The sequence below is a fragment of the Pseudomonas parakoreensis genome (assembly GCF_021602155.1).
GTDB lineage: Bacteria > Pseudomonadota > Gammaproteobacteria > Pseudomonadales > Pseudomonadaceae > Aquipseudomonas > Aquipseudomonas parakoreensis.
In genome coordinates, this window is record NZ_BQHY01000012.1 from 1 (window position 1) to 201207 (window position 201207).

Consider the following 201207-nt stretch of genomic DNA (forward strand, 5'->3'; position numbering starts at 1 on the left):
GCCCCGGGCGATCTGCTGGGCATGGCGCGAATCTGGCGTCAGACCTTCCAGCCGCAAGGCCGTCTGCGCGACTTCACCTACGCCTGGCAAACCTGTGTTTCACCGGTGAATCAGGTCGCTTGTTGACTGGCGAGTTTTGAAAGATCGCTCAACAGGTCGCGAATCTGGTCGGATTGTCCTACAAAACCGCTCTAACTCAAGGCATAGGGACTATAGCGCTGGAACGAAAATGTTGGTAATTTTCGCCCCGGTGATCACCAGGAGTTCTAATAATGAAAAAAGTCATGCTCAAAACCACCCTTAGCCTCGCCGTTACCATGGCATCCACCCAGATCTTCGCAGCTGGCTTTGCCATCAACGAACACAGCATCAGCGGGATGGGTACTGGTTACGCTGGGCGATCCTCTTCTGCCGACGACGCAAGCACTGTTTATGGCAACCCTGCCGGCATGTCGCGCCTCACGCGTGAACAAGTCACCGGCGGTGTTGCATTCCTCGATGCCAAGACCGATATCAGCGACGCCAGCTCCAGCCCTAACGGCGGCAGCAACAAAGGCGACATGGTGCCCTTCACCTCCGTACCTATGGGCTTCTACGTCAAACCGATCGACGAGCATTGGGCATTCGGCCTCGGCGTTTATGTGCCGTTCGGCCTGATTACCGACTATGAAAAAGGCTTTGGCGGCCGTTACTTCGGCAGCAAGTCCGAAGTACAAGTCATCACTTTCCAGCCAACTGTCAGCTACAAGTTCAACGATGTGGTGTCGATCGGTTTCGGTCCGACCATCAACCGTATCGACGGTACGCTGGAATCCAACCTGTCGATCACCCAGGCCGCGCCGGACGGCAAGGTCAAGATCAAGGGTGACGACACCGCGCTGGGCTACAACATCGGCGTGCTGGTACAAGCCACCGACACCACGCGTCTGGGTCTGACCTACCACTCGAAAGTCGATTACAAGCTCGAAGGCAACACCAAGGTCAATTACAGCGTGTTGGGCGCAGTCGGTCTGGGCGCCGAGCAGAAGTACGACGCTTCGCTGAAGATCACCACGCCTGAATCGGTGGACTTCTCCATCACTCAAGCGATCAACGATCGCTGGAACGTCTACGCCGGTAGCACCTGGACCCGCTGGAGCCAGCTGGAAAAGATCACCGTCAAGAACTCCGGCGTGCAGCCGCTGTTGGCGGGTCAGTTCGGCGAGATCACCGAAGACCAGAACTGGCACGACTCCTGGGCTTACGCCGTGGGTACTTCGTACCAGCTGAACAAGGAATGGGTACTGCGTACCGGTCTGACCTTCGACCAGTCGCCGACCAACAACGTCGACCGCTCGCCACGCATCCCTACTGGCGACCGCACAATCTTCAGCATCGGTGCCGGCTGGAGCCCGACCGAAGACCTGACCATCGACGTGGCTTACTCGTACCTGAAAGAAGAGTCGGTCAAGGTCCACAACCAGAACGATCGTGGCCAGACCTACGACGCCAAGTATGAAAACTCGGCAAACGGTTTCGGCGTCGGCGCTACTTACCGCTTCTGATGCTGCGCGGCGAGGCTAACCCCTCGCCCACAGAAAAGCCCCGCTCTCTTTGCAGAAAGCGGGGCTTTTTTGTGCCTGAGATTTACAACCTGTAGGAGCTGTCGAGTGAAACGAGGCTGCGATCTTTTGATCTTGTTTTTTAAGATCAAAAGATCGCAGCGTTCCGCAGCTCCTACAGGGTCATGGTTGCAGTGGTTTTGAGGCAATGGCCTTTTCAACTGCCGCGATAAACTCCGGATCATCCGGCTTGGTCAGGCTGGAGAAATTGGCAATCACCTTGCCTTGCCGATCGATCACGTACTTATAGAAATTCCACTTCGGCGCACTGCTCTGTTCGGCCAGCACCTTGAACAGATGAGTCGCATCGTCGCCTCGGACCTTCTGCGGCTCGGTCATGGTGAACGTCACGCCGTAGTTGGCGTAGCAGACCTTGGCGGTTTCGGCGCTGTCCTTGGACTCCTGCTTGAAGTCATTGGACGGCACACCGAGCATTTCCAGGCCTTGCGCCTTGTAATGCTGATTGAGCGCTTCGAGGCCCTCGAACTGGGGGGCGAAGCCACAGAAACTGGCGGTATTGATCACCACCAGCGGTTTGCCGGCGTAGCGCTGGCACAAATCGACGGATTCCTTGGCGCGCAACTTGGGCAACGAACCTTGCAGCGCCTCCGGGCAATCGGCCGCTTGGGCCAATCCGGTCAACGCCATCAGCAACGCAGGTACAGCACACCAGCGCATGAGCATGTCGGGCATCCTTTGAGCAGTCATCAGACTCCCGACGTTACTCGCCATCCAAGCCTACAAGCAAGCGCCCAGGCCCAACTGCATCAGCGCCAGGCCGCCCTGATGCCAGCCCCACCACACCAGCGCCAGCAACAGCGCGCCGAGTGCGGTAAAGGCGATGCGCGGCCAGGAACGCTTCATACGGCGCCGACCACCGGCTGCAGACGCGCCACCGGACGCTCGCGTACCGGCCAGTTCAGCGCGGCCGCCAGCAGACTCAAGAGAATCGCCACTTGCCAGATCAAGTCATAACTCCCGGTACGGTCATACACCACGCCACCCAGCCAGCCGCCGAGGAACGAGCCAAGTTGATGAAAGAGGAACACGATACCGCCGAGCATGGACAGATTGCGCACACCAAACAAGGTCGCCACCGTGCCGTTGGTCAACGGCACCGTCGACAGCCACAGGAAGCCCATGGCCATGCCGAACAGGTACGCCGAAGTCGTCGTCACCGGCAGCCACAGGAACAGCACGATCACCACTGCACGCAACAGGTACAACGCCGTCAACAGACGCGGCTTGGACATGCGCCCGCCGAGCCAGCCGGCAGTGTAAGTGCCGAAGATATTGAACAGACCGATCAGCGCCAGCACCGTGGTGCCGACGGTTGCCGGCAGATGTTGATCGACCAGATAGGCCGGCAGATGCACACCAATGAACACCACCTGGAAGCCGCAGACGAAAAAGCCGAATGCCAACAGCCAGAAGCCCGAGTGCGAACAGGCTTCGCGCAGTGCTTCAGACAAGGACTGCTCATGGCCCAGCACCGGCAGCGGCTTGTCCTTGAGCATGCTCACCAGCGGCACGATCAGCGCCACCAGCAGGCCCAGCACCAGCAACGCCGCCGACCAGCCGAGCCAGCCGATCAAACCCAGTGTGCCCGGCAACATCGCAAACTGGCCGAACGAACCAGCAGCACTGGCGATGCCCATGCCCATGCTGCGCTTTTCCGGCGGCACCGCACGCCCGACCACGCCGAGGATCACCGAAAACGAGGTGCCGGACAGGCCGATACCGATCAATAGACCCGCACTCAGCGACAGGGTCAGCGCCGAATCGGACAGCCCCATGCACACCAGACCCGCGGCATACAGCACGCCGCCGACCAGCACCACTTTGGCCGCACCGAATCGGTCAGCCAGCGCGCCAGTGAACGGCTGCGCCAGACCCCAGATCAGGTTTTGCAAAGCGATGGCGAAGGCAAACACTTCGCGCCCCCAGCCGAACTGTGCACTCATCGGCGACAGGAACAGGCCGAAGCCGTGCCGCACGCCCAATGACAACGCCAGAATCAGCGCACTTCCCAGCAACACCCAACCGCACGTACGCCACATCGATGTCATTGTTATTCTCCGTTCGCGGGTATATACCCGCTTAAATCCGGAAAAACCGGCCTTCAGGCCAGTTCGTCCAACAGTCGCAGCAAGGTTTCACGCTTCTCGGCGCCCAGGCGATCGATCAATCGCTGTTGCGCCGCTTCCCAGGCCGGCAGCGCTGCCGCAAGGCGCTGTGCACCGGTTTCGGTGAGCCGGACGATGCGGTTGCGCATGTCCTCGCCCTCGGCCAGCGCCACCAGGCCCTCGCCTTCGAGTACCCGCAGGTTGCGCCCCAAAGTGCTGCGATCCAGGCCCATGGCTTCGGCCAGTTCCGAGATGCTCGGCTGATCCAGACGCTGCAGGTTGCACAGCAAAGAATACTGGGCAACGTTGATCCCGAAGCCGTCGAGAGCGCCGTCGTAATGCCTGCTGACGCCACGAGCGGCGCGACGCAGGTTGGTGCACAAACACTGAGAAGAAAGCATGATGCGTGTATATACCCGCGACTGTGTTAAATCAAGTTACACATGAGTTTATCAATAAGGATTGTGGCGTCTGACACATCCCCATCGCTGGCAAGCCAGCTCCCACAGTTTTTTGCAAGTGTTCAAATAATCTGCAAACGCCTCAATACCTGTGGGAGCTGGCTTGCCAGCGATGAGGTCCGAACAGGCAACAGACACCTGTCAGACCAACACATCCCCAACCAGCACCGCCACCTCCAGCAATTCCAGCAACGCTCCCGCCGTATCGCCCGTGGTCCCGCCCAACCGCCGCATCATCACTTGCCGCAGCCAGACAAACCCGACGAACGCGACAACCAGCGCAACAATCGCTTTCACCCCGGCAATCAGCAAACAGGCCAGCGCACTTGCCCCCAGCACCCACCAACCGGCCCGGCGCGGCAGATGATCAGCCAACGCCTGCCCCAACCCACCCGCGCGAACATACGGTGTGGTCAGAAACAGCCCCAGCAACGCCGCACGCCCCAACAACGGCACGATGATCAACATCACCGCGTGCCCTTGCTCGACCAGCGCCAGCAACGCGCAAAACTTCAGCAGCAACACCAACACCAGCGTCACCACGGCAATCGGCCCGCTGCGGGGATCCTTCATGATCGTCAGCGTGCGCTCGCGATCACCGAAACCACCGAGCCAGGCATCGGCGCTGTCGGCCAGTCCGTCGAGGTGCAGCGCGCCGCTGAGCAGCACCCATACCGCCAGCAACAGCGCCGCATGCAACAACAACGGCGCGCCGGTCAATGCCAGGTTGAATACCCAGAGGATCACCCCGAACAGCAACCCCACCAGCGGATAAAACAACAGCGAACGCCCGAGTTGTTGCGGCTCCGGCATCCCCGGCAGACGAATCGGCAAGCTGCTGAGAAATTGCAAGGCGATCCACAGTGGCAGCATCTCAGTGACCTTCCTTGAGCACGCCATCGGCCTCGACGCTGAGCGCGAACAGCGAAGCATGCGCGACTTCGACATTGAGCAACTGCTCACGCGGCAAACCTCGCGCCTGCGCCAGCAACAGACGCATCACCCCGCCATGACTGATCAGCAGAACGCGTTCACCAGCATAGGCCTGATGCAACCGCGCAACCGCGCCCAGCACGCGCGCCGCAAAATCACTGACCGGCTCACCCTGTGGCGGCGTGAACGCATACGGATCGGCCCAGAACAACCCCAGCGCCTCGGCATCGGTCTCCATCAGTGCCACTGCGCTCTGCCCTTCCCAGGCACCGAAATGCAGTTCTTGCAGATCTTTATCCAAATGAACCGGCAGCCCCAACTGCTTGCCCAGGTCGGCGGCAAACCGCGCACAACGCTGCAGCGGCGAGCTGATCAAGCGATCCCACGGCCCTCCGGCGATCACGGCGGCACGCATCTGCGCCCAACCTTTTTCGGTGAGCGCATCATCGAGACTGCCGCGCAATCCGCCGCCCAGCTCCGTCTCACCGTGGCGCAGCAGGTCCAGACGCAACGTCATGCCGGACGATCCGCCACCGCCGCTTCGGCGAACGTCGCCATCTGCCCGTGCAGGTCGCAGGCCAGACGCAACAGCGGCACAGCCAACGCCGCCCCGCTGCCCTCGCCCAGACGCAAACCGAGTTCCAGCAGCGGTTCGGCATTGAGGGTTTCCAGCACGTGACGATGGCCCGGCTCGGCGCCACGATGGCCGAACAGCAGCCACTCGCGGCAGGCCGGATTCAGCCGCACCGCGACCAACGCGGCGACCGTGCAGATAAAGCCGTCGACCAGCACCGCGACGCCTTCCTGCGCACACGCCAGGTACGCGCCGACCAGTGCGGCAATTTCAAAACCGCCGAGGTTGAACAGGGTTTGCAGCGCATCGCCACGTTGCGCCGCGTGCAGCGCCAGTGCGCGCTCAATCACTTGAGCTTTGTGGCTGACGCCTTCGGCGTTCAACCCGGTGCCGGGACCGGTCAGGTGCGCCACCGGGCAATCGAGCAAGGCACACGCCAGCGCACTGGCGGCAGTGGTGTTGCCGATGCCCATTTCGCCGCCGATGAACAACTGTGCGCCGGCCGCTTTGGCTCGCAGCACGCTGTCACGACCGGCCTGCAAGGCGAGTTCGCCCTGCGCCCGGGTCATCGCCGCGCCTTTGGCGAAGTTCGCCGTGCCCGGGCCGATGTTCAGATGACGCACGCCCGGCAGATTCAACGTCGGTGTCACGGTGCCCAGATCGACTACTTCCAGCTGCGCATCGAGCTGGCGCGCCAGCACGCTGATCGCCGCACCGCCGCTGACGAAGTTGAGCAGCATCTGCCCGGTGACTTCCTGCGGAAAGGCGGAAACACCTTCCGCGACCACACCGTGATCACCGGCAAAAATCGCGATCCAGACCTGCTCCAGCGTCGGTTTGATCTGCCCCTGCAACCCGGCCAATTGCACCGCCACGCTTTCGAGGCGACCAAGGGAGCCGGCCGGTTTGGTCAGTTGCTGCTGGCGCGCCGCCGCTTGTTCAACGATCTCGGTATTTACGGATTGGCACGGGTTCAACCACCACGCTTGAGTCATAACGCAGGTCCTTTCAGGGTCAGGGGCAGGCCGGCGACTGTCAGGACGACTCGCTGACAACGCTCGGCCAGAGCTTGATGCAGCCAACCGGCTTCATCGACGTAGCGGCGAGTCAATTCGCCCAGCGGCACGACACCCATTCCGGTCTCGTTGCTGACAAAAATGATTTCTCCCGGCAATGACGCCAGGCCGTCCAGCAGGGCTTCGCGCTCGGCGGCGAGACGCGCGGCGTCATCGAGCATCAGCAGATTGGTCAGCCACAGGGTCAGGCAGTCCACCAGCAGGCAACGCTCGGCGCCGGCGTTTTCACGCAGGACGCGGGCCAGCGCTATGGGCTCTTCGATCAGTGCCCATTCGGCCGGACGCCGGGCGCGGTGATGGGCGACGCGGGCGTTCATTTCACCGTCCAGCGGCTGGCTGGTGGCGATGTAAGTGACCGCCAGCTGGCTGTCGCTGGCGAGTTTTTCCGCCAGGCGACTTTTGCCGGAACGAGCGCCTCCGAGGATCAGTTGGAGCATGGGGACATCCTGAAAATTATGTGTTGAGGCCACCGGCCCCTTCGCGAGCAAGCCCGCTCCCACAGTGATCGCAGTGGCTGAAACACCTCACTCCCCTGTGGGAGCTGGCTTGCCAGCGATGGGGCCTGGGCAGGCCACTAAAATCCCGCAGAGCTCACGCAACAAATCGGTATCCAGATGCTGCTCCACCAGATCCGCCAACCGCTCGATATCGCGCTCGCGCAAGCCGTGGTAATCCACCGTCTGCACATCACTCAACCCGGCCCAGCGCAGCAACGCGGCACTGGCTTGCGGTGATTCGAACAAGCCATGCAGGTAGGTGCCGAACACCTGCCCGTCCAGACTCTGCGCGCCATCGCAACGACCGTCATCCAGATGCACCGCCGCATTCTCCAGCGCCGGCCCCACCGTCACGCCCGCATGGATTTCATAGCCACTGACCTCGGCGTTTTCCAGCGCCAGATGCCCGCGCACATTGCGCAATTGCTTCTCGGCTTCCAGCGTGGTTTCGAACGCCAGCAAACCCAGGCCGGCACTCGAACCCGGCGCACCTTCGAGGCCCAGCGGATCGTGCACTTGCTCGCCGAGCATTTGCAGACCGCCACAGATCCCCAGCACCTTGCCGCCATAGCGCAGGTGCCGATTGATCGCCGTGTTCCAGCCATTGGCACGCAGATACGCGAGGTCGCTGCGCACGCTTTTCGAGCCGGGCAGGATGATCAGGTCGGCGGCAGGGATCGCCTGCCCCGGGCCGATGAATTGCAGATCAACCTGCGGATGCAAACGCAGCGGATCGAAGTCCGTGTGATTGCTGATACGCGGCAGCACCGGCACCACCACTTTCAGCACTTGCTCGGCCTTGTCGGTCTGGCGCTGGTCGATGCCGTCCTCTGCCTCCAGATGCAGGTCCATCACGTACGGCAGCACACCGACCACCGGTTTGCCGGTGCGTTGTTCCAGCCAGTCGAGGCCCGGTTGCAGCAAGGCGATGTCACCGCGAAAGCGGTTGATGATGAAGCCCTTGACCCGCGCCTGCTCGCTCGGCGACAGCAACTCCAGCGTGCCGACCAGATGCGCAAACACCCCGCCGCGATTGATGTCGGCGATCAGCAGCACCGGGCAATCCACCGCTTCGGCGAAGCCCATGTTGGCGATGTCACCGGCACGCAGATTGATTTCGGCCGGCGAGCCAGCGCCTTCAACCATCACCAGCGGATAGGCCGTGCTCAGCCGCTCGTGCGACGCGAGCACCGCTTGCATGGCGATGGCTTTGTAGTCGTGATACGCCACTGCGTTCATGCTGGTGACCGCGCGGCCATGGATGATCACCTGCGCGCCCGTGTCGCTGTTGGGCTTGAGCAGCACCGGGTTCATGTCGGTGTGCGGTTCGAGATGCGCGGCTTGCGCCTGCACCGCTTGCGCCCGGCCAATCTCGCCGCCGTCGGCGGTCACCGCACTGTTGAGCGCCATGTTCTGCGGTTTGAACGGCACCACCGCCACGCCCTGACGGGTGGCCCAGCGGCACAGCGCCGTCACCAGTGTGCTTTTACCGGCGTCGGAGGTGGTGCCTTGCACCATCAGGGTGGTCATTTCGATTCCTTGGCAAAGGCTTGCAGCGCTTGTTCGAGGCGCGCTTCTTCAGCGGCGTTGGCGGGCAGGCCAAAACGCAAACTGCTGTTGTGGGTGAAGAGGCGCAGAAGGATCCCGCGTCGCGCCATGAATTCGTGTAGCGCTTGCGCGTGCTCGGTGATCAGCCACTGAAACAACGCACAACCCCCATGGGGTTTGAAGCCATAACGCTCCAGCAGCAGCGCCAGACGTTCACTGGCCTCATCGCTGCGAATACGTTGCCGAGTGTGCGCTTCAGTGTCCTGCAGACAGGCCTGACCGAGCACCCGTGTCGGCCCGCTCACCGCCCACGGTCCGACCTGTTCCGCGAGCAACCTGAGCAACTTGCGCTCGGCCAGCACAAACCCCAGACGCACCCCCGCCAGACCAAAAAACTTGCCGAACGAGCGCAACACGATCAGGCCAACTTGATGAGTGTGCGAGGCCAGGCTCAGCTGCGGCGTGTTATCCATGAACGCTTCATCGACCACCAGCCAGCCGCCGCGCTGGGCCAGCCGCGCATGCCAGTCGAGCAGCCGCGCCGGGGTCAGGCTCAGGCCAGTGGGATTGTTCGGATTGACCACCACCAGCACGTCGAGGCTGTCGAGAAAGAATTCCACTTCCTGCTCCAGCACTTCGCGCACGATATAACCACTGCGCCGCCAGGCTTCGGCGTGCTCGGCATAACACGGCGACAACACACCGACCTTGCCGGCACGGCGCAAACGCGGCAGCAGCTGGATCGCCATTTGCGAACCGGCCACCGGCAGCACCTGCGAAGCACCGTAGTAATCACACGCGGCCTGCTCCAGCCCGTCGTCGGTTTCCGGCAAGCGCGCCCAGGCGCGCAACGGAATCTGCGGCACCGCAAACGGCCACGGCGCAAGGCCGCTGGACAGGTCGAGCCAGTTGGCCTCGGCAATCCCGTAATCGAGTGCAGCCTTGCGCAGCCGGCCACCGTGCTCAAGCATAGAATTCAGCCCCCACGCAGAGAATCAGCAGCCATAACCATACCCCGCGCTGGACCAATTGCCAGCCGCGATCAATCGAATCGGCATCCGCCGGTGCGCCTTCGCCCAGTTGCGGACGCTCATGCAGCTCACCGTGATAAATCGCCGGGCCACCCAGTTCAACGCCTAACGCACCGGCGCCAGCCGCCATCACCGGACCGGCGTTGGGGCTGTCCCATTGCGGGCCCTGGCTGCGCCAGCATTTCCAGGCGAGCCGGGTGTTGCCCAGCAGCGCGTAGGTCAGCGCCACCAGTCGGGCCGGAATGTAGTTGAGTACGTCGTCGATTTTTGCCGCGCACCAGCCGAAGCGCTCGAAGCGTTCGTTGCGATAGCCCCACATTGCGTCGAGCGTATTGCTCAGGCGATAGAGCACCACGCCCGGCGCACCGGCCACGACAAACCAGAACAGCGCGGCGAACACCGCGTCACTGCCGTTTTCCAGCACCGATTCGGTGGCGGCGCGGGCGACGGCGGTGCTGTCCAGTTCGCTGGTCTGGCGACTGACCAGATAGCCGACGCGTTTGCGTGCTTCTTCCAGATCATCGCTGCGCAGGGCTTTGGCCACGGGCTCGACGTGTTCGCCAAGACTGCGCATGCCAAGGGCGCAATACAGCGCCAGAATCTCGACGATCCAGCCCACGTACGGCGCCCAGGAAAACGCGGTGGCGAGCAAGGTCAGCGGCAGCACCGCGATCACCCACGCGGTGACCCCGTGACTGCGCCAGCCACGTCCGCCCGCATTGAAACGGCGCTCGATGCGCCCGGCAAAATTGCCGAACGCCACCAGCGGATGCCAGCGTTTCGGTTCACCCAGCAGCGCATCCAGCGCGACCGCGGCGACACTCAACAACGCCACACTCATTGACTCACTCCCCAATAATTTTCGTACAGCAACTCATTGAGCGGCCGCGCCTGCGCCCACCCTTCGAGTACCAGCATCGGCGCCGGATAGAATGCCTTGACCGGCCCCAGGCACAACACCGCCAATGGCTTGGCCCCGGCCGGCAACTGCAGCAGATCGGCCAGCGCCTGCGGTTCGAACAGCGACACCCAGCCCATGCCCAGCCCCTCGGCACGGGACGCCAGCCACAGATTCTGAATCGCGCAGGACAGCGAGGCCAGGTCCATTTCCGGCAGCGTACGACGGCCGAAAATGTGTTTTTCACGATCGTCCATCAGCGCCGCGACCAGCACTTCGGCGCAGTCGTTGATGCCTTCGACCTTGAGCTTCATGAACTCGTCACTGCGCTCGCCGAGGGCTTCGGCGGTACGCACGCGTTCTTCTTCGACGAGGTTCTGGATCTGCCCACGCAAGGCGCGATCGCTGATGCGGATAAAGCGCCACGGCTGCATCAGACCGACGCTGGGCGCCTGATGCGCGGCTTCCAGCAGACGGCGCAGCAGCTCCGGCTCGACCGTGCCGCCGGTGAAGTGGCGCATGTCGCGGCGCTCGGCGATGGCTCGGTAGACGGCTGCGCGTTCGGCCTCGGAATAGGCGTTGTCGATCATGGCCCCATCGCTGGCAAGCCAGCTCCCACAGGGAATCGCGTTTCTTCAGGCATGACACCGGTCACTGTGGGAGCTGGCTTGCCAGCGATGGCGGCCTTGAGATCTGGCGCAAACAATGCGGCAATCGCCGTCGGATTCGACGGAAAGTAAAAATGCACGTACGACGCCGTCATCCGCCCCTCCCGATAAACCGCCTCCGCCCCGCGCCCGCCATTCGGGCTGACTCCCCGGGCAATCGGCGTCAGTTCGGTGCTGGTCAGGGAATGGTGATAGGTGTGGCCGCGCAACGAACCTTCTGGCAAATCCACCGCTTGCAGTGCCAGTGCCGCCAGACGTTTTTGCATCACCGCCTCACCGCGCAGCAACCCGACCAGTTTGGCGCGGGTGCCTTCGACATCGGTCAACGCGTCGAGCAGATAGAGCATGCCGCCGCACTCGGCAAGCAGCGGTTTGCCGGCAGCGTGGTGCGCGCGAATCGCATCCAGCATCGCGGTGTTTTGCCCCAGCGCCACATGGTGCAATTCCGGGTAGCCACCGGGCAGATACAGACTGTCGGCGTCGGGCAACTGCGTATCGCGGATCGGCGAGAAGAAACTCAACTCGGCGCCCATCGCCCGCAGCAGATCGAGGCTGGCGCCGTAGGTGAAGGCAAAGGCTTCGTCACGAGCGACGGCAATGCGCACGCCGTCGAGCAGCGGTTCGGCAGGGATCACTTCAGGCGCGGCGAACTCCACGGCCGGTGGCAGCGCTACCTCGCAACTGCTGGCCAACGCTTGGGCGGCCGCGTCGAGACGCAGGTCCAGATCATTCAATTCGCTGGCCTGCACCAGACCGAGATGGCGACTCGGCAACTCGATCCCGGTTTCCCGCGACAGCGCGCCGTACCAACGCAGACCTTCGGTGAGACTGCCTTCGAGCAATTGCGCATGACGCAAGGTGCCGACGCGGTTGGCCAGCACCCCGGCAAACGGCAGGTCCGGCTGATAGCGCGCCAACCCCAGCGCCAGGGCACCAAAGGTCTGGGCCATGGCGGTGCCATCGATCACACCAAGCACCGGCACACCAAAATGGCGCGCCAGATCAGCGCTGGACGGCGTGCCGTCGAACAGGCCCATCACGCCTTCAATCAGGATCAGATCGGCTTCGGCGGCGGCTTCCCACAACAGGCGGCGGCTTTCCTGCTCGCCAACCATCCACATGTCCAGTTGATACACCGGCGCACCGCTGGCGCGCTCGAGAATCATCGGGTCGAGGAAGTCCGGGCCGCACTTGAACACGCGCACCTTGCGCCCCTGGTTGCGATGCAAGCGAGCGAGCGCGGCGGTGACGGTGGTCTTGCCCTGACCGGAGGCCGGCGCGGCGATCAGTACCGCCGGGCAGTGACGTGGTTGATTCAAAGTTCGACGCCTTTCTGCGCTTTGATGCCGGCCTGGAAGGCGTGCTTGAGCATGCCCATTTCGGTGACGGTATCGCCCATTTCGATCATTTCCGGCTTGGCCGCGCGACCGGTGACGATCACGTGCTGCATCGGCGGACGCGCCTGCAGGTCGCTGAGCACTCGATCCAGATCGAGGTAGCCGTGTTTCAGGGCGATGTTCAGTTCATCCAGCACCACCAGGCCGATCGACGGATCACGCAGCAGCTCGCGAGACACTGCCCACGCAGCTTCAGCGGCGGCGATGTCACGCTGGCGATCCTGGGTTTCCCAGGTGAAACCCTCGCCCATCACGTGAAAACGCACTTGCTCGGGGAAGCGGCGGAAGAACAACTCTTCACCGGTGCTGTTGCGGCCCTTGATGAATTGCACCACGCCACACTGCATGCCGTGGCCCATGGCACGGGCAAGCATGCCGAACGCCGAGCTGCTTTTGCCTTTGCCATTGCCGGTCAACACCAGCACCAGGCCGCACTCGTCAGGGGAATTGGCGATGCGTTCGTCGATCACGGCTTTTTTGCGCTGCATACGCGCCAGATGGCGTTCGTCGCGCTCGGGGGAATCGGTCATGGGGGAGCTCTCCGTTGAGGCTGGATAACGGCGGGCAGGCACAAGAACAGACGGCAAAAAGCCTGGCATCGCCCACCGTGATGCCGCTGGATGGATCAGGCCGGTCTCCGGGCTCATGAGCGGCGAATCGCCTGACTGCGCGCCTTCCCGCGTCGGTCGACACAGTGGCTCAATGCGCAGTTTTCACTCATTTACCGTTGCGGGGGCAGCGCCGGGATCGTGATCGTGCTTCACCTGAAGACAACCCTCACCGGCTTCCCTGTTTCACTCTGTCGACACGCGTCACAGAGCACCTGAAACAAGCCGCGAAGGTTAGAGGGTTGGGGGTGGAGCGTCAATTAAAGAGGGGGCCGTCGGGCGAATAACTGCCGCCGATCAATTATCTGACGCCAATCTTGTGCCACACTGAGACAAGTGATATCAAAGAGCCATGCTTTTGATTGAAAAAGCACACCACAACAATAAGGATGATGACGATGCAAGGCATGATCATCAGCAACCCGCGCCTGGAATTCCTGCGCCCGGTGCTTGAACGCTGGTTTGACTGTATTGACCGTTACAACGCGGTACGCGGTGACAACGACACGCCCTACTGGCATGACGAGAAAGCCAATCTCGGCTTGCTCTCCGCTGCGGCCTGGATGGCCGAGCTGGTGACCCTCTGCGATACCACCACCCGCAAGCAGAACGAAGACGGCGAGCGCAATGCCCGCGCCGACCTGTTCATCGCCGGGGCCGAAGACCGCGCCTACCTTCAGGCCACCCAGCGCTGGCCGCGGGTCAACAACCTCAATCTGACCCAGGCCCTGCTGGACATCACCAGCGATGCCAAACGCATCAGTTTTGCCAGCGACCTCAAGCTCGGCTGCCTGTTCGTCGCCCCGCAGAAGGCCCAGCACAGCGCCAGCCCCGAAGAGTTGCAGGACATGGTCGACGACCTGCAAAAGGAGCATTGCTGCGCCGTGGCCTGGTATTTCCCCTACGCCTACCGCAAGTTGCGCAGCGAAGCGGGCAATTATCACCCGGGCATCGCCGTGCTGTTCAAAGAGGCCCGCGGATAGCGGTTGAACCATCGGGTGCGCAGGGTTCTCTATGATTAAGCATGCATTCATAGGGAAGATCAGCAATGCGCAAAACCCGACTCGCTCTCGTCATCGCTCTCGCCGGAGGGCTCGCCGCCTGCGGTGAATCCTCCAGCCTGCAAGTTTCCGACGGCACTGGACCGTCACCGAAACTGCCTGAACCGAACAAAACCCTGATCCCGACGGTGAACATCGCCCCAGCGGTCGGCTGGCCTGCAGGTGGCAAACCGACCGCCGCAGCCGGTACGCAAGTGGCTGCATTTGCCGAAGGCCTCGATCACCCACGCTGGCTCTACGTGCTGCCCAACGGTGACGTATTGGTGGCGGAAACCAACGCGCCACCGAAACCGGATGACAGCAGCGGTATTCGCGGCTGGGTGATGAAGAAAGTCATGGGCAAAGCCGGTGCCGGCGTGCCAAGCCCGAACCGCATCACCCTGCTGCGCGACGCCGATCACGACGGCGTGGCCGAGACCCGCACGGTGTTTCTGCAGAACCTCAACTCGCCGTTCGGCATGACCCTGGTCGGCAACGATTTGTACGTCGCTGACACTGATCGCCTGCTGCGCTTCCACTACGAACCCGGTGCGACGGAGATCAACACACAGCCGATCAAGGTTACCGACCTGCCGGGCGGTACGCTGAACCATCACTGGACCAAGAACGTCATCGCCAGCAAGGACGGTAGCAAGCTCTATGTCACCGTCGGCTCGAACAGCAATGTCGGCGAGAATGGTCTGGATAAAGAGGAAGGTCGCGCCGCGATCTGGGAAGTGGATCGCGCCACGGGCAATCACCGGATCTTCGCCTCGGGCATTCGTAACCCCAACGGCCTGGCGTGGGAGCCCACCACAGGCGCGCTGTGGACAGCGGTCAACGAACGTGACGAAATCGGCAGCGACCTGGTGCCGGACTACATCACCTCGGTCAAGGACGGTGGCTTCTATGGCTGGCCTTTCAGCTATTACGGTCAGCACGTGGATGTGCGGGTGAAGCCGCAGAATCTGGATCTTGTGGCCAAGGCCATCGCTCCGGATTATGCCGTCGGCCCGCACACCGCCTCGCTGGGCCTGACCTTCGCCGAGGGCAACAACTTGCCCGCGCAGTTCAAGGAAGGCGCGTTTATCGGCCAGCACGGGTCGTGGAACCGCAAACCGCACAGTGGCTATAAGGTGATTTTTGTACCATTCACCGCCGGCAAGCCGAACGGAGCACCGGTGGATGTGCTGACCGGCTTCCTCGACAAGGACGAGAACGCATTGGGCCGCCCGGTTGGCGTGGTGATTGACCAGCAAGGTGGTTTGCTGGTGGCCGATGATGTGGGGAACAAGGTGTGGCGAGTGTCGTCCGCCAAGTAACGTGGGCCCGCCACAAAACAACTGTGGGAGCGAGCCTGCTCGCGAATGCGGAGTGTCAGCCTACATTGAGTTGACTGATACACCGCTTTCGCGAGCAGGCTCGCTCCCACATTAGGATTACTGCGATTTTTTACTAGGGGTTATGCGCCAGATGCTCCGGCTGCAACACCCGCTTGGCACTCAAATACGCCTTCTGCCAATACGCCTTCGACAGGCTGTCCAGCTTCACTGTGCCGCCGGTGGCTGGCGCATGCACGAAGCGACCTTCCCCCACGTAGATCCCCGCATGGCTGACCTGAGAGCCGCCGTTGGTGGCGAAGAAGATCAGGTCGCCGGTCTGCAACCCTTCCTTGCCCACATTCGGCGCCTGCATCACGATCATCTCGCGGGTGGAGCGCGGCAGGGAGATGCCGGCGGCATCGCGGTAGACGAAACCGATCAGACCGCTGCAATCAAACCCGGAGTCTGGCGTGTTGCCGCCCCAGCGATAGGGCGTGCCAACCAGGCCCAGCGCGCGAAACAGCACATCCTCAGCAGCGGGCGAAAAAGCTTGGGAGGGCCCGAACACCACCGGAGCGCGTACCACGGGCGCAGGCGGCGGGGTGCGGCTGGCGCAGGCGCTGAGCAGCGCTGCGAAGAAAATCAATGTGAGGCGGGCCGACATCGTCATAAGCAGAACATCCTGATCTGGCTGCGGCTTTCTCTGCCGAATGGACAGAAACAAAACCGCCTGCGGAGCACGCAGGCGGTTTGCCATCAATATAGATACAGGATTCTAGCGGCTACACGGCAAACTTCAAGTAAGACTTTAACTTCACCTTGTAAAGTCTAGGTCTACTCCCTTGCCGGGATCCGTTTTTGTCGCCACGGACGTGGCGACAACGGGGAATTACTTGCGAGCGGTGACCACGGTCGGTGCCATCGCGAGGGCGCGCTTGGCTTCGATGAAGGTCTTGCTCCAGTAGCTGTCACCCAGGCTGTCGATGCGGACACCGCCGCTGCGACGGCTGCTGGAGTGAATGAACTGATTGTCACCCAGGTAGATCCCGGCGTGGCTTACACGACCGCGACGACCATTGGTGGCGAAGAACAGCAGATCGCCCGGCTCAAGATTACCGCGCGAGACCAGAGGCGCATCCACGTTGATCATTTCGCGGGTGGAGCGCGGCAGATTCATGCCGGCTTCTTCGCGGAACAGATAACCGATGAAACCGCTGCAGTCAAAACCGGCTTCAGAGGTACCGCCGAAACGGTAACGGGTACCGATCAGGGACATGCCGCGTTCGAGGATGCTGTCGGCCAGAACCGGAAGCTCGTAGGGCTTCTTGCCGTTGAAATCGGCGAGTTCTTTTTCGGTGGCCAGCTCTTCCTGGTAAATAACGGAAGACTGGGCAGTGGCAGAATTTTTAACCTGTTGAGGCTGCTCTTGAACTGGAGAATGAGCAGCGCAACCGAACAACAGGGTGACGAGTGCGAGAGGCACGAGGGGTGCGAAGCGATTTAGCATGGGCACGACCGTGGCTGAAGTTGTAAAGAAGCCGAGACTATGCCCGCTATCGGCCTCATTTGCAAATTCAATCGATCTTTTTGTGACTTCCCGGTTTCTCGTTTACATCTAAGCGCTTAAGCCCATTTGACTCGATACGCAGTCTGCACCCCGTGCGGAAAAGCGGATTTTCTGGCGCCTGAAATATGTCGAAACCGCCTGAAACCTGCGGATTTCAAGGGCTGCACTACCAGCCGAGGGTTTCCTTCAGGAACGGAATGGTCAGCTTGCGTTGCGCCTGCAACGAAGCCTGATCCAGCTGTTCGAGCAGGTCGAACAATGCACTCATGCTGCGGGTGCCACGGGTCAGAATAAAGTGTCCGACTTCATCGGTCAGGTGCAGGCCGCGTCGCGAAGCACGCAATTGCAGGGCACGCAATTTGTCTTCATCGGAAAGCGGGCGCATCTGGAAAATCAGCGCCAGCGTCAGACGCGATTTGAGGTCTGCCAGTTTCACCGGCAGCTCGCGGGGCGAGGTTGAAGCGGCAATCAGCAAGCGTCGACCGCTGTCGCGCAGACGATTGAACAGATGAAACATCGCCTCTTCCCAGTCCGGCTTGCCGGCAATCACCTGCAAGTCATCGAGACAGACCAGTTCATACTGTTCAAGGTTGTCGAGAATTTCGATGCCGCGATCCATCAATTCGGCCAGCGGCAGGTACACCGCCGGCTCACCCATCTGCTCAAAACGCAGGCAAGCCGCCTGCAACAGATGCGTACGCCCTACCCCATGCTTGCCCCACAGGTAGATCAGGCTTTCGGTCCAGCCGGCGTCGGCTTCGCATAGGCGCTCGACATAGCCGAGTGCAGCGGCATTGGCGCCTGGGTAGTAGTTGATGAAGGTGGCGTCGTCACGCAGACGCACACCTAGGGGCAGCTGAATCGGTTTCATGCTGACTGAACAGTTCTCAAGGAACCGTTAGTGGCCTCTGTGTAAAGTTTGCGAAGTTTATACCCGTGAAGCTGAGCGCACAATGCGACAGACCTCAAGCAAAATCAAAGGTTTGCGTTAACACGCTGGTTTTATGACAGTTTCTCTGACGCGGCGCCGAACGAACTCACCGCAAAACACGGGCCAACCCGGCGCAATGCCGGGCCACCCGTGATCGGATCACAGCTCGGGCTCATCGGTCCCGCTGTAAATATCCGAGTCCTTGTACAAATCGTGCACGTGACGCACCAGCACCATGATCACCGCCGCCACCGGTAGTGCCAGCAGCACACCGGTAAAGCCGAACAGCTCGCCGCCGGCCAGAATCGCGAAAATCACCGCCACCGGATGCAGACCGATCCGGTCACCCACCAGCAAAGGCGTCAGCACCATGCCTTCGAGCGCCTGCCCGACCATGAACACCGCCACGATTCCGATCATCGGATACAGATCACCACCGAACTGGAACAAACCGGCAATCAGCGCCGCGCCAATCCCGATCACGAAGCCCATGTACGGCACGATGGCCGCCAGACCGGCGATCAGGCCGATCAACAGCCCCAGTTCCAGCCCAACGATCATCAGACCTGCTGCGTAGATTACGCCCAGCGCCAGCATCACCAGCAACTGCCCGCGCACGAACGCGCCGAGCACCTCGTGGCACTCCCCCGCAAGCGAGACGATGGTTTCTTCACGATCACGCGGCAGCAGGCTGCGGATCTTGGCCATCATCACGTCCCAGTCACGCAGCAGGTAGAAACTCACCACCGGGATCAACACCAGATTCGCCAGCCAGCCGATCAGGGCCAGACTCGAGGCCGTGGCCTGACTCAGCACCACACCGACGATATCAGTGGTCTGCCCCATGTGCTCGCTGATCGCGGCCTTGACCTTGTCGAACTTCCAGAAGCCGTCCGACAGCCCCAGTTTCGACTGCGCCCAGGGCAGCGCCGTGTGCTGCAGCCAATCGAGCATCTGCGGCGCCAGTTCGTACAAGCGCAGCAACTGCTTGGCGAGCATCGGTACCAACACCAGCAACAACGTGGTGACAATCAGGGTGAACAAGGCAAACACCGCGATCACGCCCCAGGTTCGCGACAGGCCCAGCCGTTCCAGACGATCCACCAGCGGATCGAACAGGTACGCCAGCAGCAACGCCACCAGAAACGGCGTGAGGATCGGGTGCAGCAACCAGACAAACGCGCAAAGCAGGACTACCCCACCGAGCCAGAACCAACGCCGCGTATCGGCCATGTATCACTCCTGCTTCTATATAAGGAAAGACTTACCAGCGAAACCGCAACGAAGGCGCTATCGGTGCAGGCGCCGGAGCCGCAACAGGCGCCGCACCTGCGACGGCTGGCTGCGGCACTGGCACTGGCACTGGCACTGGCACTGGCACTGGCGTCGGAGCTTCGGCCGGCAACTCCTGCAACTTCGCCAGCGACAATTGCGCGCGCAACTGATCGGCACTGCCGTTGACCCGATACACGATGCGATCACCATCGACACTTTGCAGACGCACACCGAACGGTTCGAGTAACCGCAGCAGCGAGGCGTAATGCTCAAGATTCATACCCTGCACTTCCAGAGTCTGTTGACCCGAAGCGCCAGGCCTGGCGACAAAGCGCGGCGCCAGACGCTCCGCTACCGCCAGCATCACCGCATCGGCCACGGCAGCCTGATCGGCGCCCTGCACACTGCCGGCCTCTTTCTGATCGCCCAGCCACAGATGCCACTTGGCCTGCCACTGCCCGCCCTCTTCGTGCGCATGCACCGCCAGCAAGGCATCTGCGCCGTAACGCTCCGAAGCCCCGCGCAATGGCGCGGGATCGGTGCCATCCAGCACCGGCGCGGTGGCCACCAGTTGCTCACTCAGATCCGCCAGCGGCAAACGCAAGGGCAAACCACGATGCTGAGCCGCCGCACGCAGTGGTGCCGCCGCTGCCTGACCGTCGCCGACCAGGCTCGAACCTTCAGTCGAATCGTTCAGCCACCAACTCAGGATCGACGGCCGGCTCGCGCCCCACAGCGACAATCCCGCACGACGCAGCGCCTGCTCAGTGGTGGCCGGGTCGAAATCGACTTTCAGCACTTCCGGTGGCCCGGCATCAAAACCGAACTGACTGATGATCTGCTGCGGGTCTTTGCGAATCGTCGCCAACCCTGGATTTTGCACCGCCTTCGGGTCGCCGGTCAGGCGCAATACCAGCGTATCCAGCGCCGCCTGCGTGGCGCGATCACGCTCTTCCGGCGCCTGGCTGCTGACCGGCTGACGCACTTGATAGAGACCCTTGAGGTTTTCGGCATGACTCGCCAGGCTGACCACGGACAAACAACCCACAACCAACAATTTACAAAAACGCATGGAAAATTCCCGTCGACAGGAGCGGCTGGAACAGGCCGCGTGAACCGGTTAAGCAAGGCTGTGACAATCTGCCATCGCAAAACATTCACACGGCGGCGGTAAGTTTTTGCACAGGGATAACGATAGACGGTTAATCGGTACACCTTATACAGGCAGCCACCCGGCACAATTGCAAAAAATTTCCGCTGATTATGCCCCTGCCCGTCGGCGCGAGGATGGCCGCTGCCCCTCAAGCCTGATAAAATCGCGCGCCTTCGCAGACCGGCAACAGCCGGGCACCCCGAAATTCGCGTGAGGCCATCGCCCTCTCGATTTCGATGTTCCCGCTGAACTCGGTCGTTACCCCTGAATCCCCTCCCCTAAAGGCCTGGATCATGAGCAAGCAACCCTCCCTGAGCTACAAGGACGCCGGTGTAGACATCGACGCCGGTGAAGCATTGGTCGAACGCATCAAGAGCGTCGCCAAGCGCACTGCGCGCCCGGAAGTCATGGGCGGCCTGGGCGGTTTCGGCGCCCTCTGCGAAATCCCGGCCGGCTACAAGCAGCCTGTGCTGGTTTCCGGCACCGATGGCGTTGGCACCAAGCTGCGCCTGGCGCTGAACCTGAACAAGCACGACAGCATCGGCCAGGACCTGGTCGCCATGTGCGTCAACGATCTGGTGGTGTGCGGCGCTGAACCGCTGTTCTTTCTCGACTACTACGCCACCGGCAAGCTGAACGTAGACGTGGCCGCCACCGTCGTCACCGGTATCGGTGCAGGCTGCGAACTGGCTGGTTGCTCTCTGGTTGGCGGCGAAACCGCTGAAATGCCTGGCATGTATGAAGGCGAAGACTACGACCTGGCCGGCTTCTGCGTCGGCGTCGTGGAAAAAGCCGACATCATCGACGGCTCGAAAGTTGCCACCGGCGACGCGCTGATCGCCCTGCCATCGTCCGGCCCGCACTCCAACGGCTACTCGCTGATCCGCAAGATCATCGAAGTGTCCGGCGCCGACATCGAAACCGTTCAGCTCGACGGCAAGCCGCTGACCGACCTGCTGATGGCCCCGACCCGCATCTACGTGAAGCCGCTGCTCAAGCTGATCAAGGACACCGGCGCAGTCAAGGCCATGGCCCACATCACCGGTGGCGGCCTGCTGGACAACATCCCGCGTGTTCTGCCAAAAGGCGCTCAGGCCGTGGTTGACGTGGCCAGCTGGACTCGCCCGGCGGTCTTCGACTGGCTGCAAGAGAAAGGCAACGTTGACGAGACCGAGATGCACCGCGTACTGAACTGCGGCGTTGGCATGGTCATCTGCGTGGCTCAGGAGCACGTTGAAGTGACCCTGAACACCCTGCGTGATGCCGGCGAGCAACCTTGGGTCATCGGCCAGATCGCTGCCGCTGCCGAAGGCGCTGCTCAAGTCGAGCTGAAAAACCTCAAGGCTCACTGATGTCCCAGACCTGTGATGTCGTGGTGCTGCTGTCCGGCACCGGCAGTAACTTGCAGGCTCTGATCGACAGCACGCGGACCGGCGACAGCCCGGTCCGCATCGCCGCGGTGATTTCCAACCGCGCCGACGCCTACGGCCTGCAACGCGCCAGTGACGCGGGTATCGCCACCCGCTCGCTGGATCACAAGGCCTTCGAAGGTCGCGAGGCCTTCGATGCGGCCCTGATCGAACTGATCGACGAATTCAACCCGAAACTCGTGGTGCTGGCCGGCTTCATGCGCATTCTCAGCGCTGATTTCGTGCGTCACTACCAGGGTCGCCTGCTCAATATCCACCCGTCGCTGCTGCCCAAATACAAAGGGTTACACACTCATCAGCGGGCGCTCGAGGCCGGCGACGCGGAACACGGCTGCTCCGTGCACTTCGTCACCGAGGAACTCGATGGTGGACCACTGGTCGTACAGGCAGTAATACCGGTAGAGTTGCACGACACGCCGCAGACACTTGCGCAGCGAGTGCATGTCCAGGAACACCTGATCTACCCGATGGCTGTACGCTGGTTTGCCGAAGGCCGACTGGCACTCGGTGAGCAAGGTGCTTTACTGGATGGCCAGTTACTCGCGGCCAGCGGCCACTTGATTCGACACTAGGAGATTTTATGCGTCGCGCCCTGCTCTTCGCTTGCGCTCTGCTAGCCCTGCCCTTCGCGCAGGCGGCAGACCTTCAACCGTTCTCCGCGAGCTACACCGCCGACTGGAAACAGTTGCCCATGAGTGGCACCGCCGAACGCAGCCTGACCAAGGAAGCCAACGGCGTCTGGAAACTCAGCTTCAAGGCGTCGATGATGATCGCCAGCCTGACTGAAGAAAGCACCCTGACCCTGGACAAGGACACCCTGCTGCCGCAGTCCTACCACTTCGAACGTGGCGGTCTGGGCAAGGCGAAAAAGGCTGACCTGGACTTCGACTGGAACAGCAAGATGGTCACCGGCACCGACCGTGGCGACGCGGTGAAAATCCCGCTGAACCGTGGCATGGTCGACAAGTCGACCTATCAACTGGCGCTGCAGCACGACGTCGCCTCCGGCAAGAAGACCATGAGCTACCAGGTGGTCGATGACGGTGAAGTCGATACCTATGACTTCCGTGTACTGGGTGCCGAGAAAGTCGACACCAAGGCCGGCAAGATCGATGCAATCAAGGTCGAGCGCGTGCGCGATCCGACACAAAGCAAGCGCACCACCGTGCTGTGGTTCGCCAAGGATTGGGATTACCTGCTGGTCCGCCTGCAACAGGTTGAAACCGACGGCAAGGAGTACAACATCATGCTCCAGGACGGCACGGTCAACGGCAAAACCGTTAAGGGCAGCTGATCCGCCGCTACAACAAAAAGCCCCGCAGATGCGGGGCTTTTTTGTGCCCGCAGTTTTCGCGACGACACATATCCCCTGTGGGAGCGAGCCTGCTCGCGAAGGCGTCAGTTCAGCCGACATGTTTGTGGTTGATACACCGCTTTCGCGAGCAGGCTCGCTCCCACAGGGTTCAGCTCGATCTTCAGCGGTCAGATCAGACCGAAAATCTGGCCACCATATTGTTCAAATCCACTGCCAGCCGCGACAACTCCTGGCTCGCCGCACTGGTCTGATTAGCCCCGGCAGAAGTCTGCGTCGACAGATCGCGAATATTCATCAGATTGCGGTCCACCTCCCGCGCCACCGCTGCCTGCTCTTCCGAGGCACTGGCAATCACCAGGTTGCGCTCGTTGATCAAGGTGAACGCCGAGGCGATTTCCTCCAGTGCCTCACCCGCCGCCTTCGCGAGTTCCAGCGTTGAATTGGCGCGAAGGCTGCTCTGCTGCATCGAATTGACCGCCGAATCGGTGCCCTGCTGAATGCCGCCGATCATCTGCTCGATTTCCTGGGTCGATTGTTGGGTGCGGTGCGCCAACGCCCGCACTTCATCGGCCACCACCGCGAAGCCGCGACCGGCATCGCCGGCCCGCGCTGCCTCGATCGCAGCGTTTAGCGCGAGCAGGTTGGTCTGCTCGGCAATCGAGCGGATCACATCCAGCACCTTGCTGATGCCGTGAACCTTTTGCGCCAGATCCTCCACCTGCGTGGCATTCGACGTGACATCATCCGCCAGGGATTCGATTGACGTCACGGTCTGCCGCACCTGCTCGCGACCACGCTGGGCGATGCGATCAGACTCGCGTGACGCCTCGGACGTCGCCACCGCATTGCTCGCCACTTCCTCAACGGCAGCCGTCATCTGATTGACCGCCGTGGCGGCCTGCTCAATCTCCAGGCTCTGCTGGTGCAGACCACGTGTGGCGTCTTCGGTGACGCAACTCAGCTCCTCCGATGCCGAAGCCAACTGACTGGACGACTCGGAAATCTGCCGGATGGTGTCGCGCAGGTTATGCTGCATGCTTTTCAGCGCCTGCAGCAGCCGCGCCGGTTCGTCCTTGCCGGAGATATTGATATCGCCCGTCAGATCGCCACCGGCCACCACTTCCGCCACGCCCAGCGACTGCGTCAGAGGCAAGACGATGCTGCGGGTCAGCAACAACGCCAGACCGATGGTGATCAGTGCAGTGATGCCGATCATCACCCCGACCCACACCCGAGAATTGATGAAGACCAGGCGCGCCGCTTCGGTGGCAAGGTTGGCGTTGTGCTTGTTCAGCTCGACCAACTCTTTGAGGGTGACCGCCATGTCGTCCGCCAAGGGGCTCATCTCACCGTTGAGAATGGCCGCCGCCTCCTCCACCCGATTCTGCGCGGACAACTGCATGACTTGCGCCTGAAACTCCAGATACTGGTGCTCGGCGACCTTGAAGCGGTCGAACAACTTGCGCTCTTCGGGCAGCACGATCAACACGTCATAGCGTTGCTGGGCTTCGCTCAACACGCCGCGCAGGTCATTGAGCTTGGCGACATTCTGCGCCAGCGCCTGCGGATCCCGATTGAGCAACAGGCGCATGGTCAGCGCACGCAGGCGCAGCATGTCCTGACTCATCTCGCCAACCGCCATCACACTCGGCAGCCAGTTGTTGTCGACCTCATCCGACTGGGCGCGCATGTTCGCCATTTGCAGCAAGGCGAACGCCCCCAAGGCAAACACCATCAAGGCCAACACACCAAAACCCAGGCCGGCACGCGGCGCGATATTGAGACTACGGATGCTCATTACTCTGGTTCCTTCCAAAAGCGCTGCATCAACCCTGCAGCTGGTTGCTCTAGAAGGTATCGGCCCCGCGCAAATTTGCGTAAGACCAAAAGGTGATATCAAAAGGCCTTGATACTTCGAACCCTCGGCATTAACGATTCAGCGCGGTTTACCGGACTTTGCTGCTGTTCGCGGCAATATCGCCAGGAAGTTATCCCGGGCGACTTTACGCGCCACGTCTTCGGGCAAGGCATCAAGGAACGGCGTGAAACTGCGCATTTCCTCACCGAGCTTGTTGAATCGGCCTACAACATCCGAACCCAGCATGAAGCGCTCAGGGTATTTCTCCACCAATGCCAGCCATTGCGCACGCGGCTTGCCCTGCTCATCCAGCAGATACGGCGTGAGCATGCTCCACGACAGATCGATGAACAGATTCGGGTAAGCCTCCAACATCCGGCTGACGGTGGGCAGAAGGAATTCCAGCTGCGTCTGGTGCCGATGGATCTCCGCACTGGTGCCGGCGTGCGCCCAGATGAACCGGGTGTGCGGGTGATTTCGCAGCGGTTCTTCGACTTCTTTCAGGTACAGCGGATTTTTCTCACGCTTGGAGGTGATGTTGGAATGCAGCATCACCGGCAGATCGTTTTCGGCGGCCAGGTGATATATCCGCTTCATCGCTTCATTATTGGCCCGAGGGGTATCGCCAGCGGTCAGTGCCGTCAGGTCATCATGGCGGGTGAACACTTCGCCGATACCCTGCCACAGCCCCGGATACAGATCGAGCAGGCGCTGGATGTGTGCGGCGGAGTTCTTGTCGTTAGGGTTGAAGCCCGAGAGGAATGGGTGAAAGTGCAGACGCTGCTCCGGCGTCAGTTTCTGCACGGCATCGGCAACGATCATGTCGGTGGCGCTGTACCAGTAGGCGTCGGCGTCATCACCGGCGTAATAGCGCGGACGTTTGGGTTCGTCTTCATGCCATTTCTTCGCCACGGGAATGCCGGAAATCATCACATGGTCGATGGAATTGTCCTGCATGGCCGTGAGCAATTTCGCCATGCCGGCGGTTTCCTGGAAAAAATCCACGTAGTGCAGGTGCGCATCGCTGTAAGTGTAATCACGGGCGCTGGCGCTACCGGCACATGCCAGCAGGCAGGCAAGACTCAAACGAAACAAGGACACAAGTAATCTCCCACAGGTAGGCATAGCCTAGACCCTGAGCCGAACACAAGGGTTCATCCTGCAGGAAAGTGGAACGCGCCTCCGTAGGAATGCTCTATAACTGCAAGGTCTTTTTTGATCGAACGACTTTTTCCTACTGCCAGTGAGGTTGCCATGACTGTTACCGTCAATACCGTCTCCGCCGAAGGTTTTCGTCACACCGTACAGATCGATGACCACGAATTGTTTGCCGACGTGCCGAAGTCTGCCGGCGGCGAAGGCTCGGCACCCGAGCCACACGACTACTTCGACGCCGCGCTCGGTGCCTGCAAAGCCCTGACCCTGAAAATGTACGCGAAGAAGAAAGACATCCCGCTGACCGGCGTCGGCGTTGAGGTCAAACGCGACAACAGCGAAGAGCAGAAAGGCAAATACGCCCTGCATGTGACGCTTACCCTCAAGGGCGTCCTCACCGATGCCCAGCGTGAAGAACTGCTGCGCGTCGCCGATCGCTGCCCGATTCACAAACTGATGACCACCAGCGACGTCAGCATCGAAACCCACGCTCCACAAGGCTTCGACAGCCAGTAATCACCCTCTTGCCAGCGGCGGGTTATGCTTCTGGCATCACCCGCTCAGCCTGGAATGCACCATGGACACGCAACCACTGATCATCCGCCCGCGCGCCGAAGACGTCGAAGGCCAGCCGATCCTGCGCCCGCTGCCGTCAGCCAAATGCCGCAGCGTCGGGCCATTTGTATTTTTCGACCACATGCTCGAGACGGTTTATCCGACGGGCAAAGGCATGAACATCCGACAGCATCCGCACATTGGCCTGTCGACCCTGACCTACCTCTTCGAAGGGCAGATCCAGCACAAGGACAGCCTTGGCTCCGATCAAGTGGTCAGCGCCGGCGATGTCAGCTGGATGACCGCCGGCAGTGCGATTGCCCATGTCGAGCGCACGCCCGAGCCGTTGTGGGCGCAAAGCTTCACGATGCACGGCTTGCAGATCTGGCTGGCTTCGCCCAAGGATCATGAGCAAGGCCCTGGGCATTACAGCCATCACCCGGCCGCAACCCTGCCGGTCAGCGACAACCTTGGCGTGCAGATTCGGATGATTGCCGGGTCAGGCTTTGGCCTGGAATCACCGGTACCGGTGCTTTCTCCTACGCTGTATGCCGAAATAAAAATGCAGACCGCGACCACACTGCTGATCCCGACCGAGCACGAAGAACGCGCGGTGTATGTGCTGAGTGGCGATGCGCAATTAAATGGCGAGCCCCTCGAACCCCACGCACTGGCGGTGTTGCCGGGCGGGGAAGCGATGAGTCTGTTTGCCGAGAGTGATGTGCACGCAGTGGTGTTTGGCGGCGCCGCACTGGACGGGCCACGGCGGATCAACTGGAATTTTGTCGCGAGCGATCCGGCGGCGATCGATGAGGCGCGACGAAAGTGGGCGGCCGGGGATTGGCCGACGGTACCGGGGGAAGTTGAGCGGATTGAATTGCCTTAGCTCTGTGCCGCCTGTTAGTCAGCCATCGCTGGCAAGCCAGCTCCCACAGGTTTAGCGCCGGACACATATCCAGCAAACGAATCGAACAATGTGGGAGCTGGCTTGCCAGCGATGAGGCCAGATCAGGCACCGACCGAGTCAATGCCTGACTGCACAATCAGCCTTTGAACACTTCTTCCAGCAAATCATGCATCGACTTGAACGCACGCTTGGCGGTCTTCGCGTCGTACATCATCTTGCCTGGCACATTGGCGTGCGGATCGGTGAATGAGTGCACCGCACCGCCGTAACTCAGCAACTGCCAATCGACCTTCGCCGCGTTCATTTCATCTTCGAACGCCGGCAATTGCTCTTTCGGCACCAACGGGTCGGAAGCACCGTGCAGCACCAGCACCGAGCCCTTGATGTTCTTGGCATCCGCCGGATTCGGCGAATCCAGCGTGCCATGGAACGACACCGCCGCCTTCACCGGTGCACCGGTCCGCGCCAGATCCAGCGCGCAGCAACCACCGAAGCAGAACCCGAACACCGCCAGTTTTGAGGTATCAACCGCCGCCTCACCCTGCTTCTGCAACTGCTCGAACGCCGCCTGCATGCGCTTGCGCAGCAGTGCGCGGTCGTTCTTCAGCGGCATCATCGCCGCGCCGGCCTCGTCAGCATTCTGCGGACGTACTGTTTGCCCGTACACGTCAGCAATCAATACCACGTAACCCTTGGCCGCGACCGACTTGGCGATCTCCTCGGCACCGGCGCTGACGCCCATCCAGTTCGGCGCCATCAACAGACCCGGGCGCGCGCCCTTGTGCTCGGCGTCGAACGCCAGACGACCTTCATAGGGCTGACCATCCAACTGATAGACCACGGAACGAACAGTAACTTGGCTCATTTCTGACTCCTGCTTAGTTAAACACCAGAATGAAAAAACCCGCCGAAGCGGGTTTTTCTACATCGTGATTAGGCTGACAGCTCAACCAGCAGCTTGTTCAGACGGGTCACATAAGCGGCCGGGTCTTTCAAGCTTTCGCCAGCCGCCAGAGCGGCCTGATCGAAGAGGATGTGCGACAGGTCGCCAAAACGCGCTTCGTTCTGCTCGCCATCGAGTTTCTCGATCAGCGGGTGGCTCGGGTTGAATTCGAAGATCGGCTTCGACTCCGGCACTTTTTGCCCGCTGGCTTCGAGGATCTGGCGCATTTGCAGGCCCAGGTCCTGTTCGCCGATGGCCAGAATGGCTGGCGAGTCGGTCAGGCGGTGAGAGACGCGAACCTCGGCAACGGAATCGCCCAGCGCGGTTTTCAGGCGCTCGACCAGACCTTCTTTGGACTTGGCGACTTCTTCTGCAGCTTTCTTGTCCTCTTCCGAGTCCAGGTTGCCCAGATCGAGGTCACCGCGTGCTACGTCGACAAAGGTCTTGCCGTCGAACTCGCTGAGGTAGCTCATCAGCCACTCGTCGATACGATCGGTCAGCAGCAGCACTTCGATGCCTTTCTTGCGGAAGACTTCCAGGTGCGGGCTGTTCTTGACCTGCGCATAGGTTTCACCGGTGAGGTAGTAGATCTTGTCCTGACCTTCCTTGGCGCGCGCCAGGTAGTCCGCCAGACCGACGATCTGCTCGCCGTCACCTTCGGTGGTCGATGCGAAGCGCAGCAGACCAGCAATTTTTTCCTTGTTGGCGAAATCTTCTGCCGGGCCTTCTTTCATGACCTGACCGAAGTTTTTCCAGAAGCCCTTGTATTGCTCAGGCTCGTTCTTCGCCAGTTTTTCCAGCATGTCCAGCACGCGCTTGGTCAGCGCCGACTTCATCGAATCGATGATCGGGTCTTTCTGCAGGATTTCCCGCGACACGTTCAGCGACAGGTCGTTGGAATCGACCACGCCTTTGATGAAGCGCAGGTACAGGGGCAGGAACGACTCGGCCTGATCCATCACGAACACGCGCTGCACGTAGAGCTTCAGGCCTTTCGGCGCTTCCCGCTGGTACAGGTCGAACGGCGCGCGGGCCGGCACGTACAGCAACGAGCTGTACTCGAGCTTGCCTTCGACTTTGTTGTGGCTCCAGGCCAGCGGGTTTTCAAAGTCGTGGGCGATGTGTTTGTAGAACTCCTGGTATTCCTCGTCCTTCACTTCAGTGCGCGGACGGGTCCACAGGGCGCTGGCGCGGTTGACGGTTTCCCATTCAACGGCTGGTTTCTCTTCGCCCTCGGCAGCAGCCACTTCTTTCGGCAGCTCGATCGGCAGCGCGATGTGGTCGGAGTATTTCTTGATGATGTTGCGCAGACGCCAGCCATCGGCGAACTCGTCTTCACCGGACTTCAGGTGCAGGACGATGCGGGTACCGCGCTCTGGTTTGTCGATGGTGGCGACTTCGAACTCGCCCTCGCCTTTCGACGACCAGTGCACGCCTTCGCTGGCAGGAGTGCCGGCGCGACGGCTGTACACATCGACTTTGTCGGCAACGATGAAGGCGGAGTAGAAGCCGACACCAAACTGGCCGATCAGGTGCGAATCTTTCTTCTGATCGCCCGAGAGATTCTTCATGAAATCGGCGGTACCGGATTTGGCGATGGTCCCCAGGTGGGTGATCACATCGTCACGGTTCATGCCGATACCGTTGTCTTCGAGGGTGACGGTCTTGGCGTCCTTGTCGAAGCTCACACGGATTTTCAGTTCAGCGCCACCTTCGAGCAATTCCGGCTTGGCCAGAGCTTCGAAGCGCAGCTTGTCGACAGCGTCAGAGGCGTTCGAGATCAATTCGCGAAGGAAGATTTCCTTGTTGGAATACAGCGAATGGATCATGAGGTGCAGCAGTTGCTTTACCTCGGTCTGGAAGCCCAGGGTTTCCTTTTGAGTTTCCACACTCATGGTCATCAAACTCCAATCAGATGGCAGTGGCCGCGACCCGGAGGGTCGGCGGCGGGTTGTTCACTGAGTTGGGGGCAGCGTTCAGGATTTCAAGGGCTCATCGATTTTGAAGTGTGCACGGGCGGTGGCGATCGGTTCGCTATCGGTACTTTGCCAGGCCGTGATGGCGACGTTGGCCACACGCCGGCCCTGGCGGCAGACCTGGCATTTGGCCCAGGTGTCGCGAAACTGCCCGGCGCGCAGGTAATCCAGGGAAAAATCGATGATCTTCGGCACCCCGGGCGCTCCGGTGAAGATCAGCAAATGCAACGCGGCTGCCAGCTCCATGAATCCGGCGATCACCCCGCCATGGATCGCAGGCAATAAAGGGTTACCAATGTTGTCCTTGTTCGCCGGCAGCTTGAACAGCAGGTCATCACCGACTCGCGAGCATTCGACGCCGATCAGCCCGGCGTAGGGAATCATCTGCAGCAAAGGCGCGTAATCGCCCTGGGCGTGAGCCAGCAGCAGTTGTTGCTTCCAGTCATCGCTCATCGAAGTTCTCCTTTGATCCTGCCGCCAAATCCCTGGGTGCCTTTCAGCCCCTTGCCCATGCGCATGAAGGTGCCAACAACATGGGCTATGGGTTGCTGCGGGTCGTCCTGATAGGCAAAACCGCGGGCGAAGATCACATCGGTGGTGACCCGATAACACTCGGCGAAACCGTAGACGTCCTTGTTCGGCTCTGCGGCGTGCATGTAGTCGATGCGCAGGTCCAGGGTCGGGCAGACTTCGAATTCCGGCAAAACGCACAACGTGGACATGCCGCATGCGGTGTCCATCAGCGAAGTAATCGCACCGCCGTGGATGACCCCGGTTTGCGGATTGCCAACGATTTGCGCGCTGTACGGCAGCTTCACTGTCAGCCCTTCGCTGCTGGCGTTGTGCACCGTCAAACCGAGCACCTGACAATGGCGCAGGGCCGAGAGAAAGCGTGTCGCGCGCTCAAAAACGGGGTTTTCAGCCATTTGATAATTACTCTCGTTAGAGCCTTTTGCCAGTAGTAAGCAATACGGCAAAAGTTCCACTGAAAAACAAACTTATATATCTGAACAAAATGAGGAACTTAACCTTTGGCGCTGCGCTCTTAAGGCCAGTAGTTATTTTCCATAAGGAGAAACACCCCATGCGTAAGACTTTAGCTATTGCCTTGATGTTGACCGCTTCCCTCGGTCTCGCTGCCTGCGATAAAAAATCCGAGGACAAAGCTCAAGATGCCAACCAACATGCTGAGCAAGCTCAGCAAGACATGAACAAAGCTCAGGATAAAGTGAACGACGCAGCAAAAGAAAACGCCGAAGCTGCCAAAGCTCAGGCTGAATCGAATCAAGCTGCTCAGGAAGAAGCTGCCAAGAAGCAATAATTGCGACTTGATGCAGAAAAAAGAAAACCCGCCAAGTGCGGGTTTTCTTTTGCCTGTGATTTTTGGTCAGTCTTGGCTTAGAGGCTGTTTTAGAGCAATACGGTTCTAAAAGTCGGACTAATCATCAGCAACAAACTGCAGAGCAGGCCGACCAGCCACACCAGGCTGCGCAGGGCTGGTTTATCCGCCAGATACAACCACACGTAAAGAACCCGCGCGATCACAAAGATGATTGCCAGAGCATCAATCAACCAGCCTTGGGTTTGCGTGGTGTGCGCCATCAGCACACCCACGGCGAACAGGATGAACGCTTCGATGCAGTTCTGATGCGCCGCCAGCGCCCGCGCGCCGTAACCAGTGAGTTGCGCCTGTTGTTGGCGCGGCAGGTGGTTGTTGTAACCGCCCTGCTCTTTCATGGCTTTAGCCACCGGCATACGCGCGATGTAGATCAACAATGCACTGATAAACACACACCAGAACGGAATACTCATCAAGCGGCCTCTTTATTGGTTTCGGGCAATGGCGCCTCTGTAGGGGTATAGACCATCACATCGAGCACGTCGGAATGAAACTCGCGGCGGTACAACACTAGAACCACACCGGCACTCATCAACATGAACAACCACGGGCTGACAAACCACGCCAGCATGCTCATGCCGAAGTAGTAGGAACGCAGACCGAAGTTGAACTGGTTGGCCGCCATCGAAATCACCCGTGCCGCCCGCAGTGCGAACGCCTTGCGCTCCTGCTCGGACACCTGGCGCTCGCCGATCATTGGCGCTGATCCGACCAGTACCGCGGCAAAGTTGTACTGACGCATGCACCAGCTGAACGTGAAGAACGCATAGACGAACACCAGCGCCAGGCACAGCAACTTGATCTCCGACATGCCCTGCGATGCCTGTTGCACCATCGGGATATCCGCCAGCAACGACACGGCGCGTTCGGATGCACCGAGCACGGTCAGAATACCGGCAAGAATAATCAGGGTGCTGGAGGCGAAGAACGAGGCGTTGCGTTCCAGATTGCCAATCACGCTGGCGTCGGCGATGCGGTTGTCACGCAGGAGCATGCGGCGCATCCAGTCTTCGCGATACAGGTGCAACACACTGGCCAGACACGCAGTGTCGCGGGCCTTCCACGACGCATAACGGGTGTAACCGCCCCAGCAGATGACAAACCAGAGCGCGGCCAGCAGATGGATCAGGTTGGCTTGGATGAACGACATGCAATTCCCTGTGGAGTATGGATGCTACCTGTGGGAGCGAGCCTGCTCGCGAAAGCGGCGTATCACACAACATTGATGGCGGCTGACACAACGCTTTCGCGAGCAGGCTCGCTCCCACATTAAGACTTCGGCAACCTTTCGACGTTAGCTCGCGAAAAAAGACACTGCCAGACGCCCATAAAAAATGCCCCGTATCGATTGATACGGGGCATTTCCGTTTAAGCGCTGAAGACCCGCTTATGGCGGGTCAGACAACGTCAGGCAACCGCTTCGCTGCGCTTGCCCAGCAGGCGATCGCAGACCACGGCGACCACCAGGGTCATCACGCATGGCACCAGCCAGGCCAAACCCTGCTCGCTCAGCGGCAGGTGCGCCAGCTGCGACGGCATCCAGTCAGCCAGACCAGCGCCCTTGAGCGCGTCAATGGTGCCGAACAGGAACGACACCAGCATGACCGGGCCGAGGATCCGCCCGTGTTCATGCCAGAAGTCCTTGCAGAAACTCAGAGCCACCAGAACGATGCACGGCGGGTAGATTGCGGTCAGTACCGGGATCGAGAACGCGATCAGCTTCGTCAGGCCCAGGTTGGACACCAGCAGCGAGAACGCGGCGAGGATGATCACCAGGGTCTTGTAGGACAGCGGCAGCACGCGGCTGAAGTATTCAGCGCAGGCGCAGGTCAGACCGACCGCGGTCACCAGGCACGCCAGCGAGATCAGCACCGCAAGGAAACCGCTGCCCAGCGAACCGAAGGTGTGCTGCACGTAAGCATGCAGCACCGCCGCGCCGTTGGTGGCACCGACCGCGACTTCATGGCTGCCGGAACCGAGACGGAACAGGCTGATGTACACCAGCGCCAGACCGACACCGGCGATGAGGCCGGCAATGATCGCGTAACGGGTGATCAGCGCAGGCGACTCGACGCCACGGGAGCGGATTGCGTTGACGATGACGATGCCGAACACCAGCGCGCCGAGGGTATCCATGGTCAGGTAACCATTGATGAAGCCCTGGGAGAACGGTGCCGCGACGTATTCAGGCGTGGCCTGGCCAATATCACCGGCCGGCAAAGCGAACGCGGCGATGCCGAGTACCGCCAGGGCGATGATTTTCAGCGGCGCGAGGAATCGCCCCACGGTATCGAGCAGACGGCCCGGATACAGCGAGATGAAGAACACCAGCAAGAAGTACACCGAGCTGTAGAGGAACAGCGCCAGCGGGCTTTCGCCGGTCAGTGGCGCCAGACCCACTTCGAACGACACGGTCGCGGTCCGCGGGGTGGCGAACAACGGGCCAACCGCCAGGTAGCACGCCGCGGCGAGCACACCACCGGCGATCTTGCCGATCGGGCTGCTCAGCGCATCCATCGCACCACCGACCTTGGCCAGAGCGACAACGGTGACCACCGGCAGACCGACTGCCGTGATCAAAAAGCCCAGCGCCGCCATCCAGACGTTAGGTCCGGACTGCAGGCCGACGATAGGCGGGAAAATGATGTTGCCGGCCCCGACGAACAGGGCAAATGTCATAAAGCCCAGTGCCAGGATGTCCTGACCTTTCAAAACTTTCATTAAGGAAATACCACACTACTGAATCGGAATTTAGAGGGGGATTTCCCTGTGGGGTTAGGGAAATGCTGTCAGTCCGTATGGGGCTGACCCGTTTAGCGCGTTGCATGCCTTGTGGGCGGCAGACGCAAAAATGGCTGCTAGCCTAACGAATTTGTCTGACAAACGCACTGTTTGAGGGCGAACTATCCGATACACGACGTGTCGGTGTCGCGTTTACGCATCTAAATTTCATAAAGAACGCAAAGATCAAAAGATCGCAGCCTGCGGCAGCTCCTACAGATAATCCTGTGTAGGAGCTGCCGCAGGCTGCGATCTTTTGATTTTCAGAAACAACAAAGGCCACCCGAAGGTGGCCTTTGTCTGGTGAAGCGTCAGTCAAGCACGAGGCTTACTTGACAGCCCAACCGGTCAGCTCGGCCAGGGCCTTGCCGATGTCTGCCAGCGAACGCACGGTTTTTACGCCTGCGTCTTGCAGCGCAGCGAATTTCTCGTCTGCAGTGCCTTTGCCGCCAGAGATGATTGCGCCCGCATGGCCCATGCGCTTGCCCGGAGGAGCAGTCACACCCGCGATGTAGGAAACAACCGGCTTGGTCACGTGTGCCTTGATGTAGGCAGCCGCTTCTTCTTCAGCCGAACCGCCGATCTCGCCGATCATCACGATCGCTTCGGTCTTCGGGTCTTCCTGGAACAGCTTCAGGATGTCGATGAAGTTCGAACCCGGGATCGGGTCACCACCGATGCCGACGCAAGTCGACTGACCGAAACCGGCGTCAGTGGTCTGCTTCACAGCTTCGTAGGTCAGAGTGCCGGAACGCGAAACGATACCGACCTTGCCTGGCAAGTGAATGTGACCTGGCATGATGCCGATCTTGCATTCGCCTGGAGTGATCACGCCTGGGCAGTTAGGGCCGATCAGGGTAACACCCAGCTCGTCGCACTTAACTTTAGCGTCCAGCATGTCCAGGGTAGGAATGCCTTCGGTGATGCAGACGATCAGCTTGATGCCGCCGAACGCTGCTTCCAGGATCGAGTCCTTGCAGAAAGGAGCCGGAACGTAGATCACGCTGGCGGTAGCGCCAGTGGCTGCGACTGCGTCTTTAACGGTGTTGAACACTGGCAGACCCAGGTGCTCGGTGCCGCCTTTGCCCGGGGTTACGCCGCCAACCATCTTGGTGCCGTATTCGATGGCTTGCTGGGTGTGGAAACTACCTTGCGAACCGGTAATACCCTGGCAGATAACTTTGGTGTCTTTATTGATCAGGACGCTCATTATTTGCCCTCCGCAGCTTTGACAACTTGTTGAGCAGCGTCGGTCAGGCTGGTAGCAGCGATGATGTTCAAACCGCTTTCTGCCAGTACTTTAGCGCCCAGCTCAGCGTTGTTGCCTTCAAGGCGAACAACAACCGGGATTTTCACGCCGACTTCTTTCACGGCGCCGATGATGCCTTCGGCAATCATGTCGCAGCGAACGATGCCGCCGAAGATGTTGACCAGTACTGCAGCGACGTTGGTGTCGGACAGGATGATCTTGAAGGCTTCGGTCACGCGCTCTTTGGTAGCACCACCACCTACGTCGAGGAAGTTGGCTGGCTTGCCGCCGTGCAGGTTGACGATGTCCATGGTACCCATGGCCAGGCCGGCACCGTTGACCATGCAGCCGATGTTGCCTTCCAGGGCTACGTAGTTCAGTTCGAACTTGGCAGCATGCGCTTCGCGCGGATCGTCTTGCGACGGATCGTGGAAAGTCTTCAGCTTAGGCTGACGGTACATGGCGTTGGCGTCGATGTTGATCTTGGCGTCCAGGCAGTGCAGATCGCCGTCAGCCTTGATCACCAGCGGGTTCACTTCCAGCAGGGCCAGATCGTGATCCTGGAACAGTTTGGCCAGACCGACGAAGATCTTGGCGAACTGGGCAACTTGCTTGCCTTCCAGACCCAGTTGGAACGCCAGCTCGCGACCCTGGAATGGCTGAGCGCCAACCAGTGGATCGATAGTGGCTTTCAGAATTTTTTCTGGCGTGTCGTGAGCGATTTTCTCGATGTCCACGCCACCTTCGGTGGAGGCCATGAACACGATGCGACGGCTCGAACGGTCAACGACAGCGCCCAGGTACAGCTCTTTAGCGATATCAGTGCACGATTCAACCAGGATCTTGGTGACTGGCTGACCATTGGCGTCAGTCTGGTAAGTCACCAGACGCTTGCCCAGCCACTGCTGTGCGAAGGCCTTGGCGTCTTCTTTGTTGCGAACCAGCTTGACGCCGCCCGCTTTACCGCGACCACCGGCGTGGACCTGGGCTTTGACAACCCACTCGCTGCCGCCGATTTTGTCGCAAGCTTCTGCTGCTGCTTCCGGGGTGTCTACTGCGTAACCAGTGGAAACTGGCAGGCCGTATTCAGCGAACAGCTGCTTACCCTGATACTCGTGAAGATTCATGCTTTTTACCGTCTTCGTTAGGTACTGCGCATTCGGCGCTGCGCTCTTGATGAGTGCCGCGCCACCTGTGACTGCTGCTTGCGCAGCCTTCCGGTTACCCGGTTCAGCTACGCAAGACTGCGTCCAGCGGACATTCCGCGGTGAGACTTGCTCGCAAGGCTCACGACGGGCCGTTACCGCCGTGGTTTCTTATTGTGTGTCTTAACGCTTCTTGCGGTTGGCAATGTGGATGGCGCCGCCATTCACCGCCAGAGCAGCTTCGTGCAAGGCTTCAGACAGGGTCGGATGGGAGAAAACCATCATGCCCAGGTCTTCAGCGCTGGTGCCGAATTCCATACCGATCGCGCCCTGCTGAACCAGTTCTGCAGCGCTCGGGCCAATCACGTGCACGCCCAATACGCGGTCGGTCTTGGCATCAGCGATGACCTTGACGAAACCACCGGTATCGTTGGCGGCCATGGCACGGCCGGAAGCGGCGAACGGGAAGGTGCCGACGTTAACTTCAACGCCTTCGGCTTTCAAGGCCTGCTCGGTTTTGCCAACCCACGCGATTTCCGGGTGAGTATAAATAACCGAAGGGATCAGGTCATAGTTCATCTGGGCCTTGTGGCCCTTGATGCGCTCGACAACCATGATGCCCTCTTCCGAGGCCTTGTGCGCCAGCATCATGCCGCGAACCACGTCACCGATGGCGTAAACGCCCGGTACGGTGGTGGCGCAGTGATCGTCAACGTGCACGAAACCGCGCTCATCCAGGGTCACGCCGCTGTCGGCAGCCAGCAGATCAGTGGTCACCGGACGGCGACCAACGGCTACGATCAGTTTGTCGAAAGTGATGGTCTGTTCGCCGTTGGCATCGGTGTAGTTAACAACGACTTCGTCGCCGTTCACTTTCGAACCGGTCACGCGAGCGCCCAGCTTGATGTCCAGGCCCTGTTTGGTCAGGGTTTTCAGCGCTTCCTTGGAAACAGCGGTGTCGGCTGCCATCAGGAAAGTGTCCAGGGCTTCCAGGACTGTCACTTCTGCACCCAGACGCGACCACACCGAACCCAGTTCCAGACCGATCACGCCAGCGCCGATCACGCCCAGACGTTTAGGGACGGCCTGGAATTCCAGAGCACCCGTCGAATCGACGATGACTTTCTGATCGACCGGAGCCGGTGGAATGTCGATCGGACGCGAACCTGGGGCCAGGATGACGTTTTCGGCTTCGATGACTTCAACCGAACCGTCCGGCTTGGTGACTTCGACTTTCTTGCCAGCCAGCAGCTTGCCGTGGCCCTGGATCGAAGTAACGCCGTTGGCCTTGAACAGGGTGGCAACGCCGCCAGTCAGGTTCTTGACGATGCCAGCCTTGCGGCCAACCATCGCAGCGACGTCCATTTTGACTTCGCCGGTCGAGATACCGTGAACGTTGAAGCTCTCTTTGGCTTCCTTGTACTTCCAGGAGCTGTCCAGCAGCGCCTTGGACGGAATGCAGCCGACGTTCAGGCAAGTACCGCCGAGGGCCTGTTTGCCTTCAGCGTCGGTGTACTTCTCGATGCAGGCAGTGGTGAGACCCAGCTGCGCGGCCTTGATGGCAGCAACATAGCCGCCAGGGCCGGCACCGATCACTACTACGTCAAATTTCTGCGACATTCAAAAAATCCTCTTTAGCGAAAAGCTTCAAGCCGCGCGCTGCGGGCCGTACCGCCGTTGCCGACGGTACGCCACCCGCAGCGCATGGCTGCTTCTATCAGATATCCAGCAACAGACGAGCCGGATCTTCCAGCAGGTTCTTGATGGTCACCAGGAAGGTTACAGCTTCTTTGCCATCGATCAGACGGTGATCGTAGGACAGCGCCAGGTACATCATCGGACGGATCACGACCTGACCGTTGATGGCCATAGGACGCTGGATGATGTTGTGCATGCCCAGAATCGCTGCCTGCGGCGGGTTGACAATCGGGGTCGACATCATCGAACCGAAGGTACCACCGTTGGTGATGGTGAAGGTACCACCGGTCATCTCTTCCATCGACAGTTTGCCGTCACGGGCTTTTTTGCCGAATGTGGCGATGCCGCCTTCGATTTCAGCCAGGCTCATCAGCTCGGCGTTACGCAGAACCGGAACAACCAGACCACGGTCGCTGGAAACGGCAACACCAATGTCGGCGTAGCCGTGGTAAACGATGTCTGCGCCGTCGATCGAAGCGTTGACCGCCGGGAAGCGTTTCAGCGCTTCGGTGGCCGCCTTGACAAAGAACGACATGAAGCCCAGGCGTACGCCGTTATGGGACTTCTCGAACAGGTCCTTGTACTTCGAACGCAGGGCCATGACTTCGGTCATGTCAACTTCGTTGAACGTGGTCAGCATGGCCATGTTCGACTGGGCTTCAACCAGACGCTCGGCAACCTTGGCACGCAGACGGGTCATCGGCACACGTTTTTCAACGCGGTCACCGGCAGCGAATACCGGGGCAGCAGCGGCCGGAGCAGCAGCTTTTGCAGGCGCGGCAGCCGGAGCGGCTTTCTTCGCGGCAACAGCAGCCACCACGTCTTCCTTGGTCACACGACCGCCTTTGCCGGTGCCGGCAACGGAAGCGATGTTGATGCCGTTTTCTTCAGCCAGCTTGCGCGCAGCCGGAGCAGCAACAGGATCGTCTTCGCCTTCGGCAGCAGCCGGGGCAGCGGCAGCGGCAGCAGCGGCCGGAGCAGCAGCGGCGGCTGGAGCAGCGGCAGCAGCGCCGCCTTCAACGATGGAGCCCAGGACTTCGTCGGACAGAACGGTGTCGCCTTCGTTCTTGACGATTGCGCCCAGCACGCCGTCGGCGGTAGCCAGCACTTCCAGTACGACTTTGTCGGTTTCGATGTCGACGATCAGTTCGTCACGCTTGACGGCGTCGCCCGGTTGTTTGTGCCAGGTGGCAACGGTGCCATCGGCAACCGATTCCGGGAAAGTGGGGGCTTTGATCTCGATAGCCATTATCTGTGGTTCCTTAAATTCGGTTTCAGGTGCGCGAAGGCGTTAAACGGTAAACGCGTCTTGCAGCAGTTTTTCCTGCTGCTCGGCGTGCATCGATGCGTAACCACATGCAGGTGCAGCAGAAGCCTCACGGCCCGCGTACTCGAGTACGAGAGATTTGTTGAGGTTACCGATGCTGCGACGCAGGTGGTGCTGGCTGCAGTACCAGGCGCCCTGGTTCATTGGCTCTTCCTGACACCAGACGGCCGCTTTGGCGTTGGTGTAAGGCGCCAGGACTTCTTTCAAGTCGTCCTCAGGGAATGGATACAGCTGCTCGATACGCACGATGGCGATATCGTCACGGCCTTCGGCACGGCGTTTTTCCAGCAGGTCGTAGTAGACCTTGCCGCTACACAGAACAACGCGCTCGACCTTTTTCGGGTCCAGTGCATCGATTTCCGGGATCACGGTCTGGAACGAACCTTCGGCCAGATCTTCCAGAGTCGAGACGGCCAGCTTGTGGCGCAGCAGCGACTTCGGCGTCAGCACTACCAGAGGTTTGCGCAGCGGGCGAATCACCTGACGGCGCAGCAAGTGGTAGATCTGCGCCGGAGTGGTCGGCATGCACACCTGAATGTTGTGCTCGGCGCACAGCTGCAGGTAACGCTCAAGACGCGCCGAGCTGTGCTCAGGGCCCTGACCTTCGTAGCCGTGCGGCAACAGCATGGTCAGACCGCAGAGACGGCCCCACTTGTGCTCGCCGCTGGTGATGAACTGGTCGATAACAACCTGTGCACCGTTGGCGAAGTCGCCGAACTGGGCTTCCCAGATCACCAGCGCGTTTGGCGTGGTGGTCGAGTAGCCGTATTCGAAGGCCAGTACCGCTTCTTCCGACAGGAACGAGTCATACAGGTCAAAACGTGGCTGACCTTCGTACAGGTGTTTCAGCGGAATGTAGGTGCCGGCATCTTTCTGGTTGTGCAGCACAGCGTGACGGTGCGAGAACGTACCGCGGCCGATATCCTGACCGGTCATGCGGATCGGGTGACCTTCGAACGCCAGGGTCGCGTACGCCATGGTTTCGGCGTAACCCCAGTTGATCGGCAGGCCGCCGGCTTGCATCTTCTGACGGTCTTCGTAGATCTTCGCAACCTGACGCTGAACCACGAAGCCTTCCGGAATTTCCAGCAGCTTGGCGGACAGTTCCTGCAGGGTCTTCAGGTCGAAACGCGTGTCGTGACGCGCAGTCCAGGCGTGGCCCAGATACGGACGCCAATCCACGAACAGCTCTTTGTTCGGCTCTTTGACCAGCGATTTCACCACGTGCAGACCGTTGTCCAGCGCGTTGCGGTACTCGTCGACTTTCGCCTGTACACGCTCTGCGTCGAGCACACCGGCCTGAGTCAGACGATCAGCGTACAGCTCACGGGTGGTGCGCTGCTTGGTGATCTGCTGATACATCAGCGGCTGGGTGCCGCTTGGCTCGTCGGCCTCGTTGTGGCCGCGACGACGGTAGCAGACCAGGTCGATCACCACGTCACGCTTGAACTGCATGCGATAGTCGATGGCCAGCTGGGTCACGAACAGCACAGCTTCCGGATCATCACCATTCACATGGAGGATCGGTGCCTGGATCATCTTCGCAACGTCGGTGGCGTACTCGGTGGAACGCGAGTCCAGCGGGTTGCTGATGGTGAAACCGACCTGGTTGTTGATCACGATGTGCACGGTACCGCCGGTCTTGAAACCGCGGGTCTGCGACATCTGGAAGGTTTCCATGACCACGCCCTGACCTGCGAATGCAGCGTCACCGTGGATGGAGATCGGCAGAACCTTCTCACCGGTCGGGTCGTTACGACGATCCTGACGGGCGCGAACCGAACCTTCTACCACCGGGGAAACGATTTCCAGGTGGGACGGGTTGAACGCCATGGCCAGGTGAACTTCACCGCCGGCGGTCATCACGTTGGACGAGAAGCCCTGGTGGTATTTAACGTCACCGGAACCCAGCTCGACCTTCTTCTTGCCTTCGAACTCGTCGAACAGCTCGCGCGGGTTCTTGCCGAAGGTATTGACCAGCACGTTCAGACGGCCACGGTGGGCCATGCCGATGACGACTTCCTTGGTGCCGTAGGAACCGGAACGCTGGATCAGTTCGTCGAGCATCGGAATCAGGCTTTCGCCGCCTTCCAGACCGAAACGCTTGGTGCCCGGGTATTTGGTGCCCAGGTATTTTTCCAGGCCTTCACCGGCAGTCACGCGCTCAAGCAGGTGGCTCTTGATATCGGCGGAGTACGTCGGACGACCGCGCACGCTTTCCAGACGCTGCTGGAACCACTGGCGCTGCTCGGAATCGGTGATGTGCGTAAATTCAGCGCCGATGGTGCGGCAATATGTCTGCTGCAACGCTTCGTGAATTTCGCGTAGGCTCGCTTCCTCTTTGCCGATGAACAGGTCGCCGGCACGGAAGGTCGTATCAAGATCGGCATTGGTCAAGCCGTAATGATTGATCGACAGGTCTGCAGGTGCAGGACGCTGCCACAGCCCCAGCGGGTCAAGCTGGGCTGCCTGGTGGCCACGCATACGGTAGGCCTGGATCAATCGCAGCACTTCAACTTGCTTCTTCTCGTGCTCACTGCTCACGCTCCCGGCGGAAACCGGTTGAGCGCGGCGCTGGTTCTTTGCCAGCAGCACGAAATGATCGCGAATTGTGGAGTGCGAAACATCAGTGGCAGAGCTGCCGTCGGCAGGCAGCTTCTGAAAGTAGGTGCGCCACTCTTCTGGCACAGCGTTAGGGTCGTGCAGGTAGAGCTCATAAAGCTCTTCCACATAGGCAGCGTTTCCACCTGAAAGGTAGGCGCTGTTCCACATGCGCTGCATCACGCTTTCTTGCATGCTTGGTCACCCTCGGTTAGGGGAACACCATCGGCGTCAATACCGAGCAAACTTGCAGAAGTCCGAATGCAGCGACCAAAACAAGCCACTTAGGATCACGCTGATAGTCCGGGTACCAGCCCGGATGCCCCTGCTTGTCTCATTTCTTCAAAATAAGAGCTGCAGCTTGTGGCTACTGCTCTGGTTATAGCCATGACGCGGGTTGAAGCCCGCGCCACAGCCTCTTCGTTACAGCGGTTCTACGGTTACAGCAGCTGAATCACACGCCGCTCGAAAGCAGCATGTTACGGATGTGACCGATGGCCTTAGTCGGGTTCAGGCCTTTCGGACATACGTTGACGCAGTTCATGATGCCCCGGCAGCGGAAGACGCTGAACGGGTCATCGAGCGAAGCCAGACGCTCGGACGTCTTGGTGTCACGGCTGTCTGCCAGGAAGCGGTACGCTTGCAGCAGGGCAGCTGGACCCAGGAATTTGTCCGGGTTCCACCAGAAGGACGGGCACGAGGTCGAGCAGCAGGCGCACAGGATGCACTCGTACAGACCGTCGAGCTTTTCACGCTCTTCAGGGGACTGCAGACGCTCGATGGCCGGAGCCGGCGTGTCGTTCTGCAGGTAAGGCTTAACCTTCTCGTATTGCTTGTAGAAGATGCTCATATCGACAACCAGGTCACGGATAACCGGCAAACCTGGCAGCGGACGAACGATCAACTTGTTGCCTTTTACGACAGCGGACAGCGGCGTGATGCACGCCAGACCGTTCTTGCCGTTGATGTTCATGCCGTCGGAGCCGCAGACGCCTTCACGGCAAGAGCGACGATAGGAGAAACCCTCGTCCTGCTCTTTGATCAGGGCCAGCACGTCCAGCACCATCAGGTCTTTACCACCGGTATCGACCTGGAATTCCTGCATGAACGGCGCAGCGTCCTGATCAGGGTTGTAGCGATAAACACTGACTTGCAACATGGCGATCACCCTTAATAAGTCCGGACTTTAGGTTCGAAAGTCGGAACAGTCTTCGGCGAGAAGTTTACGGCACGCTTGGCGACGCGTTTCTCACCCGGGAAGTACAGGGTGTGGCACAGCCAGTTTTCGTCGTCACGGTCTTCGAAGTCTTCACGGGCGTGAGCGCCGCGGGACTCTTTACGTACTTCGGCCGCGATGGCGGTAGCTTCAGCCACTTCCAGCAGGTTTTGCAGTTCCAGAGCTTCGATACGCGCAGTGTTGAACGCTTGCGACTTATCGTTGATCTTCACGTTGGCGATACGCTTGCGCAGATCGGCCAGCTGAGCGATGCCCTTCTGCATGTATTCGCCAGTACGGAATACACCGAAGTAGTTCTGCATGCAGCTTTGCAGCTCGCGACGCAGGGTTGCCACGTCTTCGCCATCGGTACGGCCGTTCAGCGCGTTCAGACGCGACAGGGCTGCTTCGATGTCGGCTTCGGTAGCGTCGTCGTATTCGATGCCGTCGGTCAGCGCCTTCTCCAGGTGCAGGCCGGCAGCGCGGCCGAATACCACCAGGTCGAGCAGCGAGTTGCCGCCCAGACGGTTGGCACCGTGTACCGATACGCAAGCCACTTCACCTACGGCGAACAGACCAGGAATGATCTGATCCACGCCTTCGGCGTTCTGGGTGATTGCCTGACCATGAATGTTGGTGGCAACGCCGCCCATCATATAGTGGCAGGTCGGAACCACCGGAACCGGAGCAACCACCGGGTCAACGTGGGCGAAAGTCTTCGACAGTTCGCAGATACCTGGCAGACGGCTGTGCAGCACTTCCTCGCCCAAGTGGTCGAGTTTGAGCATTACGTGGTCGCCATTCGGACCGCAACCGTTGCCGGCGATGATTTCTTTAACCATCGAGCGAGCAACCACGTCACGACCAGCCAGGTCTTTCGCGTTCGGAGCATAACGCTCCATGAAACGCTCGCCGTGCTTGTTGATCAGGTAACCACCTTCACCACGGCAGCCTTCGGTAACCAGTACACCGGCGCCGGCGATGCCGGTCGGGTGGAACTGCCACATTTCGATGTCTTGTACCGGTACGCCAGCACGCAGCGCCATGCCAACGCCGTCACCGGTGTTGATCAGGGCGTTGGTGGTGGAGGCGTAGATACGACCGGCACCACCAGTGGCCAGTACGGTGGCCTTGGCGCGGATGTACGAAGTTTCGCCGGTTTCGATGCAGATCGCGATCACACCGACGAACTCGCCTTCCTGGTTTTTCACCAGGTCGACAGCGTAGTACTCGTTCAGGAACGTGGTACCGGCTTTCAGGTTGCCCTGATAAAGGGTGTGCAGCAGCGCGTGACCGGTACGGTCGGACGCTGCGCAGGTACGTGCAGCCTGGCCGCCTTTACCGTAGTCCTTGGACTGACCACCGAACGGACGCTGGTAGATACGGCCTTGCTCGGTACGCGAGAACGGCAGACCCATGTGGTCCAGTTCGAAAACGGCAGCCGGGCCTTCCTGACACATGTATTCGATAGCGTCCTGGTCACCGATGTAGTCGGAACCCTTGACGGTATCGTACATGTGCCAGCGCCAGTCATCGTTCGGGTCAGCGGACGCGATCGCGCAGGTGATGCCGCCCTGGGCGGATACAGTGTGCGAACGGGTCGGGAAAACCTTGGTGATCACCGCAGTCTTGTGACCGCCTTGTGCCAGTTGCAGCGCAGCGCGCATGCCGGCACCGCCACCACCAATAATGATGGCGTCGAAAGAAATCGTTGGAATGTTAGCCATGACTCAGATACCCCAGAGAATCTGCACACCCCAGACGAAGTAAGCGAACATCGCAACGCCGCATACTGCCTGGAAAAGGAAACGTACTGCGGTCGCGGACTTGCCCAGCGCCATTGGCGTCAGGTAGTCGGTCGCGATGGTCCACATGCCGACCCAGGCGTGAGCGCCAAGGGCAACGAGGGCCAGCAGACTGAAGATACGCATCCCGTTGTGAGCGAACAGGCCGTGCCACTGGTCGTAGCCAATGCCCGGATTCACTGCAAGGTATCCGATCAGAAAGATGAAATAAGCCGCGAGAACAACCGCAGACACACGTTGCGCCATCCAGTCATAGAGGCCCGAACGCGAAAGGTTCGTAACGCTGGTTACCATATCCAAACTCCTGCCAGAACGATCAGCACCACGGAAACCGCGATGATAATTTTCGAGCCCAGGCGGCCGCCTTCCAGCGTCTCACCGATGCCCATATCCATGATCAAGTGGCGCACACCGGCTACCAGGTGATACAGCAGAGCGGACAGGAGGCCCCATGCTACGAACTTGGCCAGCGGGCTGGTCAAGCATGCCTTCACGTCGGCAAAACCTTCCTCGGAACCCAGAGACTTGCCCAATGCATAAAGCATGAAGCCGATACCCAGGAAGAGGATGATGCCGGAAACACGGTGAAGAAACGACGTAACGCCGGTGATGGGGAGTTTGATGGTCCTTAGGTCTAGGTTTACAGGTCGTTGGCTTTTCACGGCTTTTTTTTCACACTGAAGAGCCCCTAACAATCAGGGCAAAGTTGTTGGGGAGTGCACTGGTCAGGTAACCACCACCCAGGGATGCGACCCCCAATAAAGCAGGCCCAAAAGCCCTTGGCGGTCGGTGGCCGAGTATAGACAGTTAGGCTACTAATGACAACGCAATCACCTACCCCAAATAGCTGATTGCACAAGTCGTATAAAAGGCGTAAATGGCAGTCAATTTCGAGGAAAAAGTGCGCTTAAAGCCTTCTGGAGCAAGACTTTAGGCAAATTGACATTCGAATTTATCTCACTATAGTGGTGCGGGCCCTGCGTGGGGGGTCTGTCTGATGGTTCAAGCATAAATAGGAGGCCACATGGCTGACAAAAAAGCGCAGTTGATCATCGAGGGCGCAGCCCCCGTCGAGCTGCCCATTTTAACCGGCACCGTTGGTCCCGATGTAATCGATGTTCGGGGCCTGACGGCCACGGGCCGCTTCACTTTCGACCCGGGTTTCATGTCGACCGCCTCGTGCGAATCGAAGATCACCTATATCGACGGCGACAACGGCATTCTGTTGCACCGCGGCTACCCGATCGAACAGCTGGCTGAAAAGTCGGACTACCTGGAAACCTGCTACCTGCTGCTCAACGGCGAATTGCCGACTGCAGAACAGAAGGCCCAGTTCGTCAGCACCGTGAAAAACCACACCATGGTTCACGAGCAGCTGAAAACCTTCTTCAACGGCTTCCGTCGCGACGCCCACCCGATGGCCGTCATGTGCGGCGTAGTCGGCGCCCTCTCGGCCTTCTACCACGACTCCCTGGACATCAATAACCCGCAGCATCGCGAAATCTCCGCGATCCGTCTGGTTGCCAAGATGCCAACCCTGGCAGCGATGGTTTACAAGTACTCCATGGGCCAACCCATGATGTACCCGCGCAACGACCTGACGTACGCGGAAAACTTCCTGCACATGATGTTCAACACCCCGTGCGAGATCAAACCGATCAGCCCGGTACTTGCCAAGGCCATGGACCGGATCTTCATCCTCCACGCCGACCACGAGCAGAACGCATCGACCTCCACCGTGCGCCTGGCAGGATCTTCGGGTGCCAACCCGTTCGCCTGTATCGCCGCCGGCATCGCCGCACTGTGGGGCCCTGCCCACGGCGGTGCGAACGAAGCCGTTCTGACCATGCTTGACGAGATTGGCGATGTGTCCAACATCGACAAGTTCATCGCCAAGGCCAAGGACAAGAACGACCCGTTCAAGCTGATGGGCTTCGGTCACCGCGTTTACAAGAACCGCGATCCTCGCGCGACGGTCATGAAGCAGACCTGCGACGAAGTACTGAAGGAGCTGGGTATCAACAACGATCCGCAACTCGAACTGGCCATGCGCCTGGAAGAGATCGCGCTGACCGACCCGTACTTCATCGAACGCTCGCTGTACCCGAACGTCGACTTCTACTCGGGGATCATCCTCAAGGCGATCGGCATTCCAACCAGCATGTTCACCGTGATCTTCGCCCTGGCACGTACTGTCGGCTGGATTTCGCACTGGAAAGAAATGCTCTCCAGCCCGTACAAGATTGGCCGTCCGCGCCAGTTGTACACTGGCTACGAGTCGCGTGACATCACCAAGCTGGAAGACCGCAAATAAGGCTTGTCTTGCGATAATGTCTTGAAGTTGTATCGGGAACGGCCTCTTATATAGAGGCCGTTTTTGTTTGTCTGGTCGCAGCGGCCTGGGGGCCGACTGGGTTTTGGGGTTTTGGGTGTATATCCGTTGCTTCGGGTGTTGCTGATTACGGTTCCGCCCTTACGGCGGGTCACTTTTTCCAAACGCCGAAAAAGTAACCAAAAAGGCTTCCCCCCGGCGTACGGCACTTCGCTGAGGCTCAGTGTTCCCTCGCTACGGTGTCCATCAGGGGGCATCGCCTACGGTTTGCTTCGCTGCACCTCCTCTCGATGTATGCGGCTTCGCCGCATGGCGCTGCGCGCCTTCCCCCTGATGGACACCTTCGCTCGGCCTGCCGAAGGGGCAAAAAATCAAAAGCCAAGTCAAGATCAAAAGCCAGAGCCAGAGCCAGAGCCAGATCAAAAGATCACAGCCTTCGGCAGTTCCTACAGGGGATTGGGTGTATTCAGTTAAAAATTTGGTCGGCTGTCAGGCCGCCATCGCTGGCAAGCCAGCTCCCACAAAAGTCACAGCAGACCGCACCCGCTTTTCACCACTCAACACGATGAGCGTTAGCTCGAGTACCGCTCTTGATCTGAGGGCCCGTCGGCAGGCTGAGTGGAGGGATTTATCCGGGGGTGGGAGCGCAGCGACCGTTTGGCGCAGCCAAACACAGCGAGAGGAGGTGCAGCGAAGCAAACCGTAGGCGCTGCCCCCCCGGATGAATCCCGCAGCGAAGGAACCCGAGCCCAAGCGAGGGCCGAACGTCAGGGTAAAGCCTTTTTGGTTACTTTTGAGGCGTTTGTCAAAAGTGACCCGCCGTAAGGGCGGAACCCTAAGCCGCCGTTACCGCAGCAACGGATATGTACTCATAACCACCAACCACGAAGGCCCAAGTCCGATAACCGCCCACAAAAAATGCCCCGATCTCTCAACCAGGGCATTCCACTCAAACCATGTGACCAGATCTTAGTGCGAAACCGCCCCACTCGCCCCCAATCCCGTCTGCGAACGCACAAACTGCGGGAAGAACAGCGCCCGCTCGTTCTCGGCCGCCGCCGACTTGTCGGTGATCGAGAAGAACCAGATACCGATGAACGCAATGATCATCGAAAACAACGCCGGGTACTCGTAAGGGAAGATCGCCTTCTCGTGATGCAGAATCTGCACCCAGATGGTCGGGCCGAGGATCATCAGACCCACCGCACTCACCAGCCCCAACCAGCCACCGACCATCGCGCCGCGGGTCGTCAGCTTCTTCCAGTACATCGAAAGCAACAGCACCGGGAAGTTGCAGCTCGCCGCAATCGAGAACGCCAGGCCGACCATGAACGCGATGTTCTGGCTTTCGAACAGGATGCCCAGACCAATCGCCAGCACACCCAGGGCGATGGTGGTGATCTTCGACACGCGAATCTCATCCTTGTCGTTGGCCTTGCCCTTCTTGATCACACTGGCATACAGGTCGTGAGACACCGCCGAAGCACCGGCCAGGGTCAGACCGGCCACCACCGCCAGAATGGTCGCGAACGCCACCGCCGAGATGAAGCCGAGGAAAATACTGCCACCCACTGCGTCAGCCAGGTGCACCGCCGCCATGTTGTTGCCGCCGAGCAGAGCGCCCGCTGCATCTTTGAAGGCCGGATTGGTGCTGACCAGCAGGATGGCGCCGAAGCCGATGATGAAGGTCAGGATGTAGAAGTAGCCAATGAAGCCGGTGGCATACAGCACGCTCTTGCGCGCTTCTTTCGCGTCACTCACGGTGAAGAAGCGCATCAGGATGTGTGGCAGGCCAGCAGTACCGAACATCAGTGCCAGGCCCAGGGAGAACGCCGAAATCGGGTCTTTCACCAGACCGCCCGGGCTCATGATCGCCTCACCTTTGGGGTGAACCTTGATCGCCTCGGAGAACAGCATGTTGAAGTCGAAGTTGACGTGCTTCATCACCATCAGCGCCATGAACGAAGCACCGGACAGCAACAACACCGCCTTGATGATCTGCACCCAGGTGGTCGCCAGCATGCCACCGAACAGCACGTAGAGGCACATCAGGATACCGACCAGAATCACCGCCACGTAGTAGTCGAGGCCGAACAGCAGCTGGATCAGCTTGCCGGCACCGACCATTTGCGCGATCAGGTAGAACGCCACCACCACCAGCGAACCGCAGGCAGACAGCGTGCGGATCTGGGTTTGCCCGAGGCGGTAGGACGCCACGTCGGCAAAGGTGTATTTACCCAGGTTACGCAGACGCTCGGCGATCAGGAACAGAATGATCGGCCAGCCCACCAGGAAGCCGATCGAGTAGATCAGGCCATCGTAACCAGAGGTGAACACCAGCGCGGAAATCCCCAGGAAGGACGCCGCCGACATGTAGTCGCCGGCAATCGCCAGACCATTCTGAAAGCCGGTGATCTTGCCGCCCGCAGCGTAGTAGTCGGCAGCCGACTTGTTGCGCTTGGACGCCCAGTAGGTGATGCACAGGGTCGCACCGACGAACACCACGAACATGGCGATCGCGGAAACGTTGAGCGGTTGTTTGTGGACTTCGCCGGTCAAGGCGTCAGCAGCCCAGACAGCCGGAGCGAATGCTGCGATGCTCAAAAGAGCCAGTAGACGCCGGATCATTGCTGAGCCTCCTTGAGAATCGCATTGTTCAGGTCGTCAAACTCGCCATTGGCGCGTCGCACGTAGATACCGGTCAGGACGAAGGCCGAGACAATCAGCCCGACACCGATCGGAATGCCCCAGGTAATCGAAGACCCGGGGCTGAGTTTCGCGCCGAGCACTTGCGGCCCGTAAGCAATCAACAGGATGAATCCGGAATACAGCCCGAGCATGATCGCCGAGAGTATCCAGGCGAATTTTTCTCTTTTTCTCACCAGCTCCTTGAAGCGCGGGCTGTTTTGAATCGAGAGGTAAATGCTGTCGTTCATTGTTTTTATCCTCGCAGCACAGATTATTGTTGGAACGTATCCACTGTATGCGGCTGCGGAACGGCTTCCAGACGACCTTAGTATTAGAACGACATGACGTTTTCGCCAATTTTCGGACGCTAATTAGCCGAAAGAATTGGAAAGCGGCTTTGAAACAGCCGTAAACCCTGCAAGACGGGACTTGTCGCTGGAAATAAATGTGGGAGCGAGCTTGCTCGCGAAGGCGTCGTATCAGTCAACATTTCTGTCAACTGTTACACCGCTTTCGCGAGCAAGCTCGCTCCCACAGGGGTCAGGCGTTGTTGGTACTTTTATTTGGTCCAGTCAGCCACGCGGTCCGGGTGCTTGGCGACCCAATCCTTGGCCGCCGCGTCAGGCTTGGCGCCATCCTGGATGGCCAGCATGACTTCGCCGATCTCGTCTTTCGACGCCCACTGGAAGTTTTTCAGGAACTTGGCCACTTCCGGTGCCTTGGTAGCCAATTCTTTGCTACCGATGCTGTTTACGGTTTCAGCCGCGCCATACACGCCTTTCGGATCGTCGAGGAAGCGCAGTTTCCACTTGGCGAACATCCAGTGCGGCACCCAACCGGTGACGGCAATCGATTCGTTCTTCTTCTCGGCACGGGTCAGCTCGGCAATCATGCCGGCGCCGGAACTGGCCTTGAGGGTGTATTTGTCCAGACCGTAATCCTTGATCGCCTGATCGGTCTTGAGCATCACGCCCGAGCCGGCATCGATGCCGACGATGCGGTTCTTGAAGCTGTCATCGGTCTTGAGGTCTTCGATCGATTTCGCCTTGACGTACTCCGGCACGATCAGGCCGATTTTCGCATCCTTGAAGTTCGGGCCGTAATCGACGACCAGATCCTTGTTCTTCGCCCAGTATTCGCCATGGGTCACCGGCAACCAGGCCGAGAGCATCGCATCGAGTTTGCCGGTGGCCACGCCCTGCCACATGATCCCGGTGGCGACGGCTTGCAGCTTCACGTCATAGCCGAGTTTCTGCTTGATCACCTCGGCCGCCACGTGGGTGGTCGCGACGCTGTCGGACCAGCCGTCAACGTAACCGATGTTCAGGGTCTGTTTTTCAGCGCTGGCGAATGTGGAACTCATCGCAAGCACCAGAGCGGCACCTGCGCCTAAAAGTCGTCGCATCTTCATCGTTTACTTCCCCGAAATGCTGCGCCCGACGGATGCCGGGCATCGTCAACGTATTGTTATGGTGCACAGCGCCCCCATCACGCCTGACCGTAAACTCGTCCGAACATCAGTCGTCTTTTCTATAAGGGTACTGACGCTTTCGATCATCGGCCTGACGCCAAACGCGACCTGCTCTGTCAGCGACCTCAATACACCGAGAAACGACATCAGAAGGCCATTAATCACCTCTGATTAATTGGCGCCAGACAATCCGCCCGAACTTTGCATGTGCAAATCATGCAGGCCACCAACCCGCGGATAAATGCAGGTAACATGCGTCGCTTTGCAGCCACTCGGCCTGACCATGTCCGCGACCTCCCGCTTCCCGCTTGTTCCTTATCTCTTTGCCTGCCTGCTCGGCCTGCTGGCCCTCGGTGGCTTCTGGTACGGCCTCGGCAAACCGGTGATCCTGCCGGATGCCGCGACCCCGACGCACAAATTGCAATGCGCCTCCTACACGCCGTTCGACAAGGATCAGTCGCCGTTCGACGTGCCGTTCAAACTGCGTCCGGAACGCATGGACGCCGACCTCGCCCTGCTGGCGACGCGTTTCGAATGCATCCGCACCTACTCGATGACCGGCCTCGAAGCCCTGCCGGACCTGGCGCGCAAGCACGGTTTGAAGCTGATGATCGGCGCCTGGGTCAACAGCAACCCGGTGGACACCGCAAAAGAAGTCGACCTGCTGATTGCTTCGGCCAACGCCAACCCGGATGTGGTCAGCGCAGTCATCGTCGGCAACGAAGCCTTGCTGCGCAAGGAAGTCACCGGCGCGCAACTGGCGAAGCTGATCAACAAGGTCAAAAGCCAGGTCAAGCAACCGGTCACCTATGCCGATGTCTGGGAATTCTGGCTCAAGCACCCGGAAGTCGCGCCGGCGGTGGACTTCCTGACCATTCACTTGCTGCCGTACTGGGAAGACGATCCGTCGAACATCGACGTCGCCCTGCAACATGTGGCGGATGTACGTCAGGTGTTCGGCAACAAATTCGCGCCCAAAGACGTGATGATCGGCGAGACCGGCTGGCCCAGCGAAGGTCGCCAGCGCGAAACCGCCCTGCCGAGCCGGGTCAACGAGGCCAAGTTCATTCGTGGTTTTGTCGCGATGGCCGAGAAGGAAGGCTGGCATTACAACTTGATCGAAGCGTTCGACCAGCCATGGAAGCGTGGCAGCGAAGGTGCAGTCGGCGGTTACTGGGGCCTGTTCGATGCCGATCGCCAGGACAAGGGCGTGCTCGCCGGGCCGGTGAGCAATGTGCCGTACTGGAAAGCATGGCTGGGCGTCGGCGGACTGATTTTACTCGGCACCCTGCTGCTCGGCGGCCGAGTGCGCACCACCCGATCGGCATTGATCCTGCCGCTGCTCGGTGCGCTGGCCGCTTGTTCGATCGGCGCCTGGGGCGATCTGGCGCGAGTGACCACGCGGTTTGCCAGCGAATGGCTGTGGGTCGGCTTGCTGACCGTATTGAATCTGTTGGTGCTGGCACATGCCGCGCTGAGCCTGAGCGCCCGCCAGGGTTGGCGTGAACGCGCGTTCAGTCTGCTGGAACGCCGCGCCGGATGGCTGGTTGCCGTGGCCGGTTTTGCGGCAGCGGTGATGATGCTGGAGATGGTTTTTGACGCACGCTATCGCAGCTTTGCCAGCATGGCGTTCATTCTGCCGGCGCTGGTGTATGTGTGCCGCCCGGTCAGCGTGCCGCGCCGGGAAATCGCCCTGCTGACCTTTATCATCGGCGCCGGCATTGCGCCGCAGCTGTATGAAGAAGGCTTGTTGAATCAGCAGGCGTGGGGCTGGGCGCTGGTCAGCGGGTTGATGGTCGCTGCGTTGTGGCGCTGTCTGCGGGTTCGCGGTCGCTGATTAGACAGCAAGATCAAAAGATCGCAGCCTTCGGCAGCTCCTACAGGGTTCACTGCCCCTTGCAGGAGCTGCCGAAGGCTGCGATCTTTTTCTGTCAGGCGCTGCGGGATGCCCGGACCAGCCGCAATCCGGCAATCACCACCGCAAACACCGCCAGCGTCGTGTTGTACAACGCCAGCGCCGGCAACCCGAACACCAGCGCCAGCACCGCCAGCCACCACCCTGCCCGCCCCGGCAGCACAAAACCCAGCAGCGCTGCACCCAGCGCGGTCCAGCCCAACACCTTGAAGTGAATCATCAGTCCCAGGTTCGAGCGCACCGCGCATTCCCAGCGGCTCGCCTCATCGACGCAGATGCCGACCCACTGCCCATCCTCCATGAAGCCATAACGCGCGCCATAACTGGCGGCCAGCCACAGCGGCAACAGCACGAGCAATAGAATCACGGGCAAGCGGCGGGACATGAATCTCTCCAATCAACGAAATCGGCGGCCAGCTTAATCTGCCCGCACGCATTGGCAAGCACTAACAACTGTTAACTGGTCATCCGCGCCTTGCAGAGTGTATCGTCCAGCTACTATTACTCCGAATTCTGCCTGTTTGGTGCCGAGGCATGGCACTTTGGCGCAAGCCCGGTGGTCATAGCCTGCGAACTTCATTCGGCACCTTCCTTTAAGGGATCCAGTCATGCTCCGTTCCTTGCGCTTCGCCGCGCTGTTCAGCGGCCTTATTCTGAGTGCGTCCGCACTGGCGGTGGATATCGATGCCGCCAGTTATGGCTATCCCCTGACCAACCCGTTCGAGGCGACCATCGCCACGACGCCGCCGGACCTGCGTCCGGAATTGCCGTCGAACGACGAGATCAATCAGTCCGACCACAGCATCACCCTGCGCCCGGAACGGGCCTTCATCCTCCCGGACAACTTCTGGCCGGTGAAAAAACTCACCTACCGTATCGCCGAGCAGGACAAACCGGCGCCGCTGATCTTCCTGATCGCCGGCACCGGTGCGCGTTATGACAGTTCGCTCAATGAGTACCTGAAGAAGCTTTATTACAAGGCCGGCTACAACGTCGTGCAGTTGTCGTCGCCAACCAGCTTCGACTTCATCAGCGCCGCTTCACGCTTCGCCACCCCGGGCATCACCAAGGAAGACGCCGAAGACATGTACCGGGTGATGCAGGCCGTGCGCGCGCAACATCCGAAACTGCCGGTCACCGAGTACTACCTCAGCGGCTACAGCCTTGGCGCGCTGGATGCCGCGTTCGTCGCGCACCTGGACGAGACCCGACGCAGTTTCAACTTCAAGAAAGTCTTGCTGCTCAACCCGCCGGTCAACCTCTACACGTCCATCAGCAACCTCGACAAGCTGGTACAGACCGAGGTGAAGGGCATCAACAACAGCACCACTTTCTATGAACTGGTGCTGAACAAGCTGACCCGCTACTTCCAGCAGAAAGGCTACATCGACCTCAACGACGCCCTGCTCTACGACTTCCAGCAGTCCAAACAGCACCTGACCAACGAGCAGATGGCGATGCTGATCGGCACCTCGTTCCGCTTCTCGGCCGCCGACATTGCCTTCACCTCCGACCTGATCAACCGTCGGGGCCTGATCACTCCGCCGAAATTCCCGATCACCGAGGGCACCAGCCTCACGCCGTTTCTCAAGCGTGCGCTGCAATGCGACTTCGACTGCTACCTGACCGAACAGGTGATCCCGATGTGGCGCGCCCGTACCGACGGCGGCAGCCTGCTGCAACTGATCGACCAGGTCAGCCTGTACGCACTCAAGGATTACCTGCATGACAGCCCGAAAATCGCCGTCATGCACAACGCTGACGACGTGATCCTCGGCCCTGGCGACCTGGGTTTCCTGCGCAAGACCTTCGGCGATCGCCTGACTGTTTACCCACTGGGCGGCCATTGCGGCAACCTTAACTACCGCGTCAACAGCGACGCCATGCTGGAGTTCTTCCGTGGCTAAATATCTCCTGCTGATTGCAGCGCTCCTCAGTGCAGGCGTGGCCCAGGCCGACAACAGCAAAGCCAACGCGCCAGTGGTGGTCGACAGCGACGGCTTCAAGGAGCCGCTTTCCAAGCTCAAGTTCAACCCGGGGCTGGACCAACGCGAGTTCGAACGTTCGACACTCAACGCGCTCAACGTCTATGACCCGCTGGAGTCGTGGAACCGCCGCGTCTACCACTTCAATTACCGCTTCGACCAATGGGTGTTCCTGCCGGTGGTCGACGGTTATCGCTACGTGACGCCGGGCTTCCTGCGCACCGGGGTGAGCAACTTCTTCAACAACCTCGGCGATGTGCCAAACCTGGTCAACAGCCTGCTGCAGTTCAAGGGCAAGCGTTCGATGGAAACCACCGCGCGCCTTTTGCTCAACACCACCATCGGCATTGCCGGCCTGTGGGACCCGGCGACCGCCATGGGCCTGCCGCGCCAGAGCGAAGACTTCGGTCAGACCTTGGGTTTCTACGGCGTACCGGGCGGCGCCTACTTCGTCTTGCCGATTCTCGGCCCGTCGAACATCCGCGACACCGCCGGCCTGGCCGTGGACTACACCGCCGAATCGGCGATCAACTACCTGAACGTTTCTGAAGTCAGCTCCAACCACCCGGAAATCTGGGCCTTGCGCGCCGTCGACAAGCGCTACCAGACCAACTTCCGCTACGGCCAGATGAACTCGCCGTTCGAGTACGAGAAAGTGCGCTACGTCTACACCGAGTCGCGCAAGCTGCAGATTGCCGAATAACTTCAGCGGCAACAAAAAAGGGCCATTCGATGCGAGTCGAATGGCCCTTTTTCATGGATCACTGAAATCCAGTGTGGGAGCGAGCCTGCTCGCGAATGCGGTGCATCAGACCCGAAAGGGGTGACTGACTCGACGCCTTCGCGAGCAGGGGTGATGGGTTTATCCCTTGATCGCACGCCAGATTTTGCCCACGACCGACACCACCGCCAGCACTGCCGCGCCCGCGATAATCCCCGCTACGCCATTGAGCAACACAGGCACGGCAAACCCGGCACTGCCAGCCGCTGCGCCGACACTTTCAATCCAGTGATGAACCACCGGGATGCCGTGGGTCAGGATGCCGCCACCGACGAGGAACATCGCCGCTGTACCGATCACCGACAGGCCTTTCATCATGTAAGGCGCGGCGCGCAGGATCGCGTTGCCAATGCTTTTTGCTGCTGCACCCGATTTCCGGGTCAGCCACAGGCCCAGGTCGTCGAGTTTGACGATGCCGGCCACCAGACCATAAACGCCCACGGTCATGACGATGGCGATGCCCGACATCACGATCACTTGCTGGGTCAGCGAAGCGTCGGCCACGGTGCCGAGGGTAATGGCGATGATTTCCGCGGAGAGGATAAAGTCGGTGCGGATTGCGCCTTTGATCTTGTCCTTCTCGTAGGCCACCAGATCGGTGCTCGGCTCGGCCACCGCCGCGCTCAGTTGCGCGTGGTCGGCATCATCTTCGGCCTTGCTGTGCAGGAACTTGTGCGCGAGTTTCTCGAAGCCTTCGAAACACAGGTACGCGCCGCCGACCATCAGCAGCGGCGTCACCAGCCACGGGACAAATGCGCTGATCGCCAGCGCCGACGGCACCAGAATCAGTTTGTTGACGAACGAGCCCTTGGCCACCGCCCAGACCACGGGAATTTCCCGCTCGGCGCGAACCCCGGAGACTTGCTGGGCATTGAGCGCCAGATCATCGCCGAGTACCCCGGCGGTCTTCTTCGCGGCCATTTTGCTCATCAACGCCACGTCATCCAGAACGGTGGCAATATCGTCGATCAGCACCAGCAAACTGCTTCCTGCCATGAATCGTGTTTCCTTATGTGAATAATGCCGCGCAGCATACCGCGACTGCGGGCCACACGGGGCATTCTTGAGCCATGCGCGAGGCCGGTGCTACCATGCGCAACCGCCAGAACAGGCAAGGAACCACCGGGTTTATGAGCACAATCCGCGAGCGCAACAAAGAACTGATCCTGCGTGCCGCCAGTGAGGAATTCGCCGACAAGGGCTTCGCTGCGACCAAAACCAGCGACATCGCCGCCAAGGCAGGATTGCCCAAGCCCAACGTCTACTACTACTTCAAGTCCAAGGAAAACCTCTACCGCGAGGTGCTGGAAAGCATCATCGTGCCGATCCTGCAGGCCTCGACCCCGTTCAACCCGGACGGCGTGCCGAGCGAAGTGCTCAGCGGCTACATCCGCTCGAAGATCCGCATCTCCCGCGACCTGCCCTTCGCCTCAAAAGTGTTTGCCAGCGAAATCATGCACGGCGCCCCGCACCTGAGCGCCGACCTGGTCGAGCAGCTCAACAGCCAGGCCAAGCACAACATCGACTGCATCCAGAGCTGGATCGACCGCGGCCAGATCGCCCCGCTCGACCCCAACCACCTGATGTTCAGCATCTGGGCCGCGACCCAGACCTACGCCGACTTCGACTGGCAGATTTCTGCAGTTACCGGCAAGGACAAGCTGGACGAGGCGGATTACGAGGCGGCGGCGCAGACGATTATCCGGTTGGTGCTCAAGGGCTGCGAGCCGGATAAGTAAGACCGCGGTGCCCTTATCGCTGGCAAGCCAGCTCCCACAGGTGTTTGTGTTGAACACAATTTTTGCGAACGACGCAAATCCCTGTGGGAGCTGGCTTGCCAGCGATAAGGGCAACTCGATTCAGAAGTGCTAAAGCCAAACGGCATCCCACAGCGGATAGTCGCCAAGCTTATGCACCAGTCCAGCCCGTAACGGGTTGGCCACCACATACCGGGCCATTTTTACCAAATCATCTTCCATTCGAAGCGCCCGGTCGTGATAGCCCTGTTGCCATAGCGGGCCGCTCCTGCCGGTGCAATGGTTCACCTCTCGAGTAGCCAGGGACTTGGTCTCGCGCATCAGTCTGCGCAAAGAACAGCTTTCCAGCTCAATCAACCAGTGAAAATGATCCGGCATCACCACCCACGCCAGTGAATTCGCCAATCCAAGCTCTTGTGCCCGTCGAAATTGACGAACAACCAATCTGCCCAAAGCGAAGTCGGCAAAGATCGGCTCGCGATCAAGTGTGTTGGTTGTCAGTAGATAAATTCGATTGGGCTCGGCATAACGGCCGGTTCGCAGACGATGTGAAGCGGGAAGATCAGGCAATCCATTGCCCCTTCATGATGAGTTCATCAGAAGGCTAGACCTCAATGATCTGTTTGATTGGTTTGGTCTTTTTTCTTGATGTGTCAGACAGAGCGCCATCGCTGGCAAGCCAGCTCCCACAGAGCTTTGTGTCGTTCACAAATCGTTGCCCAATGCAAAACCTTGTGGGAGCTGGCTTGCCAGCGATGACTTTCGATCAGCCGCTAAAGATCAAGCCGCCACCCCCGCATCCGCCCGCAAGTCCAGCGCCTCCACCGCTTTGATCGCGACCTGCTCATCAATATCCGACAGATCACCGCTGATCCCGATCGCGCCCAGCACATTTCCCGCCTGATCACGAATCAACACTCCGCCCGGCGCAGGCACGACGCTGCCCTGGCCCATGCTGTTGAGTGCGGCGATGAACGCCGGGCGTTGTTGCGCATCCAGTGCCAGCAGGCGTGAGCCCTTGCCCAGGGCGATGGCGCCCCAGGCTTTGCCGATGGCGATGTTCGGGCGCAGCAGGCTGGCACCGTCTTCGCGTTGCAGGGTGATCAGGTGGCCGCCGGTGTCGAGTACCGCGATGGTCAGCGGCGCGGCGTTGATCCCGCGCCCGGTAGTGATGGCCTGTTCGACCAGGTTGACTGCGACTTTCAAGGTTAAAGCGCTCATGGTGCCGTCCTCATTTTGTTATTGGGAAAGTCGTGGAACTGCGCGTTTGTGCCGCAGCCCGATGCCACAAATAGAACACAATGAATTATTTTTTTGTATACAATAATTCTCGAAAAGCGCCACATGCGACGAAAAGCCACAGTAAAAATGGCTTCCGACGAATGAAACAGACGCTTGAGAAAATGGATTGACCTGCGCCGTCCGCCGTGAATACACTCTGCGCAAAGCCACTTGTATACAATTACAAAACGTAAAGAGGCACAAAACCATGAGCAAAATGAGAGCAATCGAAGCCGCCGTTCTGGTGATGCGCCGTGAAGGGGTTGATACCGCTTTTGGCATTCCGGGTGCAGCGATCAACCCGCTGTACTCCGCACTGAAAAAAGTCGGTGGCATCGATCACGTCCTCGCTCGCCACGTCGAAGGCGCGTCGCACATGGCCGAGGGGTACACCCGCACCAAGGCCGGCAACATCGGCGTGTGCATCGGTACATCCGGCCCGGCCGGTACCGACATGGTCACCGGGCTCTACAGCGCCTCGGCCGACTCGATTCCGATCCTCTGCATTACCGGCCAGGCACCCCGCGCCCGTATGCACAAGGAAGACTTCCAGGCGGTCGACATCACCAGCATCGTCAAGCCCGTCACCAAGTGGGCGACCACCGTTCTGGAGCCAGGCCAGGTGCCTTACGCGTTCCAGAAAGCCTTCTACGAAATGCGCTCCGGCCGTCCAGGCCCGGTGCTGATCGACCTGCCGTTCGACGTGCAGATGGCTGAAATCGAATTCGACATTGACGCTTACCAGCCGCTGCCGCTGGCCAAACCGACCGCGAGCCGCGTTCAGGTCGAAAAGGCGCTGGCGCTGCTGGATCAGGCCGAGCGTCCATTGCTGGTAGCCGGTGGCGGCATCATCAACGCCGATGCCAGCGATTTGCTGGTGGAGTTCGCCGAGCTGACCGGTATTCCGGTGATCCCGACCCTGATGGGCTGGGGCACCATTCCTGACGATCACCCGCTGATGGTCGGCATGGTCGGTCTGCAGACGTCGCACCGTTACGGCAATGCGACGATGCTCAAATCCGATGTGGTGCTGGGCATCGGTAACCGTTGGGCCAACCGTCACACCGGTTCGGTCGACGTCTACACCGAAGGTCGCAAGTTCATTCACGTCGACATCGAAGGCACGCAGATCGGCCGTGTGTTCACCCCGGACCTGGGTATCGTCTCCGACGCTGCTGCCGCGCTGACCGTGTTCATCGAAGTCGCCCGCGAATGGCAAGCCGCCGGCAAGCTGAAAAACCGCAGTGCCTGGCTGCAGGATTGCCAGCAGCGCAAGGCCAGCCTGCAGCGCAAGACCCACTTCGACAACGTGCCGGTCAAGCCGCAACGCGTTTACGAAGAAATGAACCAGGTGTTCGGCAAAGACACCTGCTACGTCAGCACCATTGGTCTGTCGCAGATTGCCGGCGCGCAGTTCCTGCACGTCTACAAGCCGCGTCACTGGATCAACTGCGGTCAGGCCGGCCCCTTGGGCTGGACCATTCCGGCAGCGCTGGGCGTGGTCAAGGCCGATCCGAACCGTAAAGTCGTGGCCCTGTCGGGGGACTATGACTTCCAGTTCATGATCGAGGAGCTGGCGGTCGGCGCTCAGTTCAAACTGCCTTACATCCACGTCGTGGTGAACAACTCGTACCTGGGTCTGATCCGTCAGGCGCAGCGCGGGTTCGAAATGGACTACTGCGTGCAGCTGTCCTTCGATAACCTGAACGCGCCGGAACTCAACGGTTACGGTGTCGACCACGTCGCCGTCGCCGAAGGCCTGGGCTGTAAAGCGCTGCGTGTGTTCGAACCGGCGGACATCGCCCCTGCCCTGCGCAAGGCCGAAGAGCTGATCGAAGAGTTCAAGGTGCCGGTGATCGTCGAAATCATCCTGGAGCGTGTGACCAACATCTCCATGGGGACCGAGATCAACGCCGTCAACGAATTCGAAGACCTGGCGCTGGTCGGCAACGACGCGCCAACGGCGATTTCGCTGCTCGACTGATCTGCCGGGATTTGATGGCCGCGGTTACTCCCCTGTAGGAGCTGCCGCAGGCTGCGATCTTTTGATCTTGTTTTTCAGGATCAAGATCAAAAGATCGCAGCCTGCGGCAGCTCCTACACAAAGCCATCATCATTAATTCGCAACAGGAGACCACCATGCCGCGTTTCGCAGCCAACCTGTCCATGCTGTTCACCGAACAGGATTTCCTTGCCCGTTTCGACGCCGCCGCCAAGGCCGGTTTCAGTGGTGTGGAATACCTGTTCCCGTACGACTTCAGCTCTGCCGAAATCAAGGCAAAGCTCGATGCCAACGGGCTGACCCAAGTGCTGTTCAATCTGCCGGCCGGTGACTGGGCCAAGGGTGAGCGCGGTATCGCCTGCCTGCCGGATCGCGTTGAAGAGTTCCGCGCCGGGGTCGATCTGGCGATTGCCTACGCGCAGGTGCTGGGCAACACCCAGGTCAACTGCCTGGCCGGTATCCGCCCGCAAGGCGTCGACGATGCCACCGTGGAAAAGACCTTCGTCGCCAACCTCAAGTACGCGGCCGACAAGCTGCAGGCGGCGGGCATCAAACTGGTGATGGAAGCGATCAACACCCGCGACATCCCGGGTTTCTACCTGAACAACACGGCGCAAGCCCTGTCGATTCGCGAGCAAGTCGGCAGCGCCAACCTGTTCCTGCAATACGACATCTACCACATGCAAATCATGGAAGGCGATCTGGCCCGCACCCTGCAATCGCACCTGGCCGAGATCAACCATGTGCAGCTCGCGGACAACCCGGGACGCAACGAGCCGGGCACTGGCGAGATCAACTATCGCTTCCTGTTCGAACACCTGGATCGGATTGGTTATCAGGGTTGGGTCGGCTGTGAATACAAGCCGCTGACTACCACAGAGGCCGGTCTGGGCTGGCTCAAAACGCATAACGCAATCTGATCGAACACGGTCATTCCTGTAGGAGCTGCCGAAGGCTGCGATCTTTTGACTTTGCTTTTCAAGATCAAGATCAAAAGATCGCAGGCTTCGCCAGCTCCTACAGAGAGCCACACAAAAACAAGAGGATTTTCTCATGGCTAAAATCGGATTTATCGGCACCGGCATCATGGGCCACCCAATGGCTTCGAACCTGCAGAAAGCCGGTCACAGCCTGTTCCTGTCGGCGCACCACGACGCCGCTCCGGCCGACCTGGTAGCTGCTGGCGCCGTCGCCCTGGCCAACCCGCGCGAAGTGGCGCAGGAAGCTGAATTCATCATCGTCATGGTCCCGGACACCCCGCAGGTCGATGACGTGCTGTTCCGCGCCGATGGCGTCGCGGCTGGCATCGGCAAAGGCAAAGTGGTGATCGACATGAGCTCGATCTCGCCGACCGCCACCAAGGCTTTCGCCAAGAAGATCAACGAAAAAGGCGCGCAGTACCTCGACGCCCCGGTATCCGGCGGTGAAGTCGGCGCCAAGGCCGCGACTCTGAGCATCATGGTCGGTGGCGACGCCGATGCCTTCGAACGCGCCCTGCCGCTGTTTCAGGCCATGGGCAAGAACATCACCCTGGTCGGTGGCAATGGCGACGGTCAGACCGCCAAGGTGGCGAACCAGATCATCGTCGCGCTGAACATTCAGGCCGTGGCCGAAGCCCTGCTGTTCGCTTCGAAAAACGGTGCCGATCCAGCCAAGGTGCGTGAAGCGCTGATGGGCGGTTTCGCTTCGTCGAAGATACTCGAAGTGCACGGCGAGCGCATGATCAAAGGCACCTTCGACCCGGGCTTCCGCATCAGCCTGCACCAGAAGGACCTGAACCTGGCCCTGCAAGGCGCCAAGGAACTGAACATCAACCTGCCGAACACCGCCAACGCCCAGCAAGTGTTCAGCACCTGCGCGGCGATCGGTGGCAGCAACTGGGACCACTCGGCGCTGATCAAGGGCCTGGAACAAATGGCCAACTTCTCGATTCGCGACAAGAAGTAATCTGCGCTTCTGGCTCGCTCCCTGTGGGAGCGGGCTTGCCCGCGATGGCATCGACTCGGTCCGCCTGAATGACCGCGGCGCCTGAATCGCTGGCAAGCCAGCTCCCACAAGGATCGCGTCGCTGCACCGTTGTCGTTCCATCCCAATAACAAGAATTCCGGGAGCCCGCCATGTCGGTCGATCCGCAACAACTGCTGCGTGAGCTGTTTGCCACAGCCATCGACGCGGCCCATCCGAACCAGGTCCTCGAAGCCCATCTGCCTGCCGATCGCACGGGTCGGGTGATCGTCATCGGCGCCGGCAAAGCCGCCGCTGCCATGGCACAAGTGGTCGAGCGCAGCTGGCAGGGCGAAGTCTCGGGCCTGGTAGTGACCCGTTACGGTCACGGCGCCCCGTGCGAAAAAATCGAAGTGGTCGAAGCCGCGCACCCGGTACCGGACGCTGCCGGCCTGGCCGTGGCCAAACGCGTGCTGGAACTGGTCAGCAATCTGACTGAAGACGACCGCGTGATCTTCCTGCTGTCCGGTGGCGGCTCTGCCCTGCTCGCCCTGCCGGCCGAAGGCATCACCCTGGCGGACAAGCAGTCGATCAACAAAGCCCTGCTCAAATCCGGCGCGACCATCGGCGAAATGAACTGCGTACGCAAGCACCTCTCGGCGATCAAGGGCGGGCGCCTCGGCAAGGCTTGCTGGCCTGCCACCGTCTACACCTACGCAATTTCCGATGTGCCGGGCGACCTCGCCACGGTCATCGCCTCCGGTCCGACCGTGGCCGACCCGAGCACTTCCGCCGAAGCGCTGGCGATCCTTAAGCGCTACGGCATCGAAGTCCCGGCGTCCGTGCGTACTTGGCTGCAAAGCCCGGAATCGGAAACCGTCAAACCCGGCGACCCGAGCCTGGCCCGCAGTCACTTCCAGTTGATCGCCCGCCCGCAGCAATCGTTGGATGCCGCGGCGGTGAAATGCCGCCAGGCCGGTTTCAGTACGCTGATCCTTGGCGACCTGGAAGGCGAATCCCGCGAGGTGGCGAAGGTCCACGCCGGCATCGCCCGGCAGATCATCAATCACGGGCAGCCACTGGCAGCGCCGTGCGTGATTCTCTCCGGCGGCGAAACCACGGTCACCGTGCGCGGCAATGGCCGTGGCGGGCGCAACGCCGAATTCCTCTTGAGCCTCACCGACAGCCTCAAGGGCCAGCCCGGCGTCTACGCGCTGGCCGGTGACACCGACGGCATCGACGGTTCGGAAGACAACGCCGGCGCGATCATGACCCCGGACAGCTACGCCCGCGCCGCCGCCCTCGGTTTGAGCGCCAGCGACGAGCTGGATAACAACAACGGTTACGGCTACTTCGAGGCGCTCGACGCGCTGATCGTCACCGAACCGACCCGCACCAACGTCAACGACTTCCGCGCCATCCTGATCCTTGAGAATTGCAAATCATGACGCCTGATAAAAAGGTCAAAATCCTCGCCACCCTCGGGCCTGCCGTCGACGGCATCGAAGACATCCGTGAACTGGTCGAGGCCGGGGTCAACATCTTCCGCCTGAACTTCAGCCACGGCGATCACGCCGACCACGCCAAGCGCTATCAGTGGATCCGCGAAGTCGAGCGCCAGCTCAACTATCCGCTGGGCATTCTGATGGATTTGCAGGGGCCGAAACTGCGCGTCGGCAAGTTCGCCGACGGCAAGGTGCAGCTGCATCGCGGTCAGGCGTTCCGCCTCGATCTGGACCCGACCCCGGGCGATGAACGCCGGGTGAACCTGCCGCACCCGGAGATCATCGCCGCGCTCGAAGCCGGCATGGATCTGCTGCTGGATGACGGCAAACTGCGCCTGCGCGTGGTCAGCAAATACTCCGACGCGATCGACACCACCGTGCTCGCCGGCGGCGAACTGTCGGACCGCAAAGGCGTGAACGTGCCGCAAGCGGTGCTCGACCTCAGCCCACTGACCGCCAAGGATCGCCGCGACCTGAGTTTCGGTCTGGAACTGGGGGTGGACTGGGTGGCGCTGTCGTTCGTGCAACGCCCGCAGGACATTCTCGAAGCCCGCGAGCTGATCGGCGACAAGGCCTTCCTGATGGCGAAAATCGAGAAGCCGTCGGCGGTTGAGCAATTGCGCGAAATCGCCCAACTGAGCGACGCGATCATGGTCGCTCGCGGCGACCTCGGCGTGGAAGTGCCGGCGGAAAGCGTGCCGCAAATCCAGAAGAACATCATCAGCACCTGCCGCGAACTGGGCAAACCGGTGGTGGTGGCGACGCAGATGCTCGAATCGATGCGTTTCTCCCCGGCCCCGACCCGCGCGGAAGTCACCGACGTGGCCAACGCCGTGGCTGAAGGCGCAGATGCGGTGATGCTGTCGGCCGAAACCGCCTCCGGTGAATACCCACTGGAAGCGGTGCAGATGATGAGCAAGATCATTCGCCAAGTGGAAAACGGTCCGGACTATCAGACTCAACTCGACGTCAGCCGACCGAAAGCCGAGGCAACGGTGTCCGATGCGATCAGTTGCGCGATCCGCCGCATCAGCAACGTGCTGCCGGTGGCGGTGCTGGTCAACTACAGCGAATCGGGCGCTTCGACGTTGCGCGCTGCTCGGGAACGACCGAAAGCGCCGATCCTCAACCTGACGCCGAACCTGCAGACCGCGCGGCGCTTGAGCGTGGCGTGGGGTATTCATTCGGTGGTCAACGATCGCCTGCGTCAGGTCGATGAAGTGTGTTCGACCGCGCTGGAAATCGCCCAGGCGCAAGGCATGGCCGAGCGTGGCGATACCTTGCTGATCACCGCCGGCGTGCCGTTCGGGCAGCCGGGATCGACCAACTCACTGCGGATCGAAACGCTGATCTGACCCATATTTTGATGTGAATACAAAACCTGTGGTGAGGGGATTCATCCCCGATTGACTGCGCAGCAGTCACCGCTTCAAGAGAGTGACGGTTTTCACAGAAAAACCGCATTCACCGATTTGGGGCTGCTTCGCAGCCATCGGGGATAAATCCCTTCACCACAGGTAAGCAAGACCTTTTGATTGTCCCACTGCCCAGATTTTTTCAACATGCCTGCCAATCATTTCAACACCCACTGCCCCGACTGGGCCGAGGCTTTGCTCAACGGTTTCAGTCAGATTTTCCTCCAGCGCCACCCGCTGTGCGGCCTGTTGTGCCTGCTGGCGATCCTGCTCACTGCGCCGGTGCTGTTTGCCGGCGCGCTGCTCGGTGCAGTCGCCGGCCTGCTCACCGCGCAACGACGCAACTATGCCAAGGCGGATCGTCAGGCCGGGTTGTTCAGTTACAACGGCGTGCTGCTTGGCTTGGTGCTGAGCCTGTATTTCCCGTGGTCGCCGATGCTGCCGCCGCTGATTCTGGCGGCCGGTGGCCTCAGTGCGATGGTCACTCAGCAATGGCTCAAACACGTCTACCGCAGCCGATCGATACCGGCCTACACCTCACCGTTTGTAGCAATGAGCTGGGTGTTACTGTTGTTCGCCGAACCGTCTGCGCCGATGACTCACATCGAGATGACCACGCTGAACCTGCTCGCCGCTGAACTGCGTGGACTGGGTCAGGTGATGTTCCTCGGTCATCCGCTGGCCGGCGCGTTGATCGGCATCGGTCTGTTGATCGCCGATCGCCGCGCGTTCTGCTGGGCGCTGCTGGCTTCCGGCATCGGCCTGGCATCCAGCCTGCTGCACCACGAAACCGCTGCAGCGTTGCTGGGACTGGGCAGTTACAACGCGGTGCTCGCCGCCCTCGCCTTCAGTTCACAGCGTCAACAACCGTGGCTACCGCTGCTGGGCATCGTCCTGGCGCTGCTGGTCACCCCGCTGTTCGCCGCCCTTGGTCTGGCGACGCTGACCGCGCCGTTCATCCTCGCCGGCTGGCTGATCCGCGCCGGGATCCAGATGCTCGGCAAAGCGGCCGTCGACGCCACGCCTTGCGCACAGGGGGACAATCAACCTAGGCTGCGCTGATCTTCAATTCAGGCGTTATCCATGGACAGCAGCAACAGTTGGCGTGAACGGCTTTACGTGATGATTTTCCAGAGCGACACCCTCGCCGGGCGGCGCTTTGACGGCACCTTGCTGTTGATCATCCTTGCCAGCCTGGTGGTGGTGATGCTCGACAGCATCGACAGCATTCACCAGAACTACGCCGATGTGCTGGCCTACATTGAATGGGGCTTCACCGTCATTTTTCTCGGCGAGTACATCCTGCGCCTGTATTGCTCACCGAAGCCGTTGCGCTACGCCTTCAGTTTCTACGGACTGGTGGATCTGCTGGCGATCGTGCCGGGGATCCTCGCGCTGTATTACAGCGATGCGCAGTACCTGCTGATCATCCGGATCATCCGGATGCTGCGGATCTTCCGCGTACTCAAGCTCAGCCCATACCTCAAGCAAGCCAACTATTTGATGTCGGCGCTGCGCGGCAGCAAGCAGAAGATCGTGGTGTTCCTGGTCAGCGTCTGCACCCTGGTGACGGTGTTCGGCACCCTGATGTACGTGATCGAAGGCCCGGAACACGGCTTCACCAGCATCCCCAAAGGCATCTATTGGGCTATCGTGACCCTGACCACCGTCGGCTTCGGCGACATCGTGCCGAAAACCCCGCTGGGCCAGGTAATTTCCTCGCTGGTGATGATCACCGGTTACTCGATCATCGCCGTGCCCACCGGGATCTTCACCGCAGAACTGGCCAACGCCATGCGCGGCGAACAGCTGCAACACGACTGCCCGGTGTGCAAGAAAAACAGCCATGAACATGGCGCGGCGTTCTGCTCCCGTTGCGGTAATGCGCTGTTCAAGAAACTGGAATAAGCACAGATCTTTTTAATCTTTAAACGACTATGCATGCCCCGTTATAGTCACTAGCAAATTGGCATCACCCACAATCCCTGTAGGAGCTGCCGAAGGCTGCGATCTTTTGATCTTGTTTTTAAAATCAAAGTCGAAAGATCGCAGCCTTCGGCAGCTCCTACACATAAACAACAAGGAATGCGCAGTGAAAAAACTCTTTGGCGCCTCACTTCTCGCCGCCGGTCTTGCCTTTGGCAGCGTGGCTCAAGCCGCACCGACCCTGCTCAACGTCTCCTATGACGTGATGCGCGATTTCTACAAGGACTACAACACGGCGTTCCAGAAACACTGGCAGGCCGAGCACAACGAAAACATCACCGTGCAGATGTCCTTCGGCGGTTCGAGCAAGCAGGCGCGCGCGGTGATCGATGGCCTGCCGGCTGACGTCATCACCATGAACATGGCGACCGACATCAACGCCCTCGCCGACAACGGCAAACTGGTGCCGGACAACTGGGTCACCCGCCTGCCGGACAACAGCGCGCCGTTCACCTCGGCCACCGTGTTCATCGTGCGTAAAGGCAACCCGAAAGCCCTGAAAGACTGGCCGGACCTGCTCAAGGACGGCGTGCAGGTGATCGTGCCGAACCCGAAAACTTCGGGCAACGGTCGCTACACCTACCTCTCGGCCTGGGGCTACGTGCTGAAAAATGGCGGTGACGAGAACAAGGCCAAAGACTTCGTCGGCAAACTGTTCAAGCAAGCGCCGGTGCTCGACACCGGTGGCCGCGCCGCGACCACCACGTTCATGACCAACCAGATCGGCGACGTGCTGGTGACTTTCGAGAACGAAGCCGAGATGATCGCTCGCGAATTCGGTCGCGATCAGTTTGAAGTGATCTACCCAAGCGTCTCCGCCGAAGCCGAGCCACCGGTGTCGGTGGTCGACAAAGTGGTCGACAAGAAAGGCACCCGTGCTGCCGCCGATGAATACCTGAAGTACCTGTGGTCGCCGCAAGGCCAGGAAATCGCCGCCGCCAACTACCTGCGTCCACGGGACCCGGCAGTGCTGGCGAAGTACACCGATCGTTTCCCGAAAGTCGACTTCCTGTCGGTTGAGAAGACCTTCGGCGACTGGCGTTCGGTGCAGAAGACCCACTTCAATGATGGCGGGATCTTTGATCAGATTTATACCGGTCAGTAAGGCGTGAACTGAAATGAAAAAGGCGACCTCAACAGGTCGCCTTTTTTGTGGCGAACCCCTGTAGGAGCTGCCGCAGGCTGCGATCTTTTGACTTGGAATTTAAAAACCAAGATCAAAAGATCGCAGCCCGGCAGCTCCTACAGTTACATCGGCGGCGTGACGCCATCCTTGCCGGCGGAAATCGATTGGGCGGTCAGCGTGCCGTCCGCGCCTTGCGTGACGAACGTCACGATCTTCACCCCAACCTTGAGCAAACTCCGATCCCCTGGCATCAGGTTGACGATCGGCACATCCTCCGGCACCAGAATCTTCTGCTGCCCGCCCTTGTAGTTGACGGTCAGCACCCGGCCATTGCTCACCACCAGATCACCGACGCTGCCATTGGTCATGCTGCTGCCCTTGGCCAGGTCGAACCGCCGATGGCCGTCGCCGCTGCCGGCCAGTTCTGGTGGGAATACATGCACTTCCAGCGCCTTGAGCGTACCGTCCTCTTGCGGCATGGCCGCCGAGCCGATGTAACTGCCGGGTTTGATGTCCTCGATATTGGCCAGGGTGACGGCGCGCACTTTGGTGTCAGCGGTCAATTGAATCACCACGTTCTCGCCGCTATTGACGTGGACTTTCAACGAGTCAGCGCTGACTCCGGTGATCTCGCCGCGTACGCCGATCCGCATCCCCGGGGCATCCGCAGCCTGTACTGCGCTGGCGCCAAGCAGACCGATCAGGACAATCGTAGTGGTGTGACGCAGCAGCCGACGCAACATGGCAATCCTCCGTTGGTAAACAGTTGAACAGCAGCGGTAAACATAAGCACGCTATCGAAGAAGATGTAAGTGAATGTATCATCGACGCTCTCCGGCCGGACGCAAGGTTCGCCGATGGACGACACCGCGCTTGAAGCCAATCATTCCGCAACGGAATAACTGCTATCGATACAAGGCTTCTACCGCCACGTCGGTGCGTCCCTTAGCCTCACCGCATTCCCTTTCGCTGGATCGAGAAACCTTATGAACGCTACAACTCACGCAATGACCCGAGGCATGGTGCTGCTGTTCGCCTTCTGCTGCGGTGCCATCGTCGCCAACATCTATTACGCGCAACCGATCATTGGTCTGATCGCACCGGACATCGGCCTCTCCGACACCATGGCCAGCTTCATCGTCTCGCTGACACAGATCGGTTATGCGCTGGGTCTGTTTTTCCTGGTGCCGCTGGGCGACCTGCTGGAAAACCGCCGACTGATGATCATCACCACCGTGGTGGCCATTGCCAGCCTGCTCGGCGCGGCGTTCACCAGTCAGCCGAACGTGTTCCTGCTGATCTCTTTGCTGGTGGGCTTCAGTTCGGTGTCGGTGCAGATCCTGATTCCGCTGGCTGCACATCTGGCGCCGGAAGAATCCCGTGGCCGGGTGGTCGGCGGGATCATGGGTGGCTTGCTGTTGGGCATCCTGCTGGCAAGACCGGTATCGAGCGTCGTCGCTGACCATTTCGGCTGGCGCGCGATGTTCATGATTGCTGCGGCGTTGATGGCAGCGATCAGCGTGGTGCTGGCGCTGACCGTGCCCAAGCGTCAACCGGATCACAGCGCCACATACGGCCAACTGATCGGCTCATTGTGGACATTGCTGCGCCAGCAACCGGTGCTGCGTCAGCGCGCGTTTTATCAGGGTTGCATGTTCGCCACCTTCAGCCTGTTCTGGACCGCCGTGCCGTTGGAGCTGGCGCGTAACCATGGCCTGTCGCAGAGCGAGATCGCGATCTTCGCCCTGGTCGGCGCCATCGGTGCCATCGCCGCGCCGATCAGCGGACGCCTGGCGGACGCCGGCCACACCCGAATCGCCTCGCTGCTGGCCATGCTGTTCGCCAGCCTGAGCTTCCTGCCCGCCTTCATCCACCCGGCCTACAGCGTCATCGGCCTGGCCGTGACCGGCGTAGTACTGGATTTCTGCGTGCAGATGAACATGGTTCTCGGCCAGCGCGCGGTCTACTCGCTGGACGCCAAAAGCCGTGGTCGCCTGAATGCGCTGTACATGACCAGCATCTTCATCGGCGGCGCCTTCGGCTCGTCGGTCGCCAGTGCGGTATATGAGCACGGCGGCTGGTTGTGGATCGTGATTGTCGGCAGCGCGTTCCCGCTGCTGGCGCTGGTGCGGTTTTTGAGTGCTTCGCAACGTGGTTCATTGGCAACCGCTTAAGACGTCAAAAGCATCGCAAGCAGGTTCGCTCCCACAGGTTGTTCACCGGGCCCATGGGAGCGACGACGCTCAATACCGAACCAGTTTCTCCATCGCCGCATCCGCCAGAAACGAAGAACGGCTTTTGACATTGTGTTCACGCACATAGCGATCGATGCGCTGGATCACATAGCCTGGCAACGTCACGTTGACCTTCTCGGTCTTGCCCATGTACGGCGAGATATCCAGCTCAAGCATGCCCCAGCCCATGTCGGCAAACTCCGGATTATTGCGATGCGCCGCTGCCGACGTCGGCATCGGAATCGATTCCCCGTCCGCCGCCATCTCCTGCAGCATGAGATGGGCGACTTCAACGGCTGCGTTATAGGCGTCCTCGAAAGTGTCCCCGGCCGTGACGGCGCCGGGAATGTCAGGTATCTGAATACCGATGGCGGTGTCGTCGTCACCCCATTCGATGCAGATCGGATATTGCATTATGGATCTCCCTTGCAGCTGGCTGGCGGGTGGTACAACCCGGCACGCCTCCTGATGCTTTTGACCGTCCCCAGCGGCAAATCCTTCTTCGGGTGGGGAACGGGAATGGTGTACGGGTTGTAACGATGCCTGAAGATGTGATGACTGCCGGAGACTCGATCCAGCGTCCAGCCTGCCTCCTCCAGCTCCTTGATCAATAGCCTGCTTTGCACCTACCGCCTCCTTGCTCCGGCCGAATAAAAGTAACTCTAGAGTTATCTTTACTCAAGCACATGAATCTGCAGAACGACGTTCGGTTGTTTTACCGCATGTGATCGATGGCACAGTCTTGTCCACGGATTAAACTCAGCGACTCGCAAAGCTACATCCTGGCCAACACCCTGTTCCCCTGTGGGAGCGAGCCTGCTCGCGAAAGCGGTCTGATATTCAACAAATATGCTGGCTGATCCGACGCCTTCGCGAGCAAGCTCGCTCCCACAGGGCTCCTCTGAATGCTTGAAGATTGCACAAGGACCTGAGATGGATCGCCTCGCCGCCATGGAAACCTTCGTCTGCGTCGTCGAAACCGGCTCGTTTTCCGCCGCCGCGCGACGCCTGAATATCGGCCAGCCCGCCGTGTCGAAAACCATCGCTCAGCTGGAAAGGCGCCTGGCGGTCAGTCTGTTGCTGCGCTCGACCCGTGGCCTGACGCCAACCGAAGCCGGCCTGGCGTTTTTCGAGCGAGCCAGACGCGCCATCGATGAAGCCAACGAAGCCGATAACGCCGCCCGTGGCAGCGCCGGCGGTTTGCGCGGTAACCTGCGCATCAGCGCGGCGGTGACGTTCGGTCGCCTGCACGTCGTGCCGCAACTGGGGGCGTTTCTCGCTCAGCATCCGCACCTGAACATCGACCTGATGCTCGATGACCGCAACATCAATCTGGTCGAAGAAGGCATCGACGTCGCCCTGCGCATGGGCCCGCTCAGTGACTCCAGCCTCACCGCGCGCAAAATCGCCGACTGCCGCCGCGTGGTGCTCGGCAGCCCGGCCTACTTCGCCCGCCACGGTGAGCCGTGCTGCCCGACCGATCTGGATCAGCATCAAGGCATTGTCTACAACCTCAGCGGCGGCGCCACCTGGACCTTCACCAACGGCAGCGAACAGCAGACACACACCTTGACCGGCCGCCTGCGCGTCAGCGCCGCCGAAGGTTTGCGCGCAGCCGTGCTGGCCGATCAGGGCCTGGCGATTGCCTCGCAATGGATGTTCGCCCCGGAGCTGGCAAGCGGCGCGGTCAGGGCGGTGATGGATGATTGGCGGTTGCCGGATCAGGATTTGTGGGCGGTGTTCCCCACGGGGCGGATGGTCAGTGCGAAGGCGCGGGCGTTTGTGGAGTACATGGAAAACTTGCTGACACACCTGAACTGAACCAGCGCCTGTTTCGTTTATTGCGGTTTTCGTTTAATTCGAATAACGTTCCGGCATCTTATTCAGAATGCTGGAATCCATTATGTCGATTGTCCTCCACCCCTCTCTCAACCTCCCGGTGGAGCGCGAAGTCCAAGCCGCCATCGAAGGCAAACGCGCGCTCGCCGCCTATCTGGCGACCCAATTCGAAACACAGCACATCCAGATTTTCGACGAACAGAACCAGGCGCATCAGGTCGAGCTTCCGACGTCGGCACTGCGGCTACTGATGGATATTCTGGCGGAGCTGGCTGAAGGAAACGCCGTCAAAGTCGTACCGGTGCATGCCGAACTGACCACTCAGGAGGCCGCCGACCTGCTCAATGTCTCACGCCCGCACCTGATAAAACTGCTGGAAAGCGGCGAGTTGTCCTACCACAAAACCGGCAAGCACCGACGTGTGCGTTTCGCCGATTTGATGGACTATAAAACCCGGCGCGATACCGCCAGCGAGCAGGCAATGGCGCTTCTCGCGGAGCAGGCACAGGCTTTAAGGACAGGATACGAGTGAGGCATTCCCCTTTCACCGCTGTATACGATGCATGTGTTTTGTACCCCGCCCCGCTTAGAGACTTGCTGATGTGGCTCGCGCTTTCGGGGCGATTTCGAGCCCGATGGACCCAGGAGATTCACGGCGAATGGAAACGCAATTTATTGAAGAACCGAACCGATCTGACGATGGAGCAACTGGATCGCACGTCCGAGCTTATGGATCGTGCGATACCCGATGCCTGTGTCTGTGACTATGAAGCGCTGATCACCGGACTTTCCCTGCCCGATCCCAACGACCGCCATGTATTGGCTGCAGCCATACGCTGCGGCGCTGGGGTGATCGTGACATTCAACCTGAAAGATTTTCCCGATACCTGCCTCGCCCCCTATGGCGTCGAGGCCCAACACCCAGATGAGTTTGTCGAGAACCTGTTTCACCTTGATCCGGCAGCTGTTATCGCGGCGGCGCAACGACAGCGCCAACAACTGAAATTTCCGCCAATGGAGATCGAGCCGTTCCTTGACCTTTTGCGGCGCCAGGGATTGGTCGAGTCAGTTCGGGCGCTAAGCGCCTACCGTGCGATGCTCTGAATACTCGTTTTGGAACACCAGACAAACAAACGGCGATCCAAAGATCGCCGCGTGCTCATCACTGCCCGAACTGTTTGCCCAACCCCGGCGGCACGCCGTGGATGTCGGTGTCTTCCCACGGGCCGTTGGGGCTGATCGAGCGGGTCCAGCCGTTGTTCCAGCGGAAGTACGTGCGCTGGCGGTAGAAGGTGTTGGGCTGATCGTCGAGGACGTAGACGCCGAGCTTCTGGTCCCAGTGGCTGTTGCCGCCCGGTGGCGGGGCGAAACTAGCTGAGGTGCGCGGGACTGGCTTGGACGGTTTGGCCGGGATGCTTTTTCCGGGTGCCGGCGAGGTCGACGGGGTCGGGCTCGGTTGTGACGGCGGGATGGGTGGCAGGTTGGTGGTCGGTTCCGGTCGGTGCACCGCACATGCGCTCATGCTCAAGGCCAATGTAATGACGGTGATGCGGGCGAGGCTGTGCATGGCGGTGCTTTCCTGTGGGTTCCGGGGTTATTGGTCCGGGCTGTCAATGGTCAGTGTTTGCGGCGCGGTGGTGCTGCTGGCCAGCGGGCCGCTGCGACCCACCCACTCCCCGGCGGTCGGTTGACCGGCGCGGGAGATGCGCGCAACCAGTTGGACTTCAGGAAAGTTCGACAGTTTCAACTGCGGCATCATCGCGTCGGCATCGCCCAGTTCGACGGTCACCGGCAGGTCCGCCACGGTCAGACGCTTGGCCGCCAACGGTGCCGGTGGGCCTGAAACGGCGCGGGCGAAGATGAACACGCTGTCGCCCGGTTGCACCTTGCCTTTGAGTTCGCTGGCCAGATCGACGCGCACCTTGAGCAGCGCGGCAACCTTGGCAGCCGGTGCGGCGGCGACCTTGCCGCCGCTGGCTTCAAGCCGTTCGGTGGCGCGGTTGATGCCGCCCTGCAGGGCTTCGCGGGACTTGTCGTCCTCTGGCAATTGCGCCAGCAGGCGATTCCAATAGTCGATGGCTTGCTGATAACGCTCGCCTTCGAACGCGGCGATGCCGAGCAGGCCGAGGCTGGTGACTTCTTTCGGGTCGGCTTTCAGCGCTTCGTCGGTCAGGGCCTGGAGCTTGTCCGACCATTTTTTACCGTCGGCAAAATACTGCGCCTGTGCCCACTGACCGAGCAGCTCCGGCTGGCGACCGGCAAGGTTGGCGGCGCGTTCGAACATCTTCGCCGCGTCCGCCGGACGATCCTGGGCCATGTAGGTGCGACCGAGGAAGTACAGACCTTCCGCCGAATCCGGTTGCGCGGCGACGGCTCGTTCCAGACGCCGGGTCATCTCTTCCATCGACTGCGGCGCCTGGGCGAACTCGCGGGTCAGCTCGACCTTGTCCGCAGCACCGAAATGCAGGTACAGCCCCAGGCCCAACACCGGCACCAGCACCGCTGCCAACAACGGCAAAGGCTTGCCCAGTTTCGACACACGCGGTGCGGCAACGCCCTCGGTATCGGCGAGCAGTTCACGCGCCGCTTCCGCACGACCGCTGTCCATTTGCGCCGCATCGAGCACGCCTTCGGCCTGCTGCGCTTGCAGCTCGGCGACGCGTTCCTGATACAGCGCGACGTTCAGAGCAGTCCGATCCTCTTCACGCTGGGCGCGACGGCCACGCAAAACCGGGATCAGCAGAAAACTCAGGGCGACCAGAAGCAACAGCCCTGCGGCAAGCCAGAAATCAATCATTCTTGGTTTTTATCCAACAGTTGGTCGAGGCGCTGACGTTCTTCGGTGGACAGCGATGACGGGGTTTCGGCGCGCTGACCGCGACGACGGCGCACGATCAGGACAATCACCACCAGACCGCCAAGCAACAGCCCGGCCGGGCCGAACCACAGCAGTGCAGTCTTGGCGTTGAGCGCCGGTTTGTAGCGGACGAAATCACCGTAGCGATCAACCATGAAATCGATGATCTGCTGATTGTCCTTGCCCTCGCCGAGCATGCGGAAAATCTCTTTGCGCAGGTCGGCGGCAATCGGTGCGTTGGAGTCGGCGATGTCCTGGTTCTGGCACTTGGGACAGCGCAGTTCCTTGGTCAACTCGCGGAAACGCTCGCGATCGCCTTCCTTGGCGAACTCGTAGGTGTCAATCGCGGCGTGGGCCACACCAGCCAGACTCAAACCCAAGACCACGGCAGCCATAAAACGCTTCATGGCTTGGCCTCATCGACCAGTGCCTGGTATTTGGCTGCGAGTTTTTCGCGCCAGACCTGTTCGTCGATCACCCCGACGTACTTGTCGCGGATGATGCCCTTGGCGTCGATGAAGAAAGTTTCCGGCGCGCCGTACACGCCGAGGTTCAGACCCAGCGAACCTTCGTCGTCACGGATGTCCAGCAGGTACGGGTTGTGGAATTCGGCCAGCCACTTCAACGCATCGGCGTTGGTGTCCTTGTAGTTGATGCCGTAGATCACCACGCCGCGCTCGGCCAGTTTGTTCAGTACCGGGTGCTCGACCCGGCAGGAAATGCACCAGGTGCCCCAGACGTTGACCAGTGCCGGTTTGCCGAGGATGTCGGCCTTGGTCAGGGTCTTGTCGCCCTGCACATTCGGCAGGCTGAATTCCGGGAAGGGCTTGTTGATCATCGCCGACGGCAGTTCCGCCGGATCGAGGTACAGACCGCGATAAAGAAACACCGCCACCAGCAGGAAAATCGCCAGGGGTACCAGCATCAACCAACGTCTCATGCAGCCGCTCCTTGCAGGCCGAGGGCTTCACGCACCTTGGCTTTGACCTTGACTCGATAACGCCGATCCAGCGCCGCCAGCAATCCGCCCAGACCGGTCAGCAGACCGCCGAACCAGATCCAGCGCACGAACGGTTTGACGTGAACCCGCACCGCCCACGCGCCGTTTTCCAGCGGCTCGCCGAGTGCGACGTAGAGATCGCGAGTGAAACCGGCGTCGATCCCGGCCTCGGTCATCATCGAACTCTGCACGGTGTACAGGCGTTTTTCCGGGTGCAGCACGCTGACTTCCTTGCCGTCGCGGATCACCCGGATGGTGCCCTTGTCGGAGGTGAAGTTCGGCCCCTCGAAGTGCTTGGCGCCTTCGAAGATGAAGTGATAGCCGGCCAGGTCCATCGACTCGCCCGGCGCCAGACGCAGGTCGCGTTCGGCACTGTTCTGGCTCGACAGCACTACACCGAGGGCGCACACGGCGATGCCCAGGTGCGCGATCTGCATGCCCCAATAGCTGCGGGTCAAGGTTGGCAGGCCTTTGATCAGGCCCTTGTGGCGAGTCTTGTCGAAGATGTCGCGCACACCGGCGAGCAGCACCCACGCAGCAAGCAGGAACGTCGCGATCACCGCCCAGTTGAAATCGCCGTAGGCGACACCGGCCACCACGGCCAGTGCAACGCTGCCCAGCAGCACCGGGGTCAGCATGTTCGCCAGCCACTTCACCGGCGTGTCTTTCCAGCGCACGATCACGCCGACCGCCATCACCAGCATCAGCAACGCCATCAGCGGGATGAATAACGCGTTGAAGTACGGCGGGCCGACCGACAGCTTGGCGCCGCTCAAGGCATCGAGAATCAGCGGATACAGGGTGCCGAGCAGGATCATCGACGCCGCCACCACCAGCACCAGGTTGTTGCCCAGCAGCAGGGTTTCCCGCGACCACAGGTTGAAGCCGACCTGGCTCTTGACCACTGGCGCGCGCAACGCAAACAACGTCAGCGAACCACCGACCACGAACAGCAGGAAGATCAGGATGAACACGCCGCGCTCAGGGTCGGAAGCAAACGCGTGCACCGAGGTCAGCACGCCGGAACGCACGAGGAAGGTACCGAGCAGGCTCAACGAAAATGCGGCAATCGCCAGCAACACCGTCCAGCTCTTGAACACCCCACGTTTTTCCGTGACGGCCAGCGAGTGGATCAACGCGGTGCCGACCAGCCAGGGCATGAACGAGGCGTTTTCCACCGGGTCCCAGAACCACCAGCCGCCCCAGCCGAGTTCGTAGTAGGCCCACCACGAACCGAGGGTGATGCCGATGCCGAGGAAAGCCCAGGCGACAATCGTCCACGGCCGCGACCAGCGTGCCCACGCGGCGTCGAGACGACCACCGAGCAGTGCGGCGATGGCGAAGGCAAACGCTACCGAGAAACCCACATACCCCATATAAAGCATCGGCGGATGCACGATCAGGCCGATGTCTTGCAGCAGCGGATTGAGGTCACGACCGTCGGCCGGAATCTGCGGCAGGATCCGCGAAAACGGGTTGGAGGTGAGGATCAGAAACATGAGGAAACCGGTGCTGATCATGCCCATTACCGCCAGCACGCGAGCGAGCATGACTTGCGGCAACTGCCGGGAAAACACCGATACGGCGAAGGTCCAGCCACCGAGGATCAACGCCCACAGCAGCAGCGACCCTTCGTGGGCGCCCCACACCGCGCTGAACTTGTAGTACCACGGCAAGGCGCTGTTGGAGTTCATGGCCACGTAGCCGACGGAAAAGTCGTCGGTCATGAATGCGTAGGTCAGGCAACCGAAGGCAAACAGCAGGAACGCGAACTGCCCCCACGCCGCCGGCTGGGCCAGGCCCATCCACAGACGGTCGCCGCGCCACGCACCGAGCAGCGGCACCACGGCCTGCACCAGCGCGAAACACAGCGCCAGAATCATCGCCAGATGGCCGAGCTCGGGAATAAACAGTGCAGACGTCATCAATCAACCCTCCTTCGCTGGGGTCGGTGCCGATTGACCACTGTCTTTCAGCGCTTTGGTCACTTCCGGCGGCATGTACTTCTCGTCGTGCTTGGCCAGCACTTCATCGGCCACCACCACGCCGTCGGCGTTGAGTTTGCCCAGGGCGACGATGCCCTGCCCTTCGCGGAACAGATCCGGGAGGATCCCGCGGTAGGTGATGGTCACGGCTTTGTTGAAGTCGGTGACGACGAATTTGACGTCCAGCGAGTCCGGCGAACGTTGCAGCGAGCCCTTCTCGACCATGCCGCCGGCGCGGATGCGCGTGTCGTGCGGCGCTTCGCCGTTGGCAATCTGGGTCGGCGTGTAAAACAGGTTGATGTTTTCCTGCAGGGCGCTGAGGGCCAGGCCGACGGCAGCGCCGACCCCGACCAGGATCGCCAGAATGAGGGTCAGACGTTTTTTGCGCAGCGGATTCACTTGCCGTTCTCCCGGCGCAGACGACGCGCCTCTTGTTGCAGATAGCGCTTGCGGGCCGCGATCGGTGCGACCACGTTGAGGATCAGCACCGCCAGACAGATGCCGTAGGCCGACCAGACATACAGGCCGTGGTGGCCCATGGCGAGAAAGTCGCCAAATGAAGCGAAACTCATCGCGCGGCCTCCAGGCTGTTCTGCACTTCTTCTTTGACCCAACTGGCGCGCGCTTCGCGCTTGAGCACTTCAAGGCGCATGCGCAGCAACAGCACGGCACCGAAGAAGCAGTAGAACCCCAGCACCGTCAGCAACAGCGGCAGCCACATTTCAGCGGGCATCGCCGGTTTTTCCGTAAGGGTGAAGGTCGCGCCCTGGTGCAGGGTGTTCCACCACTCCACCGAGTACTTGATGATCGGAATGTTGATCACTCCGACAATCGCCAGCACCGCGCAGGCCTTGGCGGCGCTGTCGCGATTGCTGATGGCGTTGCCCAGCGCAATCACCCCGAAATACAGGAACAGCAGAATCAGCATCGACGTCAGCCGCGCATCCCAGACCCACCACGAGCCCCAGGTCGGCTTGCCCCAGATCGCCCCGGTGACCAGCGCCACGGCGGTCATCCACGCGCCGATCGGCGCGGCACATTGCAGGGCGACGTCGGCCAGTTTCATCTTCCACACCAGGCCGACCACGCCGCACACCGCCAGCATCACGTAAATCGACTGCGCGAGCATCGCCGCCGGTACGTGAATATAGATGATGCGGAAGCTGTTGCCCTGCTGATAATCCGGCGGCGCGAAGGCCAGGCCCCAGACCACGCCAATGCTGATCAGCAGCAACGCTGCGATGCTCAACCACGGCAGGAACTTGCTGCTGATGCCGTAGAACCACTTGGGCGAGCCGAGCTTGTGAAACCAGGTCCAGTTCATACTGTTTCCATCACGGGTGCCGCTCATCGGTGTGAGCGGTCTCAGGGTCTTTGCTGGTTAAATTTTAACCAGACCTCATTATTCGCCGACGCTGATCTTCAGGCCAGCCGCTATTGCAAAAGGTGTCAGGGTGATCGCCAAGGCAGTCAGGCTTCCCAGCCACAGCAGATACCCGGTCGCCGGCATGCCTTGCAAGGCGGCCTGCAAGGCGCCACTGCCAAGGATCAACACCGGGATGTACAACGGCAGAATCAGCAACGCCAGCAACAGGCCGCCGCGTTTCAGACCGACCGTCAGCGCCGCACCCACCGCGCCAAGCAAGCTCAGCACCGGGGTACCCAGCAGTAACGACAACAGCAACACCGGCAGGCAGGCGACCGGCAAACCGAGCATCAACGCCAGCAACGGCGAGAGCAGAACCAGTGCCAGTCCCGAGAACAGCCAGTGTGCCAGCACCTTGGCCAGCACCAGCAGGGGCAGCGGGTGCGGCGAAAGGACCCACTGTTCCAGGGAGCCATCTTCGAAATCACTGCGAAACAATCCGTCCAGCGACAGCAGGACCGACAACAGCGCGGCCACCCAGACTAACCCCGGGGACAGGTTTTGCAAGACTTGAGTTTCCGGGCCGACGGCCAGCGGGAACAATGCGATGACGATGGCGAAGAAAATCAGCGGATTGGCCAGTTCTGCCGGGCGGCGAAACAGCAGGCGGGACTCACGGGCAACCAGCAGGCCGAACACACTCATACTGCCCAGTTCCCCAGATCGATATCGCGATAACCGGCCGGCATCCGGCTCAGCGTGTGGTGCGTGGTCAGCACCACCAGACCGCCGCGTTCACAGTGCCCGGCCAGGTGCTCTTCAAGTTGCGCCACGCCCTGTTTGTCGAGCGCAGTGAACGGCTCGTCGAGAATCCACAGCGGCGGGCTGTCCAGATACAGTCGCGCCAGTGCCACGCGGCGTTGCTGACCGGCGGACAGGGTGTGGCAGGGAACATCTTCGAAACCGCGCAATCCTACGGCAGCCAATGCTTGCCAGATCGCCTCGCGCGCGGCGGGCCGATGCAGGGCGCAGAGCCAGGACAGGTTCTCTTCCGGGGTCAGCAGGTCCTTGATCCCGGCGGCGTGGCCGATCCACAACAGGTTGCGCGCCAGTTCGCTCGGTTGTGCGGTCAAAGGCTGACCGTTGAGCAGCACCTGACCGCTGGTCGGCTGCATCAGCCCGGACAACAGGCGCAGCAGGCTGGTCTTGCCGCTGCCGTTGGGGCCGCTGATCTGCACCATATCGCCACTGGCCAGTCTTAATTCGAGATTTTCGAAGAGCAGCCGCAGGTCTCGCTCGCAGGCAAGGGCAACGGTTTGCAGGACAGGACTGGTCAAGGGATCACGGGCCTTATACGGTTCAAGTCGGCTCTGGCGCGGCCGTTAAAGAGATGCAGGATAAATGCAATGACGGTGCGAACCAGAGAGCTGGATCAAACAATTGCTATGTTTTCTGAACGAAGCGCAAGACGCGCGGCATTATACATGGCGTGCCTTACTCCCAAGAGCGCAATTTCCTCAGGTTGTGTCCGCGTATGACAGGCGAAATGAACATCCTCCCGCTTCCGCCCACCACCCCGGCGAACACGCGCCCGCTGGTGATGAGCGGTGAGTTGCTCAAGCTGCTGACCCCGGTCGAAGGCTTGATCGGTGCCGGGCAAAGCGCTCAGGCCGAGGTGTTGTCACTCAAGCAGGCGGATCAGACTTTTCAACTGCTGCTCAAGGTGACCGTCGACGGCGGCCGCCAGACCACCGTGCAAGCCAGCAGCAACCTGCCGTTGCCGACCGGCACCAACCTGGCGGTTACTCAGCCATCGGCGGGCAATCTGGCGATCACCGTGCAACAGGCGATTGCCAGCAGCGTCGCCGCCCTCACCCGCATCGATACCGCGCAGTTGCCGGTCGGCACACTGCTGCAAGGCAAGGTGCTGACCTCGCAGACACTGCCGCAAGTGCCGGGGCAGCCGACGGTGTACCGCTCGCTGGTCAGTCTGCTCAACACCGCGCAACGTGGCGCCACGCTGGACATCGACAGCCCGACGCCGCTGCGCATCGGCACCCTGCTCTCGGCACTGGTCGAGGATTCGCAAACCCTCAAGTTCGTGCCGCTGAGCAGCCGTCAGGAGCAATTGGCGGTGAGCCAGCAACTGCTCGGCCAGCAGAGTCGCCAAGGCTCGCTGGACGGTTTGCTCAACGCCTTGCAGAACTTGCCGGCCGACGACGATCAGACCTCGCAGGATCTGCGCGCTGCCGTCGTGCGTCTGCTTGCCAATCTGCCCGATGTACAGCAGATGAGCAGCGCCAAAGGCGTGGCCCTGGCCCTGGCCAACAGTGGCGCCTTCCTCGAAGCCAAATTGCTGACCGGACAGAATCCGGCGCTGGCCCCGGACATGAAGGCCGACCTGCTCAAGCTGATCGCGCAGCTGTCGCCGGGTGTGCCGGGCAATGCCAGTTTCAACGCGATCATCGCCGCCAACACCCTGGCGCAAGCGCTGCCGAGTTTCGTGCGCAACGCCCTCGGCACCCTCGGTCAGGTCAGCGCCAAACCCGTGCCGAGCAGTTTCCCGCTGCCCGACCGCCTGCTGCAAAGCCTGGACGGCGAAGGCGATCTGGAACATCTGCTGCGCCTCGCCGCCGCCGCCGTGTCGCGCCTGCAAAGCCATCAGTTGTCGAGTCTGGAACAGACCGGGGTCACCGATGACGGCCGCCTGCTCAGCACCTGGCAGCTGGAAATCCCCATGCGTAACCTGCAGGACATCGTGCCGTTGCAGGTCAAGTTCCAGCGCGAAGAAGCGCCGGAAAGAGAACCGCAACCCAACGAACGCCGCGACGAGCGCGAACCCAGACAACAACTGTGGCGCGTCGATCTGGCGTTCGACATGGAGCCGTTGGGGCCGATGCAGATTCAGGCGCAGCTGATTGCCGGCAGCCTGTCGAGTCAGCTCTGGGCCGAACGCCCATACACCGCCGACCTGATCGAAACCAACCTGTTCGCGCTGCGCCAGCGCCTGCTTGATCGCGGGCTGAACGTCGGTGATCTCGACTGCCACCTCGGCACCCCGCCGCAAGGCAATCAAACCCGTCTCGAACACCGCTGGGTCGACGAAACCGCATGAACGATTCCACTGCTCCACGCCAGGCCATCGCCCTCAAATACGACGGCAACCACGCCCCGACCCTCACCGCCAAGGGCGACGAGGAACTGGCCGAAGAAATCCTGCGCATTGCCCGCGACTGTGAAGTGCCGATCTATGAAAACGCCGAGCTGGTGCGCCTGTTGGCGCGAATGGAGCTGGGCGACAGCATCCCCGAAGAGCTGTACCGCACGATCGCCGAGATCATCGCGTTTGCGTGGAATCTGAAGGGAAAATTCCCCGAGGGACAGGATCCGGATGCGCCGATGGTCGAGAAGGACATCACCGCACGCGGGGATGATTATTGAGCCTTGAAAGCAAAAGATCGCAGCCTTCGGCAGCTCCTACAGGGAAACGCGTTCCAATGCAGGAGCTGCCGCAGGCTGCGATCTTTTGATCTTCAGCTTCAGCTTCTGTGCAGCTTGCGCATCAACTCCGCCTCAGCCTGGGTCAAGCCACAGGACTGAGTCAGCTCATCGACACTCGCGCCCATGCCCACCAGTTTCGCCGCCTGGGCGAACGACAGGCTCGACGGGTCGCGCTGTTCCAGCGCCACAATCTTGTCCGGCAACGGACCGACTACCGAGCGCAGCTCGTGCAGGGCTTCGCCCATGCGCACGTTGCCGTTCTGATAGTCGTCGACGCGCTTGGCCAGGTCCTTGATGCGCTGATCACGCAGCGCATCGCCCTGAGCCTGTTGCGCAGCGATTACGCGCTGCGCCTTGATATACGCCAGAAACATTGCCAGCGTGCCTGCCCAGAACAGAAACAGGACAATGACCGCAACTTCGAGAATCAATCAGATGCTCTCCAGTTCCGACCATTCTTCTTCGCTCATCATCTTGTCCAGCTCGACCAGGATCAGCAACTCGTTGTTCTTGTTGCACACGCCCTGGATGAACTTGGCCGACTCTTCGTTGCCGACGTTCGGCGCGGTCTCGATTTCCGACTGACGCAGGTAAACCACTTCGGCCACGCTGTCGACCATGATCCCGACCACTTGCTTGTCGGCTTCGATGATGACGATACGGGTGTTGTCGCTGATCTCGCCACTGTTCAGGCCGAAGCGCTGACGGGTGTCGATCACGGTGACCACGTTACCGCGCAGGTTGATGATGCCCAGCACGTAGCTTGGCGCACCCGGTACCGGAGCGATTTCGGTGTAACGCAGGACTTCCTGCACGCGCATCACGTTGATGCCGTAGGTTTCGTTGTCCAGCTTGAAGGTCACCCATTGCAGGATCGGATCTTCAGAACCTTTTGCATTCGTCGCCTGACTACTCATACCCTGACCCCTCGAAAAAACCGCACTGGGCGGTGTGTGTTCTGTGTGGAGGCATTGAAAAATGCCATCGCCTGATTGTTATGTCGGCTGCTATGTCGATTTATGTAGCGGCTTGTGGCCGCCCATGTGCTTTGCCCCGCCGCTGGCGATCAACTCGGCCAGCGCGGCTACATCAAGTAATGCACACATGTGCTCTATCACCGTGCCGGCGAGCCATGGCCGCTGACCCCGGTGACTTCTCCATTTGATTTCATTCGGATCCAGACGCAACGAACGGCTGACCTGATGCACCGCCAGGCCCCATTCGTAACCTTGTACCGAAATCACGTACTGCAGGCCCTGACGGAAGTCATCGCGATAGCGATCCGGCATGACCCAACGCGCGGTGTCCAAGACTTTCAGATTGCCGGCCTGGCTCGGCAGAATCCCGAGGAACCATTCCGGCTGCCCGAACAGCGGCGTCAACTCGTGGCCGGCCAGCGAATAGATCGAGCCCAGGCACACCAGCGGCACCGCCAGCGTCAGCCCGGCGACATCGAACAACAGGCACTCGAACGCTTCGGCAGCCCAGGCCGGACGGCCATCGGTGTCCACCGGGGGCGGCGTGTTGCTCGGTGGCAGGTGAACTTCCACCACCGGCGGCACCCGCGTCTGTTCGACGGGTGCCGGCGCAACCGGCGCAGGTTCGGTCACAACCGGCTCCGGCGCGGTTTTCAGCAATTGGGTTTGCAGCAGCGGGGCGAGCGTCGAAACCGGCGCGCGCGGCGGCTCGGCTTGTTCGATCAGCGCCACCGGCGCCTTGGCGATCGGTGCGGCGGCAGGCGCGACAACCGGGGCGGCAGGTTTGGCGGCTTTCTGCGCATCACGCGCCTGCTCTTCCAGTACCGCGGCCTGGAACTCGTCCAGCGCCTCAGAGCTTTCGATCACCTCGACCGGCGCCTCGAGTGGCGGCAACTCGTCAGGAATCTCCTGCAGCAAGCTGTCCAGATAGGACTGCAGCGCCAGTTGCGGCTTCGACGTCAACTTCAGCGGCCGATTCATACGCCCCCCCCTGTAGGAGCTGCGGAACGCTGCGATCTTTTGATCTTTTCAGAAGCACCACAAAGCAAGATCAAAAGATCGCAGCCTGCGGCAGCTCCTACACGAAGAGAGATCATGCTCAGGCCACCTGCGGAACAAGTTGTTGCGCCAGCAGGTGCTTGAGCAGCGCGCGGTACGCCAGCACGCCACGACTCTTGCCGTCGAACTGCGAAGGCGTGACCCCGGCCCGGCTGGCGTCGCGCAGACGGGTATCGACCGGGATGTAACCCTGCCAGATTTCTTCGGGGAATTTGTCGCGCAGCACGCGCAAAGTGCCCAGCGACGCCTGGGTGCGGCGGTCGAACAGGGTTGGCACGATGCTGAACGGCAGCGCCTGTTTGCGCGAGCGGTTGATCATCGCCAGGGTGTTGACCATACGCTCCAGGCCTTTCACGGCCAGGTGCTCGGTCTGCACCGGGATCACCAGTTGCTGGCTCGCGGCCAGGGCGTTGACCATCAGCACGCCGAGCAACGGCGGGCTGTCGATGATCGCGTAATCGAAGTCCTGCCACAGCTGCGCCAGACTCTTGGCGATGACCAGGCCCAGACCACTTTGCCCCGGCGACTGGCGCTCGAGGGTGGCCAGTGCGGTACTCGACGGCAACAGAGAAATGCGTTCGTCGCTGGTCGACAGCAGCAACTGCCCGGGCAAACCCTGCGGCACGCTGCCCTTGTGCAGAAACAGGTCGTAGTTGCTGTGTTCCAGGCTGTCGGGGTCGTAGCCGAAATAGCTGGTCATCGAGCCGTGCGGGTCGAGATCGACCACAACCACGCGCTTGCCCGCCTCCGCCAGCAACCCGGCTAAAGCGATGGAAGATGTGGTTTTACCGACACCACCCTTTTGATTGGCGACTGCCCAGACTCTCATTCGGTTCGTTCCTCCCGGCCGAGATCCTCGACCGAGACATGGCTCAGCGTATTAATGCGGGCGACGGAGAATTGACGGCACTCTCGCGTCCCGGCGTCTTGACCGGGGTCGGTGCAGTTTGTGTGCCAGCACGCTTCAATGCCGCGTCCGGTTGCGCATTGGCGGTTCCGGTCCCCGTCAGACTGCGGCGCACATCGAGGTTGCGCGACACCACCAGCACCACGCGACGGTTTTTCGCCCGGCCTTCGGCGGTGGCGTTATTGGCTACCGGCTGAAACTCACCGTAACCCACCGAGGCCAGACGCCCGGGGTTCACGCCCTGCATCGCCAGCATGCGCACGATGCTCGCCGAACGCGCCGAGGACAGTTCCCAGTTGGTCGGGTATTGCGCGGTGCGGATCGGCTGATCGTCGGTGAAACCTTCGACGTGGATCGGGTTGTCGAACGGTTTGAGGATCGCCGCGACCTTGTCGATGATGTTGAAGGCGATGTCGCTCGGCATCGCGTCGCCACTGCCGAACAACAGGCTGGAGTTGAGTTCGATCTCGACCCACAACTCATTGCCGCGCACGGTCATCTGGTTGGAAGCAATCAGGTCGCCGAACGCGGCACTGATGTCATCGGCAATGCTTTTCAGCGGATCGCTGGCCCCGGCGATACCGGCATCGACCTGCTCGCTGTCCTTGACCAGCGGCTTGGCCGGGGTCACGGTTTTCGGTCGTTCCTCACCAATCGGAATCGGCTTGAGCGAACGATCGGAGTCGGTGAAAACCCCGATCAGCGCTTCGGAAATGACTTTGTATTTGCCTTCGTTGATCGACGAGATGGAATACATCACCACAAAGAACGCGAACAACAGCGTGATGAAATCCGCGTAGGACACAAGCCAGCGCTCGTGATTAACGTGTTCTTCCTGATGCCTGCGGCGAGCCATAGTCCATTACCCCCATCAATCCATGAAGCCCTGAAGCTTCAGCTCGATAGAGCGAGGGTTTTCACCTTCGGCGATCGACAAAATACCTTCCAACAACATTTCGCGATAACGCGACTGCCGCAACGCGATTGACTTGAGCTTGGCGGCCACCGGCAGCAACACCAGGTTGGCACTGGCCACGCCGTAGATGGTCGCGACGAATGCCACGGCAATGCCGCTGCCCAATTGCGTCGGATCAGCGAGGTTGCCCATCACATGGATCAGGCCCATCACCGCACCGATGATGCCGATGGTCGGCGCGTAGCCGCCCATGCTTTCGAAGACTTTGGCCGCTTCGATGTCGCGGGCTTCCTGGGTGTAGAAATCCACTTCGAGAATGCTGCGGATCGCTTCCGGCTCGGCGCCATCGACCAGCAGTTGCAGGCCCTTGCGCGAGTAGTTGTCCGGTTCGGCATCGGCGACGCCTTCCAGGCCGAGCAGGCCTTCCTTGCGCGCGGTGAGGCTCCAGTTGACCACGCGGTCGATGCCGCCAGCCAGATCCACCCGTGGCGGAAACAGGATCCAGGCGAGAATCTGCATGGCGCGCTTGAAGGCGCTCATCGGCGATTGCAGCAGCGCTGCACCGATGGTGCCCCCGAGAACGATCAGCGCCGCCGGGCCGTTGGCCAGCGCGCCGAGGTGACCGCCTTCAAGGAAGTTGCCGCCGATGATGGCGACGAACGCCAGGATAATCCCGATAAGGCTTAAAACATCCATCAGATACACGCCTCGACGATGTGCTTGCCGATGTCGTCCAGGCCGTAAACCGCGTCAGCCAGATCGGCTTTGACGATAGCCATCGGCATGCCGTAGATCACGCAGCTTGCTTCGTCTTGGGCCCATACCGAGCTGCCGCCCTGTTTGAGCAGACGCGCGCCTTCACGGCCGTCGGCGCCCATGCCGGTGAGGACCACCGCCAGAACTTTGTCGCCGTAGGACTTGGCCGCCGAACCGAAGGTAATGTCCACGCACGGCTTGTAGTTCAGACGCTCGTCGCCCGGCAGGATTTTCACCGCGCCACGGCCGTCAATCATCATCTGCTTGCCACCCGGGGCCAGCAGCGCCAGGCCCGGACGCAGGATGTCGCCATCCTCGGCTTCCTTGACGCTGATGCGGCACAGCTTGTCCAGACGCTCGGCAAAGGCTTTGGTGAACGCCGCCGGCATGTGCTGGATCAGCACGATCGGTGCCGGGAAGTTTGCCGGCAACTGAGTCAGCACCCGTTGCAGCGCAACCGGACCGCCCGTGGAGGTACCGATGGCAACCAGTTTGTAGGCTTTGCGTTTCGGAGCCGGCGACGACGCGCTGGCGGCTGGCGCGCGAGCAGGTGCTGGAGCCGGCGCCGGACGCGTCGGAGCAGCAGTGCTGTGGCTGCTGAAACTCGAAGCCGCCGGGGCTGGCGCAGGCGTCGGTGCAGCGGCCGGAGCCGGCGCACTGTAGGCACTGAAACGACGATTGCTGCGCGAGATGCTATGGACCTTCTCGCACAGCAGTTGTTTGACCTTCTCCGGGTTACGCGAGATGTCTTCGAAATTCTTCGGCAGGAAATCCACCGCGCCAGCGTCCAGCGCATCCAGGGTCACCCGGGCGCCTTCGTGGGTCAGCGAGGAGAACATCAACACCGGGGTCGGGCAGCGTTGCATGATGTGCCGCACGGCCGTGATGCCATCCATCATCGGCATCTCGTAGTCCATGGTGATCACGTCCGGCTTGAGGGCCAGGGCCTGATCGATCGCCTCTTTACCGTTGGTGGCCGTGCCGACCACCTGGATGCTCGGATCCGCTGAAAGAATTTCCGAGACGCGGCGGCGGAAAAAACCCGAATCGTCCACCACCAGGACTTTGACTGCCATAAACACTCCATTAGGTGCAGCGGGACGTCATCGCCCCGCTGCCCCGGATTCAAATACGCTTCGTCGCGTAACGCTTGAGCATGCTTGGAACATCGAGGATCAGCGCGATGCGGCCGTCACCGGTGATGGTGGCGCCGGACATGCCCGGAGTGCCCTGCAGCATTTTGCCCAATGGCTTGATGACCACTTCTTCCTGGCCGACCAGTTGATCGACGACGAAGCCGATCCGCTGGGTGCCCACCGACAGGATCACCACATGGCCTTCACGCTGCTCTTCGTGAGCGGCGGAGCTGACCAGCCAGCGCTTGAGGTAGAACAATGGCAACGCCTTGTCCCGCACGATCACCACTTCCTGGCCATCCACCACGTTGGTGGTCGACAGGTCGAGGTGGAAAATTTCGTTGACGTTGACCAGCGGGAACGCAAACGCCTGATTGCCGAGCATCACCATCAGGGTCGGCATGATTGCCAGTGTCAGCGGCACCTTGATGACGATCTTCGAGCCCTGGCCCTTGGTCGAGTAGATGTTGATCGAACCGTTGAGCTGGGAAATCTTGGTCTTCACCACGTCCATGCCGACACCACGGCCGGACACGTCGGAGATCTCGGTCTTGGTCGAGAAACCCGGGGCGAAGATCAGGTTGTAGCACTCGGTATCGCTCAGGCGATCGGCCGCGTCCTTGTCCATCACACCGCGCTTTACCGCGATCGAACGCAGGACGTTCGGGTCCATGCCCTTGCCGTCGTCGGAGATCGACAACAGGATGTGGTCGCCTTCCTGCTCGGCCGCCAGTACCACGCGACCGCCACGGGCCTTGCCCGAAGCTTCGCGTTCTTCCGGCGACTCGATGCCATGGTCGACCGCGTTGCGCACCAAGTGGACCAGCGGGTCGGCCAAGGCCTCGACAAGGTTTTTGTCGAGGTCGGTTTCTTCACCCACCAGTTCCAGGTTGATCTCTTTCTTGAGCTGACGCGCGAGGTCACGAACCAGACGCGGGAAGCGCCCGAAGACCTTCTTGATCGGCTGCATCCGGGTCTTCATCACCGCGGTCTGCAAGTCCGCCGTGACCACGTCGAGGTTCGACACGGCCTTGGACATCGCTTCGTCGCCGCTGTTGAGACCCAGGCGCACCAGGCGGTTACGCACCAGCACCAGTTCGCCGACCATGTTCATGATTTCGTCGAGACGCGCGGTATCGACCCGCACGGTGGTCTCGGCTTCGCTGGCCGGTTTTTCCGGCGGCGGTGCAGCGGGCGCACGGGCCGGAGCCGGTGCAGCAGCGGCAGCCGGTTTCGGCGTTTCGGCTTTCGGTTCAGGCTTGGGCGCCGCTTTCGGCGCAGCAGCCGGAGCGGCAGCAGCCTTGGCGGCAGGCGCAGCCACGGTCGACGCGGTGCCCGCAGCAGCGGCGCCAACGTCGGTGAACTTGCCTTTGCCGTGCAATTCGTCGAGCAGCGATTCGAACTCGTGATCGCTGATCAGATCGCTGCCGGCAGCGGCGGCCGCCGGTGCGGCAGGCGCCGCCGGTGCCGAAGCAATAGCCGACTCCAGTGCTTCGACGGCGAAGTTGCCCTTGCCGTGCAACTGATCGAGCAGTGCTTCAAATTCGTCGTCGGTGATGTCCGAGCTGTCACCGGCAGCCGGTGCCGCTGGAGCAGCCGCAGTCGGTGCGACGGCGTCTGGCGCGAACTGGCCTTTGCCGTGCAGTTGATCGAGCAACGACTCGAATTCGGCGTCGGTGATTTCATCGCTGGCGGCCGCATCGGCAGCCGGCGCAGGCGCAGCAGCGACCGGGGCTTCGGCTTCGGCCTTGACGGCGTTCAGCGAATCCAGCAGCTGTTCAAATTCGTTATCGGTGATGTCGCCCGAATCGTTCGAATCGCCTTCGACGACCAGCTCTTCGATCATCTCGGCCACCGGCGAAGCCGGGGCTTCGTCGGCCGATTGCGGTTCGGCCAGACGCGCCAGCGCGGCCAGCAGTTCCGGAGAGGCGGCCGTGATCGGTGCACGTTCACGGACTTCGCTGAACATGCTGTTCACCGCGTCCAGTGCTTCAAGCACCACGTCCATCAGTTCTGCATCAACGCGACGTTCACCCTTGCGCAGGATGTCGAACACGTTTTCGGCGATGTGACAGCACTCCACCAGCTCGTTGAGCTGAAGGAAGCCGGCGCCCCCTTTTACAGTGTGGAAACCGCGAAAAATTGCGTTGAGCAGATCTGCGTCATCCGGGCGGCTTTCCAGCTCGACCAGTTGCTCGGACAGTTGCTCAAGAATCTCGCCGGCCTCAACCAGGAAATCCTGAAGGATCTCTTCATCGGCGCCGAAGCTCATTAATGGGGTGCTCCTACAGGTCTAAAAACCCAAAAAACCTAAAATTCCAAAACTCTAGAATCCGAGGCTGGATAACAAATCGTCCACATCGTCCTGACCGGACACAACGTCTTCTCGTTTATCGGCATGAATCTGCGGACCTTCACCCTGCGAGAGATGTTTTTGTGGATCTTTTTCTGCAAGCATCGCGGCACGGTCGTGTTCGATGCCCGCAAAGCGGTCAACCTGACTGGCCATGAGGACGAGTTTGAGCAAATTGCTTTCGACTTCGGTGACCAGTTGGGTCACACGCTTGATCACCTGACCGGTGAGGTCCTGGTAATCCTGAGCCAGCAGGATGTCGTTCAGGTTGCTCGACACCGCACGGTTATCCGTGCTGCTGCGTGACAGAAAACCGTCGACCCGGCGCGCCAGTTCACGGAACTCTTCAGCCCCGACTTCACGACGCATGAAGCGGCCCCAATCGGTGCTCAGCGCCTGGGCTTCTTCAGCCAGGCCATTGACCACCGGGGTCGCGCTTTCCACCAGATCCATGGTGCGGTTGGCCGCGGCTTCGGTCAGCTTGACCACATAGCCCAGGCGTTCGGTGGCGTCGGTGATTTGCGACACTTCCTCGGCCTGCGGCATGTGCGGATCGATCTGGAAGTTGACGATCGCACTGTGCAGTTCGCGTGTGAGCTTGCCCACTTCCTGATACAGGCCACGGTCACGGGTCTGATTGAGCTCATGGATCAGTTGCACAGCGTCGCCGAACCTGCCTTTTTCAAGGCTCTCGACCAGTTCGACCGCGTGTTTTTTCAGGGTCGATTCGAAATCGCCCTGTGAAGATTCGTTATGCTCCATAGCTCCCCCGCGCGTTCATCAGCCGATGCGTTCGAAAATCTTCTCGATTTTTTCTTTCAGCGCCTGAGCCGTGAAAGGTTTGACCACGTAGCCGTTGACGCCGGCCTGGGCCGCTTCGATGATCTGCTCGCGCTTGGCTTCGGCAGTCACCATCAGCACGGGCAGGTGCTTGAGTTTTTCATCGGCACGCACGTGGCGCAGCAGGTCGATACCGGTCATGCCCGGCATGTTCCAGTCCGTTACCAGAAAGTCGATGCTTCCGCTGTTGAGCACCGGAATGGCAGTGGTGCCATCGTCGGCCTCGACGGTGTTGGTGAACCCCAGATCACGCAGCAGGTTCTTGATGATCCGCCGCATCGTTGAGAAGTCATCAACGATGAGGATTTTCATGTTCTTGTCCAATTCGACCTCCAAGCAGTCTTAAACGCGCCCAGCACCTGGACGCGCCATTTCAATCAATCCGGCAAAGCACTCGATGACTGTCTGGAGCACAACAGAGCAAGACCGGTGCCGTTCATCACCGCACCAGCCTCGTTCGCAGTGTCCCCACACTGCCTTCAGCGCGCTCGCCACTCCCCCAAACGCCCCCGCAAACGGGCCGCGCACTGGCTGTGTAACTGGCTGACCCGCGATTCACTGACGCCAAGGACTTCACCGATTTCCTTGAGGTTCAGTTCTTCGTCGTAGTACAGCGCCAACACCAGTCGCTCACGCTCCGGCAAATTGGCAATCGCGTCCGCCAGCGCAGCCTGGAAGCGTTCATCTTCCAGATCGCGTGACGGCTCAAGATGAGCACTGGCGCCATCCTCGTGCAGCCCTTCGTGTTCGCCGTCCTGCAGCAGGTCGTCGAAACTGAACAGCCGGCTGCCCAGGGTGTCATTCAAAATCCCGTAGTAATCATCGAGACTCAATTGGAGTTCGGCCGCAACCTCGTGATCTTTAGCATCACGGCCGGTTTTAGCTTCAATTGAGCGAATTGCGTCGCTGACCATACGGGTGTTGCGGTGAACCGAGCGAGGTGCCCAATCCCCTTTGCGCACTTCATCGAGCATCGCGCCGCGGATCCGGATGCCCGCGTACGTTTCGAAACTGGCGCCTTTGCTGGCGTCATATTTGGTCGAGACTTCGAGCAGGCCGATCATTCCGGCCTGAATCAGGTCTTCGACCTGCACACTCGCCGGCAAGCGCGCCAGCAAGTGATAGGCAATGCGCTTGACCAGTGGCGCGTAACGCTCGATCAACTCGTACTGCGCGTCACGTGCCGATTTCTTGTAGTAGTTCATACCGCTGGCGGTCATAACACAGGCCCTGCCGTTTGCTGCACGAGGCGCTCGACGAAAAACTCAAGGTGCCCACGCGGGTTGGCAGGCAGCGGCCAGGTATCGACCTTCTGCGCGATCGCCTTGAACGCCAGCGCGCACTTGGAACGCGGAAAGGCTTCATAGACTGCTCGCTGCTTCTGCACGGCCTTGCGCACGCTTTCGTCGTACGGCACCGCGCCGACGTATTGTAAGGCGACGTCGAGAAAGCGATCCGTGACCTTGGTCAACTTGGCGAACAGGTTGCGCCCTTCCTGCGGGCTCTGCGCCATGTTGGCGAGGACGCGGAAGCGGTTCATGCCGTAGTCGCGATTGAGCAGTTTGATCAGCGCGTAGGCGTCGGTGATCGAGGTCGGCTCGTCGCAGACCACCAGCAACACTTCCTGCGCCGCGCGCACGAAACTGACTACCGAGTCACCAATGCCCGCAGCGGTGTCGATCACCAGTACATCGAGATTGTCGCCGATATCGCTGAACGCCTGAATCAGACCGGCATGTTGCGCCGGGCTCAGGTGCACCATGCTTTGGGTGCCGGAAGCGGCCGGCACGATGCGGATCCCGCCGGGGCCCTGCAACAGCACGTCGCGCAGTTCGCAGCGGCCTTCGATGACATCGGCCAGCGTGCGTTTGGGGGTCAGCCCCAGCAGAACGTCGACGTTCGCCAGCCCCAGGTCGGCGTCCAGCAGCATGACCCGACGGCCAAGCTCTGCCAGCGCCAGAGACAAGTTCACTGACACGTTAGTCTTGCCGACGCCACCTTTGCCGCCGGTCACCGCGATCACCTGTACGGGATGCATGCTGCCCATGTTATTTCTTTACCTTGTCTTGCATAGACGGAGGCCACATTACTGGCTGCGCGTTCACAACCGGAACAATGCATGGCAGACCATCGATGTAGGTACAAAAACTGTTCATTACCTCAGCCAACCTGCTTGGTCGGGCTGTGGTAGATATCAGCGAACATGTCAGCCATGGCTTCTTCGCTGGGTTCTTCCTGCATTTGCACGCTGACGGCGCGGCTGACCAGCTGATGACGGCGCGGCAGATGCAGATCATCCGGAATCCGTGGGCCATCGGTCAGGTACGCGACCGGCAGTTCATGACTGATCGCCAGGCTCAACACTTCGCCAAGGCTGGCCGTCTCATCCAGTTTAGTCAGGATGCAGCCGGCAAGCCCGCAACGCTTGTAACTGTGATAAGCGGCGGTTAGAACCTGTTTCTGGCTGGTGGTTGCCAGCACCAGATAATTTTTTGAACGGATGCCACGCCCGGCCAGACTTTCCAGCTGCATGCGCAGCGCCGGATCGCTGGCCTGCAGGCCGGCGGTATCGATCAGCACCACGCGCTTGCGCAGCAATGGATCCAGCGCCTGCACCAGCGACTGGCCCGGGTCGACGTGGGTCACCGGCACGTTGAGAATCCGCCCCAGGGTCTTGAGTTGTTCCTGCGCACCGATGCGGAAGCTGTCCATGCTGACCAGCGCGACATTCTGCGCGCCGTACTTGAGCACGTAGCGCGCAGCCAGTTTGGCCAGGGTGGTGGTCTTGCCCATGCCGGCCGGGCCGACCATCGCAATCACCCCGCCCTCTTCCAGCGGCTCGACTTCCGGTACGGCAATCATCCGCGCCAGGTGCGCGAGCAGCATGCGCCAGGCCTGACGCGGTTCTTCGATGTCAGTGATCATCGCCAGCAAATCGCGCGACAACGGCCCGGACAGACCAATGCGCTGCAGGCGGCGATACAAATTGGCCTGTGCCGGACGGCTGCCTTGCAGCTGGTTCCAGGCCAGGGTGCCGAGCTGTACTTCCATCAGCTCACGCAGACTGTTCAATTCGAAACGCATCGAATCCAGCGCACGCGGATCGACACCCGTCGATGCCGGTGCAGGTGCCGCAGCCGGACGCGCCGGGGCGGCGTAGGTCGGTTCGCTCAACGGCTCGGCAGCGGTCAGTGGCAGGCCGGCCGTCAACGGCAGCCCGGCAAAGATCTGGCGATTGCTATTGCCATCGGCTTCGCCACGCAGGCTCAGTTCGGCCTGAGCGGTGACGATGCGCGACTGGGTCTTGCGCAGTTCGTCCTCGAGTTCCATGTTCGGAACCCGTGGCGCCAGCGCCGACAACTTGTAATCCAGCGCCGCCGTCAGCTCGACGCCGCCGGCAATGCGGCGGTTGCCAATGATGGCGGCATCAGCGCCCAGCTCATCACGAACCAGCTTCATGGCCTGACGCATATCGGCGGCGAAAAAACGCTTAACTTGCATAAACCACTACCTCAGCCGTTGGGCCCTACTGTCGCAACGATGGTCACTTGCTTGTTGTCCGGAATTTCCTGGTAGGCCAGCACGTGCAGCCCCGGGACGGCGAGGCGACCGAAACGCGAGAGCATCGCGCGGATCGGGCCTGCTACCAACAGGATCACCGGTTGACCTTGCATTTCCTGGCGCTGCGCCGCTTCGATGAGCGAACGCTGCAGCTTCTCGGCCATGCTTGGCTCCAGCAGAACGCCCTCTTCCGAGCCTTGTCCTGCCTTCTGCAGACTATTGAGCAATATTTGTTCCAACCTTGGTTCCAAGGTGATTACAGGCAGCTCGGAGTCAGTGCCTACAATGCTTTGGACGATGGCGCGGGATACGCCGACGCGAACGGCAGCCACCAAAGCGGCGGTATCTTGACTCTTGGCGGCGTTGTTGGCGATGGCTTCGGCAATGCTGCGGATGTCGCGTACCGGCACGTGTTCGGCCAGCAATGCCTGTAGCACTTTGAGCAATTGCGACAGCGACACCACACCCGGCACCAGCTCTTCAGCCAGTTTCGGCGAGCTTTTGGCCAGCAATTGCATGAGTTGCTGCACTTCTTCGTGGCCGATCAGCTCACTGGAGTGTTTGTACAGAATCTGGTTCAAGTGCGTCGCGACCACGGTACTGGCGTCGACCACGGTGTAACCGAGCGATTGCGCCTGCGCGCGCTGGCTGACTTCGATCCACACCGCCTCCAGGCCGAAAGCCGGATCTTTGGCGGTAATGCCGTTGAGCGTGCCGTAGACCTGCCCCGGGTTGATCGCCAGTTCTCGATCCGGGTAGATCTCGGCTTCGGCCAGGATCACGCCCATCAGGGTCAGGCGATAGGCACTCGGCGCCAGATCGAGGTTGTCACGGATGTGCACGGTCGGCATCAGGAAGCCCAGGTCCTGCGAGAGCTTCTTGCGCACGCCCTTGATCCGCGCCAGCAACTGCCCGCCCTGATTGCGATCCACCAGCGGGATCAGGCGATAGCCGACTTCCAGGCCGATCATGTCGATCGGCGTCACGTCATCCCAGCCCAGCTCCTTGGTCTCCATGGCGCGGGCCGGCGACGGCAGCAGTTCCTGCTGACGCTGAACTTCCTGCAGCGCCTGCACTTTGGCGACGTTCTGCTTTTTCCAGAACAGGTACGCGCCACCGGCGGCCAGTGCGGCCATGCTCAGAAACGAGAAATGCGGCATGCCCGGGACCAGGCCCATGACCGCCATCAGACCTGCCGCCACCGCCAGGGCTTTGGGCGAGGCGAACATCTGCCGGTTGATCTGCTTGCCCATGTCTTCCGAACCGGAAGCACGGGTCACCATGATCGCTGCCGCTGTCGATAACAACAGTGATGGCAATTGCGCCACCAAACCGTCACCGATGGTCAGCAAGGCGTACACCTTGCCGGCGTCAGCGAAGTTCATGTTGTGCTGGAAGATACCGACCGCCATGCCACCGATGAGGTTGATGAACAGGATCAGCAAGCCGGCAATGGCGTCACCCCGCACGAACTTGCTGGCACCGTCCATCGAACCGTAGAACTCCGCCTCTTGCGCGACTTCCTGACGGCGCGCCTTGGCCTGGTTCTGATCGATCAAACCGGCGTTGAGGTCGGCGTCGATCGCCATTTGCTTGCCGGGCATCGCATCGAGGGTGAAACGCGCGCTCACCTCGGAAATCCGCCCGGCACCCTTGGTCACCACGACGAAGTTGATGATCATCAGGATCGCGAACACCACGATACCGACCACGTAGTTACCACCGATCACCACTTCACCGAAGGCCTGGATCACCTTACCGGCGGCGGCGTGGCCGTCCTGCCCGTGGAGCATCACCACCCGCGTCGAGGCCACGTTCAACGCCAGCCGCAACAGCGTCGCCACCAGCAGAATCGTCGGGAACACCGCGAAATCCAGCGGCCGCAGCGCGTACACACAGACCAGCAGCACGACAATCGACAGGGCAATGTTGAAGGTGAAGAACACGTCCAGCAGGAACGGCGGCACCGGCAGCATCATCATGGCCAGCATGACCAGCAGCAACAACGGCACGCCCAGATTGCCTCGACTGAGGTCGGCAACATTCGAGCGAGCAGTGTTGAATAACTGAGAGCGATCCACCGGTTTTCCCCGTTCCTTTAAAGCAAACTTTTGACGCCCGAAGCAGGCGCACGGCGGCTATTGCAAGAAGCCTTCCAACTTTTGCCGGGGATTGAAATTGAAGTTTGTTTCGGGGAATTGTCTTGCCTGAAGCCGGGCGCCCTGGAGCCGACCGCAAAACAGACGCAGAACGGCTATCACCATTAGCGCAGGTGAACAAAAATCAGAAAAACCGCGCACTGACGAATTTATCAGGCAATCAAAATTTGCTCTGGCTTAATTTCACCAAGAAGCAAGTCGCGGCCCACCAGATAGCGCGTCCCCTTACGGACGGCCTACCTCCTTCCTCGACATACTCTTGCTCAGGACAGCCAAATGTCACGATTTCCTCAGGCTCATGAAAATGACACATGCCTGACTGACTACGTCGGGAAATACCCCATTACCCGAGAGCGAGTCGCCCCATCGGATAAAAGCACGTTGCGACTGCCCATTCTCCCGTCGCTCTCGAGCAACGAATGTTCGATCGCATACAAGTGCGGGTATGAAAGATTGACCGACACAAATCGCCCGTAATACAAGCCCCGCCCACCATAAATAGGCGTCACGTCAACAAAGTTGGTTTGCAAAATCCCCCATCCCATGGGTTGTCCACTGTTGTCCATGCTGACGGCACCGAATTGCATGAACCAGGCGCCGGCCTGGGCTGCGGTCATGAAGGTATCGTTCAATATCAGCCGGTGGACATTCATCACCCGCACCGGATAGGCCACCTGGTTTCCATCGGCATCCGTCACCGTGATGGTGGTTGATTGATTACTCAGCCCCGACACTTTGCCGTTGGCATCGACCGATGCTATGCCGGCATTGGCTGAACGATAGGTGTAAGGCGGCCGTCCACCCGTTGGCACGCGCACTTGCACGTTGTTGACGACCTCCAGCTCGCGTAATCCATACGCTGCGCCGCCCAACAGTTTCCAGCCATTCAAAAGCATCGGCTGAGTATCAATCGCCAATTTCTGTGTGACTTTGACGGTATACCGCGCCACCGGAAGCACCAGTGCCGTGCCCTCACCATCAGAGCTGCCCAGCGCTATTTTGCAGGTCACCTCACAGCCAGAGAGATCCTTCAGTTCAAAGAACCAGCTTCGCGCCGCCGTGACGCTGATGCCTTGAGTCACTTCTTCGGCAGTCAACGCGGTACCGGGGCGCAATACCAACGGCTCAACGCCCTCGCCGCTGACCATGATCCAGACGCGCTGCCCGACCTCGGCAATCGGCAGCGGCGGCTTGACCACGCATGTGAGGTCAGTCTGGATGATTCTCAGATCGATCAGCGGTACAGCACCGGCTTCGACGATATGCGGCCGAGTCAGGACGGGATCACCGTCACTGATTGTCTTGACCGTCAAATTCAACGGCCTGGACTGGACCGTCTTGCCATTTCTGAGCAGCTCGTAAAGAACTTCAACCCGTTTTCCCAGATTTTCCGCAATGAATGAAGGCCGCAGCACAAAGAATGCAACGTTGTCAGTATTCAACTGCTGAGGAGCAAACGTCGGTGAGCCATCTCCCGGCGCGCCTTTGACCAGCAAGCGCACTTGATCACCCGGGCGCGGGCTGGCCACATGGACACGCGCGCGGGCACCACCATTATTTTCCAGCGGGTCAAGTACGCCATCAGGCGCGCGCCGAACAGTTGGTGGCTGCAACGACTGCGCCGGGTCGCCGATATACAACTCGAGCAACGCGGATGATTGCGGCAGTTCGTCTGGCCGCTCGATCCACCAAAGCAGATTGAAGAACTGCTCCCGATAGAATTCGATAGCCTCGCCGTCCAGCCAGAACTCAAGGTCCTTGCCTGCCTGGGTTTGATCAATCGGCAACTTGTCCCGAAAAACCACCCCGCCCGCATCCCCACGACCTTCCACGTGCACCACATCGCCCAAGCGGGTATAGGCAGCCGCCGCAACTTGAATATCCGTGCCGTACGGCACCTGCGCAGGATTGAGCACACCGTCCACGGCCCCCCCAACCTGCGGCGCTGGCAAGACGGGTTTGAGTTCACCGATGCGCGCATTCGTCGCCTCGGAAACCAGCGCAGGATTCAACGTGGCGTGACTGACTTCAAAAGAGACAACGACCGACCCTCGATTCAATGGGGCGATGTCCTTGCCGGTTACGTTAAAGGCAATAGCCTGGCCGACCAATCGATCACTGACGTCGCGATACGTCTGATACAGGTGCGGACGCCCGGAAGCACTGGTTCCCAGCCACGTCAATGTGACTCTGAAGCCCTTTTTTATCCGGTCATCGGGACCGCACAACACCACAGTCCGGCTTAGCGCAGGATCCAGAGTGCCGCCCACCAGATCCGTTATCAGCGGCGCCGGCAGGCGCAAGGTCTTTCCTTGCAACGTAAAGACATAGATCTCTGAACGATTTTGCTCACCGTCAGCTTTGGTCCGCAGGTAATCCACTTGCACCTGGCCGGAAGCGCTGGCAAGCACAACGGAATTGGGAACTTTAAAAGACTGAATGCCGAGACGACTAATCGATTGCTCTTCACTGTGCTCGACCACTTCACCGCTTTGCGTTGTAGCTGCCCATCGAAGCAGTAGTTTCTCTTTCAGCGCAAAGCCGGGGCGCGTAATGATCTGAACCTCCAGGTCGTCGAATCCAACCTCATCAAGACTGACCCGATCTTCATAGGCGAGAGGAACGAATACCGGATCGAGCCAGTTGTTGTCTGGATCGCTGACGACGGTCGTACGCTCCGAAAAGTCGCTGACGTTCTCTACCTGATCTTCGATCTGATAGACCACCACCGCCGGATTCGCGGGGCCCGCATCCCGGATATTCTCTGGCGAAATGAAAACACTGATCTCTTTTCCGACCTCGCCCTCCAGCACCGTGTAGGGCGTGACAGCAATACCGTGGAAACGGAGTTTCAACTGGTCCCCTTTGGTCATGAAGGGCCAGGGAGGAATGATCGCCGTGACCCCCTCGGCAGCCACTTCCTCGTCAATGACCTGCCCGGGCTTCAACTGAAGTCGAGCCGGTTTGAGTCGTTGATGGCCGGGCAAGTCCGGCTCGGGATCGTTGCCGCCCGGCGGATCGATCTTGAACCAGACCTCGATCTGCGCCCCCTCGGGGGGCTGACCGCTTTTGCGCAGAATCTCGTAGCGCAAGGTATGCACGCCGGCCGGAACCTGATTCGCAGCGATGTGCATCACCACGTCGAGATTACCGTGATCAGCAGGCAACACCGACGTGGCAACCAGATTCTTATCGACGTACAGTCGAATCGTGTCCTCTTGCGCCATATTCAGATAAGCCTGAACCAGTACCCGAAGTCCCTTGGCACTCGTATAAAGCAAGGGGCGGTTGACCCCCACTTGCGCCGGGGGAAAATCGATACCTGTGAACTGCCCGGGGATATTGGGCGGGAACAGCGAAAAGAGCCCCAGACCTCCGCTGGAGTCAAAAGGGACAATGTCATGTTGTGTATCGTCAATTTCATCCGTAATCGGCATCACCATCAAACCAATCATTGCCCTGCTCCTGAAAAAATCTGTGGCGGCTTGCCAAGGATCTGGAGAGGGCATTGAAAACTTCACGACAACGTTCGACCACTGTCAGAACTAACAGATACGTGCAGATTTCAGACAAACGGCACTGACACCGCGCCCACCTCATACCGGCGTCGCAGCGCAGGACGCAACCGGGGATCGCGCAATTGATAATGCTTGGGGAGCTGGCGGTGAATCGGGCGCTGGATAATCTGCAGTTGCCGCAGTAGAACGCTTCTCTGACCTCTGTAAGAACTGCCGAGGGCTCGGGCCGCGACCGGACGATCTTTCGCTTTTCAAAAGCCAGATCAAAAGATCGCAGCCTTCGGCAGCTCCTACACCGATCTTTGTAGGAGCTGCCGAAGGCTGCGATCTTTTGATTTTGTAGCCGTGCGGTGATTCATCGGGGAAATTGCGGCGCCTGGACTGACGCTTTCGCGAGCAGGCTCGCTCCCACAGTGGAAATGCATTCCAAATCCGGGAGTGAAATACATTCCGAATGTGGGAGCGAGCCTGCTCGCGAAGGGGTCAGTGCAGTCAGCGCAAATTGCTCTTTTAAACTCTGGTGTTTAAGACACTTGAAGACACGCCTTTTGGGCTACACATCCTTGCGCCATTGCCTACAGCTAAGCCAGAATCTGCCGGCTTGTGCGCCTTGAGGTCGGGTTCTATTGTGGGTCGGTCGCTGATTGTTCAGTGATCGGGTTTAGCAGCCCGGATTTTTCTCTAGACGCACAAAGTCCGTTGCCGTTATGGCGGCTTTGCGTGGGGCACTTCGGTGCGCCGGGTTCTAGAGTCCTGGTCTGCTAACCCGCGTACAGCCGCCACCTCCTTCGTTAGCAGCGAACGGTGTCGGCCTCACCACTCTAGAGGCTTCACCATGATCAAACCAACACCCAACCCACCCGAAACCGACCCCACCTCCCCCTACGAATCCCTCGATTCAAAAAAACTCCACGAAGCGGCCGACCGCGCCCTCGACCACTACCTCTGCTCGCCCGGCGCCACCCCCATTCAACGCAAAACCCGCTCGATGTACGCCGTGACCGCAGACTTCAAAAACGAGGAGCTGCTGGCCGATGCCTGCGAAACACTCGCGTCAGCCAGAACCATCGCCCACGACTTCGCCCACCTCATACCCGCCTCGCAGCGACGAACGCTGCTGGGCATCGCGCAATTGATCATGCTTGGGGAGCTGGCGGTGAATCGGGCGTTGAATAATCTGCAGTTGGCGGGCTAAGAAGGCAGACAAGAACCTGTGGCGAGGGGATTCATCCCCGATCGGCTGCGCAGCAGCCGCAAATCCTGAATCCTTGATATTTCGGGGATCGTGGCGGTAGGTTTTGGGGCTGCTGCGCAGCCCGTCGGGGATGAATCCCCTCACCACAATGACGGCGACAGGAACCAAAATATCATTGGGTCAGGCATAAAAAAACCGCCGCCTCGTCAAATCGGGGCGGCGGTTTTTTCATCACAGTGACGTCAGGAATCGCGCCGCAGATCCGGCGGAATCGGCAAATCGTCCTTGAGCGGATCCGGGCGTTTGCCCTTGCCGGCGCGGTACTGGCGGATCTGGTAGACGTAGGCCAATACCTGAGCGACCGCCAGGTACAGCCCACCGGGGATTTCCTGCTCCAGTTCGGTGGAGTAATAGATCGAGCGTGCCAGCCCGGGCGATTCGAGGAGCATGACGTTGTTGGCCACGGCGATTTCGCGGATCTTCAGCGCGAGGAAATCGCTGCCCTTGGCCAGCAGGACCGGCGCGCCACCCTTCTCCGAGTCGTACTTGAGCGCCACGGCGTAGTGGGTCGGGTTGGTGATGACCACGTCGGCGTCGGGAATCGCCGCCATCATCCGCCGCTGCGACATCTCGCGCTGGGTCTGGCGGATGCGCTGTTTGACCTCCGGCCGGCCTTCCTGATCCTTGTGCTCGTCGCGCACTTCCTGCTTGGTCATCAGCAGTTTCTTGTGGCTTTCCCACAGCTGCACAGGCACGTCCACCGCAGCGATGATGATCAGCCCGCAGGCCAGCCACAGCGAACTCCAGCCCACCAGCGTCACGCTGTGAATGATTGCCTGCTCAAGCGGTTCATGGGCGATCCGCAGGAAGTCATCGATGTCGGCCGACAACACCATCAGTGCCACGAACAGCGTGATGATGAACTTGGCCAGCGCCTTGACCAGTTCGATCACGGCCTTCATCGAGAACATGCGTTTAAGGCCCGCAGCGGGGTTCATCCGGCTGAATTTCGGCGCCATGGAGCCGGCAGCGAACAGCCAGCCGCCGAGGGAGATCGGCCCGATCAAGGCGGCCAGCAACAAAGTAATCATGACCGGCTGGATCGCAACCAGGGCGATCTTGCCCGAGACCAGCAGGAAGGTGCCCATGGATTTCTCGTCCATGATCACTTCCCGCGAAAGGTTGAAATTGAGGCGCATCAGGTCCATCAACTCCTGCGCCAGCATGCCGCCAAAGATCAGCAGGCCACCAGCGCCAGCAAGCATCACCGCCAGGGTGTTGAGCTCTTTTGAGCGGGCAATCTCACCCTTCTCACGGGAGTCCTTTTTGCGTTTCTCCGTGGGGTCTTCTGTTTTGTCCTGACCGCTTTCGCTCTCAGCCATGCCTCAGCGCGCCCGTGCCAGTTCGCGTAACAACTGCAAGGCCTCGGAGGCCAGCGGTTGATACTGATTGAGGATGTCCGCCAGACCGACCCAGACGATGAACAGGCCCAGTACCAGGGTCAGCGGAAAACCGATGGAAAAAATATTCAGTTGCGGCGCGGCGCGGGTCATCACGCCGAACGCGATGTTGACCACCAGCAGCGCCGTGACCGCCGGCAACACCAGCAACAACGCCGCCCCGAGCACCCAGCCTAGCTTGCCGGCCAGTTCCCAGTACTGCGCCGTCATCAAGCCGCCGCCGACCGGCAGCGTGGTGAAGCTTTCGGTGAGCACTTCGAAGACCACCAGATGGCCGTTCATCGACAGGAACAACAACGTCACCAGCATGGTGAAGAACTGGCCGATGACCGCCACCGAGACGCCGTTGGCCGGGTCGACCATCGAGGCGAAGCCCATACCCATCTGGATCGCGACAATCTGCCCGGCCACGGCAAACGCCTGGAAAAACAGTTGCAGGGAAAACCCCAGCACCGCGCCGACCAGAATCTGCTCGCCAATGAGTAACCAGCCACTGAGCGCCAGCGGATTGACCGCCGGCATCGGCGGCAGCCCCGGGGCAATGCACACGGTAATGGCCACGGCGAAATACAACCGCACGCGGCGTGACACCAGGGTGGTGCCGAACACCGGCATGACCATCAGCATCGAGGCGACACGAAACAGGGGCAACATGAACGACGCCACCCAGGTACTGATCTGGGTGTCGGTCAGCTGAAGCAGCGATTGCATGGCTTAGCCGATGACCATCGGGATGTTTTTGTAGAGCTGGATGATGTATTCCATGAACGTCTGCACGATCCACGGACCGCCCACAATCAGCGTCACTAGCATCACCAACAGACGCGGCAGGAAGCTCAGGGTCTGTTCGTTGATCTGCGTCGCGGCCTGAAACATCGCCACCAACAAGCCGACCAACAGACTCGGCACCACCAGAATCGCGACCATCAAGGTGGTCAGCCACAGCGCTTCACGAAAGATATCGACCGCCACTTCCGGCGTCATGGCGAAACACCTCCGAAGCTACTGGCCAGGGTGCCGATGATCAGCGCCCAGCCATCCACCAGTACAAACAGCATGATCTTGAACGGCAGGGAAATGATCAGCGGCGACAGCATCATCATACCCATCGCCATCAGCACGCTCGCCACCACCAGGTCGATGATCAGGAACGGGATGAAGATCATGAAACCGATCTGGAACGCGGTTTTCAGTTCGGAGGTAACGAACGCCGGCACCAGAATGGTCAGCGGCGCCTGATCCGGGGTGGCAATGTCAGTGCGCTTGGACAGACGCATGAACAGCTCCAGATCGCTGGTGCGAGTCTGGGCGAGCATGAAGTCCTTGATCGGTACCTGGGCCTTTTCCACCGCTTGCTGCGCGGTGAGTTTTTCCGCCAGGTACGGCTGCAGCGCATCGTTGTTCACCCGGTCGAACACCGGAGCCATGATGAACAGCGTGAGGAACAGCGCCATGCCGGTGAGGATCTGGTTCGACGGCGTCTGCTGCAAGCCGAGGGCCTGACGCAGGATCGAGAAGACGATGATGATCCGGGTGAAACTGGTCATCAGAATCACGGCCGCCGGAATGAAGCTCAGGGCGGTCATGATCAGCAGGATCTGCAGGCTGACCGAATACTCCTGCGCGCCGTTGGCGTTGGTGCCCAGCGTGATCGCCGGAATCGACAACGGATCGGCGGCGAACGCCAACGGCGCGGCCAGCATCAGGGCCAGCGTCAAGACGATGCGTAGCGCAGCCATTACTTCTTATCCTTCTGATCCTTGCCGAGAATCTTCAACAGATGCTGGGCAAATTCCGGGGTCGCTTTTTCGCCGCTGCTCGGCACTTGCACCGGCTCCTTGAGCACATGCAGCGCGGTGATGGTGCCAGGACTGAGGCCCAACAGAATCTGCTCGTTGCCGACCTGCACCAGCATCAAGCGGTCACGCGGACCGAGCGCGCGGGAGCCGATCAGTTCGATCACCTGGCCCTTGCCCGCCGGCCCGGCCTGCTGCACCCGGCGCAGCAGCCAGGCGAGGAAGAAGATCAACCCCAGCACCAGCAACAGCCCGAAGACCAGTTGCGTCAGTTGCCCGGCCACGCCGCTGCTGACCATCGGCGCGGTGGCAGCAGGCACGGTGGTCGCCGTCGACGGCTCGGCGGCCAGCACGCTCAATGGCAATGCCAGCAATGCCCAGAGAAACCGTTTCACTCAGCGCAGCTTCTTGATGCGTTCGCTTGGGCTGATCACGTCGGTCAGGCGGATGCCGAACTTCTCGTTGACCACCACCACTTCGCCGTGCGCGATCAGGGTGCCGTTGACCAGCACGTCCAGCGGCTCGCCGGCCAGACGATCGAGCTCGATCACCGAACCCTGGTTCAGTTGCAGCAGGTTGCGGATGTTGATATCGGTGCTGCCCACTTCCATCGAGATCGACACCGGGATGTCGAGGATCACGTCGAGGTTCGGGCCATCCAGCGTCACTGGATCGTTGTTCTTCGGCACGCTGCCGAACTCTTCCATCGGCAGACGGTTTGAGCTTGCCGCGCCAGCGTCGGCGGCCAGCAGCGCGTCGATGTCAGCCTGGCTGCCATCACCGGTCTCTTCCAGGGCTGCAGCCCATTCGTCGGCCAGTGCCTGATCGTCCTGGGCGTTCATTTCGTCGTTCATCATTTGTCCTCGGCGGGCAACAATTCAGTTAAATGCGTGGGGGTGAGAACGGCGCTTCAGCGCCGCTCGATCGGCTCGATCACCTGCAACGCGAGGTTGCCTTTGTGCGAGCCCATCTTGACCTTGAAGGCCGGTACGCCGTTGGCGCGCATGATCATGTCTTCCGGCATCTCCACCGGGATCACATCCCCCGGCTGCATGTGCAGGATGTCGCGCAGTTTCAACTGGCGGCGGGCCACGGTGGCGCCGATCGGCACGTCGACATCGAGCACGTCCTGACGCAGGGCGTTGACCCAGCGCTCGTCCTGATCGTCGAGGTCCGACTGGAAACCGGCATCGAGCATTTCGCGCACCGGCTCGATCATCGAGTACGGCATGGTCACGTGCAGATCGCCGCCACCGCCATCGAGTTCGATGTGGAAGGTGGAGACCACGATCGCTTCGCTCGGGCCGACGATGTTGGCCATGGCCGGGTTCACTTCCGAGTTGATGTACTCGAAATTGACTTCCATGATCGCCTGCCAGGCTTCCTTCAGATCGACGAACGCCTGCTCCAGCACCATGCGCACCACGCGCAGTTCGGTCGGGGTGAATTCCCGCCCTTCGATCTTGGCGTGACGGCCGTCGCCGCCGAAGAAGTTGTCCACCAGCTTGAACACCAGTTTGGCGTCGAGGATGAACAGCGCGGTACCACGCAACGGTTTGATCTTGACCAGGTTGAGGCTGGTCGGCACGTACAGCGAGTGCACGTATTCGCCGAACTTCATCACCTGCACGCCACCGACGGCAACGTCCGCCGAGCGGCGCAGCATGTTGAACATGCTGATGCGGGTGTAACGGGCAAAACGCTCGTTGATCATTTCCAGGGTCGGCATGCGTCCACGGACGATGCGATCCTGGCTGGTCAGGTCGTAGCTTTTGACACTGCCGGGTTCGGCAGCGTTATCGGTCTGTACCAGACCATCGTCGACGCCATGCAACAGCGCGTCGATTTCATCCTGGGACAGCAGATCCTGCACGGCCATGTCGTGTTCCTACTGCAGTACGAAATTAGTGAAAAGCAACTGTTCGATCACCACTTTGCCCAGCTCTTTCTGCGCCACTTCCTGGACGCTGGCTGTGGCCTTCTGGCGCAACATCTCCTGGCCGACCGGGGTCGCCAGTGTGGCGAAATCCTGACCGGAGAAGAGCATCACCAGGTTGTTGCGGATCACCGGCATGTGCACTTTGAGCGCGTCCAGATCGGCCTGGTTACGCGCCAGCATGGTGATGCTCACCTGCATGTAGCGCTGACGGCCGTTCTGGTTGTAGTTGGCGACAAACGCCGGCGCCATCGGCTCGAAAATCGCCGGCTGCTTGCCGACCGGCGCGGTCTCGGCCGCGGCGGCAGGCTTGCTCTGAGCACTGTGCATGAAGTACCAGGTCGCGCCCACGGACACACCGATCGCCAGCAGCAGAGCCACCACGATCAGGATGATCATCTTGAGTTTGCCTTTGGTCGCGGGGTCTTTTACAGCTGCTGCTTCGCTCTTCGCCATGCCAATAATCCGTCACTAATCGGGTTTTCACAGTCGCACGGCAAGGCAAGAGCAAGTGTTATGCCAGAAGTGTCGGAGCGTTGGAGGAGCGGGATGCATGAATCGATACAAGCCCTGTGGGAGCTGGCTTGCCAGCGATAGCGATTGGTCTGACACATTGGTTCTGAATGTGCCGCCGCCATCGCTGGCAAGCCAGCTCCCACAGGTTTTTGTGAACACCTTGAATCAGGCGTAATAGTCGACGGCGCTGCTGCCGATCACGCTGGTGGTTTGTGCAGCGGCTTCGGCCACGCTCACAGGCGCCAATTCTTCTTCCGCCGAATCCAGACGCCCACCTGCAGCGCTGGTACGGCCGCTCTGACCGTGCTGCGCCTGTTCCTGACCCTGCTGACCCTGCCAGCCACGACTCTGGTCAGAGACGTTGACGTCAACCTGGCCCATGCCCTGCTGGGTAAACATGTCACGCAGGCGATGCATCTGGCCGTCCAGCGCTTCACGCACACTTGGATGTGCGCTCATGAAGGTCACTTGAGTCTGTTGGTCGGGCACCATGTTCACGCGGATGTCCAGGCGTCCCAACTCTGCCGGCTGCAATTGAATATCCGCCGCCTTCAGATTGGCGCTGGACAGGTACATGACGCGGTTGACGATTTCTTCGGTCCAGCCGCTCTGGTGCATGGCGATCGGTTGATTCACCGGCACCGCGTTCGCGGTTTTCGGCGTAGCCGCCTGAGTCAGCGCCGCCAGACGGTTGGCGAAATCATCGACACGGGTGTCGCTGGTGGCAGCCTTCAGATCTTTCAGGCCATCGTCGATCAGACCGCTGAAGGCTTTCTCGCCGTTCTGACTGGTGCTGTCCTTGTCGGCCTGCACATCGAGCATGCTGGCCATGCCAGCGGCGAAATTCTGCGCTGAAGTCAATTCACCGTCGGCCTGGGTCTGTGCCGGCGTAGCTTTGGGTTGTGCCTGGCTGCTGGCGGAAATGTGGCCGCCCTGCTCCATCGCCATGCGCACCGCCGGCAGCGAATCGAGTGGATCGGCCGCCGGGTCGAAAGCGCTATCGGTCGATGCCGCCGGGTCTTTGACCACGGCTGGCGCAACGGTTGCGGCCACGACCGGTGTTTCAGCCTTGACCGGCTCCGGCGTTGCAGCGACTGGCGCTGCCACCACTGGCGCGGTCACCAGCGGTTGCACGGTTTGCGCCAGTGCCGGATCCAGCGCCGGATCCACCGGGAGAGTGTCCACCACTGGAGTCTGCATGTTGTCTGCGGCAGCATCGGCGGCGGCCTTGTCGGCGGCAGCCTGATCATCGGATGCAGTCGAAGCGGTCTTGTCGGCAGGCAAGGCATTGCCGCTATCGGCAACGGCCGGTTGTGTGGCGGCAGACTTGTCCTTGCCGAAATCTTTCTTGTCGCTGTTGTCGGCAACCTTGTCGCGCGAAGGTTTCAGCGAACTGTCAGCGCTCGCCAGCGATTTTTTCGGGCCTTGATCGGCGAACACCTGAGCGAAGCTTGAGGCCTTGTCCCCGGTGTCTGCGGCCATGACCGGCGCTTTGGCAGCAGCGGCTTGCGCCTTGGCCTGGGCGGCAGATTGAAGAAGAACATTGGGGGTCGCAGGCATGACACGGTCTCCGCTGCACTGGGATCGTAGGTACAGTTGACGGGGATTATTGCAAGTGTCGGGCCAGTTTTGTCCGGCGCTGGCGAAAAGCGCCGGACGGCAGGATTCAATGCGTGATGGCGTGCTGGCGTTCGTCTTCGTAGACAGGTCGCACATCGGCAAATTCGCTGCTGATGTCCGCCACCAGATCGACGATTTCGGCGGGACTTTTGTTTCTGGCGTCCGCCTCGAGCGCCTGACAGAGCGTCGCCAGTCGCACGGCACCCATGTTGCTGGCGCTGCCCTTGAAACTATGGGCGACCTCGGCCAACACCTTGGCGTCGGCGGTCTTTTGTAATTGATGCAAGCGACTTTCAGAATCGGTCAGGAAGGTATCCAGCAAATCCGGATAGCTGTCTTCCATCACTTCGCGCAACGCATCGAGTACTTCGCGATCCACATGTTGGTCAGTCACTTGTTCACTCCTTGATCAAGAATCGGCGAATTATGCCCTAACCTCCCAGAAAAACTCTACGCAAGCACTGCGACCTTCGTCCGACCAACTGGCGTTATGCCCCAATTGCCGGATCAAGCTGACGCCGCGCCCCGACAGACGGACGCCGTCCAAAGGTCGCTCCATCACGCGCGCCACGTCAAACCCCTTGCCGCTGTCCTCGACGCGGATGACCAGGCAACCACCGGCACCTTGCGGCCTGACTTGCAAATGCACGCGCACATAACCGTCCTGCAACGCCTCGAGTCGTGCATTGCGCTGCTCGTAGTAGCGAGCGAATCCGGCCGCATCACGCTTGAGGCTGGAATCGAGTCCCAGCACGCCATGCTCCAGTGCGTTGGAATACAGCTCGGCAAGCACGCTGTAGATTGCGCCACCCTGGGTGCGCAAGCCATGTACTTCCAGTAACAATTGCAGCAAATATGGCAACGGATTGAAGCGTTTGAGCGTCGCACCGCGAAACTCGAAGCTGACCGACCAGTCCAGCGGACAGGATTGGCCACTGTCGGAATACACCGGCGCCGACGGCACCACCTGCGCCGCCTCCAGCAGACTGATCTCGACCATGCTCACATCGTCGCGGGGCTCGCCACGAAATGCGTGCAAGGCCTGTTCGATCTCGGCGAACAGATTGTCCGGTTCACGATTGGCGGCAAACAGTTGCTGCAAACGCTCGACACCAAACAACCGGTCATCGGCGTCAGTGGTATCGATCACGCCGTCTGACAGCAGGAACACTCGGTCCCCTGCCGCCATGGCCTGCACTTCGGTGCGATCGTCGAATGCCTGCGGGCTGAGCACCCCCAGCGGTAAATGCCGCGCCGGCAGCGGCAGCCGTTCGCCCGTGGCGATCCGGTGCAGATAGCCATCGGGCATGCCGCCGTTCCACACCTCCACAGTACGGCGCTGAAAGCTCAGGCAAAGCATGGTCGCGCAGCAGAACATGTCCACCGGCAGGATGCGCTTGAGCTTGGCGTTCATCTCGCGCAGGGTTTCGGCCAGGCCGTAACCTTTGGCCGTCATGCCGTAAAACACTTCGGCCAACGGCATCGCCCCCACCGCCGCCGGCAGACCGTGGCCGGTGAAATCACCGAGCAGCACATGCATGTCGCCGGCCGGCGTGTAGGCCGCCAGCAGCAGGTCGCCGTTGAACAATGCATAGGGCGATTGCAGGTAGCGAATATTCGGCGCGCTCAGGCAACCCGAATGCGCGACCTTGTCGAACACCGCTTTGGCCACGCGCTGTTCGTTGAGCAGGTAATCGTGATGTTTGGCAATCAGGTCGCGCTGCTGCAGCACCGTGGCCTGCAAACGACGCAAGCGATCCATCGCCTTGATTTTGGCGGCAAGGATTACCTGGTTGTACGGCTTCGCCAGAAAGTCGTCGCCGCCCGCCTCCAGACAGCGCGCCAGCGCTTCGCTTTCGGTCAGCGAGGTCAGGAAGATGATCGGCACCAGGGTTTCCCCCGCCAGCGCCTTGATCTGTCGCGCCGCTTCGAAGCCATCCATCACCGGCATCATTGCGTCCATCAGCACCAGGTGCGGCGGCTGGCGCCGAAACACTTCCAGCGCTTCGGCGCCATTGGCGGCGGTCAGCACTTCATGCCCCTGACGCCGGACGATGGTCGACAACAGTAACCGGTCGGCGGCGCTGTCTTCGGCGATCAGGATCGTCAGCGGCTCTTGTGCCTGCATGACCGTCAACTGATGTCGAACAGTTTGTCGAAGTTGGAGATGGCGAGAATCTTGCGCACGTCGGAGTTGCTGTTGACCACCCGCACGTCCGAGTCGTCGCCGCCGGCGTGATCGCGCAGCAGGAGCAGCATGCCCAGCGCGGAGCTGTCTAGGTAGGTGGCATCCTTCAGATCGACCACGATGGAGTCAGGCTTGTGGTTAAGCCGCTCATAGGCCTCGCGAAATTCCTGATGGCGCCCGAAATCGAACCGCCCCCTGACCGAAATCGTCAGTTTTTGGCCATCCGGAGAGACTTCTGTAACGACTGACATTGACTGGCTTCCTTGTCATTGACGAACGTGTACAAGGTTTAGCACTTGGACAGGGTTGGGGCAAGGCTGGAAGCCAGATCAAAAGATCGCAGCGTTCGGCAGCTCCTACATCAATCACCTGCAGGAGCTGCCGAAGGCTGTGAACTTTTGACATTATTCAAGAGGATCGTGCCGCGGCAAACGCTGCGACAACTCGTCCAGTAATCTCTGCTCGCGCTTGTCTTCGAGGCGTTGCGCCTCTTCGCGGTAGCGCTGCACCAGTTTGCGCAGGCCTTCGACCTTGGCAAACGCCTGCTGCCAGGCGTCTCGCGCCTTGATCAGGTTGTTCTGGTGCCAGACCAGGCTTTGCCGCTGCTGGTCGATCGCAGTGTCCAGTTGCGCGAGAAAGCCGTGATACCCCAGCAGCCATTGTCCGGAAACCCCGTCGCTGCCACGCACGATCCACTGCTCCTGATAATCCAGACGAAAGGCGTCGAGGTCGGCGAGTTTGCTTTCAGCCACCTTGACCTGGCCCTGAAAGTATCCCAGACGCTGGACGGCAGTTTTTTCGGCCTGTTCGGCCATTTCCACCACCGGTGCCAGACGTGCGGCGCGACTCACGGCCATGGCCGGTTACCCGCCCGCCGCAGGCGCGAACAGGGTTTCCAGATAGGCTTGGCTCTCGCCCATGTTGATCTTGTCGTTCAGCCCCTGGCGCTGGTAGCGGGTCAGTTGCGGCTGCAGATTGATCGCCAGATCGGTCTCGCGGTCACCACCGGCGACGTAAGCGCCGACGCTGATCAGATCGCGGCTCTGCTGATAGCGCGACCACAGCTGTTTGAAGTACTGCGCACGCTGCATGTGTTCCGCCGAAACCACCGCCGGCATCACCCGGCTGATCGAGGCTTCGATGTCGATGGCCGGATAATGACCTTCCTCGGCCAGACGCCGGGACAACACGATGTGGCCGTCGAGCACGCCCCGCGCCGAGTCGGCAATCGGGTCCTGCTGGTCATCGCCTTCGGACAACACGGTGTAGAACGCGGTGATCGATCCCCCGCCCTTTTCCGCGTTACCGGCGCGCTCCACCAGTTTCGGCAGTTTGGCGAACACCGAGGGCGGATAACCCTTGGTCGCTGGCGGCTCGCCGATGGCCAGGGCGATTTCCCGCTGGGCCTGGGCGAAACGGGTCAGCGAATCCATCAGCAACAGGACGTTCTTGCCCTTGTCGCGGAAATACTCGGCGATGCGCGTGCAGTACATGGCCGCGCGCAGACGCATCAGCGGCGCATCGTCCGCCGGCGAGGCGACGACCACCGAACGCTTGAGGCCTTCTTCACCGAGGATGTGCTCGATGAACTCTTTCACTTCGCGACCCCGTTCACCGATCAGGCCGACGACGATAATGTCGGCCTCGGTGAAGCGGGTCATCATGCCCAGCAGCACCGATTTACCGACACCGGTACCGGCGAACAGACCCAGACGCTGACCACGCCCGACCGTCAGCAATCCGTTGATGCAACGGATGCCGACGTCCAGCGGTTCGTGGATCGGGTCGCGGTTGAGCGGGTTGATTGTCGGGCCGTCCATCGGCACCCAGTCTTCAGCCTTCATCCCGCCCTTGCCGTCCAGCGCGCGTCCGGCGCCGTCGAGTACGCGACCGAGCATGCTCATGCCCATCGGCAGACGACCGGTTTCCGCCAGCGGTACCACACGGGCGCCCGGGGCAATGCCGGCGACGCTGCCGACCGGCATCAGGAAGACTTTGCTGCCGGAAAACCCCATGACTTCCGCTTCCACCTGGGACGGGTGATAGCTGTCGTCATTGATCACCAGGCAACGTGTGCCCATGGCGGCGCGCAGGCCTTCGGCTTCGAGGGTGAGGCCGACCATGCGCAGCAGACGGCCTTCAAGAATCGGCGCGCCAGCGATGTCAGTGGCGTCGGCATAGGTGCTGAGGCGCTTGGCGAAACTGGTGCGTTCAAGGCGCATCGGGGGTGTCCGCGAGCGGCGCTTGCGGCGCAGCCGCCGATGGGATTTCTTCAGGAATGTCCAGACTCAGATCCGGCGCAGCCGGGTGCAGAGACTGTTCGTGCAACTGGTCAAACAGCTTGCCCATGACCTGGGTGACGCGGGTTTCAATGCTCGCGTCGATGCGGCTGTGCGCGGTTTCAACCCGGCAACCACCGGGCATCAGCGACTCGTCCTCGACGATGCGCCAGGTTTCTTCATGGCGTTCGCGCAAGGCCTTGGCCTGCTCGAAGTCCTGCGGATTGACGTACAGACGCACGTTGTCCACGCCCAACGGCAGCAGCTTGAGCGCGTCGCGCATGACGTGTTCGATCTGGCTGGAATCGATCGCCAGTTCGCGCTTGATCACCTGTCTGGTGATGTGTTGCACGAGGTCAACCAGCGACTTTTCGATCTGGGTGTCTTGCTCGGCAATCGGCTCGAACAGGTGGGTCATCAACTGCTCGAGGCTGGCCAGTTTTGCCGCCAGCGCCACTTCGGCTTCCTGACGCACCTTGAGCGTGGCGCTGTGAAAACCTTCCTTCTCACCGATGCCAAAGCCCTCGTTGTAAGCCTCCTGACGGATGCTTTCGAGTTCTTCCAGAGTCAGTGGCTGGACTTCTTCCAGCGGCACTTCTTCCATTTCCGGCGGTTCGGGCTCCGGCTCCGGCTCGGGTTCCGGTTTCGGCGGATCGAAGCTGGGCAGCGCCCAGGATTCGAAACCACGGACATCGCGGGCGCGGATCAGATCCGTCACTGACTCGTCATGCTTGTCCATGGGCTTAGATCATTTCCTCGCCGCCCTTGCCACCGAGCACGATCTCGCCGGCTTCGGCCATACGACGGGCAATGGTGAGGATTTCTTTCTGCGCGGTTTCCACGTCGCTGACGCGCACCGGGCCTTTGGCTTCGAGGTCGTCGCGCAACAGTTCGGCCGCACGTTTGGACATGTTCTTGAAGATCTTCTCTTTGACGCCTTCGTCCGAGCCCTTGAGGGCCAGTACCAGCACGTCCGAGGACACTTCGCGCAACAGCGCCTGGATGCCGCGGTCGTCGACGTCGGCCAGGTTGTTGAACACGAACATGAGGTCTTCGATCTGACCGGACAGGTCTTCGTCGACTTCGCGGATCGAGTCCATGAGCTGGCCTTCAATCGAACTGTCGAGGAAGTTCATGATGTCCGCCGCACGCTTGATGCCACCCAGGGTGGTGCGCGAAGCGTTCGAGTTGCCGGAGAACTGCTTCTCGAGAATCTGGTTCAGCTCTTTCAGCGCAGCCGGCTGCACGGTGTTCAGCGACGAAACGCGCAGGATGATGTCCAGGCGCACCTTGTGGTCGAAGTTGCCGAGCACTTCACCGGCCTGATCCGGGTCGAGGTAGGCGACGACGATGGCCTGGATCTGCGGGTGTTCGTAACGGATCACATCGGCAACGGCGCGCGGCTCCATCCATTTCAGGCTGTCGAGGCCGCTGGTGTTGCCACCGAGCAGGATGCGGTCGATCAGGCCGTTGGCCTTGTCTTCGCCCAGCGCCTGGGTGAGCATTTTGCGCACGTAGTCGTCGGAGCCGACGCCGAGGCTGGTCTGGTCACCGACGATGTCGACGAACTCGCTCATGACCTGCTCGACCTGCTCGCGATGGACGTTGCCCATCTGAGCCATGGCCACACCCACCCGCTGAACCTCTTTCGGGCCCATGTGGCGCAGCACTTGCGCGGCATCGGTCGAACCCAGGGACAGCAGCAGAATCGCGGCTTTGTCGACCTTGTTCAGTTTGACGGTTGCGGCTCGGTTATCACTCATCTGCGTTAATCCACTCTTTCACGACCTGAGCCACGCGACCCGGATCCTCGGCCACCAAGCTCTTGATTGCATTCAGTTGTGCGTCATAACCCTCACTCGGGCTCGGCAACAGAATGCTCTGCGGACCACCGAGGCTCACGCGGTCGTTGGCCAGGTCGCCGTCCAGGCCGCCCATGCCACCGAGTTCCACGTCGCTGCCCAGACCGGCCAGCTCCTTGCCTTTGCCGCCACCGGTGATGTTGTTCAACACCGGACGCAGCACACCAAACACCAGCACCAGGATGAACAACACACCCAGCACTTGTTTGACGATGTCCCAGAACCATGGCTGGGAGTAGAACGGAATATCGGCAACCACTTCACCGCGTTCGGCGGAGAACGGCATGTTGATCACGCTGACGCTGTCACCACGGCTGGCATCGAAGCCAACGGCGTCCTGCACCAGACGGGTGAAGCGCGCCAGTTCATCGGCGCTCCATGGCGCGCGGGTGGTTTCCCCGTTGGCCGCATTGACCTTGACCTGATCATCGACCACCACCGACACCGACAGACGATTCAGGCGACCCTGCTGCTGCTTGGTGTGGCTGATGGAACGGTCCAGTTCGAAGTTCTTGGTGGATTGTTGACGCTTGTCCGCCGGGTACGGTGCGAGCATTGGCTGGCCGGTGGCCGGGTCCATGATCTGCTGACCGTTGGCATCCACCAGTGGCTGACCGGGTTGAACCATGCCGGTAGAGCCTTGCGCGCCACCGGTGGTTTGCGGTGCCGAGGCCGGCGCCGGCGGCTGGTTGCTCAGCGCCCCCGGGACACCTTGCGGACCATTGCTGGCGGTGCGTTGCTCATTGACCGACTGCTCGCTGCGCAACGCAGGCTGGTCCGGGTTGAACTGCTCGGCGGTCGATTCGACGGCACTGAAATCGATGTCGGCCGAGACTTCAGCCTTGTAGCGATCGTTACCCAGCACCGGCTGCAGAATGTTGTGCACGCGCTGAGTGAGCATGCTTTCCATGCGGCGGCTGTAATCGAACTGCTTGCCGGCCATGGTCATTTCGGAGTTCTCCGCCTGATCGGAGAGCAGATTGCCCTTCTGATCGACGACGGTGATCTGCGATTTGCTCAGTTCAGGCACGGAAGTCGCCACCAGGTTGATGATCGCCACCACCTGACCCGGCTCCAGCGAACGCCCGGAGTACAACTCGACCAGAACCGAAGCGCTTGGCTTGCGCTCATCACGCACGAACACCGAGCTCTTCGGAATCGCCAGGTGCACGCGGGCGCCCTTGACGTTGTTCAGGCTGGAGATGGTGCGTGCCAGTTCGCCTTCGAGGCCACGACGGTAACGGGTCGCTTCCATGAACTGGCTGGTGCCCAGCCCCTGTTCCTTGTCGAGGATTTCGAAACCGATGTTGCCGTCGCTGGGAGTGACACCAGCGGCCGCGAGTTTCATCCGCGCACGGGACAGGTCGTCGGCCTTGACCAGCAAGGCGCCGGAGTTCGGCTCGACGGTGTAGGGGATGTCGGCGGAGGCCAGGGTGTCCATGACCTGCTTGGCGTCCATGCCGGCAAGGCTGCCGTACAACGGACGGTAATCCGGCTGCTGCGACCACAGCACCACGGCAAAGCCAATCGCCACGCTCGCAGCCAGGCCGACCAACAGGCCCACCTGACGCAGCATGGTCATCTCGGAGAGGTTTTCCAGGAAGGACAGGCCGAACAGCGGCGGTTTGCCGTCTATCGGGGTGGCCTTGGCCGGAACGTTATCGGCGACTGCTTCTGCCATGACTCAATCTCGTCCTTAAACCGGCATCTGCATGATGTCTTGATAAGCCTGAACCAGTTTGTTGCGCACCTGGGTCAGAGCCTGGAACGACACGCTGGCTTTTTGCGAGGCGATCATCACGTCGGTCAGATCGACGCCGCTCTTGCCGATTTCAAATGCGTTGGCCAACTGAGTCGATGCCTGCTGGGTATCGCTGACTTTGTTGATGGCCTGACCGAGCATGTCGGAAAAGCTGCTGCCTGCCAGTTCAGGGACGGCGGCAGTCGATTTCGGCGTGGCCATGGCGTCCATTTTCATGGCCTTCATGTCCATCATCAACCGATTAAATTCAATACCTTGGCTCATGGTCTACTCTCTTGGGCGGCCCGCAATTTTTTGACACTCACTCGGCGGGTACACAGGTATTAGCAACAAGGGTGCCAGCTATCGGGCAGCCTTTCAGAAAAGCACTTTCAAACATTCGCTCCCCCGCTCACGTGGCGAACAGATAGCCTTCGACGTCCATCCCGGCATCGCGCATTTGCGCCAGCTTGTAGCGCAGGGTTCGCGGGCTGATACCGAGTTTTTCCGCTGCTTCCTTGCGCCGGCCGCGTTCGGTGCGCAGGGTATCGATGATCATCTGAAACTCCCGGCGCCGCAGGTCATCGCCCAGCGCACCGGCGGATTCAGCCTCGACTTCGATCTCGCGCACCAGCGGCTGCACCGGCGCGACGGACGGCGCAGCACTGAGCGTCACCGCACCCGTCAGGCAGAAATCCTGGGGCTGGATCAAACCGCCCTGCTGCAGAATCAGCGCCCGTTGAATGGCGTTATCCAGCTCACGCACATTGCCCGGCCACGGATAACCAGTGAGGCAAACCTGGGCTTCTGGCGACAGCTTCGCCGGAGCGTGCTTCATTTTATTGACGTGTTTGTTCAGCAACCGCTCGGCCAGCGGCAAGATATCGGCAGTGCGCTCGCGAAGTGGACGCCACGCCAGAGGAAAAACCGACAGACGGTAAAAAAGGTCTTCACGGAAGCGCCCCGCCGCCACTTCGCCAGCCAGATCGCGGTTGGTGGTCGCGACCACGCGAATATCCAGCGCGATCGGCTTGCGCGCACCGACACGCTCGACTTCACGCTCCTGCAGCACCCGCAGCAACTTGGCTTGCAGGCCCAGGGGCATTTCGGAAATCTCGTCGAGCAGAAGGGTGCCGCCATCGGCTTGTTCAAACTTGCCGGGTTGCGCCGCGATGGCGCCGGTGAATGAGCCTTTCTCGTGACCGAACAGCGTGGCTTCAAGCATGTTGTCAGGAATCGCCGCGCAGTTGATCGCGATGAACGGCTGGCTCGCACGGTGAGATTGCTGGTGGATGTAACGCGCCAGTACTTCCTTGCCGGTACCGGACTCGCCGGAGATCAACACTGTGGAATCGCTGCGCGCCACCCGCGCCGCCAGGTCGAGCAACTGCGCACTGGCCGGCTCGACCGCCACCGGCCCGTCGCTATCAGCCACACTGACACAGCCCAGCGCATGCCGCGAAACCAGGTCCAGCAGAGCCTTGGGCTCGAACGGCTTGACCAGATAATCCGCCGCTCCCTGGCGCATCGCATCGACCGCTCGCTCCACCGCGCCATGTGCGGTCATCAGCAGTACCGGTAGTTGCGGCTGCCGGGCGCGCAACAGTCCAAGCAGTTGATGGCCGTCCATGCCGGGCATGTTGACGTCACTGACCACCAGACTGAACGCTTCGCGCTCAACCGCTTGCAACGCCTCTTCGGCGCTGCCGACCGCGTGGTAGTCGTGGCCTGCCAGCAACAGCGTGTCGGCCAGCGCTTCGCGCAACGAGCGGTCATCCTCGACCAGCAAAACCTTGATGCCCATGACGTTTACTCAGCTCCCTGTACAGCGGAAAACAGCGGCAGGATCACCTGCGCGCACGTGCCGCGCCCGACGCGCGAACGCAGCCGCAATTCTCCCTGATGTGCCCGGGCCACAGCCTTGACCACGGTCAGACCAAGCCCGGTGCCGGTGACTTTGGTGGTAAAAAATGGCTCGCCGAGACGTTCGAGCACCACCGGATCTATACCGCTGCCGCTGTCGCTGACGCACAAGCGCAGGCTGTTGTCGCGGGTGTAGCAATGCACTTTCAGGCGTACGTTGCTGTCACTGGCCTGAATCGCGTTTTCGATCAGATTGAGAAGGGCCCCGACCAGCGTGTCGCGGTTGCACAGCAATTCGCCGGCATGACTGTCGCACTGCCAGCGAATGGGCAAGTCCTGCACATGGGTCAACGCTGCTGCTTGCAGCGACTGCATCAAGGCATTGGGGGTGATGCGGTCAGTCAACGGCAACTCGCCCCGGGCGAACACCAGCATGTCGCGCACCTGATGCTCCAGCTCGTGCAAACGCTCTTTGAGGCGGCCAGCGAAACGCTGTTGGGTGGCGACCGGCAATTCCTGCTCAGTCAAATGACTGGCGTAGAGCAAAGCGGCAGACAACGGTGTGCGGATCTGATGAGCCAGCGAGGCGACCATGCGCCCCAGCGATGACAGACGCTCATGACGCGCCAGTTGATCTTGCAGGTGGCGGGTTTCTGTCAGATCGTTGAGCAGCACCAACTGCCCCGGCTCGGCATCCAGCGAGCGGGTGGCAATCGACAGTCGCCGACCGTTTTTCAGAGAGATTTCATGACCATCATCCTCGCGTGGGGCGAAGCATCGGGCGATCACGTGGCGCCACAACTCGCCTTCCAGCGGCAGCCCCAACAACTCAATGGCCGCCGGATTGGCCTCGCGAACCATGCCATGGCCGTCAATGACGATGACGCCACCGGGCAACAGATCAAGGAGGTTCTGCAGGCGGTTGGCCAAACGCTCTTTTTCGGCCAGCTCCTGCATGCGCTGGGCACTGACCACCGCCAGCTCGCCCTTGAGTTCGGTGACCCGGGCTTCAAGCATGCTGTAGGAGTCGGTCAACTGACTGGACATCTGATTGAACAGCGCGAACGCCTGCTCAAGACCCTGACGGCTCGCCTGCTCTACGGACGACGATTGCCCCTCGGCATTGGAGGCAGATGACATCTGGGCGTGGGGCATTGTGTTCTCTCGCTTGGCTGACCGTCAGTTAAACGGAACGTTGCGAGGGACGTAGCAATACCCGTGCCTAAAAAAAACTGCTTACAAATGAAGACGTTAAAAAACAGGCGTCAATCATCCGCCTGTTCATCACCTTCACGCCGACTCATGCCGTACTTGCGCATCTTCTCCACCAGTGTGGTTCGACGAATGCGCAGGCGTTCGGCGGCACGCGCCACAATGCCATTGGCATCGTCCAGTGCCTGCTGGATCAGACCCTGCTCCAGACCACCGAGGTAGTCTTTGAGGTCCAGACCTTCCGGCGGCAGCAGAGCATTGGCGGTGAAGTCCGGGGTATGACCGTTGATCGCCACGCGCTCTTCGAGATCGCTGCGCAGACTGTCGACCATCTGCTCGTCTTCATCATCGACGTAGCGGAACTTCTTCGGCAACTCGACCACACCGATGACCCCGTACGGGTGCATGATCGCCATGCGCTCCACCAGGTTGGCCAGCTCGCGGACGTTGCCCGGCCAGCCGTGACGGCACAGCGACATGATCGCTGCCGAGTTGAAACGGATCGAACCGCGCTTTTCGTGCTCCATGCGCGAGATCAGTTCGTTCATCAGCAGCGGGATGTCTTCAACGCGCTCACGCAACGGCGCCATCTCGATCGGGAACACATTCAAGCGATAGTAGAGGTCTTCGCGGAAGGTGCCGACCTCGATCATGCTTTCGAGGTTCTTGTGGGTCGCGGCAATGATGCGTACATCGACGCTCTGGGTCTTGTTGCTGCCCACACGCTCGAAGGTACGCTCCTGCAGCACGCGCAACAGTTTGACCTGCATCGGCAGCGGCATGTCGCCGATTTCATCGAGGAACAGCGTACCGCCGTTGGCCAGTTCGAAACGTCCGGCACGGCTGGTGATCGCGCCGGTGAAGGCGCCTTTCTCGTGGCCGAACAGTTCGCTTTCCAGCAGCTCGGCCGGGATCGCCCCGCAGTTGACTGGCACGAATGGCGCGTCGCGACGTTTGGAGTGGTAATGCAGGTTGCGCGCAACCACTTCCTTGCCGGTGCCGGACTCGCCGAGGATCAGCACACTGGCGTCGGTATCGGCCACTTGCTGCATCATCTGACGGACATGCTGGATCGCCCTGCTGGTGCCGACGAGGCTGCGGAACAGATTGGGTTCGCGATGACGGCCGCGCTCGCGGGCCTGGTCGTACATCTCGCGATAGACCTGGGCACGGTGCAGGGAGTCGAGCAGCTTGCTGTAGCTGGGTGGCATTTCCAGCGTCGAAAGCACCCGGCGGCGCTGGTCTTCCGGCAGGTCGACGGAAGAATTATCGCCCATCAGCAAAACCGGAAGGAACTCATCCCATGTCGAGAGTGTCTTTAACAAGCCCAACAGTGCACCCGGAGCATTTACCGTCCCGATCAGTACACAGATGACTTCACGACTTGATGACAAAGAGCCGACAGCCTGCTGCCAGTCATGGCTGCCGCAGGGTAAATTTTCTTCGCCGAGAAAATTTAAAATCACCGCCAGGTCGCGGCGGCGGACGCTATCGTCATCGATCAGCAGAATTTTGGTTTCACGCCACATGCAATAGCAACTTCCCTAGTCAACTCAATGCCCGAAAAATGGGGCAAGCGAGACGCTTGCAGGACACCTTGTGCCTGTAGACGCCTGAAATCTGAAAACAGCCACTAGTTAAGTCAAAAAACCGTGCACAGTCAAATTTATGGCGCACATGTCTGGATTAACTGGGGGTTAATTAACCAAACAGATGGTAAACCTTTGCCGCCTTTTGCGCTTGGGTGATCTGCGACATCTCGTTGGCTATCGCCTGCCGCTCACCCATCGCCGCCTCCAGAAGCTCCTTGTAGACGTGGAGCAGCTCCTCAAGGTTATTGCGCAGGGCCTCCTCATCCAGCGAGGCCTCGGCCATGACGTCTTCCATGCAGGATCGGCAAGCCAGATCCAGCTCGCCAATGGCTTCCCAGTTGCGTTCGGCCAGCGCACTGACCAGCGCTTCACGGGTGTCGGCGATTCGCTGCAATACAAGACTCATGGTGCTCTCCTTCAAAACTGCGGAGCAGGCTCGGGGGCGATGGCATCCCAGCCTTCTTTGACCGTGCTCAGCAAGCCGGCAACCTCATCGAGAATGCGCGGATCGCTGTTGATGTTGGCCTCGGCGAGGCGCTTCATCATGTAGATGTACAGCCCGTCCAGATCGGCCAGTTCATCGGCACACTTTTCCAGGTCCAGACCTTCACGCAGCCCGCTGACAATGCCAATGGCCTTGCTGATCGAGGTGCACTTGCCAGGAATGTCCTTGCGCTCGATGGCACCCTTGGCCTGAGCGATGCGGGCCAGCCCGCCTTCCATCAACATTTGTACCAGACGGTGCGGACTCGCCTCGGAGGTCTGGGCGTGCGCGCCGACTTTCTGATATTGCCGAAGGGCTAACATTGGGTTCATGTTCTACCTCATTGCCACAATGACTCGTATAACCAGTGTATCGCCAACGAATCACAGAACTTTAGATCAAAAGACAAAAACCCGGCGCACGCCGATAAAGCGTAGCCGGGTTTTTGTCGTTCTTGCAGGTTACTTCGCGGATTGCTGAGCGTTCAGCGAGCTGAAGAACGACGTGATGTTACTGGCCGTCGCTTTCATCTGCCCTACCAGCAAGTCCATGGCGTTGTACTTGGCCGTCAACGTCTTGGTCAGGTTGGCCACACGCAAATCCAGCGCCAATTGCTGACTGGTCAGGCTCTTGGTGTTGTTGTTCAGGATGGACATGCGCTGATCAAGCAGGCCTACGGCAGTAGGTGCGCTACCGGCAGGTGCCTTCAGATACGGGTCCACCGCCTTGTTCATGCGCGCCAGCAGACCGTTGGTATCGTTAGTCCCGGTGAACATCTGCTGCACCTGGCCAGCCTTCCCGGGCTGAGCCATGGTTTTGGTGAACGCAGCAGTATCAAACGTCAGGTTGCCGGTGTTGCGATCGGTCATCACACCGATCTCCGACAGATAGGACAAAGAACCCTCTGCACCAGCACCAGGAGCAGTCAACTGGCCACGGATGTCGGAGATCAGCGAGCGCGGCAACGAGTCACCGGTGAAAGCGGCCTGCACCGTCAGTTTGCCATCGGCGTCCGGTGTTGCCTTGGACAGGGTGTCGATGGTGGTCTTCAGGGTGTTGTAGGCGTCAACAAACGCCTGAACCGAAGCCTGCAGCCCTTTGGTGTTGGTATCGACGCTGACAACGGTCGGCGTGGCAACGCCACCAACGACAGGGCTGACAGTGGTCAGATTCAGGGTCAGGCCGCTGATTGCACCACTGACCGTGTTACTTTTGCTGGAAACCTGCAGGCCGTCGATGGTCACCTTGGCATCTTGTGCAAGGCCATTGACGTTGCCCGAGGCGCCTGCCGCCGGATTAGTACCCATCGACTGAGTACCGTCGATCTCCAGACCGGCGATCCCGCTGACAGAGAGATCGGTACCCGCGCCAGTCTTGTTGGAGCTGATCACCAGGCGCGAAGCACCACTGCTGTCAGTCACGATGTTGGCAGAAATGCCATTGGCGCCCTGAGCCGTGTTGATCGCATCACGCGTGCTCTGCAAGGTCGCATTGGCCGGGATCGTGACATTGTAATCAGTGCCATTCTGACTGATTTTCAGGGTACCACTCGGAATGGCACTGGCAGCACCGCCGGCGAAAGAAGCGCTGGCAACTTTCGAGCCAGTGGCCAATTGGTTGACAACAACGTTGTAAGTCCCCGACACCGCAGTGTTATCGGAGGTGGCGCCGAGAATCGCTGTGTTGCTCGAGGTCGCCGTGAAGCCGGCAAATGCCGGGTTGGTCTTGCTGCCCAGGTTGGTCATCGCCGTCTGGTACGCGGTCAGCGCACTCTTCAACGTGCCGACACCGGAAATCTTCAGGGTATTGGTCTTGGTCGCGGAATCGATCTGCGTCTGTTTCGGCGACTTGTCGGCGTTGACCAGCGCGGTCACGATCGCGCCGATGTCCAGGCCGGAACCCAGTCCGGAACCCGGTAGAATTGGACTTGCCATGTGCATCTCCCTTCAGATTGTTGCCAGACTTTTGACCCATCCAGGCGTCATTCAAGAAAGACAAACACTATTCATGCCAGCTATCAGACTTTGGCGTCGAACAACACATGGCTTGCGTTGGCGAGGCTGTCTGCGAGCTTGAGTGCTTCTGCGGAGGGGATCTGGCGTACGACCTCACCCGTCTCGCTTGCGATCACCTTGACGATGACCTTGCCAGAGTGCTCGTCGATCGAGAACTCCAGGTTACGCTTGATCGATTGAACGAACTTCTCGATCTCTTGCACGGCCAGTTTCAACTTGGCGTCATCCGTTTGCTGACTTTTCCTGTCAGCGACCGGAGCGTCGGCCGATGCAACTTTTGGCGTCTCCGACGGCTTGTCAGCAACAGGCGTCGCTGGCTTGGGAGCCGGATAAGACACGTTAAGCTTTACGCTCATGTCCATGCTCATCACCTCCTAACGTAAAAAAGCGAGAGAGCGCGACCAGCGCACCCTCCCGCCCAAACTCATTCCGAATTACTGAAGCAGCTTCAGTACAGCGGAAGGCAGTTGGTTGGCTTGAGCCAGAACAGAGGTCGAAGCCTGTTGCAGGGTTTGCTGCTTGGTCAGGTTAGCAGTCTCTGCGGCGAAGTCGGTATCTTGTACGCGACCTTGTGCAGCAGTGGTGTTCTCGGTGATGTTCTGCAAGTTCTGGATGGTGCTGGTCAGACGGTTTTGCGAAGCACCCAGGCTGGCACGAGTTGCACCGATTGCAGCGATAGCGGCGTCGATTGCAGTGATCGCGTTGTCGATGTTCTGCGAAGCAGAACCAGCGCCAGTACCGGTGGTACCGGTCAGAACTACAGTACCGCTACCTACGGACAGGCTGACGGCGTCGAACTTGGAGCTCAGTACCAGGTCGATGTGGTTAGCCGAACCGGTGTTTGCGCCGACTTGCAGGGTCACAGTACCAGCCGAACCGTCCAGCAGGTTTTTGCCGTTCAGGTTGGTAGCAGCCGAGATACGGGTGATTTCGTCAGACATCTGAGCGAATTCAGCGTTGGTTGCGGTCTGGTCAGCAGTGCCGTTGGTGCCGTTACGTGCTTTAACAGCCAGTTCACGCATACGCTGCAGGATGTCGGTCGAAGCTTGCAGAGCGCCTTCAGCGGTCTGAGCAACGGAGATACCGTCGTTGGCGTTCTGGATGGCTTGGGTGTTACCACGGATCTGCGAAGACATACGGTTCGAGATCTGCAGGCCAGCAGCGTCGTCTTTAGCGCTGTTGATTTTCAGGCCGGAAGACAGGCGCTGCATCGAAGTCGACAGAGCGTCGGAAGCACGGTTCAGGTTCTTTTGAACGTTCAGCGACGTGGTGTTGGTGTTTACTGTTAAAGCCATGACGAATTCCTCGTTGGTTGGGTACTGCGGCTTCCGGCCCTGGCAACCGCCTGGAATGGCCTAGAGAACCTTCGTAATAGTTATCGTCGGGTTGGCAGGTTGCTTGAGGGCTTTTTGAAAAAAATTTGCCATCACCCTGCCACCCCCGAGAAAACAAGGGCTTAGCGCCCCCCACCTGCGAAAAAATGACGCCATAAAACCGACCCGCGCGCAAAGCCGCGGGCCAGCGCGGTCGGTCAGTTTGCCGATCGTGCTTTTTGCAACACTTCGATCAACTCGAACTCCATCCAGTCAGCCAGGCCCAACCAGTCCTGACGCTCCTGACAGTCGAGCATCTGCGTGAGTATCAAGGACCAGTCCTGCTGTACCGTCGCCGGTGCGGACATCAGCAACTGCTGCGCACCCTCGAACACCTCGACCATATCCAGCGCCGCCTCAACGTCACGCCCCAGACGAAACAGCCCGGCGCACTGACGGCACTCGTCGACGCACTGCTCAATCGTCGTCATTGCACAAACTCCTGATTGAACTGTGTCCCGGCGATCAGTGCACCTGCCCGACTGCTGTTGAAGAACTGCACCTGCGGATGCGCGGCGATATAACGCTCGAGTACGCACAGATAGCCGCGAAAGTTCAGCTGCGTGCTGACCCGCCGGCCATGGCCGTCCTGCACCCAATGCCGCGCCTGATCGACCCCCGGCCCCAGATCACCGTCATTCCAGCCGGCATGGGTCTTGTTCATCGGGAAGGCGAAGTCGGCGCCGAACAGGGTAATGCGCGATGCACCCATCTTTACTGCCAGATCCACCGCCGGATGAATCACGCTGCCACCGACATGCAGTTGTCCGCGCGGGTATTGCTCGCGCAACGCGGCGTAAACCGGGCTGGCCGAGTAACCGCCGTAGCGTTTGCCCTTCCACGCGGTCAACACCGCAGGATCGCTCATGGGCAGATACACCAGCGGAATGCCAGCAGAGTCCTCGAACGGCAGATGCCGGAAGCTGATGCGCTGATCAATGGTGACCACCAGATCCGGGACGATCCCGTGCTCACGCAATGGCCGGTAAGCGGTATCCACACACATCAACAACGGACGTTCAGCCTGCGCGCGCACCGCCGCCAGACGCTGGAAATGTCCTTCGAGCGTCGGCCCGGTGCCAATCACATAGATTTCCCGGCCACTGGCCGTGCCGAACAACTGCGCCACATCATCATCGCCCAGCAACACCGGCAAACACTCCTGCAGACGCTGCTGAATGAACGGCAAATGTGGATCGAATTCACGATTGTTGAAGCTCAAGTGCACTTCGCTGACCAGCCGATCACGGATCTTCGCGTTGAAGTCATCAGCCAGCAGCATCTCCGCCGGCAACGCGAAAAACGGTGTGCAGATGTCTGACAGATCACCGGCATAGAAAAGCTGCACACGCGGATCTTCCAGCCATTGGCGTTGATCGAGCAGTTGCAGCACCAGGGCGAACAACGCGCCATTGAGGATATGAACGTACAACCGCTCAAGGCCGGCGCGCTCCAGCAGAACCGATGGCAGGTCGCCGAGGCCGGTGCCATAGACGTGCAACTGCGGCTTTTCCGCCAGGCTGGCCGCCTGGATGCGGGCTTCGTGGACGCGGTCGTGGCGACTGGTCAGTTGAATGCCATTGACGCTGAGCGTCGAGCCCAAGCCCTGCACCAGCTCGGCTTGAACGACTGAGGTGTCTTCAGCCTGCAAGCGCTCAAACAACGCCGGCCAGCGTTGCTGGATGACCTGGGCATTGGGTTGGAAAAACTCGCTCATGCCGCCTAGCGCTCCATTCAGGCAAAAAAATAGCGTTCAAGGGTAACCTTGAACGCTATTTTTGTATTCGCCGTTTTTGACCGGATCAAGGACGATAGATGATCGCCGAGCCCCACGACAGACCGACACCGAAACCGCTCAGGGCAATGCGCTGCCAGTCGGAGTCGAGCACGTGTTTTTCCAGCAGCAGCGGAATGCTCGACGACACGGTGTTACCGGTTTCGACCATGTCCTTGATGAACTTCTCCGGCTCGCCTTCGAAACGCCGCGCCACCGCATCGACAATCGCCGCACTGCCCTGGTGAATGCAGAAGGCGTCGATGTCGTCAGCCTTGAGGCCAGAGTCGTCGAGCAATTCGTGCAAGTGCGCCGGGACTTTGAGCAGCGCGAAGTTGAACACCTGACGCCCATTCATGAAGAACACGCCATCGGTGACTTTCAGGTGTGGTGCGCCGGAACCGTCGGTGCCGAACTTGGCCTTGCCCAGCGCCCAGGCCGGGTCTTCGCCCATCCAGGTCGCCGTGGCGGCATCGCCGAAGAGCATGGTGGTGTTGCGGTCTTCCGGGTCGACGATTTTCGAATACGGGTCAGCGGTGATCAGCAGGCCGTTCTTCAAGCCGGCGGCTTCCATGAAGCCCTTGATCGCGTAGATGCCGTAGACGTATCCGGAGCAGCCCAGGGAAATATCGAACGCCGCGACATTAGTCGGCAGACCGAGCTTGTCCTGGACGATCGCAGCGGTGTGCGGCAGACCTTCTTCGTCACCGTTCTGGGTAACGACGATCAGCGCGTCGATCGACTCACGCTTCAGTTCAGGGTTGCTGGCAAACAGCGCATTGGCCGCTTCCACGCACAGATCGGAAGTTTCCTGTTCAGCGTCTTTGCGCGGCAGGAAGGCCGAACCGATTTTACCGAGGATGAATTCTTCATCCTTCTCGAATTTTGCACCTTGTGCGTAATTGTCCACGCCGGCTACAGGAACGTAGCTCGCAATGCTTTTTATGCCAATCATTACGGCTTCCCAATAAAAAACAGCCCAAAACCACCGCTCGCAAGGATTCGAGGGGCGCCGACAAACAGAAAACGGCCACCACAAAGGGCAGCCACGGGGAGCGCAAAGGGCTATCACTGGAACCGATTACACGGCCAGGCGCCATCTCCCCGGTCAATACAATACAGTGAAGATGCGCGTTATGACTCGCAGGTCACGCTATTTTGCCGAATCGGTGGCAGATCGGGTTATTCGACCAACGACCAGTCCAGCGGCGTGCCGCGTTTGATCGCCTGACGAGCGCGGCGACCGAGGACGGCATCGGTGTGCTTGGGCGGCAGACCGAGACCAGGACGAATGGCGCGCAGATTGTCCCCGGAAAAGGCTTCACCGGCGGCCATGTCGGCAGTGACGTACAGCGAACGGCGATAGACCAGCGACTTGCGCTCGGCCTCGGTGACGCCGTAATGCACCTGGCCCATGGCTTGCCAGGCGCGTTCGGTTTCGACCACCAGACTGGCCAGCTCCGCAGGTTCCAGCGAGAAACTGGCGTCGACGCCACCTGCCGAACGGTCGAGGGTAAAGTGCTTTTCCACCACCGTTGCGCCGAGTGCCACGGCGGCCACGGACACACCCACGCCCATGGAGTGATCGGACAGCCCGACTTCACAACCGAACAGTTCGCGCAGATGCGGGATCGTGCGCACGTTGCTGTTGAGCGGCGTTGCCGGGTAAGTGCTGGTGCATTTGAGCAGCACCAGATCCTTGCACCCCGCCTCGCGGGCGGCGCGCACGGTTTCATCGAGTTCGGCGATGCTGGCCATGCCGGTGGAGATGATCAGCGGTTTGCCGGTCGCCGCCACACGGCGGATCAACGGCAGGTCGGTGTTTTCGAAACTGGCGATCTTGTACGCCGGCACGTCGAGGCTTTCGAGAAAGTCCACCGCCGTGTCATCGAACGGCGTCGAGAACGCGAGCATGCCCAGTTCTTTGGCCCGAGCGAAAATCGGCGCGTGCCACTCCCATGGGGTGTGGGCCTTCTCATACAGGTCGTACAGCGAAGTACCCGCCCACAGGCTATTCGGGTCCTTGATGAAAAACTCGCCCTCGGCCAGATCCAGGGTCATGGTCTGCGCGGTGTACGTCTGCAACTTCAAGGCGTGCGCGCCAGCCTTGGCGGCAGCTTCGACAATCTGCAGCGCCAGCTCCAGCGACTGATTATGGTTGCCGCTCATCTCGGCAATGATGAACGGCGGCGCATCGGCACCGATCAGACGCTCGCCAATCTTGAAACTACTCATCGCGGTGATCCTTCAAAACCTTGGTGAACGCGCAGGCACTCTGGGTGAATCCGGCGTCACGAAACACATTCAAAGACGGACGATTGCCCGGCAGCACCTGAGCGGTGATAACGGTCATCTGCGGCCAGTGCTCGCGGACGAACGCCTCGCCTCGCGCCAGCAGCGCCCTGCCCCAACCCAGACCAAAACGCCCGTGCAGCAGATACAGCGACACTTCAGCCTCGAATCCACGCAAGTCATAACGCAGGACGCCGACCGCACCGTCATCGGCCTCGGCAATCAACAGCAGACGCTGCGGGTTGCGCAGGCTCGCCGTCAGCCAGTTCAGGTGCTGCGGCCATTCGATTGCAGCCGTGTCCAATGACCACCGGCGCACAGCCTCGGCATTGCGCCCGTCGAACAGCAATTGCGCATCATCGAGGGTCGCCGGGCGCAGCCTGAGCACGGCACCGGCCAGCGCTGCCGCCACGCGCAACGCACCGCGCCCATCGACCAGTTGCCGTGAACGCTCGGCCAGACTCTGGCGCAGATAGGCATTGTCGACGACAAAACCGATGGCATCGCGCAGCTGTTCGACGCTGACCTGCTCGCGAGCCCCCATGAACACATGCGCCCCCGCCGCCGCCATGACTTCGCCGTTGGCTTGCTGGTTGTTCGATACCGCGATGCAAAGGGTCGGCAGGCCCAGCGCCGCGCGCTCCCAACTGGTGCCGCCACCGGCGCCGATAAACAGATCGGCTGCGGTCATGCGTTGCTGGAAATCACTGACGAAACTGTGCAGGCGCCAGTGTGGCCGTGTTGCGGCCAGTGCCTGCATTTGTGCCCACGCAGGATTGTCCGCACCGGCGACGAAATCCACTTCCAGTTCAGTGAAGTCCTGAAGTGCCAACATCGCGTGATGGGTCTGCATCGCCGCATCGAAGCCACCGAAATTCACCAGCACCCGCCGCGCCTTGGGTTGGATCGCGATGGCCGGGCAGACGAACTCTTCACGCAGCATGGCGTAGCGCGGGCCGAGCAAGGTGCGGCAGCCTTCGGGCAGCAGCGGCGCATAGTTTGCGCTGAGACCGGACAGGTTCTGATTAAGCAGCAGATCGACGCTGTAACGGCGAGTGGCGAGATCGTCTACTGCCGCGATCCGAGGTGCCCAACGGCGCGCTGCGGTTTGCCAGTGATGATCGAGGCCGTAGTGATCGGCGATAATCCAGTCGAATGCGGTGTGACCTGCCAGCAGGGCGTCCAGCGCGTCGATGTCCGCCTGCCACGGCAGCATCGATTCGATGGCTTGCTGCGGGTCTTCGTCGGGGTAGAAGTCCGGCAAGGCGAAGGTCTCGAAACCTTCGGCAGCCAGGGCATCGAGCCGATGCCCCGGTAACCGGCGGCAGGCAAACGCGACATGACTGCCCTGCTGGCGCAGCACCCGCGCCAGCGTCAGGCAGCGGGCGATGTGGCCACTGCCGATGGTCGGCGAAGCGTCAGCGCGGATCAGCACTTTCATTGCAGTTCTCCGCCGGCCTTGAGCGCGGCGTAGAGGTATTCGGCGCGTTTCCAGTCTTGCAGGGTGTCGATGTCCTGCACCAGATGCCGCGGCAGAATGACCGGCAGACTCGCGGACGAATACAACACGTCACCGCGCAACCATGCCTCACTGCGGCCCCAGTAGAACTGGCCGGCGTCCTGAAAGGCTTCGGGCAGATCCTGCGAGCGGGTTTGGCGAAATTCCGGGTACAACGCGGTCAATGCGCCCTGCCCGTCCAGCGTCAGTGCCCGCTGTACGGGGAAACCAAAGCTGCACACCGAAAAAGCAAACGACCTCTGCGGATGCTGCTGCAACAACTCGAATCCCTCGCGCAGAAATCGCGCCTGCAACAACGGCGCCGTGGCGTACACGCAGCAGGCGTAATCGAACGCGGGCAGTTGCTGCAAGGCATGCACGATCACCGCAGCGGTGCCGGTGAAATCATCCGCCAGTTCAGCCGGGCGCAGGAACGGCACTTGCGCACCGTGAGCCAGCGCCAGCTCGGCAATTTCCGCGTCATCGGTACTGACCACGACCTGTTCGAATAGGCCACTGTCGAGCGCCGTTCGGATCGAGCGGACAATCATCGGCACGCCGTCGAACGGCAACAGATTCTTGCGCGGGATGCGCTTGCTGCCGCCACGGGCCGGGATGATTGCGACGCTGTTCAAGGACGTTTTTCCAGCAGAAACCAGGTGATGTCATCCACCGGGAATTGTGGGTCACGGTGATAACCAAAGCCGTAATCGAGCAATTGCAGGTCGGCATAACGATCAAGCATTTCCCCGGCGAAATCGCGCTTGAACAGCTTGCCGCTGTTGCCGCGATAGGATACTTCCACCGGTACCGGATTGTAGTACTCGGCGATCAGGATGTAGCGCTGGCTCAACGCATACAACTGCGCATAGGCGGTCGGCAGCAGCTCCGGCGCCAGATGGATCAGCACGCCTTTGCTCAGGGTCAGGTCGTAGCTGCGCTCGCGCGGAAAGTCGAACAGCGAGCCGTGCCAGATCTGCGCGATGCCCAGTGCCCGCGCTTGAGCACAGGCGCTTTCATTGATCTCGACGCCGAACAGTTCACTGTGCGGCAGCAGTTGACGCAGCGCCTGCAGGTTGTTGCCGGCATTGGTGCCCAGCTCAACCACACTGTCGATGCGCCCGGCGCGGCTCAGGGCCTTGGCGAACAACGCCAGGTTGGCCGCGACCAGCGGCTGACCGACGTTGCGATCGACGTACTGGTTGCCGAAATCGCCCTGCCAGAATTTTTCCTGCTCACTCAGATCACGCATTGCACAGTCTCATTCGCCGCCGCAGCGGGGTTTATTCGGTCAGCCGGCGCAATTGCTCGACCACATGATCCTGCTGCTCGTCAGTGAGCAACGGATACAGCGGCAGGCTGATCGCCTCGGCGTAATAACGCTCGGCTTCGGGGAAGTCGCCTTCGGCAAACCCCAGGTCGCGATAGTACGGCTGCAAATGCACAGGAATATAGTGCAGGTTCACGCCGATGCCGGCGGCACGCAAGCCTTCGAACACCTGACGATGGGTCAGGCCGATGCGTTCGGTCTGCAGGCGCACCACGTACAGGTGCCACGCCGATTCCGCCTCCGGCTGCGCGCTGGGCAAAGTCAGTGGCAGGTAGGCCAACAAACGGTCGTAACGCGCCGCCAGTTCGCGGCGACGGGCGATGAAGCCGTCCAGCCTGGCCAGTTGCGACAGACCCAGCGCCGCCTGCAAATCGGTTATCCGGTAATTGAAGCCCAACTCGATCTGCTGGTAATACCACGGACCGTGGCTGGGTTCGTTCATCTGCTGCGGATCGCGGGTCATGCCGTGGCTGCGCAGGCGTTGCAGACGCTCCGCCAGTTGCGGGCGATTGGTCAGGACCATGCCACCTTCGGCGCTGGTGATGATCTTCACCGGGTGGAAACTGAACACAGTCATCGCCGCAAATTCCCCGCACCCCACGGGGCGCCCGGCGTAGCTGGCGCCCACCGCGTGCGAGGCGTCTTCGATCACGGTGAAGTTGTAGCGCTCGGCCAGTTCGGCAATCTTGCGCAGATCACAACTCTGCCCGGAGAACGCCACCGCCACCAACACTTTCGGCAGTGTGCCGTCTTGCTCGGCCTGATCGAGTTTAGCGGCGAGGGCGAAGGCATCGAGGTTCCAGGTCAGCGGATCGATGTCAACGAAATCCACCTCGGCGCCGCAGTAGCGCCCGCAGTTGGCCGAAGCCAGAAAGGTGTTCGGCGTGGTCCACAAGCGATCACCCGGGCCAAGGCCGGCAGCGAGGCAAGCGATGTGCAGCGCCGCCGTGGCGTTGCACACCGCCACGGCGAAGTCGGCCTGGCAACGTTCGGCCATCGCCTGCTCGAAACGCTCGATGGTCGGGCCTTGAGTCAGCCAGTCCGATTGCAGCACCTCGACCACGGCATCGATGTCCGCCTGATCAACGCTCTGCCGACCGTAGGGAATCATGCCAACAACTTCGCGTGCAGCTCGGCGATCTGCCCGACCGAGAGGTAATGCGGATTGGTGTCGGAGCGGTATTCGAAATCTTCATTCACCGGCCGGCCATGTTCGCCAAGCTTGTCGATGGAGAAATCGACATCGACGCTGGTAAAGCGGATGGAAGGCTGGATGGTGTAGTGATCCTCGAATTCCAGGGTCATCCGCGCATCGTCCAGCGGCACCATCAGTTCATGCAGTTTTTCCCCGGGACGAATACCGACGTTCTTGTGCGGCAGATGTTCGGCCATGCCCCGCGCCAGATCGACGATGCGAATCGACGGGATCTTCGGCACGAACACTTCACCGCCGTGCATCCGCGCAAAGCTGTCGAGGACAAACTGCACGCCGTGATCGAGGGTGATCCAGAAGCGGGTCATGCGCTCGTCGGTGATCGGCAGCTCCTGCGCACCATCGGCAATCAGCTTGCTGAAGAACGGCACCACCGAACCCCGCGAGCCCGCCACGTTGCCGTAGCGCACCACGGCAAAACGCGTTTGTTGCTCACCGGCAATGTTGTTGGCGGCGACGAACAACTTGTCCGACAGCAGCTTGGTCGCGCCGTACAGGTTGATCGGGCTGGCCGCCTTGTCGGTGGACAGCGCCACAACCTTTTTCACGCCGTTATCGATGGCGGCGGCGATGATGTTCTCCGCACCATTGACGTTGGTGCGGATGCACTCGGTGGGGTTGTACTCCGCCGCCGGCACCTGCTTGAGCGCCGCCGCATGCACCACGTAGTCGATGCCGCGCATGGCCTGCCGCAGACGGTCGGCGTCGCGCACGTCACCAAGGAAGTAACGCATGCACGGCGCGTTGAACGTCTGCTGCATTTCGTACTGCTTGAGCTCATCGCGGGAGAACACCACCACGCGCTTGGGCTGGTATTGCTCAAGCAGACGGGCGATGAACTTGCGCCCGAACGAGCCGGTGCCGCCGGAGATGAAGATCGATTTACCGTTGAACATATTTTGTATTCCGTTCCTTGGGCGCGGCTCAGGCGAGTAACTGCGACCAGTCCAGCGACGTACTGTCGTTCAGACCATACCCTTTGCCGCTCAAGCTCAGGTTGGCGTTGTACGCCTGATCCTGAGCGAACGCGGCGGCCCATTTTTCCTGTAGCGCGGCCAGTGCCCGGGGTGCCTGGGCAATCGCGCCTTGATGCAGGACCTGCACCGATGGCGTCCATACCGTGAGGTAACCGGCCTGAGCTGCTTTCAGACACAGATCGACATCGTTGAAAGCGTCGCCGAATGTGCTGTCGTCCAGACCACCCAGCGCTTCAAACAGTTCTTTGCGCACCATCAGGCACACGTTCGATACCGCTGAGCAGTTCTGCTCCACCGACAACCGGTACAGATAGCCGTCGGCATCATGTTTTTCACCGACGAACGCCGACCCCACCCCGCCATGCATACCGAGGATCAGCCCGGCCTGGCTGACTTTGCCATCGCGATCAACCAGCTTCGGCCCGACCACGCCGATTTCCGGACGCAGGGCATGGTTGAGCAGCGAGTCCAGCCAGTTCGGGTTGACCACTTCCGCGTCGGCCGCGAGCAATACCAGATACTCGCCCTGCGCCTGGCGGCTGGCAGCGTTGAGCAATGCCGGTACGCTCAGCGATTGCTCGGCACGCAGCACCTGGACTTTCGGATGCTGGTAAGTACCCAGCCAGTCATTGACCTGGGCCGACTGCGTGGCCGTGGTGGCGATCAGGATCTCGTAATGCTGATAACGGGTGCGCAGCTGCACCCCTTCGAGACAGCGTTGCAAGGCTGGCAGGTCATCGCCGGCCGGAATCACGATCGATACCAACGGACGATCACTGTGGTGGTAATCGATCTGATAAATGCCCGGCACCGCCGAGGTGACCTTGGCCTTGTAGCCGCGATTGCCCAGGTGGCGCAACAGCGCCAGACGCTCATGCGCGTTTTCTTCCAGCGACGCGGCTTCGGTGATCAGCAGCGGTTCGTCGAGGTGGGCCAGGCTGTTCAAACCGTGCTCTTCGATGATGCGCAGCAGCACGTCAAATTCCAGTGCCTTGTTGAAATCGGCGCGGTAGCCACCCACCTCGACCAACGTGTCACGGCGCACCAGCCAGTGCCGTGCCATCAGCCCCGGCAGGCTCAAGAGCAGATCGAGGTTGAAGCCGGGACGGAACACATCCACCAGCGCGCCCTTCTCCCCGCGCTGGATCTCGTCGGTGGAAACGGCACGGCAATCGCCCGCGGACATCAACTCCAGACTGGCGCGCAACAAACCACTGGCGGTGAACTCATCGCCCGCCTCAGCCAGCAGCACCCAGTCGCACGGCGACTGACTGGCACTCTGATTGAGTTTGTCGACCAGGTTGGCCGGCGTAACCCGGACAAAGTGCAAAGTGTTCTGCGCCGTGGTAGCCGCCGGTGCTTCGCCGGTGGTGAACACGACAATTCTGAAAGCCTTGCATTGACCTTCAAGCAAGCTGTCGAGGCTGACCTGCAACTTGTCGATGTCGTTGTCCAGATCCAGCAGGAAAATGCCGAACTGCGGGCCACCGCCGTTGACCGACAGGTGCTCGGCAATCGATGCCAACTGAGCGCCATCGGCCTGACGCGAATCCAGCCACTTGAGCAGTCGACCCGACTGCGTCTGGTCGAATACCTGATGATGGTCTTCCACCGTCAACGCATCGAGACGAGCATTCCAGTCGCGCATGTTCTGCGCTTCTTCGTCCTCGCCGGCCAGTTCCAGCTGTTGCGCCAGACGCTTGACCACGGTGCGGTTGAACGCATTCAGGTCGTGCGCCTGCCACAAACGATCCAGAACACTTTCCGGGGTATCGTTGTTGCGCGCCTGCAGCAAGTGCGCCTGACGGGTCCACACACCCTCCAGGTCCCGCAGTTGAATGCGCCCGGCGGGCATGGCGTGCAGCATGAATTCGAACTGTTCGAGACGATCAAAAAATGGCTGGTTGTAGAACGGCATCTCGACGTACTGCAAAGGCCCGAACCGCCGATCAGGCCTCTTGAGCGACTGATTCCAGGTGGACTGGATAATCAGCTCCGCCGTGAGTGCCCTGCCGCTTTGCAGACTGTCGACCATCGCCTCGAAGCTCTGCAGGGCAAACGCCTTGCCCTGTTGCGCATCAAGATCCTTGATGCCGGTGGGTAGTGAGGCAAGGAACTCGGCAAAGGCTTCACGCTCGGCGACCGATTTGGCATCAACATAGGTCAGCGAGTGATACACCTCGGTGCTGTGCTCGGAATTGCCATAGTTGATCTCGCGCACCACATAGGGCATCGGCAGAATCCGCGCCTTGGCACTCGCCAGCAGGAAGTACACGTGGCCGATTTCCTGCCACTGGAAATTGGTCCCCGCCGGCAATGCCGAGTGCCAGGTTTTCATCAGATCAGTACGGGTCACCGCATAGAACGGCGGGATGTACTGACTCATGTAGTCGATAACCCGATCCTGAGCCCGCTCGGACGCATAGTCTTCCTGGACTTTCTTGTCGCGGCGGTAATAGCTCACTCCACCCGACAGCGTCAGGTACATCAGGCAATAGCCGTGGCACATGCCATAGTCCGGATTTGCCTGAAGGAAACCGACGGACTCGGCCAGCGAATCATGCAGGATGAAATCGTCGTCAGCCGCCAGCACCATGTACGGCGTGGTCAGTCGCTCTACACCGTACGCCAGTTTGGCCTGCATGCCCCAGTAGGCGAACTGCGGCACGTGATGGTAATCGACGGCGGAAAAGTCCCCTTCCGGCCGCTCGGGTGTGGAGTCGAGCACCATGATCCGGCAGGGCAAGCTGCTGTAATACTTCACCGCCCGACGCAGGAACGCCGGCCGATTGTGAGTAATCAGCACCACGGTCAACAGCTCGTTGAGCGGTAGCGCCAGTTCAGAACTGTACTTGCCTTGCATAACTTCTCTCCACAACCGGCGACTCGCCGAGATAACGCTTTGGTGATGTTGCGAATTAACGAACGCGACGCAGATAGCCGTCCGGCGCCACGGTGATCAGCAGCTTGTTTTGCAGTTGCTGGTCGATTTCGAAGTCCTGGTTTTCTTCCAGGTATTTCCACACCGCGGTTTTCGGGTTGTCGCCCGGGCCCCATGGGCGATCCGGGAAGAAATCGGCGGGCATGTCTTCAACCACGGTGTCCATCACCACGCAGTAGCTGTCGACCGAGACCAGCGGTGCGTACAGCCGCAACTCTTCGAGCACGTGGTCGTGGGTGTGGTTGGAGTCGAGCACCAGAATGACCTTCTTGCCCTTGGCCGCAGCCTGCACCTGAGCGGCGATGGCCGGGTCGATGCTCGAGCCTTCGATCATCTTGATGCGCTTGGCCATCGGGTGGCTTTCGATCGCTTCACGGTTATGCGGGCGGATGTCGAGGTCGATGCCCAGCACTTCACCGTGACCTTGCAGTTCCAGCAGAGAGGCGTAATAGATGATCGAACCGCCGTGGGCGATGCCGCACTCGATGACCAGATCCGGCTTGACCTGCCAGATGATCTCCTGCATTGCCATCATGTCCTGCGGCAGCTGGATGATCGGGCGGCCCATCCACGAGAAGTGATAGCTGTACTTGTGTTTGGCCGATTCGTTGAAGAAATCACGGGCCAGGCCAGTCAGTTTCTGGTCGTCACCCTGCTGGGCGATCTGTTCCCGGCACTCGGCTTCGAAGGCTTTGTTGATACTGTTGTCGGTCATTTTCAAAATCTCAAGGGTCACTGGAACGAAGCGCTGTCAACGGCGTGATAGACGTAACGTCCACCGGTCATCCGCTTGATTTCTTCGAGGTAATTGGAGTTCATCACAAACAGGTTGGCGCCTTCGGGCAAGGCGTCCATGGCCTCTTGCGGCGAGGACACCCGTGCGCCGCTCAGTGGCAGATAACGTCCCTGCTTGGCGGGGTTGATATCCACCACGCGATCCACCGCGACACCCGCGCGCTGCAGGAACAGCGAATAGATCACGCCTTTGGACGACGCGCCCCAGATCGCCGAACCCTGTTCAGGTGCGGACTGGATGATCTGCACTGCACGCTCAAGGCTCGCCGTGAAACCGTCCGGCAGCGTCAGGCGTGGCACCGGTTGTTCCGGGGTCAGGCGCAACGTCGAAAGGTCGGCGACGATGTACAGGTACTGGCCGCCAAACAGGTGGCCGGCCTCGTGCACGGTGCCGAACATCCGGCGCAGGTCATCGAGGCGGAAATAATTGACGTGCTCGTAGAACAGGTCGAACCACGCTTTGTGCTCGAGGATCCAGTCGAAGCACGGCACTTCGATGTAGATCTGCCCGCCCTGGTTGGCTTCGGCGATCACCGACAGGAAGCTGACCGGGTCTTCGATGTGTTCCAGCACATGACGCAGCACGATGGCGTCCGCGGCCAGGCCGAGACCTCGGGTGAACGGCGCCTTGATTACGTCGGCGTTTTCGCCTTCGTAGGCCGGATCAATCCCGGTGATCGAATAACCGAGGCCCTTGAGCAGCTCAAGAAAGTAGCCCTTGCCGCAGCCGACTTCGATCAGCTCCCGGCCCTTGAAGTGTTTGGCGATGATGCCTTCGACGTCGCTCAGGTGCTTCTGGAACTGGCCCGAATGGGCCTGTTCGTTCTGATAGTCGGCGTCATAGCTGAGCTTGTCGGCATCGAACGCGGCGTTGAAGATCAGACCGCTGCGCTCATCCTGCACCAGCAACATGTCGGCGCTGGCCGACGCCTTTGCCGATTCAGGGTCGGCAAAGGTGCGGTTCTGCAACACCGGCAGGTCGGTGACCCGATACAACTCGTGCCTCATTGCGGCTCTCCCAGTAGCTGTTGCAAACGCTCGGTCACGGCCCAGAACGCCATCGGTTCATGGCTCGGATAGGGGTAATGGCCGAGGTTCAGATTCAGTGCCGCACCGCGCTCGCGCAGACGTTGTTCAACCAGTGCGCGCACCGATACCGGCTGGCCGCTGGCGCAATTGATCACGCCATTGAAATCACGTTGGTGCAGGATCGCGGCGAGGTAATCGGCGGCGCTGGCGATCGGCAAAAAGTCCCGCAGCTGCTCGCCGCCAGACATGTTGAATGACGCGTCGCCGCTATCGATCGCCCGATCCAGCGCTGCCAGCAGACTGTTGGGGTTCTGCCCTTCGCCATGCAAATAGAACAGGCGCGCCCACTGCAAAGTGAACGGATGTTCTTGCGCAAGGTTCTGCAAAAACAGGTGCAAGGTGTGCTTGGCCAACCCGTAAGGATTGCTCGGCTGCGGCTCGACGCTTTCGCTGAGCGGGCCGCTTTGCATGCCGTACTCGAAGCAGGTGCCGGTCACCAGCACTTGCTTCACACCCGCTTCGACCGCGTCTTTGATAAAGCGGTAGTCGGCCATCAGGTTGTGCTCGAAATGAGACAGCGCCCGATAGTTCGGCAACCCCGGCCAGGCCAGGTGCGCGAGGACGTCAATACCGTCGGTGAGCGCCGCCATGTCGAGATCCGACGCGTGAATATCCGCCGCAACGAATTCGACGTCGTTGATCCACGGCATGCTCGCCGCGGTCTCGACATTACGCGCCACCGCCCGTAACGCGCAGCCGCGCGCCAGCAACGCCGCGACCAGATGCCGACCGACGAAGCCCGTGGCCCCGGTGACCAGGACTTTCACAGGACTTTCATCTCAGGCACGGCGATCACGAAGCGCCCGTCCCACTGACGCACTTGCCCCAGTTGCTGACTGACTTCGTGCAGCAGGTTCCACGGCAACACCAGCACGTAGTCCGGTTTTTCGATGTCGATCTGCGTCGGCGCGACAATTGGAATACGACTGCCCGGCAAAAACTTGCCCTGCTTGTGCGGGTTGGCATCGGCCACCCACGCCAGCAGATCCGGTTTGACCCCGGCGTAGTTGAGCAAGGTGTTGCCCTTGGCTGCCGCGCCATAACCGACCACACGCTTGCCCTCGGCCTTGGCCTGCAACAGGAAGCGCAGCAGTTCATGTTTGATGCGTTCGGCAGCCGGCGCGAGGGTCGCGTAGTACTCAGGGGTTTTCACCCCGGCAGCGAGTTCAGCCTGCAACTGTTGCTGCACCGCTGGCTGCACCGCACGACGCTCACCGTCCTGGCGCTGCACGAACACCCGCAGCGAACCACCGTGGGTGCTCAACTGACTGACATCGAACACTTCCAGACCATTGCGTTCACACAAAGTCTGCACGGCGGTCAGCGACAGATAGGAATAGTGTTCGTGGTACAGCGTGTCGAACTGCGCGCCGGCCATCAGCGTCAGCAGTTGCGGAAATTCGAAGGTAGCGACGCCGGTCGGCTTGAGCAGCGTGGCAAAACCACCGAGGAAATCATTGATGTCCGGCACATGCGCGAGCACGTTGTTGGCGGCCATCAGGTCGGCGCCCCAGCCTTCGCTGTGCAGTTGCGCAGCGCTGTCGCGACCGAAGAACACTTCACGAATCTGCAGACCCTTTTCCCGCGCCGCTTGCGCGGTGCTGCGGGTCGGCTCGACACCCAGGCACGGGATGCCGCGAGCAGCGACGTACTGCAGCAGATAACCATCGTTGGCGGCGACTTCCACTACGCGGCTTTCGGCGTTCAGGCCAAAGCGCTCGACCATCTCGGCGACATAGCATTCGGCATGGGCCAGCCAGGTGCTGGAGAACGAACTGAAGTAGGCGTACTCGGCGTCGAAGAGGCTGTCGGCGCGGGTGTAATCCTCGGTCTGCACCAGCCAGCATTGCTGGCACACGGCGACCTTCAGCGGCACCCATTGCTCGGCCTGTTCCAGGCGCTCGGCGTGCACGTAGGCGTTGGACGGCGGCGAGGTGCCGAGGTCGATCAGCGGCAGGCTCAGCGGTGCGGCGCACCCACGGCAGTTCATAGACGCACTCCGGCAAAGTGTTGATCAAGCGCGGGATGGCTGGAATCCCGCGCTGACAAATTATTGACAGGCAACGGCCAAGCAATCGCCAGCCGTGGATCGTTCACCGACAAGCCGCCCTCATGCTCCGGCGCGTAATCGGCGCTGTGCAGGTAAAGCAGTTCGGCGTCATCGGTCAGGGTCTGGAAACCGTGGGCGAAGCCCGCCGGAATCAACAGGCTGCGACCGTCGCCAGCCTTGAGATGCTCGGCGTGCCAGTGCAGAAAGGTCTCGGAATCCGGACGCAGATCCACCGCCACATCCCACACTTCACCACGCAGGCAGGTGATCAGCTTGGCTTCCGGGGCATTGGCATTCTGGTAATGCAGACCGCGCACGCTGCCCTTTTCACGGGTGCAGGAATGGTTGATCTGGCGGATGTGAAATTCGCGGCCGAACGCACTCAGGCTACCCTCGCAAAACAGTCGGGCGAAATGCCCGCGCTGATCTTCGAAACGTTTGTGCTGGACGCTGAACAGCCCGGCCAGCGGCAACGCCTTCAGGGAGAATTCGCTCACAGTGCGCCTCGGTACAGGTTCAGTTGGCCGAGGGTCACGGCACGCATGTCATCGCCGTTCTGCCACGCCAGGTGCCAGTCGAGGGTCTGGGTCAGGCATTGCTGCAAGGTCCAGCGTGGCTGCCAGCCCAGCACCTGACGGGCACGACTGCTGTCCAGACGCAACAGACCGGCCTCGTGCAGTTCGCTTTTCTCGATGCGCAAACCGCGTGCCTGTGGCCAGCGACTGGCGAGCAGTTCGACCACTTCGCCAACGCTGCACATGTCCGCCTCGCCCGGGCCGAAGTTCCACGCCCCGGCGTATTCCGGGCCTTGTTCGTAGAGGCCGGCAGCCAGTTGCAGGTAACCGGCCAGCGGTTCCAGCGCGTGCTGCCACGGGCGCACGGCTTGCGGGTAACGCAGGGTGACCGGCTCGTCTGCAGTCCAGGCCTTGAGCACATCGGGAATCAGCCGTTCAGGGGCAAAATCGCCGCCACCCAGTACGTTGCCAGCGCGCGCGGTGGCCAGGGCCAGACCGTGTTCGGCGTACTTGTCGGCCGGGAAAAACGACGCGGCATAAGATTGCGCCAACAGTTCACAGCAGGCCTTGCTGCTGCTGTAAGGATCGTGCCCGCCGAGGGCTTCGTCTTCGCGGTACGGCCACAACCATTCCTTGTTGGCGTAAACCTTGTCGGTGGTCACCAGCACGCAGGCGCGCACGCAACCGACCTGACGGATGGCTTCGAGCAGGTTCAGCGTGCCCATGACATTGCTGGAGTAAGTGCCGAGCGGATCGCGATAACCTTCACGCACCAGTGGCTGCGCAGCCAGGTGCAGGACGATTTCCGGCTCGGTGTCGGCGATGATCTCCAGCAGCGCGCCGAGATCGCGCAGATCACCGCGCTGATCGTTGATCCCTTCGTGAACCCGCGCCAGTTCATACAGGCTCGGTTCGGTCGACGGATCCAGCGAAAAACCGCTGACTTGCGCACCAAGACTTTGTAGCCACAGGGTCAGCCAACTGCCTTTGAAACCGGTGTGGCCGGTAATCAGTACGCGCTTGCCGCGCCAGAAATCCGCGCTCAGGCCCATTGCTTCCATGGGGCCTCCCCGCTCTGCCACAGCGCTTCGAGGTGGTTCTTGTCGCGCAGGGTATCCATCGGATGCCAGAAGCCTTCGTGCTCGAAGGCGTTCAGCTGTTCATCCTCTGCCAGACGCGCCAGCGGCTCGGCCTCCCAGGTGGTTTCATCGCCAGCGATGTAGGACAGGACTTTGGGTGACAGCACGAAGAAGCCGCCGTTGATCCAGCCACCGTCGCCGCGCGGTTTCTCGGTGAAACCCAGAACCTGATCGCCTTGCCGCTCGAGGGCGCCGTAACGTCCCGGCGGCTGCACCGCAGTGACGGTGGCCAGGCGACCGTGGGCTTTGTGGTAATCGACGAGTTGAGCAATGTTGATGTCGGAAACGCCGTCGCCGTAGGTGAAGCAGAACGCCTCTTCATCCTTGAGGTAACGGCCGGCACGCAGCAGTCGACCACCGGTCATGGTTTCCTCGCCGGTGTCGATCAGGGTGACGCTCCACGGCTCGCTGTAGTTCTGGTGCACGTCCATGCGGTTGTTGCGCATGTCGAACGTGACGTCGGAGGTGTGCAGGAAGTAGTTGGCGAAGAAGTCTTTGATCGCATAGCCCTTGTAGCCCAGGCAGATCACGAAGTCGTGGATTCCGTGGGCGGAATACTGCTTCATGATGTGCCAGAGAATTGGCTTGCCGCCGATCTCGATCATGGGCTTGGGCTTGAGGTGCGACTCTTCACTGATGCGCGTGCCGAGGCCACCCGCCAAAATTACTGCCTTCATCGTCTCCCCTCTTGTTCTTCACCGGGCTGCGCATGGCTTTCTTGAGCGATGCGGGCCGTCTGGCTAACCCTTTTGCCGCTTGCGACGCCGCAGCGATGACCGCGAGCGCTCGTTTTATGGCGATTTGAGGGGGACTTGCAGGAAACGCGCCAGCTCCGCGAACGCTACGTCGCGTGCGCCGTGAGGCATGAAAAAAGGGATGAATCCAGCAGCGGATTCATCCCTTTCCTTGCGTTGCATCAACAGATCAGTGATCAGCCGAACATGGCGAACCCATCAACCGTCGCCGGCAGGTCGTAGACCTGGCCGTCGGCAGTCTGCAGGTGCTCGATGTTGTTGAACCCGGCGTACCATCCCGCCAGTTTCACGCCGTTGTCCGGCACACCGGCGCTGCCGTCGTTGGCACCATGCAAATAGACGTCGTCACCGATGCGGGTGACGTTCAACTGGCTGATATTGGCGATGGTGTTCAGGATCAGGGTGTCGTTGAGATCCCAGCCCTCGTCCTGAATCGATACCAGCCCGGTGCTGTTCACAATGTAGGTATCGTCACCCATACCGCCCAGTGCGGTGCCGCCAGTACCGGACTGCCCCTGAAGATTGAGGTTCAGCACATCGTTGCCACTGCCACCTGACAACAGATAACTGTTGCCGGTGCCGGTGAGCACGTCAAAACCGTCATCACCAAAGGCACTGCCGTTGTGGACCGTGATGGTGTCACTGCCTTGTCCACCGTCCGCCACAGTGCCCAGGTCATTCGCAGCACTAACGATGACGTCATCGCCGTTGCCGCCGAACAATTTGTCAGCCTGCGCCGCGTCGCCGTCGAGACCGGACTTCAGCCCGCCATAGAGATGATCGTTGCCATCGTTGCCGTTCAGGGTATCGTCACCACTGCTGCCTTCCAGAATCGTATCTTCCCTGTTGGCACCCAGCTCATCGTTAAAATGGCTGCCACGCAAGCCTTCGACATCGTAATGCGTGTCACCGTCAGCCGTGCCGTTCTGGCCGATTCTCCACAGCGTGGCCACCACACCCGTGTCGCTGTCCTCATAGCTGACGATGTCCGTTCCCGCGCCGCCCACGAAGACATCCCGTCCAGCGCCACCGTAGAACAGGTCATCGCCGCTGCCGCCGAAGATGTAGTTGTCGGAATCATTGCCATAACCGGTGAAATCGGCTGTACCGGTGTAGGTCATTTTCTCGATGAACGGGTCCATCTTCATGACCGACAGGCTGGTGTACAGCTCGTCAAACCCCATGCCTGATTCTGTCTCGACGATGGTCACACCCTCGCTGTTGATCGTGTAGACGTCGCTGCCCCAGCCACCTTCGAAGGTCACGCCGCCCGAGTTGGCAGTGAAGTGATCGTCCAGGTTAGTCCCGACAACCTTTTCCACATTGATCAAGGTGTCGCCCTCGGCGTAACCGCCGGAACCGAAGCCCTTGCCATCACGAAACTCGATGCTGACCGCATCGTTGGAACGGCTGTAATCGACGGCGTCAAAGCCATCGGCACCGTCCATGACCATTGCGCTTGCGCCGGCAAAGATCACATCGTTGAAATTCGAACCCTGCACGGCCTCGATGCTCGAGTAGGTATCGCCGAATGCAATGCCAGTGGCGCCCCAAATGCTCGAGAGCTCGATACTGACGCCTTCAAGGCTGTCGGTGTAGCTGACGGTGTCGAAGCCCTCGCCGCCGATGAACTGATCGCCGCCGTCGCCACCCCACAGCCAGTCATTACCGGCGCCGGCAATGATCACGTTGTGCTCGGCATTGCCGTAGCCCTTGAAGTCGCCGGTTCCGGTGAAGGTCATTTTGTCGAGGAACGGGTCCATCTTCTGGATGTTAACGCTGGTGCGCAACTCGTCGTAGCCGCCGCGCTCGTCTTCGATGATCGTCACGCCCTCACTGCCGATGATGTAAACGTCATCCCCGCCACTGCCTTCCAGCGTGACGCCGGAAACCGAACTGGCAAGGGTGTCATCGAGGAAGCTGCCGACCACTTTTTCGATGGCAACCAGCGTGTCGATGGAACCATCTGCCTTCGTGACGCTGGCAAGCCCTTGGCGGATATCGACGCTGACGCCCGAAGACATGATTCGATAATCCACAGAATCAAAACCCTCGCCACCATCCAACAGATCGGCTCCGGCAGTCCCCCAGATCTGATCATCCGATTCCAGTCCGAAGAGCTCGTCGTTGCCTTCACTGCCGCTCATGACATCGGCTTCACTCGTCCCATAAATCACTGCCATTTGCTTCTTCCTTGCATTGTTGTTGAATCCGGAAACCTGCCTCCCGGTAACAAGCCGATCACGCCAGCAGCAACCGTCCGAGGTCAGCGAATAGAGAAGTATCGACAGGAAAAGCGCTATGCTTGAGGCTCTGCGGTAAAAAAGTGTCGATACTGATACGAACAGGATATTGAAGACGCAAAAAAGGCGACTCGAAAGTCGCCTTTTTCAGCAGTGCCGGTCAATCCGCCAGCCAGCCGTTTTCCCAATAGCGCAGGTTGTCGCCCCGCAGTACGTAGTCGCGCAATACGATTTCTCGCAGTTCATCGCCCATGCGATAGCTCGCATCGGGATCGGCCAGGTGCATGCGGATCGCCTGCAGCCATTCATCGGTGCTGTTGGTCTTGACCCGGGTGCACGGCAGGTAGCCGCGATAGGCCTCGGTATCGGTGCAGATCACCGGGTAACCGCAGGCGCCGTACTCCAGCAGACGCAGGTTGCTCTTGCAGTCGTTGAAGATGTGGAATTCCAGTGGTGCCAGCGCCAGATCGAGATTCAAGCTTGCCAGTTTGGCCGGGTACACTTCCAACGGGATTACCCCGTGGAATTCATGCATGTACGGACGCAGATCATCCGGGCACATGCCGAAGAACACCCAGTCGACTTCGCTGGCCAGCTCACGCACGACATCGGCAATCACCGCCAGGTCGCCGTGGTGACTGGTGCCACCGCCCCAGCCGACCCGTGGTTTTTTCGACGTGCGGCGCTGGCTGCGCAAGTCAGTCCACAAGTTGCGCGCGAGCATATTGGGGACGACGCGAATATCGTGGTGCATGTCCGACAACGCATTGGCCAGTGGCTGGGTCGATACCACCACGCGATCACACAGGTTGATCGCACTGCGCACCATCCGCGCCATTTCCTGTTTATTGGGCATGTTGCGAATATGTGCATTGCGATGGGGAACGTCGATCACATAATCATCGAGTTCAAAAATGCGCCGGGCGTGGCAGAACTTCTTCAGCGGCGGAATTTCATCGATGGCACTTTGCGAATAACGCCCTTGCAGAACAATCACGTCCGGGGACTGACGCTCGATATCAATGATCGACGGCAGGCCATAGCAAATCCGCCCTTCAGCGCGGTTGGCCGCTTCCAGTTCAATCAGCGGCTGGCTCATGCGGTAGTGACCGATGGCCGAGGCGTTGATCGGCACGGCAAGCACGTTCGGCAACTGCGCCCGGGAAAATGCACTCCAGCCCGTACGCAGGCCCGGCTCCAGACTGAAGCTCGTCGCACCGACACCCTGCAACGACAAATTGACGTTGAAGGCCGGATCACGGGCAATGCGCGGCAACCAGCGCTGATAGAAGGTTTCCTGCTCCTGAAGCTGCAGTTGCTCCTCTTCTGCCGTCGCCTGGACACTGGGGCGTGCGCCCAGCGCCAGCAAGGCATAAGGAGTCCACACCACCAGATATCCTTCCTGACCAATCCGCAGGCACAGATCCACGACATTCAGCGCCTGTTTAAGCGCTTGCTCATCAAGACCGGCGACAGACTCGTAAACCGCCTTGCGCACCATCAGGCAATCGCCACCGACGGCACTCAGGTCATGGACCGCTTGCAGCCGGAACATGTAACCATCCGAATGCAACGACTGACCATAGAACGGCAAACCCACTGCACCTTGCAGACCAAGTATCAGACCCGCGTGCAGCACGCACCCATCAGGATTGAACAGCTTGGCGCCGACCACGCCGACTTCCGGGCGCTGCGCATGATTGAGCAGTTCGTCGAGCCAGTCGGCCTGGGTAATTACCGCAAACGAATTGAGCAGCAGCACGTATTCACCACGCGCCTGCCCTACCGCAAAATTATGCAGCGCCGCCGCGTTGCCCTGCTGCGGGTAGTTCAGGACACGAATCCGCTCGCCGCCCAGCTGCGCCATGCCGTCCAGCCAGGCCCGCGCCTCGTGGCTTTCACTGCCGTTGTCGACCAGCAACAACTCGTACTCGGAGTAAGCGGTCTTCTCCAACAGCGTCTCGACGCAGCGCTGCAAGGCAGCCGTCTGATCCTTGGTCACAATAATGATCGACACCAGCGGACGCCGGACATGGTGATAGTCGACACGATTGAGCAGCTCGGAACTGCCACGGCGGATCTCATGGGCAATCCCCAAGCGCTGCAGATGGGCCTCGAGTACACGCGGATTCTGCTCGATGACCGCCGGAGCGGCGAGCCAGGCGGACAGATCGAATGGCGATTGCAGCAGAACTTCGGCGACATGTCCGACCACCTGCGTACCGTCACTTTCGACCATGCGCCACAGCACGTCGTGGGGGGCCAACTCGGCAAACGTCGCCGCGAACCCGCCCAGCGCCAGAAAGCGTTCGCGCTTGAACGCCAGCGCGCGACCGACGTACGGGTAACTGCGCAGCAGGTCGAGGTTGAAATCCGGCTTGAACGCAGGCTCCGCCGATTCGCCGTTGCGCAGGCTGCCTTCATCGCTGTACAGACACGTCAGCGCCGCAGAATGGGCGATGCGCTCGGCCATGATCAACAACGCCGGCACCACCGGACGATCGCCGGCCTGCAACAGGTAGAACCAGTCGGCCCCTTCCAGTTGCGGCAACAACGCGTTGATCTGCTCCAGTCCGTCGTCCTGCAACGGCATGCGGAACACTCGACCATCGAGCTCGGCCTCGGAACAGGCAGTGGACAGCACCAGAATCAGTTCCGGCAGATAATCCTGTGCGGCAAGCGCCTCCAGCGTGCGCTCGACGCCGTCGCGACTGCCGTCGCGATCGATGACGATCGGTACGATGCGCGGCTGATGCGACCAGCCAGCCAGGGTCTCCGGCAGCAACTTGCGCTGCCCCTCGGTGAGCACCCGGCACTCCAGCCATTGCGCGTAAAGCTCGGCAAAACTCCAGCTGTCGATGCCGACACACCACTCCTGCCGACTCTGCTTGGTACCCAGGGTGCGGCTCAGGGGCAACTCCTCCCAGACCCGTGGCGCCTCATCAACCTTGGTCAGTGGGATGTAGCGAACCCAGCCCGGGGCAGGCGCAGATTCGCCGCTGCGCGCCTTGAGCATTTGCAGAATCCACTCGCGCTCGACTTCAACCGCATCTTTCATCGACTGCTGGGCGCTCAGGCGCTCCGGGTACAGACGCTCGGCACTGAGCACATTGTTGGACACCGCCACATTGCCGCGCCGCATCAGACAGACGAACAGCGCGAAATCCAGGGTTGCCACAAAACAGTGGCCTTCCTGAGTCAACGCCGGCAGCAACTCGACAAGATCTTCCCGGCGGAACAGCGCATTGGTGAACCCACCCAGCACATTGACCGGAAATTTTTCAAAGATACCCAGCAGGTCGTCACCCTTGAACAAGCCACTGAGCGGAGACAGCGAAGTGTTTTCCAGACGCGCCGGAAGAATGATGTCGTCAGCGTCCCAGAACAGACGCTGAGCCAGTACCAGTCGGACTTCCTCACGCACCATTTCCTGCGCTTGCTGTTCAACACAGGCGGCGTAGAGATGGTCGTCGTCGCACAGAAATTTGACCAATTGGCCCTGCGCCTGTTCCAGGCAGGCCTTGAGATTGCCGACCATGCCCAGGGTGCGCGGATTGCGTACGTAACGCACGGCGACGCCGGACTGCTCGACTACCGCCGCAACGATGGCTTCAATCTCGCTGCCGCGGCTGTCGTCGCAAACGATGATTTCGAGTTGGCCATAAGTCTGGCTCACCGCACTGTTCAACGTCCGCTCGAAGAAGCGCGGATTGAAGGCGGGAATGACCAGACTGACGAGAGGAAGTGAATTCACGGCGGGCTCACAGGCGGTACGAGCCCGCTCGGTAAAGCGAGCCCATGAAACCGCAAAAAAACATTAACTGAGGGACGAGACAAACGGGCACCGAGGCGCCCGTCCAACGTCAGATCTTGTTGAACAGACCCAACTGACTGATCTTGCTGAACGCCAGTTGCGAGGCTTGCAGCATGGTCTGTTGCAACGTCAGGCGGGTCATCACCTCGGCCGGATCCGAATCACGGATCGAACCCTGAGTCGTGGTGTTGGCCTGGATCAGGCTCTGGTTGGTGGTGTCCTGGTCATCCAGCGACTGACCGCGCGCACCGATCGAGGTCACGGCGGCGCCAATCTGGTTGGAGGCGCTGTCGATGTTGCTCAACGCCGACTCCATGGCCCCCTGGAATTGCTGTTTGACCACCGGATCACCGTCGACCGGCAGGTTCAGCGCCGTGACCATCTGGCCCAGGGTGTCGAGCACGTTCTGGGTCTGGTGGTTGTTGGACTGGATCGAGAACTGATCGCCCGCGCCCGGCGTACCGCCAATGGCGAAGGTCACACCGGCGGCCGTGGCGTTACCGCCGACCATGGTGCCCGACGACACCGGCTTGCTGTCGGCGGTAACAGGTGCCGCGTACAGGTCGAAATCGGTGGCGCTGGTGAACTTCAGCACTGCCCCGCCGCCCGACGGGAAGGCTGCGCTGTAGGCTGCCTGGTTGGTGACGCTGGAGCCGGTGATGACGGCAGTCGACGGGTTGCCCGGGCTGCGCGCGGTGGTGAACGAGTCAGGCGTGGCCGACAGTTGGAAGCTGTGACCGGCGATTACCGCGTCCGGGTTGGTGTCACCGGCCTTGAGGTTGATGTTCAACTTCATGTCGACGCCACGGAAGCTGACCGTCTGGTTGGCACCATTGCTGTTGCTGATCAGGCCGTTCTGGCTGGCCTCGGACGTCACGTCGTTGCCCAGGGCATCGGTGATTTTCAACTGCGTGCTGCTGATGAAATCCACGGTGTATGGCTGGCCCGCCGTGAACTTGGCGTTGTAGGTCGCCGCGGTGCCAACCGTACCGTTGGACAGCACCACACGACCGTCATCCACCGCCGGAGCGGTCATGTTGGTCTGCGTACGGCTGGTGTTGATGGTCTGCTGGAACGCATCCCAACCGGTGGTGTTGGTCGCGACCGACATGCCGTCGCCAATGCCCAGGTTGATCTGGGTCTGGTCACCGTTGTAGGTGTAGGTGCCGTCGACGTTTTGCGAGTACGGCGCGGTATCGGTCTTGGAACCGGAGAACAGATAGTTGCCGTTGGCATCCTTGGAGTTCATCAGGCCCAGCACTTGTTGCTGGATCTGGCTCAGTTCTGCCGCATAGGCCTTGCGGTTGTCGTCGGTGGCGATGCCGTTGTTGGCCGCCAGGCCGATTTCCTTGGCGCGCTGCAAAGCCGTGGTAATGGAGTTCAGAGTGGACTCCTGCACGGTCAGCGCACTCTTGGTGGTGTCGATGTTGCCCTGATACTGATCGAGCATCGCACTTTGCTGACCCAGCTTGAGCAGACGACCGGCGCCGATCGGATCGTCGGCAGCGGTGTTGATGCGCTGCAGGCTGCTCGCTTCGTTGGCGGTCGCGACCGTCTTGCTGTAGTTGCGCTGATATTGAGCAGCTTGCGTCGCGTAATACTGGGCGGTGGAAATGCGCATGAATTACGACTCCTTAAAGACTGTTGATCAGCGTGGCGAAAGTTTCCTGCGCAGCTTTGATGATCTGCGAAGACGCTGTGTAGTACTGCTGATACTTGACCAGGTTACCGGTCTCTTCATCGAGGTTGACCTGAGACAGCGAATCACGCGCGCCCTTGGCCTGATCGAGGATCACCGAGGTGGCGTCGTTGTCGGACTTGCTCTGCGCAGCCTTGGTACCGACGTTGGTCACCAGTTTGTTGTAGGCGTCGGTCAGGCTGATGCCCTTGCTGCCGCTGCCGGTGTCCACGGTCTGTTTGGTCTGCAAGCCAACCAGTGCCTGGGCGTTGCGGTTGTCCGAAGAGGCCGCGCCGGTCAGGTTGATGGTGAAGGTTTCGCCGGATTTTGGCGTCGCCCCCACGGTGGTCTGCACAGTGAAAGTCTTCTGCACGTTCGGCGTGACCGTGGTGTCCATCACCGGAGCACCGGTGGAGTCGACCATGCCGACCTTGAGGTTCAAGGTGTTGGCCTGCCCCGGCACGATGGTGCCCGAACCGATGGTGTTGCCCTTGGCGTCGACCATGTTGTACGACTGGCTGCCACTGGCGACCGCACCGAACACCAGCTTGACCGGCGTTGAATATTTGAGCGCATTTTGCAACTCGGTCTGCGACGCCGGGTTGTAGATGTCGACCGTGTCGGTCAGCGTCGGCTGGGTGTAGGTACCGGAATTGTTGGCACTGGCCACGCCGGTCAAGGGTGCTGCCGCGGCGATTTTCTTCGGATCAGTCAATACGGTCTGGATGGAACTGGCCGCGTTACGGGTCGGGGTCACCTTGAAGGTGTCGCCCGCGCTCAGGGCGCCGCCGTTGAGGGCCAGGGTGAAACCGTCAATCACAGGTGGCGGCGTGGTCGTGGTGCTGAACGAGCCCATGTCAGTGCCATCGGAGCGCTTGACCGAATAGTTGGTGGCGCTGGTGAAGGTCACCTGATAATCGCTGGTGGTCAGCTTGCCGGTGTCCTTGATGGTGACATCGAGGTTGCCCGAGCCGGCGCTATTGCCCGCCTGCGCAATGCTGCGCTGGCTGATCAGCGCGGCACTGTTGATGTTATTGAAGATCGCTGCACCGAAGTCACCGTTCTTGTCGATGCCCTGGGCTTGCTGGCTGTTGACCTGATCGGCCACCACCAGCGCGACACGGCCCAACTCGTTGAGCGACGGATCGAGCACTTCTTTGCGGTAGGTCAGCAGACCACCGATTTCGCCACCGCTCATGGCCGAGGTGATGTCGATGACGCTTGAGCCACGGTCCATTTGAATGGCCATGCGCGTCGGATCGTCCTTGCTCGGCACGGTGCTCAGGGTGTTGGTGGTGTTGCCGATCACCAGCGGTTGGCCGGTACCGATGTACACATCAAAACTGGTACCCCGTTCAACGACCTGCGCACCGGTCAGCTCGGAGAGCTGGCGCACGGCTTCGTTACGGCTGTCGAGCAAATCGTTCGGCTGACCGCCGCTGGTGGAAATCTCGCCGATCTTCTGGTTGAGATTGGCAATCGAGGTGGCCAGTTTGTTCACTTGCGACGTCATGTCCGCAAGGTTGCCGTTGATCGTGGTGTTCTGATCGTTCAGCTGTTTGGCCAGGGCATTGAAACGGCTGGTCAGCGCCTGCGCACCGGTCAGCACCGACTGACGGGAGGTGTCGTCCGTGGCCGAGGTCGCCACGCCCTGCATCGAGGTGAAGAATTTCTGCAGCACACCGGTCAGGCCGGTGTTGGTGTCGGACATCGAGGCATCCAGCGCAGTGGCCTGGGCACCGTACGCAGCCGCTTCGCTATTGAGCGAGGTGGCGGTATGCAGCTGGTTTTCGAGGTAAGAGTTGTAGACCCGGCGCACATCGGCCAGGGTCGTCCCCGTCCCGATGAAGACGTTGCCGAACTGCTGCGAGGACTTGGTGCTCTGCACGGTTTGCTGGCGTGAATACCCGGCGGTGTCGACGTTGGCAATGTTGTTACCTGTGGTCGCGAGAGAGGAAGAACTCGCGGACAACCCCGACATCCCGATATTGAGCAAACTCATGATTCAAACCTTACCGTGTGTTTATAGAGGCGTCGTTGAAACGCCGGCCGCAGCGTAGTTTTCGAAACTGTTCATCTGCTTGGCTATCTGCGAAATCTTCGTCGCGTAGTTCGGGTCGGTCGCGTAACCGGCCTTTTGCAACTCGCGTACAAACTGTTCTGGGTTATCGGCCGACTTCACCACATCTTGATAGCGATTGTTGGTCTGCAGCAAAGTCACCAGATCGTGGAAACTGTCCTTGTACGAGGCATAGGAACGGAACTGCGCCGTCTCCTTGACCATCTGCCCGTTGCGGAACTCGCTGGTGATCGCCCGGGCCGAATCGCCAGTCCAGTTGCTGCTGGCCTTGATGCCGAACAGGTTGTGGCTGCTGCTGCCATCCTGGGCACGCATGACCGATTTGCCCCAGCCGGTTTCCAGTGCGGCCTGCGCCACCAGATAACGCGGATCGACGCCAATACGCGCGGCGGCTTCTTTGGCCATCGGCAGCATGGTATTGACGAATTCATCGGCGGAGCTGAAGGCGCGCTTGGCCGGCGCCAGCGGAATCTGCGCCATCGCTCGGCCGTAAATCTGCATCTGCCCGCCGGACGCCTTGGCGTCTTCGGCACGGGTCAGCCAGTCGCCGTTGTACAGCGGACCGGCGCCGGTAGTGGCCGTCGTTGCGGCACGTTGCGGCAAGGCATTGGCGGCGGTCGGCGTAGCGGAAGGCACCAGACCGGCGAGCAAACGATCGGCCAGTTTCGGCGGCAAGGCCAGACGACGCTTGTTGATCATGGCCATGTCATTGCTGTGCGAGGCTTCGGTCGTGGCGACACGCCCGGAACGCGACGCCCACAACGGACGCTCGCCATTGAGCCGCGATAACGGCCCCTGGGTGGCGGTCGTGCCGGCGGCAATCGGCGTCTGCACCGCAGCCGCTTTCGCCGCCTCTTGCTTGGCGGCGGACGCGGCCGCCGCCTCGCCTGGCGCCAGCGGTTTGTTCCTCGACATCTGCTTCATCAGCACGTCGGCCAGACCGATACCCCCGCCCTCACGGGACAGCGAGACCGCCAGTTGCTGGTCGTACATTTCCTGATATTGCTTGGCCGCCGGGGTGTTCATCGGGTTGTCTTTACCCAACGCCTCGGTGGCCGAACGCATCGACTTGAGCATTTCGCCAAGGAACAGCGATTCGAATTCCTGCGCCACCTTGCGCATGTTCGCATCGCTGTTCTTGTCGCCGACCTTGAGCTGGTTCAGGCGATTGAGGTCGGAGTAAGAACCCGAATCGCCAGTGCCCACCAGACTGCCTTTGCGCATATCCATGGTCGCCGTCCTCAGATCACGATCAGGTCGGCTTGCAACGCGCCGGCCTGCTTCAGAGCTTCGAGAATGGCCATCAGGTCACCCGGTGCCGCGCCCACCTGGTTCACTGCCCGCACGATCTCGTCGAGGGTGGTGCCCGGGCCGAACTTGAACATCGGCTTGGCTTCCTGCTGGGCGTTGACCCGCGAGCGTGGCACCACGGCCGTCTGCCCATTGGACAACGGGCCCGGCTGACTGACGATCGGGTCTTCGGTGATGGTCACGGTCAGGCTGCCGTGGGTCACGGCGGCCGGCGAAACTTTCACGTTCTGACCGATGACGATGGTGCCGGTGCGCGAGTTGATGATGACTTTCGCCACCGCCTGACCCGGGTCGACTTCAAGGTTTTCCAGGATCGACAGATAGTCGACACGCTGGCTCGGGTCGAGCGGCGCGGTCACACGAATCGAGCCACCGTCGATGGCTTGCGCCACGCCAGGGCCGAGCATGTCGTTGATCTTGTCGACGATGCGCTTGGCAGTGGTGAAGTCGGAGCGGTTGAGGTTCAGCGTCAGGCTGTTGCCCTGGTTGAAACCGCTCGGCACCGAACGTTCTACCGAAGCACCGCCCGGAATACGACCGGCCGACGGAACGTTGACGGTGATCTTCGAACCGTCACGCCCTTCGGCATCGAAACCGCCGACCACCAGGTTGCCCTGAGCAATGGCGTAGACGTTGCCGTCGATACCTTTGAGCGGGGTCAGCAACAGGGTACCGCCGCGCAGGCTCTTGGAGTTACCGATCGAAGACACGGTGATGTCGACCTGCTGACCCGGTTTGGCGAACGCCGGCAGATCGGCACTCACCGACACCGCCGCGACGTTTTTCAACTGCACGTTACCCGACCCTGGCGGCACCTTGATGCCGAACTGCGAGAGCATGTTGTTGAAGGTCTGCAGGGTGAACGGGGTCTGCGTCGTCTGGTCGCCAGTGCCGTTAAGCCCGACCACCAGGCCGTAACCGATCAACTGGTTGGAACGCACGCCGGAAATGCTGGCGATATCTTTCAGCCGCTCGGCGTGGGCACCAAAGGCTGCGGACAACAGGGCCGCAGCCAGCATGAGGCTCTTGAAATTCAAAGTCGCCACCTAGAAAGGGAACAGCGGGCTGAGGAAGAAACGGTCGAACCAGCCTGGCTGACTCGCATCGGCAAACGAACCGGTGCCCGAGTAGGTGATGCGCGCATCGGCGACACGGGTCGACGACACGGTGTTGTCGGTGGCGATGTCATCGGCACGCACGAGACCTGCGATCCGCACCAGCTCGTCGCCGGTGTTGAGGGTCATCCACTTCTCGCCGCGCACGGCGATGATGCCGTTGGGCAGCACATCGGCCACGGTCACGGTGATCGAGCCGGTCAGGGTGTTGCCCTGCGCGGCCTTGCTGTCGCCCTTGGTCGCGCGGTCGCCGCTGTAGCCGACGTCGAGGCTCAGGTCATTGCCACCCAACGGGTTGTTGGTGGTGCCACTGCCGCCGAACAGCGAGGTCAGGCCGATGCCGGTCTTGCTGTTCTTGGCCACCTGAGAGTTGGCGTTCTTGCTCGCCTGAGTCTTCTCGTTCAGGGTGATGGTGATGATGTCACCAACGCGGAACGCCTTGCGGTCGCTGTACAGGTTTTGCTCGAAGCCGGCCTGATAGATCGAGCCGTTGTTGGCCGCCGCCGGCAGTGGCGTGCGCGGCAACACCGGAGCGTAGTAAGGGTCATTGGGCTTGGGCGTCGGTGCGACGCAGCCCGCGAGCGAGACGACCCCACCCAATGCCAGAACAGATACGAAGCGTTTCATGACCCTACCTCACGGTGTTGCTGGCGGCCTCAGGCCGCCCCATAGACTTGATTACAGATTCTGCGTTACGAACGAGAGCATCTGATCGGCGGTGGAGATCACCTTGGAGTTCATCTCGTAGGCGCGCTGAGTGGTGATCATGTTGACCATCTCTTCAACCGTGCTGACGTTGGAACCTTCCAGGGTGTTCTGCAGGGTGGTACCGAAACCGTTCAGGCCCGGGGTGCCGATTTGCGGCGCGCCGGAAGCAGCGGTTTCCAGGAACAGGTTGTTGCCCACCGCCTGCAGACCGGCCGGGTTGATGAAGTCGGCGGTTTGCAGGTTGCCGATCACCTGAGCGGCCGGGTTGCCTGGCACCGTGATCGACACGGTGCCGTCGGTGCCGACAGTGAAGCTCTGGGCGTTGTTCGGGATGACGATGGCCGGCTCCAGGGCGAAACCGCTGGCGTTGACGATCTGGCCGTTGGAGTCGAGGTGGAAAGTACCGTCACGGGTGTAGGACGTGGTGCCGTCCGGCTGCAGGATCTGGAAGAAACCGCGACCGTCGATGGCCATGTCCAGCGGCTGCTCGGTGGTTTGCAGGCTGCCGGCGGTGAAGTTTTTCTGGGTGCCGACGATGCGCACACCGGTACCCAGTTGCAGACCCGATGGCAGTTCGCTGTCCTGGGTCGACTGGGCGCCTGGCTGACGCTTGATCTGATACAGCAGGTCCTGGAACTCGGCACGGTCACGTTTGAAACCCGTGGTCGAGACGTTCGCCAGGTTGTTGGAAATGGTGGTCAGGTTGGTGTCCTGCGCGGACAGACCGGTTTTGGCAACCCATAGAGCCGGAAGCATTCGATTCTCCTCGTGCGCCTGTTTTACGGCGCGACGTTCTGATAATTAGCTGATCTGCAAGACCCGAGCCATGGCCTGGTCGTCGTCTTTGGCGGTGTTCATCATCTTGACGTGCAACTCGAACTGCTTGGCCAGAGCCAGCACCGAGGTCATTTCTTCCACGGCGTTGACGTTGCTCGACTCAAGGAAACCCGACACCAGCTTGACGTTGGCATCGGCCGGCGCCGGCTGGCCGTCCTTGGTGTAGATCGAGCCGTCGAGGCCTTTGTTGAGGTTCTTGATGTCCGGGTTGACCAGTTTGATCCGGTCGACTTCCGCCATGACGCGCGGACCTTCGCCCATCGCACGAATACTGATGGTGCCGTCTTCACCGACTTCGACCTGCTGCTCCGGCGGCACGGCGATCGGACCACCGTTGCCGAGTACCGGCATGCCATTGCCGGCGCGCAATACGCCGAGGGCGTCGATGTTGAGGCTGCCGGTGCGCACGTAACTTTCGCCGCCGTTGGGGTTCTGCACGGCGATAAAACCGTTGCCGGTCACGGCCACGTCGAGGTCGCGGCCGGTCTGCACCAGCGAACCGGCGGTGAAATCAGTGGCGGGCCGTTCGCTCATGGCAAACGCACGCGCCGGAAAGCTGTCACCGAACACCGGCATCGAACGCGCCTGCTCCAGGTCGCGCTGAAAACCATTGGTGGAGATGTTCGCCAGGTTGTTGGCATGGGCCTTTTGCGCCAGTGCGTTCTGACTGGCGCCGGTCATTGCCACATAAAGGTACTTGTCCACACTCTTTCCTCTGCATGCCGGACGTTTGCCGCCCACCGCTGTACTGCTGAGCCATAAGCAATTTGCAGACCAACTTTTTTCTGGCGGCTTGCAGCCCGGTAAACAAAGGACTTGAGGGGGTTTGCGGGGAAATTTGAAATGTATCGAAGTCGAAAAACCGGCGGTGTTATGCCGCTTGGCGGCAATCCCGACTTGCGGATGGAAATAAAACCTGTGGTGAGGGAGCTTGCTCCCGCTGGGTTGCGTAGCAACCCCAAACCCATTCAATACGGTGTATCAGATAAACCGTATTGTTCGGGCTTACGACTGCTGCGCAGCCGAGCGGGAGCAAGCTCCCTCGCCACAATAGTTACTCGGCAGGGTCTTTACCAACTTCATACTCGCGCAGCTTATTGGCAATGGTGGTGTGCGAAACCCCCAACCGCTTACCCAGTTGCCGACTGCTCGGGTGCTCGGAATACAGGCGCTCCAGCACCGCTTTTTCAAAACGCCCGACGATTTCGTCCAGCCCGCCTTCCAGCGAGAAATCGCCAAGCGGCTGACGCACGCCGTAGTCCGGCAAGCGAATATGCTCGGCCTTGACCGTGCCGCCGTCACACAGCGAAACCGCCTGAAACAGAACGTTCTCCAGCTGCCGCACGTTGCCCGGCCAGTGATAGTGACTGAGGCGCTCCATCGCCGCCGGCGCCAGTTTCGGCAGCGAGCAACCGATCTGCCGACTGGCCTGATCGAGGAAGTGCTCGACCAGCGGGGTCAAACCGTCGAGGCATTCGCGCAGCGGCGGGATGTGCAGCGACAGCACATTCAAGCGGTGATACAGATCCTGACGAAACTCGCCGCGCGCGCACAGCTCGGACAAGTCGACCTGAGTGGCGCAGATCACTCGCACATCCAGATACACCTCTTCATCACTGCCGACCCGGCGGAAACAGCCGTCCTGCAGAAAGCGCAGCAACTTCACCTGCAAGCGCGGGCTCATTTCGCCTACGCCATCAAGAAACAGCGTACCGCCCGCCGTCAGTTCCAGCAGGCCGAGTTTGCCCTCGGCGCGCGCGCCCTCGAACGCGCCGGGGCCGTAGCCGAACAGCTCGGTCTCGGCCATCGACTCCGGCAGCCCCGCGCAGTTGAGTGCCATCAATGGTGACTGCCCACGCGGACTGGCGAGGTGACAGGCGCGCGCCAGCAATTCTTTGCCGGTGCCGGTTTCGCCTTCGATCAATAGCGGCGCATCCAGTGGCGCCATGCGCCGGGCCTCACGCACCACCGCCGCCATCACCTTCGAACTCTGGAAGATACTGTCGAAGCCACGCAGCTCCTGTTTGCGCACGTTATAGATGCGCTCGCCGACGCGGTCGGCGCGGTGCAGGGTCAGCACCGCACCGGCCATGGCTTCGCTGTCGTCGTGCTCCGATTGCAGCGGCGCGATGTCGGCGAGAAAGATGTCGCCCTTGACCTTGACGCGCATGCCGTTGATTCGCGACTTGTTGGCGCGCACCAGTTCCGGCAGGTCGAAATCCTCGGCATAGCGCGACAGCGGAATCCCCGGCACCTCGTCCACGCGCACCCCGAGCAACTGCGCGGCCGCGCGGTTGGCGGCAACGATCGAGCCGCCCATGTCGATCGACAGCACCGGAAATTCCAGCGCGCCAAGCAACGCGTTCAACTCCATGTGCCGACGCTCACTGGGCATCAACCCGACGCGCTTGACCCCAAATACCCCGGCAATCGCCTCGAACTTCGGCCGCAGCGCCTGGAACTGAATGTTGATCAGGTTCGGGCAGTGCAGGTAGATCGCATTGCCGTGCTCGCCGCCGACCTCACCGCGCGCCACGTTGATCCCGTACTCCACCAACAGGTTGAGGATGTCGCGCAGGATGCCGATGCGGTTCTGGCAGTGGACTTTGATACGCATATGAATGACTCGACAAACCAGCAATAAGGTTGAACACAGACCTGTGGGAGCGAGCCTGCTCGCGAGGGCGGCTGCACACTCAGCATAGATGTGTCAGACAGACCGCATTCGCGAGCAGGCTCGCTCCCACAGGGGGTAACGCCTGACTTTTCTGTCGAGGCGCGCAGATAGTTGTCAAGATTATGTGACAGCCACACGCCTTTTCAAACCTGCAAATCAGCGCAAACGCGAGATACCCGCCAAAGCGTAACGATTTATTTACAAAATACAGTGATTTTTCCTACAACGATCGCGTTCAACCTGCTGCATCCCGCCCCACTCTCGGGTAATCCTGACCCCATCGCTGGACATAACAAGAACGAATTCCCCTAGCAGGAGAGCAGTATGAAGCAGACGCAATACGTGGCCCGCGAGCCCGATGCGCAAGGTTTTATCGACTACCCCGCCGAAGAACATGCGGTGTGGAACACGCTGATCACTCGCCAGCTGAAAGTGATCGAGGGTCGGGCGTGCCAGGAATACCTGGACGGTATCGAAAAACTCGGTCTGCCCCACGACCGCATTCCGCAACTGGGCGAGGTCAACAAGGTGCTCGGTGAGACCACCGGTTGGCAGGTTGCCCGCGTCCCGGCACTGATCCCCTTCCAGACCTTCTTCGAACTGCTCGCCAGCAAGCAGTTTCCGGTGGCTACATTCATTCGTACCCGCGAAGAACTGGACTACCTGCAAGAGCCGGACATCTTCCACGAGATCTTCGGTCATTGCCCGCTGCTGACCAATCCATGGTTCGCCGAATTCACCCACACCTACGGCAAGCTCGGCCTGCAGGCCACCAAGGAAGAGCGCGTGTACCTGGCGCGCCTGTACTGGATGACCATCGAGTTCGGCCTGGTCGACACCCCGCAAGGCCAACGCATCTATGGCGGCGGCATCCTGTCCTCGCCGAAGGAAACCGTTTATTCGCTGTCGGACGAGCCCGAACATCAGGCCTTCGACCCGCTGGAAGCCATGCGCACGCCGTATCGCATCGACATCCTGCAGCCGCTTTATTTTGTCCTGCCCAACCTCAAGCGCCTGTTCGACCTGGCCCACGAAGACATCATGGGCATGGTCAAGCAAGGCATGCAGTTGGGGTTGCACGCACCGAAGTTTCCGCCAAAACCGAAAGCCGCGTGATCCGCGACTTTTGCTGACAATTGAGTCTGTCAGTCGCCGCCACTTTGGTTTAGCGTGACGGCATTGACGGGCCGATAGTTTCTATAAAAAAAACACACTCGATTTCAGGAATCAGACCATGTCCACTTTGAACCAAGCCCACTGCGAAGCCTGCCGTGCCGATGCGCCACAAGTCAGCGACGAAGAACTGCCGATCCTGATCAAGCAGATCCCTGACTGGAACATCGAAGTGCGCGACAGCATCATGCAGCTGGAGAAAGTCTTCCTGTTCAAAAACTTCAAGCACGCACTGGCCTTCACCAACGCCGTCGGCGAGATCTCCGAGGCCGAAGGTCACCACCCGGGTCTGCTGACCGAGTGGGGCAAAGTCACCGTGACCTGGTGGAGCCACTCGATCAAAGGCCTGCACCGCAACGACTTCATCATGGCCGCGCGCACTGATGAAGCGGCCAAGACCGCAGAAGGACGCAAGTAATGCACTTTGACGCCATCGGCCGGGTACCCGGCGACCCGATCCTCGGTTTGATGGAGGCCTATGCGCAGGACAGTAACCCGCGCAAGTTCGACCTCGGCGTTGGCGTCTACAAGGATGCCCAGGGCCTGACGCCGATCCCCGAAGCGGTGAAAATCGCCGAAGCGCGACTGGTCGAACGCCAGGACACCAAGACCTACATCGGCGGGCACGGCAACCCATTGTTCGGCAAGGTCATCAATGAGCTGGTGCTTGGCGCCGACTCGAAGCTCATCGCCGAACAGCGCGCTGGCGCCACCCAGACCCCGGGCGGCACTGGCGCCCTGCGTCTGGCCGCCGATTTCATCGCCCAGTGCCTGCCGGGCAAGGGCGTGTGGCTGAGCAACCCGACCTGGCCGATCCACGAGACGATTTTCGCCGCCGCCGGAGTCAAGGTCAGTCATTACCCGTACGTGGGCAGCGACAACCGCCTCGACGTCGACGCGATGCTTGCCGTGCTCAACGAAGTGCCGCAAGGCGACGTGGTGCTGCTGCATGCCTGCTGCCACAACCCGACCGGTTTCGACCTGAACCATGACGACTGGCAACGCGTGCTCGACGTCGTGCGCCGGCGTGACCTGCTGCCACTGATCGACTTCGCCTACCAGGGCTTTGGCGACGGGCTGCAGCAGGACGCATGGTCGACCCGACTGTTCGCTGCCGAAGTGCCCGAGTTGCTGATCACCAGCTCCTGCTCGAAAAACTTCGGCCTGTACCGCGACCGCACCGGGGCGCTGATTGTTTGCGCGAAAACCGCCGACAAGCTGATCGACCTCCGCAGCCAACTGGCCCACATCGCCCGCAACCTGTGGTCAACGCCACCGGATCACGGTGCAGCCGTGGTCGCGACCATCCTCGCCGATCCGGAGCTGAAAGCACGCTGGACCGACGAAGTGGAAGCCATGCGCCTACGCATCGCGCAGTTGCGCAGCGGTCTGGTCGAAGCACTGGAACCGCACGGTCTGCGCGAGCGCTTTGCGCACATTGGCGTGCAACGCGGCATGTTCTCCTACACCGGGCTGTCGCCGGAGCAGGTCAAACAACTGCGTGAGCAGCACAGCGTGTACATGGTCAGCTCGGGACGGGCGAACGTCGCCGGCATAGATGCCACGCGTCTGGCACTGCTGGCCGACGCCATCGCTGACGTCTGCAAATAACCCCGCAATCCCCCCTCTTAGGAGTGAGCCCTGTGGTGAGGGGATTTATCCCCGATGGGCAGCGAAGCGGCCCCAACACTGCAATCGCGAAATGTCTGATATGGCGCGTGCAATTGTTTTACGACTGCTTCGCAGCCGATCGGGGATAAATCCCCTCGCCACAGGTTTATTCACACCCACACTTGGAATACGCCCTCCCCTGCGGCCATCTGTCGCATTAATTTGAATTAAAAGTCTGATTGTCATTTTTCCTGCTGTATCCTGCGCAGGCTTTCAAGAAGCGCGGATCTACCAGATCTATCAACAGACTTAGCGAGGAGCGCAACCATGCACGAGATTCCTAATCTCCCCTTCCCAAGCCTGCACGTACCTGAGCAGACGACCACGCAACAAGCCGGTGCCCAACAGCCCGAGCCGAAAGAAGCCGCTGAACGCCGCCAGGCTGACAACGAAGAGTAAAACCCCGCCGTACAGACCGTGTGGAAAGCGCTAAGATGCGCTTTCCACACTGCCTGAAACCGAGCCCGCCATGACCGACGAATTCTCCGAAAGCCAAGCCGCCGTCCTGATCGGCGCTACCGAGAAAATGATCGAGATCTGGCAGCGCCTTTCTCCGGAAAAACAGGCTGCCTTGCTCGCCCGTTTCGGCAGCGAAGAAAACGCCCTCGCCGCCCTCGTCACCACGCAACTGGTCGCCCCGGCCAAACCCTGATACCCCCTATCCGGCAAATAGTTTTACTTTTCCCCGCCCCAGATGCGTTCGCGCCGGTATCATAAGCAGCCTATCTAATCCTGCTTTGCCGTGGATCGTTCCCCATGTCGTCCTCTATGCCACAACCCCAGCGCCCCCTGGCGGTCACGCTGCAAGTCGTTTCCATCGTTCTCTTCACTTTCATCGGCTACCTGAACATCGGCATTCCGCTCGCGGTGTTGCCCGGTTACGTCCACAGTGATCTGGGCTTTGGCGCGGTGATTGCCGGGCTGGTGATCAGCGTGCAATACCTCGCCACCCTGCTCAGCCGTCCGTACGCCGGCAAGATCATCGACAACCAGGGCAGCAAGCGCGCGGTGATGATTGGTCTGGCCGGTTGCGGCTTGAGCGGCGTGTTCATGCTGATTTCGGCGTGGACACCGAACCTGCCGATGCTCAGCCTGATCAGCCTGTTGATCGGCCGTCTGGTGCTGGGCAGCGCGGAAAGCCTGGTCGGCTCCGGTTCAATCGGCTGGGGCATCGGCCGCGTTGGCGCGGCGAATACCGCCAAAGTCATCTCGTGGAACGGCATCGCCAGTTACGGCGCGCTGGCGGTGGGTGCGCCGTTCGGCGTGTGGCTGGTCGGCCAGTTGGGGCTGTGGAGCATGGGCGTCAGCATCATTCTGCTGGCGGCGCTGGGCTTGCTGCTGGCGTGGCCGAAAACCGCAGCGCCGATTGTCGCCGGCGAGCGTCTGCCGTTCATGCATGTGCTCGGTCGCGTGTTCCCGCACGGCTGCGGTCTGGCACTGGGCTCGATCGGTTTCGGCACCATCGCCACCTTCATCACCCTGTATTACGCCACTCGGCACTGGGATAACGCGGTGTTGTGCCTGAGCCTGTTCGGCGCCAGCTTCATCGGCGCGCGTCTGCTGTTCGGCAACCTGATCAACCGCCTCGGCGGCTTTCGCGTGGCGATCGCCTGCCTGTCGGTGGAAACCCTCGGCCTGTTACTGCTGTGGCTAGCGCCAGACGCACATTGGGCACTGGCCGGGGCGGCGCTGAGCGGTTTCGGCTTCTCGCTGGTCTTCCCGGCGCTGGGCGTGGAAGCGGTGAACCTGGTGCCGGCCTCCAGCCGAGGCGCGGCCGTTGGCGCTTATTCGCTGTTCATCGACTTGTCTTTGGGGATTACCGGGCCGTTGGCCGGGGCCATTGCGTCGGGTTTCGGTTTCGCTTCGATCTTCCTGTTCGCCGCCCTCGCTGCGCTGAGCGGCCTGGCGTTGAGCGTGTACCTTTACAAGCACACGGCGAAGTACCTCGAAGATTAGAAATCCACCTTGCCCCGCCCGGCCTTGATGCTGCCACGCTTGGTCTTGGATTCGAGCCGGCGCTTCTTCGAGCCGAGGGTCGGTTTGGTCGGGCGGCGTTTCTTTTCGACCTTGGTGGCGCTGAGAATCAGCTCGACCAGACGCTGCAGCGCATCGGCGCGGTTGGCTTCCTGCGTGCGGTATTGCTGAGCCTTGATAATCAGCACGCCATCGCTGGTGATGCGGCTGTCACGCAGTGCCAGCAGCCGCTCCTTGTAGAACTCGGGCAAGGACGAGGCCGGAATGTCGAAGCGCAGGTGCACAGCGCTGGAGACCTTGTTGACATTCTGCCCACCGGCGCCTTGCGCGCGAATGGCCGTCAGTTCGATCTCGGCATCCGGCAGATGCACGTTGTTGGAAATCACCAGCATGGAAAAGCGTCCGTATTCAGAAGCAGCAGGATACGCCATCAACCCTGTAGGAGCTGCCGAAGGGGCAATAAAAAACCCGGCGCATTGGCCGGGTTTGTCGTTTTTGCCTCAGCGCTTACTTGGAAGCACTGGCCGCGTGCAGCGCCTGCTGCGCACCGCGTTTGTTCTTGATCACGTAGCAGACCCACATGAACACGACCCACACCGGAATCGCGTACACCGATATCTGGATGCCCGGGATCAGCAACATCACGCCGAGGATGAACGCGACGAACGCCAGGCAGACGTAGTTACCGTACGGGTACCACAGCGCCTTGAACAGCGGCGTCTGCTGTGTCTTGTTCATGTGCTGACGGAACTTGAAGTGCGAGAAGCTGATCATCGCCCAGTTGATCACCAGGGTGGCCACCACCAGCGACATCAACAGTTCCAGCGCCTGTTGCGGCATCAGGTAGTTAAGCAACACCGCCACCAGCGTGACCGCCGCGGACGCGAGGATCGAACGCACCGGCACGCCGCGTTTGTCGATTTTCGCCAGACCTTTCGGCGCATCACCCTGCTCGGCCATACCCAGCAGCATGCGGCTGTTGCAGTAAGTACCGCTGTTGTACACCGACAGCGCCGCGGTCAGTACCACAAAGTTGAGGATGTGCGCGGCGGTGTTGCTGCCGAGCATCGAGAACACCTGCACGAACGGGCTGCCGCTGTACGAATCGCCGGACGCATTGAGCGTTTCCAGCAAGCTGTCCCATGGGGTCAGCGACAGCAGGATCACCAGCGCGCCGATGTAGAAAATCAGGATCCGGTAGATCACCTGGTTGATCGCTTTCGGGATCACGGTTTTCGGCTTGTCGGCCTCGGCTGCAGTGAAACCGAGCATTTCCAGACCGCCGAAGGAGAACATGATGATCGCCATCGCCATCACCAGGCCGCTGACACCGTTGGGGAAGAACCCGCCGTGCGACCACAGGTTACTGACCGAGGCCTGCGGACCGCCATGGCCGCTGACCAGCAGGTAGCTGCCCAGCGCGATCATGCCGACGATCGCCACGACCTTGATGATCGCGAACCAGAATTCAGCTTCACCGAAGACTTTGACGTTGGCCAGGTTGATCGCGTTGATCAGCACGAAGAATGCAGCGGCGGTGACCCAGGTCGGGATGTCCGGCGCCCAGTAGTGGATGTACTTGCCGACCGCTGTCAGCTCCGACATGCCCACCAGAATGTACAGAATCCAGCAGTTCCAGCCCGACAGGAAACCGGCAAAACCGCCCCAGTACTTGTGCGCGAAATGGCTGAAGGAACCGGCCACCGGCTCTTCGACGATCATCTCGCCGAGCTGGCGCATGATCATGAAGGCGATGAAGCCGCAGATGGCGTAGCCGAGGATCATCGACGGGCCCGCGGATTTCAGGACCCCGGCCGAGCCGAGGAACAATCCGGTACCAATCGCACCACCGAGGGCGATCAGTTGAATATGGCGATTTTTCAGGCCGCGTTTCAGCTCGCCTGATTGCGAGTTTTGTCCACTCATGAAAAAGGTCCCACGCAAGGTTTGATGATGTTCAGTAGACGTTGCTGCAAGGTTGCGATTTCAGACAACCCCGATCAAACCCCAGCGCAAGCACCAGGAATTCAGCGTTTTTACAACGGTCATGCGTCACCTGTTTGTTTTTATCTGTGACGAAATCGAACCCGACACGCTTGTGACGTGGCGGAGTGAACAAGGCGGATAGCCTTGAGGTTTGCGCGATTACGCAGAGGGTCACAGTTAAAACGCGGCGCATTGTACACCCCTAACCCCCTGCTGCCAGACCCCGCTGGATCAGCGTGGCGCCTGCCGGGATTGCATGGGGCCGCCTCGAGACACTCGGGCGACTGCAAAAATTGAGTCAGGCCTTTGCAGGCCATCGACGGGGACGAGCGAAAAACCGCCCCACGGAGAGAAGTGAAGATCAATCTCGGCGTTCATTGCGCCTCCTTCTTGTTATGCACCTGCACGACAGGCATGAGGCGCATCTCACCCTGCAAACGAGGCTGAAACAAGCACGCCAGAGCCCTGCGCAAGGCCTTTGCAGGCGGGCGTCGGCAGGTTTTCCTTACAGCGTCGGCAACGGGGTGAATCCACTGGACTTCATCGGCGTTTTCGTAAATTTTTCTTTACAAGGCGTAACGCAGATTTTCCATTTCGGAAAATTCTGTAGGACGTCTGCAAATTGACGGTAGCAAGCTTGCTAATGAAAGTGGCGGCTTAGTTTTTTGTTTTCAAATAAGAAAATCGCCGCCTAAAAACAGAATAAAAAGTTTATTTAAATTTTAAATAAATAATTTTTTGCATTACAAAACACCCTGAACTAGGTTCTTCACGTCTTGCCGGCCACCTCGACCGGCCAGTCATAACCGTGAATGTCATCTAGGAGATCGACCATGCAAGCACTGGAAAAAGACCTGGACACCGAACTGCAACTGGACGAATGGTTTGAAGCGCCAACCCATGAGGCCGCCGTGGAAATGATGCAAGCCGACGCGGTGGTTCCGTTCGGCACGGCGATGTGGCCTCTGTAAGACATCCCCGGGCAGGCACGATCCGGCCGGTCGTGCCTGCCGCTTTCTCACGGTCAGTCAGGGAGGACTCATGGATAAGCCCCGCGCGATCTCGCATTTCCTTTACTACCTCGAACATCACCCTGCCCTTGCCGGTCTCGACTCGGCGAAGGTACTGCTCGGCCACACCGCCGATTACGAAGCCCTGACCGGCGCCATCGCCGAACAGGCCGGCGATCATCCCCGCTTCACCTTCAGCGCCAGACGCCTGGACCTGGAAAGCACCGCAACGCTGACCGCGGCGATTGCCGACAGCGATCTGTACATTTTCTTCTACGACTCTTCCACGCTGCCCAACCCGCGCCCCGACGGCCCGGAGTTCGTGCGCGCCCTGCAAAGCGTGATGGCGGAAAACTGGAAGAAGTCGCTGTTGTTCAAGGATTACGGCGACTATTTTTACGACACCTTCAGCGTGACGCCGCAGCGTATCGCCGGGCTCAACAGTCACTTGATCCAGCGCATGTCCCAAGCGACCACGCTGAGTTTCAAGGACGACCACGGCTCATGGTTTGAAACGCCGCTGAGCAGCATCAAGAAGTGGACCGACATCAACGGCGTCGGCAACTTCGACCTGGCCCCCGGCGAGATCGCCACCCACAGCGAAGCCATCAACGGCCATGTGAAATTCAAGGGCACGTTCCTCAGCACTATCCCGTTTGCGCGCAAGTACGGCGTGCTGGAGTCGCCACTGGAGTTGTGGATCGAAAACTCGACCATCAGCCGCATCGCCACTGATGTGCCGGGGCTGGAGCATGATTTCAACAAGTACCTGGACGCCAATCCGTCAAACCGGCGCATTGAGGAATTGGGGATTGGTACCAATGAAGGCGTGAAGGATCTGTATGCGCGCAACGCCGGTTTCGAGGAGCGCCATTGCGGCCTGCACCTGGGCCTCGGCGGCGGGGCCAAGGGCAGTCATCATCTGGACCTGATTTTCTCCGGCGGGGTGTTGGCGCTGGATGACAAGCCGGTGTTTGACGGACGTTTTGTCTTCTAAGCAGACATTTCCATTCTGAAGCCACTGCCCCCCCCCCTGTAGGAGCTGTCGAGTGAAACGAGGCTGCGATCTTTTGATCTTGTTTTTGCAGATCAAGATCAAAAGATCGCAGCGTGCCGCAGCTCCTACAGGAATAGCGCGCAACCCAGCCAATAATCCAGACGGATGCATTGTGTTTCAGGCGACTGACGCCTTCGCGAGCAGGCTCGCTCCCACAGGGGATTTGTGTGTGTCGCATCTCCAATGTGGGAGCGAGCCTGCTCGCGAAGAGGCCGAATCAGTCGCTGCATAACTTCTGCCAGACAAAAAAAACGCCAACCCTGCGGTTGGCGTTTTTGCTTTAGCTCGAAGCTTGCCGCTCAAAGCTCACAGCTGCCTTATTCCGGCTTCTTGCGACCGAAGCCTGGACGCTGACCGGAACCGGCCGGTGCGCCACGGCGCTTGCCTGATGGCTTGTCGCCGTCGACCAGTTTGATCCCCGGACGCTTCGGTGCAGGCTTGGCCGGACGCTTGTTGGTGGTGTCCGCAGGACGATCCGCCACTGGCGTACCACGACCGGCCGGCGCACGACCTTCGCCACGCTCGGTGCGACCGTTGGCCGGACGCGGTGCGCGCTCGCCGTCACGGGCCACTGGCTTGCGACCCGGACGCTCGCCTTCGATCTGCGGCTCACGGCTCGGACGCGGACCGGTCGGCGCGCCAGCGGCGGGACGCAGAGTTCGCACGCGCTCGGTCTTGGCCATCGGCCGCGACGATTTACGCTGCATACGCTCCAGCTTGTCCTTGCTCTTGGCGTTGAGTTGCGGCATCGCCACCGGCGTCAGGCCGACTTCGGCGCTGAGCACGTCGACTTCGTACTGGTTCATTTCGCGCCAGCGGCCCATCGGCAGGTCGGAGTTGAGGAATACCGGACCGAAACGCACGCGCTTCAGACGGCTGACCACCAGCCCTTGGGATTCCCACAGGCGACGAACCTCACGGTTACGGCCTTCCATCACCACGCAGTGATACCAGTGGTTGAAGCCTTCGCCGCCCGGCGCCTGTTGAATGTCGGTGAAACGCGCCGGGCCGTCTTCCAGCACCACGCCCGCCTTCAGGCGCTCGATCATCTCGTCGTCGACTTCACCGCGGACACGCACGGCGTACTCACGGTCCATCTCGTAGGACGGGTGCATCAGACGGTTGGCCAACTCACCGTCGGTGGTGAACATCAGCAGACCGGTGGTGTTGATGTCGAGACGACCGATGTTGATCCAGCGGCCTTCTTTCGGGCGCGGCAGCTTGTCGAACACGGTCGGACGGCCTTCCGGGTCGTCACGGGTGCAGATTTCGCCATCGGGCTTGTTGTACATGATCACGCGGCGCACCGACTCGGCCGCCTCTTCGCGCTTGATCACCTTGCCATCAATGGTGATGGCATCGTGCATGTCGACGCGCAGGCCGAGGGTGGCGTCTTTGCCATTGACCTTGATCCGGCCCTGGCTGATCCAGGCTTCGACGTCACGGCGTGAGCCGACGCCGATACGGGCGAGGACTTTCTGCAGTTTTTCGCCTGCCGGGCCGATTTCCTGGTCGTCTTTCTGATTGATGTCACTCATCTGGGCACCTCCCGGTGTGGTCTGTTCAGGCGGCGCCTGAAGCATTGAAATCTGGTTTTCGGGCGAAGGGATCGCCGAAGGGTCGCGAATCATACGCGGATGTGCGCCATCGTGCATCAGAGACTAGCTGATCGATCGACAGTTATTTCTTTTTCCGCCGACCGGCGCCACCGAGTTTGATCAGGCGCAGCGCGGCTTCCGCCAGCACTGTGCGCTTGTCGTCCTTGTCGAGTTTCTTCCAGGCGCGGATTTCGCGCTTGCTGCGGCCACAGCCGAGGCAGATGTCATCGCTGAACTTGCAGAGGCTGATGCACGGGTCTTTGGTCGAGCTCATGGGGTCTCCCTTGAAGATCAAAAGATCGCAGCCTGCGGCAGCTCCTACATTGGAATACGGTCCCTGTAGGAGCTGCCGCAGGCTGCGATCTTTTCGGCGCGCCTCAGTCCTCGAACTCGCGGCGTTCGGCTTCGATGGCTTCGGCCAGGGCGCGGGCCTCGGCTTCTTCTTCGCTCAGCTCGGGTTCAGGCTCTGGGGCCGGTTGCTCGAGGGCAGCGACGGCAGCGAGAAGTTTTTCCCGGGCCTCGGCAACGCCAAGAATGTCCTCTTCCGGTTCGGCTTCAGGCTCGGCCTCAAGTTCAACTTCAATCGGCGGCTCGACGGTCTCGGCTTCCGGCTCAGTCGTCGACGTCTCCCCGTCCGCCGCATCGCGCAACAAATCATCGAAGTCGGTCTTGATCCCCTCCTCCATGCTGTCCAGTTCCAGCAGCAAGCTGTGGAAGCTGGTTTCTTCCTTCGGCTCTTCCGGCTCGGCGCTGGCGTCGGCCTGTTCCTGCAGGCCCTGCGGCACCGGTGCGTCGTCGAAATCGAGGACGGGCTCGGTTTCCATCTCGCGCAGTTCGGCCAGCGGTGGCAGGTTTTCAAGGTTTTTCAGATTGAAGTGATCGAGAAACGCCTTGGTGGTGGCGAACATCGCCGGCTTGCCCGGCACGTCGCGGTACCCGACGATGCGAATCCACTCGCGCTCGATCAGCGTTTTGACGATGTTGGTGTTGACCGCCACACCCCGCACGTCTTCGATCTCGCCCCGGGTAATCGGCTGGCGATAGGCGATCAGCGCCATGGTTTCCAGCAGCGCACGGGAATAGCGCTGTGGCCGTTCTTCCCACAAACGCCCGACCCACGGCGAAAACTTCTCGCGGATCTGCAGGCGGTAGCCGGAGGCGACTTCCTTGAGCTCGAACGCGCGGCCCTCGCAGGACTTGGCCAGCAGGCTCAGGGCTTTCTTGAAGACCGGCGGTTCCGGGCGCTCACCTTCTTCGAACAGTTCGTAGAGGCGTTCAAGCGATTGCGGTTTTCCCGAGGCCAACAGAAAGGCTTCAAGCAGGGGCGCCAGCTCGCGGGGTTCAGTCAGGTTCATGTTTCGACTCGTTATTCGGCTCGGGCTCGCACGTGGATCGCGGCGAACGGCTCATTCTGCACCAGCTCGACCAAGGATTCCTTGACCAGTTCAAGGATCGCCATAAAGGTCACGACCACACCGAGGCGACCTTCCTCGGCGGTGAACAGCTCGACAAACGGCACAAAACCGCCGCCCTTGAGCCGTTCCAGCACATCGCTCATGCGCTCGCGGGTCGACAATGCCTCGCGGCTGACCTGATGGCTCTCGAACATGTCGCCCCGGCGCAGCACTTCGGCCATGGACATCAGAATTTCTTCCAGCGCGACATCAGGCAACAGCTTGCGTGCCCGGGCTTCCGGGGCGTCGAGCTTGGGCACCACAACATCGCGTCCGACCCGGCTCAGGCCGTCGATGCCTTCGGCGGCGGCCTTGAAGCGCTCGTATTCCTGCAGGCGGCGGATCAGTTCGGCGCGCGGGTCGTCCTCTTCGTCTTCGACGGTTTCGGCCCGCGGCAGGAGCATCCGCGATTTGATTTCGGCCAGCATCGCGGCCATCACCAGGTACTCGGCGGCCAGTTCCAGGCGCACCGACTGCATCAACTCGACATAGCCCATGTACTGACGGGTGATTTCCGCCACCGGGATGTCGAGAATGTTGATGTTCTGTTTGCGGATCAGGTACAGCAGCAGGTCGAGCGGGCCTTCGAAGGCTTCGAGAAACACTTCCAGCGCATCCGGCGGGATGTACAGGTCCAGCGGCATTTCCGTGACCGCCTGGCCATAGACCATGGCAAACGGCAGTTCCTGCTGGGCGCCGGCTTGGGGATCGACAACGGTTTCCACTGCGGACATTCAGGCCTCGACCATGAACGGCGCGGGGTCGCCGCAACCGACGCGGATCACTTCCGGGTCGTCGCCGGTCAGGTCGATCACGGTGGACGCCTTGATCCCGCCGAAACCGCCGTCGATGATCAGATCCACCTGGTGTTCCAGCAATTGACGCATTTCGTACGGATCGCTCAGCGGATCTTCATCGCCGGGCATGATCAGGGTCACACTCATCAGCGGCTCGCCGAGTTCGGCCAGCAACGCCAAGGCAATCGGATGGCTCGGCACCCGCAGGCCGATGGTGCGTTTCTTCGGATGCAGCAGCAAACGCGGCACTTCGCGGGTGGCATTGAGGATAAAGGTGTAAGGCCCCGGCAGATGCGCCTTGAGAATGCGGAAGGTGCCGGTGTCGATCTTGGCATAGTTGCCCAGTTGCGACAGATCGCTGCAGATCAGCGCAAAGTTGTGCTTTTCGTCGAGCTGACGCAGACGGCGCACGCGCTCGATTGCGGTCTTGTCGCCGATCTGGCAACCGATGGCGTAGGAAGAGTCCGTGGGATAAATCACCACCCCGCCCTTGCGGATGATCTCGACCGCCTGTTTGATCAGGCGCGCTTGCGGGTTTTCCGGATGGATCTGGAAAAATTGACTCACATTCTCTACCTGTTCAGACGGCGGCGATAACTGTGTCATGTTTGAACCGACCCCACAGGGGTGGAAGGTCCTCGGGAACCGGCCGGTACTGGCCAATCTCGGACCAGCCACCAGGGCCATGAAAATCACTGCCGGCACTGACCAGCAGACCGAACTCACGGGCAAGGATCGCCAGGCTGCCGACCTGTTCTGCGGGCTGATGGCCATTGACCACTTCGATTGCATGCCCGCCCGCTTGAATATAGTCGGCAATCAGCTTTCGGCGCTTGCTGCGGGTGAAATCGTAGTGCCACGGATGCGCCAGACTGACCCACGCCCCGGCGGCGCGCAGGGTGCCGACGGTGTCTTCCAGCGTCGGCCAGTGCTGCTTGACGTCACCGAGCTTGCCGGCGCCGAGCCATTTGCGGAATGCCTCGGCGCGATCCTTTACGAAACCTTCACGCACCATCCAGTCGGCAAAATGCGGGCGGGCCGGCGCGTTGCCGCTGTCTCCCAGTTCCTGCTGGATCTGCCGGGCGCCTTCGAGGGCACCGGGCATACCTTTGAGGCCAAGCTTGCGGCTTATTTCTTCCGACCGCAGCCAGCGGCCATCGTGCAATCTGGCGATGGCCTCGACCAAGGGCGCGGCGTTGACGTCGAAACCGTAGCCCAGCACGTGGATGGTCGCGCCGCCCCAGGTGCAGGACAGTTCGACGCCATTGACCAGTTGCATGCCCAGTTCTTCGGCGGCGCTGCGCGCTTCGGCGAGGCCTTCGAGGGTGTCATGATCGGTCAACGCCAGGACTCGCACGCCGTTTTCAAACGCACGCGCAACCAGAACCGCCGGCGCCAGGGCGCCATCGGAGGCCGTGCTGTGGCAGTGCAAATCAACATTCACGGGGAGTTGTAACCTCAAATCAGCTGGCGCTATCGCGCGCCCATATGTTTGTTATTATGCCGCCACATCCAGCTTCTGGCTCTCACTGTGAAACAATTCATCGATTTCATCCCGCTTCTGCTGTTTTTCATCGTTTACAAACTGGATCCACGGGTCGTCGACATCGCCGGCCATGAGGTGACTGTAGGCGGTATTTACAGCGCCACGGCGATGCTGATCATCAGCTCCCTCGTAGTCTACGGCGCGCTGTTCATCAAGCAGCGCAAGCTGGAAAAAAGCCAATGGCTGACCCTGATCGCCTGCCTGGTGTTCGGCAGCCTGACCCTGGCCTTCCACAGCGAGACCTTCCTCAAATGGAAAGCCCCGGTGGTCAACTGGCTGTTCGCCCTGGCCTTCATCGGAAGCCACTTCATCGGTGACCGCCTGCTGATCAAACGCATCATGGGCCACGCGCTGACCCTGCCGGATCCGGTCTGGACCCGCCTGAACATCGCCTGGATCGCCTTCTTCCTGTTCTGCGGCGCTGCCAACCTGTTCGTGGCATTCACCTTCCAGAGCATCTGGGTCGACTTCAAGGTGTTCGGCAGTCTGGGCATGACCGTGCTGTTCCTGGTCGGTCAGGGCATCTACCTGTCCCGCCATCTGCACGACGCCGATACCACAACGCCAAAAACCGAGGACTGACATGCTCTACGCAATCATTGCCACCGACGTCGCCAACTCGCTCGAAGCCCGCCTCGCCGCGCGCCCGGCCCACCTCGAACGCCTGCAAGTGCTCAAGGGCGAAGGCCGCATCGTGCTGGCCGGCCCGCACCCGGCGATCGACAGCAATGATCCGGGCGCGGCGGGTTTCACCGGCAGCCTGATCGTCGCCGAATTCGACTCCCTGAGCGCCGCCCAGGCCTGGGCCGACGCCGATCCGTACATCGCTGCTGGCGTGTACGCCAGCGTGATCGTCAAACCGTTCAAGCAAGTCCTGCCGTAACCAAGGAATATCGAGGGACTCTGTGGCGAGGGGATTTATCCCCGATGGTTGCGCAGCAACCCAAAGCCATTCAATGCGGTGTGCCTGACACACCGCATGCTCCCATTTCAGGTCTGCTTCGCAGCCCATCGGGGATAAATCCCCTCACCACAAAAATCATCAACCGCAATATCTCCTCTACCCGGCACTGAACCTTCCCGCTTCTCACCGCTCTCAATCGCTCATTATTCTCGTTTGCCTGCCGACAACCTGCCCAATATCCATTTGCTAGCAGGAATCGCAATGCGCAAAGGTCCGTTGTGTCTGATGTGGGTCACGTTGACGATCATGGCGCCCGCCCATGGTGAAGAAACCACCGAAAGCGGCAGCTCCACGCCATTGTCATTAAGTGCCGGCAGCCAGATTACCGAGTTGCAGCAGCGCCTGAAGGCCAGCGAGCAGCAGCGGGAAGAATTGAGCAAACAACTGCAAAATGCCGACAACACTCGCGAAAGCGCCGTGCTCGCCAGGTTGCGCCAAGAGAATCAGCGCCTGAAGCTGCAACTCAAGGAAGCCCAGGCCAGTCCCTTGCCGCGTTTGCTGACCGAACAGCAGCAATGGTTCGTTACGGGCGCCGGGGTAGCGCTATTGGCGCTGCTGTGCGGTATCTTTGCCAGTGGAGCAAGCCGAAAACGTCGGCAATGGCTAAATTGAGTGAGTCATGAGCGAGCTGTTACTGATTGATGATGACCAGGAGTTGTGTGAACTCCTGAGTAGCTGGCTGAGCCAGGAAGGCTTTCTGGTGCGTGCCTGCCACGATGGCCAGAGCGCGCGCAAGGCGTTGGCCGAATCGGCTCCGGCGGCGGTGGTGCTGGACGTGATGCTGCCCGATGGCAGCGGTCTGGAATTGCTCAAGCAATTGCGCAGCGAGCACGCAGAACTGCCGGTGCTGATGCTCTCGGCCCGGGGCGAACCGCTGGATCGCATTCTCGGTCTGGAGCTGGGGGCCGACGATTATCTGGCCAAACCCTGTGATCCGCGTGAACTCACCGCGCGCCTGCGCGCCGTGCTGCGCCGCAGCCACCCGGCCGCCGTATCCACCCAACTCGAACTCGGCGACCTGAGCTTCAGCCCGGTGCGCGGCGTGGTCAGCATCGACGAAAAAGAACTGACACTTACCGTTTCCGAAAGCCGCCTGCTCGAAGCCCTGCTCAAGCAGCCCGGCGAACCGCTGGACAAACAGGAACTGGCGCAACTGGCCCTCGGTCGCAAGCTGACCCTGTACGACCGCAGCCTCGACATGCACGTCAGCAACCTGCGCAAGAAGATCGGCCCGCATCCCGACGGCCGCCCACGGATCGTCGCCCTGCGCAGCCGTGGTTACTACTACAGCCTCTGATCCACGTCCGACACAACGACATCCCCCTGTAGGAGCTGCCGAAGGCTGCGATCTTTGCTTTTGAAGATCAAAAGATCGCAGCGTGCCGCAGCTCCTACAGGGGATATGTGTAAGGCTGGGAACAAAGCGTCTTTACCCAAGCTTTACGCAGCGCTGACCGCCGCTGACCTTGATCTCCGTAATCTGTACTCATCCGGAACGTACCGGGAACGAGACAAGGAGATACACCATGCGCAAGACTCTTATCGCTCTGATGTTCGCTGCCGCTCTGCCAACCGTCGCCATGGCCATGCCACAGGATGGTGGCCCGATGGGTGGCCCACTCGACGGCCCACGCCACGGCGGTCAGATGCACGGCGAACACGGCAAAGGCCCGTACAGCCAACTCGACCTGACCCGCGAACAGCGCGATCAGATCCGCAAGATCATGGGCGAGCAGATGCACGAACGTCGCCAGGTGGTCGAGAAGTACCTGGAAAAACTCTCGCCGGCTGACCAGAAAGCCATGAAAGACGAGATGGCGGCCAACCACAAGAAAGCCGAAGCTGACGTACGCAACCTGCTGAAACCGGATCAACAGAAGAAATTCGACGAGATCCAGAAGAAACAGGCTGAACGCCGCGCCGAATGGGCCGAGTTCAAAGCGTGGAAAGCGCAACAGCCGCAAAAGGCGCAATAATGTTCTGATCACAGGCCCGACGGCTGATACCGTCGGGCCTGTTTACATTCGAAACGGTAGGAGCTGCCGAAGGCTGCGATCTTTTGATCTTGATCTTGAAAAACAAAATCAAAAGATCGCAGCCTTCGGCAGCTCCTACAGGGCTTACGCGTTTGTTTGAGGATTTTCTGTGCGTTCACTGTTCTGGCGTATTCTCGCGAGCTTCTGGCTGGCCATCGCCCTGGTGGCAGGGCTGTCGATCCTGCTCGGGCACATGCTCAATCAGGACGCGTGGATCCTCAGCCGCCATCCGGGCCTCAACACGCTGGCCGCCGAATGGACGCAAACCTACGAAGCCCAGGGCGAAGACGCCGCGCAGGACATCCTTCAACAGCGCAAACGCCAGTACCACATTGACGTCCAGGTGCTGAACGAAAGCGGCGACCCGGTGGTGCGTGGCACCTTCCCGCGTCGCGCCGCCGCCTTCGAAGCCAGACAGAACAACGATGACCGACGTCTGCCCTGGCGCCGCCTGACCGACGAATTCACCAGCGAAAAAACCGGCGACACTTACCTGTTCATCTTCCGCATCCCGCACCCGGAACTCGATGCGTGGCACCGTGAAAGCCTGCTCTGGCCGCTGAGTGCGCTGGGTATCGCACTGGTGGTACTGACCCTGTTCAGCCTGCTGGTGACCTTCTCCATCACCCGCCCGCTCAGCCGTTTGCGCGGTGCGGTGCATGATCTGGGGCAGACCACCTACCAACAGAACAGCCTGGCGAAACTGGCCAACCGTCGCGACGAATTCGGTGTGCTGGCCAACGACTTCAACCGCATGGGTGCGCGCCTGCAAAGCCTGATCGGCAGTCAGCGCCAGTTGCTGCGCGACGTGTCCCACGAACTGCGTTCACCTCTGGCGCGACTGCGCATCGCGCTGGCGCTGGCGGAACGGGCCAATCCTGAAGAACGGGAAAAACTCTGGCCACGCCTGACCCGCGAGTGCGATCGGCTGGAAGCGTTGATCAGCGAAATTCTGGTGCTGGCACGGGTCGATGCCGACAACGCCAGTGCCGAAGCGGTGGGCCTGAACGCCCTGCTCGGCACCTTGCAGAAAGATGCCCAGCTCGGCTCACCCGAGCAGAGCGTGCGCCTGAACGCCGAGCCACAGCTGAGTCTGACCGGATGGCCGACCATGATCGAGCGCGCCGTCGACAACCTGTTGCGCAACGCCCAGCGTTTCAACCCGGTGGGCCAGGCGATCGAGATGCAGGCTACGCGTCAGGGCGAGCGGATTGTCGTGAGCGTGCGCGACCACGGGCCGGGCGTACAGGCCGAACACCTGAGCCAGTTGGGCGAACCGTTTTACCGGGCGCCGGGGCAAACGGCGGCGGGACATGGCCTGGGCCTGGCAATTGCCAGGCGGGCGGCGGAGCGGCATGGCGGGAGTCTGACCCTGGCCAATCATCCCGAGGGCGGGTTTATTGCCAGCCTGGAATTGCCGCTGGTGCCAGGGGCTGTCGTCCAACCTTAGACTTTCGATGAAAAAAAGATCGTCCGATCGCGGCCCGAGCCTGCGGCAGCTCCTACAGAGCCGAAACACCTGTAGGAGCTGCCGCAGGCTGCGATCTTTTGACTTTAAACCTTGCCCGGCCAGGCGCTGACGAATTCGGCCAGATCAACTTTCTCGGCAACGCGCGGCTCTTTCTGCGGCGTGCCGAGGTACAGGAAGGCAATCACCTGCTCGCCTTCAGCCAGGCCCAGCCCCTTGGCCACATGCGCCGAATAGGCCAGATCACCGGTACGCCACACCGCACCAATCCCCTGCGCATAGGCCGCCAGCAGAATTCCGTGCGCCGCACACCCCGCCGCCAGCAACTGCTCGGCCTTCGGATACTTGACGTGCTCCTGCAGTTTCGCGATCACCACGACCACCAGCGGCGCCCGCAGCGGGCCGTTGCGCGCCTTGTCGATCATCGCTTCAGTGACTTCACCTTCCTGCATCTGCGCCGCTTCGGCCAGCAACTCGCCCATTTGCTCGCGCGCCGCACCTTCGACGGTGAGGAAACGATACGGCTGCAGATGGCCGTGATCCGGCGCACGCAGGGCCGCACCGAACAGCGCTTCGCGCTGCTGCGCGGTGGGGGCCGGTTCGACCAGGCGTGGAACGGAAACACGGTTGAGCAACGCGTCGAGAGCCTGCATCGGCCACCTCCTGAGAAAAATGTGCGGCTATTCTAGCTTCATCTGCCAACGGGATGCCGGTTTACATGCCCTGCCTCACGGGTAGAATGGCGCCCTTCCCACTTCAGCCCGAGCGGACTTCATGGCGTTGCCGACCTTACGGATCATTGGTTTCATCATCGGCATCTTCCTGATCACCCTGGCCGTCGCCATGGTCGTGCCCATGGCCACCCTGGTGATTTTCGAGCGCACCAGTGACCTGCCGTCGTTCCTCTGGGCGAGCATGATCACCTTCCTCGCCGGCCTTGCGCTGGTGATTCCCGGACGCCCGGAACACATCCATCTGCGCCCGCGTGACATGTACCTGTTGACGGTCAGCAGCTGGCTGGTGGTGTGCATTTTCGCCGCGCTGCCATTCCTGCTGACTCAGCACATCAGCTACACCGACTCGTTCTTTGAAAGCATGTCCGGCATCACCGCCACCGGCTCAACCGTGCTCAGCGGGCTGGACAGCATGTCGCCGGGAATCCTGATGTGGCGCTCGCTGCTGCACTGGCTCGGCGGCATCGGCTTCATCGGCATGGCGGTGGCGATTCTGCCGTTGCTGCGCATCGGTGGCATGCGCCTGTTCCAGACCGAATCCTCCGACCGTTCAGAAAAGGTCATGCCGCGCTCGCACATGGTGGCGCGCCTGATCGTGGCCGCCTACGTCGGCATCACCATCCTCGGCAGCCTGGCATTCTGGTGGGCCGGAATGAGCCCGTTCGATGCGATCAACCACGCGATGTCGGCGATCTCCACCGGCGGCTTCTCGACCTCCGACCAGTCATTGGCGAAGTGGACACAACCGGCGGTGCACTGGGTCGCGGTGGTGATCATGATTCTCGGCAGCCTGCCATTCACCCTCTATGTCGCGACCATGCGCGGCAATCGCAAGGCATTGATCAAGGATCAGCAGGTGCAGGGCCTGCTCGGCATGTTGCTGGTGACCTGGCTGGTGCTTGGCACCTGGTATTGGTGGACCACCAAGCTGCATTGGCTGGAGGCCCTGCGGCACGTGGCGCTGAACGTGACCTCGGTGGTCACCACCACCGGTTTCGCCCTCGGCGACTACAGCCTGTGGGGCAACTTCTCGCTGATGCTGTTTTTCTATCTGGGCTTTGTCGGCGGCTGCTCCGGTTCGACCGCGGGCGGGATCAAGATCTTCCGTTTCCAGGTCGCCTACATCCTGCTCAAGGCCAACCTTAACCAGTTGATTCACCCGCGCGCGGTGATCAAGCAGAAGTACAACGGTCACCGTCTCGACGAAGAAATCGTGCGTTCGATTCTGACTTTTTCGTTCTTCTTCGCCATCACCATTTGCGTGATCGCCCTGCTGCTGTCGCTGCTCGGCGTGGACTGGATGACTGCGCTGACAGGCGCTGCCAGCACCGTGTCCGGCGTCGGCCCGGGCCTGGGTGAGACCATCGGCCCGGCGGGCAACTTCGCCACCCTGCCGGATGCCGCGAAGTGGATCCTGTCGTTCGGCATGCTGCTCGGCCGACTGGAGATCATTACGGTGTTTGTGCTGTGTATTCCGGCCTTTTGGCGTCACTGACCGGCGCCTGCAACAGCCGCGCCCGGTAATCGCCGGGCGTGGTGTCAAACCAGCGACGGAAGGCGCGGAAGAAGTTGCTCGGATCGGCAAACCCCAGCAGATACGCAATCTCCAGCAGGGTCATGCTCGGCTGGGCCAGGTATTGCTCGGCGAGTTCGCGGCGGGTGTCGTCGAGCAACTGCTGAAAACTCGTGCCCTCCTCCTGCAACCGCCGCTGCAAGGTGCGCTGCGACAGATGCAGGGTCTGCGCCACCGTATCGCGCTTGGGTTCGCCCTGCGGCAACAAGCGACATAGCACCTGCCGAGCCTTGTGGGTCACGCGGCTTTCAGAGAATCGCGCCAGGTACTCCCCGGCAAACCGGTCGTGCAACAGCGCCATGGCTTCGTTGGCGGTGGGCAGTGGCGCCTCCATGTCGGCCCGTTCGAAAATCAACGCATCGTACGGCGCGTTGAACATCAGCGGCGCATGGAAGGCTTGCCTGTAAGGTTGCAGGTCTGCGGGCTCGTCGCCCTGGAACAGCACTTTGACCGGATGCAGCGTGCGCCCGGTCAACCAGCTGCACAGGCCCAACGCACAGGCCAGCGAGGCTTCGGCACTCTGTCGGGTCGGTGGCAGGTGATCGCCATGCACCGTCAGAATCAGCGCATAGCCTTCTTCGAGCAGGCGAAAACTCAGGTCGGCACTTTCGGCGATGATCCGCTGATAACGCACCAACCGTTGGAAGCCTTCGGCCAAGGTGTTGCTCGACATCAAGGCATAGCCGGCGACATGGAACGAGGCCGGACGCACCACTTTGCCCATGTTCAAGCCGATCGCCGGGTTGCCGGACAGCTCGACCGCCCGTTGCCAGAGCCGGGTCATGGAATCTTGCGGGAAACGCGCATCCGGATCATCCAGGGCGGCGTAATCGAGCCCCAGTTGCTTGAACAGCACCCGGCAATCCAGGCCGTCCATCTCCAATGCTTTGACAATCCCCATCGCCCAGCTTGCAGAAGTCGTTCGTTCGCTCATGGCGTCATTCTTTTACATGATGGATCACATGTTGCGACCCGATTTGCGAAGGATACTAAAGTGGCGCCCATTGTCACTGGCTGATACCAGTGTTCACTCTAGACTCAAATAGGCTACCCGCCGAACAACTTGCCGTCAGAACAATAACCACAGAGATCGCAGTCGTGGAAAACATCAAGCCATTCAATAGCTTCGCCGAGTTCTATCCGTATTACCTCAGCGAACACGCCAACAGTACCTGCCGCCGATTGCATTTTATCGGCACCACGCTGGTGATTTTCATTCTGGCCATGACCCTCGCCAAGGGCGCCTGGCTACTGTTACTGGCCCTACCGCTGGCCGGTTACAGCTTTGCCTGGGTCGGGCACTTCTTCTTTGAGAAGAACCGTCCGGCGACTTTCCAGCATCCGCTGTACAGCCTGCTCGGCGATTTCGTCATGTACCGCGACATGATCCTCGGCCGCGTGGCGTTCTGAAACCCGACACACCTGGAGGCTTGCCGATGAACGCCAATGCCCGCTTCACCCACATGCAGGATGGTACGCCGGAAGACTGGGCGATCATCGCCGCCGACTTCAGCGCCTACGCCCGGCAATTGCCGTCGCGGATCGTCGCGCACCTGAAGTTGCTGGAAGGTGATTTCGGCGGCTTCCCGGTGGATCGCCTGACCCACTCGCTGCAAACCGCGACCCGCGCCTATCGCGATGGCCGTGACGAGGAGTACGTGGTCTGTGCGCTGCTGCATGACATCGGCGACACCCTCGGCTCCTACAATCACCCGGACATCGCGGCGGCGATTCTCAAACCGTTCGTCAGCGCCGAAAATCTGTGGATGGTCGAGAAGCACGGAATCTTTCAGGGTTACTACTTCTTCCATCACCTGGGCATGGATCGGCACCTGCGCGAGCAATTCGCCGCGCATCCGCAGTACCAGGCGACGGCGGAATTCTGCGCCAGGTACGATGCGGCGGCGTTCGACCCGGCCTATGAAACCCTGCCGCTGAGCTTCTTCGAGCCGATGCTGGAACGGCTGTTTGCGCAGCCGAAGCATTCGATCTACAAGGCGGCGATGGAAGAACACGCCCCCGCCTGATGTTGTCTGTACCGGCCTCATCGCTGGCAAGCCAGCTCCCACAGGTATTGCGAGCGCCCCCGATCACTGTGGGAGCTGGCTTGCCAGCGATGAGGCCCTTTTGTATAGCCGAGAAATCAGGCGAGTTCAGCGACCTTGGCCGCCTTGAGCTGCGCCTCCCGTGCCTGGGCATCTGCCAGGCGATACAACTCGATCGTGCCATCCCAATGCTCGATCAACGCCGTGCACGACTCCACCCAGTCGCCGCAATTGAGGTAGTCCACCTCGCCGACCTTGCGGATCTCGGCATGGTGAATATGCCCGCAGACCACGCCGTGCAATTCGCGTTTCACACATTCGTGGGCGATCGCTTCTTCGAAGTCGCTGATGAAGCTCACCGCCGTCTTCACCTTGTGTTTCAGGTACGCCGACAACGACCAGTAGCCGTAGCCATAACGGGCACGCCAGTGATTGAGCCAGCGGTTGAGGGTCAGGGTGAATTCGTAGGCCGAGTCGCCGAGAAAGGCCAGCCAGCGGTGATAGCGGGTGATCACGTCAAATTGATCGCCATGGATCACCAGCAAGTGCCGGCCATCCGCCGTGACGTGCACCGCCTCGTCGACCAACTGGATGTTGCCGAGGATCAGCTTCGAATAACGGCGCAGGAATTCGTCGTGGTTGCCGGTGACGTAGATCACCTCGGTGCCGCGCTTGCTCATGGTCAGCAGGCGGCGGATCACGTTGGTGTGCGCCTGTGGCCAGTACATGCCACCGCGCAGCTTCCAGCCGTCGATGATGTCTCCGACCAGGTAGATCTTGTCGGCGTGGTAGCCCTTGAGAAATTGCGACAAGTGCTCGGCCTGGCAGTCCCGTGTGCCCAGATGCACATCGGAAATCCACAAGGTGCGCACCCGTTGTTTACGGCTGGGTCTGGCGAGCTCGGCGCTGGTCATGGGCAACCCTCTGCGATGTTTTCGCCACTGTGCACGCGCCTAGTGAATCGACCATGACAGACAGGCGTCAGTCGTGTGACAGCGCGCAAGCCCGTTGCCCCGGTGTAGACTGGCGCTCACTTCGGAGACCTCTGCCATGCGCCCGATCCTGACTCTGCGCCAATACACCCACGACCTGATCGTCCACAGCCACGACCACGCGCAACTGGTGTTCGGTCTGTCCGGCGCGCTGGATTTCGAAGTCGAGGGTCAGGGCAGCCAGGTGCGTCAGCAGAGTTTCGTGGTCGTCCCCGGCGGCGCGCATCATGCCTGCGGCAGTCCCGATGGCAGCCGTTGTCTGGTACTGGACGTGCCCGACGGGCCATGGCTGAACGATTCGCTGGGCGAGCACGCCGACGCCAGTCAGCGCTTGCTCGACCAGCCTGCGCGGTTGTCCCTTGATGCCGGGCAAAGCCAATTGGTCAATTGGCTGGCGAACAGCCCGGTCACGGATCCGCTGATCGCCCAGCAAGGCGCGGTGTTGCTGCTCGCCAGCCTGAATCACGGCAGACCTGCCGAACACTCGGCGCGGCGTCTGCCCTACGCGGCGCTGGATGCGCACATCGAACAATACGCCGCCTACCCGCTGCAAGTGGCCGATCTGGCGCAGATCGCCGGATTGTCCAGCGCCCGCCTGCACGCACGGTTCATGGCGGAATGCGGGCAGACGCCGATGGACTACATTCGCAGCCGGCGGCTGCACAAGGCGGTTTGCCTGCTGCGCGACACGGCGCTGCCCATCGGCGAAATCGCCTGCCGGGTCGGCTACAGTTCGCAAAGTGCGTTCGCGGCGGCAGTATTGCGGGAGTTTGGCGCGTCCCCGGGCCAATTGCGCCGCGATTCCTGCGACAAAAAACGCTAGTTCGCCGACAGACTTCTGCGCCGCAACACGTTTCAATGTTTGCCCATGCTCCCTGTAGGAGCTGCCGAAGGCTGCGATCTTTTGACTTTGACTTTTCACGATCAAAAGCAAGATCAAAAGATCGCAGACTGCGGCAGCTCCTGCATTTGAAACCGTGTTCGGATTAAGGATTGCAATGACTCCGCGTACTGCCCTCGGCGCCCTGCATATCGGCGCTCTGATGTTCGGCCTGACCGGTGTGTTCGGCAAACTCGCGGCCGCCTCACCGGCGGTTATCGTCTTCGGACGTGCGGCGTTTGCCGTGCTCGCCCTGGCCTTTTTCGCCCGCTTCGCCAGCCAGCACGGCTGGCAGAAACTGCAGGCGGTCGACTGGCGCCGCCTGGCACTCAGCGGCGTGTTGCTGGCCGGGCACTGGGTGAGTTTTTTCATCGCAGTGAAAGTCGCCGGGGTGGCGATTGCGACCTTGGGCTTCGCGAGTTTCCCGGCGTTCACGGTGATTCTTGAAGGGCTGATTTTCCGCGAACGCATCCGCGCCAATGAGATCGTGCTGGTGGTGCTGGTCAGCGTGGGTCTTGTGCTTGTAACTCCGGCGTTCGATCTGGCCAGCGGCGCCACCACCGGATTGCTCTGGGCGGTGCTGTCGGGCTTGCTGTTCGCCCTGCTGTCGCTGACCAACCGCGCCAGCTCCGGGCGTATCCCGGCGGTGCAGGCGGCGCTGTGTCAAAACGTGGTGGTGGCGCTGTGTCTGCTGCCGGTCGCGGCCCCGCAACTGAGCGAAGTACGCGCGATGGACTGGCTGTGGATCGGCCTGCTCGGGGTGTTCTGCACCGGCGTTGCGCACAGCCTGTTTGTCGCCAGCCTCGCGGTGATCAAGGCGCGCACCGCCGCCGTGGTGTTCGCCATGGAGCCGGTCTACGGCATCACCGTCGCCTGGCTGCTGTTCGATGAAAACCCGAGCGTGCGCATGCTGATCGGCGGCGCGCTGATCATCGTCGCCATCGTGGTCTCGGCGCGAATGTCAGGCAGCGCCGACAAGAAAACCGTCGCCGCCGAAGCTGCGTCTCACTGAGTGCGGTCGCTGTGGCCGAGGTCGCGCTCAGGGTCGATCTGATCGCGGACTCGCTGCTTGAGCACCTTGGCCTCGGGAAAGCCGCCATCGGCCTTGCGCTCCCAGATCTGCACATCGTCGCAGCTGATGTGAAATACCCCGCCGGTGCCGGGCACCAGAGACACCTTGCCGAGGTCGTCGCCGAAAGTGCTGAGCAGTTCCTGCGCCAGCCACGCGGCGCGCAGCAGCCACTGGCATTGGGTGCAATACGTGATGACGATTTCCGGTTTTGCAGCAGACATGTTCGCTGAAACTCCTGAGACAGGGGGCGCCGCTATAATAGCCGGCTTTATCGCTTGCCCCGAGACTCACCATGCGCCGTTTGCTGTTCTGCCTGCTGCTTGGCTTGCTGCCGTTGTTTGTAAATGCCACCGAAGCCCCCCGCCCGAAAGTCGGCCTGGTGCTGTCCGGCGGTGCTGCCCGTGGTCTGGCGCACATTGGCGTGCTCAAGGCCCTTGAGGAGCAAGGCATCAAAATCGATGCAATTGCCGGCACCAGCATGGGCGCGGTGGTCGGTGGCCTGTATGCCTCGGGCTACAAGATCGATGAGCTGGAAAAACTCGCGTTGAACATCGACTGGCAACAGGCGCTGTCCGACGCCCCGCCCCGGGAAGACGTGCCGTTTCGCCGCAAACAGGACGACCGCGACTTTCTGGTGAAACAGCAACTGAGTTTTCGTGATGACGGCAGCCTCGGCCTGCCGCTGGGGGTGATTCAGGGCCAGAACCTGGCGCTGATGCTGGAAAGCCTGCTGGCGCATACCAGCGACACCCGCGACTTCGACAAGCTGCCAATCCCGTTCCGCGCGGTCGCCACCGACATCGCCAACGGCGAAAAAGTGGTGTTCCGCAAAGGTCACTTGCCGCAGGTGATCCGCGCCAGCATGTCGATCCCGGCGGTGTTCGCCCCGGTCGAACTGGACGGCCGGCTGCTGGTGGACGGCGGCATGACCGATAACATCCCGCTCGACGTCGCGCGGGAAATGGGCGTCGACGTGGCAATCGTGGTCGACATCGGCACGCCACTGCGCAACCGCAAGCAACTCGCCACCGTGGTTGATGTGCTGAACCAGTCGATCACCCTGATGACCCGGCGCAACTCCGAAGAACAGCTGGCCGCCCTCAAACCCGGCGACGTGCTGATCCAGCCAGCGCTGGCGGCGTTCGGCGTCACCGACTTCGGCAAGGCCCAGGAGATGATCGATGCCGGTTACCGCGCCACGCGGATTCTCGACGCCCGCCTCGCTCAGCTCAAACCTCACGAATCTCAAGACGCCGAACTCAATGCGGCCCGCGCCCCGGGCCAGCGCACGCCGATCATTACCGCGATCAAGGTCGAGAACAATTCGAAAGTCGGTGACGACGTGATCCGCTACTACATCCGCCAGCCCATCGGTGAGCCATTGGATCTGGGTCGACTGCATTCGGACATGGGCACGCTGTACGGCCTCGATTACTTCGAACAGGTGCAGTACCGCGTGGTGCACAAAGGCCAGGATCACACGCTGGTGATCAGCGCCCGAGGCAAACGCAGCGGTACCGATTACCTGCGGGTCGGCCTGAACTTGTCGGACGACATGCGCGGCGCCAGCGCTTTCAACCTCGGCGCCAGCTATCGGATCAACGGCATCAACCGTCTCGGCGCGGAATGGCTGACCCGGGCGCAGATCGGCGACAAACAGGAGCTGTACACCGAGTTCTATCAACCGCTGGATGTCGGCTCGCGCTACTTCATCGCGCCCTCTCTGGTGTTCCAGGCGCAGAACGTCGACGCCGTGCTCGACAACGATCCGATCGCCCAATACCGGGTCGAACGCTACGGTATGGCCCTGAATGTCGGACGGCAGATCGGCAACAACGGCGAAGTGCGTTTCGGCGTCGGCGAAGCCTGGGGCAAGGCCGACGTGCGCATTGGAGATCAGGACCTGCCGAGCGAACACTTCAACGAGGGCTTCTACTCGCTGAAGTATTCGTTCGACTCGCTGGACAACGTTTACTACCCCCACGACGGCAAAGACATCAGCCTGACCTTGCTGCAATTCGAACCAAGCCTGGGTTCGGACACCCGTTACCGCCAGTGGGAGTTCAAGCTGGACAAGGCCATGAGTCGCGGTCCGGATACGCTGATTCTCGGTGGACGCTATGGACGTACGCTGGATGACACCAACGTGGTGACCTCAAGCTTCCTGCTTGGCGGCGCACGGCAGTTGTCGGGTTTTCGCGAGGACTCGATCTCCGGGCAAAACGTCAGCCTGATGCGCGCGGTGTATTACCGCCGGTTGACCCCGCGTTCGTACCTGCCACTGGACTTCCCGTTGTATGCCGGCGCCTCGCTGGAACGCGGCCGGGCGTGGAACAACGACAACGAATTCGACAGTGGCTACATCAATGCCGCCAGTGTGTTCATCGGTTTCGATACGCCGTTGGGACCGTTGAATTTCACCTATGGCTTGAATGATGCGAATGAACAGGCGGTTTATCTGAATCTGGGGCAGACGTTCTGATCATTCAGGTGGATTGATGTTGCCAGCCCTGAGGCCTTCGCGAGCAAGCTCGCTCCCACAATGGAGCGCATTCCAACTGTGGGAGCGAGCTTGCTCGCGAAGGTGAAAGTCCAGTCACTGCACAATTGCGGTGACTCAACATCAGCGAATACCCGCGAGTAACGTCCGCGCCGTTTGCTTGAGAGGCTCGTCCCCTTCCTTGAGCAACTCATTGAGCAGCGCAATGGCGCTGTCGATATCCCCGTCATCAATACAGGTTTGCGCCTGTTCAAGCTTCACCGAAGCGACAGCAGGTTCCGGCTCCTGCGGTGTCAGTGGCTCCAGCGCCAGTGATGGCGGCGGGTCACCAAATTCATTGAGAAAGTCATCATCCAGTGGCTGCGCGTCGGGTTCGGGAATCCACTCCAGCTCCGCCTCGTCACTCGCGGCGACCTCGGGCAACTCGAAGTCCACCGGCAGCACTTCAAGGCTTGAGTCCGACGCGGGGGCGCCCGCGGATGGCTGATCTGCGGCCGTCCGACTGTCTTCAAGATCCCAACTTGAAGCCATCGACAGCTCCCCCAGGTTCAATTCGAAATCGTCCTCAGGCGCCGGTGGTGCTGGCGCAATCGGTGCTGCAGCGATGACAGGCAACACCGGTGTGATCGCTGCAACACGGGTGAGCTTTGGATGACGCGCCCGGATCGCCTCCAGTTGCAGAGGATCGACTCCTGCCCCGCGCAATTGGTTTTCCTGTTGCTCAAAAGCGGCACTGTCGCCCTGACGCCCCAACACTTCAAGCAATTGCACGCCCAGATCGGTGCGTTCCGGCTCTTTGTCCAAGGCATCGCGCAACAGCCCGACGGCCTCGTTCAGGCGTCCGTAGGCCAGGTAAATTCCCACCGCCTCCAGCACATCTCCCGCCGCCGGCTCTTCACGATGCTCGGGTGTTGCACCGAGGCCTATCGAGGGCGCAGTGGATCTGTCGTCCAGATCCGGCTCGTGACCGGTCGGGGCAAGCGCCAGCGGCGCTGCATTTTCGGCCAGTTGCCGGCGACGGCGCACGACCAGCCCCCCCACCAGCAAGCCCAACAACAGCAGCAAGCCGCCGAACAGCGGCCAGTTGAGATCATTGTCCTCGACTGGCAGCGCGGCGGGTGCTGGCGCTGGGGTTGGCGGCGTAATCACCGGTGCCGGAGGCTTTTGCAATTCAGTCAAACGCGTTTGCAGATCACTGACCTGTTTTTTACCGTCGGCAATCTGCACATCCTGCGCCTGCAGTTTGACGTTGAGTTCGTCCACCGTCTTTTGCAGTTGCTGATTGAGCAATACGCTGGTCGCCAATTGCTCCGCGAGGGCATCGCTGGCGGGCGAAGCCGCCGCTGGAGATGTCGGCGCCGAGGACGGTGCATCGCGTTTGCCCTGGGCTGCCTGAGGCGCCGCGGTGGCAGGCTCGACGGCGGGAAATTCAGAGGATTGCGGATGGGGATCGGGTTCATCCGTGGCCGGTACGATACTGGGCGATCCAGGCGGATCGATCAGCACCGTATACTCGCGCAGCAGGCGGCCATTGGGCTGATCGAGCTGCAGCAGAAAATTCAGAAAGGGTTCCTTGACCGGCTTGCGCGAGGTTACCCGGATCATCTGACGATTGCCATGCAGGATCGGGGTGAACTTGAGGTCATTGAGGAAGAACACCCGTTCCACCCCGGCCCGGCCGAATTCATCTGCCGAAGCCAGGCTGGCCGAGAGATCGCTGGCACTCAAGCCAGCGGCATCCACCAGCGCAATGTCGGCCTTGAATGGCTGATTGAGACCCGAGTGAACCGTGATGTCTCCCAGGCCCAGTGCCATCGACCAGGCCGAATAGCTGAAAACGCCAGCGACCAGCAGCCATTTGGCGCCACTGCGCAGTACCACGTGCCGACTTGCGTGCATGAGCATCCCTTAGATAAGCAAAACCGGTTTCTATGCGTTCGCACATCCGGTACGAACACGATATTGCCCAGTAGTTCTTATAGTCTGCTCAGCGCGATCTCTCAAAAAACCGGCACGCGGTTATGCCTCAAGATTTTTCCAGGTTGCCCAGAATGTGCCCGTGAACCCGCATGCACACCTTCAAATCCGCCTCGTCGACGCCTTCGAACAATTCGTGGCGCAGTTGCGTGGCAATGGTTTCGATTTGTTCGATCAGCGGCAGCGCAGGTGCGCAGAGCACGATTTTTTTCGCCCGGCGGTCTTCCATCACCGACTGGCGTTGCACCAGGCCCTGGCTTTCCAGACTGTCGAGCAAACGCGCGAGGGTCGGCCCCTCGACGCCGACACTTTGCGCCAGCTCGCGTTGGGTCGGCGCCTCTTCGAAACGCGCCAGATGCAGCAGCACCAGCCAGCGCGCCTGGGACAATCCCAGCCCCGCCAGTCGGCGATCCAGTTCGGCGCGCCAGCCACGGGACATCTGGGCCAATTGCATGCCAAAGCGGTGTTGATCGGTTAACGGCATAAAACACTCATGAGTAGACTGACAAATAGAGAAAAACTAATTATTAGTCAGCTAAGCATGACATTTGGCTATAGGCAAGAGCCGACCTGTACTGAATCGTTACAACTGCCTGACGGTTGGCGCAAACGCCCTCTTACATTTCAAACTCAGATTGCAACGCAGCCCTGACGCAGTAAAGAACGCCTTCCGGAACCCGACCGGCGAACAGCTCGGCCACTTCGGCGACCGACGGCAACTCGCCTTCGCCGTCGAGGAACGCATCCTGCACCTCGCCCATCAGTTCTTCAGGCAGGTCGAGCGCCTGCTCCAGCGACAATTGCTGCTTGCCAATGGCCTCGGCGAGCATGGTGTAGACGTTCTTTTCCGAGCACTGCAACTGCCCGGCGATCTGCATCGGGGTCATGCCGGCGCGGGCCAGGGTGATCAGTTCGTGGCGCACGTCGGCCACCGCTTTCGGCGCTTCGGCTTCGCCGCCAAGCACTTCGAGGAAGGCCTCGCCGTAACGCTCCAGCTTGCGCGCACCCACGCCGCTGACCCGCGCCATGTCGGCCAGCGAGGTTGGCTGGCTGCGAAGCATTTCCAGCAGCGTCGAGTCGGGGAAGATGACGTACGGTGGCACACCATGCTCTTCGGCGAGTTTGCGCCGCAGCGCACGCAGGGCTTCCCACTGTTCGCGCTCTTCGCCGCGCACCAGTTGGCTGGCCGGGCTCTTGCTGGCGGTCTTGGCGGTGACCTGCGGCTTGAGGTCGCGGCGCAGTTCCAGCGTCACCTCGCCCTTGAGCAATGGCCGACAGGTGTCGCTCAGGCGCAAACCGCCATAGCCCTCGTGATCGACGTCGGCCAGACCACGCGCCACCAACTGACGAAACAGCGAGCGCCATTCGCTTTCGCTCAGCGCCTTGCCGACGCCATACACCGACAGATGCTGATGACCGAAGCTGCGGACCTTTTCGTTATCCTTGCCCAGCAACACGTCCACCAGATGGCCGACGCCATAGCGCTGGCCGGTGCGATAGATCGCCGACAGCGCCTGACGCGCCGGCTCGGTGGCGTCCCAGGTCTGCACGCCGTCGACGCAGTTGTCGCAGTGGCCGCACGGCTCGGGCATGTCTTCGTCGAAATAGGCCAGCAACGTCTGCCGGCGGCAGCGGGTTTCTTCGCAGAGCGAAAGCATGGCGTCGAGCTTGTGCTGCTCCAGGCGCTTGTGGCGCTCGTCGCCTTCGGAGTTCTGCAGCATCTGCTTGAGCATCACCACATCTTGCAGACCGTAGGCCATCCACGCATCCGCCGGCAGGCCATCACGACCGCCGCGCCCGGTTTCCTGATAGTAGGCCTCAAGGGATTTGGGCAGGTCGAGGTGCGCGACGAAGCGCACGTTGGGCTTGTCGATGCCCATGCCGAACGCCACGGTGGCGACCATGATCAGGCCCTCCTCGTTGAGGAAGCGTTTCTGGTGGTAGGCGCGCAAATCGTTGGGCAGACCGGCGTGATACGGCAGCGCCGGGAAGCCCTGCTCGGTGAGGAACGCGGCGACTTCCTCGACCTTTTTGCGCGACAGGCAGTAGACGATGCCGGCATCGCTGCGGCGCTCGGCAAGGAACGCCAGCAACTGCTTGCGCGGCTGCTCCTTGGGCACGATGCGGTAGAAGATGTTCGGCCGGTCGAAACTCGACAGAAAGCGCTCGGCGTTCTGCAGGTGCAGGCGGGTGACGATTTCTTCGCGGGTGCGCTTGTCGGCCGTGGCGGTCAGGGCGATGCGCGGCACATCGGGGAACATTTCCGCCAACTGGCCCAGTTGCAGGTATTCCGGGCGGAAGTCATGACCCCATTGCGATACGCAATGCGCCTCGTCGATGGCAAACAGCGCAATGTTCAGCCCTTGCAGGAACGACAGCATGCGCGGCTGTACCAGACGTTCCGGCGCCAGATAGAGCATCTTCACTTCGCCACGCTTGATTCGCGCCGCCAGATCGCGCTGCTGTTCGGCGCTCAGCGTGGAGTTCAGTGCAGCAGCGGCCACGCCCAGCTCTTCGAGGGTGGCGACCTGATCGTCCATCAGGGCGATCAACGGCGACACCACCACCGCCAGGCCTTCGCGCAGCAGCGCCGGTACCTGGAAGCACAGGGATTTGCCGCCACCGGTAGGCATCAGCACCAGCGCATCACCGCCGCTGGCCACGCGCTCAATGATCGCACCCTGGCGGCCACGGAAACTGTCGTAGCCGAAGATGTCCTTGAGGACGCGTTGAGCCTGTTCGAGCATAAAAACTCCAAAAATCTACCGAAACATCCCTGCACAGGCTGGTTCAGGACAGCCAGGGCTGCTTAAACAAAACGTAAGAGCGCATTGCAATGACAGCCGCGCGACAAGCAGGGAGCGCAAAACGCGGCAGTATACCCGAGCCCTTCCCGACGAGGGGTGCCGCTGAGTAGAGTCATTCCTGCACCCCTCTGCAGGAGCTGCCGAAGGCTGCGATCCTTTGATCTTGATCTTGATCTTGAAAAACAAAATCAAAGGATCGCAGCCTTCGGCAGCTCCTACAGGGATCCTCGGTGGATCTGCGGGCCGTGGCGGGGCAAATCTGCCATGCGGCTGGCTTGAGCGCGCAAGAAGGCCTAGAATTCCCGCATTGTTTATTCCCCAAGGTAGCCCCGTAATGTCCTTCGCTGAGCAACTGACCCGCCTGCAAGTCTTCCTCGACGCCGACGAGCTGCACGAAGAGGCGCTGGATTACGTGGCCGCCCACGGTTACCTGACCGCCCTGTCGATCTGTGCAGAAGATGTACCGGAGCGTGAGTGGATCGACGCCCTGTTCGCCGAAGAGCCGCATTACAGCAGCGACGCGCAGCGCGAAGAGATCGAAGCCACGCTGATCGGCCTCAAGGCACACATCGCCCGCCAACTGGCGTCCGACGAAGAATTCGAGCTGCCGTGCGATCTGGATCTGGGCGACGAGCCGGACGACTCCGAACTGCGCGGCTGGTGCATCGGTTTCATGGAAGGTGTGTTCCTGCGCGAAGCGGCCTGGTTCGAAACCGCTGAAGAAGAAGTCAGCGAAATGCTCCTGCCGATCATGGTCGGTTCGGGTCTGTTCGACGAGCAGCCAGAGTTCGAAGACATCGCCAAGGACGCCAACCTGATGGACGACATGATCGTGCAGATCCCGGAAGCCCTGACCGCGCTGTATCTGCTGTGCCAGGCCCCGGACGAAAAACCGGCGATCCTCAAGCCACGCCATCACTAAGATCCGGCCTATGGACAACCCCATAGGCAACCGCCCCCTGATGTTGCGCTACTTGCTGCTGGCCATCGGCTGGATCAGCGTGGTATTGGGGGTGATCGGGATTTTCCTGCCCGTGCTGCCCACCACTCCCTTCCTTCTGCTCGCAGCGGCCTGCTTCGCGCGCAGCTCTCCACGTTTCTATCAATGGCTGGTCGAGCATCCAAAGCTTGGGCCATGGATCCGCGACTACCTCGATGGCAATGGCATTCCGCTCAAGGGCAAGGTCTACGCGATCGGCCTGATGTGGCCGAGCATTCTGTTCTCGTGCTATCTGGTGCCACTGCCATGGGCGCGGGGGTTCATGCTGACCAGTGCGGTGCTGGTGACGGTCTATATCCTGCGGCAGAAAACCCTGCACAAACCTTGATTCCCACTGTAGGAGCTGCCGAAGGCTGCGATCTTTTGATCTTGTTGTTTAAAAATCAAAGATCGCAGCCTTCGGCAGCTTCTACAGGGGGACGACGTTCGCGCAGGATTTTGTTGTTTAGCCCGAAGCTCTGTGACCGCTCGTCTTAAACCTGCCCGCACCTGTCAGGTCTGACAGTAGGCAGCCGCCTCCACCTGATGTGAGATGAGTCAGGTCCGTCTGGACAGACTTCTTTCACTCAAGGTACGCGCCATGGATATCCAGTCATCAACTCTGAATCAGTTATTCGTGTTGTACCCGTTGATCATCCAAGGCTCGATAACACCGGTCAAACCCGATGGCATCGCTGACGTGGGAGTGTCCAGAGCGCTTGTAACCGCCGATCCAAGTGGGCTTGAAGTATTGATTGACCCTTGGGTCGAACTGCAAATGCTTGCCTCGACCAAGGCCGCCCATGATCGAGTCGACGTCTACGTTGACGGCGAAAAAACCCCCGCGGGCAAGACCATTGCTCCAGGTGAAGAAAATCAACGCCTCTCGCTGTACATACCATCCGATTTTTTCAACCAAGGGGTCAATACGGTTAACTACGTCGTCACGCGCGTGGGTGGGAATGTTGAAGAATCAAGAAAATTAATCGTGCTGTACAACCTGCGTCCTTCGACGAGTCTGGTATTGACGATTCCACCCGACGTCGTCACCCATGGCGTGAGTGCCGATCGGGCTGCGCAGGGCGTTGTGTTCACGTTCACTTACACTAACCGCCGGTCATTTGATCGTATCGAGTTTAAGTTGGGCGATACCATTTTCAGATTCAACGTCCCGGATGCCCCGGCTCCGATCACCCTGACGCTGTTCACGGCAGACTTCGAAAAGGCAGGCGACGGCCCCGATGCGGTCGCCGAGTTCTACGTCATCGATCAGTTGGGCAATCGCGCACGATCTTCTGAACAAATCATAGACATACACCTCAGCCGCCTTGATCTGCGCGCCCCGACCGTCATCGGTCAGTCCGGCAACAACTTCAGCCCGACCCAGCCGCAAATCCGCGTGATGATCCCCACAGGCTTGTTGCCCAGCGACTTGGTTTTCGTGAATTGGACCGGTTCGACAGCCGCCGCAGACGGCTCCTACACCAGCCCGCAACGACTGGTCAGTGCCGGCCTGGAATTTGCGGTGCCGCGCTCAGTGCTGGCCTTCTCCCTGAACAGCCCCATCACCGTGGACTACACCGTTACCCGCAACGGCGTATCCACCACATCACCGCCGCTGAAACTGAACATTCTTCCGCTACCCGCATCGGCCCTGATCCCTCCAAAAATCATCGACGCCGACGCAAACAACGTACTCGACGTCAACGCACTCGGCACTAAAGACGCGACCATCCACGGCTTGCTCTGGACGCTGATCGAAGCCGGGCAGCAAGTGTGGCTGTGGCTGGAAGGCAAGAAAGCCGATGGCAGCGCGCACAACCTGACGATCTGGAATGGCGGCGGCAATTACGTCAACGCGACGTGGCTGAACCAAGGGTTCTGGCCACGGACATTCGCCAACAGCTTCCTCAAGCAACTTGGCCACAATACCCCCCTGACCCTCCACTTCCTGGTAGCACTGGATAAGAGCAACATCAAAGACAACGCGGTGGTGTTTCCACTTCGCACCTACACCATCCGATCGGTCGCCCTGGTGGCACCGACGATCACTTCGGTGAAGGACTTGAGCCGCTGGGAAATTCCCGACAACGGCTACACCGTGCATAAGGAAGTGACCGTCAGCGGCACGGCGCCCGCCGGTCAGGAGGTGGAGGTTTTCGTCGGCAGCCTTGCCAAAGGCAAGGCCAAGGCCGTAACGAACGGCGCATGGAGCCTCCCGCTCACCGGCCTCACGCAGGACGTGCCGCTCAGCATCAAAGCCGTCGGCCAATATGCAACCAATCCGTCATCGAACGTGAGAAAACTCACCGTCGTGTACGGCCAAAGACCGGCCATTACCGCCGCGCATGACGCCAGCGGCGTTGTGATTGCCAATGGCGGCACGACCTCCGATACCAGCGTCACACTGTCGGGCACGGCCAATGCATTTCTTGAAGTCGAAATCTTCGATGGCACCACGTCCAAAGGCAAGGTCAAGGCAGACGGCAGTGGTAAATGGAGATTCACACTCACGGGTCTGACCCGAGCCAGTCACGGATTCACGGCAAAAGCGCTGTACGGGTCGAGTACTGTTTCGCCAGTGTGGACGGTGATCGTAGGGCAGGAGGTGGCGCCGACGATTACTTCGGTAAAAGGCACGATCAATACCAGCGAGATTGCCAACGGTGCGTCTACCTATGAGAAAAAAATCGTCTTGACCGGTGCAGCGAGCCCCAATGCGTTGGTCGAGATTTACGACGGCAGTGTCCGCAAGGGACAGATCAAGGTGAACGCTTCGGGAGTGTGGACGCAGACAGTTTCCGAACTCATCGCCGGCCTGCACAGTTTCACCGTAAAAGCCGTGTATGGCTCGGGCGCCGTTTCGGCGCAGAGGAAACTGACGGTGCAAGTCGTGCTTTCGGAGAACTTCGATAGTTATCCATCCCGAACCATAACGGCTGGCGGACAGATTACTTTGCCCAGCATGACAATTGCATTTTCCGGAGGAAGTGGAAGCCTCGGGATCACCGCTCTTTCGAGTATCAAGCCAACTCACGGAGGACCATTCAGCGCCATAGCCAACAGAAGTTCGGGGCAGATTCTTGAAATGCACGTGGACGCTTCGGGTACCTCGCAAGACATGCGCATAAACTTCAACTGGGGTTATTCCGCTGTCAGTTGCTATTGCAGGTTCGCCCAGTTCAGCGACATTTCAGTCTATTTTTACAACCAGACAAATCAGCAAATACAGCATGAATATCTTTTGAACCAGGCCGAGCCGCAATTGGTGTCATGCACGTCCAGTGAAAACAACATCTGGAGCATGCGGATCGTCACAAAAAGAATGGACCTGATCGCCTTTGACTTTTTCACCATGCAGCGACGGTAAAGATGGAGTGCGACCACGGGAGCAAGACGACTACCGCTCCTTGCCACTCGTCCAGAATGTTCACGGGTGGACAATCTGGCGGTGCAATTGCCCGATATCCAGGCTGTGATGTTTCAAACAGAAAAAACCCGCCGTCCCGATCAACCGGGGCGGCGGGTTTTGTCGTTTCAGACCCTGATCACACCGTGTCCACCTTCAGCGAATGATCATTGAGCATGCCGCTGATGATCGTCGCCGTGTCGTGCCCACCCGCAACCACCCCGCCCGCCCCCGGTGTCACGCCGTAGTGGCTGGCAAGGTTGACGCCGGCCAGGTCGATGGTCTGGTTCGGCGTGGCGCCAGCCAGGGCGCTGACATCGATGC

General features: G+C 60.6%; 193 protein-coding genes, 1 pseudogene and 1 riboswitch. Of the genes and pseudogenes, 53 read left to right on the top strand and 141 right to left on the bottom strand.

Translation table 11 applies throughout. The annotated features are described in order from the left end of the window. The first annotated feature begins 272 nt into the window (after nucleotides 1-272). Nucleotides 273-1544 (top strand): OmpP1/FadL family transporter, encoded by a 1272-nt coding sequence (locus L6D63_RS19085; protein ID WP_047292892.1) that lies wholly within the window; start codon nucleotides 273-275, stop codon nucleotides 1542-1544. A 180-nt stretch (nucleotides 1545-1724) separates the two neighbouring features. Here L6D63_RS19085 and L6D63_RS19090 read toward each other — a convergent pair whose 3' ends face one another. From L6D63_RS19090 to cobO, 14 genes are all read right to left on the bottom strand, one after another. Then, the gene (locus L6D63_RS19090) at nucleotides 1725-2285 is read right to left on the bottom strand and encodes a glutathione peroxidase (RefSeq protein WP_047292891.1); all 561 of its coding nucleotides are present in this window, start codon (nucleotides 2283-2285) and stop codon (nucleotides 1725-1727) included. Nucleotides 2286-2339: 54 nt separating this feature from the next. Continuing rightward, a complete protein-coding gene (locus L6D63_RS28635; protein ID WP_256588587.1) occupies nucleotides 2340-2465 on the bottom strand; it encodes a hypothetical protein in 126 nt (41 codons plus the stop codon). Next, entirely contained in the window at nucleotides 2462-3670 is a 1209-nt protein-coding gene (locus tag L6D63_RS19095) for an MFS transporter (RefSeq protein ID WP_131670023.1), read from the bottom strand. Before L6D63_RS19095 ends, L6D63_RS28635 begins: the two co-directional genes overlap by 4 nt. A gap of 53 nt (nucleotides 3671-3723) precedes the next feature. Next, entirely contained in the window at nucleotides 3724-4128 is a 405-nt protein-coding gene (locus L6D63_RS19100) for a MarR family winged helix-turn-helix transcriptional regulator (protein ID WP_131670022.1), read from the bottom strand. A gap of 201 nt (nucleotides 4129-4329) precedes the next feature. Next, nucleotides 4330-5061: an adenosylcobinamide-GDP ribazoletransferase gene (locus L6D63_RS19105; protein ID WP_131670021.1), complete on the bottom strand. Its 732-nt coding sequence runs from the start codon at nucleotides 5059-5061 to the stop codon at nucleotides 4330-4332. A gap of 1 nt (nucleotide 5062) precedes the next feature. Further along, nucleotides 5063-5638, bottom strand: a complete 576-nt coding sequence (cobC, locus tag L6D63_RS19110) for an alpha-ribazole phosphatase family protein (protein WP_095667133.1) — start codon at nucleotides 5636-5638, stop codon at nucleotides 5063-5065. Next, the gene (cobT, locus tag L6D63_RS19115; RefSeq protein WP_131670020.1) at nucleotides 5635-6690 is read right to left on the bottom strand and encodes a nicotinate-nucleotide--dimethylbenzimidazole phosphoribosyltransferase; all 1056 of its coding nucleotides are present in this window, start codon (nucleotides 6688-6690) and stop codon (nucleotides 5635-5637) included. Before cobT ends, cobC begins: the two co-directional genes overlap by 4 nt. Then, a complete protein-coding gene (gene cobU, locus L6D63_RS19120; protein ID WP_131670019.1) occupies nucleotides 6687-7208 on the bottom strand; it encodes a bifunctional adenosylcobinamide kinase/adenosylcobinamide-phosphate guanylyltransferase in 522 nt (173 codons plus the stop codon). The genes cobT and cobU overlap by 4 nt, the downstream gene beginning before the upstream one ends. Before the next feature lie 87 nt (nucleotides 7209-7295). Next, the gene (locus L6D63_RS19125; protein WP_131670018.1) at nucleotides 7296-8798 is read right to left on the bottom strand and encodes a cobyric acid synthase; all 1503 of its coding nucleotides are present in this window, start codon (nucleotides 8796-8798) and stop codon (nucleotides 7296-7298) included. Further along, the gene (gene cobD, locus L6D63_RS19130; protein WP_131670017.1) at nucleotides 8795-9787 is read right to left on the bottom strand and encodes a threonine-phosphate decarboxylase CobD; all 993 of its coding nucleotides are present in this window, start codon (nucleotides 9785-9787) and stop codon (nucleotides 8795-8797) included. Before cobD ends, L6D63_RS19125 begins: the two co-directional genes overlap by 4 nt. Further along, nucleotides 9780-10688, bottom strand: a complete 909-nt coding sequence (gene cbiB / locus L6D63_RS19135) for an adenosylcobinamide-phosphate synthase CbiB (RefSeq protein WP_095667135.1) — start codon at nucleotides 10686-10688, stop codon at nucleotides 9780-9782. Before cbiB ends, cobD begins: the two co-directional genes overlap by 8 nt. Then, nucleotides 10685-11335: a 5,6-dimethylbenzimidazole synthase gene (gene bluB, locus L6D63_RS19140; RefSeq protein WP_131670016.1), complete on the bottom strand. Its 651-nt coding sequence runs from the start codon at nucleotides 11333-11335 to the stop codon at nucleotides 10685-10687. The genes cbiB and bluB overlap by 4 nt, the downstream gene beginning before the upstream one ends. Further along, nucleotides 11332-12732, bottom strand: a complete 1401-nt coding sequence (locus L6D63_RS19145; RefSeq protein ID WP_131670015.1) for a cobyrinic acid a,c-diamide synthase CobB — start codon at nucleotides 12730-12732, stop codon at nucleotides 11332-11334. The genes bluB and L6D63_RS19145 overlap by 4 nt, the downstream gene beginning before the upstream one ends. Beyond that, complete coding sequence (cobO, locus tag L6D63_RS19150) at nucleotides 12729-13340, bottom strand: cob(I)yrinic acid a,c-diamide adenosyltransferase (RefSeq protein ID WP_041074346.1); 612 nt, start codon at nucleotides 13338-13340, stop codon at nucleotides 12729-12731. The genes L6D63_RS19145 and cobO overlap by 4 nt, the downstream gene beginning before the upstream one ends. A gap of 81 nt (nucleotides 13341-13421) precedes the next feature. Further along, a riboswitch (cobalamin riboswitch) is annotated at nucleotides 13422-13652 on the bottom strand. 164 nt (nucleotides 13653-13816) lie between these two features. On the opposite strand from cobO, the gene L6D63_RS19155 reads away from it, so the two are divergent. Together L6D63_RS19155 and L6D63_RS19160 are read left to right on the top strand one after the other, a co-directional pair. Then, the gene (locus tag L6D63_RS19155) at nucleotides 13817-14401 is read left to right on the top strand and encodes a hypothetical protein (RefSeq protein WP_041074348.1); all 585 of its coding nucleotides are present in this window, start codon (nucleotides 13817-13819) and stop codon (nucleotides 14399-14401) included. Nucleotides 14402-14466: 65 nt separating this feature from the next. Beyond that, entirely contained in the window at nucleotides 14467-15780 is a 1314-nt protein-coding gene (locus tag L6D63_RS19160; protein WP_047292871.1) for a PQQ-dependent sugar dehydrogenase, read from the top strand. Between the two features lie 133 nt (nucleotides 15781-15913). Here L6D63_RS19160 and L6D63_RS19165 read toward each other — a convergent pair whose 3' ends face one another. From L6D63_RS19165 to L6D63_RS19185, 5 genes are all read right to left on the bottom strand, one after another. Next, the gene (locus L6D63_RS19165; RefSeq protein ID WP_034156233.1) at nucleotides 15914-16450 is read right to left on the bottom strand and encodes a C40 family peptidase; all 537 of its coding nucleotides are present in this window, start codon (nucleotides 16448-16450) and stop codon (nucleotides 15914-15916) included. A 219-nt stretch (nucleotides 16451-16669) separates the two neighbouring features. After that, the gene (locus L6D63_RS19170; RefSeq protein WP_041074354.1) at nucleotides 16670-17287 is read right to left on the bottom strand and encodes a C40 family peptidase; all 618 of its coding nucleotides are present in this window, start codon (nucleotides 17285-17287) and stop codon (nucleotides 16670-16672) included. 226 nt (nucleotides 17288-17513) lie between these two features. Further along, complete coding sequence (gene hda / locus L6D63_RS19175; RefSeq protein WP_025111852.1) at nucleotides 17514-18218, bottom strand: DnaA regulatory inactivator Hda; 705 nt, start codon at nucleotides 18216-18218, stop codon at nucleotides 17514-17516. A 219-nt stretch (nucleotides 18219-18437) separates the two neighbouring features. Further along, nucleotides 18438-19511 carry an AI-2E family transporter gene (locus L6D63_RS19180; protein WP_041074356.1) on the bottom strand — a complete coding sequence of 358 codons (1074 nt, stop codon included), beginning with the start codon at nucleotides 19509-19511 and terminating at the stop codon, nucleotides 18438-18440. A gap of 31 nt (nucleotides 19512-19542) precedes the next feature. Next, nucleotides 19543-20625 (bottom strand): DUF2066 domain-containing protein, encoded by a 1083-nt coding sequence (locus tag L6D63_RS19185; RefSeq protein WP_131670014.1) that lies wholly within the window; start codon nucleotides 20623-20625, stop codon nucleotides 19543-19545. 374 nt (nucleotides 20626-20999) lie between these two features. Here L6D63_RS19185 and purM point away from each other — a divergent pair, with 374 nt between their 5' ends. From purM to L6D63_RS19200, 3 genes are read left to right on the top strand one after another with little or no spacing between them, the layout of a single operon-like run. After that, nucleotides 21000-22058 carry a phosphoribosylformylglycinamidine cyclo-ligase gene (gene purM, locus L6D63_RS19190; protein WP_041074359.1) on the top strand — a complete coding sequence of 353 codons (1059 nt, stop codon included), beginning with the start codon at nucleotides 21000-21002 and terminating at the stop codon, nucleotides 22056-22058. Continuing rightward, the gene (purN, locus tag L6D63_RS19195; protein ID WP_108182081.1) at nucleotides 22058-22708 is read left to right on the top strand and encodes a phosphoribosylglycinamide formyltransferase; all 651 of its coding nucleotides are present in this window, start codon (nucleotides 22058-22060) and stop codon (nucleotides 22706-22708) included. Before purM ends, purN begins: the two co-directional genes overlap by 1 nt. A gap of 8 nt (nucleotides 22709-22716) precedes the next feature. After that, nucleotides 22717-23430 carry a DUF3108 domain-containing protein gene (locus tag L6D63_RS19200; RefSeq protein ID WP_041074363.1) on the top strand — a complete coding sequence of 238 codons (714 nt, stop codon included), beginning with the start codon at nucleotides 22717-22719 and terminating at the stop codon, nucleotides 23428-23430. A 193-nt stretch (nucleotides 23431-23623) separates the two neighbouring features. Here the strand turns inward: L6D63_RS19200 and L6D63_RS19205 are convergent, their stop codons facing one another. Then, nucleotides 23624-25249 (bottom strand): methyl-accepting chemotaxis protein, encoded by a 1626-nt coding sequence (locus tag L6D63_RS19205; protein ID WP_131670013.1) that lies wholly within the window; start codon nucleotides 25247-25249, stop codon nucleotides 23624-23626. Nucleotides 25250-25387: 138 nt separating this feature from the next. Beyond that, a complete protein-coding gene (locus tag L6D63_RS19210) occupies nucleotides 25388-26434 on the bottom strand; it encodes an amidohydrolase family protein (RefSeq protein ID WP_131670012.1) in 1047 nt (348 codons plus the stop codon). Nucleotides 26435-26563: 129 nt separating this feature from the next. Here L6D63_RS19210 and L6D63_RS19215 point away from each other — a divergent pair, with 129 nt between their 5' ends. Together L6D63_RS19215 and L6D63_RS19220 are read left to right on the top strand one after the other, a co-directional pair. After that, nucleotides 26564-26980, top strand: a complete 417-nt coding sequence (locus L6D63_RS19215; protein WP_047292859.1) for an OsmC family protein — start codon at nucleotides 26564-26566, stop codon at nucleotides 26978-26980. 61 nt (nucleotides 26981-27041) lie between these two features. Further along, nucleotides 27042-27905 (top strand): pirin family protein, encoded by an 864-nt coding sequence (locus L6D63_RS19220; protein WP_131670011.1) that lies wholly within the window; start codon nucleotides 27042-27044, stop codon nucleotides 27903-27905. 157 nt (nucleotides 27906-28062) lie between these two features. Here the strand turns inward: L6D63_RS19220 and L6D63_RS19225 are convergent, their stop codons facing one another. From L6D63_RS19225 to L6D63_RS19240, 4 genes are all read right to left on the bottom strand, one after another. Next, entirely contained in the window at nucleotides 28063-28791 is a 729-nt protein-coding gene (locus tag L6D63_RS19225; protein WP_095667144.1) for a dienelactone hydrolase family protein, read from the bottom strand. 68 nt (nucleotides 28792-28859) lie between these two features. Beyond that, nucleotides 28860-30764 carry a molecular chaperone HtpG gene (gene htpG / locus L6D63_RS19230; protein ID WP_047293050.1) on the bottom strand — a complete coding sequence of 635 codons (1905 nt, stop codon included), beginning with the start codon at nucleotides 30762-30764 and terminating at the stop codon, nucleotides 28860-28862. A gap of 81 nt (nucleotides 30765-30845) precedes the next feature. Further along, the gene (locus tag L6D63_RS19235; protein ID WP_131670010.1) at nucleotides 30846-31298 is read right to left on the bottom strand and encodes a PaaI family thioesterase; all 453 of its coding nucleotides are present in this window, start codon (nucleotides 31296-31298) and stop codon (nucleotides 30846-30848) included. Beyond that, nucleotides 31295-31771 carry a PaaI family thioesterase gene (locus L6D63_RS19240; RefSeq protein ID WP_131670009.1) on the bottom strand — a complete coding sequence of 159 codons (477 nt, stop codon included), beginning with the start codon at nucleotides 31769-31771 and terminating at the stop codon, nucleotides 31295-31297. Before L6D63_RS19240 ends, L6D63_RS19235 begins: the two co-directional genes overlap by 4 nt. Before the next feature lie 158 nt (nucleotides 31772-31929). Between L6D63_RS19240 and L6D63_RS19245 the strand changes: the two genes are divergently transcribed. Continuing rightward, entirely contained in the window at nucleotides 31930-32166 is a 237-nt protein-coding gene (locus L6D63_RS19245; protein WP_007962865.1) for a hypothetical protein, read from the top strand. An 89-nt stretch (nucleotides 32167-32255) separates the two neighbouring features. Here L6D63_RS19245 and L6D63_RS19250 read toward each other — a convergent pair whose 3' ends face one another. From L6D63_RS19250 to sdhC, 12 genes are all read right to left on the bottom strand, one after another. After that, complete coding sequence (locus L6D63_RS19250; RefSeq protein ID WP_095667147.1) at nucleotides 32256-32657, bottom strand: MAPEG family protein; 402 nt, start codon at nucleotides 32655-32657, stop codon at nucleotides 32256-32258. Then, nucleotides 32657-33394 (bottom strand): DUF599 domain-containing protein, encoded by a 738-nt coding sequence (locus L6D63_RS19255; RefSeq protein ID WP_003223022.1) that lies wholly within the window; start codon nucleotides 33392-33394, stop codon nucleotides 32657-32659. The genes L6D63_RS19250 and L6D63_RS19255 overlap by 1 nt, the downstream gene beginning before the upstream one ends. 257 nt (nucleotides 33395-33651) lie before the next feature. Further along, a complete protein-coding gene (gene brnQ / locus L6D63_RS19260) occupies nucleotides 33652-34965 on the bottom strand; it encodes a branched-chain amino acid transport system II carrier protein (protein ID WP_047292845.1) in 1314 nt (437 codons plus the stop codon). A 388-nt stretch (nucleotides 34966-35353) separates the two neighbouring features. After that, nucleotides 35354-36235: a succinate--CoA ligase subunit alpha gene (sucD, locus tag L6D63_RS19265; protein ID WP_003223019.1), complete on the bottom strand. Its 882-nt coding sequence runs from the start codon at nucleotides 36233-36235 to the stop codon at nucleotides 35354-35356. Next, on the bottom strand, nucleotides 36235-37401 hold the full coding sequence (gene sucC / locus L6D63_RS19270) for an ADP-forming succinate--CoA ligase subunit beta (protein ID WP_003223015.1): 1167 nt from the start codon (nucleotides 37399-37401) through the stop codon (nucleotides 36235-36237). The genes sucD and sucC overlap by 1 nt, the downstream gene beginning before the upstream one ends. A gap of 201 nt (nucleotides 37402-37602) precedes the next feature. Beyond that, a complete protein-coding gene (gene lpdA, locus L6D63_RS19275; RefSeq protein WP_041074385.1) occupies nucleotides 37603-39039 on the bottom strand; it encodes a dihydrolipoyl dehydrogenase in 1437 nt (478 codons plus the stop codon). Between the two features lie 97 nt (nucleotides 39040-39136). Beyond that, nucleotides 39137-40366, bottom strand: coding sequence for a 2-oxoglutarate dehydrogenase complex dihydrolipoyllysine-residue succinyltransferase (odhB, locus tag L6D63_RS19280; protein ID WP_095667149.1), 1230 nt, complete (start codon nucleotides 40364-40366; stop codon nucleotides 39137-39139). 42 nt (nucleotides 40367-40408) lie between these two features. Beyond that, nucleotides 40409-43240: a 2-oxoglutarate dehydrogenase E1 component gene (locus L6D63_RS19285; RefSeq protein WP_047292838.1), complete on the bottom strand. Its 2832-nt coding sequence runs from the start codon at nucleotides 43238-43240 to the stop codon at nucleotides 40409-40411. 259 nt (nucleotides 43241-43499) lie between these two features. Continuing rightward, nucleotides 43500-44204 (bottom strand): succinate dehydrogenase iron-sulfur subunit, encoded by a 705-nt coding sequence (locus L6D63_RS19290; RefSeq protein ID WP_003223007.1) that lies wholly within the window; start codon nucleotides 44202-44204, stop codon nucleotides 43500-43502. Between the two features lie 11 nt (nucleotides 44205-44215). Further along, nucleotides 44216-45988, bottom strand: a complete 1773-nt coding sequence (gene sdhA / locus L6D63_RS19295) for a succinate dehydrogenase flavoprotein subunit (protein WP_007962857.1) — start codon at nucleotides 45986-45988, stop codon at nucleotides 44216-44218. A gap of 3 nt (nucleotides 45989-45991) precedes the next feature. Continuing rightward, entirely contained in the window at nucleotides 45992-46360 is a 369-nt protein-coding gene (sdhD, locus tag L6D63_RS19300) for a succinate dehydrogenase, hydrophobic membrane anchor protein (RefSeq protein ID WP_047292833.1), read from the bottom strand. After that, complete coding sequence (gene sdhC, locus L6D63_RS19305; RefSeq protein ID WP_047292829.1) at nucleotides 46354-46728, bottom strand: succinate dehydrogenase, cytochrome b556 subunit; 375 nt, start codon at nucleotides 46726-46728, stop codon at nucleotides 46354-46356. Before sdhC ends, sdhD begins: the two co-directional genes overlap by 7 nt. A gap of 362 nt (nucleotides 46729-47090) precedes the next feature. Between sdhC and gltA the strand changes: the two genes are divergently transcribed. After that, nucleotides 47091-48380 (top strand): citrate synthase, encoded by a 1290-nt coding sequence (gene gltA, locus L6D63_RS19310; protein ID WP_003222994.1) that lies wholly within the window; start codon nucleotides 47091-47093, stop codon nucleotides 48378-48380. A gap of 987 nt (nucleotides 48381-49367) precedes the next feature. Here gltA and L6D63_RS19315 read toward each other — a convergent pair. The 3 genes from L6D63_RS19315 to L6D63_RS19325 form a co-directional block, all read right to left on the bottom strand. Beyond that, nucleotides 49368-51026, bottom strand: coding sequence for a cation acetate symporter (locus tag L6D63_RS19315; protein ID WP_041072885.1), 1659 nt, complete (start codon nucleotides 51024-51026; stop codon nucleotides 49368-49370). Further along, nucleotides 51023-51334 carry a DUF485 domain-containing protein gene (locus L6D63_RS19320; protein WP_041072887.1) on the bottom strand — a complete coding sequence of 104 codons (312 nt, stop codon included), beginning with the start codon at nucleotides 51332-51334 and terminating at the stop codon, nucleotides 51023-51025. The genes L6D63_RS19315 and L6D63_RS19320 overlap by 4 nt, the downstream gene beginning before the upstream one ends. A gap of 311 nt (nucleotides 51335-51645) precedes the next feature. Beyond that, entirely contained in the window at nucleotides 51646-52497 is an 852-nt protein-coding gene (locus tag L6D63_RS19325) for a glycine betaine ABC transporter substrate-binding protein (protein ID WP_047292628.1), read from the bottom strand. A 301-nt stretch (nucleotides 52498-52798) separates the two neighbouring features. Between L6D63_RS19325 and L6D63_RS19330 the strand changes: the two genes are divergently transcribed. Next, nucleotides 52799-54394, top strand: a complete 1596-nt coding sequence (locus tag L6D63_RS19330; protein ID WP_131670008.1) for a glycoside hydrolase family 17 protein — start codon at nucleotides 52799-52801, stop codon at nucleotides 54392-54394. A gap of 94 nt (nucleotides 54395-54488) precedes the next feature. On the opposite strand, the gene L6D63_RS19335 is transcribed toward L6D63_RS19330, so the two are convergent. Continuing rightward, the gene (locus L6D63_RS19335; protein ID WP_047292624.1) at nucleotides 54489-54857 is read right to left on the bottom strand and encodes a hypothetical protein; all 369 of its coding nucleotides are present in this window, start codon (nucleotides 54855-54857) and stop codon (nucleotides 54489-54491) included. Between the two features lie 223 nt (nucleotides 54858-55080). Here L6D63_RS19335 and L6D63_RS19340 point away from each other — a divergent pair, with 223 nt between their 5' ends. Both L6D63_RS19340 and L6D63_RS19345 read left to right on the top strand, forming a co-directional pair. Further along, the gene (locus tag L6D63_RS19340; protein ID WP_041072894.1) at nucleotides 55081-56379 is read left to right on the top strand and encodes a serine/threonine protein kinase; all 1299 of its coding nucleotides are present in this window, start codon (nucleotides 55081-55083) and stop codon (nucleotides 56377-56379) included. Beyond that, the gene (locus L6D63_RS19345) at nucleotides 56372-57160 is read left to right on the top strand and encodes an MlaA family lipoprotein (RefSeq protein ID WP_131670007.1); all 789 of its coding nucleotides are present in this window, start codon (nucleotides 56372-56374) and stop codon (nucleotides 57158-57160) included. Before L6D63_RS19340 ends, L6D63_RS19345 begins: the two co-directional genes overlap by 8 nt. Nucleotides 57161-57319: 159 nt before the next feature. On the opposite strand, the gene L6D63_RS19350 is transcribed toward L6D63_RS19345, so the two are convergent. After that, nucleotides 57320-58234 carry a DUF808 domain-containing protein gene (locus tag L6D63_RS19350; RefSeq protein WP_131670006.1) on the bottom strand — a complete coding sequence of 305 codons (915 nt, stop codon included), beginning with the start codon at nucleotides 58232-58234 and terminating at the stop codon, nucleotides 57320-57322. 134 nt (nucleotides 58235-58368) lie between these two features. Between L6D63_RS19350 and L6D63_RS19355 the strand changes: the two genes are divergently transcribed. Next, nucleotides 58369-58977 (top strand): TetR/AcrR family transcriptional regulator, encoded by a 609-nt coding sequence (locus tag L6D63_RS19355; RefSeq protein ID WP_095667155.1) that lies wholly within the window; start codon nucleotides 58369-58371, stop codon nucleotides 58975-58977. Nucleotides 58978-59106: 129 nt separating this feature from the next. Here L6D63_RS19355 and L6D63_RS19360 read toward each other — a convergent pair whose 3' ends face one another. Both L6D63_RS19360 and L6D63_RS19365 read right to left on the bottom strand, forming a co-directional pair. Beyond that, nucleotides 59107-59565 (bottom strand): REP-associated tyrosine transposase, encoded by a 459-nt coding sequence (locus L6D63_RS19360; RefSeq protein ID WP_131670005.1) that lies wholly within the window; start codon nucleotides 59563-59565, stop codon nucleotides 59107-59109. 210 nt (nucleotides 59566-59775) lie between these two features. Beyond that, complete coding sequence (locus tag L6D63_RS19365) at nucleotides 59776-60216, bottom strand: GlcG/HbpS family heme-binding protein (RefSeq protein ID WP_095667156.1); 441 nt, start codon at nucleotides 60214-60216, stop codon at nucleotides 59776-59778. 268 nt (nucleotides 60217-60484) lie between these two features. On the opposite strand from L6D63_RS19365, the gene gcl reads away from it, so the two are divergent. The 8 genes from gcl (at nucleotide 60485) to L6D63_RS19405 (ending at nucleotide 70233) form a co-directional block, all read left to right on the top strand. Further along, a complete protein-coding gene (gcl, locus tag L6D63_RS19370) occupies nucleotides 60485-62260 on the top strand; it encodes a glyoxylate carboligase (protein ID WP_041072901.1) in 1776 nt (591 codons plus the stop codon). A 155-nt stretch (nucleotides 62261-62415) separates the two neighbouring features. Next, nucleotides 62416-63198, top strand: coding sequence for a hydroxypyruvate isomerase (gene hyi / locus L6D63_RS19375; protein ID WP_007961652.1), 783 nt, complete (start codon nucleotides 62416-62418; stop codon nucleotides 63196-63198). 133 nt (nucleotides 63199-63331) lie between these two features. Further along, complete coding sequence (locus L6D63_RS19380) at nucleotides 63332-64225, top strand: 2-hydroxy-3-oxopropionate reductase (RefSeq protein ID WP_131670004.1); 894 nt, start codon at nucleotides 63332-63334, stop codon at nucleotides 64223-64225. A gap of 170 nt (nucleotides 64226-64395) precedes the next feature. Beyond that, nucleotides 64396-65670: a glycerate kinase type-2 family protein gene (locus tag L6D63_RS19385; RefSeq protein WP_131670003.1), complete on the top strand. Its 1275-nt coding sequence runs from the start codon at nucleotides 64396-64398 to the stop codon at nucleotides 65668-65670. Beyond that, complete coding sequence (pyk, locus tag L6D63_RS19390) at nucleotides 65667-67082, top strand: pyruvate kinase (RefSeq protein WP_131670002.1); 1416 nt, start codon at nucleotides 65667-65669, stop codon at nucleotides 67080-67082. Before L6D63_RS19385 ends, pyk begins: the two co-directional genes overlap by 4 nt. A 207-nt stretch (nucleotides 67083-67289) precedes the next feature. Then, a complete protein-coding gene (locus L6D63_RS19395) occupies nucleotides 67290-68204 on the top strand; it encodes an urea transporter (RefSeq protein WP_041072909.1) in 915 nt (304 codons plus the stop codon). 21 nt (nucleotides 68205-68225) lie between these two features. Continuing rightward, nucleotides 68226-69050, top strand: coding sequence for an ion transporter (locus L6D63_RS19400; protein WP_047292605.1), 825 nt, complete (start codon nucleotides 68226-68228; stop codon nucleotides 69048-69050). A gap of 184 nt (nucleotides 69051-69234) precedes the next feature. Further along, complete coding sequence (locus L6D63_RS19405) at nucleotides 69235-70233, top strand: sulfate ABC transporter substrate-binding protein (protein ID WP_095667161.1); 999 nt, start codon at nucleotides 69235-69237, stop codon at nucleotides 70231-70233. A gap of 143 nt (nucleotides 70234-70376) precedes the next feature. Here L6D63_RS19405 and L6D63_RS19410 read toward each other — a convergent pair whose 3' ends face one another. Continuing rightward, complete coding sequence (locus L6D63_RS19410) at nucleotides 70377-70997, bottom strand: DUF5666 domain-containing protein (RefSeq protein ID WP_131670001.1); 621 nt, start codon at nucleotides 70995-70997, stop codon at nucleotides 70377-70379. Between the two features lie 243 nt (nucleotides 70998-71240). On the opposite strand from L6D63_RS19410, the gene L6D63_RS19415 reads away from it, so the two are divergent. Further along, nucleotides 71241-72428, top strand: coding sequence for an MFS transporter (locus L6D63_RS19415; protein ID WP_047292599.1), 1188 nt, complete (start codon nucleotides 71241-71243; stop codon nucleotides 72426-72428). A 69-nt stretch (nucleotides 72429-72497) separates the two neighbouring features. Here the strand turns inward: L6D63_RS19415 and L6D63_RS19420 are convergent, their stop codons facing one another. Together L6D63_RS19420 and L6D63_RS19425 are read right to left on the bottom strand one after the other, a co-directional pair. Next, the gene (locus L6D63_RS19420; protein ID WP_047599953.1) at nucleotides 72498-72902 is read right to left on the bottom strand and encodes a type II toxin-antitoxin system HicB family antitoxin; all 405 of its coding nucleotides are present in this window, start codon (nucleotides 72900-72902) and stop codon (nucleotides 72498-72500) included. Beyond that, nucleotides 72902-73114, bottom strand: a complete 213-nt coding sequence (locus L6D63_RS19425; RefSeq protein ID WP_095667164.1) for a type II toxin-antitoxin system HicA family toxin — start codon at nucleotides 73112-73114, stop codon at nucleotides 72902-72904. The genes L6D63_RS19420 and L6D63_RS19425 overlap by 1 nt, the downstream gene beginning before the upstream one ends. A 307-nt stretch (nucleotides 73115-73421) precedes the next feature. On the opposite strand from L6D63_RS19425, the gene L6D63_RS19430 reads away from it, so the two are divergent. From L6D63_RS19430 to L6D63_RS19440, 3 genes are all read left to right on the top strand, one after another. Next, on the top strand, nucleotides 73422-74309 hold the full coding sequence (locus L6D63_RS19430) for a LysR family transcriptional regulator (RefSeq protein WP_131670000.1): 888 nt from the start codon (nucleotides 73422-73424) through the stop codon (nucleotides 74307-74309). Nucleotides 74310-74391: 82 nt separating this feature from the next. After that, the gene (locus L6D63_RS19435; protein WP_095667166.1) at nucleotides 74392-74859 is read left to right on the top strand and encodes a helix-turn-helix domain-containing protein; all 468 of its coding nucleotides are present in this window, start codon (nucleotides 74392-74394) and stop codon (nucleotides 74857-74859) included. Continuing rightward, on the top strand, nucleotides 74856-75431 hold the full coding sequence (locus tag L6D63_RS19440) for a PIN domain-containing protein (RefSeq protein WP_047292593.1): 576 nt from the start codon (nucleotides 74856-74858) through the stop codon (nucleotides 75429-75431). Before L6D63_RS19435 ends, L6D63_RS19440 begins: the two co-directional genes overlap by 4 nt. A 58-nt stretch (nucleotides 75432-75489) precedes the next feature. Here the strand turns inward: L6D63_RS19440 and L6D63_RS19445 are convergent, their stop codons facing one another. From L6D63_RS19445 to ccmA, 10 genes are all read right to left on the bottom strand, one after another. Further along, complete coding sequence (locus L6D63_RS19445) at nucleotides 75490-75894, bottom strand: hypothetical protein (RefSeq protein WP_047292591.1); 405 nt, start codon at nucleotides 75892-75894, stop codon at nucleotides 75490-75492. Nucleotides 75895-75921: 27 nt separating this feature from the next. Beyond that, entirely contained in the window at nucleotides 75922-77124 is a 1203-nt protein-coding gene (gene ccmI / locus L6D63_RS19450) for a c-type cytochrome biogenesis protein CcmI (protein WP_047292588.1), read from the bottom strand. Beyond that, nucleotides 77121-77591, bottom strand: a complete 471-nt coding sequence (locus L6D63_RS19455; RefSeq protein WP_041072928.1) for a cytochrome c-type biogenesis protein — start codon at nucleotides 77589-77591, stop codon at nucleotides 77121-77123. The genes ccmI and L6D63_RS19455 overlap by 4 nt, the downstream gene beginning before the upstream one ends. After that, nucleotides 77588-78124, bottom strand: coding sequence for a DsbE family thiol:disulfide interchange protein (locus L6D63_RS19460; RefSeq protein ID WP_041072930.1), 537 nt, complete (start codon nucleotides 78122-78124; stop codon nucleotides 77588-77590). The genes L6D63_RS19455 and L6D63_RS19460 overlap by 4 nt, the downstream gene beginning before the upstream one ends. Further along, nucleotides 78121-80109: a heme lyase CcmF/NrfE family subunit gene (locus L6D63_RS19465; protein ID WP_131669999.1), complete on the bottom strand. Its 1989-nt coding sequence runs from the start codon at nucleotides 80107-80109 to the stop codon at nucleotides 78121-78123. Before L6D63_RS19465 ends, L6D63_RS19460 begins: the two co-directional genes overlap by 4 nt. Nucleotides 80110-80112: 3 nt before the next feature. After that, nucleotides 80113-80568: a cytochrome c maturation protein CcmE gene (ccmE, locus tag L6D63_RS19470; protein ID WP_041072935.1), complete on the bottom strand. Its 456-nt coding sequence runs from the start codon at nucleotides 80566-80568 to the stop codon at nucleotides 80113-80115. Further along, nucleotides 80565-80741 carry a heme exporter protein CcmD gene (gene ccmD / locus L6D63_RS19475; RefSeq protein WP_003222944.1) on the bottom strand — a complete coding sequence of 59 codons (177 nt, stop codon included), beginning with the start codon at nucleotides 80739-80741 and terminating at the stop codon, nucleotides 80565-80567. Before ccmD ends, ccmE begins: the two co-directional genes overlap by 4 nt. Then, entirely contained in the window at nucleotides 80738-81493 is a 756-nt protein-coding gene (locus tag L6D63_RS19480) for a heme ABC transporter permease (RefSeq protein WP_041072937.1), read from the bottom strand. The genes ccmD and L6D63_RS19480 overlap by 4 nt, the downstream gene beginning before the upstream one ends. Before the next feature lie 78 nt (nucleotides 81494-81571). After that, nucleotides 81572-82240 carry a heme exporter protein CcmB gene (gene ccmB / locus L6D63_RS19485; RefSeq protein WP_003222942.1) on the bottom strand — a complete coding sequence of 223 codons (669 nt, stop codon included), beginning with the start codon at nucleotides 82238-82240 and terminating at the stop codon, nucleotides 81572-81574. Next, nucleotides 82237-82872 (bottom strand): cytochrome c biogenesis heme-transporting ATPase CcmA, encoded by a 636-nt coding sequence (gene ccmA, locus L6D63_RS19490; protein WP_047292581.1) that lies wholly within the window; start codon nucleotides 82870-82872, stop codon nucleotides 82237-82239. Before ccmA ends, ccmB begins: the two co-directional genes overlap by 4 nt. 197 nt (nucleotides 82873-83069) lie before the next feature. Here ccmA and fliK point away from each other — a divergent pair, with 197 nt between their 5' ends. Both fliK and L6D63_RS19500 read left to right on the top strand, forming a co-directional pair. Further along, nucleotides 83070-84650, top strand: coding sequence for a flagellar hook-length control protein FliK (gene fliK / locus L6D63_RS19495; protein ID WP_131669998.1), 1581 nt, complete (start codon nucleotides 83070-83072; stop codon nucleotides 84648-84650). Then, entirely contained in the window at nucleotides 84647-84976 is a 330-nt protein-coding gene (locus L6D63_RS19500; RefSeq protein ID WP_095667171.1) for an EscU/YscU/HrcU family type III secretion system export apparatus switch protein, read from the top strand. Before fliK ends, L6D63_RS19500 begins: the two co-directional genes overlap by 4 nt. Nucleotides 84977-85074: 98 nt before the next feature. On the opposite strand, the gene L6D63_RS19505 is transcribed toward L6D63_RS19500, so the two are convergent. The 15 genes from L6D63_RS19505 to L6D63_RS19575 all read right to left on the bottom strand — a co-directional run bounded on the left by L6D63_RS19505 (nucleotide 85075) and on the right by L6D63_RS19575 (nucleotide 103155). Continuing rightward, complete coding sequence (locus L6D63_RS19505; protein ID WP_007961680.1) at nucleotides 85075-85467, bottom strand: DUF2802 domain-containing protein; 393 nt, start codon at nucleotides 85465-85467, stop codon at nucleotides 85075-85077. Next, complete coding sequence (locus L6D63_RS19510; RefSeq protein ID WP_003222936.1) at nucleotides 85468-85953, bottom strand: chemotaxis protein CheW; 486 nt, start codon at nucleotides 85951-85953, stop codon at nucleotides 85468-85470. A 90-nt stretch (nucleotides 85954-86043) separates the two neighbouring features. Next, complete coding sequence (locus L6D63_RS19515) at nucleotides 86044-86994, bottom strand: CheW domain-containing protein (RefSeq protein WP_131669997.1); 951 nt, start codon at nucleotides 86992-86994, stop codon at nucleotides 86044-86046. 118 nt (nucleotides 86995-87112) lie between these two features. Further along, complete coding sequence (locus tag L6D63_RS19520; RefSeq protein WP_003222933.1) at nucleotides 87113-87901, bottom strand: ParA family protein; 789 nt, start codon at nucleotides 87899-87901, stop codon at nucleotides 87113-87115. Between the two features lie 43 nt (nucleotides 87902-87944). Continuing rightward, nucleotides 87945-88835: a flagellar motor protein MotD gene (motD, locus tag L6D63_RS19525; RefSeq protein ID WP_003222931.1), complete on the bottom strand. Its 891-nt coding sequence runs from the start codon at nucleotides 88833-88835 to the stop codon at nucleotides 87945-87947. Between the two features lie 15 nt (nucleotides 88836-88850). Continuing rightward, the gene (locus tag L6D63_RS19530; RefSeq protein ID WP_007967839.1) at nucleotides 88851-89591 is read right to left on the bottom strand and encodes a flagellar motor protein; all 741 of its coding nucleotides are present in this window, start codon (nucleotides 89589-89591) and stop codon (nucleotides 88851-88853) included. After that, nucleotides 89591-90727, bottom strand: coding sequence for a protein-glutamate methylesterase/protein-glutamine glutaminase (locus L6D63_RS19535; RefSeq protein ID WP_041072948.1), 1137 nt, complete (start codon nucleotides 90725-90727; stop codon nucleotides 89591-89593). The genes L6D63_RS19530 and L6D63_RS19535 overlap by 1 nt, the downstream gene beginning before the upstream one ends. Before the next feature lie 49 nt (nucleotides 90728-90776). After that, nucleotides 90777-93059: a chemotaxis protein CheA gene (locus L6D63_RS19540; protein ID WP_131669996.1), complete on the bottom strand. Its 2283-nt coding sequence runs from the start codon at nucleotides 93057-93059 to the stop codon at nucleotides 90777-90779. Between the two features lie 54 nt (nucleotides 93060-93113). Further along, nucleotides 93114-93902, bottom strand: a complete 789-nt coding sequence (locus tag L6D63_RS19545) for a protein phosphatase CheZ (RefSeq protein ID WP_027613919.1) — start codon at nucleotides 93900-93902, stop codon at nucleotides 93114-93116. Nucleotides 93903-93920: 18 nt separating this feature from the next. Continuing rightward, the gene (locus L6D63_RS19550; protein ID WP_003183998.1) at nucleotides 93921-94292 is read right to left on the bottom strand and encodes a chemotaxis response regulator CheY; all 372 of its coding nucleotides are present in this window, start codon (nucleotides 94290-94292) and stop codon (nucleotides 93921-93923) included. A gap of 167 nt (nucleotides 94293-94459) precedes the next feature. Then, a complete protein-coding gene (fliA, locus tag L6D63_RS19555) occupies nucleotides 94460-95200 on the bottom strand; it encodes an RNA polymerase sigma factor FliA (RefSeq protein ID WP_007920004.1) in 741 nt (246 codons plus the stop codon). Continuing rightward, nucleotides 95197-96027: a flagellar synthesis regulator FleN gene (gene fleN, locus L6D63_RS19560; RefSeq protein WP_003222917.1), complete on the bottom strand. Its 831-nt coding sequence runs from the start codon at nucleotides 96025-96027 to the stop codon at nucleotides 95197-95199. The genes fliA and fleN overlap by 4 nt, the downstream gene beginning before the upstream one ends. A 113-nt stretch (nucleotides 96028-96140) precedes the next feature. Beyond that, on the bottom strand, nucleotides 96141-97481 hold the full coding sequence (gene flhF / locus L6D63_RS19565; RefSeq protein ID WP_131669995.1) for a flagellar biosynthesis GTPase FlhF: 1341 nt from the start codon (nucleotides 97479-97481) through the stop codon (nucleotides 96141-96143). A gap of 11 nt (nucleotides 97482-97492) precedes the next feature. Next, a complete protein-coding gene (gene flhA, locus L6D63_RS19570) occupies nucleotides 97493-99622 on the bottom strand; it encodes a flagellar biosynthesis protein FlhA (protein WP_041072957.1) in 2130 nt (709 codons plus the stop codon). Nucleotides 99623-100023: 401 nt separating this feature from the next. After that, a complete protein-coding gene (locus L6D63_RS19575) occupies nucleotides 100024-103155 on the bottom strand; it encodes an Ig-like domain-containing protein (RefSeq protein ID WP_236170374.1) in 3132 nt (1043 codons plus the stop codon). A 134-nt stretch (nucleotides 103156-103289) separates the two neighbouring features. Between L6D63_RS19575 and L6D63_RS28925 the strand changes: the two are divergent. After that, nucleotides 103290-103403 (top strand): annotated as a pseudogene (locus tag L6D63_RS28925) (DUF6124 family protein); the annotation flags it as partial. Between the two features lie 650 nt (nucleotides 103404-104053). Beyond that, a complete protein-coding gene (locus tag L6D63_RS19580; protein WP_131669993.1) occupies nucleotides 104054-104413 on the top strand; it encodes a DUF6124 family protein in 360 nt (119 codons plus the stop codon). Nucleotides 104414-104655: 242 nt separating this feature from the next. On the opposite strand, the gene flhB is transcribed toward L6D63_RS19580, so the two are convergent. The 53 genes from flhB to L6D63_RS19845 all read right to left on the bottom strand — a co-directional run bounded on the left by flhB (nucleotide 104656) and on the right by L6D63_RS19845 (nucleotide 163121). Next, nucleotides 104656-105795 carry a flagellar biosynthesis protein FlhB gene (flhB, locus tag L6D63_RS19585; RefSeq protein ID WP_047292558.1) on the bottom strand — a complete coding sequence of 380 codons (1140 nt, stop codon included), beginning with the start codon at nucleotides 105793-105795 and terminating at the stop codon, nucleotides 104656-104658. A 3-nt stretch (nucleotides 105796-105798) separates the two neighbouring features. Next, nucleotides 105799-106584 carry a flagellar biosynthetic protein FliR gene (fliR, locus tag L6D63_RS19590; RefSeq protein WP_047292556.1) on the bottom strand — a complete coding sequence of 262 codons (786 nt, stop codon included), beginning with the start codon at nucleotides 106582-106584 and terminating at the stop codon, nucleotides 105799-105801. 3 nt (nucleotides 106585-106587) lie between these two features. Continuing rightward, a complete protein-coding gene (gene fliQ, locus L6D63_RS19595) occupies nucleotides 106588-106857 on the bottom strand; it encodes a flagellar biosynthesis protein FliQ (protein ID WP_041072975.1) in 270 nt (89 codons plus the stop codon). Then, the gene (gene fliP, locus L6D63_RS19600; RefSeq protein ID WP_095667178.1) at nucleotides 106854-107612 is read right to left on the bottom strand and encodes a flagellar type III secretion system pore protein FliP; all 759 of its coding nucleotides are present in this window, start codon (nucleotides 107610-107612) and stop codon (nucleotides 106854-106856) included. Before fliP ends, fliQ begins: the two co-directional genes overlap by 4 nt. Continuing rightward, nucleotides 107612-108064, bottom strand: coding sequence for a flagellar biosynthetic protein FliO (gene fliO / locus L6D63_RS19605; protein ID WP_047292553.1), 453 nt, complete (start codon nucleotides 108062-108064; stop codon nucleotides 107612-107614). Before fliO ends, fliP begins: the two co-directional genes overlap by 1 nt. After that, complete coding sequence (fliN, locus tag L6D63_RS19610; protein WP_003222891.1) at nucleotides 108065-108523, bottom strand: flagellar motor switch protein FliN; 459 nt, start codon at nucleotides 108521-108523, stop codon at nucleotides 108065-108067. Between the two features lie 56 nt (nucleotides 108524-108579). Further along, nucleotides 108580-109548, bottom strand: a complete 969-nt coding sequence (gene fliM / locus L6D63_RS19615; RefSeq protein WP_003222890.1) for a flagellar motor switch protein FliM — start codon at nucleotides 109546-109548, stop codon at nucleotides 108580-108582. A gap of 9 nt (nucleotides 109549-109557) precedes the next feature. Next, nucleotides 109558-110061, bottom strand: coding sequence for a flagellar basal body-associated protein FliL (gene fliL / locus L6D63_RS19620; RefSeq protein ID WP_041072981.1), 504 nt, complete (start codon nucleotides 110059-110061; stop codon nucleotides 109558-109560). A 225-nt stretch (nucleotides 110062-110286) separates the two neighbouring features. Further along, on the bottom strand, nucleotides 110287-111681 hold the full coding sequence (locus L6D63_RS19625) for a flagellar hook-length control protein FliK (protein ID WP_131669992.1): 1395 nt from the start codon (nucleotides 111679-111681) through the stop codon (nucleotides 110287-110289). Between the two features lie 106 nt (nucleotides 111682-111787). After that, nucleotides 111788-112135, bottom strand: coding sequence for an Hpt domain-containing protein (locus L6D63_RS19630; protein ID WP_047292545.1), 348 nt, complete (start codon nucleotides 112133-112135; stop codon nucleotides 111788-111790). Nucleotides 112136-112165: 30 nt separating this feature from the next. Continuing rightward, nucleotides 112166-113869 carry an ATP-binding SpoIIE family protein phosphatase gene (locus L6D63_RS19635; protein WP_095667180.1) on the bottom strand — a complete coding sequence of 568 codons (1704 nt, stop codon included), beginning with the start codon at nucleotides 113867-113869 and terminating at the stop codon, nucleotides 112166-112168. Nucleotides 113870-113874: 5 nt separating this feature from the next. Continuing rightward, nucleotides 113875-114180: an STAS domain-containing protein gene (locus tag L6D63_RS19640; RefSeq protein ID WP_047292541.1), complete on the bottom strand. Its 306-nt coding sequence runs from the start codon at nucleotides 114178-114180 to the stop codon at nucleotides 113875-113877. Nucleotides 114181-114333: 153 nt separating this feature from the next. After that, nucleotides 114334-114786, bottom strand: a complete 453-nt coding sequence (gene fliJ / locus L6D63_RS19645) for a flagellar export protein FliJ (RefSeq protein WP_047292539.1) — start codon at nucleotides 114784-114786, stop codon at nucleotides 114334-114336. Nucleotides 114787-114792: 6 nt separating this feature from the next. After that, nucleotides 114793-116151, bottom strand: coding sequence for a flagellar protein export ATPase FliI (fliI, locus tag L6D63_RS19650; protein WP_047292537.1), 1359 nt, complete (start codon nucleotides 116149-116151; stop codon nucleotides 114793-114795). Further along, nucleotides 116141-116947: a flagellar assembly protein FliH gene (gene fliH, locus L6D63_RS19655; protein WP_131669991.1), complete on the bottom strand. Its 807-nt coding sequence runs from the start codon at nucleotides 116945-116947 to the stop codon at nucleotides 116141-116143. The genes fliI and fliH overlap by 11 nt, the downstream gene beginning before the upstream one ends. A 4-nt stretch (nucleotides 116948-116951) precedes the next feature. Further along, nucleotides 116952-117971, bottom strand: coding sequence for a flagellar motor switch protein FliG (gene fliG, locus L6D63_RS19660; protein ID WP_007920042.1), 1020 nt, complete (start codon nucleotides 117969-117971; stop codon nucleotides 116952-116954). Then, complete coding sequence (gene fliF, locus L6D63_RS19665; RefSeq protein ID WP_047292533.1) at nucleotides 117964-119751, bottom strand: flagellar basal-body MS-ring/collar protein FliF; 1788 nt, start codon at nucleotides 119749-119751, stop codon at nucleotides 117964-117966. The genes fliG and fliF overlap by 8 nt, the downstream gene beginning before the upstream one ends. 15 nt (nucleotides 119752-119766) lie before the next feature. Further along, complete coding sequence (gene fliE / locus L6D63_RS19670; protein WP_003222869.1) at nucleotides 119767-120096, bottom strand: flagellar hook-basal body complex protein FliE; 330 nt, start codon at nucleotides 120094-120096, stop codon at nucleotides 119767-119769. A 127-nt stretch (nucleotides 120097-120223) separates the two neighbouring features. Next, on the bottom strand, nucleotides 120224-121615 hold the full coding sequence (locus L6D63_RS19675) for a sigma-54-dependent transcriptional regulator (RefSeq protein ID WP_131669990.1): 1392 nt from the start codon (nucleotides 121613-121615) through the stop codon (nucleotides 120224-120226). A gap of 5 nt (nucleotides 121616-121620) precedes the next feature. After that, nucleotides 121621-122814, bottom strand: coding sequence for a sensor histidine kinase (locus tag L6D63_RS19680; protein WP_236170377.1), 1194 nt, complete (start codon nucleotides 122812-122814; stop codon nucleotides 121621-121623). Between the two features lie 125 nt (nucleotides 122815-122939). After that, on the bottom strand, nucleotides 122940-124415 hold the full coding sequence (locus tag L6D63_RS19685) for a sigma-54 dependent transcriptional regulator (RefSeq protein ID WP_041073001.1): 1476 nt from the start codon (nucleotides 124413-124415) through the stop codon (nucleotides 122940-122942). Nucleotides 124416-124587: 172 nt separating this feature from the next. Next, on the bottom strand, nucleotides 124588-124884 hold the full coding sequence (fliT, locus tag L6D63_RS19690) for a flagellar protein FliT (protein WP_003222861.1): 297 nt from the start codon (nucleotides 124882-124884) through the stop codon (nucleotides 124588-124590). An 11-nt stretch (nucleotides 124885-124895) separates the two neighbouring features. Beyond that, nucleotides 124896-125294, bottom strand: coding sequence for a flagellar export chaperone FliS (fliS, locus tag L6D63_RS19695; protein ID WP_027614233.1), 399 nt, complete (start codon nucleotides 125292-125294; stop codon nucleotides 124896-124898). A 129-nt stretch (nucleotides 125295-125423) separates the two neighbouring features. Next, on the bottom strand, nucleotides 125424-126896 hold the full coding sequence (gene fliD, locus L6D63_RS19700) for a flagellar filament capping protein FliD (RefSeq protein WP_047292526.1): 1473 nt from the start codon (nucleotides 126894-126896) through the stop codon (nucleotides 125424-125426). An 83-nt stretch (nucleotides 126897-126979) separates the two neighbouring features. Further along, the gene (locus L6D63_RS19705) at nucleotides 126980-127339 is read right to left on the bottom strand and encodes a flagellar protein FlaG (protein ID WP_047292524.1); all 360 of its coding nucleotides are present in this window, start codon (nucleotides 127337-127339) and stop codon (nucleotides 126980-126982) included. 72 nt (nucleotides 127340-127411) lie between these two features. Beyond that, a complete protein-coding gene (locus L6D63_RS19710; protein WP_007958307.1) occupies nucleotides 127412-128272 on the bottom strand; it encodes a flagellin domain-containing protein in 861 nt (286 codons plus the stop codon). A gap of 236 nt (nucleotides 128273-128508) precedes the next feature. Then, the gene (locus tag L6D63_RS19715; protein WP_121184337.1) at nucleotides 128509-128781 is read right to left on the bottom strand and encodes a hypothetical protein; all 273 of its coding nucleotides are present in this window, start codon (nucleotides 128779-128781) and stop codon (nucleotides 128509-128511) included. Beyond that, nucleotides 128778-130067, bottom strand: coding sequence for a motility associated factor glycosyltransferase family protein (locus L6D63_RS19720; RefSeq protein WP_131669988.1), 1290 nt, complete (start codon nucleotides 130065-130067; stop codon nucleotides 128778-128780). The genes L6D63_RS19715 and L6D63_RS19720 overlap by 4 nt, the downstream gene beginning before the upstream one ends. Nucleotides 130068-130152: 85 nt before the next feature. Further along, nucleotides 130153-131079 (bottom strand): ketoacyl-ACP synthase III, encoded by a 927-nt coding sequence (locus L6D63_RS19725; RefSeq protein WP_027614228.1) that lies wholly within the window; start codon nucleotides 131077-131079, stop codon nucleotides 130153-130155. A gap of 227 nt (nucleotides 131080-131306) precedes the next feature. Beyond that, nucleotides 131307-132359: a pseudaminic acid synthase gene (gene pseI, locus L6D63_RS19730; RefSeq protein WP_047292515.1), complete on the bottom strand. Its 1053-nt coding sequence runs from the start codon at nucleotides 132357-132359 to the stop codon at nucleotides 131307-131309. Next, nucleotides 132352-133857, bottom strand: a complete 1506-nt coding sequence (gene pseG / locus L6D63_RS19735; RefSeq protein ID WP_131669987.1) for a UDP-2,4-diacetamido-2,4,6-trideoxy-beta-L-altropyranose hydrolase — start codon at nucleotides 133855-133857, stop codon at nucleotides 132352-132354. The genes pseI and pseG overlap by 8 nt, the downstream gene beginning before the upstream one ends. Further along, nucleotides 133854-134549, bottom strand: a complete 696-nt coding sequence (gene pseF / locus L6D63_RS19740; protein WP_047292511.1) for a pseudaminic acid cytidylyltransferase — start codon at nucleotides 134547-134549, stop codon at nucleotides 133854-133856. Before pseF ends, pseG begins: the two co-directional genes overlap by 4 nt. Continuing rightward, complete coding sequence (locus L6D63_RS19745; RefSeq protein ID WP_047292509.1) at nucleotides 134546-135166, bottom strand: pseudaminic acid biosynthesis-associated methylase; 621 nt, start codon at nucleotides 135164-135166, stop codon at nucleotides 134546-134548. Before L6D63_RS19745 ends, pseF begins: the two co-directional genes overlap by 4 nt. Before the next feature lie 31 nt (nucleotides 135167-135197). Continuing rightward, complete coding sequence (gene pseC / locus L6D63_RS19750; RefSeq protein WP_131669986.1) at nucleotides 135198-136355, bottom strand: UDP-4-amino-4,6-dideoxy-N-acetyl-beta-L-altrosamine transaminase; 1158 nt, start codon at nucleotides 136353-136355, stop codon at nucleotides 135198-135200. Next, on the bottom strand, nucleotides 136352-137353 hold the full coding sequence (gene pseB, locus L6D63_RS19755) for a UDP-N-acetylglucosamine 4,6-dehydratase (inverting) (protein WP_095667189.1): 1002 nt from the start codon (nucleotides 137351-137353) through the stop codon (nucleotides 136352-136354). Before pseB ends, pseC begins: the two co-directional genes overlap by 4 nt. A 28-nt stretch (nucleotides 137354-137381) precedes the next feature. Continuing rightward, entirely contained in the window at nucleotides 137382-140297 is a 2916-nt protein-coding gene (locus L6D63_RS19760; protein WP_047292503.1) for a TIGR00180 family glycosyltransferase, read from the bottom strand. A gap of 55 nt (nucleotides 140298-140352) precedes the next feature. Continuing rightward, a complete protein-coding gene (locus L6D63_RS19765; RefSeq protein WP_047292500.1) occupies nucleotides 140353-141090 on the bottom strand; it encodes a cephalosporin hydroxylase family protein in 738 nt (245 codons plus the stop codon). A 17-nt stretch (nucleotides 141091-141107) separates the two neighbouring features. Next, nucleotides 141108-142178, bottom strand: coding sequence for a class I SAM-dependent methyltransferase (locus L6D63_RS19770; protein WP_047292498.1), 1071 nt, complete (start codon nucleotides 142176-142178; stop codon nucleotides 141108-141110). After that, entirely contained in the window at nucleotides 142175-143026 is an 852-nt protein-coding gene (locus L6D63_RS19775; RefSeq protein WP_131669985.1) for an NAD-dependent epimerase/dehydratase family protein, read from the bottom strand. Before L6D63_RS19775 ends, L6D63_RS19770 begins: the two co-directional genes overlap by 4 nt. After that, nucleotides 143023-144249: a class I SAM-dependent methyltransferase gene (locus L6D63_RS19780; protein ID WP_236170375.1), complete on the bottom strand. Its 1227-nt coding sequence runs from the start codon at nucleotides 144247-144249 to the stop codon at nucleotides 143023-143025. The genes L6D63_RS19775 and L6D63_RS19780 overlap by 4 nt, the downstream gene beginning before the upstream one ends. Then, nucleotides 144246-144806 carry a dTDP-4-dehydrorhamnose 3,5-epimerase family protein gene (locus L6D63_RS19785; protein WP_131669983.1) on the bottom strand — a complete coding sequence of 187 codons (561 nt, stop codon included), beginning with the start codon at nucleotides 144804-144806 and terminating at the stop codon, nucleotides 144246-144248. Before L6D63_RS19785 ends, L6D63_RS19780 begins: the two co-directional genes overlap by 4 nt. Next, complete coding sequence (rfbG, locus tag L6D63_RS19790) at nucleotides 144803-145885, bottom strand: CDP-glucose 4,6-dehydratase (RefSeq protein WP_115987093.1); 1083 nt, start codon at nucleotides 145883-145885, stop codon at nucleotides 144803-144805. Before rfbG ends, L6D63_RS19785 begins: the two co-directional genes overlap by 4 nt. After that, nucleotides 145867-146640 carry a glucose-1-phosphate cytidylyltransferase gene (rfbF, locus tag L6D63_RS19795; RefSeq protein WP_095139348.1) on the bottom strand — a complete coding sequence of 258 codons (774 nt, stop codon included), beginning with the start codon at nucleotides 146638-146640 and terminating at the stop codon, nucleotides 145867-145869. The genes rfbG and rfbF overlap by 19 nt, the downstream gene beginning before the upstream one ends. A gap of 254 nt (nucleotides 146641-146894) precedes the next feature. Continuing rightward, the gene (locus tag L6D63_RS19800; protein WP_131669982.1) at nucleotides 146895-148901 is read right to left on the bottom strand and encodes a calcium-binding protein; all 2007 of its coding nucleotides are present in this window, start codon (nucleotides 148899-148901) and stop codon (nucleotides 146895-146897) included. 220 nt (nucleotides 148902-149121) lie between these two features. Continuing rightward, a complete protein-coding gene (locus L6D63_RS19805; RefSeq protein WP_095667195.1) occupies nucleotides 149122-152715 on the bottom strand; it encodes a glycosyltransferase in 3594 nt (1197 codons plus the stop codon). Nucleotides 152716-152824: 109 nt separating this feature from the next. Further along, the gene (locus L6D63_RS19810) at nucleotides 152825-154396 is read right to left on the bottom strand and encodes a flagellar hook-associated protein 3 (protein WP_047292481.1); all 1572 of its coding nucleotides are present in this window, start codon (nucleotides 154394-154396) and stop codon (nucleotides 152825-152827) included. A gap of 13 nt (nucleotides 154397-154409) precedes the next feature. After that, nucleotides 154410-156455 (bottom strand): flagellar hook-associated protein FlgK, encoded by a 2046-nt coding sequence (flgK, locus tag L6D63_RS19815; protein WP_095667196.1) that lies wholly within the window; start codon nucleotides 156453-156455, stop codon nucleotides 154410-154412. Between the two features lie 21 nt (nucleotides 156456-156476). Continuing rightward, entirely contained in the window at nucleotides 156477-157763 is a 1287-nt protein-coding gene (flgJ, locus tag L6D63_RS19820) for a flagellar assembly peptidoglycan hydrolase FlgJ (protein WP_047292477.1), read from the bottom strand. Nucleotides 157764-157774: 11 nt separating this feature from the next. Beyond that, the gene (locus tag L6D63_RS19825; RefSeq protein ID WP_161794916.1) at nucleotides 157775-158863 is read right to left on the bottom strand and encodes a flagellar basal body P-ring protein FlgI; all 1089 of its coding nucleotides are present in this window, start codon (nucleotides 158861-158863) and stop codon (nucleotides 157775-157777) included. Between the two features lie 27 nt (nucleotides 158864-158890). Continuing rightward, on the bottom strand, nucleotides 158891-159586 hold the full coding sequence (gene flgH / locus L6D63_RS19830; protein WP_007965503.1) for a flagellar basal body L-ring protein FlgH: 696 nt from the start codon (nucleotides 159584-159586) through the stop codon (nucleotides 158891-158893). A 51-nt stretch (nucleotides 159587-159637) separates the two neighbouring features. Next, on the bottom strand, nucleotides 159638-160423 hold the full coding sequence (gene flgG / locus L6D63_RS19835) for a flagellar basal-body rod protein FlgG (protein WP_003222804.1): 786 nt from the start codon (nucleotides 160421-160423) through the stop codon (nucleotides 159638-159640). 45 nt (nucleotides 160424-160468) lie between these two features. Beyond that, complete coding sequence (locus L6D63_RS19840) at nucleotides 160469-161209, bottom strand: flagellar basal body rod protein FlgF (protein ID WP_007965507.1); 741 nt, start codon at nucleotides 161207-161209, stop codon at nucleotides 160469-160471. Between the two features lie 349 nt (nucleotides 161210-161558). Further along, nucleotides 161559-163121 carry a sigma-54-dependent phenylalanine hydroxylase transcriptional regulator PhhR gene (locus tag L6D63_RS19845; protein ID WP_041073049.1) on the bottom strand — a complete coding sequence of 521 codons (1563 nt, stop codon included), beginning with the start codon at nucleotides 163119-163121 and terminating at the stop codon, nucleotides 161559-161561. Between the two features lie 384 nt (nucleotides 163122-163505). Here L6D63_RS19845 and phhA point away from each other — a divergent pair, with 384 nt between their 5' ends. The 6 genes from phhA to L6D63_RS19870 all read left to right on the top strand — a co-directional run bounded on the left by phhA (nucleotide 163506) and on the right by L6D63_RS19870 (nucleotide 167981). Further along, complete coding sequence (phhA, locus tag L6D63_RS19850) at nucleotides 163506-164297, top strand: phenylalanine 4-monooxygenase (RefSeq protein WP_131669981.1); 792 nt, start codon at nucleotides 163506-163508, stop codon at nucleotides 164295-164297. A 118-nt stretch (nucleotides 164298-164415) separates the two neighbouring features. Further along, nucleotides 164416-164772, top strand: a complete 357-nt coding sequence (locus L6D63_RS19855) for a 4a-hydroxytetrahydrobiopterin dehydratase (protein WP_131669980.1) — start codon at nucleotides 164416-164418, stop codon at nucleotides 164770-164772. Beyond that, nucleotides 164772-165965 carry an amino acid aminotransferase gene (locus tag L6D63_RS19860; protein ID WP_131669979.1) on the top strand — a complete coding sequence of 398 codons (1194 nt, stop codon included), beginning with the start codon at nucleotides 164772-164774 and terminating at the stop codon, nucleotides 165963-165965. Before L6D63_RS19855 ends, L6D63_RS19860 begins: the two co-directional genes overlap by 1 nt. Before the next feature lie 327 nt (nucleotides 165966-166292). Beyond that, nucleotides 166293-166424 (top strand): hypothetical protein, encoded by a 132-nt coding sequence (locus tag L6D63_RS28640; RefSeq protein ID WP_257012244.1) that lies wholly within the window; start codon nucleotides 166293-166295, stop codon nucleotides 166422-166424. Between the two features lie 70 nt (nucleotides 166425-166494). Beyond that, nucleotides 166495-166677 (top strand): hypothetical protein, encoded by a 183-nt coding sequence (locus L6D63_RS19865; RefSeq protein WP_007965516.1) that lies wholly within the window; start codon nucleotides 166495-166497, stop codon nucleotides 166675-166677. A 116-nt stretch (nucleotides 166678-166793) separates the two neighbouring features. Next, nucleotides 166794-167981 (top strand): MFS transporter, encoded by a 1188-nt coding sequence (locus L6D63_RS19870; RefSeq protein ID WP_183082875.1) that lies wholly within the window; start codon nucleotides 166794-166796, stop codon nucleotides 167979-167981. Here the strand turns inward: L6D63_RS19870 and arfB are convergent. Together arfB and L6D63_RS19880 are read right to left on the bottom strand one after the other, a co-directional pair. Further along, entirely contained in the window at nucleotides 167978-168391 is a 414-nt protein-coding gene (gene arfB / locus L6D63_RS19875) for an alternative ribosome rescue aminoacyl-tRNA hydrolase ArfB (protein WP_095667202.1), read from the bottom strand. The two genes, L6D63_RS19870 and arfB, sit on opposite strands and share 4 nt — an antisense overlap. 115 nt (nucleotides 168392-168506) lie before the next feature. After that, nucleotides 168507-169925 carry an amino acid permease gene (locus tag L6D63_RS19880; RefSeq protein ID WP_047292463.1) on the bottom strand — a complete coding sequence of 473 codons (1419 nt, stop codon included), beginning with the start codon at nucleotides 169923-169925 and terminating at the stop codon, nucleotides 168507-168509. Between the two features lie 893 nt (nucleotides 169926-170818). Between L6D63_RS19880 and L6D63_RS19885 the strand changes: the two genes are divergently transcribed. Continuing rightward, nucleotides 170819-170956 (top strand): hypothetical protein, encoded by a 138-nt coding sequence (locus L6D63_RS19885; protein ID WP_003222780.1) that lies wholly within the window; start codon nucleotides 170819-170821, stop codon nucleotides 170954-170956. A 70-nt stretch (nucleotides 170957-171026) separates the two neighbouring features. Then, entirely contained in the window at nucleotides 171027-171992 is a 966-nt protein-coding gene (locus L6D63_RS19890) for a M29 family metallopeptidase (protein ID WP_121184301.1), read from the top strand. A gap of 377 nt (nucleotides 171993-172369) precedes the next feature. Here L6D63_RS19890 and rluB read toward each other — a convergent pair whose 3' ends face one another. The 6 genes from rluB to L6D63_RS19920 form a co-directional block, all read right to left on the bottom strand. Further along, nucleotides 172370-173590: a 23S rRNA pseudouridine(2605) synthase RluB gene (rluB, locus tag L6D63_RS19895; protein WP_131669977.1), complete on the bottom strand. Its 1221-nt coding sequence runs from the start codon at nucleotides 173588-173590 to the stop codon at nucleotides 172370-172372. 142 nt (nucleotides 173591-173732) lie between these two features. Next, entirely contained in the window at nucleotides 173733-173924 is a 192-nt protein-coding gene (locus tag L6D63_RS19900) for a DUF1289 domain-containing protein (protein ID WP_047292462.1), read from the bottom strand. Between the two features lie 103 nt (nucleotides 173925-174027). Continuing rightward, a complete protein-coding gene (gene scpB, locus L6D63_RS19905; RefSeq protein WP_131669976.1) occupies nucleotides 174028-175005 on the bottom strand; it encodes an SMC-Scp complex subunit ScpB in 978 nt (325 codons plus the stop codon). Between the two features lie 11 nt (nucleotides 175006-175016). Next, nucleotides 175017-175715 carry a segregation and condensation protein A gene (locus L6D63_RS19910; RefSeq protein ID WP_171061841.1) on the bottom strand — a complete coding sequence of 233 codons (699 nt, stop codon included), beginning with the start codon at nucleotides 175713-175715 and terminating at the stop codon, nucleotides 175017-175019. A 123-nt stretch (nucleotides 175716-175838) separates the two neighbouring features. Beyond that, nucleotides 175839-176468: an L-threonylcarbamoyladenylate synthase gene (locus L6D63_RS19915; protein ID WP_007966016.1), complete on the bottom strand. Its 630-nt coding sequence runs from the start codon at nucleotides 176466-176468 to the stop codon at nucleotides 175839-175841. Nucleotides 176469-176481: 13 nt separating this feature from the next. Next, nucleotides 176482-177345 carry a PHP domain-containing protein gene (locus tag L6D63_RS19920; protein WP_047292458.1) on the bottom strand — a complete coding sequence of 288 codons (864 nt, stop codon included), beginning with the start codon at nucleotides 177343-177345 and terminating at the stop codon, nucleotides 176482-176484. 87 nt (nucleotides 177346-177432) lie between these two features. Between L6D63_RS19920 and L6D63_RS19925 the strand changes: the two genes are divergently transcribed. From L6D63_RS19925 to L6D63_RS19950, 6 genes are all read left to right on the top strand, one after another. Next, entirely contained in the window at nucleotides 177433-178029 is a 597-nt protein-coding gene (locus tag L6D63_RS19925; RefSeq protein WP_027613975.1) for a septation protein A, read from the top strand. A 1-nt stretch (nucleotide 178030) separates the two neighbouring features. After that, nucleotides 178031-178330 carry a YciI family protein gene (locus tag L6D63_RS19930; RefSeq protein WP_095667204.1) on the top strand — a complete coding sequence of 100 codons (300 nt, stop codon included), beginning with the start codon at nucleotides 178031-178033 and terminating at the stop codon, nucleotides 178328-178330. Nucleotides 178331-178612: 282 nt separating this feature from the next. Further along, on the top strand, nucleotides 178613-179023 hold the full coding sequence (locus tag L6D63_RS19935) for an SH3 domain-containing protein (protein WP_047292453.1): 411 nt from the start codon (nucleotides 178613-178615) through the stop codon (nucleotides 179021-179023). 7 nt (nucleotides 179024-179030) lie between these two features. Continuing rightward, nucleotides 179031-179708: a response regulator transcription factor gene (locus L6D63_RS19940; protein ID WP_041073070.1), complete on the top strand. Its 678-nt coding sequence runs from the start codon at nucleotides 179031-179033 to the stop codon at nucleotides 179706-179708. Between the two features lie 229 nt (nucleotides 179709-179937). Next, nucleotides 179938-180387, top strand: a complete 450-nt coding sequence (locus tag L6D63_RS19945) for a Spy/CpxP family protein refolding chaperone (protein ID WP_041073072.1) — start codon at nucleotides 179938-179940, stop codon at nucleotides 180385-180387. 169 nt (nucleotides 180388-180556) lie between these two features. Beyond that, nucleotides 180557-181897 (top strand): sensor histidine kinase, encoded by a 1341-nt coding sequence (locus tag L6D63_RS19950; RefSeq protein ID WP_131669975.1) that lies wholly within the window; start codon nucleotides 180557-180559, stop codon nucleotides 181895-181897. Between the two features lie 104 nt (nucleotides 181898-182001). Here L6D63_RS19950 and L6D63_RS19955 read toward each other — a convergent pair whose 3' ends face one another. Next, nucleotides 182002-182568: a nitroreductase family protein gene (locus L6D63_RS19955; RefSeq protein WP_047292448.1), complete on the bottom strand. Its 567-nt coding sequence runs from the start codon at nucleotides 182566-182568 to the stop codon at nucleotides 182002-182004. Between the two features lie 121 nt (nucleotides 182569-182689). On the opposite strand from L6D63_RS19955, the gene L6D63_RS19960 reads away from it, so the two are divergent. Continuing rightward, a complete protein-coding gene (locus L6D63_RS19960; protein ID WP_047292446.1) occupies nucleotides 182690-184144 on the top strand; it encodes a TrkH family potassium uptake protein in 1455 nt (484 codons plus the stop codon). Here the strand turns inward: L6D63_RS19960 and L6D63_RS19965 are convergent. After that, on the bottom strand, nucleotides 184101-185156 hold the full coding sequence (locus L6D63_RS19965) for an AraC family transcriptional regulator (protein WP_217325479.1): 1056 nt from the start codon (nucleotides 185154-185156) through the stop codon (nucleotides 184101-184103). The two genes, L6D63_RS19960 and L6D63_RS19965, sit on opposite strands and share 44 nt — an antisense overlap. Nucleotides 185157-185320: 164 nt before the next feature. On the opposite strand from L6D63_RS19965, the gene L6D63_RS19970 reads away from it, so the two are divergent. Further along, nucleotides 185321-185632, top strand: coding sequence for an Mpo1-like protein (locus tag L6D63_RS19970; RefSeq protein ID WP_047292440.1), 312 nt, complete (start codon nucleotides 185321-185323; stop codon nucleotides 185630-185632). A gap of 26 nt (nucleotides 185633-185658) precedes the next feature. Then, on the top strand, nucleotides 185659-186249 hold the full coding sequence (locus L6D63_RS19975) for an HD domain-containing protein (RefSeq protein WP_047292438.1): 591 nt from the start codon (nucleotides 185659-185661) through the stop codon (nucleotides 186247-186249). Nucleotides 186250-186365: 116 nt separating this feature from the next. Here L6D63_RS19975 and L6D63_RS19980 read toward each other — a convergent pair whose 3' ends face one another. After that, entirely contained in the window at nucleotides 186366-187181 is an 816-nt protein-coding gene (locus tag L6D63_RS19980) for a UDP-2,3-diacylglucosamine diphosphatase (RefSeq protein WP_047292436.1), read from the bottom strand. 136 nt (nucleotides 187182-187317) lie between these two features. Here L6D63_RS19980 and L6D63_RS19985 point away from each other — a divergent pair, with 136 nt between their 5' ends. Next, a complete protein-coding gene (locus L6D63_RS19985; RefSeq protein ID WP_047292432.1) occupies nucleotides 187318-188082 on the top strand; it encodes a helix-turn-helix transcriptional regulator in 765 nt (254 codons plus the stop codon). Between the two features lie 175 nt (nucleotides 188083-188257). Continuing rightward, the gene (locus L6D63_RS19990) at nucleotides 188258-189151 is read left to right on the top strand and encodes a DMT family transporter (RefSeq protein ID WP_121184286.1); all 894 of its coding nucleotides are present in this window, start codon (nucleotides 188258-188260) and stop codon (nucleotides 189149-189151) included. On the opposite strand, the gene L6D63_RS19995 is transcribed toward L6D63_RS19990, so the two are convergent. Further along, entirely contained in the window at nucleotides 189145-189432 is a 288-nt protein-coding gene (locus L6D63_RS19995) for an Rdx family protein (RefSeq protein WP_095667206.1), read from the bottom strand. The genes L6D63_RS19990 and L6D63_RS19995 overlap by 7 nt on opposite strands. Before the next feature lie 71 nt (nucleotides 189433-189503). Here L6D63_RS19995 and L6D63_RS20000 point away from each other — a divergent pair, with 71 nt between their 5' ends. After that, nucleotides 189504-191693 carry a patatin-like phospholipase family protein gene (locus L6D63_RS20000; protein ID WP_095667207.1) on the top strand — a complete coding sequence of 730 codons (2190 nt, stop codon included), beginning with the start codon at nucleotides 189504-189506 and terminating at the stop codon, nucleotides 191691-191693. A 141-nt stretch (nucleotides 191694-191834) separates the two neighbouring features. Here the strand turns inward: L6D63_RS20000 and L6D63_RS20005 are convergent, their stop codons facing one another. The 3 genes from L6D63_RS20005 to recQ all read right to left on the bottom strand — a co-directional run bounded on the left by L6D63_RS20005 (nucleotide 191835) and on the right by recQ (nucleotide 196435). After that, nucleotides 191835-193610 (bottom strand): motility hub landmark protein FimV, encoded by a 1776-nt coding sequence (locus L6D63_RS20005; RefSeq protein ID WP_131669974.1) that lies wholly within the window; start codon nucleotides 193608-193610, stop codon nucleotides 191835-191837. Nucleotides 193611-193737: 127 nt separating this feature from the next. Next, on the bottom strand, nucleotides 193738-194172 hold the full coding sequence (locus L6D63_RS20010) for a MarR family transcriptional regulator (RefSeq protein ID WP_016984207.1): 435 nt from the start codon (nucleotides 194170-194172) through the stop codon (nucleotides 193738-193740). A 133-nt stretch (nucleotides 194173-194305) separates the two neighbouring features. Beyond that, complete coding sequence (recQ, locus tag L6D63_RS20015; protein WP_047292421.1) at nucleotides 194306-196435, bottom strand: DNA helicase RecQ; 2130 nt, start codon at nucleotides 196433-196435, stop codon at nucleotides 194306-194308. A 394-nt stretch (nucleotides 196436-196829) separates the two neighbouring features. Here recQ and L6D63_RS20020 point away from each other — a divergent pair, with 394 nt between their 5' ends. From L6D63_RS20020 to L6D63_RS20030, 3 genes are all read left to right on the top strand, one after another. Further along, on the top strand, nucleotides 196830-197417 hold the full coding sequence (locus L6D63_RS20020) for a UPF0149 family protein (protein ID WP_025110580.1): 588 nt from the start codon (nucleotides 196830-196832) through the stop codon (nucleotides 197415-197417). A 10-nt stretch (nucleotides 197418-197427) separates the two neighbouring features. Further along, on the top strand, nucleotides 197428-197823 hold the full coding sequence (locus L6D63_RS20025; RefSeq protein ID WP_047292418.1) for a YbaN family protein: 396 nt from the start codon (nucleotides 197428-197430) through the stop codon (nucleotides 197821-197823). Nucleotides 197824-198075: 252 nt separating this feature from the next. After that, nucleotides 198076-200844 carry a hypothetical protein gene (locus L6D63_RS20030; RefSeq protein ID WP_131669973.1) on the top strand — a complete coding sequence of 923 codons (2769 nt, stop codon included), beginning with the start codon at nucleotides 198076-198078 and terminating at the stop codon, nucleotides 200842-200844. Nucleotides 200845-201022: 178 nt separating this feature from the next. On the opposite strand, the gene L6D63_RS20035 is transcribed toward L6D63_RS20030, so the two are convergent. Further along, nucleotides 201023-201207 (bottom strand): hypothetical protein (locus L6D63_RS20035; protein ID WP_236170376.1); only part of this gene is annotated, 185 nt, incomplete at its 5' end.

Excerpts from the sequence above, each read along its gene's own strand:
- L6D63_RS19085 (WP_047292892.1), top strand. The coding sequence starts at position 273 with ATGAAAAAAGTCATGCTCAAAACCACCCTTAGCCTCGCCGTTACCATG.
- L6D63_RS19090 (WP_047292891.1), bottom strand. The coding sequence starts at position 2,285 with ATGCTCATGCGCTGGTGTGCTGTACCTGCGTTGCTGATGGCGTTGACC.
- L6D63_RS28635 (WP_256588587.1), bottom strand. The coding sequence starts at position 2,465 with ATGAAGCGTTCCTGGCCGCGCATCGCCTTTACCGCACTCGGCGCGCTG.
- L6D63_RS19095 (WP_131670023.1), bottom strand. The coding sequence starts at position 3,670 with ATGACATCGATGTGGCGTACGTGCGGTTGGGTGTTGCTGGGAAGTGCG.
- L6D63_RS19100 (WP_131670022.1), bottom strand. The coding sequence starts at position 4,128 with ATGCTTTCTTCTCAGTGTTTGTGCACCAACCTGCGTCGCGCCGCTCGT.
- L6D63_RS19105 (WP_131670021.1), bottom strand. The coding sequence starts at position 5,061 with ATGCTGCCACTGTGGATCGCCTTGCAATTTCTCAGCAGCTTGCCGATT.
- cobC (WP_095667133.1), bottom strand. The coding sequence starts at position 5,638 with ATGACGTTGCGTCTGGACCTGCTGCGCCACGGTGAGACGGAGCTGGGC.
- cobT (WP_131670020.1), bottom strand. The coding sequence starts at position 6,690 with ATGACTCAAGCGTGGTGGTTGAACCCGTGCCAATCCGTAAATACCGAG.
- cobU (WP_131670019.1), bottom strand. The coding sequence starts at position 7,208 with ATGCTCCAACTGATCCTCGGAGGCGCTCGTTCCGGCAAAAGTCGCCTG.
- L6D63_RS19125 (WP_131670018.1), bottom strand. The coding sequence starts at position 8,798 with ATGACCACCCTGATGGTGCAAGGCACCACCTCCGACGCCGGTAAAAGC.
- cobD (WP_131670017.1), bottom strand. The coding sequence starts at position 9,787 with ATGCTTGAGCACGGTGGCCGGCTGCGCAAGGCTGCACTCGATTACGGG.
- cbiB (WP_095667135.1), bottom strand. The coding sequence starts at position 10,688 with ATGAGTGTGGCGTTGTTGAGTGTCGCCGCGGTCGCGCTGGATGCGCTG.
- bluB (WP_131670016.1), bottom strand. The coding sequence starts at position 11,335 with ATGATCGACAACGCCTATTCCGAGGCCGAACGCGCAGCCGTCTACCGA.
- cobO (WP_041074346.1), bottom strand. The coding sequence starts at position 13,340 with ATGACCGATTCCCCCGAGCGCGACGAACGCCATCTGGCGCGTATGCAG.
- L6D63_RS19155 (WP_041074348.1), top strand. The coding sequence starts at position 13,817 with ATGCAAGGCATGATCATCAGCAACCCGCGCCTGGAATTCCTGCGCCCG.
- L6D63_RS19160 (WP_047292871.1), top strand. The coding sequence starts at position 14,467 with ATGCGCAAAACCCGACTCGCTCTCGTCATCGCTCTCGCCGGAGGGCTC.
- L6D63_RS19165 (WP_034156233.1), bottom strand. The coding sequence starts at position 16,450 with ATGACGATGTCGGCCCGCCTCACATTGATTTTCTTCGCAGCGCTGCTC.
- L6D63_RS19170 (WP_041074354.1), bottom strand. The coding sequence starts at position 17,287 with ATGCTAAATCGCTTCGCACCCCTCGTGCCTCTCGCACTCGTCACCCTG.
- hda (WP_025111852.1), bottom strand. The coding sequence starts at position 18,218 with ATGAAACCGATTCAGCTGCCCCTAGGTGTGCGTCTGCGTGACGACGCC.
- L6D63_RS19180 (WP_041074356.1), bottom strand. The coding sequence starts at position 19,511 with ATGGCCGATACGCGGCGTTGGTTCTGGCTCGGTGGGGTAGTCCTGCTT.
- L6D63_RS19185 (WP_131670014.1), bottom strand. The coding sequence starts at position 20,625 with ATGCGTTTTTGTAAATTGTTGGTTGTGGGTTGTTTGTCCGTGGTCAGC.
- purM (WP_041074359.1), top strand. The coding sequence starts at position 21,000 with ATGAGCAAGCAACCCTCCCTGAGCTACAAGGACGCCGGTGTAGACATC.
- purN (WP_108182081.1), top strand. The coding sequence starts at position 22,058 with ATGTCCCAGACCTGTGATGTCGTGGTGCTGCTGTCCGGCACCGGCAGT.
- L6D63_RS19200 (WP_041074363.1), top strand. The coding sequence starts at position 22,717 with ATGCGTCGCGCCCTGCTCTTCGCTTGCGCTCTGCTAGCCCTGCCCTTC.
- L6D63_RS19205 (WP_131670013.1), bottom strand. The coding sequence starts at position 25,249 with ATGAGCATCCGTAGTCTCAATATCGCGCCGCGTGCCGGCCTGGGTTTT.
- L6D63_RS19210 (WP_131670012.1), bottom strand. The coding sequence starts at position 26,434 with ATGCCTACCTGTGGGAGATTACTTGTGTCCTTGTTTCGTTTGAGTCTT.
- L6D63_RS19215 (WP_047292859.1), top strand. The coding sequence starts at position 26,564 with ATGACTGTTACCGTCAATACCGTCTCCGCCGAAGGTTTTCGTCACACC.
- L6D63_RS19220 (WP_131670011.1), top strand. The coding sequence starts at position 27,042 with ATGGACACGCAACCACTGATCATCCGCCCGCGCGCCGAAGACGTCGAA.
- L6D63_RS19225 (WP_095667144.1), bottom strand. The coding sequence starts at position 28,791 with ATGAGCCAAGTTACTGTTCGTTCCGTGGTCTATCAGTTGGATGGTCAG.
- htpG (WP_047293050.1), bottom strand. The coding sequence starts at position 30,764 with ATGAGTGTGGAAACTCAAAAGGAAACCCTGGGCTTCCAGACCGAGGTA.
- L6D63_RS19235 (WP_131670010.1), bottom strand. The coding sequence starts at position 31,298 with ATGAGCGATGACTGGAAGCAACAACTGCTGCTGGCTCACGCCCAGGGC.
- L6D63_RS19240 (WP_131670009.1), bottom strand. The coding sequence starts at position 31,771 with ATGGCTGAAAACCCCGTTTTTGAGCGCGCGACACGCTTTCTCTCGGCC.
- L6D63_RS19245 (WP_007962865.1), top strand. The coding sequence starts at position 31,930 with ATGCGTAAGACTTTAGCTATTGCCTTGATGTTGACCGCTTCCCTCGGT.
- L6D63_RS19250 (WP_095667147.1), bottom strand. The coding sequence starts at position 32,657 with ATGAGTATTCCGTTCTGGTGTGTGTTTATCAGTGCATTGTTGATCTAC.
- L6D63_RS19255 (WP_003223022.1), bottom strand. The coding sequence starts at position 33,394 with ATGTCGTTCATCCAAGCCAACCTGATCCATCTGCTGGCCGCGCTCTGG.
- brnQ (WP_047292845.1), bottom strand. The coding sequence starts at position 34,965 with ATGAAAGTTTTGAAAGGTCAGGACATCCTGGCACTGGGCTTTATGACA.
- sucD (WP_003223019.1), bottom strand. The coding sequence starts at position 36,235 with ATGAGCGTCCTGATCAATAAAGACACCAAAGTTATCTGCCAGGGTATT.
- sucC (WP_003223015.1), bottom strand. The coding sequence starts at position 37,401 with ATGAATCTTCACGAGTATCAGGGTAAGCAGCTGTTCGCTGAATACGGC.
- lpdA (WP_041074385.1), bottom strand. The coding sequence starts at position 39,039 with ATGTCGCAGAAATTTGACGTAGTAGTGATCGGTGCCGGCCCTGGCGGC.
- odhB (WP_095667149.1), bottom strand. The coding sequence starts at position 40,366 with ATGGCTATCGAGATCAAAGCCCCCACTTTCCCGGAATCGGTTGCCGAT.
- L6D63_RS19285 (WP_047292838.1), bottom strand. The coding sequence starts at position 43,240 with ATGCAAGAAAGCGTGATGCAGCGCATGTGGAACAGCGCCTACCTTTCA.
- L6D63_RS19290 (WP_003223007.1), bottom strand. The coding sequence starts at position 44,204 with ATGTTGCAAGTCAGTGTTTATCGCTACAACCCTGATCAGGACGCTGCG.
- sdhA (WP_007962857.1), bottom strand. The coding sequence starts at position 45,988 with ATGGCTAACATTCCAACGATTTCTTTCGACGCCATCATTATTGGTGGT.
- sdhD (WP_047292833.1), bottom strand. The coding sequence starts at position 46,360 with ATGGTAACCAGCGTTACGAACCTTTCGCGTTCGGGCCTCTATGACTGG.
- gltA (WP_003222994.1), top strand. The coding sequence starts at position 47,091 with ATGGCTGACAAAAAAGCGCAGTTGATCATCGAGGGCGCAGCCCCCGTC.
- L6D63_RS19315 (WP_041072885.1), bottom strand. The coding sequence starts at position 51,026 with ATGATCCGGCGTCTACTGGCTCTTTTGAGCATCGCAGCATTCGCTCCG.
- L6D63_RS19320 (WP_041072887.1), bottom strand. The coding sequence starts at position 51,334 with ATGAACGACAGCATTTACCTCTCGATTCAAAACAGCCCGCGCTTCAAG.
- L6D63_RS19325 (WP_047292628.1), bottom strand. The coding sequence starts at position 52,497 with ATGAAGATGCGACGACTTTTAGGCGCAGGTGCCGCTCTGGTGCTTGCG.
- L6D63_RS19330 (WP_131670008.1), top strand. The coding sequence starts at position 52,799 with ATGCAGGTAACATGCGTCGCTTTGCAGCCACTCGGCCTGACCATGTCC.
- L6D63_RS19335 (WP_047292624.1), bottom strand. The coding sequence starts at position 54,857 with ATGTCCCGCCGCTTGCCCGTGATTCTATTGCTCGTGCTGTTGCCGCTG.
- L6D63_RS19340 (WP_041072894.1), top strand. The coding sequence starts at position 55,081 with ATGCTCCGTTCCTTGCGCTTCGCCGCGCTGTTCAGCGGCCTTATTCTG.
- L6D63_RS19350 (WP_131670006.1), bottom strand. The coding sequence starts at position 58,234 with ATGGCAGGAAGCAGTTTGCTGGTGCTGATCGACGATATTGCCACCGTT.
- L6D63_RS19355 (WP_095667155.1), top strand. The coding sequence starts at position 58,369 with ATGAGCACAATCCGCGAGCGCAACAAAGAACTGATCCTGCGTGCCGCC.
- L6D63_RS19365 (WP_095667156.1), bottom strand. The coding sequence starts at position 60,216 with ATGAGCGCTTTAACCTTGAAAGTCGCAGTCAACCTGGTCGAACAGGCC.
- gcl (WP_041072901.1), top strand. The coding sequence starts at position 60,485 with ATGAGCAAAATGAGAGCAATCGAAGCCGCCGTTCTGGTGATGCGCCGT.
- hyi (WP_007961652.1), top strand. The coding sequence starts at position 62,416 with ATGCCGCGTTTCGCAGCCAACCTGTCCATGCTGTTCACCGAACAGGAT.
- L6D63_RS19380 (WP_131670004.1), top strand. The coding sequence starts at position 63,332 with ATGGCTAAAATCGGATTTATCGGCACCGGCATCATGGGCCACCCAATG.
- L6D63_RS19385 (WP_131670003.1), top strand. The coding sequence starts at position 64,396 with ATGTCGGTCGATCCGCAACAACTGCTGCGTGAGCTGTTTGCCACAGCC.
- pyk (WP_131670002.1), top strand. The coding sequence starts at position 65,667 with ATGACGCCTGATAAAAAGGTCAAAATCCTCGCCACCCTCGGGCCTGCC.
- L6D63_RS19395 (WP_041072909.1), top strand. The coding sequence starts at position 67,290 with ATGCCTGCCAATCATTTCAACACCCACTGCCCCGACTGGGCCGAGGCT.
- L6D63_RS19400 (WP_047292605.1), top strand. The coding sequence starts at position 68,226 with ATGGACAGCAGCAACAGTTGGCGTGAACGGCTTTACGTGATGATTTTC.
- L6D63_RS19410 (WP_131670001.1), bottom strand. The coding sequence starts at position 70,997 with ATGTTGCGTCGGCTGCTGCGTCACACCACTACGATTGTCCTGATCGGT.
- L6D63_RS19415 (WP_047292599.1), top strand. The coding sequence starts at position 71,241 with ATGAACGCTACAACTCACGCAATGACCCGAGGCATGGTGCTGCTGTTC.
- L6D63_RS19420 (WP_047599953.1), bottom strand. The coding sequence starts at position 72,902 with ATGCAATATCCGATCTGCATCGAATGGGGTGACGACGACACCGCCATC.
- L6D63_RS19430 (WP_131670000.1), top strand. The coding sequence starts at position 73,422 with ATGGATCGCCTCGCCGCCATGGAAACCTTCGTCTGCGTCGTCGAAACC.
- L6D63_RS19435 (WP_095667166.1), top strand. The coding sequence starts at position 74,392 with ATGTCGATTGTCCTCCACCCCTCTCTCAACCTCCCGGTGGAGCGCGAA.
- L6D63_RS19445 (WP_047292591.1), bottom strand. The coding sequence starts at position 75,894 with ATGCACAGCCTCGCCCGCATCACCGTCATTACATTGGCCTTGAGCATG.
- ccmI (WP_047292588.1), bottom strand. The coding sequence starts at position 77,124 with ATGATTGATTTCTGGCTTGCCGCAGGGCTGTTGCTTCTGGTCGCCCTG.
- L6D63_RS19455 (WP_041072928.1), bottom strand. The coding sequence starts at position 77,591 with ATGAAGCGTTTTATGGCTGCCGTGGTCTTGGGTTTGAGTCTGGCTGGT.
- L6D63_RS19460 (WP_041072930.1), bottom strand. The coding sequence starts at position 78,124 with ATGAGACGTTGGTTGATGCTGGTACCCCTGGCGATTTTCCTGCTGGTG.
- L6D63_RS19465 (WP_131669999.1), bottom strand. The coding sequence starts at position 80,109 with ATGACGTCTGCACTGTTTATTCCCGAGCTCGGCCATCTGGCGATGATT.
- ccmD (WP_003222944.1), bottom strand. The coding sequence starts at position 80,741 with ATGAGTTTCGCTTCATTTGGCGACTTTCTCGCCATGGGCCACCACGGC.
- L6D63_RS19480 (WP_041072937.1), bottom strand. The coding sequence starts at position 81,493 with ATGAACTGGACCTGGTTTCACAAGCTCGGCTCGCCCAAGTGGTTCTAC.
- ccmB (WP_003222942.1), bottom strand. The coding sequence starts at position 82,240 with ATGAGTGTGTTCGGCCTGCTGGTTGCCCGTGAGTCCCGCCTGCTGTTT.
- fliK (WP_131669998.1), top strand. The coding sequence starts at position 83,070 with ATGACAGGCGAAATGAACATCCTCCCGCTTCCGCCCACCACCCCGGCG.
- L6D63_RS19500 (WP_095667171.1), top strand. The coding sequence starts at position 84,647 with ATGAACGATTCCACTGCTCCACGCCAGGCCATCGCCCTCAAATACGAC.
- L6D63_RS19510 (WP_003222936.1), bottom strand. The coding sequence starts at position 85,953 with ATGAGTAGTCAGGCGACGAATGCAAAAGGTTCTGAAGATCCGATCCTG.
- L6D63_RS19515 (WP_131669997.1), bottom strand. The coding sequence starts at position 86,994 with ATGAATCGGCCGCTGAAGTTGACGTCGAAGCCGCAACTGGCGCTGCAG.
- L6D63_RS19520 (WP_003222933.1), bottom strand. The coding sequence starts at position 87,901 with ATGAGAGTCTGGGCAGTCGCCAATCAAAAGGGTGGTGTCGGTAAAACC.
- motD (WP_003222931.1), bottom strand. The coding sequence starts at position 88,835 with ATGGCTCGCCGCAGGCATCAGGAAGAACACGTTAATCACGAGCGCTGG.
- L6D63_RS19530 (WP_007967839.1), bottom strand. The coding sequence starts at position 89,591 with ATGGATGTTTTAAGCCTTATCGGGATTATCCTGGCGTTCGTCGCCATC.
- L6D63_RS19535 (WP_041072948.1), bottom strand. The coding sequence starts at position 90,727 with ATGGCAGTCAAAGTCCTGGTGGTGGACGATTCGGGTTTTTTCCGCCGC.
- L6D63_RS19540 (WP_131669996.1), bottom strand. The coding sequence starts at position 93,059 with ATGAGCTTCGGCGCCGATGAAGAGATCCTTCAGGATTTCCTGGTTGAG.
- L6D63_RS19545 (WP_027613919.1), bottom strand. The coding sequence starts at position 93,902 with ATGGAGCATAACGAATCTTCACAGGGCGATTTCGAATCGACCCTGAAA.
- L6D63_RS19550 (WP_003183998.1), bottom strand. The coding sequence starts at position 94,292 with ATGAAAATCCTCATCGTTGATGACTTCTCAACGATGCGGCGGATCATC.
- fliA (WP_007920004.1), bottom strand. The coding sequence starts at position 95,200 with ATGACCGCCAGCGGTATGAACTACTACAAGAAATCGGCACGTGACGCG.
- fleN (WP_003222917.1), bottom strand. The coding sequence starts at position 96,027 with ATGGGCAGCATGCATCCCGTACAGGTGATCGCGGTGACCGGCGGCAAA.
- flhF (WP_131669995.1), bottom strand. The coding sequence starts at position 97,481 with ATGCAAGTTAAGCGTTTTTTCGCCGCCGATATGCGTCAGGCCATGAAG.
- L6D63_RS19575 (WP_236170374.1), bottom strand. The coding sequence starts at position 103,155 with ATGATTGGTTTGATGGTGATGCCGATTACGGATGAAATTGACGATACA.
- L6D63_RS19580 (WP_131669993.1), top strand. The coding sequence starts at position 104,054 with ATGATCAAACCAACACCCAACCCACCCGAAACCGACCCCACCTCCCCC.
- flhB (WP_047292558.1), bottom strand. The coding sequence starts at position 105,795 with ATGGCTGAGAGCGAAAGCGGTCAGGACAAAACAGAAGACCCCACGGAG.
- fliR (WP_047292556.1), bottom strand. The coding sequence starts at position 106,584 with ATGCAATCGCTGCTTCAGCTGACCGACACCCAGATCAGTACCTGGGTG.
- fliQ (WP_041072975.1), bottom strand. The coding sequence starts at position 106,857 with ATGACGCCGGAAGTGGCGGTCGATATCTTTCGTGAAGCGCTGTGGCTG.
- fliP (WP_095667178.1), bottom strand. The coding sequence starts at position 107,612 with ATGGCTGCGCTACGCATCGTCTTGACGCTGGCCCTGATGCTGGCCGCG.
- fliN (WP_003222891.1), bottom strand. The coding sequence starts at position 108,523 with ATGAACGACGAAATGAACGCCCAGGACGATCAGGCACTGGCCGACGAA.
- fliM (WP_003222890.1), bottom strand. The coding sequence starts at position 109,548 with ATGGCCGTGCAGGATCTGCTGTCCCAGGATGAAATCGACGCGCTGTTG.
- fliL (WP_041072981.1), bottom strand. The coding sequence starts at position 110,061 with ATGGCGAAGAGCGAAGCAGCAGCTGTAAAAGACCCCGCGACCAAAGGC.
- L6D63_RS19625 (WP_131669992.1), bottom strand. The coding sequence starts at position 111,681 with ATGCCTGCGACCCCCAATGTTCTTCTTCAATCTGCCGCCCAGGCCAAG.
- L6D63_RS19635 (WP_095667180.1), bottom strand. The coding sequence starts at position 113,869 with ATGCAGGCACAAGAGCCGCTGACGATCCTGATCGCCGAAGACAGCGCC.
- L6D63_RS19640 (WP_047292541.1), bottom strand. The coding sequence starts at position 114,180 with ATGTCAGTCGTTACAGAAGTCTCTCCGGATGGCCAAAAACTGACGATT.
- fliJ (WP_047292539.1), bottom strand. The coding sequence starts at position 114,786 with ATGGCCGTGAGTCGCGCCGCACGTCTGGCACCGGTGGTGGAAATGGCC.
- fliI (WP_047292537.1), bottom strand. The coding sequence starts at position 116,151 with ATGCGCCTTGAACGCACCAGTTTCGCCAAGCGCCTCAGCACCTATGCC.
- fliH (WP_131669991.1), bottom strand. The coding sequence starts at position 116,947 with ATGGACAAGCATGACGAGTCAGTGACGGATCTGATCCGCGCCCGCGAT.
- fliG (WP_007920042.1), bottom strand. The coding sequence starts at position 117,971 with ATGAGTGATAACCGAGCCGCAACCGTCAAACTGAACAAGGTCGACAAA.
- fliF (WP_047292533.1), bottom strand. The coding sequence starts at position 119,751 with ATGGCAGAAGCAGTCGCCGATAACGTTCCGGCCAAGGCCACCCCGATA.
- fliE (WP_003222869.1), bottom strand. The coding sequence starts at position 120,096 with ATGAGCCAAGGTATTGAATTTAATCGGTTGATGATGGACATGAAGGCC.
- L6D63_RS19675 (WP_131669990.1), bottom strand. The coding sequence starts at position 121,615 with ATGGGCATCAAGGTTTTGCTGGTCGAGGATGACCGCTCGTTGCGCGAA.
- L6D63_RS19680 (WP_236170377.1), bottom strand. The coding sequence starts at position 122,814 with ATGTCATCTGCCTCCAATGCCGAGGGGCAATCGTCGTCCGTAGAGCAG.
- L6D63_RS19685 (WP_041073001.1), bottom strand. The coding sequence starts at position 124,415 with ATGTGGCGTGAAACCAAAATTCTGCTGATCGATGACGATAGCGTCCGC.
- fliT (WP_003222861.1), bottom strand. The coding sequence starts at position 124,884 with ATGAGTCTTGTATTGCAGCGAATCGCCGACACCCGTGAAGCGCTGGTC.
- fliS (WP_027614233.1), bottom strand. The coding sequence starts at position 125,294 with ATGAACCCAATGTTAGCCCTTCGGCAATATCAGAAAGTCGGCGCGCAC.
- fliD (WP_047292526.1), bottom strand. The coding sequence starts at position 126,896 with ATGGCAAGTCCAATTCTACCGGGTTCCGGACTGGGTTCCGGCCTGGAC.
- L6D63_RS19705 (WP_047292524.1), bottom strand. The coding sequence starts at position 127,339 with ATGGACATGAGCGTAAAGCTTAACGTGTCTTATCCGGCTCCCAAGCCA.
- L6D63_RS19710 (WP_007958307.1), bottom strand. The coding sequence starts at position 128,272 with ATGGCTTTAACAGTAAACACCAACACCACGTCGCTGAACGTTCAAAAG.
- L6D63_RS19715 (WP_121184337.1), bottom strand. The coding sequence starts at position 128,781 with ATGACGACGATTGAGCAGTGCGTCGACGAGTGCCGTCAGTGCGCCGGG.
- L6D63_RS19720 (WP_131669988.1), bottom strand. The coding sequence starts at position 130,067 with ATGAGCGAGTTTTTCCAACCCAATGCCCAGGTCATCCAGCAACGCTGG.
- L6D63_RS19725 (WP_027614228.1), bottom strand. The coding sequence starts at position 131,079 with ATGATTGGCATAAAAAGCATTGCGAGCTACGTTCCTGTAGCCGGCGTG.
- pseI (WP_047292515.1), bottom strand. The coding sequence starts at position 132,359 with ATGAGTAGTTTCAAGATTGGCGAGCGTCTGATCGGTGCCGATGCGCCG.
- pseG (WP_131669987.1), bottom strand. The coding sequence starts at position 133,857 with ATGAAAGTGCTGATCCGCGCTGACGCTTCGCCGACCATCGGCAGTGGC.
- L6D63_RS19745 (WP_047292509.1), bottom strand. The coding sequence starts at position 135,166 with ATGCGTGATCTGAGTGAGCAGGAAAAATTCTGGCAGGGCGATTTCGGC.
- pseC (WP_131669986.1), bottom strand. The coding sequence starts at position 136,355 with ATGATTCCCTACGGTCGGCAGAGCGTTGATCAGGCGGACATCGATGCC.
- pseB (WP_095667189.1), bottom strand. The coding sequence starts at position 137,353 with ATGTTCAACGGTAAATCGATCTTCATCTCCGGCGGCACCGGCTCGTTC.
- L6D63_RS19760 (WP_047292503.1), bottom strand. The coding sequence starts at position 140,297 with ATGCAAGGCAAGTACAGTTCTGAACTGGCGCTACCGCTCAACGAGCTG.
- L6D63_RS19765 (WP_047292500.1), bottom strand. The coding sequence starts at position 141,090 with ATGACCGACAACAGTATCAACAAAGCCTTCGAAGCCGAGTGCCGGGAA.
- L6D63_RS19770 (WP_047292498.1), bottom strand. The coding sequence starts at position 142,178 with ATGAGGCACGAGTTGTATCGGGTCACCGACCTGCCGGTGTTGCAGAAC.
- L6D63_RS19780 (WP_236170375.1), bottom strand. The coding sequence starts at position 144,249 with ATGAACTGCCGTGGGTGCGCCGCACCGCTGAGCCTGCCGCTGATCGAC.
- rfbG (WP_115987093.1), bottom strand. The coding sequence starts at position 145,885 with ATGGAAGCAATGGGCCTGAGCGCGGATTTCTGGCGCGGCAAGCGCGTA.
- rfbF (WP_095139348.1), bottom strand. The coding sequence starts at position 146,640 with ATGAAGGCAGTAATTTTGGCGGGTGGCCTCGGCACGCGCATCAGTGAA.
- L6D63_RS19800 (WP_131669982.1), bottom strand. The coding sequence starts at position 148,901 with ATGGCAGTGATTTATGGGACGAGTGAAGCCGATGTCATGAGCGGCAGT.
- L6D63_RS19810 (WP_047292481.1), bottom strand. The coding sequence starts at position 154,396 with ATGCGCATTTCCACCGCCCAGTATTACGCGACGCAAGCTGCTCAATAT.
- flgK (WP_095667196.1), bottom strand. The coding sequence starts at position 156,455 with ATGAGTTTGCTCAATATCGGGATGTCGGGGTTGTCCGCGAGTTCTTCC.
- flgJ (WP_047292477.1), bottom strand. The coding sequence starts at position 157,763 with ATGGATATGCGCAAAGGCAGTCTGGTGGGCACTGGCGATTCGGGTTCT.
- L6D63_RS19825 (WP_161794916.1), bottom strand. The coding sequence starts at position 158,863 with ATGCTGGCTGCGGCCCTGTTGTCCGCAGCCTTTGGTGCCCACGCCGAG.
- flgH (WP_007965503.1), bottom strand. The coding sequence starts at position 159,586 with ATGAAACGCTTCGTATCTGTTCTGGCATTGGGTGGGGTCGTCTCGCTC.
- flgG (WP_003222804.1), bottom strand. The coding sequence starts at position 160,423 with ATGCTTCCGGCTCTATGGGTTGCCAAAACCGGTCTGTCCGCGCAGGAC.
- L6D63_RS19845 (WP_041073049.1), bottom strand. The coding sequence starts at position 163,121 with ATGCGTATCAAAGTCCACTGCCAGAACCGCATCGGCATCCTGCGCGAC.
- phhA (WP_131669981.1), top strand. The coding sequence starts at position 163,506 with ATGAAGCAGACGCAATACGTGGCCCGCGAGCCCGATGCGCAAGGTTTT.
- L6D63_RS19855 (WP_131669980.1), top strand. The coding sequence starts at position 164,416 with ATGTCCACTTTGAACCAAGCCCACTGCGAAGCCTGCCGTGCCGATGCG.
- L6D63_RS19860 (WP_131669979.1), top strand. The coding sequence starts at position 164,772 with ATGCACTTTGACGCCATCGGCCGGGTACCCGGCGACCCGATCCTCGGT.
- L6D63_RS28640 (WP_257012244.1), top strand. The coding sequence starts at position 166,293 with ATGCACGAGATTCCTAATCTCCCCTTCCCAAGCCTGCACGTACCTGAG.
- L6D63_RS19865 (WP_007965516.1), top strand. The coding sequence starts at position 166,495 with ATGACCGACGAATTCTCCGAAAGCCAAGCCGCCGTCCTGATCGGCGCT.
- L6D63_RS19870 (WP_183082875.1), top strand. The coding sequence starts at position 166,794 with ATGCCACAACCCCAGCGCCCCCTGGCGGTCACGCTGCAAGTCGTTTCC.
- arfB (WP_095667202.1), bottom strand. The coding sequence starts at position 168,391 with ATGCTGGTGATTTCCAACAACGTGCATCTGCCGGATGCCGAGATCGAA.
- L6D63_RS19880 (WP_047292463.1), bottom strand. The coding sequence starts at position 169,925 with ATGAGTGGACAAAACTCGCAATCAGGCGAGCTGAAACGCGGCCTGAAA.
- L6D63_RS19885 (WP_003222780.1), top strand. The coding sequence starts at position 170,819 with ATGCAAGCACTGGAAAAAGACCTGGACACCGAACTGCAACTGGACGAA.
- L6D63_RS19890 (WP_121184301.1), top strand. The coding sequence starts at position 171,027 with ATGGATAAGCCCCGCGCGATCTCGCATTTCCTTTACTACCTCGAACAT.
- rluB (WP_131669977.1), bottom strand. The coding sequence starts at position 173,590 with ATGAGTGACATCAATCAGAAAGACGACCAGGAAATCGGCCCGGCAGGC.
- L6D63_RS19900 (WP_047292462.1), bottom strand. The coding sequence starts at position 173,924 with ATGAGCTCGACCAAAGACCCGTGCATCAGCCTCTGCAAGTTCAGCGAT.
- scpB (WP_131669976.1), bottom strand. The coding sequence starts at position 175,005 with ATGAACCTGACTGAACCCCGCGAGCTGGCGCCCCTGCTTGAAGCCTTT.
- L6D63_RS19930 (WP_095667204.1), top strand. The coding sequence starts at position 178,031 with ATGCTCTACGCAATCATTGCCACCGACGTCGCCAACTCGCTCGAAGCC.
- L6D63_RS19935 (WP_047292453.1), top strand. The coding sequence starts at position 178,613 with ATGCGCAAAGGTCCGTTGTGTCTGATGTGGGTCACGTTGACGATCATG.
- L6D63_RS19940 (WP_041073070.1), top strand. The coding sequence starts at position 179,031 with ATGAGCGAGCTGTTACTGATTGATGATGACCAGGAGTTGTGTGAACTC.
- L6D63_RS19945 (WP_041073072.1), top strand. The coding sequence starts at position 179,938 with ATGCGCAAGACTCTTATCGCTCTGATGTTCGCTGCCGCTCTGCCAACC.
- L6D63_RS19955 (WP_047292448.1), bottom strand. The coding sequence starts at position 182,568 with ATGCAGGCTCTCGACGCGTTGCTCAACCGTGTTTCCGTTCCACGCCTG.
- L6D63_RS19960 (WP_047292446.1), top strand. The coding sequence starts at position 182,690 with ATGGCGTTGCCGACCTTACGGATCATTGGTTTCATCATCGGCATCTTC.
- L6D63_RS19965 (WP_217325479.1), bottom strand. The coding sequence starts at position 185,156 with ATGAGCGAACGAACGACTTCTGCAAGCTGGGCGATGGGGATTGTCAAA.
- L6D63_RS19975 (WP_047292438.1), top strand. The coding sequence starts at position 185,659 with ATGAACGCCAATGCCCGCTTCACCCACATGCAGGATGGTACGCCGGAA.
- L6D63_RS19980 (WP_047292436.1), bottom strand. The coding sequence starts at position 187,181 with ATGACCAGCGCCGAGCTCGCCAGACCCAGCCGTAAACAACGGGTGCGC.
- L6D63_RS19985 (WP_047292432.1), top strand. The coding sequence starts at position 187,318 with ATGCGCCCGATCCTGACTCTGCGCCAATACACCCACGACCTGATCGTC.
- L6D63_RS19990 (WP_121184286.1), top strand. The coding sequence starts at position 188,258 with ATGACTCCGCGTACTGCCCTCGGCGCCCTGCATATCGGCGCTCTGATG.
- L6D63_RS19995 (WP_095667206.1), bottom strand. The coding sequence starts at position 189,432 with ATGTCTGCTGCAAAACCGGAAATCGTCATCACGTATTGCACCCAATGC.
- L6D63_RS20000 (WP_095667207.1), top strand. The coding sequence starts at position 189,504 with ATGCGCCGTTTGCTGTTCTGCCTGCTGCTTGGCTTGCTGCCGTTGTTT.
- L6D63_RS20005 (WP_131669974.1), bottom strand. The coding sequence starts at position 193,610 with ATGCACGCAAGTCGGCACGTGGTACTGCGCAGTGGCGCCAAATGGCTG.
- L6D63_RS20010 (WP_016984207.1), bottom strand. The coding sequence starts at position 194,172 with ATGCCGTTAACCGATCAACACCGCTTTGGCATGCAATTGGCCCAGATG.
- recQ (WP_047292421.1), bottom strand. The coding sequence starts at position 196,435 with ATGCTCGAACAGGCTCAACGCGTCCTCAAGGACATCTTCGGCTACGAC.
- L6D63_RS20020 (WP_025110580.1), top strand. The coding sequence starts at position 196,830 with ATGTCCTTCGCTGAGCAACTGACCCGCCTGCAAGTCTTCCTCGACGCC.
- L6D63_RS20025 (WP_047292418.1), top strand. The coding sequence starts at position 197,428 with ATGGACAACCCCATAGGCAACCGCCCCCTGATGTTGCGCTACTTGCTG.
- L6D63_RS20030 (WP_131669973.1), top strand. The coding sequence starts at position 198,076 with ATGGATATCCAGTCATCAACTCTGAATCAGTTATTCGTGTTGTACCCG.